Raw genomic sequence first — 230686 nt, forward strand, 5'->3', positions numbered from 1 at the left:
CTCGCCTTCCTCGCCCGCTATTGGTGGAATTCCAATCCGAAGCGGCACGAGATGATCACCAGGGCCTATGCGCCGCTGATCGAGAATTCGATCACTGAGCACAAGGACCTTATCGAGGCATCGCACGCTGAAGCGCTGATCCGCAAGGATGGCTGGATGAAGATCTTCCGTACCGAGGCCAAGCGCGACGAAGCCTTTGCGGAAGCCGCTGTCTGGAAGAACCAGTTCGGCGTCGGCTACGAGAGCCTGACCTCATCTGATATTGCCCGTCTGGAGCCGAACATCACGGGTGATTTCGTCGGCGGCCTACGCTGGATCGACCCGTGGTCGGTTCTAGACCCGCATGCGTTGACGCGCGCCTATCGCAGCTATTTCGAAAGCCTCGGCGGCCGTTTCGTAATCGGTGATGCGGCATCGCTTGGACCGGTCGGATCCGGCTGGAAGATCATGACGTCGGAAGGTTCGCTGGAGGCCGATGATGTCGTGCTGGCGCTCGGCCCCTGGGCCGCGGTTGCGACACGCCGCCTCGGCTATTCCTTCCCGCTCGGCGTCAAGCGCGGCTACCACATGCATTATGGTATCAAGGGCAATGCGGTGCTCAACAACTGGACGCTGGATTCCGAGCGCGGCTATTTCCTGGCGCCGATGAACCAGGGGGTACGCCTGACAACGGGCGCGGAATTCGCAGCGCTCGACGCACCTAAGACGCCGGTGCAGCTCGACCGGGCCGAAGCCGTGGCACGGACCATATTTCCGTTGGGAGAGCGGCTGGATCCGGAACCGTGGATGGGCGCCCGCCCCTGCACGCCCGACATGATGCCGATCATTGGCAAAGCGCCGCGCCATCAGGGTCTGTGGTTCGCCTTCGGCCATGCCCACCACGGGCTGACGCTCGGACCGGTAACGGGTCGTGTACTGGCCGAATTGATGACCGGCGAGACACCGTTCATCAATATCTCGGCTTATTCTCCCGGCAGATTCAACCCTTAGAGTCTTTCCTGGCTAGATTGCAGCATTCTGTTGGCTCAAACGGAGTCGGATGGTCGACCGGCTGGCGCGCGTCTTAGCCAGATCTACGGCCAAACCGGCCGGTCGATCAGGCGGCCCGTTTCAGCCAACCCCGGTGGTTTGCTTGCAAACCAGCTAGGGCCGGGCATCTTTCCGCCAGGATCAAAGGCGATCGGCTCGGACGTACCTTGGGGTATGCCCTTCGCCAATCGCCTTTGCCCTGACGAAAACCTGCTCCGGCAGAATGCTGCAAGCTAGCCAGGAAAGGCTCTAACGCCAAGCTCGGCGAGAGCCTTCAGGGCTTCCGCCGCAATATTTTCAATCGTGTCGTCGATGTCGACCGTCACGACACCCTTTTCCCCTGTCGGCACTTCCAGTGTCTGCAGCTGGCTCTCCAGCAGCGAGACCGGCATGAAGTGGCCTTTGCGGTGGCCCATGCGTTCCGTCAGGAGTTCCTTCGAGCCTTCGAGATAGACGAAATAGAGGTTGCCGCCGACAGCCGCTCGCAGTCTTTTGCGGTAAATGCGCTTCAGCGCCGAGCACGAAACGATGATGCCTTCGCCCTTTGCAAGCGACGCCTTCATCGTTTCACCGATGCGATCGAGCCAAGGCATCCGGTCCTCGTCGGTCAGCGGAATGCCCTTCGACATTTTCTCGACGTTGGAAGCGGGATGAAGGGCATCGCCTTCGACAAATCGAAGGTGGAGACCCATAGCTATTTCTTCGCCGATCGAGGATTTACCGGAACCGCTAACGCCCATGACGATGATCGCATGGAGAGTTCCGTTATGCTCTGTCATTGCTCATCTCGCTCATCGTTCCGGCGCCGGAAATCTGCGGCCTCAAGAGACCGCAGACAGGGCAGCATTCTTGCGTGCAAGACGCGCCTTGATGGTATCGACATCCGCCCGCGGCGTCGCTGCAAACAGGGTCTTTGTATAGTTGTGCTGCGGATCGCTGAAAACCTGATCCCGCGTACCGTATTCGACTGCCTCACCGAAATACATCACCATCACCTCGTCTGCCATGTAGCGGACGACCGAAAGGTCGTGGCTGATGAAGACATAGGTCAGGTTCAGTTCGTCCTGCAGGTCTGCCAGAAGGTTCAGCACCTGTGCCTGCACAGACAGGTCGAGTGCGGAAACCGGTTCGTCAAGAACCAAAAGCCGAGGCCTCAGCATCAGCGCCCGGGCAATGGCAATGCGCTGGCGCTGACCGCCGGAGAACATATGCGGGTAGCGGTTGAAGTGAACGTCCTGTAGGCCGACCTTGCGCAGCATCGCCATTGCCAGGTCGCGCCGTTCGGCGTCCGGCGTATTGGTGTTGATGATCAGCGGCTCCATCAGGATGTCGCCAATCTTCTTGCGCGGGTTCAGAGATCCATAGGGGTTCTGGAAAACGATCTGCACTTTACGGCGGATCTCCGGCGTCAGGTCGCCCTGGAAGATATCGACCTTCTTGCCGTCGATGAAGAGCTCACCTGCCGTGGCCGGGTCGATCATCGTTATGATACGGGCAAGAGTGGACTTGCCGCAGCCGCTTTCGCCAACGATCGCCAGCGTCTTGCCCTCTTCCACGCTGAAGCTTACGCCCTTGACGGCATGGACCGTTCTCGCCTTCTTGAACATACCGCCCGGCAGGTAATAGTCGCGGACGATGTTTTTTCCTTCGAGAACTGGCGTCATCAGGCCGCTCCCTCCACAGTCTTGTTTGGATTGAAAAGTTCGCCGATGGTCGGCAGCCGGTCGCCCGTCGCATTTTCCGGAAGGGCGGCGAGCAGTGCCCGCGTGTAATCGCTCTTCGGAGATTCGAAGAGCGAAAGCACGTCGGCCTCTTCCATCTTGCGGCCCTTGTACTGGACGATCACCCGGTCGGCCGTTTCCGCGACCACGCCCATATTGTGCGTGATCATGATCAGGCCCATGCGATGCTCCGTCTGCAGGCGCATCAGGAGATCGAGGATCTGCTTCTGAATGGTGACGTCGAGTGCGGTGGTTGGCTCGTCGGCGATCAGGAGCTTCGGATTGCAGGCGATGGCGATGGCGATCATGACGCGCTGGCACTGGCCGCCCGACATCTGATGCGGGAAGTGGTTGAGCCGCTCGGCAGGATCGGGAATGCCGACCGCCTGGAAAAGCTCGATCGCGCGCTTGCGACGGGCAGCCTTATCGAGACCGAGGTGAATTCTCAGCACTTCCTCGATCTGGAAGCCCACGGTGAAGCAGGGGTTGAGGCTGGCAATCGGCTCCTGAAAGATCATCGACATATCCTTGCCGATGATTTCGCGCCGCTTGGCTGCGGACATGCCAAGCAGGTTCTGGCCGTCAAAGACCATCTTGTCCGCCGTCACCTTCGCCGTCCAGGGCAGAAGACCCATGGCGGCCAGCATTGAGACCGATTTGCCGGAACCGGATTCGCCGACGATCGCCAGAACCTCGCCGGCATCGACCTTCAGCGAGACGCCGTCGACGGCGCGGAAGGGTCCGGTCGACGTCTGGAATTCGACAACGAGATTTTCAATTTCGAGAAGCGCCATCTCAGGACCTCTTCATCTTGGGGTCGAGCGCATCACGCAAGCCATCGCCCATCAGATTGATAGCGAGAACGGTGATGAGGATCGCAAGACCCGGAAATGTTACGACCCACCAGGCGCGCTGGATGAACTCGCGGGATTCGGCAAGCATCGTGCCCCATTCAGGTGTCGGCGGCTGAGCGCCCATGCCGAGGAAGCCGAGGGCGGCTGCATCGAGGATCGCGGCGGAGAAGGCAAGCGTTGCCTGGACGATCAGCGGGCCAAGGCAGTTCGGCAGGATCGTCTTGAACATCAGGCGGAAGGTGCCGGCGCCGGCCACCCGGGAGGCCACCACATATTCCTTTTCACGCTCGCTCATGACGGCGGCGCGTGTCAGGCGCACGAAATGCGGCTGGTTGACGATCGAGATCGCGATCATGGCGTTGAGGAGGCCGGGACCAAGGACCGCAACGAGCACGAGGGCCAGAAGCAGCGATGGGAAGGCCAGGATGATATCCATGAGGCGCATGATGACGATATCGACGCGGCCGCGGAAATAACCGGCAACGAGGCCGATCAGCACGCCCGCGACCACCGACAATGTGACGACCACGACACCGATGAACAGCGAGAAACGTGCGCCGAAGATCAGGCGTGAAAGGATATCGCGGCCGACAGCGTCCGTTCCAAGCGGATAGGAGAAGCTGCCGCCATCCATCCAGAAAGGAACGGAGAGCAGAAGCTGGCGATTCTGCTCGTTCGGCGCATGCGGCGAGACGAGCGGTGCGAAAACCGCCATGATGAGGATGATGAGGAAAACGAAGAGGCCGATGACGGCGCCCTTGTTTCGGGAGAAGTAGTACCAGAATTCCGTAAGGGCGGAGGGCTGGTCGGATTTTGCAGTTACCGTGCTCATGAACCGCTCCTAGTGTCTGATACGCGGGTTGATGAAGCCGTAAGCAAGGTCGACGATCAGGTTCACCAGCATGATGATGCCGGCGATCAGAAGAAGACCGCCCTGGACGACTGCATAGTCGCGCTTGAAGACAGCATCGACCATCCACTTGCCGATGCCCGGCCAGGAGAAGATCGTTTCGGTCAGGATGGCGCCTGCGAGCAGCACGCCGACCTGCAGGCCGATCGTGGTGATGACCGGGATCATGGCGTTTCTCAGCGCATGAATGCCGACGACACGCAGCGGGGCCAGACCCTTGGAGCGGGCTGTGCGCACATAATCTTCGCCCAGCACTTCAAGCATGGCCGAACGCGTCTGGCGGGCGATAACGGCGAGCGGGATGGTGGCAAGCACTACCGTCGGCAAAATGAGATAGCTGACTGCCGAGGCAAAGGCGCCCTTCTGGCCGGAGAGCAGACTGTCGATCAGCATGAAGCCGGTGACGGGCTTGAAGAAATACATAAGCGAGATGCGACCGGAGACCGGTGTCCAGCCGAGATAGCCGGAGAAGAAAATGATGAGCAGCAGGCCCCACCAGAAGATCGGCATCGAATAGCCGATGAGGGCGACACCCATCACGCTCTGATCGAACCAGGTCCCGCGCTTGACCGCGGCGAAGACGCCGGCAGGTACACCCAGAAAGATAGCCACGAGGATGGCGCAGAGCGAAAGCTCGAGTGTTGCCGGGAAGAGCGTGAAGAACTCGCCAAGAACCGGGCGCTTGGTGACGATCGAGGTGCCGAGATCACCATGCAGCACTTTTCCGAGATAATCGAAATACTGCACATACATGGGCCGATCGAAACCGAGATCGTGCATGATCTGGGCGTGACGTTCGGGCGCCATGGTTCGTTCGCCCGACAATAGCATGACGGGGTCGCCAGGGAGCAGGCGGATGAACGAGAAGGCGATGAGCGAAACGCCGAGGAAGGTCGGTATCAGGACTGCGAGGCGCCCGATGAGAAATCGCAACATAGCAGGTTGTCCAATAGTTTCCGGCGGTCAGGTGGAGACCTGACCGCCGGTCGAGCCCGGTTTCAGCCGGGCAGTTTATCATTTTTCTTATTCGGCGATATCAACGCCGTCGAAGCGGTGAATGCCGAGCGGGTCCATATGGAAGCCCGACACTTTCTTGCTGACCGGTACGAAAACCAGCGAGTGGTCGAGTGCTGCCCAGGGAGCTTCCTTCTTGAAGATCACCTGTGCTTCTTCGTAGTACTTGGTGCGCTCAGCAACGTCAGCCGTTTCCTTGGCCTTCGTCATCAGAGCGTCGTAGTCCTTATTGCACCACTGAGCGCGGTTGTTGCCGCCGACGGCATCGCAGCCGAGCAGCGTATCCATGAAGTTGTCCGGGTCGCCGTTGTCGCCGGTCCAGCCGAGGATGACGGCGCCGTCACGCTTCGTGTCGGAGGAGAGCTTCAGGTATTCGGCCCATTCATGGGTAACGATCTCTACGTTGACGCCAATCTTGGCAAAGTCTGCCTGGATGAGTTCGGCGGCGCGACGCGCGTTCAGCATGTACGGGCGCGAAACCGGCATTGCCCAGACCTTCATGGAAAGGCCCTTCACGCCAGCAGCTTCGAGAGCCTTCTTGGCGCCTTCCGGATCGTACTTGTCGTCTTCGACCTTATCGTTATACGACCACATGGTCGGGGGGATCGGGTTCTTGGCAACCTGGGCAGCGCCCTGGAAGACGGCGTCGATGATCGCCTGCTTGTTGATCGCCATGTTCAGCGCACGGCGGACTTCCGGCTTGTCGAACGGAGCCTGCTGGGTGTTGTAGGCGAGGAAGCCGACGTTCAGGCCCGGCTGTTCCATGACCGTGAGGTTGGCGTCCTTCTTGAGGTCGGCAACGTCGGCAGCGTTCGGATACGGGATCAGGTGGCATTCGCCAGCCTTGAGCTTCTGGGCGCGGACAGCGGCATCAGGGGTGATCGCGAAAACGAGATCGTCGATCTTTTCCTTGCCCTTGAAGTAGGATTCATTGGCCTTGTAGCGGATAACGGCATCCGGCTGATAGGCAACGAAAGTAAAGGCGCCCGTGCCGACCGGCTGCTGGTTGAGCTGGGCCATCTTGCCGTCAGCAGCGAGCTTGTCAGCATATTCCTTGGAAACGATGGATGCGAAGTCCATGGCGAGGTCGGCCAGGAACGGTGCTTCCGGATGGTTGAGCGTGAACTTGACCGTCAGGTCGTCGACCTTCTCGACCGACTTGATGAGATCAGGGAAGCCCATGCCAGCGGCGTATTCGTAGGAACCGCCCTCGACATACTTGTTCCACGGGTTGTCGGACTTGATCTGGCGCTCGAAAGAGAAGACGACGTCGTCAGCGGTGAGGTCACGCGACGGGGTGAAGAAATCGGTCGTCTGGAACTTTACGCCGGGATGCAGCTTGAACGTATATTCCGTGCCATCGGGAGAAACCGTCCAGCTGTCGGCGACGCCCGGCTCGATCTCGGTACCGCCGTGCTTGAATTCGACGAGGCGGCTGTAAACCGTACGCGAAGACGCGTCGAAGGTCGTGCCCGCCGTGTAGAGGCTCGGATCGAAGCCTTCCGGCGATCCTTCAGAGCAATAGACAAGCGTCTTGGAATACGCGGCGGTGGCCATGACCGAAGCCAGGGCTGTCGCTGCGAGCAGGACAGAGAACTTTTTCATGATGTCGTTTCCCAGGTTTGTTCTTTTTTGATCTTTAGATCGGGCGCTCAATATCCCGATCAGCGGGCCGATGGAACGATATTTATTTGCTGAACGCAACGGCATCCGCAGAAAATTTTTCCAGAAAAGTGATTTTAGAAATTTTCGGTCAAAAATAGGCCAAATTTTGCAAGATTGAGGCACATTTAATCCGATTCTCGTCGCTTTTGGTATAATTTCGCGTCGCGAAACGGGTTTGAAACCGGTTTCAAGGCACTGTGATATATCAACTGTCCGTGAGCCATCAGCGAAAAACCACGACCATCGAAAAATGGCCGTGGTTCACGATGCTATTAAAGTATTGCGATGTCAGGCTGCCGGCGCCGGGACTGCGGACTTGCGATAATCATGCTCTCCTGTCAGGCCGAGCAGGAAATTGATCTGCGGCCGCGCCTTGACCAGATCGTCGATCGAATATTCGGTCAGCACATCGAAGAAAGCGTTCAGCGCCTTGCGCAGTGCCGAGTTCAGCCCGCAGCTATCAACCAGCGGGCACTCGATCGCGCCATCTTCAAAGCATTCTGCCATGGCAAAACTGTCTTCGGTGACCCGTACCACGTCGAACAGGCTGATATCGGTCGCCGGCTTGCCAAGACGCACGCCACCGTTGCGGCCGCGCACGGTCTCGACCAGCCCCGCCTTGTTGAGCGGCTGCAGAATCTTGAAAAGGAAAAGCTCGGAAACACCGTATGCCCTGGCAATCTCCGGGATCCGGCTCAGCTGTCCTTCATTGGCAGCACAATACATCAACATGCGAACCGCATAGTTGGTCTGCTTCGTCAACCGCATGCCGATCTCCTGAATCGTCTTTACGAAGGGTATATAATGGCTTTCGCAGTTTTGAACAATTCCAAAATATGAAATTTACATTCACGTTTCCCGCGACTGCTCGCCGCAGGATTTCAAATGAAAACGGGCCCTTCTCGGGCCCGCCTCCAAAATGACGAAAGATTATTCGGATTACTTCATCGTCGGCATGACGAATTCGGCATCGCCCTTGATGCCCGAAGGCCAGCGCGCGGTGATGGTCTTGGTTCGGGTCCAGAATTTGATGGAATCCGTGCCGTGCTGGTTGAGGTCGCCGAAGCTCGAAGCCTTCCAGCCGCCGAAGGAGTGGTAGGCGAGCGGCACCGGAATCGGAACGTTGATGCCGATCATGCCGATATTGACGCGGGAGGCGAAGTCGCGGGCGGCGTCCCCGTCGCGGGTGAAAATCGCGACGCCGTTGCCGTATTCGTGCTTCATCGGCAGAGACAGCGCTTCCTCATAATTATGAGCGCGGACGACCGAGAGAACCGGTCCGAAGATCTCGGTCTTGTAGATTTCCATCTCCGGCGTGACATTGTCGAACAGGCAGCCGCCGACAAAATAGCCGTTCTCATAACCCTGAAGCTTGAAATCGCGGCCGTCGACGACGAGCTTGGCGCCCTCTTCGATCCCCTTGTTGATCAGGCCCTGGATGCGGTTATAGGCATCCTTGGTGACGACCGGGCCCATATCGGCCTTGTCGTCCGTGTAGGGACCGATGCGCAGGGACTCGATCTTCGGCACCAGCTTTTCGACGAGGCGGTTTGCCGTTTCCTCGCCAACCGGCACGGCAACGGAGACAGCCATGCAGCGCTCACCGGCCGAACCGTAGCCGGCGCCCATCAGGGCGTTGACGGCCTGGTCCATATCGGCGTCCGGCATGATGATCATATGGTTCTTGGCGCCGCCGAAGCACTGGGCGCGCTTTCCGTTCATCGCAGCCGTTCCGTAGACGTAACGGGCAATCGGCGTAGAGCCGACGAACGAGACGGCGCCAATGTCGGGATCGGTGAGGATCGCATCGACAGCGGTCTTATCACCGTTGACAACGTTCAGGATGCCGGCCGGCAGTCCGGCTTCGATCATCAGTTCGGCAAGGCGGATCGGCAAGGACGGATCGCGCTCGGAAGGCTTCAAGATGAAGGCGTTGCCGCAGGCGATTGCCGGGGCGAACATCCACATCGGGATCATGCCGGGGAAGTTGAAGGGCGTAATGCCGGCGCCGATGCCGACCGGCTGACGCAGCGAATACATGTCGATTGCCGGACCGGCACCTTCGGTGAATTCACCCTTGGCGAGATGCGGAATGCCGCAGACGAATTCGCAGACTTCCAGGCCGCGGATAACATCGCCCTTGGAGTCCTCCACTGTCTTGCCATGCTCGCTGGAGAGCAGCGTGGCGAGCTCGTCCATGTGCTGGTTCAGGAGATCGACGAACTTGAAGAAAACACGGGCGCGGCGCTGCGGATTGGTCGCAGCCCATTTCGGTTGCGCTGCCTTTGCGTTTGCCACAGCAGCGCGGAGTTCTTCGACACTCGCGAGCGCGACCTTTGCCTGCACTTCGCCGGTCGCGGGGTTGAAGACGTCGCTGGTGCGGCCGCTTGTGCCGGCAACCTTCTTGCCGCCAATGAAATGACCAATCTCACGCATGGGTTTCCTCCTGATCTCTATGCATGGCGCAACAATCGCACTTCAATTTGCACAAATCAATGCGCTACGATAAGCAACCGTTGTGCGTATATTATAGCCCTGGTGTCGTTGCATCAGGTGGATTACTTCAAAACTTGGCACGACATCAGGACAAGTCAAACCCAATGAGAGGTCAAAGCGATGAGCGGGAGACGGATGGTCAGAATGGCTGAACTGGAGATCGATCCGGACAAGCTCGAAGAGTATCGTGCATTGCTCACAGAAGAGATCGAGGCATCCGTCGCGCAGGAAGACGGAGTGCTTTCGCTGATCGCTGTTTCCATCAGGGACAATCCAAGTAAGATCCGCATTCTTGAAGTCTATGCCGATCAAGAAGCCTACGAGGCGCATCTGCGGACAGCCCATTTCCTCAAATACAAGAACGGCACATCAGACATGGTGAGGTCGCTGACCCTCATCGATGTCGATCCGATTGTGATGCTTTCCAAATGAACTGGGACGACGTTCGCATTTTCCTCGCCGTTGCCCGCACCGGGCAGATCCTCGCCGCCTCGAAGCGGCTGGGGCTCAACCACGCCACGCTCTCTCGTCGATTGACATCGCTGGAAGAGGCTTTGAAGACTCGGCTGTTCATTCGCCGCACGAATGGCTGTGAGTTGACGGCCGAAGGCGAGGTGTTCCTGACGTCCGCCGAGCGGATGGAAACGGAAATGCTCGCCGCGCAGGCCAATCTCGGCCACACCGATACGGCCATTGCCGGAACAGTGCGCGTTGGCGCGCCCGACGGGTTCGGGGTTTCCTTCCTCGCACCGCGCATGGGAAGGTTGATCGAACGCCATCCGGAACTAAAGATCCAGCTCGTACCGGTGCCGCGCTCCTTCTCTCTGTCGCAGCGCGAGGCTGATATCGCGATCACGCTGGAGCGGCCGGAACAGGGCCGGCTCGTTTCCTCCAAGCTCACCGATTATACGCTCGGGCTCTATGTATCGCGCGACTATCTCGCCCGGCACGGAAAGCCCGACGATGTCGATGCTCTCAAGGCCCATCCCCGCATCGGCTATGTCGAGGATCTGATCTTCACTGCCTCGCTGAATTTCTCCGGCGAGGTGATGCGCAGCTGGGACGCGGGTTTCGAAATCTCGACGGCGATCGGCCAGACGGAGGCCGTGCGCTCAGGTGCCGGCATCGGCATACTGCATGACTATATTGCCCGGCAATATCCGGAGCTGGTGCGAATCCTGCCGCAGGTCTCAATCCGGCGCGCTTACTGGACGACCTATCACGAAAGTGCGCGCGATCTGGTGCGCGTACGCAGCGTCATCGATTTCCTGCAGGAGCTCGTCAACGAGGAGCGACAGATTTTCCTATGACACTTAGAGTCTTTCCTGGTTAGATTGCAGCATTCTGTTGGCTCAAACGGAGTCGGATGGTCGACCGGCCGGCGCGCGTCGTAGCCCAGATCTACGGCCAAGCCGGCCGGTCGATCAGGCGGCCCGTTTCAGCCAACCCCGGTGGTTTGCTTGCAAACCAGCTAGGGCCGGGCATCTTTGCGCCAGGATCAAAGGCGATCGGCTCGGACGTACCTTGGGGTATGCCCGTCGCCTATCGCCTTTGCCCTGACACAAACCTGCTCCGGCAGAATGCTACAATCTAACCAGGAAAGGCTCTAATAGATGCTTTGCCGGTTCCTCGTTCTCGTCAGGATTGGGAAGGGGTGTTTCATCCGGCAGGCGATCGGGCTCCGGCTCCTTTATCGGCGGCTGCGGCTTCCAGCCCGGCGAAGGCATTGGCGGCTGATCGGGAATAGGTTCGTTGGGGACGGACATGGCCGGCTCCTTTACGATTGCAATGTCAGATTATTTGTCTTGCTTGACGGCTTCGGCTGCGCGTACCGGCATGCTGTCGATGATGGCGAAAAGTTCACCGGCGCTGATCGGCTCGCTGACCTTCAGCTTTACCGTTCCATCCTTGCCGACCAGAAAGGCAGCAAATTCTCCCATATCGGGCGTTTCCAGCTCTTCTCGAAGCGCCTGACCATTCAACGCGTGTCCGCTTCCAAACAGCGATTTGATGCTTGATCCGACAAGCTTGACAATGACGATGTCTCGCTCCTCAAGAGCGGTGCGATCAGCAAGCAGGAGGTTTTCCTGCCGCGCGGCGCGGGAATTGTCTCGATCAGCGATAACAACGAAAACACGGTTCTTCCATTGGAACTGTTCGAGGCTGGCGACAGCCGCATAGGCGGCATTCGTTTCATCGATCTTCGTCGCGCCGTAAAGAAGGGTTTTCGACATACGCATAACTCCCGTTGACCGTTTGAACGGCGCGGGAGCCGCAAGAGTTCCAACCCTGTCCCCTAAAAAGAGGACGACGGCCGATCAGAAAAATGCCGATCGGCCCTGTCGCCTTGTCAGATATGCAGAAAAGCCGAAACCGGAACCTGCAGAGCAGCAGCGATACGCTTCAGCTTTGCCGGATCGGCGCTTTCGCCATTTTCAATTTCAAGAATTTCGCCATTGGCCAGACCGCAGGTAACTGCGAGATCTTCAATGCTGTAGCCAACCGCAGTACGTGCGTCCTTAACCGCAGCTGCCACGTCAATCGGGGAAACCGCGGTCGATTCCTCTATATTCTGAACAGAAATGGACATCAAATTCTCCTTAATGCCTCGGTGGACTGTCCCTACCCCCAGGCGGCAAACCGCCAGCATTTTGCGACGCAACGAGAACATCGGGCGATTGCTGCATCGCACCGCACATAAATAGGTAAACCAATGTTAACGGCAATAGCAAAATGCGAGCAGGCATCATTTTGACGTGAAAAAACGCCGATGCCGCGTATTGCCGTCAAAGGAAACCAACTTATGGGGGAGATGGTACGGTTGAGTGGGGTCGAACCACTGACCTCAGGTGCCACAAACCTGCGCTCTAACCAACTGAGCTACAACCGCACAATGCCGCGTTTGGCGCGACGGGGGTCACATACGAGGACTTGAACTTTAATTCAAGTCCCGATTTGCACTCAATATACAAAAAGGCTGAACGCGTGGTCCAGCCTTTTATTGGCTATCGAGAGCAATCGATCAGGCAGCCTTGAAGGATGCCATGGCCTTTTCGGCAGCGTCCTTGGAAGGCTTTGCAACCTTCTCGGCAACCTGCTTGGCGGTTTCCTGCAGCGACTTCGCCTGCTCGACGGTCAGTTCAGCCTGCTTGCGCAGGAAAGAGGTCTGCAGTTCGACGAATTCGGCGACGGACTTGACGCCGAGAAGCGCTTCCATGTGAGAAAGCGAGCTCTCAGCGTTGATGCGGAGCACGTCGATTGCCTTGAGGCCGAGTTCAACGCTGCCAGCCTGTGCGGTCTGGACGGTTGCTTCAAGCGTCTTGCCGGCTTCTTCGCCTGCAGACTTCAGCTTGGCATAGGCTTCCTTGGACTGCTGAGCACCCTTTTCAGCGAAGTCGCGGAAGGACTCTGCCAGTTTGCTCGGGTCGAAAGAAGCAATTGAAAAAACGTCATCGGTCTTTATGGTAGCCATCGGATAGCGTCCTTTGAGGTGGGCAAATCCCGTGCCCGGCGTTAAATTGGATATGTCTTATATAGGGCATTTTATTGTGCATTGCAATATCATTGTGCGTCGCACAATACGTTAACCTTTCCGGCCGAAAGCTCCCCGCTCTTCTGGACCGGTCGCAGACCTGCAGTTATTAATAAGCAGTTAATTCCAAGTGGCCGAAAGCGACAGGTTCGATCATGCCCGCAGTCCAGTATCCGTTCATCGACATTGCCGTGCATGCGCGGGTGCGTGAACGATTCTCGCGTGGCGAAGCCATGGTTCTCTTCTCGAGTGACCTTTCTCGCCTGCTCTGGGCAAATGGCGCGGGCGCTGAGCTTTTCGGCCATACGGCGGTCTACGACCTGCTCGATCAGGGCGTCGGCCATGCCGACATCACCTTCCGCCAGCTTGAGGCGGCTGCCCGCCAGCTTAGCAATGTCGGCGACCAGAAAACCTTCATCATCCGCATCGCCAGGGGGTTCCAGCGCGTGCAGGCGCCTGCCTCGTCGGAACTCATCCGTCTCGCTTCGGGCGAGAAGGCCATCCTGTTTTCCGTTCCGGTCTCCACGCGCCCGCTGACGGCGGGTGCAAATGCGGCACAGATGCTGCATGGCCTCGACGACCCGGATACGCATATGGCTGTGATCGGAGCAGAGGGCGAGGTCATTGCCGCTTCGCCAGGTTTCGCCTCGCTCGGCATCACACAGCAGGCGGCAAGGACTCTCATCACACTTGCCGGCGCGCATCCAGATCGCCTGGTGAAGCGACCGGTTGCGACTGGCCGCGGCAACTTGCCAGCCGCCGTCGGCAAACTCAACGACGAGCCGGCACTCCATCTTCTCTTCGCCGTCGAAACGGCGACCGGTCATGTTGACACGATCGAGCCCTCCGCCGGTAAAGAAGAGGCTGCGCCGCAGGAAATGGTGCGGGCAGAAGCCGCAGCAGATGGAATTCATGATATTGCCGCACCTGCGGCAGGTTTTACGGAAGCGGAGGCGATCGACGCAGTTTCCGGCATCGAAGAGGTCGAGGAGACGCTGGAGGAAATCACCGGCGGCACTGAGGATCCGGTTGGAATCCGATCTGAGCCGTCAGCAGATCAGGACATTCCCGAACCTGAAGCAGCTGTCGTCGAAGACGCCAGCGGCGAAATCCAGCAGCCGACCAATGCGTCTGCTCCCGAGGAAAAAACAGTAGAGGCAAGCGCAGAGGCCCCGGCCGCCGAGCGGGTTGAGCCGGTCACTTCCCTTGCCGAAAATTTCGCGGCAGCACCCGTCGCGCCCGGAGCACCGGCAGCCGCCGCGAAGGAAAGCGGCTTCGTCTTCAAGCCGAACAGCCGCGCCACCCGTTTTGTCTGGAAGATCGATGCGGAAGGTCGGTTCAGCGAAGTTTCTCACGAATTTGCCGAGGCTGTCGGCCCGCACGCAAGCAATATCATCGGCAGCGCTTTCTCCGACGTGGCGGCCCTCTTCAATCTTGATCCAGAGGCCAAACTTAGCGAGGCCTTAGCGCGGCGCGATACCTGGTCCGGCAAGACGATCTACTGGCCGATCGAGGGCACGAGCCTTGTCGTCCCCGTCGATCTGGCCGCCCTGCCGACCTATACGCGCAATCGCGACTTCGATGGTTTCCGTGGCTTCGGCGTCGTGCGCCTGTCGGACGTTCAGGAAGATCCTCTGGCGCTCGGACTGACGCTCGGGCCTGAGGGTATCGGCCATGACACTTCCTATCTCGGTCCGGCCAATGAACCGGCGCCGGAAGAGGCCGCACAGCAAGCGCCTCAACTGCCGGAACAACGGCCCGAAGTCATTGCCGAAGCTGCGCCGCGAAACGAAGAAGTAGTTTACCCGGAACCTGATATCGAGGAAGACGACGTACCGGAAGTGGAAGCGGCGACAGCCCCGGAACCTATCGTCGAGGATCAATCCGCATTCGAACCTGAGATTGCCGGGCAGCCAGAAGAGCCGCAGCCCAGCGACACACTGGACGAGCCGCCGGCGCTGCGCATTTCCGAAACGCCCAACCGCCGCTTTACCGACAAGATCGTGCAGCTTCACGGTGCCAGTAACGGCCTCACCGCCGCCGAGCAGGCGAATTTCCGTGAGATCGCCAAACGCCTCGAGGCTTTCGGTGCGGGCCGCGAAGAGCCGGTTGTCCCGCCGAAATCTGACGCAGGGGAGATACCGGCCGCGGAAGAAGCTGGCACCGAAAAGCCTGTCATCGAAGCGTCGCAGGAAACGATCTTCGAGGCCGCTGCAGAGCCGGAAGTTGCCACGGATACCGAAGAGATCCCAGTAGCGGAAGCCGAAGATGAAGTAACCGAAGGTCTGCAAGAGACGGTCAGCCAGATTGAGGTTCTAAGCAGCTTCATCCCACCACGCGTGAAGATGACGGACGGACTTTCGGCGCCCGCCGTCGATCTGCTGCCAGTTGCCGTGCTGATCCATACCGGCGACCGGCTGATCCATGGCAATCCGGAATTTCTGCGGCTGACGGGCTACGATTCGGTCGAAGCCCTCTCCGAAGTGGGCGGCATCGACGCGTTACTGCAACGCCACGACCTCGAAAACGGCGCAGGCATGATGATGCTCGTCAAAGCCGATGACAGGCTGGTGCCGGTCACGGCTCGTCTGCAGTCGGTTCGCTGGGAAGATTCCAACGCCCTGATGCTCGCGCTGATGCCGGTCGAAACCCGGGAAGAAGGCAAGGGCGAGGTTATCCGGTTCGATCAGCGCTCCGACCGAATGGTGGAGAAGGTCGCCAAGCTGCAGGTCGAGGTGGAGGAGCTGCGCTCGATCCTGGAAACGGCAACCGACGGCGTTGTCGTCATCGGCACGGAAGGCGATATCCGCTCCATGAACCGCTCGGCAAGCGCCCTCTTCAACTACGACGAACAGGAAACGCGCGGCAAACCCTTCGTCATGCTGTTTGCGCATGAAAGTCAGAAGGCGGTGCTCGACTATCTGCACGGCCTTTCCGGCCACGGCGTGGCAAGCGTGCTGAACGACGGACGCGAAGTGATCGGCCGTGAGGCGGCCGGAGGCTTCGTGCCGCTGTTCATGACCATGGGTCGCCTGACCTCATCCAACGGCTATTGCGCCGTCATCCGCGACATCACCCAATGGAAGCGCACCGAAGAGGAATTGCGCAATGCCAAGGGTGCAGCCGAAACCGCCAATGCCCACAAGACGGATTTTCTTGCGCGCGTCAGCCATGAAATCCGCACGCCGCTCAATGCCATCATCGGTTTTTCCGACATGATGGCGAGCGAACGCTTCGGACCTATCGGCCATCCACGCTACATCGAATATGCCAACGACATCGGCCGTTCGGGCCGACACGTTCTTGATATCGTCAACGACCTGCTCGACATTTCCAAGATCGAGGCGGGCGAGATGGATCTCGACTTCGCCTCCGTCGGTCTCAATGAAGCGATCTCGGAAGCCGTTGCATTGGTACAGCCGCAGGCGAACAGCCAGCGGGTCATCATCCGTACGGCCCTGTCGCAGTCTGTGCCCGACGTGGTTGCCGACTTGCGCTCGATCAAGCAGATCGCACTGAACATCCTGTCGAACGCGATCCGCTTTACGCCATCAGGCGGACAGATTGTCGTTTCCACCTCCTATGAGGCGAACGGCAGCGTGGCGATGCGGGTGCGCGACACCGGCATCGGCATGACACGCAGCGAGCTCGATCAGGCGATGAAGCCGTTCCGGCAAGTCTCCTCCACGCAGTCACGCCATCGCGGCGATGGCACGGGTCTCGGCCTGCCGCTGACGAAGGCAATGGTGGATGCCAACAGGGCTATCTTCTCGATCAGTTCCGCGCCGAACGAGGGAACGCTGGTGGAAATCACCTTCCCGTCGCAGCGCGTTCTGGCCGGCTAGTACCTGTTTTAGCGCAGTTCCGGACGCAAAACCGCTGAACACTTTTGCTGGAATTGCGCTTCAAAGAAAAGGCAGCCAAAGGCTGCCTTCGAGAGTTAGCGCTGGTAGAAACAAGAGCTTAGCCTGATAACATCATGTTTCGGGAACCGCGGTTCCAGGCCATCTCTTCATGTACGGCCCCCAAGTTGGCTTCACCTTTGACAAACCTTTCTTAACGGAAGGTTTCCAGAACGCGGAATTGATCAACGGCGAAAAATTGTAGTTTAGCTTTCGCTGTCAGACCTTTAGCTCATCCAGCCCGGCAAAAAGCTGGAGCGACTCGGGGTTGGCAAGCGCTTCCTGATTTTTCACCGGCCGGCCATGAACGACCTCGCGCACCGCCAGTTCGACGATCTTGCCGGACTTCGTACGCGGTATATCGGCAACCGCGATGATCTTGGCCGGTACGTGGCGCGGCGATGCGCCGACGCGAATGCGGGCCTTGATCGCCTTCACCAGATCCTCTGACAGTGCGATACCAGGCGACAGCCGGACGAAGAGGATGATGCGCACATCGTCATCCCAATCCTGGCCGATGCAGAGTGCCTCGGCCACTTCTTCCATCTGCTCGACCTGATTGTAGATCTCCGCCGTGCCGATGCGCACGCCGCCAGGATTGAGCGTCGCATCCGAGCGGCCATGGATGATCAGGCCGCCATGTTCGGTCCATTCGGCGAAATCGCCATGACACCAGACATTGTCGAAGCGCTCGAAATAAGCGGCCCTGTACTTGGTGCCATCAGGGTCGTTCCAGAACATGACCGGCATCGAAGGAAAGGCCTTGGTGCACACCAGTTCGCCCTTTTCCTGGCGAACCGGCTTGCCTTCGTCATTCCAGACATCGACGGCAAGACCGAGACCTGGTCCTTGGATTTCGCCGCGCCAGACCGGCTGCAGTGGATTTCCGAGCACGAAGCAGGAGACGATATCCGTGCCGCCCGAAATCGACGCAAGTTGGACGTCGGCCTTGATGCCTTCATAGACAAAGGTGAAACCTTCAGGCGACAGCGGCGAACCGGTGGAGGTGATCAATCGCAGGCTCGACAGATCGTGACTGGTGCGCGGCGTCAGTCCGCTCTTGCGTACGGCGTCGATATATTTGGCCGAAGTTCCGAAGATCGCGAATTTCTCTTCAGCGGCATAATTGAAGAGCACGTTGCCGTCGGGTGCGAAGGGAGATCCATCGAAGAGGCAAAGCGTGGCACCGGAGGCAAGGCCACTCGCCAGCCAGTTCCACATCATCCAGCCGCAGGTGGTGAAGTAGAAAAGTTTGTCCCCCGGCTGCAGACTGCAGTGCAGGCGATGCTCCTTCAGATGCTGAAGAAGCGTGCCGCCGGCCGAATGTACGATGCATTTCGGCACGCCGGTCGTGCCTGAGGAAAACAGGATGTAGACCGGATGGGAGAACGGCAGTTGCACAAACTCGATCGGCTTCGCCTCGAAGGGAGCAATGAATTCGGCAAGCGTCTTGCCCCCGGCGGTTTCGCGCGCCACGTCTTCGGCATTGCCGGCATAATGAACGACCAGCGTCGGCACGCCGAGGCTCCGGGCAACGCCGACCACCTTCGACTTCACGTCCTGCAGCTTGCCATTATACCAATAGGCATCGCAGGCGATAAAAAGCTTCGGGGTAATCTGGCCAAAGCGGTCCAGCACCCCTTGCTCACCGAAATCGGGAGAACAAGACGACCAGATGGCGCCGATCGAGGTTGCCGCCAGCATGGCGGCCACCGTTTCCGGCATATTGGGCATCATGGCGGCAATACGGTCGCCCTCACCAATACCGAGCGCGCGAAAGGCCTGCTGGAGCCGTGAGACGAGCGCGCGCAGGCGATCCCACGACCAGCGATCCCTGACCTTGTCCTCGCCGCGGAAAATAATGGCGTCGCCCTGCCCGCTTCCGCTCAGCAGGTTTTCGGCGAAGTTCAAGCGTGCCTGTGGGAAGAACCGCGCTTTCAGCATGCGGTCGCCGTCGACAAGTATATCTGCGCCGCGCTCTCCCTTCACGCCGCAGAAATTCCACAAGGCCAGCCAGAAATTTTCCCGATCGGCGAGCGACCAGGCATGCAAATCCTCAAAGCCTTTCAAAGCGAGACCGAAGTCTCCGTTGCAGTACTCCATGAAGACGTGGATCGGGCTATTTTCGATTCCATCTTCAGAGGGTATCCAAAGCGGTTGGTTTTCCTGCATTCAATCTCCTCCCCAATGCACGAGTTATATCATGCTGCATTGCATTATAAAGTGTGCAACGACGCGATCCGCCGCGCGTGGGGATTTGCATATGCCCGGTATTTCATATATCCGGCGAAATCAGGAAATAACGGGTAACCGGCTGAAATTCGGCGGAGCTCATGGGTACGTCAAGACAAGGCAGATGGCGAAGAAGGATCGGCCCCGCCTCGCGCTGGCTGCCGGCCTTTGCCCGTGTCTCCACCATTGCGCTGCTGATCGGGCTTGCCTTCTTCCTCGCACTCAGGATTGCTGCTCCCTATCTCATCACAACCGGCTTCGTGCGCTCGGGCATCGAAGATGCTCTGTCGAAATGGACCGGCTACCACGCCGAGATCAAAGGTAATCCGGTCCTCGAATTCTGGCCGACGCCGCGCATTACCCTCAACGACGTCACCATCCGCCAACCGCGCAAAAGCGGCGACAAGCTGCTCGGCCGCATCGAGAGCCTTTCGGCCGATTTCAGCCTGATCGATGCTCTGCGCGGCCGCACGCGCTTCCATGAATTTCACCTGCTGCGACCAAACCTTGCGCTCACGCGCGATGAGAATGGACTGATCGACTGGAGTTATGCCGGCCTTCTGGCCCGAGCGATCAGCGGCGTAAAGGACGAAAACGGCACGGAGGTTCTCGATCCGAAGCTCGATGCGGAGATCGGCGCCGTGACCGTCGAGGATGGGACACTGACGGTGACCGATACGCTCACGGGCAATGTCTATCACTTGGACAGCGTCGCGGCCGATATTGCCTGGCCGAAGCTGTCGAAAGCGATTTCGGCCGTGCTCATTGCCCGTTTCAACGGCCAGGATCTGAAGATCGACTTCGCCTCAGCTGCGCCGCTGCTGGTCTTTGCTGGCAAAAACGCGGAGATGAAAGCCTCGATTACCTCGAATCTCATGACAGCGCGCTTCCAGGGCGTCGGCAGCATGGTGAGCCTTTCGGCTGTATCAGGCAATATCAACGCCAGCTTTCCAGATGTGCCTGCACTGCTGAAATGGTCCGGCAGGTCGATGCCGGGAATCGAGACGCTAAAGAGCGCATCGATGACGTCAGATATGATGTCGGCGCCTAATGGTTTTCGCTTCAACAATCTCAGTATGGCGCTGAACGATGCGAGCGCCACCGGCGCGATGGATTTCACTGCCGCGCCCGGCAAGCGGCCGAAGATCGGGGGGACGCTCGCCTTCGATCAGATGAACCTCAAGCCGTTCCTCGACGCTTTCGCGCTGCGGCTTGCCGCCGGTGGTCTGGGCGATCTGCTCAAGCCGAGCCCTATCGGACCGCTGCAACTCCTTGATCTCGACGTGCGGCTTTCCGCGCGGCAGGCGCAAATGGGGATATTCTCGCTTGCGGATGTCGGCGCCAGCGTGATCGTGTCGGGCGAGGAGGCGAGGTTCGATATCGGCGACAGCCAGTTCGAGGGTGGCGAAATGACAGCCCACCTGGAAGCAACCCGCCGTGACTTCGATGGCGGCGGTAAACTGCAGCTTTCGATTCGCGACGCGGACTTCAACGCACTTGCACAGAAATTGCAGCTCAAGGGGCCGCTGCCGCATGCCATCGGCTCGCTTGATCTTTCGCTGCAGACGCCGAAGGCGATCTGGACGACAGGGCTGGCCGACGTCACGGGGAAGCTGAAGTTCTGGACCTCCGCCGGTTCCATTCCCGGCGTCGATATCTCTGCGGTTCGTGCGCAGGCAGCCCAGAAGGCATTTTTCCCTTTAAGCACCGCTGCAAACGGCGCATTCGCCTTCAACAGGCTGGATTTCCAGGCCGATTTTGCCAATGGCACCGCGGAAATCCATGATGCACGCTTTGCCGGCTCTGAGCAGACCCTCGCCCTGTCGGGCGTCATCACCTATGAATCGAACGGGCTTGCTCTCGCCGGTTCGCTGGAAGCAACTGATCCGGCAAGAGCAGTCGATCTGCCGCTCCTGCCCTTCTTTATCGGCGGCTCATGGCCGAATCCGGTGATTTCGCCGGTGCCGCTGCTCACCGCGCCCGGGAAAACCCAGCCTTAGGGTTGCTGTACGCAATCCCTGGAATTGGCGCTCCTGTTCCACGCAATTCCGGACGCAAAACCGCTACGCACTTTTTCTGGAATTGCTTTAAGCGGTCGCCGCCGCTGCCCGCTCGTCGCGCTCACGCTGCACTTCGCGGCGCTTGGTAATGGCGGATGCGCAGATGACGCCAGCCGTCACTATGGCAATCAGGATGGTGCAGACCGCGTTGATTTCCGGCGTCACGCCGAGACGTACCTGGCTGTAGATCTTCATCGGCAGCGTGGTTGCACCCGGACCGGACGTGAAGCTTGCGATCACGAGATCGTCCAGCGACAGGGTGAAAGCTAGGATCCAGCCAGAAAAGACCGCCGGCGAAATGATCGGCAGCGTGATTTCGAAGAAAGTACGCACCGGCGGTGCGCCGAGATCCTGCGCAGCTTCCTCGATCGACTGGTCGAAGCTCAGAAGCCGTGACTGAACGACGACCGCGACAAAGCACATGGTCAGCGTCGTATGAGCCAACGTGATCGTCCAGAATCCCCGGTCAAGACCGATGGCAACGAAAAGCAGCAGCAGCGACAGGCCAGTGATGACTTCGGGCATGACGAGCGGCGCATAGACCAGCCCTGAAAAGAGGAGGCGGCCACGGAAGCGGGTGAAGCGCACCAGCGTGATCGCCGCCATCGTGCCGAGGATCGTCGCAAAGGTCGCCGACAGCAGGCCAACGCGGATCGTCACCCAGGCAGCATCAAGCAGCGCCTGATTGGAGAGCAGCGAGATGTACCATTTGGCCGAAAAGCCACCCCAGACGGTGACGAGTTTCGACTCGTTAAAGGAGAAGACCACCAGCAGCACGATCGGCAGGTAGAGGAAGGCAAAGCCAAGCACGACGGAGATGATGTTGAAACGGGTCCATCTCAGCATGACTTATTTCCCCCGCTCTTCGGCCTTGGCCTGAATGTTCTGGAAGAAGACGATCGGGATCACCAGGATCAGCAGCAGGATGGTCGCGACCGCCGAGGAGACCGGCCAGTCTCTGTTGGCATTGAATTCGTTCCAGAGCGTCTTGCCGATCATCAGCGTCTGCGAGCCGCCGAGCAGATCGGGGATGACGAACTCACCGACGGCGGGAATGAAGACCAGCATGCAGCCGGCAATTACACCTGGGATCGACAGCGGGAAAGTGACGCGCCAGAAGGCCTGGATCGGCGTGCAGCCGAGATCCTGGGCCGCTTCGATCAGCGTGCCGTCCATCTTTTCCAGCGCCGAATAGAGCGGCAGCACCATGAAGGGCAGATAGGAATAGACGATGCCGATATAGACGGCAGTGCTGGTGTTGAGGATAATCAGCGGGCTGTCGATGACGTGCAGCGACAGGAGAAGCTGGTTGAGAAGCCCTTCCGGTTTCAGGATGGCGATCCAGGAATAGACGCGGATCAGGAAACTCGTCCAGAACGGCAGGATGACAAGCATCAGCAGTGTCGGCCTGATAGTACGAGGCGCCTGCGCCATGCCATAGGCAATCGGATAGGCGATCAGCAGCATCAGCAACGTCGAAATCGCCGCAATGACGAGGCTCGAAATATAGGCCTTGAAATAGAGCGGGTCGTCGATGAGGTAACCGTAATTGTCGAAGGAGAAGGTCGCGACCTTGCTCCAAAAACCGCTCCAGCCATCCGCAAGCGAAAAGACCGGCTCATAAGGCGGTATGGCGATTGCCGTCGTCGACAACGAAATGCGGAAGACGATGAAGAACGGCGCCAGAAAGAAAAGCAAAAGCCAGGCGTAGGGAATGATGATAACGAGGCGACTGTAGAAGCGTGAGGCAAGCGTTCCCATGATCTCAATCCTTCAGCAGCACGCCGCCGTCTTCATCGAAGGAGACCCAGATTTCCTGATCATAGGTGAAGGGGTCGTCGACGGCGCGCTGTGCGTTGAGGGAAGAGGCTCTGACGAATTTTCCGCTTGGCAGTTTTATGTGGAAGACAGTCATGTCGCCGAGATAGGCGATATCCCAGATCTCGCCCTTGGCGGCATTGACCGAGGCATTTGCGGGCGCCTCGCGCGTGACACGCATCTTTTCCGGGCGAATGGCGAAACCGACCGCGTTGCCGACGGTAGGAGTTTCGGTGGCGGCGGTGCGGATCGTAAAGCCGCTTTCGACTGATATCTCGACAGCCCCATTTGCCGCTGCGGTCACCTTGCCGTCGAAGATGTTCACGTCGCCGATGAAATCGGCCACGAAGCGGGAATTCGGCGCCTCGTAGATTTCGGCCGGGGTCGCCACCTGTACCACCTTCCCATGGCTCATGACGGCGATACGGTCGGCCATGGTCATTGCCTCTTCCTGGTCGTGGGTGACCACGACGAAGGTGAGGCCGAGAGTCTGCTGCAGATCCATCAGTTCGAACTGGGTTTCCTCGCGCAGCTTCTTGTCGAGCGCACCAAGCGGCTCGTCCAGCAGCAGCACCTTCGGGCGCTTGGCAAGCGATCGGGCGAGCGCCACACGCTGGCGCTGACCGCCGGAAAGCTGGTTCGGCTTGCGAGAGGCGAACTGTTCGAGCTTCACAAGCTTCAGCATCTGCGACACGCGCTCGCCTATCTCATCCTTCGGCATGCCATCCTGCTTCAGCCCGAAAGCGATGTTCTTCTCGACCGTCATATGCGGGAAAAGAGCGTAGGACTGAAACATCATGTTGACCGGCCGCTTGTAGGGCGGCGTCCCGGCGAGATCGGTGCCGTCGAGGACGATCTCGCCTGATGTCGGCTGTTCAAAGCCGGCGAGCATGCGCAGCAGCGTGGACTTGCCGCAGCCGGACGCGCCGAGCAGCGCGAAGAATTCGCGATGATAGATGTTCAGCGACAGATCATTGACGGCGGTAAAATTGCCGAAGCGCTTGGTGACATTCTTGAAAGCGATGAAGGGTTTTGCAGACGGATCGGTCCAAGGCGCAAAAGCGCGGCGGATATTACCGAGAGACTTCATATTATTCCCCGAAATACAATGTTCTGCCGGCCTCCACCCGGGCCGGGAATTAAAAGGCCCGGACGTTTCCGTCCGGGCTTGGTATCGACTTACTGGCCGGTGACGACCTTCGTCCAGATGCGTGTCGCAGTTCGCTGGGTCTTCGGATCCCACGGCCGCACCGTGAAGAGACCTTTCATCACCTCATCCGTCGGATAGACCGCCGGATCTTCCAGCACGTCCTTGCTGACAAATTGCTGTGAGGCCTTGTTGCCGTTCGCATAGAAGGTGAAGTCGCTGGCCTTGGCGATGACTTCCGGCTTCATCATGTAATTCAGGAATTCATGTGCTTCGGCCACATGCTTGGAATCGGCAGGGATCGCCATCATGTCGAACCACATCTGTGCGCCCTGCTTCGGGATCGAGTAATTCACCTCGACGCCGTTATTGGCTTCGGACGCACGGTCGCGTGCCTGCAGCATGTCGCCGGAATAGCCGAAAGCGATGCAGATGTCGCCGTTGGCAAGGGCGTTGATATATTCGGAGGAGTGGAATTTGCGGATATAGGGACGAACGGCCGTCAGCAGGTCCTCGACCTTCTTGAAATCCTCCGGCTTGGTGGAGTTCGGGTCGAGGCCGAGATAACGCAGCGCCGTCGTCATGACGTCCTTCGGCGTATCGAGCACATAGATGCCGCAGTCCTTGAACTTTTCGGCGACTTTCGGATCGAAGATGACCTCGAGGCCGGGCTTGACATCGGGACCGAGGATTTCGGCGACCTTCTTGACGTTATAGCCGATACCATCGGTGCCCCACATGTAGTCGACAGCGTATTCGTTGCCGGGATCATATTCGCCCGTGCGCTGCTGGATCACATCCCACATGTTGGAAAGGTTTGGCAGCTTGGACTTGTCGAGCTTCTGGAAGACGCCGGCCTGGATCTGGCGCTGCAGGAAGTCGGCGGTCGGGACGACGACGTCATAACCCGTGCCGCCGGCGAGCAGCTTAGTTTCCACGGTCTCATTGGAATCGAACGTGTCGTAGACAACCTTGATGCCGGTTTCCTTAGTGAAATCCTCAAGGATCGAATTGTCGATATAATCGGACCAGTTGTAGACATTGACGACGCGCTCCTGGGCGAAGGCCGGCGCAGCGGCGAGGAGAGCGACAACGGCGACTGCCGTCAGGTTGGCGATTCTTGACCTCATAATATCTCCTGTCTGCAGAGGTATCGCGCGCCCGGACACCTCTTCTTCCCTCTGGTTTGGCTGCAGATTAGAAAGGAATTTCAGAGCCTACAAGCGTAAATTCCTGCAGTGTCAATCATTTCACAATCACTGAAAATCGAAGCTTCCAAGGCCGGAGGAAGTCTCGTCCAGAGCGAGTGGACGCGTCAGCGGCGGCTCGGCCCGAGAAAGGCATCCGCGCCTTTCGCAAAGACGGCAGGCGGGGCCGATCGCGACCGGCGCGACATCGCTTCGTCCGTAGACCAGACCGTCGCGCAGGGCGGCATCGCAGCCGAGCAGCAGGGCCGTGCGCCGCACCCTTTCACCGAATTCCGCGACTGGCCCTTCGAGCGTGCGTGCAATCGTCAAGAAGACAGAACCATCCGGCATGGCGACGGTTTCAGCCAATATCCTGCCCGGCTCCTGAAAGGCTGCGTGGATAGCGAGCTTCGGACAGTTGCCCCCGAACCGAGCCTGCGGAAAGCCCAGGGCGCCTGCCCTGCGAATGACATGGCCCGCAGCATCGCTTTCCATCAGAAAGAACGGAATGCCAGCAGCGCCGGGACGTTGCAGCATGACGAGGCGTGACGCAGCCTGGCTGAAGGAAACGGCAAAACGAGCGCGAATGAGATCGATGTCATAGCGGGTGTTTTGTGCAGCCAGAAAAAAAGCGCCATAAGGCATCAGCAGGGCGAGCCCCGCGCTGCGCGTTACCTCGAAGCGGGCGATGCGCCTCGCCTCGTCGGAAGAGAGCGGCAGATCCTCAAGCGCGGCTTCGATCTCGGGCCGCAGGGCAAGCCTAGCCACTTCAATCGCAATTTCCTGTGCCTGATCGGCCGCCGAGAGACGCTCGGAGAGAAAAAGGCGCATCGAATGACGGTCGAAACGCCGGCGAAGATCCGGCATGACATGGACAGGCAGGATGCGCGTGCTGATGCCGTGCTCGTTCTTCAACCAATCCTTCAGACCAGTGCCGGCAGCAAGTCCGTTGGTGAAGCGTTCTGCCGCCGCCTCGATATCAGCGAAATAGGCGGAGCGGCGCTCCAGCACTTCCCTGACCTCGTCCAGCGGCAAGCGGCCGGTGGCGACAGGCGCACGACCTTCGCCTGCCATCAGGGCTGTCAGATCGGAAAGCCGGGCCGCCTGTTCGCGGTAGGCGCGGTAGAGCTTGATCATGCCACTTGCCGCATTGGGCGCTGCATCGGCCACCTCGACAAGCTCCTGGTCGCCCGGCAGTTCACCCGATAGCAACGGATCGGCGAAAACCTCCTTCAACTCGCCAAGGCCGCCGGCGGTTTCACCCTGCAGTTCATCGAGATCGATGCGGTAGGCGGCGGAAAGCTTCAGCAGCAGTTGGACGGTCAAGGGGCGTTGATTGCGCTCAATCAAGTTCAGGTAGGAGGGCGAGATTTCCAACGCCTTGGCCATGGCCGTCTGCGTCAGCGCCAGCGCGTTGCGGATGCGCCTGACTTTCGGGCCTGCGAATATCTTCCGTTCAGGCATGTCACATCCTTTACATCATGTTATTTACTAATTTTTACAAAATTACAAACAAACCTGTAAATTTTCCTCATCGTAACCTTTTTCCTGTTCTGAAATCAAAGGATTTCTGGACAATTCGTCCAATTTGTAAATCCTGTCATCATCGCTCGAGCGTGGGAAGTCAATGAGGAGATTGCCATGTCTGATTTTTACAAACTCATCCGCAATGCACCGGCTAACCGTTTCGACGGCATCGAGCGGCCCTATTCCGCTGATGACGTCGAGCGGCTGCGCGGCTCCGTAACGCTGCGGCATACCTTGGCTGAGATGGGGGCTCAGCGCCTCTGGCAGCTTCTGCATGAGGAGAATTTCGTCAACGCGCTGGGCGCGCTCTCCGGCAACCAGGCCATGCAGATGGTGCGCGCCGGGCTGAAGGCAGTCTATCTCTCCGGCTGGCAGGTTGCCGCTGACGCCAACACCGCATCATCAATGTATCCGGATCAATCGCTTTATCCGGCCAATGCCGGGCCGGAACTGGCCAAACGCATCAACCGCACCCTGCAGCGCGCCGACCAGATCGAGACGGCAGAGGGTAAGGAGCTTTCGGTCGAAACCTGGTTTGCCCCCATCGTCGCCGATGCCGAAGCCGGTTTCGGCGGGCCGCTCAATGCCTTCGAGATCATGAAAGCCTATATCGAGGCGGGTGCCGCCGGCGTTCATTTCGAGGACCAGCTGGCATCCGAGAAGAAATGCGGCCATCTCGGCGGCAAGGTGCTGATTCCGACTGCCGCTCATATCCGCAATCTGGACGCGGCGCGGCTTGCGGCCGATATCATGGGCGTGCCGACGCTTGTCATTGCCCGCACCGATGCCGAAGCGGCCAAGCTTCTGACCTCGGATATCGATGAACGCGACCATCCCTTCGTCGACTATGATGCCGGGCGCACGGTCGAAGGCTTCTATCAGGTGCGCAACGGACTGGAGCCGTGCATCGCACGCGCCGTTGCCTACGCGCCGCATTGCGACCTCATCTGGTGCGAAACATCGAAGCCGGACCTGGAGCAGGCGCGCCGTTTTGCCGAGGGCGTGCACAAGGTGCATCCCGGCAAGCTGCTCGCCTATAATTGCTCACCGTCCTTCAACTGGAAGAAAAACCTCGACGACGCGACGATCGCCAGGTTCCAGCGCGAGCTCGGCGCCATGGGTTACAAGTTCCAGTTCATCACGCTCGCCGGTTTCCACCAGCTGAATTACGGCATGTATGAACTCGCGAGCGGCTATCGCGAGCGGCAGATGGAAGCCTATTGCGAGCTGCAGCAGGCGGAATTTTCCGCCGAGGCGCGCGGCTATACCGCCACCAAGCATCAGCGTGAAGTCGGCACCGGCTATTTCGATGCCGTGTCGCTCGCAATCACCGGCGGCCGCGCTTCTACGACGGCCATGGGAGAATCAACCGAACACGCTCAGTTCAAGCCGGCTGCCGAATAGAGGAGGAAGTGACATGGCATCCATTGCACGCGTCCGCGAACGGACGGAAGAGCAGGCAAGCAGCATGACGGACAATCAGCAAGCGGCAATCCGTATGCTCGCCAATGATCTGCACAGGCTGAACCAATCAGTGATGACGGCGGTCGAGGCCGGTGTTTCGGTCGAGCTGGTGCGCTCTGCGCGGCATCACGGCGGTGAAGGAAACTGGGGCGATCTGCTGATACCCGTCATCGTCGCAAACAGGAGCTGACGCCAGAGGTCCGGCGGCACACAGTCTGCCGGACCTACGCTTTTTGACCCAGTTGTCGCCACAGCGGAGTCACCGCACAATGAGGATTCCCTCGGACGGAACTGCATATGCCCGGTTCGCCGCATGAAAAAACTCGAAGTTCGATCTGGTCTACGACGCGCTTTTTGGCGAGACGTCGTGGCAGGAATTTACTCGATGCGCTGACGGCGACGATGCCGAACGCCAAGTCCGCGCTGTTCTCCCATGATGCTGCTGCGCGGACCGGCGGGCCCTCCCTTTCCTCAGGTCTCGAAAACGCGCAAACCGAGGCCTGCAATCGCTATTATGCGGCCATTAATCCCTGGATGTCGGCCGCAGGGCACTTCCAATTAACTACGGCTGGCGCGCCGGCCGGCGAAGAGGTCGGTATAGCTTTTCAGAAGTCTCGTCATGCGGTCGGTAACCGTGCGGATTTCAGGGCGATGACGATCCTCGGCATTCATGACGATCCATTGGCGATGCCGGAGTTGCGGCAGCTCACCTCCGCAACGTTCAAGCTCCGGATCGAGATCACCGACGAAGCAGGGCAACACTGCCTTTCCCGCACCCGCACGCACCAGATCCGGCAGGGAGCGCGGGCGGTTGACGGTTGCGACAATCGCGGATCGGACATGCTGATACGGCCAACGCAGGTAGGCGGAGATGGCGTCCTCTTCACTGACGGCGATCCATCTGATGTCGTCCTGGTTGGCATTGCGGCGAATATAGACGGCATAGGCGACCTCGCCCAACCGGCGGGCGGCGAGATTGCTTTCTTCCGGCTCAAAGGCGCGGATACCGATATCGCTTTCCCGGTAGTTCAGGTTCGCCCGCGCTTCGCCGATCGTCAGGGAGATACCGAACGCATCGCCCGGCATGCGGATTGCGGAAAAATTCTCCGTCAGCAGCCAGGAGATCCAGGTACCGGCGGCGATCCTCACCGTCGTGCCACCTTCGGCAGATTGCCGCCATGCCTCGACCTTGCGGGCGGCCGCTTCCATCTCCAGCAGATGATCAACCAGGGTCTGTCCATCTGATGTCAGGCGATAGCCGGTCTGGCTGCGGTGGAACAGCGCGCGGCCGAGTTCCTGCTCAAGATCAAGCATGCGACGGCCAATCGTCGCCGGACTGAGAGAAGTGGCAGAACTTGCGCCTGTCAGGCCACCGGTGCGGGCGACTTGCAGGAACAGCTGATAGGAATCCCAATTGGTGTTTTTCATGGCTGAAAAACATAATGGGATTTAGCCTGTTCAAGAAGCGAATTTTGATGTGTAGATCAAGCGATGTCCATAAGATGAAAGGACATCACCATGATCGACTATTTCGTGATGGCGGCCATCGGCGGCCGAAGGCAGCAAGCGAGACTGTTGCTGCCCGCTGGGCCACGCGACCGGATGAAGGAAGAAGACGCCTTTTACAATGAAGCTGGGAACAGCTTTCTGATACGACTTGCGGCCTGGCTGACGCTGGCGGCAGACAATGCTGACGGCTGCGCGAAGGTTCGGCCTGACGAAGCTGAATGCAGATGCGAGGCTGCCTGTATAACCGCTGCATGATTTGGCGGCCGATAAGATGGCCCCGAAACGGGGCCACCTTGTCATTCCCTACGGCCCCGGTCAGGCGGCGCGGTACAAGTGCATGTCGCTGTCGCCGTCGATCTTGAACTGCTGGACGAGATGCAGCAGCGCATCCGCCTCGTTGGCCAATTCGCGGCTGGCAGCCGTGGTTTCTTCCACCATTGCAGCGTTCTGCTGGGTCATCTGGTCCATCTGGTTGACGGTGGAATTGACTTCCTGCAGCGCGCTCGACTGGTCGTGGCTGGCGCGCGCAATCATTTCAACATGCTGGCTGATCGTGACGATCTGGGCGCTGATTTTGGCAAGAACCGTGCCGGTCTCCTGTACGAACTGCGAACCGGAATTGACCTCGTTCGTTGACTTGTTGATGAGCCCTTTGATTTCCTGCGCAGCAGCGGCAGAGCGCTGAGCAAGCTCGCGGACTTCCATGGCGACAACGGCAAAGCCCTTGCCGGCTTCACCGGCACGCGCGGCTTCGATACCGGCGTTCAGCGCCAGCAGATTCGTCTGGAAAGCGATTTCGTCGATGACGCCGATGATCTGCTCGATCTGGCGCGACGCGTCTTCGATACGGGTCATGGCCTCGATTGCATTGTTGACGACGACGGCGGAGTCATCGGCGCTGCGCTTGGCCTGACGGACAATCTGGTCGGCGTCCTTGGCGCGCTCGGCAGATGAGCGGACGGTGACCGTGATCTGGTCGACGGCAGCAGCGGTTTCTTCGAGCGATGCAGCCTGCTGCTCCGTGCGCTTGGAAAGATCCTCGGCGGACTGAGCCATCTGGTTGCCGTTGCCCTGGATCATCTGAACATTATCGCGGATCTGGCTCATCGTCGCCTGCAGGCGCATCATCGAACCGTTGAAATCCTGACGGAGCTGTTCGAGGCGGCCAATGAAAGGCGTATCGATCGTCGTCGAGATATCCCCCTGCGACATGCGCTCGAGGCCGGCGGCAAGCTCGTTGACGGCGAACTCGATCTGGCGGTCCATCTCGCGCTTTTCGGCGTCGTTGCGCTGGCGTTCATGTTCGGCAGCCTGGCGCTCTTCGTCGCTCTGCTCCTCGATGCGAATCTTGGAGATGGCATTTTCCTTGAAGATGCCGAGCGCACGAGCCATGTCGCCGATTTCGTCGTGACGCTTTTCGCCTGATATGTTGGTGTCGAGCGCACCTTCCGCTATACGGCGCATGGCGGCGGTGATCTGAGCGATCGGCCGCTGCAGCGTCAGCACCAGCGCGATGCCGCCGACGATGGACACCAGGATGCCGAGCGCGGTCGTGCCGACGGAGATGCTGTTTGCCTGTTCGCGTTCCGCGCCCGCAGTTTGCTTCTGCTCTTCCGCGAAGCTGGTCAGCTGGCCCCAGACACCGTCGAGTTGCTGACGCGCGGCGACATAGTCAGCCGTACGCTGATTGATCACATCAACGAGGCTTTGTGCACCCTTATCCATCGAAGCGAGGGCGGGTGTAATCGCATCGACGATATCACCGGCGAAATTCATACCCTTGGCGCTGGCCTGAAGGGTGTTCAGCATGGTGTTGAGCGTAGCGATTTCCTGGCTCAGGCGAACACGATTTTCCTTGTTCGGCTTGGCATTGAAATCGGCAAGCACGAGCTGCAGCGAATAAATGGAGCTTTCAAGGCGCCGCGTATCCTCCAGCACCGAGTTGGTCTGGGCGATGCGGCCGTCGAGTTCCACGAAGGTCGTCGTCGCCTCACGCATCATCTGCGTAGCGGTGAGCTGTGTGTAGGTCGACATCTGGCGGAAGCGGGAAACGAGACGGCCGAGATTGGCAACGCCATCATCCGTGCTGGCGTCGGGTGCTGCCGCCTGGGCCTTCAGATCACTGATGGTCTGCGCCATCGACTGAGTCATGCTCTTCTGGTTCTGCGGCACGGAAATTTCAATCATGCGCTGCGCCTTGACGATCGCAGGAAGCGCGTCGGTCACGACCTTCAGCTTGTCAGCCGACGTCTGCGCTTTGTTGAAGTCATTCATGGCGGCAGCCAGTGTATCGCCGCCCTTCAGGAGACGGTCGGCTGCGCGAAGCGTTGCCGTCGCGTTGCCTTCGTCGGTGCGGATATTTTCTTCCAGCTGCTTGGCGTCGTAACTGACGTTGAAGCGATTGGTAATCATCACCTTCTGGGCGTCGTCGATCTGCTTGCGAAGGGCCATTTCCTGCTCGTGCAGCGTCCAGAGTTTGCCGACGGTATCCGAAATGCCGTTGGTGCCCTCAATGGCAGCCTGGAGGTTTTCATGACCGGCACTGTCGCCGATCTGCGCCATGGTGGCGTTCAGCGTCTGCCCCTGGGTCTTGATATCAGCATGAAGTTTGTCGCGCGCCTGCTCGTTGGTGGTCTGCAGGAAGTCATCCATCGAGGCGTAGAGATCCTTGAACCCGCTCAGCGACTGGAGAACGCTGTTGGAAATCTCCATCCGGCCCTGCAGCAGACCTGAAGCATAAAGACCCGTCAGACCGACGGCAGAAATAGTGATGACGAATGGCAGGACAAAAATCAGAACCTTGGTCTGAATTTTGAAACGAGAGAGAATCTTGTCAATGAACATTGCGCGCCGTGCCTTTCATACACCACTCCTCCCGCCGGCGGCCTTCTGGCGCCAGCCGGGTGCATATCAGCTGATCTACTAACAGTTGGGGAACCCTAGAGGGCGGCAATCATTGCCAGTCCATTTCCAGCAAGACCGGAAAGACCCAAATATTCGTCTACAATGTGTCTGATTAGATATTAATTTTCGGATAAGCGATAAGAGCGCATTACCCTTGATTGCACAATAGTTGCACTTTGCGCACTGCAGAGTCGCGATCTATCAGTCGCGAGACCGGAACTTCCATTTCAAGCTGCTGTAAAGATCAGATGAAGTGGGAGAGAAGAGCAGCAATGCTGGCGGCGGTCGCGCCGGCTGCGAGCATCAGATAACGTAGAGTTACGAGCTTCGTATCAGGCTTCGCCTGGGCGATTGCGATGGCGCGGGCGCGACGAGTGTTTCTGTTCATTGCGAAACCTCACTTCTTATCTGTACACAACAATCCAACAAAACGGCTTGCCGGTAAAGCTTAATTTAGGAATGGCTTTGCCAACCTGCCATTGAGACAGGATGGCGCAGGCAACTTAAGAAGTCTTGAATCGCTCAAAAAGTTTCACGTCTACAAAGATTCAGCCCTACAAGGCTTCACCGGCAGCAAAACCGGACGCCCAGGCCCACTGGAAATTATAGCCGCCGAGCCAGCCGGTCACATCAACGCATTCGCCAATGAAATAGAGACCGGGAACGGCCTTGGCCTGCATGCTGCGTGAATCGAGGGCTGACGTGTCGATGCCGCCGAGCGTAACTTCCGCCGTGCGGTAGCCCTCAGAGCCGGAAGGCCTGACGGACCAGTTCTGCACGGCGTCGGCGAGTTTGGCCAGCAGTTTGTCCGACAGATCGGCCATATTGCCACTGATCGCCTCGCGTTCGACGATATATTGCGCCAGGCGCTTCGGCACGATCTCGCCGAGCGCGGTCTGCGGCGACTGACGCCCATTGGCCTGTTTCGCCTTCTTCAGATGCGCGGTAACATCGACATCGGGTTCGATATCGACGGTGATGGCATCGCCTTCTCGCCAATAAGAGGAAATCTGCAGGATGGCAGGGCCGCTGAGGCCACGGTGGGTAAAGAGCAGGGCTTCGCGAAAGGCAGTCTTGCCGTGGCGGATCTCGGCAGGCGCGGAGATGCCTGAGAGTGGCGCAATGCTTTCGAGCAGGATTGGGTCGAGCGTCAGAGGCACGAGGCCGGGACGCGTTTCGGTCACCGCAAGGCCGAATTGCTCGGCAATACGATAGGCAAAGCCCGTCGCGCCCATTTTCGGAATGGATTTCCCGCCGGTTGCAATGACGAGCGAGGCGGCCTCACAGATACCTTCCGATGTTAAGACTCGGAAACCGCCTTCGGACCTTTCAACTCCTGATATTTCCACTCCGAGATGCCAGACGGCGCCCGCCGCGCGCATCTCATCGAGCAGCATGACGATGATGTCCTTGGCGCTGTTGTTGCAGAAAAGCTGGCCGAGCGTCTTTTCATGCCAGGCGATCCCATGCCGATCCACCATGGCGATAAAATCCGCCGGTGTGAAACGAGCGAGCGCCGATTTGCAGAAATGCGGGTTGGCGGAAAGGAAATTCTTCGGAGAGGCATTGATATTGGTGAAATTGCAGCGACCACCACCCGAGATGCGGATCTTCTCGCCGACGGCACGGGCATGGTCGAGTACGGTGACCGAGCGGCCACGTTGACCGGCGCGAATGGCGCACATCATGCCCGCGGCACCGGCCCCGATGACGATTACATCGCTCTTGCGCTGCAAATCTGTTTTCCCTGCTGAAATCGCGTCTTCTTTTTCCATGAAAGGGCTGATGTCAACGCCTTCCACCCCCTCGCCAATTGCCAAACTCCGGTTATGATGGCGTTACGATCAACACAAACCGGTGTGTCATGTCCCCAAAAAAGACGACGCTGAAGCCTGCCAGAAACCTGCCCACCTCGACGAAAACCCCTCCCGATCCCGGATCCTCGCGTGGTGTTGCAAACTGGAAGGAAGCAGCGCAGTGGCTGAGGGCACGCGGGATCGAGGACATCGAATGCATCACCCCCGACCTCGCCGGGGTGCCGCGCGGCAAGATGATGCCGACCTCCAAATTCACTTCAAACACGTCGCTCGCCCTGCCATCAGCGATCTATCGCCACACGATCTCAGGCGAATATCCCGAAGAGACCGAAAGCTTCCGCTACGAACCGCGCGACAGCGACCTGAAGCTGGTGCCGGATCTTTCCACACTGTCCGTAGTGCCGTGGGAAACTGACCCGACCGCGCAAGTGATCTGCGATATCGTCAATTCCGAGGGGCAGGAAGTGCCTTATACGCCGCGCAACGTGCTGAAGCGTATCATCAGCCTCTATGCAGAGCGTGGATGGAAGCCGATCGTGGCGCCGGAAATCGAGTTTTATCTCGTCGCAATGAATGATGACCCTGACTATCCGCTGCATCCGCCGAAAGGCCGCTCGGGTCGTTCGATCCTCGGCGGCCAGGGCTACTCTATCGCCGGCATCAACGAGTTCGACGAGTTGATCGACGACATCTATCATTTTTCGGAGAAGCAGGGCCTCGAAATCGATACGCTGATCCACGAGGAAGGACCGGCGCAGCTCGAAATCAACCTCCGTCACGGCAATCCGATCGAGCTTGCCGACCAGGTGTTTCTCTTCAAGCGAACGATCCGCGAGGCGGCACTCAAGCACGATATCTACGCGACCTTCATGGCGAAGCCGATGCAGGGCCAGCCGGGTTCGGCGATGCATATCCACCAGTCCGTCGTCGATATCGACACGGGCAAGAATGTCTTCTCCAACAATGATGGTTCGGCGTCGAAGGAATTCTTCCACTTTATCGGTGGCATGCAGAAATACGTGCCGAGCGCGCTTGCCATGCTTGCGCCCTACGTGAATTCCTACCGGCGCCTGCAGCCGGATATGTCCTGCCCGGTCAACAATGCCTGGGGTTACGACAACCGCACGACGGCCTTCCGCGTGCCGGTTTCCGATCCGCAGGCCCGGCGCGTGGAAAACCGCCTGCCGAGTTCGGATGCCAATCCTTATCTGGCACTTGCCGCGTCGCTGGCGTCTGGCCTGCTCGGCATCACCAAGGAAATCGAGCCGACGGCGCCGACCGAGGATTCGGCCAACGAGGGCTCGATCGACCTGCCGCGCGGTCTTCTGGAAGCGGTGGCACTGCTGGAAGACGAGCCCGCCTTCGGGGAAGTCTTCGGCAAGGAGTTCATCGGGCTCTATGCCGGCGTGAAGCGGGGCGAGTTCGAAACCTTCATGCAGGTGATCAGCCCCTGGGAGCGGGAATTCCTCCTTCTGAACGTGTAAGGGGGCCGCCATGACGAAAGAGACATGGCAAAGCCCCATCGCACCCGGTGTGTCCTGGTATCAGGCAACAGTCGGCGAGCGCCCGGATTATCCGGCACTCGACGGTTCGAGGCAATGTGACGTCGCCATAATCGGCGGCGGCTACACAGGTCTTCAGGCCGCCTACAATCTCGCCAAGGCCGGCGTATCGGTCACGCTGATCGAGGCCAGCCGGCTTGGCGATGGCGCCTCGGGGCGCAATGGAGGGCAGCTCGGTACCGGTCAACGCTGGTGGCCGGAAGAGCTGGAGAAGAAGATCGGTTACGAACGTTCCAAGGCGCTTTTCGATCTCGCCGAGGATGCCAAGCGGCACCTCATGGATTTTGCGACCGAGCACCAGATCGACATGGACTATATGCCCGGACAGCTCAGTGTCGCCCACAAGGAAAGCTACAAGCGGGATTATTACGAGAATGCGGAGATTGCGGCCGCCCGCTACGACTATCCGCATATTCGTTTCATGGATCGCGAAGAGACGCAGGAGCGGCTCGGATCCAACCGCTTCCATTGCGGTGTGCGCGACACCGGCACCGGTCACATTCACCCGCTGAAGCTACTGATCGGTCTCGGTCGGGTGGCGGCCAATGCAGGGGCCGATATTTTTGAAATGACCAAGGCGACATCGATCGGCCAGGGTAGCGGCAAGGTGATCATCGAGACCGAGCGCGGCACGATCACCGCCAACAGGGCACTGATTGCGTGCAATGGCCATATCGGCAACCTGGAACCGATTACGGCAAGCCATGTGATGCCGATCCGCTCCTTCATCGGCGCGACAATACCGCTCGAGCGGTTCCCTGATGTGATACCGGGTGGCGAGGCGGTGGCGGATTCGCGTTTCGTCGTCCGCTATTTCCGCAAGTCGAAGGACGGACGGCTGCTCTTCGGCGGACGCGAGGCCTATACTGCCGATAACCCGCGTGACATCTCGCAGCATATCCGCCGGCAGATAGCCGAGATCTATCCCGCACTGAAGGATATCGAAATCACCCACGCCTGGGGCGGCTCGGTCGGCATCACCATGCCGCGCCAGCCTTTCGTGCGTGAGGTCATGCCTGGTGTCACGTCGATCGGCGGTTATTCCGGCCACGGCGTCATACTGTCAAATTACTGTGGCAAGCTTTACGCAGAAATGCTGCTGGGAAAATCGGCTGATCTCGATCTCTTCAAGGCGCTCGACATTCCCGCCTTTCCGGGCGGCGCGCGCATGCGGGCGCCGCTGCTTTTCCTTGCCCTGTCGTGGTTTGCCCTCCGCGACAAGTTTTAGTTCGATTGCGGATTTCCTCTCCGGGAAATTCGCTTTAAAACCGATGACCGACAGATTCATTGCACCGCACACTGGCTTTTTTAAATCGATTAGATTAAAACGGCCGCCAACCAAGCCTGATTGAGAGACAAGCTCATGAGCAGCCAAATCATTCCCGTTGAGCCTTTTGATTACGTCGTCTTCGGCGGCAGCGGCGACCTTGCCGAGCGCAAGCTTCTGCCCGCGCTGTATCATCGCCAGATCGAAGGCCAGTTCTCGGAACCGACCCGTGTCATCGGCGCTTCGCGCAGCTCGCTTTCGCATGAGGAATACCGCAAGTTTGCCAAGGACGCGCTCAAGGAGCACCTGAAAAAGGGCGAATACGAAGAGGTGGAAGTCGAAAAATTCTGCGCCCGTCTCTTTTATGTTTCCGTCGATGCCCGCACGGATACCGGCTGGGACGTTCTGAAGAAGCTGCTCGATGAGGGCAAGGATCGTGTTCGCGCCTTCTATCTCGCCGTCGCGCCTGGCATCTTCGGCGATATCGCCCAGAAGATCCATGACCACAAGCTGATCACCAAGGCGACCCGCATCGTCGTCGAAAAGCCGATCGGCCGTGATCTGGCTTCAGCCCTGCAGCTCAATGACAATATCGGCCGCGTCTTTAAGGAAGAGCAAATCTTCCGCATCGACCACTATCTCGGCAAGGAAACGGTGCAGAACCTGATGGCACTGCGCTTTGCCAACGCGCTCTACGAGCCGCTGTGGAATGCCAACTATATCGACCATGTGCAGATCACCGTTGCCGAATCCGTCGGCCTCGAAGGCCGCGCCGGCTATTACGACACGGCCGGCGCGCTGCGTGACATGGTTCAGAACCACATCCTGCAGCTCCTCTGCCTCACCGCGATGGAAGTCCCCTCCTCCATGGATTCGGAAGCCGTTCGCGACGAAAAGCTGAAGGTTCTTCGGGCTCTGAAGCCGATCAACGCCTCCAACGTCGAGCAGGCCACCGTTCGCGGCCAGTATCGCGCCGGCGCGTCTGGCAGCGGCCCGGTCAAGGGCTATCTGGAAGAGCTTGAAGGGGGCGTTTCCAACACGGAAACTTTCGTTTCCATCAAGGCCGAGATCAACAACTGGCGCTGGGCTGGCGTTCCCTTCTACATCCGGACCGGCAAACGCCTCGCGGGTCGCGTTTCGGAAATCGTCATCACCTTCAAGTCGATCCCGCACTCGGTCTTCGACCAGGCAGCCGGCCGCATCAGCCAGAACCAGCTGATCATCCGTCTGCAGCCGGATGAAGGCGTCAAGCAGTCGCTGATGATCAAGGATCCGGGTCCGGGCGGCATGCGCCTGCGCAACGTTTCGCTCGACATGAGCTTCGCTGAGGCCTTCAATGTCCGCAATCCCGATGCCTACGAACGTCTGCTGATGGATGTCATTCGTTCCAACCAGACGCTGTTCATGCGCCGCGACGAAGTCGAAGCCGCATGGCAGTGGGTCGATCCGATCCTCAAGGGTTGGGAATCCACCGGCCAGCAGGTGCAGGGCTACACAGCCGGCACCTGGGGACCGAGCCAGGCCATCGCGCTGATCGAACGCGACGGCCGAACCTGGCATGACGACATCTAGTCTAGGGTCTGAAGATATGGCATCGACACTGCATTCCTTCGCAAACGCCGCCGAACTCGCCGCCAACCTTGCGGATAAGGTTTCCGGCGCACTTTCGGCAGCCATCGCAGCATGCGGAGAGGCGAGCATCGCCGTTTCCGGCGGCTCCACGCCGAAAGCTTTCTTCCAGGCGCTTTCGACGCGCGATATCGACTGGGCCAAGGTGACGATCACGCTTGTCGACGAACGTTTCGTTCCCGCCGACAATCCGCGCTCGAACCATCTGCTGGTCGATGCCAATCTTCTCCAGAACAAGGCGAAAGCGGCGCGTTTCGTGCCGCTTTACCAGCCGGCAACCTCCGTCGAGGAGGCTGCAAAGCTGGCAACGGCAAAAAGTGCCGAGATCGGCATCCCTTTCGATGTCGTCATTCTCGGCATGGGCGGCGACGGCCATACGGCCTCGTTCTTTCCGGGCGGCACCAATCTGAGCGTGGCACTCGACGCAACGACGCCACGCGGTATCATTACCATGGATGCGGAAGGGGCCGGTGAACCACGCCTGACCTTCACCTTCTCCGCTCTCGAAGATGCGAAACTGCTTATTCTCCACATTGAGGGCGAAGGCAAAAAAGACGTTCTCGCCAAGGCAGAGGGCAACGGTGACGAGGCAGACATGCCGATCCGCGCCATTCTGCGCCGGGCCACTTCCCCGGTCGAGATCTACTGGGCTCCCTGATCCGGCCATAGAGCCGCCACAGCCCGGAAACAGATACAGACGAACCAGAACAAGGCAGGGATTTTCCATGTCCGCTCACGCACGCATTGCTGCGATCACGAATCGCATTGTCGAACGCTCGAAGCCGACCCGCGAGCGCTATCTGGAGCGCCTGCGCGCTGCCGCCTCCCAGGGTGTCAACCGTTCTGTTCTCGGCTGCGCCAATCTGGCCCATGGCTTCGCCGTCTGTTCCCCGGCCGAGAAAGATGCACTTGCAGGCGACCGCGTGCCCAATCTCGGCATCATCACCGCCTATAACGACATGCTCTCGGCCCACCAGCCGTTCGAGACCTATCCGGCAATCATCCGCGAGGCGGCTGCCCAGGCCGGCGGTATTGCGCAGGTCGCCGGCGGCGTTCCGGCCATGTGCGACGGCGTCACCCAGGGCCAGCCCGGCATGGAGCTCTCACTCTTCTCCCGCGACCTGATCGCCATGGCGGCAGGTGTCGGCCTGTCGCACAATATGTTCGATGCCGCCCTCTTCCTCGGCGTCTGTGACAAGATCGTGCCCGGCCTCGTCATCGCTGCGCTTTCCTTCGGCCACCTGCCGGCGATCTTCATTCCGGCCGGGCCGATGACGTCAGGCCTGCCGAACGACGAGAAGTCGCGTGTGCGCCAGCTTTTTGCCGAAGGCAAGGTCGGCCGCGCCGAGCTGCTGGAGGCCGAATCCAAGTCCTATCATGGCCCCGGCACCTGCACCTTCTACGGCACGGCCAATTCCAACCAGATGCTGATGGAGATCATGGGATTCCATATGCCGGGTTCCTCCTTCATCAATCCCGGCACGCCGCTGCGTGAAGCGCTGACGCGTGAAGCTGCCAAGCGGGCGCTCGCCATTACCGCACTCGGCAACGAATTCACGCCGGCCGGCGAGATGATCGACGAGCGCTCGATCGTCAATGGCGTGGTCGGCCTGCATGCAACCGGCGGCTCGACGAACCATACGATGCACCTCGTCGCCATGGCGCGCGCCGGCGGCATCGTACTCACCTGGCAGGATATTGCCGAGCTATCGGAATTGATCCCGCTGCTTGCCCGCGTCTATCCGAACGGGCTCGCAGACGTGAACCATTTCCAGGCAGCCGGCGGCATGGGCTTCCTCATCAAGGAACTTCTGAAGCAGGGCCTCTTGCATGATGATGTGCGCACCGTTTTCGGCCAAGGGCTCGAAGCCTATACTGTTGATGCGCAACTCGGCGAAAACGGCACGGTCGTGCGCCAGCCTTCACCGGAGAAGAGCCACGATCCAAAGGTGCTCGCCAGCATCGAGACACCTTTTCAACCGAATGGCGGATTGAAGATGCTGCGCGGCAACCTCGGCAAGGCGGTCATCAAGATCTCTGCGGTCAAGGCCGATCGTCACATCATCGAAGCACCGGCTGTTATCTTCCACAGCCAGCAGGAGCTGCAGGACGCCTTCAAGGAAGGCAAGCTTAATCGCGACTTCGTCGCTGTCGTGCGCTTCCAGGGACCGAAGGCCAACGGGATGCCGGAACTGCACAAGCTGACGCCGGCGCTCGGCGTGCTGCAGGACCGTGGCTTCCGCGTGGCATTGCTCACCGACGGGCGTATGTCCGGCGCGTCCGGCAAGGTGCCGGCGGCAATCCACGTCACGCCCGAAGCTGTCGATGGCGGCCCGATCGCCCGCATCAAGGACGGCGACATCATTCGTCTCGACGCGATCAGGGGCACGCTCGAAGTTCTCGTCGATGCCGCCGACATGGCCGAGCGCGAACCTGTCGTTATCGATCTCTCGGACAATGAATTCGGCATGGGCCGCGAGCTCTTTGCACCGTTCCGCCATGCGGTCGGCCCGTCCGACCAGGGGGCCAGCGTACTTTTCCACGCCCACTGACATCCCGTCATCAATGCAAAAGAAAAACCCGCGGCCAAACCGCGGGTTTTCCATATCCAGCGAGGCGCGAGGCTGCTACGCGCGGATATCGAGGACGTAGTCCTTATGAGCAGGGTGCGTGCTGTAGACGAAGATCTTGTTCAGTTCCTTCTGCGTCAGCAGGCGCAGGAAGCGAACCTCGATCGTGTTGTTCGGAAAGGTCTTCATCAAGAGGCAGCCCACCTTGGTGATGCGGGCGTCCGGAATATCAAGATAGAACTGCTTGGGCAGCGTATATTGCGTGAGGATCGCGAGGATCGCGCTGCTCATCGAGATACGGACGATATCACAGCGGCGCGAGGCGGCATGCATGACGCCCTTTTCCGTATATTCGATGCGCGCGGCGTTCATCGTGTCTTCCATCTTGAACCGCGATTCGCGGTCGTACATGAAAGACTCTTCCTTGGCCAGGAAGTGCGATTTCGGCGGTGTTGGATTCGATGCGGCCATGGCCTTGGTTCCCTCAGTCTTGATCGAAAAAAGGCTAGCACCGCATGTTTAACAGAAAGTGAGAATCCTTCCCCTCCACAGCCTCAGGAAGAAGGATTCCACCAAAAATGGATGATCACCTCCGATAAGTGTGACCCGCAGCATCGAAGAGATGCAGCTTCTGCCGATCGGCGACGAAATGCATCTTCTGACCCTTCTTCACATCATAGATGCCGGGCAGCTTGACGATAATCGGCTCGCCCTGAACCAGGCCCTCGATATAGAGCAGTGTCACTTCGCCTAGCGCTTCGACGATCGAGACTTCGCCCTCGAAGAGGTAGTCTTCATTCGCGGCTGCGATGCGCAGATCCTCCGGGCGAACACCGAAGCTCGCCTGCTTGCCCTTTTCGGACGCCGCAGTGGCCATGGCGAGCGTTACAGACTTGCCGCCGGTCAGCGTCACCGTTGTGTTTTCGCCGGCATTGGTGATGGTTGCCGGGATGATGTTCATAGCCGGAGAGCCGATGAACTTGGCGACAAAAAGGTTTGCCGGGCGCTCATAAAGCTCCAGCGGCGCACCGACCTGCTCGATATTGCCGGCGGAGAGAACGACAATGCGGTCGGCCAGCGTCATCGCCTCGACCTGATCGTGCGTGACATAGATCATCGTCGTATCGGCCATCTGTTCGTTGAGCCGGGCGATCTCGATGCGGGTTGCGACGCGCAGTGCTGCGTCGAGGTTGGAGAGCGGTTCGTCGAAAAGGAAGACCTTCGGGTTGCGGCATATGGCCCGGCCGATCGCCACGCGCTGGCGCTGGCCGCCCGAGAGCGCCTTCGGCAGGCGGTCGAGATATTTCGTCAGTTGCAGGCTTTCGGCCGCCGCCCGCACGCGGCGGTCGATTTCCTGCTTGCTTTCGCCGGCGATCTTCATACCGAAGGCCATGTTGTCGAAGACCGTCATATGCGGATAGAGCGCGTAGGACTGGAATACCATGGCGATACCGCGCTTCGACGGCGGCACGTCATTGACGAGCATGCCGTCGATATACATCTCACCGCCGGTGATATTCTCGAGGCCGGCGATCATGCGTAGAAGCGTGGATTTGCCACAGCCGGAGGGGCCGACGAAAACGATGAATTCGCCCTCGTTGATCTCCAGGTCGATACCGTGGAGCACGTCCACGGAGCCATAGGATTTGCGGATATCCTTAAGCGTCAGTCCAGTCATTTCCTCTCCCCTCCTGATCCTTAAGCGAGGCGGGCGAAATACGCCCCCCAAGCCGGAATATCGATCTTGTCGCCGTAATTGTTGCTGGTAAAGCCATGGCCTGTCAAAGCCTGCCATTCGCCCGCCGGCAGGCTGACATTCACTTCCGCTGCGCCCATGTTGAAAATGCAGAGCAGCGTCTCGTCCGCATATTCGCGCGTGAAGATCAGCGCGTCGCCCTGCGGTTCCTCGAACTCGATCTCACCCTTGGCGAAAGCCGGGTACTGCTTGCGGAAGGCGATGAAGCGGCGGTAGTGCTCGAGCACCGAGTTCTCGTCGCCCTGCTGGACACTGACGGCGCGCAGGATGTGCTCAACCGGCACCGGCAGCCAGGGCTTGACCGTCGAGAAGCCCCCTTGTGCGACCTGGCTATCCCAGACCATCGGCGTGCGGCAGCCATCACGGCCCTTGAATTCCGGCCAGAACTGGATGCCATAGGGATCCTGCAGATCCTGATAGGCGAGATCGGCTTCGGTGAGCGCCAGCTCCTCGCCCTGATAGAGGCAGACCGAACCGCGCAGCGTCATCAAGAGCGCGGCGTAGAGCTTGGCGAAAGCGTCGTGATCGGCGACCAGCGAACCCCAACGACTGACATGACGCATCACATCGTGGTTGGAGAAGGCCCAGCAGGCCCAGCCATCAGGAGCGGCCGCACCAAAATCCTTCATGACTTCCTCGACGCGCTCAGGCGTAAGCGGATCGGGCGCCAGGAATTCGAAGGCGTAGCACATGTGCATCTTGTCATTGCCGGACGTATATTCGCCGACAATTTCAAGACCGCGCTGGCTGTCGCCTACTTCTCCAACGGCAGCGATCGCCGGATATTCTTCCAGTACCGCACGGAAGCGCTTCAGGAATTCGAGGTTCTCCGGGCGATTCTTGTCGTAGAGGTGCTCCTGGAAATTATAGGGGTTCACGGCCGGAGCAGTCGATGCGTTGCGGCGTTCCGGCGGGAGCGCCGGATTGTCGCGCAACAGCTTATCGTGGAAGTAGAAGTTGATCGTATCGAGACGGAAGCCATCGACGCCGCGCTTCAGCCAGAAGCGGACGACATCGAGCAGGCGGTCCTGAACTTCCGGATTGTGCAGGTTCATATCCGGCTGCGAGGTCAGGAAGTTGTGCATGTAATATTGCATGCGCGTCGGATCCCAGGCCCATGCCGAACCTCCGAAGATCGACAGCCAGTTGTTCGGCGGCGTGCCGTCCGGCTTGGCGTCTGCCCAGACATACCAGTCTGCCTTGGCATTCGTCTTGCTCGTCCGGCTTTCGACGAACCATGGGTGTTGATCGGAAGAGTGTGAGATGACGAGGTCGATCATCACTTTTATTCCGAGGCGGTGTGCCTCCGCGATCAGCGTGTCGAAATCGACGAGTGTGCCGAAAATCGCATCGACGTTTTCATAGTCCGACACGTCATAGCCAAAGTCGCGCATCGGCGAGGTGAAGAAAGGCGAAATCCAGATGGCGTCGGCGCCGAGGCTTGCCACATGCGGCAAGCGGGCGGTGATGCCCTTCAGGTCGCCGATGCCGTCACCGTTCGAATCCTGGTAGGAACGCGGATAGATCTGATAGATCACCGCGCCGCGCCACCAGTCCTTGTCGGCAGTCAGATCGGATTGGAAAGCCACACTCATGGGATATCCTGTTTGAAATTGCGTCTTGGGATGGATCAGCCTCCCTTGACCGACCCCGCCAACAGGCCCCGCACCAGATAGCGCTGCAATGAGAAGAAGACGAGCAGCGGGATGATGATGGTGACGAAGGCCGACGCCGTCAGGATTTCCCAGTTGCCGCCGCGCGAGCCGAGCAGCGCATTCAGCGCTCCGGTCAGCACGAGGTGATCTTTGTCGGTACCGAGGAAGACCATGGCGACAAGCAGGTCGTTCCATACCCACAGGAACTGGAAGATCGCGAAGGAGGCGAGCGCGGGGAAGGACAGAGGCAATACGATGCGTGTGAAGATCTCGAAATCGCTCGCACCGTCGACGCGGGCGGATTCGATGATTTCCTTGGGCAGGCCGGCGATATAGGCCCGAAGGAGGTAGATGGCGAGCGGCATACCGAAGGCGGTATGCGCCAGCCAGATACCGGGATAGGTCTTGGATGGCTGATTGATCATCGCGCCGATCTCATTATAGAGACGCAGCAACGGAATGAGCGACATCTGCAGCGGCACGACGATGAGGCCGACGACGAGCGCGATCAGCAGCGCGCGGCCGGGAAATTCCATCCAGCTCAGCGCATAGGCGGCGAAGGCGGCGATCAGGATGGGGATGATGGTCGCCGGAATGGTCACCGTCAGCGAGTTGATGAAAGATTGACCAATGCCCTCGCTCGTCAGAACGGTTTTATAGTTCATCATCGTGAATTCGGGCGGCGCCGATGCCGCGACATAGATACGGCGCGGACGTTCGTCGGAAGCGAAGGCTGCATTCCTCATGTAGCGGTAGCTGCCGTCGCTATTGATGAGCAGGCTTTCGCCATCGCCGAGATCGGCGGTCTGGCCGGCCTCGAAGGCTGAAGGCTGCTGCACACGTACGCCAAAGGCCTTGACCGAACGACCGGGCTGGTCTGCCAACACGTTGCCCGTGATGACGTAGATATCCCCCTCCTGCTTCTGTTGATCGGGCGTGCCGAGGCGCACCGCGACGGTCTGCGTGGAGCCGGCAAAGGCGGTCCACCAGCCGGACGCGGTGATCTGGTCCCTGTCGCGGAGCGCGCTGACGAAGATGCCGAGTGTCGGCACCAGCCAGACGATGACGATAACGAGAACGCAGAAGTGAACGAAGAGACGGGCTGGGCCGATCTTGAAGTAACTTGCAGCTCTCGTCATCTCAGCGCCCCCTCAACTCGGCATTGGCGCGACGCACGTTCCAAACCATGATCGGGGTCACGGCTAACATGATGACGAGGGCGATAACGGCACTTCGGCCGGAATCACCACCGCCGCGGAACAACCAGTTGAACATCAGGTTTGCCAGCACCATGGTCTGCCACTGGCCGTTGGTCATGGTGAGCACGATATCGAAGACCTTGAGGACAAGGATAGTGATCGTGGTCCAGACGACCGCAATCGTGCCCCAGACCTGCGGCACCATGATGCGCCAGAAGATCTGCCAACCATTGGCGCCGTCAATGACGGCCGCCTCGATTGTCTCTTCCGGAATGCCACGTAACGCTGCCGAGAGGATGACCATGGCAAAACCGGTCTGGATCCAAATCAGAATCACCATCAGGAAAAAGTTGTTCCAGAAGGGAACGGAGATCCAGACCTGTGGCGTACCGCCGAAGGTCTGCACAATAGCGTTCAGAAGACCGATCTGCACATCGTTGCCGCCGCGATATTCGTAGATGAATTTCCAGATGACAGAGGCGCCGACGAAGGAGATCGCCATCGGCATGAAAACGATGCTCTTGGCGATATTGCCCCACCAGATACGATCGGTCATTACAGCTATGATGAGGCCGAAGAAGGTGCATGCGGCCGGCACGACGGCGAGCCACAGAATGTTGTTGAAGATCGACTGGCGGAATTCGCGGTCGGTCAAAGCCCATTGATAGTTCGCCACGCCGACGAACTGGTTTCCCGACCGGTCGTAGAAGGACAGGATGAAGGTCGCGACGACAGGATAGACGAGATAGACGATCAGCAAGAACAATGCCGGACCGAGGAACAGCCAGGGGCGGATCATCGCGCGCCGGTTCAGATTGGTCGCGGCCTGACGGATATCACCGTCCTTCACCGGTAAGGCGAGATCGAGGATCTTGTTCGAGAAAAAGAAATAGGCCGAGCACGCGAAAACGGCGACGACCACGACGCCCAAAGCGGACACTATCTGCAACAGCATTTCGTCCTCCCCTGCTTCCCTGTCTTATTTTGAAGGGTTAACGCCGGATACCGTCAATCCACCTTGTGTCTTTGACCACAGGATCCGACACGGCCGGGTCTCCCCTCTGGAACCCGGCCGTGCATTCCGGTACCGCCGCCGGTCGCGGCGGCACGAACTGACAGGAAATTACTTGATGCCGTCCCAGGCGCTCTGGATTTCAGCTGCGGCGTCCTGGGCGGACTTGCCACCGACGAAATCGACCATGCCGGTCCAGAAGGCACCTGCGCCGATCTTGCCGGGCATCAGATCCGAACCGTCAAAGCGGAAGGTGGTGGCCGAGGTCAAAATCTCGCCTTCCTTCTTCATCTGCGGGTTGGCATAGGCATCGACATTCACACCCTTATACGGGGTCAGGAAGCTCGACTGCGCCATCCAGAGTTCATGCGCGATCGGCGTCTTCAGGAAGTCGATGAAGGCGCGGGCCGTCGGAGAGTCCTTGGTGATGGAGACGAGCGTGCCAGCACCCAGAACCGGCTTGCCGAGGTCAGCATGCGCAGCATAGGTCGGCATGTAGAAGAAGTCGGCATCCGTGCCGAGCTTCGTGCCTTCCGGGAAGAAGCTCGGAATGAACGAAGCCTGATGGTGCAGGTAGCACTTCGGCGGAACGGCGAACAGGCCCTTCGGGCTGTCGCGGAAGTCGGTCGAAGCCACGGCTGCAACGCCGCCGTCGACGTACTTTTCGTTCTTGGCGAACTTGCCGAATTCGTCGATCGCGGCAACAACGGCCGGATCGGTGAACTTTACTTCATTGGTCGTCCACTTGTCGTAGACGTCGGGCTTCTGGGTGCGCAGCATGATGTCTTCGACCCAGTCGGTTGCCGGCCAGCCGGTCGCGCCGCCCGAACCAAGACCGATGCACCAGGGAACACCGCCGTCCTTGACGATCTGGTCGGTCAGGGCGTGCAGTTCTTCCATTGTTGTCGGGACTTTGTAACCCCCTTCCTGGAAGTTTTCCGGAACGTACCAGACGAGCGACTTCACGTCGGCCTTGTACGGGAAGGCGAAGTAGGCCTCCTTGCCATCCTTGCCCTTATAGGTGCCATAACCGACCCAGCTATCGCCAGCGCCGTAATTGTCCTTGACCCACTTGGAATTGTCGTCGCCAAGCGGCGTCAGGAAGCCCTTGCTGGCGAGATCGGCCAGAAGGCCTGGCTGCGGCAGGATTGCGATATTCGGCGGGGAGCCTGCCTGCGTATCGATGACGATCTGCTGCTCATAGTTTTCAGAGGACGAATATTTGGCGTCAATGCCGGTCGCTTCGACAAAGTAGGCGAGGATGCTCTGGAAGAAGGCCTCGTCTTCGCCACGCCAGGGGCCGAAGATCGTCAGTTGCTGACCCTTCAGGTTGGCATGGCCAGCCTTGAAGTCGTCATAGCTCTTCCAGTTGAACTTGGCATCCTGGCCCGGTGCAAACTTCAAATCCGCGGCCGACGCAGCGCCGGCAAAAAGCGCCGCAAATGCGACGCCCATCAAAAATGATTTCTTCATGTGATCAACCTCCCATCACAATCCCAAATGCGCCGAATTCCATTGAAACGGAAATCTCAAAGCGCTTTGACACACCAACTCATTCACTTTCAATGGAATGAAGTCAAGCCATTTCACGAAAACGGCTGGAATACCGGCGCAGCATCGCGTTGCAGCAAGGCTCCATGGGAAATATGGAGCGATTTTTCTTGAGTCAAGCGCGGCAGCTGCTACATAATTGAAAGCGCTTTGGATGCCACTGGGAGGCGGCGGCCACTATTGTTACGGCCGCAGGGCAGGCCGGGAGGAAGCATAACAGGTGAATCTCAAACAGCTATCGGAACTGCTGGGGCTTTCGCAGACCACTGTGAGCCGCGCGCTCAATGGCTATCCTGAAGTCAACGAGGCGACCCGGGAACGCGTGCTCCGAGCCGTCAAAGAGACAGGATACCGCCCGAATAAGGCAGCCCAGCGGCTAGCGACCGGAAAAGCCGGTTCGATCGGCCTGGTCATGCCCACAGCACCCGGCCATCAGTCCGACGTGCATTTCGGCGAGTTCCTGACCGGTCTCGGCGAAGAGGCGGTCCGCCACGACTTCCACTTCGTCATCATGCCGGCAGATCCGGATGATGAGGTAGGAGCACTTCGGCGGTTGGCGATCAGCGGCAATGTGGATGCCCTCTTCGTTGCCTATATGCGCGGCCACGACCCGCGGCTCGCCATGCTGAAATCGCTTTCTATGCCCTTCGTGGTGCATGGCCGCTCCTTCGGCACGGAGCCGGATTACCCCTATCTCGACATCGACAACGAGACCGCTTTCTACGATGCGGCGCGGCTTCTGCTGCAGCTTGGCCACACGCGCTTTGCGCTGATGAACGGCCCGGCCCACCTCGATTTCGCCATTCGCCGCAGGAACGGTCTGATTGCCGCGCTCGGCGAGCGCGGGCTGGAGCTTTCGGAGGACTGCACGAGCCATACCGTCATGACGGATGAGGAAGGGCTGATTGCCATGGAGCGCTTCCTGCAACTCGCCGAGCGGCCGACTGCCATCCTGTGCTCTAGCACGGTTCTGGCCCTCGGCGCGATCCGGGCCGTCAATCAGGCAGGATTGAAGCTCGGCGAGGATATTTCGCTGATCGCCCATGACGACGTGTTGCCGCTCTTGAAGCCGGAGAATTTCTCCGTGCCACTGACGACGACCCGCTCGTCACTGCGCGCCGCCGGCGTGCGTATCGCGCAGCGGCTCATCAGCACTGTCAAGCAAGCCGGCCCTTTCCCCGAGCAAGAGCTCTGGAAGACGGAACTGATCGTCAGGGCCTCGACGGGCCCTGCCCCGCAAAGCTGATCGGCGCTCTCGATTTGATCAGAATGATGGCGGCGCAAGTCCTGCCGAACGATGGGCGGCGATCACAGTATTGGCCATCAGCATGGCGATCGTCATCGGGCCGACGCCGCCAGGAACCGGAGTGATCACTGCAGCGACCGGAGAAACCTCCGCAAAAGCAACATCGCCAACGAGGCGGGTCCTACCCTCGCCCCGCTCGGGTGCCGCGATGCGGTTGATGCCGACGTCGATGACGGTGGCACCTGGCTTCACCCAGTCGGCCTTGACCATTTCCGGACGGCCGACCGCGGCCACCAGGATATCAGCGTTGCGGCAGACTTCAGCGAGGTTCTTCGTGCGCGAATGAGCGATCGTGACCGTCGCGTTGGCGTTCAGCAAGAGCTGCGCCATTGGCTTGCCGAAGAGATTGGAGCGGCCGATGACGACAGCATTGAGGCCGGAAAGGTCCGCACCATGCGTACGGCGGACGAAAACCATGGCGCCGGCCGGCGTGCAGGAAACCAGACCCGTCTTCAGATCGCCGGTCGCAAGCTTGCCGGCGTTGACGACGCTCAAGCCATCGACATCTTTTTCCGGCAGGATCGACTGGATGATCGGCTCGCTGTCGAGATGTTTCGGCAGAGGCAGCTGCACGAGGATACCGTGGATCAATGGATCGGCATTGAGCGAAGCGACGAGTGCTGCAAGCTCCTCCTGCGTCGTCTCGACCGGCAGCGTGTGCTGGACCGATTTGAATCCGCATTCCTTGGCCATGCGACTCTTGGAACTGACGTAAGTATGGCTCGCCGGATCGTCGCCGACGATGATGACCGCAAGGCCCGTCTGAATGCCTTTGGCGGCCTGAAGCGCGGAATTTGCTGATTTCACGGTTTCAATTACGGAAGCGGCAACCTGTTTGCCATCGATTACTGTCGTCACGCGTCTTCTCCGCCCATTTCGCGCCAGTCTATTCGCCCGCGGCGGGAATGATTTCCCGATAACGCCCTATCCCGTTTAAAAACGGCAAATGCAAGAGCAATTTGTTGTCGGGCGGTCGCCTATCGCGCCGCCTGGTAGGTGCGAAAGCGATCGCGCAGGCTGGCAATCTGCGAGCGCAGCGCATCGACTTCGCCGGCCGTCTGGGTAGCCTCCGGGGCATGCATAGGCCCGGGGGCCGGGGCCGGGAAGGGAGCTAGGACGGGAACTTGGACTGGCGCGTGTTGTGGCTGCCGGCGGAAGAGACGCGGCAGGAAAGCAAGCCCGAGACCGATCGCCAAACCGACAAGACCGCCGATCAGCGAACGGACACCGAAACCATCGTCGCCGGAAGCTGGCAGCACGAGAGGAGGCTTGCGAACCGTGACTTGGCCCGGAGCGATGGCACCCGTCGTGGAAACTTCCTCTTGCAGCCGCGAGCGGGCAGCAGACGCCTTTTCCCGCAGTTCGGTCAGCTTGGCGAGATCGACGCCGGTATCGCGGCTCTGGGCAATCAGCGCGTTGCGGCGATCGCTGAGCTGCTTGCGCGTGTCGACGGCGGTTTTGACAGCTGTATTTGCGTTCTGGGCGAGGTGCGCCAGCTCCTTGCCGATGCTGTCCTTCAGACCATCGACTTCGGACTGCTGCTGGAGCAGGCGTGGATGGCGCGGGCCAAGGTCGGCCGAAAGCTGCGCCAACGTGGTCTTGGCGATCGCATATCTGTCGCGCAGGTCCTGCAGGGCGGGCGAGACCATATCCGGCGCGAGCGAACCTTCCAGCACGTTCGAGAGTTTGGCGGCCTTCAGCCTGTCCGCCTGCTCTTTGGCAGTCAGGATATTGTCGTCGGCATTTTTCAGATCGGCATCCAGGCTGGCGATCTGGCGCTGCAGTTGTGTCGCAACTTTGACGTTGCCCTCGCCGTTTTTCTGGCTGAAGGCTATGAGTTCTGCCTGAGCCTGATCATTTTCCTTCTTCAGGGCAATGGCCGTCTCGGCCGCCTTGCCGGCAGCGCTGCCGCCGGTGACCGCATCGGACAGTCGCATGGCGATGCGCGTCGACTTGCCGGCATCCCCCGTCTTTACCATCAGGCGTATCGTGCCGGCACGGTCATCGGGAATAACTGCTACGGCAGATTTCAGTGCGGCCTCTGCGCGCGATGCCGGATCGGCGGCTGCGCCGCTGCCGGAGAGAAGATCGAAGGCGACACCAAGCGCATTGGCGCTGCTACCGGCAAATTCCGGATCGCGGTCCAGCTTCAGTGCCGCGACGGCGGAGGTGATGACAGGTACCGATGAGAGCCTTTTGACGGTATCCCCGACCAAGGCAGTCTGATTGCCTGTGCCGGCATCCACGGCAAGCGTCGTTTCTGCAGTGTAAAGCGCCGGTGAGGATGGCATCAGGATCGGAGCGGCAGCACCGCCGAACGAGAGGATGGCTGTGATGAGGGCGCTCCTGATCCAGTTCGGACGCCGCACTTCGCGCGAAAGCGTCGAAATGGCCGCTTTCTCTGCAGGAGCAACGTGATGAACCGTGGCAGATTGCGCCGCAGTCTCTGGCGCTGGGCGAGAGCCTTCGGAAGCGGGAGCAGCGGCGATATCGTTTGCAGCCTGCAGGCGCGAACCGAGGATCGTTTCGATCCGGTCCACCAGCGGTTCAGTCTGGCGCGCCTTCGCACGCTGTTCGTCGAGCAACCGACCTATGGCGCGCAGCAACTCGGCTTCGGAAGGACGAACCTCCGGCGAACCGGGGCTCTTTTCGACCCGACTTTGCTGTTGGCCGCGCGACGAGGTGATTGCGCGATCATGAAAACTGTTTTTCGCCCTGGAATCGTGCATTGACGTCAGATCTCATGCGCATGATAGCCGAGTTCGCTCAACCGCGCCGACGCGGATGATTAAGCTACTCTAAATATATATGGCAAAGAAATGGTTAACCGGAGCCTGCAGAAATCTGCAATCAGCCGGCTTTCTTCATCTGTTCGATTTTCTTCTGTTCGCCGGTAGCATGCGCCGCCGCCGACGACCGTTCATCCGGCTGAGCGAGGATGCGCGCCCGCCGACTGAAGCGATATTGAAGGACCCGGAGCAGGAAGATCGGAATACCGATGATATAGCGGCGCCAGAGGCGCGCCGGTTCCTGCACCAGGCGATAGGCCCATTCCAGGCGCATCATGCGAACCGTCTTCGGTGCGCGCGGCACAGTACCCGAGACGAAATCGAAAAGTGCGCCGACCGTCAGAACGAGACGCGCGTGATCCGCGCGGATATTCTGGTGGACCCACTTTTCCTGCAGCGGCGTGCCCATGCCAACGATCAGGATATCGAGCTTCTGGCGCTCCACCTCGGCGATCACGGGTTCGGAACTGGCCTTGTCGAAGAAGCCATCGGAGATGACGACAAACTCGTGCCAGGGCGTATGCTTGGAAAAGTTTTCAGCCGCTTTCTCAACGACCTCGCGCGCGCCGCCGATAAGGCCGATGCGACGCGGCGTTTCCATGAAAGTCAGGAAGGCCGGCACGAAATCGGTGCCGTTTAGATTGGCAGGGAACGGCGCACCGTGCGTGATCCGGGAAGCGATGTTGAGACCGACGCCGTCGGGCAGTACGAGATTACGCGACATAATCTGATGGTACTCATCGTCGCGCAGAGCCGTCAGCATGTTATGGGCGTTGACGAAGCAAACTACGGTTTGCCCAACGGGGATGGAAGCCAGCTCGTTGATGAAGACCAGCGCATCGTCCCAAGCGAGATCGCAGACCGACAGATCGAAAATCGTCCGACGCGATGCAAGCACCGCGAAGTTCGCAATCAGATTCATTCCAACCTCCTGTCGAGGATGCGTCATGCGCCAGGCGTCCCGGAAAATAAGCCGACATTTCCGCAGCGGAGCTCTTATAAGGGCCAGCAGCGACACGCTTAAAGCGACCTCCCCACCCCGTGGCGATATCCTCCCAAGCCTGTGCCGCGTTTGTATCAGCTCGATTTCAAACAAGCCTTAGGAAAAAGCCTTGGATTTTCATGCGCGCATAAGTCGTTCATTAACCAAGGAGAGGACGCAAAAACGGCGCCTAGCGGCGCCGTTTCCGAACAAACGGTAGCTGGCAATCAGTGACCGGAGGATGCCGCCGGCGTGTCGGAAGCCGGCGCGGTGTCGATGATCTTGACCGGCGCGCCAACCTTCGCCGGCTTGCCTCCGGACGTTTCCTTCACGTCTTCCTTCGAGAGATAGTCGAGCTGTTCCAGCATGACTTCGGCAACATAGTCGCCGCCGAGACGCTCGTTCATGCCCTTCTTGATCTCTTCGCGAAATGCGCCGGGATCGAAGGTCTTGATGTTGGAAACATCGACCATCTTGTTGCCGACGAGCAGGCTGAAGAGTTCGTCGGTCGTCATCTCCGTGATCGGCAGGTTCAGGCCCGCGATCATATCCTTGCGCATCATGAAAGAGATGCGGCCGAGAAAATAACCGTTGACCGCACCATTGCCGATGACAGGCACGGTGATCGTCTCGCCCTTCACCAGCTCAAGCGCGCTCTGCCTGGTATCCGATGCAGCCGGCGCCGGCGCTGTGGCCATGTTCACCGAGAAATAGACCGATGCCAGCGTTACAGCGCAGACCCAGACACCTGTGAGGACGAGCTTGATCATCAGGCGTCTCGCGCGACAAACTGTTCCTGGGAATAGGTGCCATCGGCGTCTGCATCCTGCACGGCATTCTTCAGGAGATCGGCTACGGCGCGAACAGCTTCGAGATGTGCCTCGACGCGACGGGCGTTCAGTACCAGTTTCTTCTTGAGGCCGTGAAGCTGCTCAAGATGCGAAGCGGCCAACTCGGCCGGATCAGTGTCGCGGAAGAGCATCGAGAGCTCGTAGAGGCACCGGCTCTTGTGCGTATTGGAGACCTTGAGATCGAACTGCGGATCGCTGCCGATTCGGTTATTCTCATTGTCGATTATCATTTCGAGGCGCCCGAGAACGGATTTAATCCGGTATTCGTTCGAAACTATTTCCATTTTATCCTCGATTATGCGTCGCTTGTTGCGGACTTACTGTCGGCAGTCGGGGTGCCGAAGGTCTTGCGCTGAAATTCGTCGATCATACTCATGGCAGTCTTGCGATCGTCCTCGTCCGTAGAGGCATTGACGATCTTGCCTTCCTGGCGACGCAGCTGCTCGGCATACATCTGTTTGGCAATGCCGATACCGTCGCCCTTGGCCATGACGTTGCCGAGCTGCTCAGCCATCATGCCCTTCCAAATGTCGCCCGTTGCGCCCTTGCCGAAGACATTCTCGGCATCGCTCGGCAGCATGGACTTCACGAAGTTCTGCAGAACCATAGCCTCGAATTTCCGGTAAGTTTCCGGCACTTCCTCGGTCTTTTCGCGGTTCTGGATATTGTGCAGGCCGGTCTTCTGCTTGACGTGGTCGAGAATATCGACTGCGGAAGAAAAGCCGTTGCCGGCCTCAGCCAGGCTGTTTGCTGCAAAGGCTGCGCGGTTGGCCTTCAGCTTTTCCTGGGCAGCCTGAACCTCCATGGGGTCGGCCGCCTTGACGACGTCCATCACCAGATCGCTGGGGGGTGAAATAGCCACGTTACAATCCTCTAATGTAAGATCGTGGCGATTATTATTTTTGAAGCTTGCTGGAGGCTGGCGTTGCAAACTGCTGATCGATTACGTCGTAGACGGCATTGTCATCAGCCTCTCGACGCTCGGCCTGGAGGGCCTCGAGCATGCTTTCTTCCAGCCGGTCACCCTTGGCGCGCTCGCGCGTCAGGCGCATTTCGTGCACCTGCTGCATGCCCGTCAACTGCTGGTCCTTGATGCTCAGCCTGCCGAAGCGGTCGGCATAACTCTGCGAAAAAGCGCGATGGATCGGGTCCAACGATCCCAGCGCAAGAATGGCGACATCCATGGCCGCATTGACCTCAGCCCGCTGGCGACTGGTCTCAGCCAAATCGTACTCGGCCATCTTTTCAAGATGCCGCTGCACCCCGACCAGGCGCTTGAGCTTGTCGGACCGTTTCTTCTCGATCATCGCCCTCACCTCCCCACGAATATGCCGGCGAATGACTGGCCGAACTGGCTGATCAAGGCAGCGATGGAGAAATAAAGCAGGAAGAGGCCACCCATCAACAGATAGGGCGTGGAGATGAAGTAGACCGGGATCTGCGGCGCGAGCTTATTGATGAAGCCGATCGAGATGTTGAAGATCAGCCCATAGATCAGGTAGGGGCTCGCGAGCCGCAGCATGATGTAAGTGCTCTGCTCCAGCGTGTCGGTGAAGGTAATGAGCGTAGCGCGCATCTGCAACAGCCCGCCGAAGGGCATGGTCGTGTAGGAATCGATCAGCGCGCGAAAGACGATGTGATGGAAGTCCATGATGAAGAGAACCATCAGACCGGTCATCGTGATGAAAGCCGTCAGGCTGATTTCGGCCGAATCTTCGACGATGTCAGTCGTACTCGGCTGGGTGTAGCCGACCATCATGGACACGATCGTGGCCGCGAACTGCAGACCGAGCGTATAGAGGCGGGCCAGCATACCGTACATCACGCCGATCAGCGATTCGCTGAAAATGAGGCCGATATAGGTGCCGGAACTGGTATGAACCGAAGGATAGACCGTGTCCCAAAGTACCGGCAGCACGGCAAGCGAAAGCGCGCCTGCGATGAAGACCCGCAATTGCTCCGGAACACGGGCGGAGGAAAAACCCGGAAGGGTGAGTACGCAGCCACCGATCCGGCAGAAAACCAGAAACAGCGCCAGAACTGTCCCTTGCGGGTCTGAAATCATGAAATCGAGCCCAGAATCTTGATTTCGATGCCCTTGGCCAGTTCCACATGCGAGAGAACGGGAAGCGTTGCGAAGAGTCGCTCGATGATCATGCGCACATAGGAGCGTGTTTCCGGCGACGTGACAAGGGCGAAAGGCAGGCCCCTATCCATGAATTCACGGATAACCTTCGTCGCCTGCTCGCTGAACTCTTCCAGCGTGCGCGGATCGATGTCGAATTCGACGACTTCACCCTTGCCATCGCGCTTGAGAGCCTGGTGGAAGGCGAGGTCCCATTTGCTGCCGAGACGCAGCACGCGCAGCACGCCGTTATCGGCAAGGTCACCGCAGAGCTGCTGGGCCATGCGGATGCGGACGTGCTCGACGATCTGCTCCGTCTTTCTGACATGCGGGGCGAGTTCGGCGACAGCTTCCAGAATGAGGTGCAGGTTGCGGATCGAGACCCGTTCGGCAAGCAGCAGCTTCAGTACCGCCTGGAGACCCGAATAGGACATGTGGGACGAGCAGATCTCATCGGCGAGCTTCTTGTATTCAGGGTCGAGGCGATCGATCAAGATCTTCACGTCCTTATAGGAAAGAAGCTGCGGCAGGTTGTTTCTGATGACCTCGCTCATATGCGTCAGCACGACCGAGACGTTGTCGATCGGCTGGAAGCCTTCGCGCTTCAGATCGTCGGCGAAGTTTTCGAGGATCGAAACCGCCGGCATTCCGAAAGCAGGTTCGCGGATTTCGTCACCCGGAATGCTCGGCTTGCGGCCTGCGCCGGTGACGACGAGCACTTCGCCGACACGCAGCAAGTTCGAAGCGACCGTCGTGCCGTGAATACGGATCTGGTACGACTTTTCGGGGATACCGATATCGTCGGTGACCTTGATTTCCGGCACGACGAAGCCGTATTGGGTCGCAAACTTCTTGCGCATCTTGCCGACGCGGAAGGCGAGCTCCTGGTGGGCGCCGAGCAGACGGGTCGAAACCATTTTGCCGAGGGCAAGCTCGATCTCGGAGGTTCGGAGCACCGATTTGACCGAGTCCTTTTCGAGCTCCTTGTTCTGGACGACCTTCTTTTCCTCGGCTTCGCGGCGGATCTTGTTCTCTGCTTCGACCTGACGCGGAATGAACCAGGCGCCGAAGGCGAGCAGGCTGCCGAGGACGACGAAGGGCAGCGTCGGCAGGCCCGGCATCAGGCCGAGTACGAACATCAGGACAGCCGAGACGGACAGTGCGCGCGGATAGCCGCTGAGCTGATTGACCACCGCCTGGTCGGTGGAACCAACCGTGCCGCCGCGGGAAACGAGAAGGCCGGCGGCCAGCGAAACGATGAGGGCCGGCATCTGCGAGACGAGGCCGTCACCGACCGAGAGCTTGACAAAGACGTCGGCGGCTTCGCCGATCGGCATACCGTGGCGGAAGTAACCGATGATGATCCCACCGAAGACGTTGATGCTGGTGATGAGCAGACCTGCGACCGCGTCACCACGCACGAACTTCGACGCACCGTCCATCGCACCGAAGAAGGAGCTTTCCTCCTCCAGCTCCTTGCGGCGGCGCTGGGCTTCCTTTTCGTCGATGATACCGGCCGACAAGTCGGCGTCGATCGACATCTGCTTGCCGGGAATCGCATCAAGGGTGAAACGCGCGCCGACTTCCGCGATACGCGTCGCACCTTTGGTGATGACGATGAAGTTGATGGTAATCAGGATCAGGAAGACGATCAGACCGATGACGAAGTCGCCGGACATGACAAGGCTTGCGAAGCCGGCGATGACGCCGCCTGCAGCATTATGTCCCTCGTTACCATGCGAAAGGATGACGCGCGTCGTCGCGATGTTCAGCGCCAGTCGGGTCATCGTCGCGATTAGAAGGATGGTCGGGAAGGACGAGAAATCGAGGGGCTTCTGGATCCACAGCGCGACCATGAGGATCAGCACCGAGAAGGCGATCGAGAACGCTAGGCCCATGTCGATCAAAAACGGCGGGATCGGCAGGAAGAGGATGCAGATGATACCGACGATGCCCAAGGCAAAGCCGATGTCACGCATGCTGGGAGCGACTTTCGGAAGGGGTAGTGCAGGTGGTTGCGCCATAGCGATTCCGTCTCTTCATGAGAGGAGGCGGATATCAGAATCCGCCCAGTTCGGATCGACAGCTATACGGCGAAGCTTGCGCGAAGTTGGCTCAGAAGCCGGACTGGATGCGCGAGAAGACCAGATTGGTAAAGATCGAAATCTGGGAGCCCACGAAGGGGGCGGAAATACCGATCGTGACCAGAACGGCGACGATCTTCGGGACGAAAGTGAGCGTGGCTTCCTGAACCTGTGTGAGCGCCTGGATTAGCGCGATCACGAGACCGACGACCATTGCCGCGATCACCGCGGGGCCTGCGGCAATCAGAACGGTCCAGATCGCAGCCTGGAACAGGTCGAGTGCATCAGCTTCATTCATCGTCAGGCAACCTCATATCGCCCAGAAAGTAGCAGTCCGGCCGTGGCCGGACTGGGATTGGCCGGCTTCATCAGAATGAACTGATGTCAGACCCCATCCGTTCCATCGGTGCCGTCATCACCCGAGGTATTGTCGGAACCGCTGCCGTCGCTCGAACCATTGGTCGGCGCCGAATCGGCAAGGGAAATGCCGGCTTGGATGAGAATTTTACCGCCATTGTCGAGCGTTGCAATGAGGCCATCGGAATAAACCTTGACAGATTCAACCGTGCCCTTGGTCTTGCCGTCGGCACTTTCCATGTACTTGCCGATATAGCTGCTCGCCTGGGTCAGGCTGGAGCTCGTCAGCAGGGTGTCGAGCTTCGAGTTCGTCTGGATCGTCTGCTCGACTTGCGAGAAGCTCGCGAGCTGCGACATCTGCTCGCTGGCATCCATCGGATCGGTCGGATCCTGGTTCTTCAACTGCGCGACCAGGAGCTGAAGGAAGTTATCGTAGTTCAGCGTGGCCTTCTGCTGCGCGGCGTTGGACGAGCCATACGTGCTGCTGCCACCGCCTACGCCTTGTGTTCCGTCTACCGCCATGGTGCGATCTCCCTGCGAATCTGCTCGACCATGGTCGGCGGCAGCTCGTGATTGTTGAGGATGCTGTCTTCGATCGCGTAAAGACCGCGTATGGCCTTCAGCGCGTCGAAGGCGCGACCGGTCGAAACGAGTGCATCGATACGCTTCAGCTCGGCGAGGATTTCCTCGTTCTTGAAGCATGTGAGCAGCATCGTGATCGACTTGCGGAACATCGCCGTCGAGTGCTCCTTGCCCTCGGGATTGATGAGGATCATCTGGGCAATGAAGTAGAGCTGGCGAAGCGGCGTAGTTGCGCCTTCCGGCTGCAGCACGTGGTTTTCGAGAAGGAACGTCACATCATTCAGGAATTCCAGTGCGACCTTACGGTCGACACGCAGGACGGCGCCGTTGATGAAGATTCTTTCTCCGGCTTTCAGAGAAATGCGAAGTGTACTTTTCATTTAAGTCCATCCCTGATGATGGTGGTAACGTCGATGATGCCCTGATAATTATTCGACTGACGTTTTCTTATTCGATCGCATTCCTTCAATATCCAGATCGCTATCGAGATAAGGTTCGCCCTGAGCTCGACTTCCAGCTGGTTGTCGGGATGCTTCAAATCCTCAATGAAGCTGATCCACACTCTTCGTGTATAGAAAAGTGCTTCAATGGCTTCCCGGCTGTACTTCTCTTTATCGCGCGCCACCGAAAGCAGTTCGATCGAACGTTCGAGAACCTGCCATTCTCGCTCCTTCGCGTCGGCAACCGAGTCTTGCATGACCTCGGCATAAGAGAACTGATACATTCATGCATCCTTCTTTATATTGCGCGCCTTTGATCATCAAAGGTAGTTTACGAGACTCAGCTGCTGGATCTTCGATACGATCGTGTAAGCGGTTTCGAGCTGTGTTTCCAAAGTCTTGACGAGCGTCGATGCCTCGTAGGGATCAACGCCCTGGATATCGACGAGCTTGGTCTGCATGATGTTCGCCTGCGCATCGAGGGCGTCATTCGCCTTCTCGACACGCTCCTGTGACAGGCCGAGCTGGCTCGCCTGGGTGACGATGCCGGTGGTGGCCCGGGTCGTGTAGGTGATCGCCTTGGAGGAGACGGCGCTCATCGCATCGGTGCTGAGGTTCTGGCCGAACAGCGCGGCTGTCGTCACGGTCGCAAGAGCGAAGTAGCGCATGCCCTCGGAATTGGCGCTCGTCGAAGATTCAACGACTTCCGAATTACTGATGCGGCTCGTCATGTTCTGGCTGGACGCCTTGGACCAGCCGGTCGTCGGGTCCGTCCAGGCCGTTTCGCTGAACATCGGCTCGACCTTGGTTTCGATGAAGGTCTTCATTTCGTCGCCGGTGATCTGATTCACCGGCTTGCCGAGCGTCACAGCATAGGCGTTCAACGCGGTAACGATCGCCGCAGACGTCGCGGTCGTCTTGTCCGTCAGCGGCTGAATGTCGGTGTTGATGCCGGCAAAGAGATATTCGCCGTTCACCATGGAGTTCGACGTATCCATCATCGTAGAGAGCGCGCTCGTCGCCGACTGAATGGCGACCGTGACGCTGCCCGGATCGTGGCTGCTCTGCAGTGCGGTCAGCTTCGACAGGAAGCTGTCGCCGGCCGTCTTCATCTTGTCGAGGCCTGTCTGGGCCGATTCCATGCGCGCGCCGACCAGAGCGTTGCTCAGTTTGATCGAATTGATACGGTCGACTTCGCGAGTAAAATCGATGCTCTTGGCCGCGTAACCGCCAAGCGACACACCAATATCGGCGTAAGTACCGGTGGTAGCTTCCATCGTCGCCTTCGTCATCTGGTTCTGCGCCTGGCGGATCGTTAGCCGCATGGCGTTCTGGATGGCCGAACTTGAAATAAATGAGCTCTTCATGGCTTAACTCGCAATATCCAGCAATGACTTCAACATTTCGTCAACGGCATTCAAAATCTTGGTGGCCGCCTTGTAGGACTGCTCTATGTCGAGAAGGAGCGTCAGTTCCTCATCGAGGTTGACGCCGGTTTCATTGGAATAAGCTTCATCAGTTCGCGCCGAGGCAGCTTGGGTATTTTCCGCTGCCGTGGTCGCGTCGCTGCGGTTCTGCTCGAGCCAGCCGATGGAATTGGTGGCAAAGGTCAGGATGCTGACATTCGAGTCGAGTCCCGTCGTCGGATCGAACGGAATGCCAGAGTCCATCGCTGTATAGAGCCGATCGAGTTCAGCAGAGTAGCCGCTGGAACCCGTCGTGTTCGCGGCCGTGCTGGTTGCGTTGATGTTGCCATCACGCAGCCGCATCGGATCGCCGCCCTTGGCGGTGACGACGCGGTCATTGATCGCAATCGTCCCGGCAATGCCATTGATGAGAGTGCCTGCAGGCGGGACCCCACCGGCGGTGCCGTTTGCCTGGGTCCAGACGAAGAGACCCGGATTGCCGTCTTCCTGGTAGAGATTGACAAGGCCGCGAGCGACCTCGTCGAGCTGGCTCTGGAATTTCGGCGCGATATCATCGCGGATTTGCAGGAGCGAGGCCAGGCTTCCTTGCGCGTTGGTCGATGCGCCCGAACCCATGTTGACGGCTACACCGTCGACATAAACCTTGTTGCCGACGGTTCCTGCCGCATAGGACTGCGTCGGTTCGAAACTTACCGCGCGCGGAATCGTCTCGAAAAGAGTGGTGCCATCGGCAGTATAAAGAACCATATCGTTGTTGCTGCGCGTCACTGTAGACACGCCAACGATCTGGTTGATCTGCTTGAGAACTTTCTCGCGGTCGTCGAGAGCGTTCGACGGATCCTCATTGCCGGCCGTCGCCTTCCTAACGGCATTGTTTGCCGTCTCGAACTGCTTCAGCAGGCTGTTCAGCGAGTCGACCTGATTCTTGATCTGCTTGTCGGCATCGGCACGCTGCTGCTGCACCGCCTTGGAGGCATTGTTCAGCGAAGTGACGACGTCCTGCGCCGCGGTGATCGCACCCTGGGCAGCGATCAGATCGCCGGGGGTCGCGCGGAAGGTTCCAAGCTTGTCGCGGAAGGTGCGAAGAGCAGTCTCAGGCGACGTTTCGTTGTCGTTGCCGCCCATAATCGACTTAAGATCCTGAAGGCCGCTCAACAGAGTCTGTTGAGCGCTATCCTGCGAGGATGCCCTGAGATATTGCTTCAGCAGCGCATCTTCCTGTGCGCGGCTGATCTTGACCACCTGGGCTCCGTTCAGCGAGGTGGTGAGCATCGCCTGCCGGCGCACATAGTCCTTGTTGCCGGCGTTCGAGATATTGTTCGATACGGTGCTGCTCTGCGTGCCCGTATTGTTGAATATGCTCTGCGCGGTATTAAGTGCTGAAGTGAGCGACATGGCTTACCCGTTACCCTGATTAACGCTTGAGGTTGACGAGAACGTCCATGAGATCGGAACCCGTCTGAAACACCTTGGAGTTGGCGGTGTAGCTGCGCTGGGATTCGATCATTTCCGTCAATTCGCCGGCGAGGTCGACATTCGAGCCTTCGAGGGCGCCAGACTGGATCTTGCCCAAGCCGCTGGTCTGCGGGAAGCCGGTAACGGTAACGCCCGACTTGCCGTTGGCCGAGTAGACGTTGCCGGACATCAGCGTCAACAGGTCCGGGCTCGGCACATTGGCGAGCGGGATCTGGAAGACCGGCTTGGTGCTACCGTCATCGTATTTGGAGTAGACGATACCGTCGGCATCGATGGTAATGTCCACGGGCGAATTCGCACCCTGACCGTCGACGTTACCGGAGCCTGAGAAGTTGTCGCCGACCTGGGAAAGGTCGAGGGTCATCTTGATGGTGAGGCCCGTCTTCGGATCGACAATGTTTGTCGTCGACGGAGCCGCAGGGACCGTCATCTCGCCTTTGTCATTGAACTGGATGGTGGTGACATTCACGGCCGCGGAAGAATAGGGGAACGAGCTCGTGCCCGTCGTCGCCTTGTCCGCATTCCGGTAGACCGCCATTTCCCACTGGGTCGTGCCCGCTGCTGCCGGCGGCGATGCCGGATTGGGAACCTTGGTGTAGTAAATGTCGTACATCACCTTACTGCCAAGCTTGTCATAGGTGACCATCGAGTATTTCTGCGTATCCGTGGTCGCCGATGCGTTGTTTGCGCTCGGCAGGTTGGCCGCGGTCGTCTCGATCTTCGCGCCGGGCTTCAAGTTACCGGTCCAGGTACCGTTTGCGGTCGGAACGGCCTGTAGCTTCTGGTCGCCGAGAACGTTGATCGGAACGAGGCCGTCGAAACCGTTGACGACGACAGCCGGAGCCGAGGCACCCCACGGATAACCCATGAGCGTGAAGCCAGCCGAGTTGACGAGGTTGCCGCTGTCGTCCTTGGTAAAGTCGCCGGCGCGCGTCAGAACCGGAACCCCATCGCCGCCCTGGACGATGAAGAAGCCGTCACCGGAGATGGCGAGGTCGTAACCCGAGGTCGTGTAGGAAATATCGCCCTGGTCCGAAACAGCCTGACGAACCGTCGTCGTCACGCCGCCCGAGTTGTAGTTGCCGGAGCCCGACGGCAGGACCAGCGACGAGAACGCGGTCGAAACTGCCTTGTAGCCGGTGGTGTTCACGTTGGCGATGTTATCCGAGACGGTGCTGAGGCGGTTTGCCTGCGCGTTCATCCCCGAGACCGCCGTCTTCATGCTGCCGAAAATGCTCATCTGAAAACCTCGTTTTACCTGCTAAGTGCAACAGTATTTGGCGGGCCTTGCGTGAAGCTGTCTGTTATTGCCGGGTCGCCGATCGAAATATTACGGCCTGCCGACGCGGCGCGGCCCGCGCCGAAATATCAATTCCAATCAATGCAATAGCCAAGAAAGCGCTTGGAATCGACTGGATCGAAACCGAGCTTCTTGCGCAGCTTCTTGCGCAGCTTGGAGATGTGGCTTTCGACGACGTTTTCTTCGACTTCCTCGTCGAAGATGCCGTAGATCGCATTGAAGATCTGGGTCTTCGTGACGCGACGGCCGCGATTGGCAATCAAATATTCAAGGATGCGGCGTTCGCGGCGCGGCAAGGCGAAGATCTCGCCGTTAATCTCAGGATCGCGGCCATCCGAGAAGACGCGGATCGCGCCGATGTCGGTGTAGTTGGCGATCGCCTTCAGCCGGCGACGGATGGCAGCGGCACGCGCGAGAATTTCGCGGGGATGCACCGGCTTGCGTACAACGTCGTCCACGCCGCAATCGAAAAGGGCAAGGGTGTTTTCCAGCGACGGCTGGTCGCTGACGGCGATCACAGGCGCCATCGAGCGATCCCTGATCGCGCGCGGCAATTCCAAAGCGCGCTGGCCCTGTCCGATCAGGAATGCCTCAACCGCGGCGATATCCGAATCGGCTGCCGTCTGCACCCATTCGCCGAATTCATTAGGATCAAAGCCGGTAGAGGGAATGCCCTCCCGGCCAAAAAGAGAAGTGTAACCATCCTTCACGAGCTCACGCTCATCAACCACTACGATCATTCGTCCGCCTCCGAATCAGTGTGGCACATCGATGATCTATGGGTACGAATCGCGCGAATCGGCGACAACTCGGGAAAGTTAATGGCAGAAATTAATAATTGATTAAGAATTGGGTGCCGATTTGATCTACATATAGTATGCCGTTAGTGTTATTCACACAAAAATTTCGTGGAAAAGTTAACAAGCGCTTAATTACGCCTTGCAGGCGGGAATCATGCCGGATTCCTGCCACACTCTGACACATTTTGGTCGTAATTCGCCAATTCAATTACTAATTGAATCAATTTTCGCAGAAATTGCTCGCATTAGGAGTCCACTTGCCGTAGCCGGTGGCAACCAGATTCGCGATAACGCGGCAAACATATTGCTTCTGCGCAGGATTATTGTTCGGTCCCGCGTGGTATCTTGCTACCGCCATTGTCCACGTCTCATGACGATCGTGAAGGTTGCGCAAGAACTTCGCAGCGTACTCGACGTTGCGATGAGGATCGAACATTTCCTCCACGGAGGTGAAGTTGTCGCCGTGGAAATAGTGATTGATCTGCATACATCCGATGTCGATGAGCTTCGCGCCGTCTCTGCTAGCGGCGTCGAATTGCCGCAACGCAGCTTCCTCGGAGGACGGAAACAGTGCCTTCCCTTCGATGTTCATCGCATATGGATAAAGCGATCCCCTGCGTCCGGTTTCCGTCAGTCCGACCGAATAGAGAATTCCCTCGGGAATGCCGTATTTGGCTGCTGCGGACTGGATTTCACGCTCACAGGCGCCAGTAGAAGCCGAGGCGCTAGAGGTAGACGCTGCCAGAGCTGCGGCTGCCAGCATCGACAGTAGAAGCGTTCTCAACACCGTTCCCGCCCGCACCATTAAAGCCTCCATTCGTCTGCTGCGCTGTTTGGTTCTGGCGCTCGCGCGCCTCGCCACCCTGGCCCTGTCCCTGCTGAGCAAGTGATTGCTGCTGGGATGACTGACCCTGGCTGTTCGCCTGGTTACCGGCATCAGCCCGCTCCACGGGAGCCATGCTGATGGTCACGTTATCGACTGCGTAACCCTGACTGCGCAGCGCCTCGAGAATCTTGCCGTGATCTTCCTTGAGCTGGCGGTAGGCAGCACCCGTCTCGACCTTGAGGTCGACGTTCAGCGTATCGCCTGACAGACGCATCGTGGCCGTGACGAGGCCAAGATCGATCGGGCTCATCTGGATCTTGAGGGTATTCACAACCTTGCCTGTGCTCGTCCATTCGGCGGCGTTCGACAGAGCGGAACTCGGCTGCATGGCCCGCGCCCATTCGCTGTCACCTGAAAGCGCCGCTGTCACGGTTGCGGAATTCGGATTCTGCACCAGGCCCAGATAGCGGCGTGATTCCAGAACGGACACATTTTCAACGCCCGACTTTGCCGACTTCTCCGAGCCGGCCTCTTCGGTGCCGATATGGATGTCCATCGACTGGCCGCGGCCATCGGCACGGCTGATCCTGAACGTCTTGCCTTCGACACCTTCGGCGTTCTCCGTTCCCGGTACACGCGCGTCGTCGTGATGCGGGGCAACGGCTGCCAACGCATCCGATACATGCATATCGGCCTTGGCGCCGTGGACGCCTTCGGTTTTCGCGTCCTTCTTGCCGGCGTCATCGATCTTCGCCGAGGCCTGATGCGCGGATGCCTGGAGAACACCCGCGGCATCGCCGGGATCCTTCTTCAGAAGGCCGAGGACATCGGCGACATCGCCGTCGCCAGCTTCGATGTCCGCACCTGCATCAACATCGGTATCGCCATCAAGCTCGTTGGTCTTCGTGTGCTTGGCGGGCTTGCCCACCGCTTGCGCGACGATCTCGGCTGCCTGATCCTTGGCGCCCGGCTTGCCCAACCCAAAGGCAATCCCCGTCTTGCCCTGGTCCTTTTCGGACTTCACAGGGATCTTGCTTGCGTTTGCGATCGTTTCAGGCTGCGCGTCCACCTGCCCCTTGATCGAGGTGTCGTCGAGGTCAATCAGCGGCTTAGGATTACGGCCGCGCGAGTTGCGCGCCGCGGCCTCGGCGCTATCGTCAGCGGCGTGTTGGTCAGACGTATCGACTGCATCCTGATCGGCATTGCCTGCCTTGGAGAGGACATCGGAGAAGCCGCCGTTCTGATCCGCAGCCTCGCCTTTGCCGGCCCCCCGGCCGGCTCTTACGGACGCAGACGCATCCGTACCGGGCGCTCCGCCCGAGACGCTGATATCCATCATCATCTTACTTGCCTTCCTGGCCCAGGAGACCGTCGATCTCGTCGAGCTTGGATCGATTGGTCGTCACGAAAGAGGTGAATGAAGGGTCGACATCCTGGCCCCCCGTGCCAGCGGAAGCGGCGCCTTCGACAACAGGTTCCGGAGCAGCGGCCGGCGCTCCTTCCGGTTGCGCAGCCGTGGCGGCTGCGGCCTGTTCAGAAGTAATTTCTTGATTAGTATTATTAGGAGTGGAGCCTTGTGTCAGGCTTGCCGGATCCGGAGCCCGCAATATCTGCTCGGCAACGGATCTTGCGGCGGCTTGCAGCGCCTGGTCCTGCGGCGAGAGCGATGCCCCGGAAATATTAGCAATGTACTTGGCAGCCTCGTCAATATTATCAGTGGGGACATTCGCCATGCCGTTATAGAAATCGGCGAGCGGTCCGAAGGGATTATCGGTCCCCTCACCCAGCGATTGGACGCGCTGGGCGGCCATACGAGCGAGATCGGGCTTTCCGGCAATCGCGGCAGCGCGCGCGACACGCAGATAGACTTCTCGCTGGCGCGGCGCATCCATGAAGGACAGAATATCGACGACCGTCTGCGGATTGACATCGTGGTCGTGGCTGACGATCAGTTTGACGAAGAGATCGGCAAACTGGCTGGCGTAGGGCGAGTGGAGGAAGCGGCGGACGTAGCGCTGCGAATAGGCGAGCCCCTTGTCGACCTGCCCAGTTTCCACGCAGATGGCGACCGAGCGGCGAAGTGCCGCCTCTTCCACGATGGTGCCGGGTGCATTGAGCCGCGCCCTGTCATAGAGGGTAAGCGCATCAAGCGGTTTCGTAGCGATCAGCACATTGCCGCCGATCAGCGCCAGATAGGGACCGATCTTCTTGCCTTCATATTCCTTGGCGGTTTCTTCCAGCGTCTTGGAGACAAGCAGCCCCTTGCCGTTCAGATATTTCCGCAACACGTCTGTGACGCGATTATCGAAATAGCCGTTGACGTCATGAGAGACGAGATATTCGAGCGTCTGGGGATTGCCGCCGCTCATGACGTAGATCAGCGCCGCATCGACGTTGCGGTCGTCATCATAGACCGATGGATCGACGGTTCGCAGTCGTTGATCGATCTTGCCGAGCATGAAGCGCTGCATCTCACCGGCGGAGTGATCGCCTGTTACAACCGAATCTTGGACGAACTGCAGGGAGCGCAGCATCTTGTACGGCGCGAGATCGTCCGGATCCGCAGCATGACCGAGGGCAGGCGCCATCATCGCCAGACTGAAGATCGCATATTTGAAATAGCGATGCTGCCTGCGCGTCATGCGACTATCCTTGATCTGCCTGAACGAGGATCTCGATCCGGCGGTTTGACGCGTTGTAGGGATCCTCGGGCACCTTCAGTCGACGGTCAGCGAAACCGGAAACCTGCGAGATCCGCTTCTCCTCAAGGCCGCCGCGAACGAGCATGTAATAGGCGCTCTGGGCACGGTCCATCGACAGACGCCAGTTTTCGTTGAGATCACCCTTGAACTGGCGACCGTCCGTATGGCCGCGGATGGCGACGGCACCGCCCCTCTGCTTCAGGATCGCGCCGATCTTTTGCATCGCGAGGACCATTTCCTGACGCGGCACTGCAGAGCCGATGTTGAACATGGAGTCGTCGTTCTGGTCGGAAATGCTCACCAGCAGTCCGCCCTCGGATGCCGTGACCGTCAGCCCCTCGGCGAGCTTGCCGGCTACGCCGGAAATCTGCTGGGCGATCTCCTGCTGCAGCTCCTTGGCCTCTTCGGCCTGCTGCTTCTTGTCTTCGGCCTTATCGGCATCCTTCGTCTTGTCGGCGTTCTTGGATTTGTCCGCCTTCTTGTCCTGCTGCTTGTCTGCCTGCTTCTCTGCTGAAGCGTCCACGGCTGCACTATTGGCATCCTTGCTCAGCAGAGTAGTCGGCTGAGTATTCTCAACTTTGGCAAGCTCGTTTGGCTCGGCTTTGGAATCGAGCGGCGAAGGCTGCTGCGGCTTGCCGGCGGTAGTCACCTCAACCTGCTTGGTCCAGAAATCCGGATCGAAGGGATCGCGATAGGCGTCGCCACCATCGGCACCGGTGGCCGGACCTGAATCCGCGGCACCGCCGTCGCCCTTCGCACTGACGTTTGCCTGCTGGCCAACTTCCTGGGCAATTTCGGCAAGAACCGAATAGGGATTCTCGAAGAAATCGGCTTCCGAATAATTGGTCTTGTCGCCAGAGGTCGAGGTCTGGTCGTCGCCATCGGCGGCAGACTTGCCCTCGTTCGGGTTATCTTCCTTCTCCTTCGATTTTTCCTGGTTCTGTTCGCCCTTGGCCTGGTCGACGGGCTTCTTCAAGCCCTTTTCAGTCGGCTTTTCGTCGGAGAGTTTGATCGGGTTGAAGTAGGTCGCAATCGAGGCCTTGGTTTCCTCGTTGGCGGCGTTGACGAGCCACATGACGAGGAAGAAGGCCATCATTGCCGTCATGAAGTCGGCATAGGCAATTTTCCATGCACCGCCATGGGCGCCATCGTGATCTCCACCGCCATGTTTCTTGACGATGATGATCTCGTTCTTGCCATGGTGATGATTTTCGCCGTCGCTCATTCGGACACTTTCTTCAAGCTAGCCGCCCAGGCGGAAATACGGGTCACGAGCACGGTTTCGCCAAGCTCGACGGCGAGGTCGACATCATCGGCCTCAAGATGACGGACCAGTGCTGCATGCTCCCCGAGTTCACCTTTGAGAATATCGAACAGGTTCGCCGGGCCACGCACGATGATCGGAGCCGCGGCGCCGTCAAGGATCGCTTCCCGCAGCAGGACGGCAAGATTCTCGGTTGCCTTTTTCGAGAGCGCCTCAGTCATGACAGGCGCGATGGCCGTCGCGGTCACTTCGCTGATGAGCGCTGAAATCTCTTCAGCCATGTCGCGGATACGAGATGCGATCACAGCAGCTGCTTCGATCTCGTAGCGGAGTTTCAGCTCCTCGATCTCACGGGCGTGCGCTTCGGCGGCAGCCCGGGTTTCGCGTTCGTATTTTTCGCTCAGTTCCGTGGTCGCTGCTGCGAAGCCTTCCGAATAGGCTTCGCGCCGCTCCGCCTCGACGTCGACTACGGGCTCCTGGGGCAGCTCAGCAAATGCAGAAACTGTTTCCGCCGCAAAATCGTCGACATCGACGATCGGTGCCGAGGGATTCGACTCACCGAAATCCTTCAAATACCGGGAAAGCATAATGCTCATAAAAAACCGTCCAGTATTCGGGAGACACGCGGCATGCCCCCGCTTGAAAACGACATCTTCCTTGCCGGCACGCCGATCCGGTTCGGGAGAGGCTCAGGGCCTGTCGCCGGCATGGATTCGGACGCTACCTTCATGCCGGAAACTAGAAACCCAAACTTGCGCGAGGATGAATGACGCCGCCCTCGCGCTGTCATTATTCGAGCAAGATGAGAATCTTGCTGGCGGCCGTATTGAGGATGGAGATTGCCTCGACGGCCATCTGCTTCTGGGTTTCGATAGCCTTCTGGCGGGTCGAGGCCTCATCCATATCGGTGTCGACGAGGGCGCCGACGCTCTTGTCGACAGTGTCGGACAGGTCTGCGGTATAATCGATCTGGTCGTCGATGCGGGCCTTCATAATACCGATCCCTGCCGCCGAATTGGTAAGCTGCTTGAGCATGGCGTCCGTGGCCGTCAGCATGTCGGTAAGCTGCGCATCGGTGGTTGATTTGCCGATGGAGATCTCCGTGCCGGTCGCCGGTGTCGCCGAGTTTACGTTCAACAGATAATAATTGCGGACCGGCGTACCGTCAGCGTTGCCATTGACCTCCTTGGTGAACAGGCCGCCATTGGCATTGTTCTTGTCGATCAGGATGGTCTGGGACGATGGAAAGTTGATGGTCTGCGCCTGATACTCGCCTGTGGGAGCGCGCACGAAGCTGCCGATGATCTGCCACTGCGGAGGTGCTGCCGGCTGGCCATTCAGCAGCCAGTTTTCGCCAGCGAAGGAGGTCGATTCGACCATCGTTTGCAGCTGGTTCTTGTACTCGGTGATTTCCGCGTTGATCTTGTCCTTGTCGGCGCCGGGCTCGCGCGCAGCAACCAGCTTGGCTCTGAGATCGCCGAGAAGATCGATGGCGGAGTTCATCGCCGTGTAGGTCGAATCGACCTTTGCCGCACCGAGGCCAAGCGCATCGCCGATAGTGCCAAGATTGGTGCTGTCGCCACGCATAACGCTCGCGATCGACCAATAGGTCGCATCGTCGGCAGCAGTCGCGACACGTTTTGCCGTCGAAATCTGCTGCTGTACGTTGGTAGATTCCTTATTGATGCTGCGCAGCACTGCAAGCGCACTCACCGCGGCCGCGTTGGTAATCTTGACGGTCATCGACATGGTCTCGGAAAGGTGAAGGGATCAGGCCGGTTTTGCCGGCGGCGACTGAGCTGGCTTCATGCCCCGGCAGGTTTTCCCACACCGGTGTGTCGCAAAACAAATCAATTGCGAGCAACGTTAACCCGATATCAATCACTTCCGCAAGAGCCGAAGAAGAGATTGAGCCAATACCTGCCGATACCGCGCAATCATTTGAAATTAAAAGAAAAACCGCGCCGGCTAGGCGCGGTTTCCAGGCTGCCGTCGGAAAGCGGCATAAGGTTTGGTCCAGGTTCAGCCGCGGCTTAGCGCTGGAAGAGCGTAAGGACGTTCTGAGCGCTGGAATTTGCGATTGAGAGCGACTGGATGGCCAGTTGCTGCTGCGTCTGCAATGCCGTTAGCCGGCTTGATTCCTCTTCCATATCGGCATCGACGAGGCGGCCGACACCTGAGTCAATCGAGTCGCTCAGAGCACTGACGAAATTCTCCTGCAACTCGATACGGTTGGAAATGGAACCGAGCTGAGAGGCGGCCTTCGTCATCGCTTCAAGGCCTGATTCGATTGCCGTCAATGCCATTGCAATTTCCGCCTGACCAAAGGTGGTGATGTCCATGGTGTAAATCGAGCCAATCGTTCCGTTGGAGCTGCCGATGATGCCTGTACTTGAATCGATGGTGCCGGTTGTGGTCATGCCGAACAGAACGTTGCCATTGGAAGCCGCGTTCAAGACATAGTCGGTCGTCTTGACGGAGACATTGCCGTTGCCATCGCGGACGAAGGTGGAAACGACACTTTTGGTCGTGTTGCCAGCAACCCAGTTTTCACCGGAGAAGGAAGCCGACTGAGAAATGCTCATCAGCTGAGCCTGGAGCTGGCTGATTTCTTCCTGGATTTTCGTCTTGTCGACGCCCTTTTCGGTTGCGGCGACGATCTTGGCTTTGATTTCCGTGACGACATCGATGGCGTTGTCCATCGCCGTGTAAGCGGTGTCTACTTTCGCAGCGCCGAGGCCGAGGGCGTCGGAGACGGCCGAGACGGCCTTGTTGTCCGAACGCATGGTCGTTGCGATCGACCAATAGGCGGCGTTATCTGCTGCCTTTTCCACGCGATAGCCCGAAGATACGCGATTTTGAGTATCCTGAAGATTATTGCTGATGCCGCGGAGTGTCTGGAGAGCGGCCATAGCCGCGACGTTCGTCAATATGCTTGTCATGAAATGATTGCCCCTTGTTGGCAGACATTCGTAAAAGGGACATTCGGGAATAGCGCCCGGGAACGACGATCAGCCTTCATGCCTGTTAACCCGTTCTTAAATTTGGTTAACTCGCCGTCTCGTTGAGAGGCAGAAAACAGCAATATGGTTAATCAATCGTTAACGGACATTAAAAAAGCCGCGCTCCATCGAAGCGCGGCTCGAGTTGTATAGGCCCGCCGGCTACCCGGCGGATTATATTTCGCGATCCTATTAGCCGCGGAAGAGCGACAGGATGTTCTGCGAAGAGGAGTTGGCGATCGAGAGCGACTGGATCGCGAGCTGCTGCTGGGTCTGCAGAGCAGAGAGCTTGGAGGACTCTTCTTCCATGTTGGCGTCGACGAGGCGGCCGATACCGGAGTCGATCGAGTCGCTGAGCGCGTTGACGAAATCATCCTGCATCTGGATGCGGGTGGTGATCGAACCGAGCTTTGCACCGGCAGAGGTCATGGCCTTCAGGGCGCTTTCGACATTGCTCAGAGCGAGGCCGAGGTCACCCAGGGTCATGTTGGTGATGTCGAGCGAATAGACCGAGCCGATCGAACCTGCGGAAGAGCCGAGGATACCCGTGGAAGTGTCGATCTGGCCGCCGCTCATGCCGAACAGAACGTTGCCGGCCGAGCTGTTGTCCAGGACGTAATCGGTCATCTTGACGGATACGCCATTCGAACCATCGCGGACGAAGGAGGAAACGACGCTCTTCGTGCCGTTGGCGCCGGCAACCCAGTTTTCACCGGAGAAGGAAGCCGACTGAGCGATGCTCACCAGCTGGTCCTGCAGCTGGTCGATTTCTTCCTGGACCTTCTTCTTGTCAACGCCGTTTTCGGTCGCGGCAACGATCTTGGCCTTGATTTCGCCGACGACGTCGATGGCGCTGTCCATGGCGGTGTAAGCGGTGTCAACCTTGGCAGCACCGAGGCCGAGAGCGTCAGAAACAGCCGAGAGGGCCTTGTTGTCCGAACGCATGGTCGTTGCGATCGACCAGTAGGCGGCATTGTCGGCAGCCTTGCCGATGCGGTAGCCGGAGGAAACGTGATCCTGGGTCTTCTGAAGGCCCTGGTTGATGCCGCGCAGCGTCTGGAGAGCTGCCATTGCAGCGTTATTGGTGTTGATGCTCGTCATAGATTGCTTGCCCCTTTTGGCAGATGTTAGGAAGGGACATTCCGGATTTGGGCCGGCCCACAGCGATCAGCATCATGCCTGTTAACCATTCTCGTTAGGGTTAACTCGCCGTTTCGATGGGCCTAGAAAACAGCAAGATGGTTAAGGAAAGCTAAACTTGAAAATGAAATTTCGTAAAAATATCTGATAGTTAGGAGAGTTTGCATTAACCTTATGTTAAAACATTCGAGGCCGGGGGTTCCCCGGCCTCGACATTTTCGGTGATGTGGCTTGCCCGCCCTTAGCGGAAGAGCGACAGGATGTTCTGCGAAGAGGAGTTGGCGATCGAGAGCGACTGGATCGCGAGCTGCTGCTGGGTCTGCAGAGCGGCGAGCTTTGAGGACTCTTCTTCCATGTTGGCGTCGACGAGGCGGCCGATACCGGAGTCGAGCGACTTGCTGAGCGCGTTGACGAAATCATCCTGCATCGTGATGCGGGTGGAGATCGAACCGAGCTTTGCACCGGCAGAGGTCATGGCCTTCAGGGCGTTTTCGACGTTGGTCAGAGCGAGGCCGAGGTCACCGATGGTCATGTTGGTGATGTCGAGCGAATAGACCGAGCCGATCGAACCTGCGGAAGAGCCGAGGATACCCGTGGAAGTGTCGATCTGGCCGCCGCTCATGCCGAACAGAACGTTGCCGGCCGAGCTGTTGTCCAGGACGTAATCGGTCATCTTGACGGATACGCCATTCGAACCATCGCGGACGAAGGAGGAAACGACGCTCTTCGTGCCGTTGGCGCCGGCAACCCAGTTTTCACCGGAGAAGGAAGCCGACTGAGCGATGCTCACCAGCTGGTCCTGCAGCTGGTCGATTTCTTCCTGGACCTTCTTCTTGTCAACGCCGTTTTCAGTCGCGGCAACGATCTTGGACTTGATTTCGCCGACGACGTCGATGGCGCTGTCCATGGCGGTGTACGCGGTGTCAACCTTGGCAGCACCGAGGCCGAGAGCGTCAGAAACAGCGCCGAGAGCCTTGTTGTCCGAACGCATGGTCGTTGCGATCGACCAGTAGGCGGCATTGTCGGCAGCCTTACCAACGCGGTAACCCGTGGAAACGTGGTTCTGCGTGGTGTTCAGGCCCTGGTTGACGTTACGCAGCGTCTGGAGAGCTGCCTGAGCGGAAGTGTTGGTGTTAATGCTCGTCATAAGTGTGTCCCCTAGAAAACTAGATACAAAAAGGAGGACATACCGGACTATGAATACCGGCGATGACGGACCAGCTTCATGCCACTCGGTGCCTTATTTCTTGGCCCAAACCCGTCATGTCCAGGGCAATCTCGCAGCCAATACTTGCCAACTTCTTAAAAGCAGGGCTCCCGGCCAAGCGCTTCAAATCCATGGTTAATGTTGCTTGAATCAGCCTTCGAAGATGGAGCTTCCCGGAAAGCCCGCATCCAGTTGCACCGGTTTCAAGCAAGCTTCGAATGCCAATATGGCAGAAGCCGGGATCGTATCGTCGGGCAACCTGTAGTCTGCGGGCGGCCTGATTGCGCACCGTCAATCACCATTTCATGCCGGAACATTTCCTCACGGAGTTAGGTTTTGAACAGCAAAGTTTCGTTCTCGGCGGCGTCCCGGGATTATCAGGCCGGTCGCTACACACAGTCCTTGGCAACGCTCAACCAGCTCATCAATACGCAGCAGGACGCCAAGACCTACGCTCTGCTGGCAAAGAATTTGCTGCAGCTCGGCTTCAAGAGCGATGCCGCCAAGGCATATAGCCTTGCCGCCGATCATGCCGGACAGGGCTCGTTCGAATTCCTGAAGACCGCTGCCAAGATCCACCTCGAGGCCGGCAATGAGGACGAAGCCCTGCTGATCGCGATGCGCCATCTCAACAAGGCGCAGGAAGATCCGGAACTTGCCTATATCATTTCATCGATCTATTTCCGCCGCCACCGGCGCGACCTGCTGCGACCGTTCAAGAAAGTGCTGTCCGAGAGCCAGAATCCGGACCATACGCGTCTTGCCGCCCTGCTGCTCAGCGACGACCTCATGGACGAGACAAACCAGACGCTCGCCCGTAATATCTTCCGGCGGTTTCCGGGCAATGCGGCCTTCCGTTTCCTCTATCTCGTCTGCGTCCGTGAATTCAACGAATTCGCCGAGGTAAGCAAGCACCAGGCGCCGATCGACGCCGCGCTCGCCAAAAACGACCTCGACATCTTAAGGAAGGATAACCCCTTCTATCATCTGCACTGGTGCGGCAACGAGGATTACAATCGTTACGCAACCATCGGCACAAAGCCGCTCGACCCGGCTCGGGTGGCCTACCGGCGCGGCCTGCCGCATACGTGGTCCGAGAAGATCCGCATCGGTTACATGTCCTCGGACTTCTGGGATGCGCACGCGACGATGAAGCTGCTGCAGCGCGTCCTCGAGCTTCACGACCGCAACCGTTTCGAAATTACGCTCTTCGACCACACGCAGCCTGAATATCTGGAAAAGAACACCACAGATCGCGGTCGCTGGGGCAAGATCGTCGATGTCTACGGCCTGTCCGACGAGGCGATCCTGAAGGCCGTCCATGCCGAAAACATCGACATCATGGTCGATCTCAAGGGTCATACTTCTGGAAGCCGCGCTTCCGCCTTCAATCTACCGTTGGCGCCAATCCAGGTCGCCTGGCTGGGCTTCCCCGGCAGCACGGTCAACGTCGATCTCGATTATGTCATCGGCGATCATTCGGTGCTGCCTGATGTGGCCAAACCCTTCTACCACGAGAAATTTCTGCGCATGCCGGAAAGCTATCAGCCGAACGACCCGGCAAATCGCCCACGGCCGCAGCCAGTGACGCGCGAGGAGCTCGGCCTGCCGGAAGATGCCTTCGTCTTCGCATCCTTCAACGGTAACCGCAAGATTACCTCGCAGGTGGTCGACAGCTGGTGCCGAATCCTCAAGCGTGCACCTGACAGCGTGCTCTGGCTGATGGCGAATACGGCCCGCAACAAGGAAAACCTGCTGGAGCGCTTCCAGGCTGGCGGTATTTCGCCGAAGCGGATCATCTTCTGCCCGCGTGCGCCATATGAGCAGCATATCAGCCGCCAGCAGGCCGCCGACCTCGGTATCGATACCTTCCCCGTCAATGGTCACACCACCACCTCGGAGCAGCTCTGGGGCGGCCTGCCTGTGCTGACGGTGAAGGGCACGAATTTCGCCTCGCGCGTCAGCGAAAGCCTGCTCAGGGCAATCGATCTGCCGGAGCTCGTCGCCCACGATTTGCAGGCCTACGAGGATCTGGCTGTCGAGCTCGCGCTCAATCCGGGACGTATCGCCGGCTATAAGAAACATCTGCAGGAGAAGCGGTACATCGCGCCGCTCTTCGATGCCGAGCGCTTCTGCCACCACCTCGAGCATGCCTACGAGCTGATGGCCGCGCGCGCCAAGCAGGGTCTCGACCCCGACCATATCGACGTTCCAGCGCTACCGCCGCGCACTCAGCCTTTCGGTTCGAATGACTAAAGTCACGGAGGCACATCCAGCAAACACAAACCCCGCCGAGCGATCTGGCGGGGTTCGTGTTTGTGAAAGGGGACGGCGCAAAATAGCGAGCCGGCTTTTGCCGGTCAGCTGAAGGAGCGCACGAGACTGCCGACCAGAAGGTTCCAGCCATCGATCAATACGAAGAAGAGGATCTTGAATGGGAGCGAGATCGAGGTTGGCGGCAGCATCATCATACCCATCGCCATAGTGATCGTCGCAACAATCAGGTCGATGACGAGAAAGGGCAGGACGATGAGGAAGCCGATTTCAAAACCGCGCCGGATCTCAGAAATCATGAAGGCGGGCAGCAGGATGCGATAGTCGATGAGTCCCGTCGTCTGAACGTTCTGGCCGCGCTCGCGGGCAAGGTCGGCGAAGAGGGCCAGGTCTTTGTCGCGCGTATTGGCCGACATGAACGTGCGGAACGGCTCGGCGATGCGCTGAACGGCTGTAGCCTCATTGATCTGGTTGGCGAGCAGCGGTTGGACGCCGTCCTGCCAGGCCTTATCGAAGGTCGGCGACATGACGTAGAAAGTCATGAATAGCGAGAGCGAGAGAAGGATCATGTTCGAGGGGGTCGAAGAAAGACCCATGCCCGAACGCAGGATCGAAAAGGCAATGATGAAGCGCGGAAAGCTCGTCACCATGATTAGGATGCCCGGCGCAACCGAAAGCACGGTCAGCAGGCCGAATGTCCTGATGATCCAGGCGGCGACGGAGCCGTCGACCGGAATATTCAATAAATCCGTCGGCAGCTGCTGTGCTACCGCCAGTTCCGGCACCGCCATCATGGCAGCAAGGAAAACTATGAGTCGAATCATTCGATGACAAAGGTCCTGAAGATGACCTTCGATACGCGCCCTTGAGAGCGAAGGTCAACACGTTCCTGGATGTCATCCTTGAGATATTGAAAGCCGCGCGGCCCCTCGATCTGCTGGAGAGAGACGGTCCTGATATAAGCGAGGATATCCTGATGAATATCCTCTGCAACCTTGACATCCGGCGGCCCATTGAACATCAGCGCCACTTCGAGTCGAATCCAGTTCTCCGAGGGATAAGCGAGATTCGACGTGACCGGGTCCAGCAGCACGATATTGTTGGCTTCGGTGGCAATTTTCGGAAGACCGCCCTCCGCCTTCCTCTTGGCCTCGGCCTCCTTCGCCTGTTCGGCCTCCGCGGCGCTGCGGATGTTCGGGGCCACGATGTTGCCCACCGCCCAACCGCCGCCGGCGCCGACGAGCGTCAGCGCGGCGAGGCCGATGATCGTCATCACCATGCCGCTCGACTTCTTTTTCTTGCCTTCGCCTGTTTCGTTGTCTGCCATCTTATTCAGCCTCAGAGCGGCGAAAAGAGATCGATAGCCTGCTGGCCGCGTGGCGGCTGCTGCACTTCCATCAGGCGGCCACGGCCACCATAGGAGATGCGGGCTTCGGCGATCTTGTCGTAGGAGATCTGGTTGTCGGAATTGACGTCCTGCGGACGCACGATACCAGCAACGTTGAGGATGCGCAGTTCCTGGTTCAAGCGGACTTCCTGCGAACCGCTGATGACCAGGTTGCCGTTTTCGAGAATGCCTGTCACGACCGCGGCCACGAGAAGGTTGAGTTTGTCGGTGCGCTCGATCTTGCCCTTACCGTCCGTGCTCGTATCGGAGCCATAGGTCAGGTCTGTCTTGGATTGAGGTGTCCAGCCGAAGATCTGAGCATCAACATCCCAATTCATTCCGCTCGAATTTTTGCGGCTGCGGTTGGTCTCGTTGTCGAAGGACCCCTTGTCGTTGATCTGGATAACGACCGTCAAGATATCGCCAACATTAAGCGCGCGCGCATCCTTGAAGAGGGCAGCCTGAGAATCGCTCCACAACGAATAACCCTGTGCGACGGCACGCGGCTGCTTCGGATAGAGCGCCATCTGCGGCGTTTGACCATAGGCGAGACCGCTGCCGATCGGGCTCATGGCGGGCGCGCGGCCGATCTCTCTGACTGCCGTGGACTGGCAGCCTGCAAGGAGGGCGACGGCGGCGATCACAGCCGGTAAACGCTTATTCATGAAGGATCCTTCGAGGTATTGGGATCAGATGCACTTGCGATGATGCCGGCGATTTTTGCGGCCTTGGTGGAATCCATCTCGTTCAGGATCTGGCTCGACTGGCGCGGCCCGAGCCGCATGATGACGGCGGCGGCGAGTTCGGGCCTGACGTCCTGCAACTGCAGGGCGGCCGCATCCGGCTTCATCTTCTTATAGATATCCGTCAGCCCGGCTTCGGCCTGCTTGAGGAAATCATCGCGCCGCTTCAGCCAGTCCTGATATTCTGCCTTGCGTTTATCCATTTCGGCAATGCGACTGTCGATGTCAGCCCGCAACTTCTCAAGTTCCTGCTTCTGCAGAAGGTAGCGCTGATCGCGGGCGGGATCGGCGATATTCGTGCAGAACTGCTTGACCTCGTCCGTCGAGGTGATGTCGCCTGCCGGCGCCACCTCCTGAGCGAAGGCACCGGGAATGGAAAGCAGCACCAAGCCTGCCGCCGGCAGGGTCAGCCGGCGCAGAAGGTCGATAATTGTGCTCCGATTCGTAATATCCATCATTGCAGCACAAGCTCCGCCTGAAGGGCGCCAGCTGATTTGATGCCCTGGAGAATGGCGATGATGCCATCCGGTTTGACGCCGATATTGTTCAGGCCGGAAACGAGGGTACGCAGATCAGGACCATCTATGATGGCCACCCGTCCGCCGGTTTTCTGCGCTTGGATATCCGTCTGCGGCTGGACTGCGGTCTCGCCACGCGAGAAAGGCTCGGGCTGGATGATTTGCGGCGTTTCCGTCACCTGCACCGTCAATGTGCCGTAGCTGACGGCAACCGGCGAGACGCGGACATCCGAGCCGATGACGATCGTTCCGGTGCGTTCGTTGATGACGACCTTGGCTGGCGTGTCGGTTTCGACCACGAGATTTTCGAGATCGGCCATCAGACGCGTCAGATCGGCCTCGCGCGGCTTCGCGATCACGACTTCCTGCGAATCCTTGGCTTCTGCGACAGGACCGCCGAAGCGTGCCTTGGCGTAGCCGTTGACGATATCGGCAATACGGATCGCAGTGGAGAAGTCCGGGTTGCGGAGCTGCAGGACGAGATTGATCGAATCCTTGAAGCGGGACGGCAGCTCGCGCTCGATGATGGCACCGCCTGGTACACGACCGGCTGTTGTCACACCTTCGGTCACCGACGCTGCCTGCCCCTGGGCTTGAAAGCCGTTGACGACGACCGAGCCCTGCGCGACGGCATAGATCTGACCATCGGCACCCGACAACGAAGTCATGACGAGTGTGCCGCCGCGCAGCGACGTCGCATCGCCAAGCGAGCTGACCGTCACATCGATGCGACTGCCGGGGCTAGCAAAGGGAGGCAGGTTGGCGGTGACCATGACGGCAGCCGTATTTTTGGCGTTCGACTGGTTACCCTGCGTGGAAATGCCGAGGTTCTGCAGCATCGCGCGCATCGACTGTTCGGTGAAGGGCGAAGCACGGAAACCATCGCCGGTTCCCTGAAGGCCGAAGACGAGGCCGTAACCGATGAGCTGGTTGTCGCGACCGGCTTGAAGCGAGGCAATGTCCTTGATGCGGGACGTCAGCGCCCAGGCGGGCGCGACGTCGGTCAGGCTCATCGCCAGAACCGCAACCAGGCTCAGGATGCGAAAGAAGAACTTCATTTTGCCCTCACATGGACCGTGCCATCGGCGAGCACGGTGCCGCTGACGATGACGCCGGAATCCATATTGCGTGCACGGATCAACTGGCCGGTCGCGCCATCTTCGAGAGGCGTGCCGGCAGCGGAAATGGTCATCTGCCCGAGCTGGAAGACCAGCCGGATGTTGGAGCCGCGCGTGACCGTATAGGGCTCGCGCAGGGCCGAAACCGAAATCGTCCGGCCCGGCAGGAGGGTGCGCTTGGAAACTAACCCCTCCACCTGGGAGACCGACTTCGCGTAGTCTCCGGCGAGATTGGGATTGGTGACCTCGACTTCCTGAAGCTGGCTGCTCGAAATCGTATCGCCGGGGTAGATGATCGTCGTCGGGACGACGGCATAACCCATGCCGGCCTCCGCCGCTGCCGGCATGACCATGCCGGCGATTACGATCGTGGCCGCAGCCACCCATCCTTGGACGTATCCTGCCTGGCGAAACGTCATGTTCGGCCCTTCCTCTTACTTCAGGTTCTTGCTGACGATGGATGCCATTTCATCAGCTGTCGTGATCACCTTGGAATTCATTTCATAAGCACGCTGGGCCGATATCAGCTCAGTGATTTCCTTGACCGGATCGACGTTCGAGGATTCCAGGTAACCCTGCTTGAGGTAACCCATGTTGTCTTCGTCTGGATTGCTGACGACGGCTTCACCTGATGCCGGCGTTTCCTGGAAGAGGTTGTCGCCGATCGGCTGCAGGCCCGCCTCGTTGACGAAGTCGGCAAGCGTGATCTGGCCGAGCGTGGTCGGCGTGGTCTGGCCAGGCAGCTTGGCAGTGACTTCGCCGGAGCGGCTGATCGTCAGTTCGGTAGATCCCTGCGGAATGGTGATGCCCGGAATGACTTCATAACCGTCGATGGTGACGAGCTGACCCTGGTCATTCTTGTTCAGTGCACCGGCGCGGCTGTAGAGCGTCGTGCCATCGGTCGACTGAATCTGGAAGAAGCCCTTGCCGACGATTGCGATGTCGAGATCGTTGCCGGTCTGGGTCAATTCGCCCTGGAGATGCAGGTTACGCACGGCCGAGGTCTGCACGCCGAGACCGATGTTGGCGCCTTCCGGAACGACCGCCTGGTTGGCGCGGTTGGCGACACCCTTGGCGCGTTCGGTCTGGTAGAGAAGGTCGGTGAACTCGGCGCGGGCGCGCTTGAAACCGGTCGTATTGATGTTCGCGATATTATTCGCGATGACTTCAAGATTGGTCTGCTGGGCATCCATGCCCGTTGCTGCGATGGCGAGCGCTCTCATGTGTTCGTCCTCAAATCAGTTACATCTGCATCTTGGTGACTTCGAGGAAGGCCGAGACGACCTTGTCGCGAATGGCGATTGCAGTCTGGAGGGTCTGCTCGGCCTGCAACATGGAATCGACGACTTCGCGCGTCGAAGCCGTGCCCTTGATGCCGGCGAAGGACATATTTTCCGCGCCTTTCAGGCTGTTGACGGCTTCGGTCGCCATGTTGCCCATAACGGAGGCGAAGCTCAGGCCATTCGATGCGCCGGCCGCAGCCGAAGACGTCGCGGTCGTGGAAGATGCGGAGTTTTCGGTATCGATGCCGCCAAGGGCGCGAGCCATCGAGAGATTGCTGACATTCTGTACGCTGGTGATCATTATTGTCCGCTCTTCAGGAGATCGATCGTCGAGGAGATGAGGTCGCGTGTCTGCTTGATCGTCTGCAGATTGGCGTCATACGAGCGGTTGGCTTCGCGCATGTCGGCCATCTCGATCAGGATATTGACGTTCGGCATCTTGACGATGCCCTTGTCGTCCGCAGCAGGATTGCTCGGGTCGTATTCTTTGGTGAAGTCGCCTTCGTCGACACCGATCTTCTTGACATTGACAGTCTCGACGCCGCTGGCGCGATCGAGCTGCTGACCGAAGGTGATAGTCTTGCGGCGATAGGGATCGGCACCGGGCGTGTCGCCGGTCGAACGGGCGTTGGCAATGTTTTCCGAGACGATACGCAGACGCGTCGACTGCGTTTCGAGCCCGGAACCTGCGATTTTCATTGCTGCTGAAAGCGGATCCATCCGTCTACTTCCTTACCGTCATCAACATCATTCGATGAAAGGAGCTGACCAGCGAGGTGTTCAGGTCGTACTGACGCTTGATCTCGCCGGATTTGGAAAGTTCTTCAGCCACACCGACGGTGTTGCCGGATTCCTGAACGCCGATTTCCTGGTCGAGTGCTGCATCCTTGACGTCGATGTCGCCACTCGTGCTGAAATCGTTGCCGCTCAGATGCATCGGATTGGTGCGCGTCATGGTCACGTCCGACTGATCGAGCACGGCCTGAAAGGGCGTCACGTCCTTCGCACGGAACTTCGGCGTGTTTGCATTCGCAATGTTGCCGGCAACAACCTCCTGACGGATCGTCAGCCATTCGGCCTGCTTTGAAGCCAAGTCGAAAAGTTGAATCGGTTGCATGAGAACTCTCCGTTTTTACTGGGCCGAACCTAGGGCGGTAATCTTGCGTGGGACTTGCGGTAAATGCAGGCTTTACAGGCCATTCTACGGGGTTATTTGCAAACATCGATCAACCGCCGCCAAGCGGTTTCTCCGACAGGGCCTTGCAGCGATTCATCCATTTGCCTGAACTAGTTGTTCTGGTAGACCTCGCCCTTGGAGGTGACGATTACCCACTTGCCGTCACGCTGTTCCAATGTGGCAAGGCGGCTTTCGTCAGGCAGGATCGAGCCGACGCGCACGACATACATGCCCGAGGGATCCTCGATGAGTGCCCGGCCGTTGGCCACATGCAGCAGACGGAAAGAGCCCTTGCCGGGGAACGGCTGGTCCTCCATCGAGGCGTCGCCGTCGCGCTCCTTGCCAAGTTCGGAAACTGTTGCGGTCGTCACATTGTCGAGCGGCGGAACCTTCTTGTCGGGCTCGTTCTTGTTGACCATGGCGAGTGGCGAAACGCTGAAGACATTGCGCGCGGGCCAGTCTGGCAACGTCCGCGAAGTTCCCGTGTCGGCGACGTTGATGCCGAACTTGTCTTCGTTGAAGAAGACGTACCAGGGGAAAAAGGCAGAAGCGCCCGCAAGCGCCAGACCCAAAAAGGTCAGCATGCGGTCAAGCAGCTGCCCCTTATTGCGCGCCTTCAGCGCCGCGATCTGTTCGTCGTCGTAACCGGCCATGATCAGGCCCTCCTTTGAATGGGCGCACTCGGAGTGGGTACGCCAGCGGCGGCTTTGAGAGCACCGGCAAGATCGGCGAAGGCATCGAGCGATTCGCGGTCCCCGGGAGACTGTTTCAGGACGTCATAGATGATCGGCACCTGCTTGACCGCCATGTCGAGATCGGGATCGGCTCCGGGGCGGTAACCACCGATGAGGCGCAGGTCTCGCGTTTCCTCAAAGCGGTGGATCAGCACCTTGAGGCGCGAAACCAGCTTCTCTTGATCGGGAGTCCAAGCCTTGCGGGCAAGACGCGAGATGGAGGCCAGCGGATCGATCGGAGGATAGCGCCCCTCCTCCGCGAGACTCCGCTGGAGAACGATATGGCCGTCCAGAATCCCGCGCGTGGAGTCGGCAATCGGGTCGTTATGATTGTCACCATCGACGAGGATGGAGATGATCGCGGTGATGGTGCCGGCACCTTCTGGACCGGGACCGGCGCGCTCGAGAAGACGCGGCAGTTCGGTGAAGACGGAAGCTGGATAGCCGCGCGCGATCGGCGGCTCGCCGGAGGCGGTTGCCACTTCGCGAATCGCGTGGGCAAAACGCGTAACACTATCGACGATGAAGAGAACGTTTTCGCCTTTGTCGCGGAAGTGCTCCGCAATCGTTACGGCCGTCAACGGCGCCATCTTGCGCAGCATCGGGCTCTCATCGCTGGTAGCCACGACGGCAATCGCCTTCTTCATATTGGCGCCAAGCGTATCTTCGATGAATTCGCGGACTTCGCGGCCGCGTTCCCCGACCAGCGCTATTACCACCTTGTCGAAGGCGTCGGCGCGGGCGAGCATCGACAGCAGCGTCGATTTGCCGACACCGGAGCCGGCGAAAATACCAAGACGCTGGCCGAGGCAGAGCGGGGAGAAGATATCGATCGCCCGCACACCGGTCTTGAAACCGTTTTCGACGCGCTGACGCGTCATCGAAGGCGGCGCAGTATTCGAGATCGAACGGCGCTCCAGGCCTTCGGTGATCGGGCCGAGACCGTCGATCGGCTCGCAGAGGGAATTGATGGTGCGGCCGCACCAGCCATCTGATGGAGAGATACGGAAAGCGCCCTTGCGGATGACGACGTCATGGATGCCGATCGGTTCGCCCGGCTCGATGGGGCAGACATAGATCAGATCCGGCTCCACCCTGACTACTTCGCCGAGATGGATGCCTGTCGCGGATTTATGCGCCACGAACTCGCCGAGGCGCACATACCGGGAAAGGCCGCGGACAGTATAGTGGCCAGCGGCGATCGTGTGCACGCGACCGCCATGGGTCACCGAGAATTCCGGCGAGGCGTAGCGTTTTGCCAGGTCGCCGAGATGTGTGAGCTTCGGCGAGAGAGCGTCCTCGGTCAGCAGCGTGGTGTTCATGCTTCACACCCTGCCTTAGCGGCTGCCGCCCAGCGTCTGCACCGCTTCCTTGAACGAATCTTCGCTGTCACGCATCAGCGACGACACGCTTTCGAAGGCACGATTCACTTCGATGAGCTGCGTCATCTCATGCATCGCATTGACGTTGGAATTTTCGAGATAGCCCTGCTCGACACCGACATTGAAGCGGTCGACCACAGCACGAGGCTGGTCTGTCGTCATGATGCCGCTGTTTTCGAAACGCAGATAACCCTTGCTGATATCGGCTTCGAAGAGGCCGAGCGAGCCAACCTGGCGGTCATTCTGATAGATGATGCCATCAGTGCCGACCTTCGGTTCTCCGCCGGCGGTGTTGAGGACGATTGGCGCGCCGCCTGCATCGAGAACCGGATAGCCACGGATGGAGACCAACTCGCCAGTGTCACGAATCGTGAAGCGGCCGTCCCGCGTCAGAACGCGGCCAGCGGGCGTGTCGAGAGAGAACCAGGCATCGCCCTTGACGGCGAAGTCGAGCATGTTGCCGGTATGCTGCATTTCGCCATGGGTGCCATCCAGGTAGTCGTTGCCCTGAGAGACGAAGGCGACTTTGGTGTTCGTCTTGTTCTGGTTATTCGCCATCATTTCGTCGAACTTTACCTCGGTGCCGCGAAAACCGGTGGTGTTCACGTTGGCCATATTGTCGGCGATCGTCGTCAGGCGTTTTTCGAGGGCCATCTGCGACGACAGGGAAACGTAAAGACCGGATTGCATGTCGGTAAGCTCCACATTGGCGATAAACGGGACGAAACACCGGGCTCCTTTTCGTTCGGCCACGGGTTCCGCTGAGCGGCATCTCAGACATGGGCGCGCATAGGCCCACTCGTCACGTTCAATGTGAAGGCAAATGCTTGCGCGAAGCTGGCAGCGCGCAAAGCCGCTCTCATCAGCCTCACGCAAGGCACAAACCCTATCCGTCGCAAAGAAAACTAACGTTCAGATTGGGCTGACGATGAATATTATTATCGGATTTGTAGTTGTCTGCGGCTGTATCGTCGGTAGCTTCATGGCGATGGGCGGCGAGGTCGATGCTCTTTTTCAGCCCTTCGAATTCCTGATCATCGGCGGCGCCGGCATCGGCAGCTTCATCATGGCGAACCCGATGAAAGTGGTGAAAGATTCCGGCAAGGCGCTCGGCGAAGCCTTCAAGCATGCCGTCCCCAAGGAGCGCAACTACCTCGATACGCTTGGCGTACTCTATTCGCTGATGCGCGATCTGCGCACCAAGTCGCGCAACGAAATAGAAGCGCATATCGACAACCCGGCCGAATCGACAATCTTCCAGTCAGCCCCGACGGTTCTGAAGAACAAGGAACTGACGGCCTTTATCTGCGACTATGTGCGCCTGATCATCATCGGCAACGCCCGCTCCCACGAGATCGAGGCGCTGATGGACGAAGAAATCAATACCATCCTACATGACAAGATGAAGCCCTACCACGCGATCCAGATCATGGGCGATTCGTTCCCGGCCATCGGTATCGTTGCGGCGGTTCTCGGCGTCATCAAGGCCATGGCGCATATCAACGACTCGCCGGAAGTGCTCGGCCACCTCATCGGTTCGGCACTCGTCGGCACATTCCTCGGCATTCTGCTTTCCTACTGCGTCTGCGCGCCCCTGATCTCGCAGATCAAGGTTGTCCGCTCCAAGCAGCATCGTCTCTATGTCGTCGTCAAGCAGACCCTGCTTGCCTACATGAATGGCTCGGTGCCGCAAGTTGCCCTCGAATACGGCCGCAAGACGATTTCGGCATATGAACGCCCGTCGATCGACGCAGTGGAGCAGGAAATGATGAACCCAGGTGGCGAAAACAAGGCAGCTTAAATGACTACGAGCAATGCTTCGCATGACAACCAGACAATGGATCCGGTCCTGCTTGCCAAATTGACCGGCGGTCTTGGCGACAAGGGCAGGGTTGCCAAGCTCTGCAGCTCCTTCGGCGAGATCTACAGCGAATTCCTGCCCGATATCCTGAAGAGCGAAACCGGCCTCGACGTGACAGTCGGCTATCTCGGTTGCGAGATCGGCTACAAGAATCATCTGATCGACGACCTCAGCACCAACATGACGCTGGTCGATGCGACCCTGCGCAATTGGTCCCAGAACATCACCATCGGCTGCGGCAACGGTTTCGTCATTACCCTGATGGAACATCTGCTTGGCGCTACCGCCGAAACGATCGAGGAGCCGGCCGACCGGCTCCTCTCCGTGATCGAGCTCGACCTCGCCAGCATGGTGTTCGACAAGATTTCCAAGGTGCTGCGTTCGGCCGTCAACGCGCCGGGCGGCTTCGAACCCAGCCTGTCTGCTCCCTACGCTCTTGAAGCCCGCGTTCGCCCGCCGGAAGACCGCCCGGATGAATTTGCGGCTGCGATCAACATGTCGATCACGCTTGCCGGCATCGTCTCCGAGTTCAGCCTAATCGTTCCCCAGACAGCGCTCCTGAAGACCAAGGTTGCGCCTCCAAAGCCGAAGAAGCAGCCGAGCAAGTCGCCGGAATGGACGGAGCAGATTGGTGACCAGGTCCGTCGTTCGCAGGTGACCCTCGAAGCGAAGATCCGTCTGCAGGATCTGACGCTGCGGACGATTTCCAAACTGATGGCCGGCGACGTCATTCCGTTCCGCGACAGCGGTGACGTTCGCGTCGAAGTCAGCGCCAACAGCCGGGAATTGTATGTGTGCGAGTTCGGGCGTTCAGGCGACAACTACATGGTGCGAGTGAAAGACACCATGAATTCGGATGATGAGCTGATCCGGCACTTAATGAATTAATCGGTTCTCTCGCTTTCAGCGCTGTAAAGGCAGTTTGAGGCAAGTTTCAACTGGAATAGTGATTTCATGGCTACGAAGAAGACACAGCAGAACAGTGACCTCTCCCTGGACATGCCGGGCAATGAAGCAGATCTGGATCAGGCTATCGACGATCTGCGCGGCGTGCTGAAGAAAGACTCCGACGGCGATCTTCCGCAGTTCGGCGACGACCTGCAGAATGATGCTTTCGCAACAGGAACGGATCTCTCGCCTTTTGGCGGCGATGCCGGCGAAACCTCGTTCGGTGGCGCCGATTTCGCGGGCAGCGATTTCGGTGGAGACGATTTCGGCGGCAGTGCTGCGGGCATGGGCGGGGCAAGTGCCTCGAGCTTCGGTGCAACGCAAAGCTTCGGCGGCAATTCCTTCCAGTCCGCGCCGGCTCCGCTCGGCAGCGCACTGAACTCGAACCTCGACCTGATCATGGATATTCCTATCGACGTCCAGATCGTGCTCGGGACGAGCCGCATGCAGGTTTCGGGACTGATGAACCTCACCGAAGGTGCCACCATCGCGCTCGACAAGAAGATCGGCGAGCCGGTCGAAATAATGGTGAATGGCCGCAGGATTGCGCGCGGCGAGATTACGGTTCTTGATAATGACGACACGCGATTCGGTGTAAAACTGATAGAAGTTTTGAGCACGAAAAAAGCCTGATCCCTGTGTGGGACGGAGAGGTTAGACCATGATGGACTTTGACGATTTCGGCGGCGCACTTGCCGGGAAACCGTTGACCCAGGCTGAAAAGGCGGCGGCAGTTCTTCTCGCTATGGGGAAGGGCGTCGCCGGGCGACTGCTGAAATATTTCACGCAGGCCGAGTTGCAGACCATCATCGGATCTGCCCAGGCGCTTCGCGCCATCCCGCCGGACGAACTTCTGCAGCTCGTCAGCGAATTCGAGGATCTCTTCACCGAAGGCGCCGGCCTGATGGACAATGCCAAGGCGATCGAGGCCATCCTCGAGGAGGGCCTGACACCTGATGAGGTCGACAGCCTGCTTGGCCGCCGCACTGCCTTCCAGGCATACGAGACATCCATCTGGGACCGCCTCGCCGAGGCTGAACCCGCTTTCGTCGCCCAATTCCTGCTGCGCGAACATCCGCAGACCGTTGCCTATATCCTGTCCATGATGCCTTCGTCCTTCGGCGCGAAGGTATTGCTGCAGCTTCCCGACAATCGCCGCGCCGACATCATGAACCGCACGGTTAACATGAAGGGCGTCAGCCCGAAGGCTGCGCAGATCATCGAAAACCAGGTCATGACGCTGCTTGCCGAAATCGAAGCAGAACGCAACGCATCTGGCTCGACCAAGGTCGCCGATCTGATGAACGAGATGGACAAGCCGCAGGTCGATACGCTGCTTACCTCGCTCGAATCAATCAGCCGCGAAGCAGTCAACAAGGTCCGCCCGAAGATCTTCCTCTTCGAGGACCTCATGTTCATGCCGCAGCGCAGCCGCGTCATGCTGCTCAACGATATCTCCGCCGACGTTCTCACAGTCGCGCTGCGTGGTGCATCAGCCGAAATCCGCGAATCGGTGCTTTCGGCCATCAGTCCGCGCCAGCGTCGCATGATCGAATCGGATTTGCAGAGCGGCATGGCCGGCGTCAATCCGCGCGAGATCGCGATCGCCCGTCGTGCCGTCGCGCAGGAAGCGATCCGCTTGGCCAATGCCGGCCAGATCGAGCTCAAGGAAAAAGAAGGCGGTCCTGCGGCCGCCTAGATGTAGAGCCATCGCAGCTGTTGACAAAACCGTTCGACGGCAAGGCAACGATTGATCGGCAGCAAACACGAGGTTACCCTTCATGGAAACAGGCCGCGCTCCAGCAGTGGCCTTTTTCTTTGACGGGAGGCCGGGCATTTGGCCGATGAAGACAAGGACAGCAAAACAGAGGCCCCGACCGCGAAAAAGCGGTCTGATGCTGCCGAAAAAGGTAACACCCCCCACTCACGCGAAATCTCGATCTTCGCGACGATTCTGGCGACTTTCATCTATCTCGTCTTCTTTCTTCCGAACGCGACGTCACGCATGGCCGAAACGCTGCGCGACATTTTTGAACAGCCGGACCAGTGGAGGATCGAGACCGGGCCTGACGTCATCTCGCTTTTTGCGAAACTCGGCTGGGCCGTGGCCGCGTTTCTGGCTCCTGCCTTCATCATGTTCATGGTGTTCGGTATCGCCTCGTCCGTCTTTCAGAACTTGCCGACGCCGGTTCTCGAACGCATTCGCCCACAGGCCTCGCGTATTTCAGCGATCAAGGGATGGTCGCGGCTCTTCAGCCTTCAAGGCCTCATCGAATTCGGCAAATCGCTCTTCAAGGTGGTGGCCGTCGGGGTGATCCTCTCCTTCGTCCTCAGAAGCGAATATTTCGGGTCGATCGATGCGATGTTCTCCGATCCGCAGACGATCATGGTTCGCATGATGACGGCGATGCGCAAGATCATCATCGTCATGCTGGTCGCCACCGCTATTGTCGCCATCGCGGACGTCTTCTGGACGCGTTATCACTGGTTCACCGAACTGAAGATGACGAAGCACGAGGTGAAGGAAGAAAACAAGCAGTCGCAGGGTGACCCCTTCGTCAAGAGCAGGCAGCGTTCCGTCATGCGCGACCGCGCCCGCCGGCGTATGATCTCCAGCGTCCAGCGCGCCACCCTCGTCATCGCCAATCCGACCCACTATGCCGTGGCGCTGCGTTATGTGCGCGAGGAAAATGACGCGCCGGTCGTCCTTGCCAAGGGCCAGGACCTCATTGCCTTAAAAATCAGAGAGATCGCCGAAGAGAACAACATTCCCGTGTTCGAGGATCCACCTCTCGCACGCTCCATGTTTGCGCAAGTCTCGGTGGATAGTGTCATCCCGTCAGTCTTCTATAAGGCCGTCGCAGAACTCATTCATCGGGTTTACGCAGCGGAGGCCAAGAACAAACGGGTAAGATAAGTCGAATGAAAAAATGCCCCTACTCTGCCCAGCGTGAAAAAATCCTTGCAGAAGCGATCATACCGGTCGCAACCGAGCTCAGGCTCCTGGATGCATCCGATCTCATTTCTTTGCTGCGCTTCGAGTATTACGGCAATCTCACCGACCTCGTCGCCTCTGCGGCGGAACTGTTTTTCCATCCCGGCACTGTCAACTTCGGCCTGGGTGGGAATTATACGCTGGAATGGGGCGGCAAGCCCGAAGTTGTACTCGACCTCGAAATCAAACCGCGCGGCGTGACCATCTATGCTCAGCTGACGCTGGCCGAAGATCATGCCGGGATCGAGATCAATCATATTTCCTTTCAGAACGCGTCGAGCGATCCGGATGAAAACACAGCTTTCCTTAAAAAGAGCCTGCGCGAAGCGCGCTATACAGTGGCAGGACCACAGGCGCTCGCCGGCTAAGGTATTTTTCGTTGGGACTATCAGGCCCGGCCCCACAAGTGCCGGGCCTTGCTGTGTCAGCTGATATAGCCCAGGCGTATTGCCTTGGCGATCGCCTGGATCCGGTTGACCGAATCAAGTTTGATGGTCGCCGAACCGAGATAGGCGTTCACCGTATGCACCGACAGACCGAGCTTGTCGGCGATTTCTTCGCTTATGCGGCCGTCGCCAGCAAGCTGAAGACACGCGATCTCGCGTTCGCTCAGCGCTTCGGTCGCCGCCGCACGCCGCTCATCGAGCGACAGCAGATCCATCATGACATTGCAGCAGCGGCCGTGCAGCTCGATGATCGTGTCGCTCGACGGATCGATATCATCGCCGGTGAAGACAACGAAGCCATTGCCGATAGCGCCGAGGCGCACCGGAAAGGCAAGGCCGGAGAAAGGCACGATACCGTCTTTCAATCTCACCATGAAGGGAGAGAAGTCGGCAGGACCCGGAGCCGCACGATCGTGACTACCGGCCCAGAACAGCGGCAAAAGCGAACGATCGATATGGTCGAGCAACGCCTCGCCATGAGCATCGACGAGGGCCTTGCCGAAGCCGGTATTCGAGGGACCCCAATTCTCCAGCTCGCAAATTAGTCGCTGCTTTGCCGGCACACCGGAGCCGCTGACGCGAAAGACGGCGAAGCCCTGCGCATCCGCGAGCTTCTGCATGGCAATCAGGCGCGGGAAAAGGTCGGACCGGCTGGAAATCCTGTTCACACGTACCATGCGCATCTGGTCCGCATTGCTAATCGCCCTGCCCGGTTGCTGCCCCATAATTCCCCTCAGACGAGATTGTTGCGAACGGCGAAGGCTATCGCCTCGGAACGCGTCTTCGTTGCAGTCTTGCGCATCACGCTGGTGATGTAGTTATTGATGGTATTGCGGGAGATACCAAGGATCATGGCGATCTCGTCGCTCGTCTTGCCCTCGGCGATCCAGAAGAGACATTCCAGCTCCCGCTCCGTCAGCTCGAAATCACGATCAACTTTGGTGCCCCCGCAACGAAGGAAGCTCGCGAAATAGCCGGCAAGGAGGCCCACGTCGCGCAGACGTTCCGGGGAAAGAACGAAGCCCTCCGCGAAGAGGAACATCAGCGCCAGCCGGGAGCGGCCGACATTGAAGGTCAGCGAGCAATATTGGCGGCTTGCGTCATGCGGCACCTCGGCGCTTTCGGGAAGGAGCGCGAAGCCTGGCTGCAGCACCTGCATGCACTTGTCGAATTCCGTCGAGCGCGCATAACCGGCAACCAGGTCATTGGCGACCTCCTTCACTAGATCGAAGGGCCAGTCAGACGAGACGATAAAATCCAGACCGCTTTCCTGGATGAGGTCGCAGCGCGCCATCAGATAATGCATGGCGCCGACATAGTCGGTCAGCGCCCGCAAGCCAGCCTGCAACTTTCCGGTTTCAGCAACGACACGCAGACGATCGATCAGTTCGTCGCGCGGCTGAAGATCCGGCACATTGGCTCCGGCAAAACTTGCCATATGCTTCTCGCCTTTATTCGCCTGAAATATATCCATATCCATTGGCAGTGCCCTGCGGCTGAGAAACTATCTATTCTCGGAAAGAAGTTCGGTTTTTGTGAAAGAGATTCAATCACATGCCCCAGCGAATCCCACTTCGAATCACTTAAGGGTAAGCCAAGCAGCATAAATCACCATCTCCGACTTCTGGGGATTTACATTTGAGGCCTTCCGTGCGGTGATTCGATCACCCTCCACTCTCGCAAAGATATATTGAGCTAAGATGATTCTGACTTTGGCCGCAACGTTCCTCGCCTTATGCGCGAGTCAAGGCGGAGAGGATTATTATTAAGCATGATTAAATTACCACAGTCATGACAGGGTGAACGATGCGTCCACATGCCCGCAGGAAGCAAATTTCAAGCCCAGAAGAGCAATGCGCTGTCGCTCTGAGGGCTAAATACTTACATCGCATGGCCTGTGCATGGCCGCTGGACCCGATGCCATGCTGTCTAACGCTCTTTACATCCGAATTCTCTATCGCAAAGAAACCGGCTCTTCACGGGCCGGTTGGGATTGCCGATGACGCTTTCGTGACCACGCGACCGATCCACGGATGAAAAGAAAAAGGCCGGTTTCCCGACCTTTTCATCATGCTGCTTCGTCGATGGCCCATTTTCTGAGGATCTTCGCGGCGCGCTCCTCGTTGATCTCCACCATGCGAGCGAGCTTGCGTTCCGGACCTTCCTTGACGCGGCGGTTGAAATTGCCGTCGTCGTCGCCGAGGCTGAGCAGATCCTCGGTGCTGTCGAAGCCGAAGTCGGAACCGAAGCCATCCATAAGGGCGCCGCCCGGGGAAGCGCTTGCCGGTGCAAAATCCGGCAGTTCCAGGCCAGCCGATTCCGGCGACGCATCGCCGAGCGCCGCAATGGAGCCGGAACCGTTGACAGTGCGGATGAGAGGACGGACACCAAGCCAGACGACCACGAAGGCAACTGCGACAAAGGCCAGCGAGTTGATGATGCCGGCGAGATTGCGGCTCAGCATATCCATGACATGGATGCCGCTGTTTGCCTCGTCGAGAAGCTGGTTTTCAAGGAAGTCCATCGCCGTGACGGTGACCACGTCGCCGCGGTTGGTATCGATGCCGGCGGCCGAAGCGACAATCTTCTGCATTTCGGCAATATAGGCATCGATCTTGGCCTGATCAGCCGGTTCGCCAACCATCTTGGCGATACGCCCCCTGTTGACGACGACGGCGACCGAGAGTTTTTCGACCCGGTAGCTGTTGCGCGTCGTGGCCGTGGTCTTGCTATTGATTTCGTAGTTGGTCTGTTCTTCGCGCTTGTCGGACTTGTCCTCCGACTGCGGACCATTGGCGCCGCCGGAGTCGGGTGCCGCTTGCGGAATGTTCTGTTCGACCGTCGTAGCGTTGTCGGACTGACGCTGCTGGGACTGCGCGTTTTCCTTGGTGGAACGAACCGAGCGCTCGACCTTGGATTCGGGATCGTAGATGGTTTCCTGGATCTGTTGGGCGTCAGTGTTCAGGTTGGCCGTGACGCTGGAGCGGAAGTTGTCCATGCCGAGGAAAGGTGCGAGCGCCTTATCGATATTCGATTCGACTTCCTGCTGGACGTTCTGAACGATGTTGAGCGAGCGGTTCAAGGTGCCGTTGGCGGCGTCATCGCCGGAGGCAAGGAGCTGGCCAGCGGAATCGAGGATCGTCACGTCAGCGACATCAAGCCCCGGCACAGCCGAGGCGACGAGGTGGCGGATCGAGGTGGCTGCGTTTCGCCCTGTCGCAGCACTGGCGCGAATCATGACGGATGCCGTGGGCTTCTGTTCAGCCTTACGGAAATTGCCAACTTCGGGCATGACAATGTGGACGCGCGCGGCGGTGATGCCTGAAATCGATTGAATGGTTCGAGCAATTTCACCTTCGAGAGCGCGTACGCGGGTCACTTCCTGCATGAAGGAGGTGAGGCCGAGCGAACCGACGTTGTCGAAGAGTTCGTAGCCGGCATTGGCGCTGTTGGGCAGACCGCGCTCAGCAAGCAACAGGCGGGCTTTGCCCGTCATGCCGGCCGGTACAGTGATGCTGGAACCGTCCGTTCCGACCTGGAAATCTATATTGCTTTCGGCGAGCGCCATGCTGATCTGGTTGAGGTCAGGGGTCTCCAAGCCGATATAGAGCGTTTCCTGGGCCGGTTTGTTGACGAAAATGGCCGCCGCCAGGATGATTGCGATGGAAGCGGCGCCGACCCCACCAAGGATCATCAAACGCGTCCGCCCAAGGGAACCAAAGTTCTTAAAAATCTGAACTAATTGATTTAACAGATTCATTCTGTTCTCGCACGATCCGTCAAAGACAAAGCAGGCTTATTGCCTCATTTGACGAATAGACGCCGAAACTTGTGCGAGCGTTTCGTTCAGCGCCTGCAGGAATGAATCACTTATCAGAAGAAATCGAAGTCACCGGCCGCCTTGCTGAGCGGCTGCGAGTGGCCGTGACGGGTGCCGCCGCCAAGGGCTTTCTGCATTTCGGCAAGCTTGACGAGGCTCAGCGCGGTAGCGACATCGATCGACCAGCCCTGTGGAATCTCGCCTGTGATGGTGTCGATGAATTCGGCCAGACCACGCGACTTTTGTACGGCCAGATCGATGCCCTGCATCACCTTCATGCTATCGGGAGAGTTCAGAATTTCGCTGCCGCCGAGTTCGATCAGCTGGGGTTCGATCCGCTCGATCAAGTAGGCAACGTCGTGAAGCTCGGAGACAATGCGCATCAAGATGTCGCTCAACGCCTCGACCGGCGCTGGCGGGTCAATCGGTGTAAAAGTCATATAAAAATCCTCGCCATCAAAAGAATTCGATACTCGTCTCGGCGGGCTTCTGCGGAGCGGCGGGACGCTGTTCGAGAGCGACGGTTCGCTGCGTTTCGGCACCGGTCAGGGGGTATTGCCGGGCACGGCCGGAAACCGGCCAATATTCGATCTTGCGTCCATGCTCTCCGCCGGTGCTGGAGCTGACCACCGGAATGCCTTCATCCCGCAGGAACTGCACCGCGAAGGCCGCGTTCTGCTCACCGACGTTCGAGAATGTCGAGATCGTCTTCGCGCCTCCGAATATCTTGGCCTCCAGCCGGTCGCGCCGGGCGCCCTTTTTCAGCAGGCCGTTGATCAGCAGTTCCATGAGATGCACGCCATATCGCGTGGCATCGCCGCCGGTCATCGGGGTGTTGCCAGTCCCCGGCAGCAGGAAGTGGTTCATGCCGCCAACACCAGCGACGGGATCTCTGAGGCAGGCTGCCACGCACGAGCCAAGGATGGTCGTGAGCACCGCATCGGGGTCGTTCAGGACCTTATATTCACCCTGGATGATGTGCACGCGGCGGGCCGCACCCTCGATGATCATTTCAGGGCTCCAAACACGGCTTCGATAGCCGCTTTCATCTTTTCGATGGTGAAGGGCTTCGCCAGAACGTTGTTTGCACCTAGCTGTGCAGCCTTCGTCACCAGCGCACGGTCACCCTGTGCGGTGAGGATGATGAAGGCCGCCTTCTTGGTGTTGGGGTTGCTGCGAACAGCCTGCAGGAAGCCAAGGCCGTCCATCTTCGGCATGTTGAAGTCCGAGATCACGAGGTGGTGGGGCTGCTCCGACATGATCTTCATACCCTGCTCGCCATCGCCGGCGGCCGTGATCTGCTTGAAGCCGAGCTGCGTCAGTGCATCACTAAGCAGCAAGCGGCTCGTAACCTGATCGTCAACGATCAGAACTTTGATTTTCTCCGCGATCGACATTATTCGGTCCCTTCCTTTCGGGCGGCTGTCATTTTCAGTATTTCTTCGCCGATAGCAGCCAGCGGAAGCTGCTGCTCAACTGCGCCAAGTTCGTAGGCAACTCTTGGCATTCCGTAAACAACGCAGGTTTTTTCGTTCTGGCCGAGCGTTCTTGCCCCTGCATGTCGCATTTTTAACAGCCCGGCAGCCCCATCGCGACCCATGCCGGTCAGGATGACACCCACGGCGTTGCGGCCGGCAAGCTCGGCAACAGAATCGAAGAGCACATCGACCGATGGGCGATGGCCGTTGACCGGCCCTCGCTCGACCAGTCGGCAGCATGGTGCCGATGCGTTGGATACCTGCAGATGGCGCTCGCCACCGGGCGCAAGATAGACCTTGCCGATCTCGAGACGGGCGCCGTCGGTCGCTTCTTCCACGACCGGCGCGCAGAGGCGGTTCAGTCGTTCGGCAAAGCTCTTCGTGAAGGTCGGCGGCATATGCTGGGTGATGACGGTCGGCGGACAATTCGCCGGGTATTTCTGCAGAACGGCGATCAAGGCTTCCACGCCACCGGTCGAAGAACCGATCGCCACGATCTTGCGGCCGACGCGAAAGTCAGCGACTGCGGGCGGCGGCGTGACGGCCGTAGGCCTGGCGGGCTGGGCGAAATTGCGCTGCGTGCGAGCAGCAGCCTTTACCTTTTCGATCAGGTCGCCGAAGGGGCGCGGTTCGCCCGGCTGCGGCTTGCCGACACAATCGAAGGCACCGATTTCAAGGGCTGCGAGTGTTGCCTCCGCACCGCGATGCGTCATGGTCGAGACCATGATGACGGGCATGGGGCGCAGGCGCATGATCTTTTCGAGGAAGTCGAGGCCGTTCATGTTCGGCATCTCGATATCCAGCGTGACGACGTCAGGGTTGAGCCGCTTGATCGCCTCGCGGGCCTCCAGGGCGTCACCCGCCTGGCCTATGACGTTGACTTCAGGATCGGATCTCAAGACGGCCGAGATCAGGCCGCGCATGGTAGGTGAGTCGTCAACAACGAGAACTCTTGCCGGAGCGCTCATGCCTTCCTCCCGATACCCTTGGTCGTATAGCGATAGGTGGTGATGCCGATATTGTCGAAGACGTGCTTGGCCTCGCCCGAGACGCGTTCGGAGTGGCCGATGTAGAGATGGCCGCCCTCCGGCAACAGGCCGGCGAACCGCTGCCAGATCTTCATCTGCGTCGGTTCGTCGAAGTAGATCACGACGTTGCGGCAGAAGATGACGTCGAACTTGCCCTTGAACGGCCACTGGGCCATCAGATTCAGCTCGTTGTAGGTGATGAGACGCTTAACGCGGTCGTCGACCTGGAATTTGCGGCGCCCCTGCATCTCGACCTCGGTAAACCATTGCTTACGCATAGCCGGGGAGACAGTTTCCAGCGCGTTTTCGTCGTAGGCGCCGGTCCGGGCGATCGCGAGGATCTTTGGGTCGATGTCGGTTGCGAGAATCTTGAAGTCGTAGTCGGCAACGTTCGGCATCATCGACAGAACGGTAAGTGCGATCGAATAGGGCTCCTGCCCGTCAGAAGATGCAGCCGACCAGATCCGGACGCGACCGCCTGCGCGCGCCCGGTTCAAAAGATCGGGCAGCACATGGTCGCGCAAGTGTTCGAAATGATGGTTTTCCCGGAAAAACCGCGTGAAATTCGTCGTCAGGTGCGACAGCATTTCACGCCGGGCGGCAGCACCTGCCGGCGCGGCGACAAGCTCGCAATATTCGCGGAACCCTGAAAGGCCAAGACTACGGATATGCTTCGACAAACGCGAATAGACCAGCGAGGCCTTCGTCTCGTTGAGATAGATGCCCGCATCCGCGTAGATCATGGCCGCGATTTCCGAGAGGTCACGACGCGTTAGCGGGTACTCCCCGCTCGCCAGAACCTCGTCGGCACCGGATTGCCGCTGATCTTTTATGCCAAGTGCATTCATGCGGCTTCGCTTTCAGTGTCGAGGAACAAGGCTTCGAGTTCGATCAGGCAGATCATACGCTTGTCGATCGAGAGTATGCCGCGGGCGAACTGGCGCTGGAGGTCGGAGGAGATCTCCGGCGTCGGCTGGATGTCACTGTCGGTGACCGTCAGGATATCGGAGACGGCATCGACCAGCAGGCCCACCACCTTGCGGCGGACCTGGGCGACGATGATGACGTGGCGAGCGGTCGGAGCGGTCGGCCTCATGCCGAGCCGGGCCGACAGATCGATGATCGGCAGCACCGCACCACGCAGGTTGATGACGCCCACCATATAGGATGGCGAATGCGGCATTCCGGTCGCCGGGGTCCAGCCCCGGATTTCGCGGACCGCCATGATGTTCACGCAGAATTCCTGATCGCCGATACGAAACGCGATAAGCTCGTTTCCACCCAGGGTCAGATTTTTCGCCGTGTACGACATTGCCTCTTATCCTACTGCCGCCAGAGACATTTCCGCCTTCAGGGACTGACCGCGAGAGGCGCCGACCACCGCGTCCACATCCAGGATGAGGGCCACGCGGCCGTCGCCAAGGATCGTTGCTGCGGCAATGCCCGGAACGTGGGTGTAGTTCGCCTCGAGGCTCTTGATGACGACCTGGCGCTGACCCTGGATCGCATCGACCATGAGCGCGCGTTGACCGCCGCCTTCGGATTCGACGAGCAGGGCGACACCTTCGACCGGATTGGCCTGGGTGGCGCGGAAGTTCAGGATGCGACCGACATCGACCAGCGGGCAGAAGGAATTGCGGATCGAGATTAGGCGGTGGTTCGCGCCGAAGGAATGGATCGCAGCAGCTTCCGGCTGGAGGGTCTCGACGATGGCGGTCAACGGGACCACCAGTGTCTGGCCGGCGACCGTCACCACCATGCCGTCGAGAACGGCGAGCGTCAGCGGCAGGCTCATCGTGAAGACCGAACCATGGCCCGGCTTCGAGGTGATATTGATGCGGCCACCAAGTGCCTGGATCGAGCGCTTGACGACGTCCATGCCGACGCCGCGGCCGGAGATGTCGGAGATCTTGTCGGCTGTGGAGAAGCCCGGCAGGAAGATCAGATTGTCGATTTCCTCGTCCGACAGGTTGGCGTCAGCCGGGATGAGATCGTTCTGGATTGCCTTTTGGCGTACTTTTTCGCGGTTGATGCCGGCGCCATCGTCTGCCAGTTCAATCAGGATGCGTCCCGAACGATGTTTTGCAGTCAGGCGGACCGTACCCTCGGTGTTCTTGCCGGCGGCAGCACGCTTTTCAGGCGTTTCGATACCATGGTCGACGGCGTTACGGATCATGTGCGTCAGCGGCTCGGCCAGCTTGTCGATGACCGTCTTGTCCACCTCGGTGTTTTCACCTTCGGTGATCAGGCGGATAGACTTGCCGGTCATGTCGGCGATTTCGCGAACGATACGCGACATGCGCTGGAAGACCGGTTTCACCGGCTGGGCGCGGATCGCCATGACCGAGTCCTGGATCTCGCGGGTGAGTTGCTGCAGCTCTTCGAGGCCCATATTGATTGAGGACGTGCCGGTCGTGTCGTTTTCGATGACACTTTGGGAAAGCATCGCCTGGTTGATGACAAGCTCGCCGACGAGGTTGATCAGGCGGTCGACGCGATCAAGATCGACGCGGATCGTCTGGCCGGCACCGGCGGCATTGTTCTGAGCGGCGGCATTGGCTGCTGCGGCAGCAGCGGCGGCCGATTCCTTCTTTTCGACGCGGGCAGCGGCGGCAGCCATCTGCGTGACGTTGGTCGCCGTCTCCGCGGCGGCAATGGCGGCGGCGGTATCGCTCGCCTTCGCTTCGGCGGCGGTCGCTTCGGAAGCAGCGCCATCGTCGAGGATCGAGAGATCGAACGGAACCGGGATCATCGGCAGTTCTTCGTTGGTATCGCCCGGCTTGCTGTCTTCCGCCGGTCTGACAGTCAGCTCGCAATCCCATTCGGCGAATTCGAAGACCGTGCGGATGGCGTCTTCACCTTTGTCGGTCTTGAGCGTGACGTTCCAGTAGAGGTAGGCGCCTTCGGGATCGAGCTCTTCGAGACCCGGCAGGGCATCGGCGTTGCAATAGATGCTCATTTCGCCGAGACGGGAGAGATCGCGCAGCAGAAGGGTCGCGTCATTGCCCTTCGAATAGAGTTCGAAGCGCGGTTTGAAGATGATTTCGTAAGCAGGCAGATCAATCGGCATCTCTTCCCCGTCGAAGCCATCGAAGGAGAAGGGGATCGGCTGGAAGCCGCTTTCGTCGGTGGGCTTGGGAGCCGGGGCTGCGGCAACCGGAGCGGGGGCAGCCTTCGGCGCCGGCTTCGGTGCAGGCGCCTCGGAGGCGGCCGACGGGGACGGCAGCTCGCCATTGGCGAGCGCTTCCAGTTCCTTGACGAGGCCGCGGCTTCTGCTTTCATCGACGCTGCCGCCGTCGCGGGCAGCATTGGTCAGGTCGGCGAGAACGTCGGCCGACTTCAGCATGACCTTCAGGACATCCTGAGTAGGCTCAAGCTTGTTGGAACGAACGCAATCAAGTGTGGTCTCAAAGACGTGGGCGAAGGCGACGAGATCATCGAGACCAAAGGCGCCCGCGCCGCCCTTGATCGAATGTACCGCGCGGAACACCGCATTGACGGTTTCCGGGTCGCGATCGCCATCATTCATTTTCAGGAGACCGGATTCCAGTTCAGCGAGCTGTTCCTCGCACTCCTGGAAAAAGATCTCTTTGATTTCGTTCATATCCATAGGAGCAAATCCTGGGCTTTAAGCGGTTACACGCTCGATGGCATCGATCAGCTTGGCAGGGTCGAAGGGCTTGACGATCCAGCCGGTGGCACCGGCTTGACGAGCGCGGTTCTTCTTTTCCGCGTCGCTTTCGGTCGTAAGCACCAGGATCGGGATCGCGCGATACTTCTCGTTGCGGCGTACACCTTCGATGAAGCCGAAACCGTCGAGGCGCGGCATGTTGATGTCGGTGACGATAACATCGGGATTGGATTCCTCGAGAACTTCGAGGCCTTCGACGCCATCTTCAGCCTGGATCGTCTCGAAACCTGCATTGTTCAGCGTCACGAGAAGCATGTTTCGGATGGTGCGGGAATCGTCCACCGTCAGTACTTTTTTCTTCATTACCGGATCTCCTTGGCAAGCAGGTGGTCGATGTCGACGCCAACCAGCTGCATGGTTTTCGTAAATGCGTCGGACACCTTCGAGAATGTGAACGACTGCTTGTCCTGGTCCCAGGTCTTCTCGGCGGCCATCAGAACCTGGGCGCAAAGAGCGCCGACGCGTTCGACTGCGGATGCATCGATCGCCAGAGGGTTGCCTCGCATGGAGAGAAGCTTGTCGCGCAATGCGGAAGCCTCATTGAGATCGAGAACCGCTGCCAAATTCAGCGTCTTGGCACTCTTCTTTGCTGCCATCAGCTTTTCCTTATCCCTTGTCCCCGGCCCCGCAAAAACGAGCCGGCGTCATATTCCGACAGGTTAGTAAACATTCCGCCCACCTCTAGCGCTGGCGAGAGGCAGCGGCATGCCGAAATCCTCATTCTGGTATTCGTCGTCGTCGGCCGCTTCCGATCGGGCCGCGATCGCAATCGGGCGAGAGGGCGCGGCACGCACCGGCTGCGGTCGAGTTGCATGGGCGCTTTCGCGAGCAATGCGAAATTCGCGGATGGTCCGGCCGAGTTCCAGAATGACAGTGTGGAGATGATCGGCACCTTCGGCCGAACGCTCCGCAAAACCAGCATTGTCAGCCATTTCCCTACCCAGATCCTTGACGTCGGTAGTGAGAGCTTCGAGACCGGCGGCGTGTTCGTCTGTTTCGCTGGCGATATTGGCGATGGCGGCGTTGATGTCCGTCACCTGACGGACGATGCCGGCAATCGAGTCCTGTGTGCGCCCGACCATCTGGACGCCGGCATCAACCTGCGTCTTGGTGGTCGTCACCAGCGTCTTGATCTCACGCGCAGCCTCCGCCGAACGCTGGGCTAGCGCGCGGACTTCTTGTGCCACGACGGCAAAGCCGCGACCGGATTCGCCGGCGCGGGCAGCTTCGATGCCGGCGTTCAAGGCGAGCAGGTTCGTCTGGAAGGCAATCTCGTCGATCGCACCGATGATCTGGCCGATCTTTTCGGCCGACTGTTCGATATCGGCCATAGCGTTGATGGCGCGGCCGACAACCTCGCCGCTTTCCTCGACAGCCGCGCGTGTGGCCGCTGCGGCCTTCTCGGCAGCCCGGCTGCCGACGGCCCCCTCGCGCACACGCTCGGCGATCCCGGCGATGGAAGCGGCAGAAAGCTGAAGGCGTTCGGCCTGGCTGGACGCATTGCCGGCAAAATTGCGGGATGCGCCGGCGAGAGACTGCGTTGCGGCTTCCGCCTTGGCGTTGCGTTCGGCAATTGCGGCAAATTCGGTCTGGAGGCCATCGAGCGCTGCGTTCAGTGCCTCGGCAATATCGGCATGTGCGCCATCGACCGGAGCGCGCAGCGTCAGGTCACGTGTCTGCAGACCCTCGATGACATCGTGAAAGATGCGGGCGACTTCCGTCTCACCTTGGGCGCGCTGATCGGCGAGCGCGCGCTGCTGGGCGGAGCGAAGCGAATTAAAACGTAAGGAGACGGCGATTTCGACATCCACCATGACGAGGCGGATGATCGACGTCATCAGATCGGTGATCTCACGGGCGCGACGCTTGGCCGAGGGCAGCATCGGCCGGCCGGCCAATTCGTCGGCGAGACCCGATATCACATGTTCCAGCATGACGCCGTGACCGGCCACATGCCAGCGGGGGTCTAGACCCATCTTGCTTTCGGTATCGGAGAGAACCTTGACACGCTCCGCATAGAGGCTGTCGAAGCGCGCATCCGTCAACACGTCCCAGTGCGAGGATTGCATGTCGTGGAGGCGCTCGATCTGACGTTCGCTTTCGAAATTGCGGGCGGCATCCGGGAAAGACTGGAAACGATGGAAGAGATCGCGCAGGCCGGCCTTCAAGTGGGCTTCAAGCGCCGGCCGGCTACGGCGGACCATCTCGCACTGCTCTGTGTCGAGACCGGCAAAGCGCAGGCGATCGCGCAGGCTGCCTGCCTGTGCTCCTCGAGCCTGATCTGATGGCATATCCTGCCTCAACGCCTGTCCCCAACCACTTTTCCGGGCGAACCCGGCCAAAAACTTTCGCCGCTTCGGAAGAACGCAACACGCGGAGACCGCCTTCGCCATTGGTCACGACCGATGGGCTGAAGCCTCCTGCTCAGCAATTCTGTTTCGGAGCTGCCTGAAGAGATGGATACCGGATCAACCGGTACGGCGGTACGGCGTCATGCCTGGTGGGAACGAGTGCATCTTCCCATTCCGACGTGTAATCCAATGTTTATGGTTAATTCCTTGCTTGAAGGTTAATAAGCCGTTCCAGCCCGTAGCTTTTGAAACAATTAGAGACTTCCCGTAGTAAATACTGGCGATAAGTTGCATCGCTGCTACAAGGCACGCGCAAGCTCTATGTTATAGAGCCAGGTAAAAGAGCCAGACATGATGTCGACAAGGAAAGAGAAATGATAATTCTCGGAATGGGTTCCTGCCTGATCACGATTACGATCGCCGCAGCCATTGCCCTCCTCGATACGATCGCGGCGCACCGCGACAACCGTACGCTTCGCGTCTTCTAAGACGTCCGGCGCCTTAAGCATCCCTTTACCTTTCCCGTTGGCAGCCCAACACCGTTGGTGTATCGACACGCGCTCCTGTGTCAGCGGAAGTAAGGGATTTATGTCAGCTCGGACCGGTCTTATCATCATCCTGGCGTTTACGATCTTCCGCATCGTGACGCTATATTTCGACACGACGGACCTGTTCGTCGATGAGGCGCAATACTGGTTCTGGTCGCAGAATCTCGATTTCGGCTATTATTCGAAGCCGCCGATGATCGCATGGGTGCTCAGGATTTTCACCGAGCTTGCCGGTTCCAGCGACATCTATTGGCTGCGGCTTCCCGGTCCCCTCTTCCATATGGCGACGGCGCTCGTGCTGATGAAGATGGCCAAGCGCTTCGTCGGTTCCAAGATCGAAGGCTGGGTTGGCGCGACCTACATCACGCTTCCGGCAGTCGCGCTCTCTTCGGTATTCTTCTCCACTGACGTCATCCTGCTCTTCTTCATCGCGATCGCGCTTTTTGCCTATTTCGAGCTGACGCAGCGCCGCTCGATCGGGCTCGCTCTTCTCATGGGCTTGGGCGTCGGGCTGGCGTTCCTGTCGAAATATGCGGTGCTCTTCGTCGTGCCGGGCGGTGCGATCGCGATGCTGCTCATTCCGGCAGCGCGGATTTCCGTGCGCGATTTTATCATCGCGGTCGTTACCTCGGCGATCGTTGCTTTCCCGAACCTCTGGTGGAACCTCCAAAACAACAATACGACGGTGCGCCACACGCAGGATATCGCCCACTGGAGCGATCTCGGCATCGATCTCCGCGGCGGGCTGGAATTCTTCTCCGCGCAGTTCGGCGTCGTCGGCCCGATCATCTTCTTTGCCATGCTCTGGGCCGTCTGGAACATGATCCGCGGCCGCAGCGAGCCACGTGAAAAGATGCTTGTCTGGCTGTCGATCCCCGTCGTGCTGCTCATTACCCTGCAGGCGACCGTTGCCAAGGCCTATGCCAACTGGGGCGTGACCGCCTATGTCGCAGGCATCGTGCTTGCGGTCTGGCTGCTTCAGCGCCTGTGGCCGAACGGTCTCAAAACCTCGCTCTGGATCAATGGCGTCGCTTGCCTGCTCTTCCCATTCGCAACGATCTTCTCGCACCAGCTGGTTCTGCCTGGTGGCAAGGAGGTCATGCAGCGCTATCTCGGCCGCTCCGAGGTCAGCCGGCAAGCGGCCGATCTTGCCGCACAGGCCGGCGCCGGTGTCATCGTGACCGATAACCGGGACATGGTCGCCGACCTCTTCCATACGTTGCGGGCCACACCCTACAAGATCTATGCCCGTCCGCCGGCCGACTTACCGGAAAGCTATTACGAGCAGGAATTTGCCCTGCCGGCCGATACCAACGCGCCGGTCCTCTTCCTGACGATCAATCCGCTGACCTGCGCGAACGAGGCGCCGGAGATGCTGAAGAGCTGGCAGCCGACCAATGGCAACTACCGGGGCAAAACGATTTATGCCTACAAGGTTGCCGCCGCCTGTTTGAGGCACCCCTAAAGCGGATCAGTTCACGGGATCAGGCATGCAAAGCCCGGTCCCGCCGCCTTCCACCTCGATAAATCTAACGCCCCCTCCCTCGAAGGCGTGGCGCAGCTGCGCCTCTGTCGCGCGATGGATTTCATGGTGGCGACCTTCATAGTCGCGTATCGTGCTGCGTGAGACGGCTGCTTTTTCAGCAAGGTCCGTCTGCGTCCAGTCGAGCAAACCACGAGCTGCACGGCATAAAGCGGGCGTCAGAATTGTTTCTTTTGCGCCTTGACCCATAGTTCCAAACCACCCATATTGGTCATTATAGATCATATATGTCATGTTTTGAACGGGATTTCCAGATCGGGAGAGCACTATGCCACACGATACGCCTTTGATTTCGACCATCGTCGGGGGCCTCGTGCTGGCATTCATCCTAGGCGCCATCGCCAATCGCCTGCGCCTTCCGCCTCTCGTGGGATATCTTGTCGCAGGCGTTCTCGCCGGTCCGCACACGCCGGGTTTCGTTGCTGATCAGAGCCTCGCGCCTGAGCTTGCCGAAATCGGCGTCATCCTGCTGATGTTTGGTGTGGGCCTGCACTTTTCGCTGAAGGATCTGCTTTCGGTGCGTGGCATCGCGGTGCCGGGCGCCGTTGTGCAAATCGGATTCGCCACCTTGCTCGGCTGGGGACTTGGCGCGCTTATGGGCTGGCCGACGGGGGGCAGCCTCGTCTTCGGCCTCGCGCTTTCCGTCGCTTCGACGGTCGTGCTGTTGAAAGCGCTTCAGGAGCGGCGCCTCGTCGAAACCGAGCGCGGACGCATTGCTGTCGGCTGGCTGATTGTCGAGGATCTCGCCATGGTGCTGGCGCTGGTGCTGATCCCGGCAGCCGCGAGCATTACCGGTGACGGTCACGGTCCTGTCGAGCCGCTTTCGGCGGGTCTCAACCGGCTCCTCGGCCTCGATCTCGGGGTCGGCGGCATCATCGCCATGACGCTGGTCAAGGTGGCGCTGTTCGTCGCTCTGATGCTTGTCTTCGGCCGCAAGCTCATTCCCTGGACCATGCACCGCATTGCTCATACCGGCTCGCGCGAACTCTTTCGCCTCGGAGTGCTGGCGATCGCACTCGGCGTCGCCTTCGGTGCTTCAAAGCTTTTCGGCGTGTCGCTGGCGCTCGGAGCTTTCTTCGCCGGCATGGTTCTGGCCGAAAGCGAGCTCAGCCATCGCGCAGCACAGGAAAGTCTGCCGTTGCGCGACGCCTTCGCGGTCCTCTTCTTCGTCTCCGTCGGCATGCTCTTCGATCCCTATATCCTGATCGAGCGGCCGTTGCCCGTGCTTGCAACCATCTTCATCATCGTCATCGGCAAATCGGTCGCCGCCCTCCTGATTGTCCTGCTTTTCAAGAAGCCGCTCAGCACCGCGCTAACGATTTCAGCAAGCCTCGGGCAAATCGGCGAATTCTCCTTCATCCTCGCAGCGCTCGGCGTCGAACTCGGTCTACTGCCGGGGGAAGGCCGCGACCTCATCCTTGCCGGCGCTATCATCTCGATCATTCTCAACCCGCTGCTGTTCTTCATCTGCGACCGTATGCGGCCGCTGCTGGAAAGCCCGAAGCGCGAGGAGCCGGCGGCAGAAGCCGCTGCTCCGGCGGCCGATCCCGGACACGCACATGAAGAAGAGCAGCTCGAAAGCGATGAGGTTCATCCGACGACTCTCAGCGGCCACGCGATCCTCGTCGGTTATGGCCGCGTCGGCAGCATTGTCGGCCAGAACCTGAAATCGTCAGGCACGCCTTTCCTCGTTATCGAGGATTCCGACAAACGTATTGCTGAACTGCGCACCCAGGGCATTGAAGTGCTGTCAGGCAACGCGGTCGCCCGCGAAACACTCGATCTCGCCAATCTCGCCGGCGCGCGCAGCCTCGTCGTCGCCATTCCGAACGCCTTCGAAGCCTGCCGCATCGCAGAGCAGGGGCGCGCGGTCAATCCTTCGATCCTGATCGTCGCGCGCGCCCATTCCGATGCGGAAGTGGAGGAGCTGCGGCAATACGGCGCCGACACCGTGATCATGGGCGAGCGGGAAATTGCGCTTGGCATGGTTGACCGGCTCGCCCAAGTGCATCATGACAGTGCACCCTATGAAGACGGCCCCTCGGCTGGTACAATCCTGCCGCCGGTGGTGCCTTCGCCGGAAAAAGAATGAGAGATTGGCGCCTTTGAGCCGATGTGGGAGTGAAATTGCCGAGACAGGAGAGACGGAGCTGGAACAGCGCCGCCTGGCAAGCCGTATTGCCGCTTCCGTGGTCATCGCGATTTTCGCCTATCTCGGCCTGCTCTTCGGCGGCAATATCGTCATTGGCCCGTCGTCTGCGCCGAACAGCCTGTCTTCCTCCAGTCGGGATTCGCAGCAGACGCAGGTGACGGCGCGCGACGCTATCCGCGGGCTGCTGATCAGCGACCGCAAGCTGGCACCGAAACAGCAACTCCAGGATGCCGGCCCGGCCGCTCTCAATGCTGCTCCGGCGCTGCAATTTGGCGACTGGCGCCAAGTTGCCCCGGCATCCGAATTCGAGGCTCCGCTGCGCTCTGCCGCCGCCCGGGCCTACCAGTCCCGCGCACCGCCGCTGGCTGCCTGAATCACGTCGCCTTCGGGCGCTTCTGATCCAATAGATACGCCGTAGCGCGATGGCGCCGGCCAAAGCATTATCCAAGGACTTAAAACATGCGTAATTCACCATGGCTGGTGTTCACCTATTCGGTGATCATCGTGCTCGGCCTGTTGATCGCCCTGCCAAACGCGCTGCCACAGAGCGTTTTGCAGCGCGTGCCCTCCTGGTTGCCGCACAACCAGGTTTCTCTCGGCCTCGACCTTCGCGGCGGTTCGCACCTCGTGCTCGAAGTCGATGAAGCCGACCTCACCAAAGAGCGCTTGAATTCGCTGCTGCAGGACGCACGCCGGGTGCTGCGCGAAAAGAACATCCAGCCGAAGTCGGTCGTGCGCAACAACAACAATATCGTTGTTTCGCTTGCCGACCCATCGCAGAGCGACGCGGCCGTCACCCAGCTTCGCACCCTTGGCAATGTGATCTCCAGCGGCATCAGCGCCGGCCAGTCCGACCTTGCGGTCACGGCCGACGGCGGCAACATTACCATTGGCTTCTCGCCGGCCGGTATTGCAACCAATGTCGACAATGCCGTCGCGCAGAGCCTTGAAGTCATACGCCAGCGCGTCGACCAGGTCGGCGTTGCCGAGCCGACGATCCAGCGCATCGGCGCAAACCGCATTCTCGTGCAGCTTCCGGGTGCGCAGGATCCGTCCCGCCTTCGCGAGCTTCTCGGCTCTACCGCCAAAATGTCCTTCCATATGCTCGCCCCGAACGGCCAGGCCGGTCCGGGTGTGACGATCATGAAGGATGACCAGGGCAACTCCTATCCGGTTCTCGATCGCGTCGAGATTTCCGGCGACCGCCTCTCGGATGCTCGCGTCAGTTTCGACCAGAGCCAGCAGCCGGTCGTCACGTTCCGCTTCGACAGTGCCGGTGCAACCCGCTTTGCCGATATCACCCGCCAGAATGTCGGCAATCCCTTCGCGATCGTGCTTGATGACAAAGTGTTGAGCGCGCCCGTTATCCGCGAGCCGATCACCGGCGGTTCGGGCCAGATCTCTGGCAACTTCACCACCGACAGCGCCAATACGCTGGCGGCCATGCTGCGCGCCGGCGCCCTGCCCGCCAAGCTGACCGTCATCGAAGAACGCACCGTCGGCGCCGACCTCGGCGCGGATGCGATCCGCATGGGCCTCTATGCCGGCGTCGTCGGCTTCGTGCTCGTCGCCGCCTTTATCCTGGTGCTCTACGGCACTTGGGGCATCCTGGCGAATATCGCACTTCTCATCCACACGATCCTGACCTTCTCGGCGCTGACGCTTGTCGGCGCGACACTGACCCTGCCCGGCATTGCCGGCGTCGTGCTCGGTATCGGCCTCGCGGTCGACGCGAACGTTCTGATCAACGAGCGTATCCGCGAAGAAACCCGCAAGGGCAAGAGCGCCTTTGCGGCCATCGACACCGGCTTCCGCCGTGCCTACTCGACCATCATCGACGGCAACATGACAGCGCTTATCGCAGCCGCTATCCTGTTCTGGTTCGGCTCCGGTCCGGTTCGCGGTTTTGCCGTCACCATGGCGCTCGGCCTCATCATCTCGATGTTCACCTCGGTCGCCTTCGTGCGCGTGGCGATGATCGAGATCACCCGTCGCCGGAAGATGAAGGTCCTGAACATCAAGCCGCTGATCCCCTTCAGCCCCTACGATAAGCATATCCAGTTCATGAAGGCGCGCTTCTTCGGCGTGACCGTCTCCGCGCTGCTGTCAATCGCTTCGATCGCCCTCTTCATCTATCCGGGCCTCAACTATGGCGTCGACTTCCGTGGCGGTATCCAGATGTCGGTGAAGACACAGGAAGCCGCCGATCTTGGCCGCTTCCGCGAGGGCCTGAATGGCCTTGGCCTCGGCGAAGTGGCACTGCAATCCTTCGGCGACAACAACACCATGCTGGTGCGCGCGCAGCGGCAGGAAGGCGGCGAAGAGGCTCAGACCGCAGCCGTCACCAAGCTCAAAGCCGAGATCGTCAAGATCGACCCGTCCGCGATCGTCACCGGCACTGATGTCATCGGCCCGAAGGTCAGCGGCGAGCTTGCCTGGGCAGGTATCCTGTCCGTCGTGATCGCCAGCCTCGCGATGCTGTTCTACATCTGGTACCGCTTCGAATGGCCCTTCGCGGTCGGCGCTATCGTCACCCTCATCCTCGATGTGACCAAGGCGATCGGCTTCTTCGCGCTGACGGGGCTCGACTTCAACCTCACAGCCATCGCGGCGATCCTGACGCTGGTCGGCTATTCGGTAAACGACAAGGTCGTCGTCTATGACCGCATGCGTGAAAACATGCGCCTCTATAAGTCGATGCCGCTCCGCGAGATCATCGACAAGTCGATCAACGAAACACTAGCACGAAGCCTCTACACAAACGCAACCGCCTTCCTCTCGCTGCTGCCGATGGCGATCTGGGGCGGCAGTGCGGTCGAAAGCTTCGCGATCCCGATGGCTTTCGGCATTCTCGTTGCGGCCGCGTCCTCGATCTTCATCGCAGCACCGATCCTGCTCTTCCTCGGCGACTGGCGCCGCCGTCATGCCAAGGCAGCCGCGCCTTCGAACGATGCAGCCGTGGAAATCATTCCGCCGGATGCCGGCCAGCCACGCAAAACGGCAGGCTGAACCGCCGATATTTAAGTTGAACTTGGAGAGGGCGCCGGTTGCACAGCCGGCGCCCTCTTTCTATGTTCGCTTTAAAGAGATCGGGAGCACCGTCACATGTCTTCCAGCCCGACGCCGAAGAAACCGGAAACCGTTTCCACCGGGTATCAGGAGGAGCGTATCAAACGCTTCCTCGCAACCGCCGCACACGACCTGCAATCGCCTCTCCGTCACATTGCCATGTATGCGGAAATGTTGCTCGACGATCTGGAACCGATGCTGGACAGTGAACAGCTGCAGAGCCTCAAGACGATCATGGACAAGGCCCAGACGGCACAGCGGCTCACCAAGGCACTGATGAGCCTTGCGGGAACGACCCCGCAAGTCACCATCGGTGACGTGCACCTCGCAGACGTTGTGCGGGATGCCTGGAGGCAGGTGCTCGAGGAATCTCCCGCCGGCGGCGCGACATTCGATGCGGAGAATCTACCCCTTATCCGCAGCGATGCTGCGCTTCTGACCATTGTCATGAAGCACCTCTTCTCCAATGCGCTGGCCCATCACGGCACCGCCGCGCCGCATGTTCGCATAAGGGCCGCACGGGAGGGTGCAGATTGGCGCATCATCGTTGGCGACAATGGCTGCGGCATCGAGCCGGCCTACCAGGACAAGATCTTCGATGCCTTTTGGAAGCTGCCGAAGGCCGGCGGTATATCTGGTCCGGGGTTGGGTCTGACGACTACTCGCGAACTGCTCAGCGCGCTCGGCGGCGATATCAGGCTAGACTACTCCGACGAGAACGGCAGCCGCTTTGCGATCCGTCTGCCGGCCTGACCAAAGCGCGCAGCAATCTTACAGATTTGCTTAGCGGGCTCTAAGCCCGGGCTTTCGCGTATCGTTGTCGCAAAACCGCTGCACACTTTGGGCGACATGCCCTAGGCGCTGTAATCGTCCTTCCAGAAATCCGGCACGTCATAGGTCACGTATTCGCGGAGGATGTGCTGCAAGGTTTGCACGTCGATCTCATCCTTACCAATCCGGAAGTCTACACCGTATTCTGGGAATTCCTGGAAATAATTGCCTGAAATATCGGTCGAGATGACGCCGATCGGACCGGTATAGCCGATGCCCCTGAGCTCTGGCACAGTTTCGCGAAAATCTGCGTTCGGCAATAAGCGGTTGTCGAGAAGAATGAGATCGAAGCGGGCAGCCTTCACCTTGTCCAGTGCATCTCCGATCGATTGCGAATATTCGACATCGACGCGCGGTTCGGGAAGATCCGCGATCTTCTTCTTGAGCGAACGGAACTCGATGAATTCGTCATCGACGAACAGTACCTTCACCGCATTCCTGCGTGTTGCTTCCGCACTCATCGTTTCATCTTTCCCTGACATGACGCCAGCTCACGAAACCAGACCGTTTCGCAACGCAATCGCCACCATATGAACGCGGTTGACGGCATCGAGTTTTCGGACCGCGGCCGTTATATGCGAATTGACGGTGTGTTCGGAAAGGCCGAGGATGATGGCAATTTCTGCGGAGGTCTTGCCTTCGCTCGTCCACTTGACGATTTCGGTTTCGCGCTGCGTGAGCCGACCTGACATTTCCTGCGTCAGGATTTCCTCATACAATTTGTCGAAGATGCGCATTGCATCGAGCAGGATATCCGCCACTTCGCCCTGGTCCGGCTCCTGACGCTGGCCGCTGAGCACCAGACAGTAGCGACGTCCTTCAGGCGTAAACAGCGGAATGAACAGGAATGAGCTACCGCTGAATTCATTGAAGATGAGGTCTGACGGATAACCTTCTATCGCCGTACTTTTCCCGTGAACCGGTGCCGTCAAAAACTGTGCCGTCCGCGCCTTCGCGGTTCCGAGCGCCTCCTTGAGGGTCTTGATGAAGAGGCTCATGCGCCGTTCGACGACATTGGTGATGACAACTTCGCGTTCGCCGAAAGGGGTAGCGACTTCCGAGATGCGCGCCAGAGTAAAATTATCGAAATTGTAATGCTGTGCGGCCGCCTTCAACAGTCGAAAAAAATCCGTGCGATTGATGGCCCGGCTAAGTTCCGGACCTGCATGAAAGGGGACTGCGCCAGCATTGGTCATTCCCACTCTTCCTCCTCCCCAATTCCCAGTCCGCCGATCCCGAAATCTTGGGATATACGTCTTAAACGCGAACAGTTACAAAAATTGCGAGGCAGTTGATGATCGGTAACGAAACGGGGGCCTTTCGATATCGCAGGCGGAGACATCTCGACTACAGGTGGTGCATAGGGCAGTTTACGCGAATAGTGGCTCTTACCTAGGTATCCCAATCTCTCTGCATTCAACATCCATGGATGCGGAAGACAGTGCCAGAAGTAAGCGCGGGAGAGCCGGTCGGTCTTTCAGCTAAGGGGTTGGCTGACGTTCGTGGCGGCGAACACGGATCGGGCGGCTCTCTCAGCGCTTTTTTCTTCTCTTTGGTTGCATCTTGAAATGCACCGCCAAGCTTGTCAATTGTGCTTTCTTGCGGTCATCTACCTTTGCATGCGCAGAGATTGCGGTTATCGCAATCACCGATTGCCAACGATGCCTGCGAAATCCAGTGGCTTCTCCAGGTAGAAATCGGCTCCGGCAGCAAGCGCCCGTTCACGGTCTTCCACCGCATCCGAACCGCTGCAAACACCAAGACGCATGGCAGAAAAGCGGTCATCCCGCCGCAGTTGCGCGATCAGCCCGCTACCGCTGTCGAGTGGCATGTAGAGATCGGCGATCAGTATATCCGGCACGCCTTCGCCTCCTTCCAGACGCCTCTCAAGCGCCTCGAATGCGGCCTGCGCGGTGGAAAAGCAGAATAGATCAATATTCACCTGCTGTTTCTTTCGGATATAGTCGAGATAGAAGAGATCATCCCTGCTGTCGTCGACGTAAAACAAGATCGGCATCTGGCCCCACAATCCGGATATTGTTTTCGTTCGCCCCTGCATTGTCCTTCGCTGGGACATTAACGCCACTTCACTAAAATTCGATATCGACCTTCAAGGATTTGCTGTCGAAAGCATGTTTCACGCAAAAAAATCTGCCTATTGAGTATTCGGCGATTTCGGAAAAAATATCTTGCCAACAGGAATGTGGCAGGGAGGTAGCGCGCGTGGGGGATGCCGTTAGATCAGGTCGACACGGTGCGGAAAGCAAACGCTACCGCATGATCGCGCTTATCATCGGCTGTCTGCTGGTCCTGCTCGGTCTGACCGCCCTGATTGGGTGGTTCCTCGAGATCGAAATTATCATCTCGATCGTACCGGGCTTTCCGTCCATGGCGTTCAATACCGCCCTCTGCTTCGTGCTCTCGGGTATCGGTCTCGCCATGTCGATGGAGACGGGCAAGCGCTATCGCATCGCGTCCTCCATTACGTGCGGCCTTGCCGCCCTGCTTTCCGCGGTGCGCCTGACGGAGATCATCACGCTCGGCCGCACGATTCACAATGTCGATGTGTTCCTGACACAGTTTGTCATCTCTCCAGCCTTTGCCGAGCAGATCGGCGGCGGTATGGGGCCGAACACGGCGCTGATCTTCCTGATATCAAATCTGTCCATTCTCCTCGCTCTCCACGAGAGGGAGTGGCGCGGACAGCTTGTACAGGAACTCACCAGCTATATCGCGATCACACTCGGCATGATCGCGCTTGCCGGATATGTCACCGATGCCGAACAGGGGTATCGCTGGGGTCCCTATGCCGCGATGGCACTGCATACTGCTATCGGTCTGGTGGCTTTCGGCTGTGGGCTTCTCGCCAGATCCTGGTGGATGTTGCCAGCCAACAGGGCGCAAATCCCCCTCTGGATACCGGCAACGATCTGTTTTACGGGACTCGTCGTTGATCTCTATACACCGCTTGGCGTGGCGAACGGTATTCTGTATGTCCCGCTCGTGATGACGGCGCTCTGGTTCGGCAATCGCAACGCCCCGATCTTCTTCGCTTTCGTTTGCACCGTCCTGATCCTGCTCGGTTTCTTTGCCGTCGATTATCCACAGGACGAATTCTGGCGAGAGGCTGCCAACCGCTCGATCACAGCTGCGACGCTCTGGCTGGTCGCCATCTTCGTCTTCTATTTCATGCGCAATAGTCAGCATCTGGAGACGGAGCGCATCCGCTTCAGCGCGCTGGTGCGTAATACGCCTGACGCGGTTATCAGCATCGACGATGCGGGCTGGATCACAAGTTTCAATCCCGCTGCCGAGGCGATGTTCGGCTACACGCCGCAGGAGGCGATCGGCAACAACATCAAAATGCTGATGCCGGAACCCTATCATTCCGAACACGACACCTATCTCGGCAATTACCGCCGCACTGGAGAGGAACGCATCATCGGCACGACGCGCATGGTTTCCGGCCGGCGCAAGAACGGCGTGATCTTTCCGATCGACCTCTCGGTTAGCGCTATCGTCACGGGCTCGGGCAAGACCTTCGTCGGCATCGTGCGAGATATCAGTGAGCGCGTGCAGCAAGAAGAGCGGATGAAGACAACGCTCGTCCAACTTGAGGAATATACCGCTGATCTCGAACGCTCCAATCACGATCTCGATGAGTTCGCTTATATTGCCTCGCACGATCTCAAGGAGCCGCTGCGCGGTCTGCACAATCACTCCCGTTTCCTGCTGGAGGATTACGAAGACAAGCTCGACGAAGACGGCGTGCGCCGGCTGAACCGGCTGGTCCGCCTCAGCCAGCGCATGGAAAAGCTCGTCAACGATCTCCTTTATTTCTCGCGCATCGGCCGCCAGCAGCTCGCCGTCAAGCGAACCGATATCGGCACTATTGTCCGCGACGTCGTGTCCACCATGGAGCTTCTTCTGGAGGAGCGGCATGCGAAGGTCATCATCGATGGCGTGCTGCCGGAAGTCATCTGCGATGCTCCACGTCTGACCGAAGTGTTTCGCAACCTCGTGACAAATGCCGTGAAATATAACGACAAGCCCCTGCCACTCGTCAGCATCGGCTATCTGGACCATTATTCCGGCCAGGATGGGACGGCGGCGCGCAACGTCTTCTATGTGAAGGACAACGGCAAAGGCATACCCCAAGAATTCTACGAGGATATTTTCCGCATTTTCAAACGGCTCGAAAAATCGCAGGATTCCGACGACGGCACCGGCGCCGGGCTCACCTTCGTGCGCAAGATCATTGGGCGTCACAATGGTGAGATATGGCTTGAATCCGAAGTCGGCGTCGGCACGACATTTTATTTCACTCTGGGAAGGAAGCGCGAGGGGCAGAATGCAGCAGCGTGACACGCAACCGATCCTCATCGTCGAGGACAGTGAGGACGATTTCGAAGCGACCATGCGGGCATTCAAGCGCACCAATCTGCGCAATCCCATCCGCTGGGCCGCCTCCGGACAGGAGGCGCTCGACGCGCTCGCGTCCATGGCACCGAAGCCCGGCCTTATCCTGCTCGACCTCAACATGCCGGGTCTCGACGGTCGCAAAACGCTGGAAGCGATCAAATCCAACGCGCATTGGCGCAAGATCCCGGTCGTGATCCTGACGACATCGGACGACGAGCGCGACATTGAGGGCTGCTATGCACTCGGCGCCAATACCTATGTACAGAAGCCGGTCGATCTCGACGGGCTGTTCGCCGCCATCCAGCGGCTCAAGGAATACTGGTTCGAAATCGCGATCCTGCCCCTAGAGGACTGACGTTTGGCGGAAGACTGCAGCGTTCTCATCATCGACGACAGCATAGACGACCGAGAAGCCTATCGCCGCATGCTGGCGCGCTTCTCCGGCACGAACTATACTATCATCGAGGCCGAGAGCGGTGACGAGGGTCTTACCCTCAACAGCCAGAGGCGCCCTCACTGTATCTTGCTTGACTATTCGCTTCCCGGCCGCGACGGCCTTGGCGTGCTCTCGGAAATCCTCGAGCAGGATGCCGCCGCCAATGTGGTGATGCTGACCGGCCAGGGCAACGAAACCGTCGCCGTCGAAGTGATGAAGAGCGGCGCGCGCGACTATCTCACCAAGGACGCGCTTTCGCCCGAGACGCTGCATCGCTGCATCCAGAATGCCGTGATGCATGGCGCGCTGGAAGCAAAGCTCGAGCAGAAGCGGCAATCGCTGGAGATCTTTACCCGCGCCATGGCGCATGATCTGAAGGAACCGCTGCGAACGATCAAATCCTTCAGTCGGATCCTGCACGGCTCTGCCGATCTGCCGGCCGAAGATCGCGAACTCCTCGACTATATCCTGAGCGCCGCCGACCATATGGAGGACCTGATCGTCAAGGTGTCGGGCTTCACGAGGCTTGAGGTTTCGAGCGATCTCGAGCTCAAGCCGGTTTCGCTGTCGGCAGTACTCGATCAAGTGGAGCACAATCTGCATCAGCAGATCGAAAGCCGGCAGGCGATCATCATCCGAGGTCGATTGCCGGAGGTGATGGGCGATGCGACGCTGCTCATCCAACTCCTGCAGAACCTCGTCTCCAATGCGATCCGCTATTGCGATGATACGGTGCCTGAAGTGTGCATCTCGGCCGTCACAGAAAGTGGTACGTGCCGTCTGGCGGTCAGCGACAACGGGCCGGGTATCGATCCCAATCATCGCGAATTGATCTTCCAACCGTTCAAGCGTCTTGTCGGCCGCGGTATCGAAGGCACCGGGCTTGGTCTTGCAATCTGTCGGCGCATCGCGCAGCTTCATGGCGGCTCGATCTGGTGCGATGCAAAGATCGGTCGCGGCGCGACTTTCCTTCTCGAAGTGCCGCTTGCCGAGATATCAGGCGAGCGCCCGGTGGCCGCCGAGCAGCCGCAGGCGGCAAAGTCATCCGACCATACGAGCGAAAGCAGCGGCAGACTGGCCGAGGTATTGCTGGTAGAAGACAGCCCGGCGGATATCCAGCTTCTGAAGATCAAGCTGATGCGGCGCGAGAAGGTGAACTTCAACCTGCATGTGGCCACCAACGGCCGCGAGGCGATGCAGCTTCTGGAGCAGCGCGCCGGCATTGCGGACGAGCCGCAGATCGACCTGATGCTGCTCGACATCAACATGCCGATCATGGATGGTTTCGAGGTGCTGCACGCACTTTCGGCCGACGAGCGGCTGAGCCGGATTCCGGTCTGCGTGCTCAGTACGTCAAGCGACGAAAGCGACATGCAACGGGCAAAAGATCTCGGCGCGCTTGCCTATATGGTCAAGCCGCCGACGCTCCAGCAACTGGAGGAAGCACTTGAAGATGTCGACACACTGGAGCTCTTGCCGCGCGGTGACGCACTTGTGCTTTTTGCGGAACAAAACTAGGAAAACATCATTGGCACGGGTATGACGCTGGCAACGACACTCTTACTCGCTCTCCTGGCCTCGCCTTTTCAATTTGGGCTTTCGTCAATGGCTTCAGGCATACACCATATCACCCTGATCACCCGGAAGGTGCAGGCGAATGTGGATTTCTACGCCGGATTCCTCGGCATGCGTCTGGTCAAGCAGACGGCCGGCTTCGAGGACGCAACCCAGCTTCATCTCTTCTACGGCGATGCCGAGGGCACGCCAGGCTCACTCGTCACCTTTCTCGTCTGGGAGGACGGAGCGCCCGGTCGTGCAGGCTATGGCCAGATCAGCGAAGTGTCGTTGGCAGTCGACCCCGCCAGCATCGGTTACTGGCTGACGCGGGCCATGCGTTTCGGTTTCCGCTCCGAAGGTCCGGCAGACGAATTCGGCGAACCGGTGCTGCGGATGAAGGATCCGGATAACGTCATCGTCAAGCTTGCCGGTGCCAAGGATCTGAAATCACCAGCTGTCTGGGATGGCGCCGATGTGCCGGTTGAGCATGCCATACAGCGTGTGCGTGGCGCGACGATGCTGACCGAACGGCCGACTGAGAGCCGCCATTTCATCGAAAGCCATTTCGCTTACCGGTTCTTCGCCAACCGTGGCACGATTGACCGCCTCGTCTCGCAGTCGGGCGACATCATTGACGTGCGCGATGCGCGCGGTTTCTGGTCCGGCGCACCGGGTACCGGCACGGTCGACCATGTGGCCTTCCGAGCAGATGACGACGAAGCCGTGCTCGCGGTTCACAAAGCGCTCGAAAAGGAAAACGCCTCGGCAACCAATCTGCACGACCGCAAATACTTCCGCTCGCTCTATGCTCGTGAGCCCGGCGGCACCCTGGTGGAGCTTGCCACCAACCAGCCGGGCATGCTGGTGGATGAACCGCAGGCGACGCTCGGTACCAAGCTCTTCATTCCGCCAAAAGATTCGATTACCAGTCTCGATGATCTGAAGGTCGTGCTGCCGCAGTTTTCCATGCCCGGCAAGCCGCGCATCAACTATCGCGACCTGCCGTTCGTCCACCGCTTCTATACGCCACCCGATCCAGACGGCAGTGTTTTCGTGCTGCTGCACGGCTCCGGCGGCAACGAGACGACTCTGATGCCGCTGCTGCACAAAGTCGCTCCGCGCGCGACGCTTCTCGGCGTGCGCGGCCGCGCGACCGAGGAAGGCTTCCCGCGCTGGTACAAGCGCATCACGCCCTTCTCTTTTGATCAGGACGATATCAAGAACGAAGCCGAAGCCTTTGCTGCGTTCATCGAAGGTGCAGTCAAATCCTATGGTCTCGATCCGAAGAAAGTCGTCTACGTCGGCTATTCCAACGGCGCGAATCTTCTGAATTCGCTGCTCTATCTGCATCCGAACCTAGTGCATAAGGCTGTGCTGCTGCGCTCCATGCCGGTACTCAACACCTATCCGCATGCTGATCTCAAGGGAACCGACCTGCTCGTCATCAGCGGAAAGATGGATGCTTACGGCAAATATGCAAGCGAGCTGGAAGAGCGGTTGAAGACCTCGGGCGCGACTGTCGATTCCGATATCATCCCCGGCGGTCACGACCTCGGCGACGCCGACGTGCCGATCATCCAGAAATGGCTGCTGCAGGAGAACAAACTGCAGGAAACTCAATAGCTACCAGTGGAAGCGGTCGGGACAAGACGTCGGCACGATATCCGTCGCTGGCGGCGCATTGCGGTCGATGGCATAGAGCCTTGCAAAACCCTCGTCCTTCACAAGATTGACACCTTCCGGCATCACCTCGCCGACATTCTGATCGACCACATCGGCATTGAGGACCAGGACGAAATCGAACTTGCTGCGCCAGTCGACAAGATAGGGTGTGAAGCCTGCGGCTTGCGCCATCAGACCTGGGCAGGAGAGCACGCCTGTCGAAAAGAGGCTTCCTTCCGGCACCGATTTCTCCAACCAGGCAGGAAGAACGGCGAGTGGTTGTTTGCCGCGCGCGCTGAAGAGGGTCGGGACGAAAGCATGCGCCAGCGGGACGGCGATCGTCGGCAGGTGCCGGAAAGTATCCTCGGTGAATGCGTAATGCCGCTGATCGGATTTAATCTCGGCAAAGGCCGGATCGTGCTGCAGCGGCAGAATCGCAGAGCCCGCGGGGACGGCTTCGAGCACCCTCTCCACGCTTGCAACATCTGCCTGGCCCCGCCACCAGTTGAAACCGATCCACGCCGTCCGGCCGAAGACGACGATGTTCAGAACAAGGAACAGGATCAGGGCCTGTCGCCTACCGACCTTTTGAAAGGGGCAGATCATCGCCATGCCGACAAGGGCGGCCATGATCGGAAAGCGCCAGCTTATCCATCCAGTGCCGAAGGCATGCCGTGGCGAGAGGATGGACAGGACAAGAAGGCCCGCCGCAGTGACGGCAAGCCCCGCGTGGACGCGCAGGTTTTTCCCGGCAAGCGCCCTGCTGCAGACCAGCAGGATCGGTACGAGGAAAATCGCGTCGATGAATGCAACATAGGTCCAGATGGCCGAGAGCAGGTTGGAAACCAACAGCACCGGGCTGTCGTTCCAGTCCGCGAGGATGTTGCCGACCTGACTTCCCGGAAGATCGGCTGCAGTCAGCGCCAGCGCGGCCGGCGGCAGCAGACAGGCGATCATTGCGGCCACAAGCCTGCCGGCAAGGCGCAGAACTGCCGAACGAGATTTGACGACATCGAAGCGCCAGGAAAACTCCAGTCCGCAGACAATTGCGAGGAAGAAGCCTACCGAAAACAGATGGACAATGGTGAGCAGTAGCGAGACTGTCACCCGCCACAGGAACAGCCTGATCGCGGAACCAGACTGCAGGCGATGATCCAGCGTCGCAAACAGCAATGCGAGGCCGAGGCCGATCTGAAAATTGATGAAACCGCCGATCAGCGTGGCGCACCAGGCGAAATATAGCATGCCGATCTGCCAGTAATAGCTGCCGCCGAACAGGTGTCGGTGCAGCATGATGGCACCGAACGGCGGCAGGACAATCGCTAAAAACAATAGGATACGAGCGAGCAGCGAGACGCCGATGAAAGGACCGATGAAGCGCGCGAGCAAATCAATGCCGACATTCGTGAAGGCACGGTCCCACTCAATCCCATAGATTTCGGGGAATGGTGCCTCCCTTATGCCGCCGGCAAGCAGCCACATGCGAGCATAGTGGTTCGGATAATCGAGGAGCGGTGGAAATTTGAAGGTTGCAACGAGGATAGCGATCACGGCGATGAAGCAGAGCAGAGGCGCCGTTGAAACCTGCCGCACGGCAACGTCCCGCGGCTTTTCCACCGCGTGAATTTCAGCTGAAAATATTTGATTAAGGTTCGCCATAGCCGATCCTGTCCGAACTTCGGGACAGGTCTAGCAGCCAATGGTCAAGCTTCCTTTAAGCGGGTCACCCTCGCCTTGCGATCATGATGCCGGCAAGAACGATCAAGCCGCCCAGAGCTTGCATTGCGGTGATCGATTCACTGAGAAAAGCCCAGGCGAGAATGGCCGCCACGACCGGCTGGAGAAGCAACGTCAGCGAGGAGAAAGCCGCTGGAAGATAGGCAAGCGCGTAGGCAATCGCCACCTGCCCGCCCGCATGGCTGACAAAAGCCAGGCCGAAGACCACCGACCAGCCGTAGACGCTTGCAGGCAGCATGTGGCCTTCAAAGAAGAATGCGAGCGGGAAAATTCCGACTGCAGCGGAGGCCGTGCTCCACAACATGATGCGGATCGTATCAAAACGGCTGCGAAGCGCGCCAATCGCCAGGATGTAACAGGCGTAGAAGAAGGCGGCGATCATGGCGACGCCATCACCGCGCAAATCGCCACTGCCAAAAGCGGCAGGTCCACCCTTCAGGACGACCACGCCGGCCAATGCCAGGACCAGGCCGAGTACGAAGACGCGGGTCACTTTGGCGCCGAAAAACAGGAAGCCGATGACGGTCACGAAAACCGGCGCAAGATTTGCGAGCAGCGTTGCATTGGCAACCGAGGTCATGGTGATTGACAGGTGCCAGGCGGAGAGATCCAGCGCCAGCACGGCGCCCGGCAGGATCAGCATCCCGTAATCGGAAAGGTTCTTCGGTTTCGGCCCCGTATCCTTGCGCAAAACCGAGAAGATGAAGATCGGGATCAGCGCCAGCGCCACGCGCCAGAAGGCTGTCGCCATCGGCCCGACTTCGGAAAGCCGCACGAAGATCGGCGATCCGCCGATCGCCGCACCGCCGAGAATGAGGGCGATGAGCGGAAGGCGGCTGGACGAGGGAGTTTCGGAAACGGCGGAAGCGGCCTGTGACATGAGATCTCGATGCTTTCTGCGCAGCTTACTCGCAAGCCACGGCTATGCCGCCACTATCAGAAGTCGCGCGCTGACGACAGTCAAAGAACGACAGATCGATCAGAAATAGGTCGTAAATTATGCCGCGCGGCGTCTTTCAGCTTTTCAGTGATTTCGCGGGCGATGAAGACCGTATGTTCGGTTATCTGCGGCAATCCCATCAGTTCGCCGAAAGTACCGCGGGCAAGCGGACCGGAAATGAGCAGGGATGAGATCACCCGGCCATCCGGTCCTAGTGCTTCGGAGTGTTCGGAACAGGCAAGGCCGAGGCCGGTAGGATCAAGAGCGAGATAACCATCCCGCGCAAGCTCGCCGAGCCAGGGCTGTGTCTCCAAAATGCCGCCATGCGCCGGACCGGTCGTGACTATGACTGCGTCGAAGATCCGATCCACTTTTGCGCGGGCATGTCGCGGCTGCAGAGTGACGCGGATCGTTTCATCTTCGATCCTTGCATCGGCGAGAAATGCCGCCAGGATCTCCAGTCGGCCGCCTTCGACCGCCATATCGAGAACTGCCTCGACCTGCGGGGCGATGCGGAAACGATGCACATCCCAATAGGGTCGCAAATGCCGGACGATGCGCCGCCGTTCGGCAACCGGCAGTGCACGCCAGACATCGTGGCCTTGAGAGCGAACCTGATCGATCACCGCATGCCAGCTCAAACCCTGTTCGGCCGCCTGACGGATGGTAAGCCTTACCTTACGTAATAAAGCAGTTGCCGAAAATGCAGGCTCAGTGATGAAATCACCAAAGGCCTCTTGTGGGACCTCCGCGTGACCGCGTGAACGCAGACCGCGGCGGGAAATGGCGACGACTGGACCTTCATGACCGTTTCGCGCAAGGGACGCGATCACGTCCGCTGCCGTCAGCCCATTGCCGATGACGAGAACCCTATCTTGCGGCCGCACGACTTCAAGGGCACCTCGTTTCGTGGTGTCCGCGATGAAACGTGGATGGCCGGCTAGAGTGGCGGCTAGCCTGCCAGGTGCGGCTGGTGGCGGATGGCTGGTGGCGATTACGACGATTTCAGCTTCGGTGAGGCCACCCTTATCATCGAGGATCACCCAGCCGTCGGTCTTGCGATGAACGGCTGTCACGGTTAACCGACGATGACGGATGGCCCCCGACTTCAGGAAGGGTTGCAGAAGCGAGCCGACATAATCGCCAAAGACCCGGCGGCGCGGGAAAAGCTGACCATTCTCGCGCGTGGCTTCGGGATCGTCGCGCACGGCATTGTTCGCCTCGATCCAGCGTTGGAATTCTTCCGGATCATCCGGCTGCAGGCTCATCTTGGCAGCCGGCACATTGATGCGATGGGCAGGGTCGACTGTATCATAGGCAAGGCCGCGGCCAAGCATGGGACGCGGCTCGAAGACCACGATATCGGGTATGTCGCTGCCGACAAGCTTCAGCAGATGATAAGCGACGCCACCGCCGGAAACGCCGCCGCCGATGATGGCGACGACCGGCCGATGAGATTTCTGTTCCGTCGAAGGCTTTATCTGGGACTGCATCTGGGCCGGCATCATTTCATTCGATGCCCGAGCATAAAAGCAGCGCGGAGACTGCGCAATGCTTCCAGCCTATCGTCTATATTTTTTATGGATAATCCATGACGGCCCGATCAGCCGGAGATCGTGGTCGCGAATTCCGGCGTACCTCTGATCGTATTGCTGACCGTACAAATCTCGTCTTCGGCCATGTGGGCGATCTTGCGACGCGTTTCCTCGTCGATATCCCCCTTGATGGAGAAAGCGATATTGAACTTGGCGACACGAGACAGGCCTTCCGTTGCCTTTTCGCCGGTCACATCAGCAGTGATTTCGGTAATCTTGTCGAGAATGCCGAGCTGGCTTGCTGCCATGCGAGCACTCAAAACGAGGCATGCCGAAAGCGAGGAATAGAGCAGATCGAGCGGATTGAAACCCGGCTGGGACGGGCTGGTGACGATATCGAGTTTTCCGCCGGTTACCGACGTGACATGTGGGAAGCCGGTACGGCCGAGAACGGCGTTTGCACCTGTGGGACGGGGACGAGCCTTGAGATCGGCCATTTTGAAATCCTCTATCGAGTACAGGTCTGAGATAATGTTTCCGGCCGAAAGCCGCAATGCGGCGATTTGATTTTCGCTTGGTTGCCCAGCGGAACCTTTCCATCAGTCATTGGTTTTTTCACCTGAGCAATCTGATGAAGAGGCAGGATTTTCCATGCCCGACATCCGCAAGATCAACCGCAAGCCAACAAGCCGTATGGACGCGCGCGACCGGCTGATCGTTGCGCTCTATGCGCAGCTCAGGGCCGAGCGGGAAACACGTGAGACATTGGAATGGGCAATCCGCAACGGTGCAATTTCCAACGACGTGCTGGAGGCGATTGCGTCCGACCCGGTACCCGTCGTCACCAGCGAGGACATCGCATCGCTCGAAAAGATCATCGCGCTCGACGAGCGGCGTAGCCGCTCACGCGGCAACGGCTGACGAGAAGGAACACACATGGCCTATATTACCTATCAGATCGTTCCGCATGACAATGGCTGGGCCTACAAGCTCGGCGACACGTTGTCCGAACCCTACGCAACGCCGGAGCAAGCGATGGACCGCGCAAGGGACGTCGCCTCACGCCAGAAGATCGGCAACGGCGATGCGCTGCTTGCCTATCCCTCACCTGATGGCAGCGGCTGGAAATTTCAGCCGCTTGAAACAGATAAGAGTAGTAGCAGGCTTTGAACGGAGACGAGCATGGCGGCGCGCGCAAGCTGGAAGGGCCATCTGAAGATCGACGACCTTGCCTGCGCCGTTGGCCTCTATACGGCCGTCTCCTCGTCCGACCGTCTCTCCTTCAACATCATCAACCGCAGAACAGGGCATCGCGTGGAACGCCAGTTCGTCGACAGCGAAACCGGCAAGCCGGTGGAGCGCGACGACCAGGTCAAAGGCTACCGGATGGAGAGTGGCGACTATCTTCTCATCGAAGGCGATGAGATCGCCGAGATCATGCCGGAAAGCGACAAGGTGATGGACGTTAAGGGGTTTATTCCCTTCGACGGCATCGACAAGCTCTATTTCGACCGACCTTATTATCTGGCGCCGGTCGATGAACATGATGCCGAAGCGCTTGCATTGATCGCCCGCGGCATGCAGGACGGAAAGGTAGCGGCACTCGCCGAAGCGGTGCTTTTTCGCCGCAACCGCACGCTACTCATTCGCGCGCATGACGACCACATCATCGCAACCTTGCTGAACTTCGACTACGAGGTTCGCTCCGCGACTTCCGCGTTCAAAGACATTCCCGACATCAAGTTCGACAAGGAGATGCTGGAGCTCGCCGGTCATATCATCGGAACCAAAAGTGGCAGCTTCGACCCCAGCGAATATCACGATCGGTACGAGGCGGCACTTGTCGAACTCGTGAAAGCCAAGATCGAAGGCCGCGCGCCGCCGAAACGCAAGCGCGAGCCGGAGCGCAAGGTGGTGGATCTCATGGAGGCTCTGCGCCAAAGTGCCAAGATGGGCGGCAAGGCGCCGGCGAAAAAACCCGCTGTGCGTAAAACTTCCGATAGAAGCAGCAGAAAGGCGAGCTGACCATGGCGCTCGAAACCTATCAGGCGAAACGTGATTTCAAGATCACGCCAGAGCCGCGCGGCAAACAAGGCCGCGCGAAGGGCAATAGCTTCGTCATCCAGAAGCACGACGCCACGCGCCTGCATTATGATTTTCGCCTTGAGATGGATGGCGTGCTGAAAAGCTGGGCTGTCACCAAAGGCCCGAGCCTCAATCCGGAAGACAAGCGCCTCGCCGTCCATGTGGAGGACCACCCCCTCTCCTACGGCGATTTCGAAGGCACCATTCCAAAGGGCCAATATGGCGGCGGCACTGTGATCGTCTGGGACCGCGGCACCTGGACGCCGCTCGGCGACCCGCATAAGGCCTACCGCAAAGGCCACATGGAGTTCGAGCTCGACGGCGAGAAGCTTAGGGGGCGCTGGCATCTGGTGCGTATGCACGGAAAACCCGGCGAGAAGCGCGAGAACTGGCTGCTGATCAAGGGGGACGACGTGGAGGCCCGGCACGAGGGCGCGCCCGATATCCTCGAAGAGCGACCAGAATCGGCCAAAACCGGGCGGCAACTCGAGGAGGTCGCAAAGAATCCGGACGCCATGTGGCAGTCCAAGCCAAAGGGCGGCAAGGCGGTTGTGACCGAAGCACGCTCGCAGAAGGCACGCCCTCGTATCGCCGCAAAGCGCGACTGGCCGAGGGGCGCGAAAAAGGCGGCCATGCCCGACTTCACCGAACCGGAGCTTGCCAAGCTCAAACCAAAGCCGCCGATCGGCGAGCGCTGGATCCATGAGATCAAGTTCGACGGCTACCGGCTGCAGGTGAAGATCAAGGACGGGCGCGTGACGATGCTGACGCGCGGTGGGCTCGACTGGACGGAGAAATTCGGCAAGCACATTGTCGATGCCTTTGCCTCCCTGCCGGTCGCAACGGCTGTTATCGACGGAGAACTCGTCGTCGAGCGCGATACCGGCGCCTCGGATTTCTCCGCCCTGCAACAGGATCTCAGCGAGGGCCGTTACGACCGCTTCGTCTTCTACGCCTTCGATCTGCTCTATCTTGACGGTTACAGTTTGCTGGACGTAGGCCTTCTCGAACGCAAAAATTTGCTGGAAAAGCTGCTGTCCAACGACAGTGGTAAGCTGCGCTACAGCGCGCATTTCAATGAGAATGGCGGCCTGGTGCTTGAGCACGCCTGTCGGCTCAGCCTCGAAGGTGTCGTCTCGAAACACCGCGACAGCAAATATGTGTCCGGCCGAAACGGCGAATGGATCAAATCGAAGTGCTCGCAGCGCCAGGAATTCGTCATCGGCGGCTATGTGCCTTCCACTTCGACGAAGAATGCCATCGGGTCGCTCGCCATGGGCTATTACCAAGACGGCGCCCTGAAGCATGTCGGCCGCGTCGGCACCGGCTATACGGTCGCGACGGCGCAGATGCTTTACGAGCGGCTATCGGCGATGGAGATGAAACAGAATTCCTTCGACGATAAGCTGACAGCAGAGGAACGGCGCGGCCTGCATTACGTCAAGCCGCAGCTCGTTGCCGAAGTGGAGTTCCGCGCCTGGTCGGCCGATGGTAATCTGCGCCACGCGGCTTTCCGCGGATTGCGAGAGGACAAGCCGGCAAAGGATGTTGGGCGCGAGATGGAAAAGACGACGGCGAAAAACCTGCCGGAATCGGCAGTGCAGCTCACTCATCCCGACCGTATCTATTGGCCGGATGAGGGCGTTACCAAAGAAGGCCTCGCGGATTATTACGCGCAGGTCTGGCACTTCATGGCGCCTTATGTCGTCAACCGGCCGTTGGCGCTCCTGCGCCTGCCAGATGGCATTTCCGGCCACCAGCGCTTCTTCCAGAAACATGCCTGGAAGGGCATGAATGACCATATCGAGCAAATTACCGACCCCAAGGACAAGAGCGGTGAAAAGCTGCTGCGCATTACCGATTTCGATGGTCTCGTAGCGCTGGTGCAATCGGCCGTGCTGGAAATCCATCCCTGGGGCGCGACAACGGACAATTGGGAAAAGCCAGACATGATCACCATGGACCTCGACCCCGGCGAGGACGTGCCATGGGAAAATGTGATATCTGCGGCTTATGAACTGAAGGAGCGCATCGAGGGCGAAGGCCTCGCAGCCTTCGTCAAGACATCCGGCGGCAAAGGGCTACACGTGGTGACGCCACTGGAGCCCAAAGCCGGATGGGAGGAGGTGAAAGCCTTTGCCAAATGGCTTGCAGACAGCATGTCTGAGGATGATCCCGATCACTATCTAGCAACTGCGACCAAGGCAAAACGCAGCGGCAAGATTTTCATTGATTATCTCCGCAACGGTCGCGGCAATACTGCCGTTGCTGCTTATTCCGCACGCGCTCGTCCGGGTGCTGCCGTGTCCATGCCGCTGGAATGGAGCGAACTGACCACCGAAATCGGTCCTGCCTATTTCACCGTTGATAACACGCCGGCACGGCTGCAGGCGCTTTCCAAGGATCCGTGGGATGGGTTCTTTGCCGCGGCAAAGCCGCTTCGAAAGCGGAAGCGATAGGCTTCGCTCCTATCGCGGCTTTCCGCGCCCGCTTTCGGCCGCGAGGCTCTTTTTCATAGCATCCATAATATTGATGACGTTGCCCGTCGATTTGACCGGGGCGGGCTTGCGAACTGGTGCTGCTTTCTTGAAGCTCTTCTCCTTGCCACGGATCAGTGCCTTCAGCCGCTTCTGAACCGGATCCTGAACCAGGGATGGGCTCCAGTCCTTTGTCTTTTCCTTGACCAGTTTTTTCATGAGAGTCAGCAACGCGCTATCGACCTTCGCCTTCATGTCGAGTTCGGCCGCCGGTTCGCGGAGTTCATCGCCGTAACGCAGCGTCCACAGAATGATGCCCTTGTCCTGCGGCTCCAGGAGTACGGCGCGTTCGCGTCGATAGAGCACCAGCCGGGCAATGCCGACCACGTCATTGGCGCGCATCGCCTCGCGGATCACACAGAAGGCTTCGGTGCCGACCTTGTCTTCCGGCGCCAGGAAATGCGGCTTGTCGTACCAGATCCAGTCGATCGATCCGCGCGGCACGAAACTGTCGATATCGATGGTGCGGGTGCTTTCCAGCCCTACTTCCTCGATCTCCTCGTCTTCAAGGAGAACATAGTCATCCTCGCCGCGCGGATAACCCTTTACCTGATCCTTTTCGGCGACAGGTTTATGCGTGACGCTATCGACATAGCGGCTTTCGGCACGGTTCTTCGTCGCGCGGTTCAATACATGAAACCGCACCTTGCTCGACTCCGTCGTCGCCGGCGTCAGGGAAACGGACGCGGTGACAAGGGAGAGCTTGAGATAACCTTTCCAGAACGCTTGCCGGGCCATTCGCCATAAACGGAAATAGTCGCGCGAGGTTCCGCCCGAAAGTATCTGTCGAGCAAAAATTCCGGTTTAGCGGCGAAGCTGCTATGAAGAGCAACGGCTTGGCGCGTGAGACCATCACATATGCGCTTCGACAACTTCCTGACACGATTTGGTATCAACTGGTTCCATGTCGTTATGAGCAGGCAAGCAAATGCGAAAAGAAGATGTCTATCGGGCGAAATGGATCGCTCTCGTGCTCACATTGTTTTTCGGCGCGATGATATCCTACGCGAAATTCGCTGGATTGTTTCCACCGCCGAATTTGGACGACGAGGCCCAATATGGACCGCCGGGTTGGTTCTCGAGCTTCGATCTCGGACCACCGCCATTCCTCCGCCCGCCGGAATTCCGACCGGTTAAAGAGCCGCACGACATTTCCGTTTGAACGAAGCATCTCCGGACGAGCCCGTCCCGGGCGAAATAACTGCGTCCATTCAACGAGCGGCTTTTGAGCAAAATGAAGGGCTCCCACTCAATACTCGGCGAGCCCCCCGCATCGGGTTCGGTCCTAGTAATCCTACTACCGCCGCATAGCTACTTTCCTCGCCGCGCTACCGATTCGCAACTCATCCAAAAGGGCTAGGCGTCACGCAGCCCCTTCAGTATGTTAGGCGGCGGGTCACGGTTTATTGGAGAACGGTGATAACTGTGACGTCCGCTTCGTCCGCAGCTCGCATGATCGCTTCCCGGAGTCGGTCCGCATCCGCCTTGCCAGTCATCACATCCAGACAGGCTTTTACGGCAGATAGAAACTCCTCGCCATCGTCGGACGGCCAGTCTCTCATCAAGGCGTTGGCAGCTTCTCCAACCGTGCGAACAGTCATGCGTTCGCCCCTGTCCTTGAAGACAAGGATAAGTGGAGCGAATTCGGCCGAGGTGTCCCATTTCATGGCACTTGGTTCCTGATGGGAAAATATATTGGTAACCACTGCAAGAGGTGTGCCACCGGCGCGCGTAGATGAATGCGGTTACCTGTTAGGGTCGTTTGACGCTGCGTTTCGCGATCATCGAGGCCAATTCGAACGCTTAATCGAATGGGCAAAACATCGTAGGGAGAAAAGCTGACACAGGCTCATCAAATCCTGTGGGCCGATCTTGGCGCCGCTGCCATCGCAGCTATCACGACGTCTAAGAGAATGTCTTTTGGCGCGCAGGAAATGGCTAATCACACAGAAAGATCAGATGGTGCCCAGGACCGGAATCGAACCAGTGACACGCGGATTTTCAATCCGCTGCTCTACCAACTGAGCTACCTGGGCTAACCACGCTTCTTGAGAAGCATTCCGCTTTGGAATGTCGGGGCCTTGGTGCACCCCGGAAGCGAGCGGGGTTATAGCATCTTGTTCGCCCATGGCAAGCATCAAATGATAGTTTTTTGACGGCCCCGAAGTTTTTGGCGATTTGCGAGGAAAAATAAGAGCTTCGCCGTGGAAAACCTAGTTTTCCTCATCCGGATAATCCGCCTTCGTTTCGTCGTCGGCGACAGGAATGGCATAGGAGCCCGTCAGCCAGCGCGACAGGTCCACTTCGCGGCAACGATTGGAGCAGAAGGGATAGTGTTCACGGTTCGACGGTTTGCCGCATTCCGGGCAGGGACGTGTCTTACGCAACGGCTCAACCTTGCCGCCGGTCTTCATTTCATCAGACATGGTTTCCTCCTACGGCATTGGCCCGAAAACTGGAACGAATTTCGGGATGCATGACGCGTAGATTCAAAAAGGTAGAACGTCCTTGGTGTGTCCGAATGGACGCACGGCGCTCTAACCGCAGATCAACCCTCGGGCCAACGGCTATGGACATCGAAGCCTTCGCCAGTCAGAAGCACGATGGTTTCATAAAGTGGCAGTCCCACGACATTTGTGTAGGAACCCACCATTTTTTGCACAAAGGTACCTGCCAGACCCTGGATACCATAAGCGCCGGCCTTGCCGCGCCATTGGCCAGAGGCAATGTAGTTTTCGATCTCAAAGCTCGACAGGCGTTTGAAACGCACTTTCGTCTCGACGATTTTCTGGCGCACCTTGCGGTCGGGCGTGATCAGGCAGATGCCCGTATAGACCACGTGGTTGCGGCCGGAGAGCAGGTGCAGGGAATTCGATGCCTCATCGGCGAATTCCGCTTTGCCGAGGATGCGGCGGCCGACGGCGACGACCGTATCGGCGGACAGAATGTAGCTGCCGTTCCACGTGATGTCGCCCTTGATGGCGGCAAGTGCGGCTTCCGCTTTTTCGCCCGAGAGACGGCGGGCGAGCGAGCGCGGATGCTCCGACTTCTTCGGCGTCTCGTCTATATCCATCGGCAGCAGACGCGAGGGCTCGATGCCGGCCTGATTGAGCAGATCGACGCGGCGGGGCGAGCCCGAGGCCAGAATGAGCTTGTATTTCAGCGCCATGGAACCTCGACCATCGGCAGGCGGGAGCAGAAGCTCTTTGGGAGCTTCGCAGACCAAGCTTACTTGAAGCGGTAGGTGATGCGGCCCTTCGTCAGGTCGTAGGGCGTCATTTCGACCAGAACCTTGTCGCCGGCGAGAACGCGGATGCGGTTCTTGCGCATGCGGCCGGCGGTATGAGCTATGATCTCATGCTCGTTTTCGAGCTTCACGCGGAACGTCGCATTCGGCAGAAGTTCGGTTACGATACCCGGGAATTCGAGGACTTCTTCTTTCGGCATATAAGGGTTTTCTTCCTGTGTGTTGGGTAAAAAGGCGCAAGGCGCCTGAAAATTTGCGCGGAAACTACACAATCAACGGGGATTTGTGAACCTCGTAGATCGGGCTTTCCGACTTTTGTTTCACGCCGATTGTGCGGCGATGCCATTTCTCTTGAGTAGCCGGCTTTCGATAAGGCCGGCCAGGTGATCGCGAACCTCGCGATAACCATCCAATATCTGCTCGCGCGTACCGGTCGCCACTGTCGGATCCATGGTCGGCCAGTAGACGACATCGACGGCGTTGGAACGTGTCAGTTCGAGCGCTGCGTGATGAGCCTGCGGTGAAAGCGTAATGATGAGGTCGAAATAGTCGTCCTCGAGCTCCTCCAGCGTCTGCGGCTGCCGGCGGCCAAGTGAAAGGCCGATTTCCTCCAGCACGACGTCGACGAAAGGATCGCGCTCGCCGGCGCGAACGCCAGCAGACCTTATATAGGTATTGGCAGGCAGAATGCTACGGGCGATCGCTTCCGCCATCGGCGACCGGATGACATTCAGCCCGCACATGAAGAGGATGGCGCCCGGTCGTTTTCCATCCTCCGCTTCGACGTGCGGTCCCATCGCCATCACCCGCGCCAATAGAGTACGCAGACAAGCGTGAAGAGGCGTCGGGCCGTATCGAAATCGACGTCGATCTTGCCGGAGAGCCGGTCCTTCAGGGTCTGCGAGCCTTCGTTGTGGATGCCGCGCCTGCCCATGTCGATCGCTTCGATTCGGCTCGGCGAAGCCGAACGAATCGCCTCGTAATAGCTTTCGCAGATCATGAAATAGTCCTTCACGATCCGCCGGAACGGCGTCAGCGACAGGATATGGGTCGCGACATCCTCGCCCTTTTCCGTGGTGATGGAAAATACGAGCTTGGAATCGACAAGCGAGATGTTCAGCCGGTAAGGACCGCCGGAATGGCCGACGGGGGTGAAGGAATTTTCTTCGATCAGATCGAAGATCGCGACTGCCCGCTCATGCTCGACATCGGGCGTCGAACGGCCGATCGTATCGTCAAGGACAACGTCGCAGAGCCGGAAGTCGTCCTTCGCCATTCCCTCACCTTTCGAGGTTGAGGCGGATCGCGACCGATCGCGCATGGGCATCGAGGCCTTCCGAAACAGCCAACGCAATCGCCGCCGGGCCGAGATTCCGAAGCTGCTGGGGGCCGAGCCGAAGGATCGAGGTGCGCTTGACGAAATCGAGAACCGAAAGGCCGGAGGAGAAACGGGCCGAACGGGCCGTCGGCAGCACGTGGTTGGAGCCGCCAACATAATCGCCGATCACTTCGGGCGTATGGGCGCCGATGAAGATCGCGCCGGCATTGCGGATCTTGTCGACGAAGGTATCTGGATTGGCGACGGCGAGTTCCAGATGTTCGGCGGCGATGCGGTTTGCGAGCGGAATGGCGTCTTTGAGATCGGATACGAGGATGATTGCGCCAAAATCGCGCCAGCTTGTAGCGGCGGTTCCCGAACGGTTCAGCGTCTTCAGTTGCCGTTCGACGGCCGCTTCGACCGCCTTGCCAAATTCCTCGTCGTCGGTGATCAGGATGGCCTGGGAGCTTTCGTCATGCTCGGCCTGGGCTAGCAGATCAGCGGCAACCCAATCGGGATTGTTGTCCTTGTCGGCGATGACGAGCACTTCTGACGGGCCGGCGATCATATCGATACCAACAGTGCCAAACACCTGGCGTTTGGCGGCAGCGACATAGGCATTGCCAGGGCCAGTGATCTTGGCAACCGGGGCAATCGTCTCGGTGCCGTAGGCCAGCGCGGCAATCGCCTGCGCGCCACCGATGCGGTAGATTTCATTGACACCGACAAGCTTTGCAGCAGCCAGCACCGCCGGATTGACCAAACCACTGGTCGCCGGCACGGCGATGACGATGCGATCCACACCAGCGACCTTCGCCGGGACAGCGTTCATCAAGACCGAGCTCGGATAGCTCGCCGTGCCGCCCGGCACATACAAGCCGACGGCTTCGATCGCCGTCCAGCGTGAGCCGAGGCCGACGCCCATATCGTCTTCGTAGATATCGTCCTTCGGAAGCTGACGGCGGTGATGGGATTCGATGCGCAGTGCGGCAACTTTCAGAGCGCCGAGAACCTCGGAGGGGACGACCTCGACGGCTTTCTCGATTTCTTCTTCGGTGACGCGCATCGGCACAGTGGAAAAATCGATGCCGTCGAACTTCTTCGAATATTCGGCCAATGCGATATCGCCGCGGCTGCGCACATCATCGATGATGGCGCGCACGACGGTGTTGACGTCTTCGGAGACCTCGCGCTTGGTTGTGAGAAAAGCCGCGAAGCGCTGCTCGAAACCATCGGATGTCTGATTGAGCCAGATTGCCAAGACCGGAATTCCTTCTTTACTCGAACTGTTTCGCTCAGGTGCCGGGATGGCGCGGTTTGGAGCCCGTTTCCCAGGCGCCGCCGATATCGGCAAGCTGCACCTCGATGCATTCGACATCGAGGGCAATCGAGGCCGTTCCCGCCAGCGAGAGCTCGAGCGTGCCTTCCGGCCCCTCGCCCTTCTGGTCAAATTGCAGGGCGAGCAGCGACAGTACATCGTCTCGTCGGGACCGGTCGATGCCGATCGAGCGGACGGAGAGCACACGTTTGAAAACAAGCGCGGCGCGGCGGCGTTCGAAACCCTTACGCTTGCGGACTGCCTCTTCCCAAACGAAGCGGTTGACGGCGAGCGCAAATTGCTTACCGCGCGGCGACCAGTCGATATCGGCCACCTTGAAGACACTATCCTGCACATGCGCGGAAATGACGGCGAGGTCCTCGGCATCGAGCGCAACAAGCTTCAGGTCGGTCATCCAGCCTCTATCCCGTGTCTTTAAGCCGCGACTGCGGCGATCTGTCAGACAACGGAAATAAGGCGCGGCGTCCAAATACGCAACCGGGATAAAGGGCGTAGAAGCGCCCTTTCTTATTCGCTGACGCGTTCGACGATGGCGCCGCAGCGGGTGAGCTTTTCTTCCAGCCGCTCGAAACCACGATCGAGGTGATACACGCGGGAAACCATGGTTTCGCCTTCGGCCGCAAGGCCGGCAATGACGAGGGAAACGGAGGCGCGCAGGTCAGTCGCCATGACAGGGGCGCCTTTCAGCCGCTCTACACCCTCGATCTTCGCCGTCTGGCCCGACAGCGAAATCTTCGCGCCTAGTCGGGCAAGCTCCTGCACATGCATGAACCGGTTTTCGAAGATCGTTTCCGTAACATGCGAGATGCCGGAAGAGCGGGTCATCAGCGCCATGAACTGCGCCTGCAGATCGGTCGGGAAACCCGGGAAAGGATCGGTGACGATATCGACCGGCTGGATACCAGCTCCATTGCGCTTGATGCGCATGCCATTGTTAGTCGACGAAATCTCCGCTCCGGCGCGGCGCAACGTTTCCAGCGCCGTTTCCAAGAGGACCACATCGGTATTCTCGAGCACGACATCGCCGCCGGCCATGGCAACAGCCATGGCATAGGTGCCGGTCTCGATGCGGTCCGGCAACACCCGATGGCGCGCACCGGAAAGCGAGGTGACGCCTTCGATCGTGATAGTCGACGTGCCGGCGCCGGAAACCTTGGCGCCCATGGCGTTCAGGCAGTTGGCGAGATCCACGACTTCAGGCTCGCGGGCGGCATTGCCGATAACGGTTGTGCCGCGGGCAAGCGTTGCCGCCATCATCAGCACATGGGTCGCGCCGACGGAAACCTTCGGGAAGGTGTAGTGCGTGCCAATGAGACCGCCCTGCGGTGCCTTGGCATTGATATAGCCGCCGTCGATCTCCATCGTGGCGCCGAGTGCTGTCAGGCCTTCGATGAAGAGATCCACCGGGCGCGTGCCGATGGCGCAGCCGCCCGGCAATGAAACGCGGGCATGGCCCTCGCGAGCCAGAAGCGGACCGATGACCCAGAAGGAGGCGCGCATCTTCGCAACCAGTTCATAGGGAGCGGTCGTATCGACGATGGTTCGGCAGGTGAAATGGATCGTGCGGGCATAGGAATCTTCCTGGCGCTCGCGGCGGCCGTTGACCGCAACGTCGACACCGTGATTGCCGAGGATGCGCATTAGCAATTCGACATCGGCAAGATGAGGCACGTTTTCGAGCGTCAGCGTATCGCTCGTCAAAAGCGAGGCGATCATCAGCGGCAGCGCGGCATTCTTGGCGCCGGAAATCGGAATGATGCCATTAAGCTCATTACCGCCGACAATTCTGATACGATCCATGTGCACTTACGGGCGAGGCCCGCCTTTCCTGAAAGTGTTGCCTGTGGGGGCAAGGCAAGAGGTGGGGGTCTTTAGAGCAAATCCCATGACGCTTCAATTCGTCGCGGACCGAACATTACGATTCGTCCATTTTTGCGGCGGGCTTTTTTGCAGCGGGCAGGCCATTCGTCTCGTCCGCCCGGCCGGATCGGCGAGCGCGCACCTGCTGTTTGCGTTTTGAAAGATTTTCTCTCAGCTTTTCGGCCGCCCGTTCCCGGCGCAATGCCGCCTGGGCCTCTATGGCCGCTTTCCGGCTCTGCCGGGCCTTTTCAGTCTCTTCGGTCATTCCCCAGAATTAACCGGATTCGCGCCATTCCAAAAGTGCCTCATCCGTTATTCCCAGAGAAGTTGGAAATTGCGGCTTGCGCTCCTGCCGAAGCTGTGGCAATAGGCGCCCCGTTCACGCGAATTGAGCGTTTCCGCTTCACGCGTCTGGTCCTGCTGCCGTAGCTCAGTGGTAGAGCACACCCTTGGTAAGGGTGAGGTCGGTGGTTCAATCCCACTCGGCAGCACCAGTTTTCTCCCTTAGCATTATTCCCTCGCGCCCATCGGCGCCATTTGTCAGCGACTCTAAGGATTGTCTCTACGGAGCTACCTTTGTCTCTCCCAGTCTCACAGGTTTGTCTCTAATGGCTTAAATCACGAGTTCTGGTTCTGAATCCCGCCATGTGCCTTAGTGCTTTGCGAGACGTCGTCGCATCATAGGCTTAGTCACAATCTTGCCATGGTGCCGCAAATGTCGTCCACTTCTCATCCAGATCGTTTCATTCCAGTTTCCGACGGCAGCTACGCTCGTTACAAATCGATCATGCGTCTTTCTCGGAAAGAGCAAGACGAGGTATTAGGGAGAGAGCGAGCAATCCTGCGCGACGACACATTGGGTCTCATTGAGCGGGAATCTCTCTGGGCTGCGATCCACGATGTCCACCGCGCATTGAAGACCCTCAAGGGCCAGATCATCGAGGTCCCGTCGTATCCATCGCGCTATCGTGATTCAGTCCCATTCAGTGGCGCTGGCCTCCCGAAGGCTTTCTTTCTCAACTTCGGGAACGATTGCGGCCTGGAAGTCGATGGCGACCATGAAAGGTTTATCGAGGGGACGTACTTCGTTGCGTGTACGATGGGCGGAAAGACCGGCTACCGCTACGTCGTCGTTAGCGACACGCCACACGATATGGACGGCAAGAGCGTGCCGCTTGGTGTATCGTTGCTTGAGCAAACACGCGTGGCAATCGGCTTCGTAGAGCTTGGACATACGCTCGACGAGAGCATTAACAGAGTTACCGGTGATCCATTGATCTGTTCGTCAGTTCAGCATGAAACTGTTCGGGGCGCACTGAATGGTGGGATCGATCTGGTCTCGCGATTGTCCATGAACATCGATGTTCCTACCAATGCTGCCTCCATGCGCTTAGTCTTTTGATGCAGAATGGGGGCCGTTTAGCTGATCGATTGCACTGGCGATGTATCAACACAACTGCCCTGCTTCTGATTGATGAGCGTTTACAGCCTATGGCGTGAACGTCCATCGTTTTACATGCGCTCCGAAGATTTGCCATATGCACATCTGCTATGTCCCTGAAGCTTAAATGGTTTGCCTCTAAAGCCCCCGGAGCAAAATTTCGACGGAAACTCACACAATATATAAGTGTACTATTTTGTAGACTGTTCTAAAATGGGGTTAGACCAAGCAGATGCAGGAAACAACGGAAGATGCCTGATACGCGGAAGGTTTCCACGGAGGATATATTAGGGCGACTCTCTGAAGGATCACGTGTGCAGCATTGTTGGCAGATTGTTTTCGAACTGTTCATTGCTTGCCTTCGCGGGACGAAAATCCTGCTATTATTAGCAGCGTTTTTCTCGCTACCCGGTTACGCGGCCGGCGCATTGCAGTGCGACTTCGTTCCCGATGAATTTGTGAATTTTGAAACAGGCTTCCTCGTCGAGCCGAGCATTCACTGCAAGGAGACTTGGTACAAGTACTATACGTTTTATGATGTTGAACAGGAGAAGGTAGTTGCGAAGAAAAACTCCGCTTATAAGGACATGACAAAGCCACATAAAGAAATGTGCAAACACGAGTATGAGATTTGCATTAAACATGCCAAATTAGAAAAAGGCGAAAATTTTAAAGACAAATTGGCCCAACTGAGGGATGGGGCTGCCGATGCCGTGTACTACAAGAATAAACTTGGAGAAGTCAGGAAGTCCTACGAGGCAGCTAGAAATTCTACAGATGGAAAATATGCAAACACAAATGAGTATTACGAATGGACGAGCAAATCATCCGAATACAGCAATTTTATTTATTATTACGAGCAGGCCATTAACGAGATTATATTAACGTCGGATTATTTGCTTGAAGCTTTTGACGATCAGGCGCAGGAAGCTATTAACGCCGTTGTTATTTCAAACGAGAACGGGGTAATTAAGCTCAAAGTAGATAAAACATTTCCGCCCGGTAGCGGATACTATGACGTACACTTAGAAATTAACGCCGTCCACGATCAAGAAGGCGAGCGTTCAGACTTCATTTGGCCCTACGGACGCAATTCGTATTTCTATTCGATTTTCACCCGTGTGCCACCGCCTATTGTATTCGATTCTGATAGTCGCCCAATGTCGATCGAGTCGTTCGACTGGGATCAATTCTGCTACTCCACTCCAAATTGCAAGTACACGACCGCGCTCGCAATCGCCACCATGCTGTTGTCGAGCAACCTACCAGCTGAAGACGCGAAGGCCCTAGAGACGACGCTCCAGGAGGTCAAAGAACAAAAGGACCCGTTGAAAACAGAAGATTCTATTGGTCGAATTTTGAATATCGGGCTGAAAGTACTGAAAGTCGGTTGGCGGCCAGCAGCTCCGTGGATTAATCTATTGGAGTGGAACACGTGTTCGAACCTCTGCCCGCCGCCGTTCCCTCCTGCGGACGTGAGTACATTCGTTTCTTCATTGTCGGAAGAAGAGCTTGTGCTGCAATTTCAGTTAGCCGAAGAGGCGATACAGAAACTGTATCAATTTAATTCTCCGCCCTATACGGACATTGCGATTGCAAACCTCAGAGCTTTTCAATCTCAGCTAAAGGCACAGCTGAGATTTGTGCGCGAGACAAAGGCATATTTCGCAAACAAGAATGCTCATGCTCCAGCAGGGGGAAACCACGACAAGGCCGATGCACCTAACGGGATGGAAAAGCCGGGCAAACCGGACCACGAGCCCGTCAAAGCTGAAGGAGGAGACAAAGCAGGCCAAGGCGATAAACCTGATGCCGAAAAGCCTGACGAGGGAAAGCCAGACAAGGGCAATGACAAACCAGATAAAGAAAAAGAGAAACCAGACAAGCCTGTGGTGATCCATGGGCCGGGCTGATACGACGCGAATTCAGTACGTCGTCAAAGCTCTCAGGAAGGAGTTCGGCTGGACCTCCAACAACGAGAAGAAGTGGATCGGTATCGGCTCAGGGGTCCGGCGGTCTTTCGCCCATCGAGCCGTTAACATGGTCAAGGAAAATCCGCGGGTTCACTGCTCGTCGCGGTAATCGAGAAGCAGAAAGTGCCAAAGCACATCCAAGGACCCTTCCATCTTTTCTATGATGGCATCCTCCTTGATTGGTCCGACCGTTCGCCACCTGCGCCAGGTGGTGATTTGTCCTGCCGAGCTGAGCGTAGGTCTGGGGTACGACGTCCTTATTGAAAGGACCCTGCGCAAAGATTTGTGGTTCCATATCCGATCGCGGACCGAGGTAAACCGGATCGTTAGGTCGAAGCCACCACGTTTATCTGCACATGCTGTGGTCGTAGGTTAGCAATCGCGCACGCGCCCCTTGACACCAGGTTGAATGTTCTCTATTTGTTCACGCCATGTTGAACAGCGAGCACTCCCTCTTCCGAATACATTCGCCACTCTGACCCCAAAACGTCGAGTAACCGATCTTTCGTGGAGTGTATTATGAGCATCCCCAACGTGCCATTATCTGGATGTGCAAGCCCGCCATCCGCTTTCTCGCGCTGGTCCGACCGTTTCTGCACCTCTCTCCTGCGGTGGCACACACCAAGCTATTCCCCCTTCCAGCCACGAATAATTTCGTGACGGCCTGAAAGCCGTCGATCTCCCCCGACTTGCACGACAAGCGCCGACCTTTGCCCAATTGGCAAAAGGTTAAAAAAGCACGCGTGCGGGTCCTCGCATTAACTTTTCTTTAAGAAATGCGCCGGTATTTAGGGGTCAAGACGCGACTTGCCCCGGATATGGGGTTTGAGGGTCTGGAAAAGGGACAGGTGTCCCAATTCCTTCGAACCGCTTCGGGATGGTCCCGACGGCTACTAGAGCATTTGCATGGCCGGAAGGTGGTCTTCCGGTTCTCTGGGTCTCTCCCACAAGGGGTGACTCCGGGGTCGAGGCAAGCCTCTCCAAGGGAGGACGCCGCGATCAGGCAATGGGTCATGGTACCGAGGTCGAAGGAGCGCCGCATGAACATCAAGCACCGCATCGCCCGCAAGCTTTACATGAATCGTGAAGCGCTCGCTGCCGCATCGATGGCAGCGGTGGTTTCGACGCAGCTTGTCGGCGACATCGGGATTGATCTCCGTGGCCGCGCACCATCGTCAGCGCCTAGCGTTCCTGAGAATCCCGGAACCTTCCGCTACACGCCCCCGCACCCCGGTCTCGCTACCCGCAAGCCCGCACTCAAGCAGGCCAAGACGGCGCGCGGTCATTCGATCTTCCGCGGCATCATTCTCTGGCACGAAAGCCTTCTCGAGCTTCGCGTCTCCTACCTGCTCCAGACCTGGCACAACGTTCGCGAAATCCATTCGCAGTATCCCCGCGTCACCTACATCGCCGCGGATGGTCGCACGCGCACCCACACCTTCGACTACTACGTCGTGTTCGAGGACGGGCGGCGACTGGCGATCGCCGTCAAGATGAATCGCAAGCGCGCCTCGATGCTGGACATGCTGTCCAGCATCGAGGACGCAGGTATCTCGCATAAAAACGGCGGCCGGCTTGCCGACGAAACTCTTCTCATGACGGAGAAGGACGCGACTATCGCTTCCTTCCACAACTGCTCCGAAATCCTCGCATCGCGCGAGACCTGCGACCCCGCCGCCGAACACGAACTCCGTGAGATCGTGTGCAGCCTGACGGGGCGTTTCACATTTATGACTCTTCTCACTGGATGCCAGGATGTGGCCGCCCGCCGGGCTGCCATCTGGCGTCTCATCGACCTCGGCGAACTCTCTCCAGAAGGCATCGGTCGGATCGACGAGCTGGTCTGGCTCATACGCGGCATGGCTAACCCCATTCCGTCTGAGCCTACCCAGCCCGCAACGACACGAAAAGGAGAGCGTACGTGTCCCAGAGCTACCCACTTCCGACCAGAACCCACAACCACTCCCTGGTCTCCCTGGGGCGTACCGACCGCTTCGTTGATGGATCGGAGAACTACATCCCGATCTTCTCGGACAGCCTGACCTGCACGTTCGCTCACGAGGCCGATCGGCAACGGACGATGGTGCTGACGAACGAGGAAATCTGGCGGCGGCTTAAAGCCGGCGAGGCAGACGTCATCTATTACCATCACAGCGCCCCGATCCAGAGGACTCTGGCCGTCCACGGCGACAAAACCCTCAACTCGTTCGACCCAGAGGTACAGTTCGAGGCGCGCCTTCGTGAGAAGTTGATCGCGCGTTACGAGACCGCGTGCCGAGATGCAAAGAAAAAGCTGCCGTTCTCTGTGAAGCTTCAGGCCAAGCTGGATGCCTGGTGGCTAGAACTCCATGGTGTCGACGACACGACGAAGAATGGTCGTCGGCGACGCACTGGCCAAGCAATTGCAGAAATCAGCAATGCTCCGAGCTGGAAGACGTTCAAACGCGACTACGACAAGTACATCGCGTCGGGACGCAATCCCGTCGTTTTCGTTCCGCTGCATCACGGTCCTGGTAGCCGCACGGTAATCCCCTGCCGTGCTTCCGAACTGTTTCACCAAAAAATGGCTCGTGAATACATGAGCCGCCTTCGGCCGACGCCCGCACAGGTTCATCTCGCCTATCTCGCGGAACGCGATGGCGAGAACGACCAGCGCCGAGCGGCCGGCCTTCCGGACCTGCTGGAGTTTTCGCTGACGAAAACGAAGAACGCGATCAACCGTTTCGACGCGTTCGAGGTCATGGCCGCGCGCGAAGGGGAACCGGCAGCCCTCAAGCATTTCCGCGACGTAAAGGCCAGCTTCGACATCGAGCGCCCTGGCGCGCGTGTGGAAATTGACGAATGGAAAGGCGACCTCATCACTCTGATGGTGAAGACGGGCCTCTGGGCGCATCTGCCAGACGTGTTTATCGAAGCGCTCCCCAAGACCCTCCGCCTTTGCGTCACCGTCGTGATCGACGTCGCCACCAGGTATGTCCTCGGCGTAAAGGTGACTCCCACCCCCTCGGCCGAGGCAGTCGCTGGCGCACTGCGCATGGCGATGACTGATAAGACCGATCTGTCGCGCATGGTCGGAGCGGAAACCGATTGGTCTGCCGTCGTGAAGCCAGACCTCGCGTCCATGGACAACGGCGGACCATTCCTCTCCGATCACTTCATCACCGGCGCGCAATCCATCGGCATCACTGTCGTGCGCGAACCGGCTGGAGAAGCTCCGAGACGGCCGTTCATCGAACGTCTGTTCGGAACTATCGGCCCCGCGATCACCCACTACCTCGATGGTCGGACGTTCGCTTCGGTGGATGAAAAGGGCGATTACGAGGCCGAGGCCCACGCGAGTGTATTCCTCGACGAGTTTGCCAGAATCATCATCTTCGCGATCTGCGACATCTATCACCGAAAGCGTCATAGCGGCCTGGGCGGCAACACGCCTCACAACGAGTGGGACGAGGTCACCAACTCGATCCGGATCAAGTATCCGCCGAGCCAGCTCCGTATGATCGCGGCCTTTGGGTACCCCACGACCGCAACGATCCAAAAGGACGGCATCGTCGTCCTCGGTGTCACCTTCCGTGACGAGAAGCTCAACGCCCTCCGTCGCCGCATCGGCCAAAAGCCGATCGACGTAATGTACGACCCGATGTACGCGCGCCACGTCCTCGTGAAGGCTAAGGACGAGACGACCTATTTTGCCGTCGAGAACGCGCTCGGCCTCGACGATACCGTCTCCTTCCACGAGTGGCTCGCCGTCCTCAAGGAGGAACGCGACGCCATCGCCGAGAAGACCAAGGAGGACCTCAAGGTCATGTACGCGGGTATCCGCCGCATGCGCCGGACCGGCGAAGCGGCGACGATCCGGGCCAACCTCGGCGCTCGCATCCCCACGGCTGAGGACATGGAACGCCTCAACCGCGAGGTTGTCCGTGGATGGGAGGCAAACTGCGAAGCCGAGGAGGTCATGGAGGCAGCTCCTGACGCCATTCCGTCCGGGACGCTTCTCATCCAGCGCGATGTACCCGAACAGGATCGCGCCGCACCTGCCGCTGCCACCGCGGTTTCGCCGTCGCGTTCCAAGTTCGACGAGCAGGAGGACGACTGATCATGGCCAGGAAGATCGACGTAGATGCAATCCGCGCGCGGAGTCACCAACGGTATTTTGATTCCGGGCGAGACAAGGTCCTCATGGGCTTTATCGAGAAGCTGCGCAAGAACGCCAGGGCTCTGGAGAAGGGACAGCGTGGCTCGCATCGCCGATCATTGTTTGTCATTGGCGAAACTGGAAGCGGGAAAACCCGCTCGATCAAGCGCATCCTGCCGCAGATTGACGAATGGACACCCGTGAAGAACCAGTGGGGCGACCCAGTGACGCGGCTTCTCTGCATCAAGCCCCCGAAACCATGCAACATGCGCGCGCTCGCCGTCGAGCTTCTCAGCGCGATGGGCGTTCCGCTAAGGGGCAGGAAAACTGATCCCGAGGTTTATGTCTTCCTCAAGGAGCAGTTGAAGGAGCGCGGTGTGAGGGCGATCTGGATCGACGAGATGCAGGACGTCCTTCGCAACAATACGCCTAAGGCCATCCAGGCGATCCAGGATGTCCTCAAGGCTCTCGTTCAGATCGATGATTGGCCGATCCATACGATCTATTCCGGCGTGCCGGCCCTCGCAGCTTTCCTGCAAGGTGACCGTCAGCTCGCTCGCCGTTCCTACGTTATGCGGTACGAACCGATGGAATATCCGGACGATGAGGAGTGGATCGAGAAGATCATCGAGACAACCTGTTCCGAGGATTGCGGCATGACCCGCGCCGACGACACACGGACCGACGTGTTTCGGGAAAAGCTGTGTATCGCGGCGTGCGGAGCGTTCGGCACATTGGTCGAGATTGTGCAAGAAGCCTGTTTCCGCGCGGCTGAGATGGGGCGGTCTCAGGTGAAGCTATCCGACTTCTCGAAGGTCTACGAGGAGATGACCGGATGCACCCGTCGCGACAACGTGTTCGTTGCCCCGAACTGGCGTGAAATCGTCCCCGCGAACGCCCTCGACGACATCGCACCTCCGGTGAAAAGCAGGAGGAGCGCATGAGACTCCCGGTCAACGTCCTCTTTCATCCCGAATCTGAGACGCCTCTCAGCCTGGCATCACGGTTGGCAAGCGCGATGGGCTACTCGTCCGTGGCCGACCTGCTGGGAGGCAGCACCGTTCAAGCCGTTGCTCGAGGAGAAGTAGACGCGATCAAGATGCTATCGTCATGGTCAGGAGTTCCGGTCGAACAGCTGCTGCGCTTCGCGGTTCCTACCAGCAAGGAAGCCGGAGAGTGGCGGCTGGGCGGAGCCGTCTTTCGCAAGGAAATGAGGGTCGCAGGTCACTTCCGCTTTTGCCCCCGTTGTCTCGTAGAGGACACGGACAATGGTTTCGGACGACCGAGATCGAGGCCTTACGAACGTGCCTCGTGGTCGACCCGAGCGGTCACTGCTTGCACCCGCCACCGGGAACTTCTCGTCGAGGTCGGAGGGGACGCGCCTTTGAACGATGTCGCCTTGTTTGTAGCTGAAGGCTGGCACCTGGAGTGTCAGCCGGGGTGTCCAGTCGACGGCGCGGAGTTGGAAGTCGATCTGTATCTTGAGGGGCGGATTTTCGGGAAACAGAGCCAATCATTCATCGACCGTCAGGAGGTCCACGTGCTGCTCATGCTCTTCCAGTCTCTCGGATGGTTCGTTCAGAACCACCTTCCCTCATTTATCCTCGGCGGCAAGCCGGCCGAGGAACTCACCATTCGGGCCGCTGGATTTCTTATCATCAACGCGGGATGGGAAATGATCGAGCGGGTGGTAAAGGAGGCTATCGATCGTCATCGCCCCGCAGCCCAGACGATCAGGGAATTCTTCGGACCTCTTGTCCGGCATCTTCGACGCAACGCTGACGCGCCAGCCTACGCCGAGGTCGTCGGACTGTTCCAGGCACTCGTAGAGCGAAATGTACCTGTCGGCCCAGGCGACCGCTTCGTCCTGCCGGTTCAGAACCGTCACCTTCATTCAATCCGCTCTGCAGCCCTTGAGTACGGAATGGATCGGAAGCGTGTCAGGAAACTGCTGGAGGTGGCGGAAATCGTGCAGGTCTCCTCGCTTTCAGATCGGCATGTCTACATTTCCGTCATTGACGCGGAGCGCCATCTCAAAATCGCAAGCGCGAATTTGAATGCGGTGGAAGTTGCATCGATTCTGGGAGTACGCAGCGACCGCGTGCGCGAGCTGGCCGACCGAAATATTCTTGTACCGTGCGAGACTGGCGTGAAGGGCAACAGGCCGTTCCATCGCTTTTCGCGTACAACAATCGACGAGTTTCGCGACCGTCTTTTCCGCCGCGCGCCCCTTGTCTTTGGTGATCATGGCTTGGTCTCGCTTGACCACGCGTGCCGGCGACGAAGCGTGACACAGACTGAAATCATTGGATTGGTGGTGAATGGCACCCTGACCAGGATTGGTCGCTCCGAAGAGACGGTGACTTTGGGCAGTCTTCTCGTCGACCTGCACGAGTTGCCTCTCACTGTAGCGGCCGAGCAAAATCTGGACTATGTCACCAGTCGAGCTGACTACCTCGATTTGACCGAGGTCAAGAACGCGCTCGCCACGACGGACGTTACGGTCTCGGCGCTGGTCAAGAATAGCGTTCTACCTGTCGAGTTTCTGCCCAATCCCAGATCGCTACGGCCACAGGCGTTCGTTCGTCGGTCCAGCGTTGCCGCATTCTTGAGGGACCACCGATCGCTTCACCGCATTGCAAGTGGATGGCGGAGAAACATCGCCTGGATGAAAAGCGAACTCGATGAAAATGGGTTGAAACCCATCTTCGAGACAACGGGCAAGATCGCGCGGTACTATCGAACTGAAGACCTCGCGAGGGCTTGCTTGCTGCCACCAAACGCTTAGGTTTGTCTCTAACAGTCTGACTTAAATGGCCCGCTTCTGCGGGCCTTTTTTTATGCCTACCTCTCCCTTGCCCGACTGGAGACAGACCTGTGAGGTTGGGAAAGACACAGCGAGTTCAACGACTTACAAGGTATTAAATAGAATCAAAGGGTTACAAGGGGGCTAGAGACAATCCTTAGAGTCGCTGACACCATTGCTGCCGGCAAAAATCTCGCTAGAATATTAGCATTCTGAAGTCTTCGCGGAGGGAACTCGAAGGCTTCGTCAATGTTTCTATCGAGATATGCTGGAGGAGCGTCGATGGCAACTGAACGCTGGAATAGTCCGATCAAGGTGGGTTTCGAAGAGGCGGGAGCACGCACAGTTAACGGACCGTTTGACGCACTGGCCTGCCTTAGCGATCTCTGGCCTGCCGCACGCGGATTGCAATATCTTAGGGCACGCAGCGTTTGCCGCGCCGCGCTCGATGGCCGCAAGAGCGTTGAGGAGGCCCGCGCGGAGTTCGTGGCGGCCGCCCAGGAAGCAAAGCTTAAAGTGCATTAAGCTTTGGACGGCGGTATTGGACAATAAAGGTCCGATCCGTTCCGAAACAGAGCAATATTTAATTTTCACTTAACCCTGCACAGAGCTCGCGCGAGGCTTTGTCCCCAAAGACATTGCGCCACTCAGCTGTTCATCAATAGAACGACGCCAGCCATCATGATGATGGTTAGGGGCTCGTCACCCTCTGTGGGAGACTGCAGGCGAGCCTCGTCCGAAAGAAACTTCGAATATTCGATCAGCAACCCGAAGTATTCTCATCCTGGATCTGAAGATATCCAACTCCGATGATTGTGCCATCGGCGGTACGGATGAAGGACGGCAGGTAATGCGGTTCGGCGGGCCTACAGACGGCGGCGCTGGTATATTCATTCAGTCCGATCTGGTCCTTCGGCAGGGCCGAATAATTCATATCAGTCTCGAGTGAGGCGGAGGCGGAGCCAGCAAAGGCGCTGCACCCGAGCAGGAGGGCGGCAACCCACAGGCGTATAAGCGTTTGCATCATTGTCTCCAGTCTTGAAATCAGCTCTTCAACACGTGAGACGGGAAGTTGGTTCCTTGAAAAATCCTGTTCCTAGGCGTGATTTACCTCACCAACATGCGGCAATGAACATAACCACTTCCGACAATGGCCTCGGCAATCGCCAGAGCCCGCTCGCTATCACCCCACTGCCGCACAAAGCCCTCGAGGATGACGTAGGGACCGACGGTGGAGACGATGATTTCGGCAGCATCGAGACCGGCTTCGGCATGCAGGGCGCTTTCCACGGACGCGCGTATAGCGGCCGTATTATGGCCCTTTATCCAGGCTTCCTCCTGGGTTGGCGAGATGTGAAACCGCGGCACCATGACCGTCCCTGAGATCGGCTAATGGGATTTAACGCAAGAAGACGACGTTTTGTTGCCACGCATTGCCGGCGCGATGCATAGTCGTCAGGGTGGTGGTGCTTCGAACGCGCGCTGGAGGTGTCAGCCGCCGCTCTGTGATCGCCGTCTGAGGAGACGATGATGAAACTGCTGGTGCCTGCTCTTCTTGCCACGACTCTTTTGGCTGCTGCCCTGCTAGCCGGGTGTTCTGCGGCGGATGGGCCTGCGTTGGAGCCCATTCCCGGCAGCATCACCTATGGTGGGCAGCCGCGGACGAAGCTGACCAAGTCGCCGATCGGCAGCGCCGTCTATAACGACTTTTACAATCAGTATGGCGAGCACGTCTACGAAACCTACATCCTCCAGCCCGACCGTAGCCTGAAGCTGACGCGCCGCGATGTCGTGCCGGACTTTCCGCAATAGCGCACCATGCGTCCACCACGCCCGCTTGACAGCAGAGCCAATCGAGAACATCCAAAGAACATCTGATTTTTATTCGCGGGCGCTGATTCTCTCGCGAGGCCCAACCGGACGGCTGGATGTATCTCGAAAGACTCAATCCCCAGCAGCGGATGGCCGTGGAGCACGGCACTCTCATTGACGGAAGTCATGTGGCCGGGCCGCTCCTGGTCATCGCCGGCGCCGGTTCGGGCAAGACGAATACGCTTGCCCATCGTGTCGCCCACCTCATCCTCAAGGGCGCCGATCCGCGCCGCATCCTGCTGATGACCTTTTCGCGCCGGGCGGCAGCCGAAATGGGCCGGCGCGTCGAACGCATCTGCGGCGAGGTTCTCGGTAAGAATTCCGGCATATTGGCCGATGCCCTGGCCTGGAGCGGCACGTTCCATGGCGTTGGTGCGCGGCTCCTGCGCGACTATGCCGAACAGATCGGCCTCGATCCGGCCTTCTCGATTCACGACCGGGAAGACAGCGCCGACCTGATGAATCTCGTGCGTCACGAGCTCGGCTTCTCGAAGACCGAAAGCCGTTTTCCGACGAAAGGCACCTGCCTTGCGATCTATTCGCGTGCAGTAAATTCGGAAACGAAACTGCCGCTGGTGCTGCGTGACGCTTTTCCATGGTGCGCCACTTGGGAAAAGCAGCTTCGCGAACTTTTCGCCTGTTATGTCGAGGCCAAGCAGAGCCAGAATGTACTCGATTACGACGACCTGCTGCTCTACTGGGCACAGATGGTGGCGGAACCGATGATTGCCGAGGATATCGGCAGCCGCTTCGATCATGTGCTTGTCGACGAGTATCAGGACACGAACAAACTTCAGTCTTCGATCCTGCTTGCGCTGAAGCCCACCGGCCTGGGGTTGACGGTCGTTGGCGACGATGCGCAGTCGATCTATTCCTTCCGCGCAGCGACAGTGCGCAATATTCTGGATTTTCCGGCCTCCTTCAGCCCGGCCGCCAATATCGTCACGCTCGACCGCAACTACCGCTCGACGCAGCCGATCCTTGCCGCGGCCAATGCGGTGATCGACCTTGCTTCGGAGCGCTTCACCAAGAACCTTTGGACGAAACGGGAATCGCCGGAGCGGCCGCGGCTGGTAACGGTGCGCGACGAGAACGATCAGGCGCGCTACGTGGCCGACAAGGTTCTCGACAATCGCGAAGAAGGCGTGAAGCTGAAAAGCCAGGCCGTGCTCTTCCGCGCCTCACATCATAGCGGTCCGCTGGAAGTCGAACTCACTCGCCGCAACATTCCCTTCGTAAAGTTCGGCGGGCTGAAATTCCTCGACAGCGCGCATGTGAAGGACATGCTGGCGGCACTGCGCTTTGCTCAGAACCCGCGCGACCGGGTAGCAGGCTTCCGGCTGATGCAGATCCTGCCGGGTGTCGGCCCTTCGACTGCACAGAAGATGCTGGACCAAATGGCTGACAATGCGAGCCCGATAAACGCGCTTGCTGCCATGCCTGCGCCGCCGCGCTCGGGCGACGACTGGACCTCTTTCGTTTCCACGATGCAAGAGCTGAAAACCGGCAAGGCCGGCTGGCCTGCCGAAATTGAACTGGTGCGGCAATGGTATGAGCCGCATCTGGAACGGCTGCATGAGGACGCGAGCGCCCGGCTTGCCGATCTCATACAGCTCGAGCAGATTGCTGGTGGCTATGTCTCGCGCGAGCGCTTCCTGACAGAGCTCACGCTCGATCCACCCGATGCAACCTCCGGCCAGGCGGGTGTCCCGCTGCTCGATGAGGATTATCTCATCCTTTCAACCATACATTCGGCCAAGGGGCAGGAATGGACAAAGGTCTTCATGCTGAATGTCATCGACGGCTGCATTCCTTCCGATCTCGCCGTCGGCACCACGGCCGAAATCGAAGAAGAGCGGCGGCTGCTCTATGTGGCGATGACGCGCGCCAAGGATAGCCTTGATCTCGTCGTGCCGCAGCGCTTCTTCACCTACGGGCAAAATTCGCAGGGCGACCGGCATGTCTACGCATCGCGCAGCCGCTTCATTCCGGCCACGCTGCTGCAGTTCTTCGAAGTCTGCGGTTGGCCGCAGGTGAAGGCCGATACGGGAGCAGCACAGCAGGCACGGCAGGTGCGTATCGACGTCGGCGCGCGCATGCGCGGGATGTGGCGTTAAAACGCTCCCCGGGAGGCGTACGAGGCGGTTTTCTGAGCAGAATTGCGTTAAGAGAAGCTTAGAGCGAAAGCGGCGGTTTGGCCGGTTCGAAGAAACGGCCAATCATTTCATCGTTGACCAGGGCGATCGTCGGCGGCGACCATTTCGGATTTCGGTCCTTGTCGATGACCGCAGCACGGACGCCCTCGTAAAAATCCGGTCCGAGCAGAATATGCATGCAGGCACCGAGTTCGCGGGCCAGGCATTCGGCAAGCGTGCGGCTCTGGCGCCCGGCTCTCAGCAGCCGCAAGGCGAGCTTGAGGCTAGTTGGCGAACGTGTGAGCATCACGCGGCGGGTCTCGGCGGCGAACTCGCCCTCCTCCTGAGCAAGAGCCGATACGATGTCCTCAACGCGATTGAAGTGGAAGGCACGGTCGATCGTCGCGGCATTGGCTTGAAGCCTGCCCTCGCCCGGTTGATCCGACAGAGCCCGCAGAGCGGCGTCCACATCGTCCGACGAACCTCCCACAGGCAGATCAGCGAGGCGCCGGACCGCCTCTTCGAGACGCGAGGACGGCATATAGAAATCGGCGAGCCCGGCATGGATTGCGTCGGCGGCATTGATATCGAGCCCGGTCAGGGCCATCCATGTGCCGCTTTCACCCGGCATATGGGGCAGCAGCCAGGTGGCGCCGACATCAGGGAAATAACCGATGCCGGTTTCGGGCATGGCAAGGCGGGTGCGCTCGGTGACGACACGGTGGCGCCCGTGGCTGGAAAGCCCGACGCCGCCGCCCATGGTGATGCCGTCCATCAACGCCACGTAAGGCTTCGGATAGGAAGCGATCCTGTGGTTGAGACGAAACTCTTCGCGCCAGAAGGTTTCCGCCAGGCCATCGCCAGCACGTCCGCTCAGGTGAATGGCGCGGATATCGCCGCCGGCGCAGAAGCCGCGCTCCCCCTCGCCCATCACGACAACGCTCGTCACGGAGCGATCCTCCGTGAACTCATCAAGGGCGGCAGCAATCGCGCGTACCATCGGGATCGTCAGACTGTTCAACGCCTTTGGTCGGTTCAGCCGGATGAGGCCGGCTGAACCGCGTCGTTCAACGATGACTTCGCTCTGATTCCTGTTATCCATGGTCCACCTCGCTCCTGCCCTATGAATAAACGGGGTTGGGCCGAGGTTCCAGTGGGCGGTTGTTCAATCAGGCTGAGAGGGACTGCGAAACGTTGGCGTCGCGTCTGACGGCATAGTCGATCGCCAGCTCCAATGGCAGCGGCCGGGAAAAATAGTAGCCCTGAGCCAGGCGCACGCCGAGGCCCTTCAGCGAGTCCGCGACATCTTCGCTTTCCACACCTTCCGCGACGGAGGCGATTCCGAGGTTCTGACAGAGATTGGCGACGGAGCGGGTAATGTTCATGCAGCGCGCATCGCGATCGAAATTCATCACGAAGGCCTTGTCGATCTTCAGCTTATCGAAGGCCAGGCGGTGGATGTGGCTCAAGCTCGAATAGCCCGTACCGAAATCGTCAAGCGCAATCGAGATGCCGGCCGCCCGCAGCACACCGATCACCTGATCGGCTGTGTCGAAGTCTGAGAGCAGCGCCGTCTCAGTGATCTCGAATTCGATGCGCTTCGGATCGACACCAGAACGCCTGATCATGGCGAGCAGGGCCATCGATGTTTCGTGATCACAGATATCACGGGCCGACAAGTTGAAGGAAAGGCGCAAGTGTGACGGCATGATCTTCACCGCGTCGAGCGCCTGACCAAATAGGATGCGGGTCATGCGGCCGATCACGGCGGTGCGCTCTGCCGCGGGAATGAACGCATCCGGGCTGATACGGCCGAAGCGCGCGCTGTCCCAGCGTGCAAGCGCCTCAAAACCGACGACGCCGCCGCTGCGCAGCTCAACGATCGGCTGATATTCGAGCTTCAACTCCTTGGCAAAATTCTCCGCCTGCAATTCGAGCTCAATGAGATATCGCTGCGTCAGGATCTTTTCATGCTCGGGTGAAAAGAGTTCAACACCGCCGGTGCGCTTGCTCTTCACCTGATAGAGGGCGAAGTCTGCTTTTTCATAGAGATCTTCGGCGATGTAGTCGCCCGCTTCCGGATAGACGATGCCGCAGGAGCCGGAGACACGCACCGAACCGTCGGGAATTTCATATGGGTCGCGTACGGTCGCGCATAGAGCAAAGCCGAGATCAGAAACGGTTCTGAGCGTCATATTGCAGGGAAAGATGATACCGAACTCGTCGCCGCCGAGGCGCGACACGATGCCTTGGTCGCCGACCAGAGAGACGAAGCGGCGTGCCGTTTCTTTCAGCACGAGATCGCCGGCGGCATGGCCGAAGACATCGTTGACCGGCTTGAAGCCATCGAGATCGATGATGCCGATAACGGGCGGTGAAGCCGGATTTTTCTGCAGCATCTTTTCGAGCGAGAGGAAGAAGCTTCGGCGGTTGGCAAGGCCTGTCAATTGATCCTGCAGAGCATTGCGGCTGTTAACGAGGTTCAGTTCCTCCGCTTCCGCCTGCTTCTGCTTGAGCTCTTCTGCGAGCCGGACCAGATGCGCGAAATTCTGGAAGTAGCTGTTGATGACACGCAGGAAGGGCAGCACCAAGAAAAGGCCGCTGACCGCTGTGGCAACGAAAACCGGATTGCCGGAAAAGAGGAAGGTCACGACCATGGCCGTGAAGGTAATGACTGTGGTGATTGCCGCCGCGAGCGGCAGATGCATCAGGCAAAAAACGCAGGAAATGCCGGTTACGACGAGGAAATAGGCAATCTGGCCCTGCTGCGAGGCGTCACCATATTGATAGAGGGCGATAGCCCAGCCGCCGAAGCCGATCGTTAGGATCGTGGCGCCTATCAGCGTGACCTTCATCAGCCGCAACGCGCGCTCGGGCGTGACATTTTCCTTGCCTAATATCTCCCACCAGCAGAGACGGAAAACGCAGACGATACTAAGACCGACGGGAATGTAGAGCGAAAGCCAGAGAGGCGCCGACTTGATGTGCGTGATAGCCACCGCCAGCGCATTGATAACAAGAAGAACGTAGAGAATCGGAATCTGTGATGACAAAGCTTTGAACTGCGCCACCAGAAACTTCGGATTATCCTTTTGCAGCCGTAACGATTCTATGAAGTTCTTCATGATTCCTGTTCCCTTGGCTGAACCGGGCCAGAGAAATCTTGATTATTCCTTACTCACGTAACGTCAGGCCACCCGCCCCTACGCCGGAAGGTAAATGTTCAGTTGCGACTCAGAAGGATGCCGCAGCCAGCGCGCGATGGATGCTGTGCAGATCGTCGACACTCTTGTTCATCAGGAAGAGCTCCCAATCGAGAGAACTGCGGACGATGGTTTCGAGCGAGTCATGCTGCGGCACCCAGTCCAGCACGCGGCGTGCAAGCGTTGGGTCGGCGACGACGCTTGCGGCATCGCCCGGCCGGCGCGGCGCCATGTTGATCTTGAAGGAGTGGCCGTTCAGGCGGGTGACCATGTTCAGGACATCGAGCACGGAATAACCGTTGCCATAGCCGCAATTGGCAACCAGCGGACCTCTGCCCTTGCGCAGATGCTGAAGCGCCTTCAGATGTGCTGCAGTCAGGTCGCTCACGTGGATATAGTCGCGCACGCCGGTGCCATCATGGGTCGGGTAGTCGAAGCCATAGACGGCGACGCTGTCGCGCTTTCCAAGCGCGGCTTCGCAGGCGACCTTGATGAGGTGGGTCGCGCCCGACGTGGACTGCCCGGCGCGCAGCTGTGGATCGGCGCCGGCGACGTTGAAGTAGCGTAGCGCTACGTAATCGAAATCATAGGCGGCGGCGGCATCTCGCAGCATCATTTCGGTCATCAGCTTGGACTGACCGTAAGGATTTTCCGGATTGAGCGGCGCCGTCTCCTTGACCGGAGCGGAACTCTTCTGCTGACCATAGACGGCGGCGGTCGAGGAGAAGACGAAGTTGCGGATACCGGCCTTGATTGCAGCGCTCAACAGCACGCGTGTCTTGCCGGAATTGTTGTCGTAATAGGAAAGCGGATCGGAGACGGAGACCGGCACAACCGCAGAGCCGGCGAAATGGATGATCGACTCGATATCGTTCTCGATGAAGATCTTCTTCAGAACGTCGGGATCGGCAATATCGCCGAGATAGAAGCGCGCCGCCGGCGCTACGGCCCAGCGAAACCCGGTGGAGAGGCTGTCAAGTACGACGACGTCTTCACCGGAATCAAGCAGCGTCCAAACCATGTGGCTGCCGATATATCCAGCCCCACCTGTAACCAGAACCGCCATGTCTGCATTCCCTGTTTTATTTTTTCGGGAGCATCAGAACGGCTTTTTCCTTTCCGATTTTATTATCGAAAGGCCCCGGAAAGGCTTTGCGGCCAGTATGTTTGGAGATGTGGTTAGAGGCGCATTTCAGCCTCTGCTACAATTTTATCGACCAACCGATTTTCGGGGCAAAACGGCTTCGATCCCCTCTTTCTAGGTTCGTCGACATCACGCAGGCGACGAGGCAAATTGGCGCCATGAACAACTTCGCGTTCCAGGCCATGACGATGGGCGTGACGACCACCCTTTGCGGTGGAGGCGTCGGCTTGTGACCTGAAACTGTTCATTTCACCCGACCCAACCCGGCCGGACACGTGCGGGGTTTTCTGTTTCTGCCCCAATGTCCGGCTGATGCATAGGACTCTGGATTTCATTCCGGCCGGAGCGCGCTGCTCTGACCATGATGAAGCTGAAGCGGCTGAAAAGGCCTGGGGGAGGCCAACATGCCCTTCCAACCGCTCAGAGACGGCGAAGTCATCATCGTCGAGGGGCGGAATGTGACGCTGCTTCCGGTCCTGCCGGAAGCGATGCGCCGCTCAGCTTAAATCTTCAGAATATAGTCGCAGAGCCGTTCGGCCGCGACCGTGACCTGCGCGGGATCACGCAGGAAGCAGGCGCGCAGGAAACGCTCGCCGCCTGCTCCGAAGGCTGTGCCAGGTGCGAGGCCGACACCGGTCTTGTCGACGATATCGATCACCGCCTTGCGGCTGTCGTTAACGCCGTCGATACTCAGGAACGCGTAAAGCGCGCCATCCGGCTTCAGCGTCTGGACGCGGTTGGTAGCGATCAGCGCATCGCAGAGGATATCGCGGGCAAGGGTTGCCTTGTCGATATTCGACTGAACGAAGGCATCGCCTTCGTTGAGGGCAGCGACCGCGCCCTTCTGCATGAACTGGGCGACACCCGAGGTCGAATATTGGATCAGGTTTTCCAGCACCTGTCCGGTTTCCGGCGGGGCGACGATCCAGCCGACGCGCCAGCCGGTCATAGACCAGTTCTTGGAGAAGGAGTTGACGAACATCACCTTGTCGCCCGGCTCCATGACATCAAGGAAGGACGGCGCGCGTCCGCCGGCATAGAAATAACGCGCATAGATCTCATCAGCCATGATCCAGAGATTATGCTTGCGCGCCAGCGTCAGGATGTCGCCCAGATCCTTTTTCGTTGCAGTCCATCCCGTCGGATTCGACGGCGTGTTGATGAAGAGACCACGGGTCTTCGGCGTGATCGCCGCCTCGATACGACCAAGATCGACCGTCCAGGTGCCGCCTTCGAACTGAAGCTCTACACCGACCGAACGCGCGCCGGCGATTTCGAGAGCGGCTGCGATATTCGGCCAGGCCGGGGTGAGGTAAACGAATTCGTCGCCGGGCGAGGTTATTGCATGAATGGCGATCTGGATCGCCTGCATACCGGAACCGGTCACATAGAAATGCTCCGATGGCAGCCGGATGCCGAAATGCCTGAGATAATAATCCGATAGCGCCTGACGCAGTTCGGGGATACCCCGCTGCCAGGTATAGAACGTCTCGCCGGCAGCGAGTGCCTGCATGGCCGCCTGATTGATGAAATCCGGAGTCGGAAGATCGCCCTCGCCGACCCAAAGCGGCAGAAGGCCTTCGCGCCCGCGGGCATAGTTGACGACTTCGACGATCCCGCTTTCTGGCGCTGCGACAGCGCGCGGGCTAAGGCTGCTTATGATCGACATGCATATCTCCGGTTCACGCTTTCATAGCGGATTTGCAAAAGCAAATCCCATGACAATGCGTGATGGCATATCGATTTTCGTGATGAATGAGCCCGGCCAGAACGGACGGGCTCGTGCCATCATCAGACGGCCGGGCGTTTAGCAAGAAGGTCGCGGATTTCCGTCAGCAGCGCGACATCTGCCGGCGGCGGCGGAACCTCTGCCGGTGCAGTCTTTTCCTTGCGTTCGACCTGCTCGCGCAGCATGTTCACGCCCTTGACCATCAGGAAGATGATCCAGGCGAGAATCAAGAAGTTGATGAGGACCGTGATGAAGTTGCCATAGGCGAAAACGGCGCCCTGTGCGCGGGCGGCTGCAAGGGTCGGCGCGTTGACCGCCGAGGACAACGGAAGGAAGAAGTTCGAGAAGTCGAAACCGCCGAAGATCGCACCGACGATTGGCATGATGATATCGTCAACCAACGATTTGACGATGCCGCCGAAGGCGCCACCGATGATGACACCGACAGCAAGGTCCATGACGTTGCCGCGAGCGATGAAAGCTTTGAATTCGTTGAGCATCCGATCTGTCTCCCTTTGATGCATCTTCAAAGACATGCCATTGTTTTCATTAGCACACCATCGTCTCAATTAATCAATCGGCAATTGGAAAGATTCAGGCACTGTCCCCTTCCGCGTAGAACTTAAGACCAAGACCGCGGGAATTTTCAAAGTTGCTGAATTGCCCTAAGCTCGAATGCGTTCCGGGAGGACGGCGGATAATCCGCCGGCGGAGGGTCGATGCTTCCAGGCTGGGTCATATTTGCGTTTGCCTTGGGTTATCTTCTGCTGCTTTTCGCAGTGGCAAGCTACGGTGACCGCCGGAGCCGGAAATTCGGCGTGCCGGAAGGCGGCCGGCCTGTAGTCTATGCGCTCAGCCTTGCGATCTACTGCACGTCCTGGACCTATTTCGGCGGCGTCGGCCTAGCTGCCCACCACGGGCTGGAATTTGCCGGCATCTATATCGGGCCGATCCTCGTCTTTACGCTCGGCATGCCGCTCTTGAAGCGCATCATCGAACTTGCCAAGGCCGAGAAGCTGACCTCAGTCGCCGATTTCGTTGCCGCGCGTTATGGCAAGAATTCCACCGTCGCGACCATCGTGGCATTGATCTGCCTCATCGGCACCATTCCCTATATCGCACTGCAGCTTAAATCCATTTCGGCAACGGTCACGGCCATGGTCAACCCTTCGGATTATGGCATCGGCAGCGGCAATCTCTATTTCCTCGACCTGCCCCTGATCGTCACGCTAGTGCTCGCATGCTTCGCCATCATGTTCGGCACCCGCCACACGGATGCGACCGAACATCAGGACGGGCTTATCCTCGCGGTGTCCATGGAATCGATGGTGAAGCTCGTTGCTTTCCTGACTGCCGGCATTTGCGTCATCTGGTTTCTTTTCGACGGGCCGACGGACGTATGGCAAAAGGGATCGGAGAATGAACTGGTCTCTTCTGCCCTTGGCTATCAGACACCGCTCAGCCGCTGGATCACGTTGACGCTGCTTTCCGCCTTCGCGATCATCATGCTGCCGCGTCAGTTTCATGTAACCGTCGTCGAAAATCGCACTGCCAAACAGCTTCGGCTCGCCGGCTTTCTCTTCCCGCTCTATCTGATCGCCATCAATCTCTTCGTGTTGCCGGTAGCGATCGGCGGGCTGCTCACCTTCGGCGGCAGCGGCAATGCCGACCTTTACGTGCTCTCTCTACCGCTTGCAGGGCAAATGCCTGTTGTCTCGCTGATCACCTTCGTCGGTGGATTTTCGGCGGCGACCGCCATGGTGATCGTCGATTCCGTGGCGCTTTCCATCATGGTGTCGAACGATATCGTCATGCCGTTCTTCCTGCGCAGGAAGCTTGCGGGCCTTGCGAGCCAGCGTGACGACTTCGCAAAGAGCCTGCTCAATATCCGCCGCAGCGCCATTTTCGGGGTGCTGCTGCTTGGCTATGCCTATTATCGCTCGACCGACAGCACGGCAGGCCTCGCCTCAATCGGCCTGCTGTCCTTTGCTGCCATCGCGCAGATCGCTCCTGCCCTCTTCGGCGGCATGATCTGGCGCCGGGCGAATGCGCGCGGCGCAATCCTCGGTCTCTCGTCCGGCTTCATCATCTGGTTCTACCTACTGTTCCTCCCCTCATTCGGAGGCCCCGATTATTCCTATGTGGCAAGCAGTTTCCTCGGCTTCATCTTTCCCGGCACGACGCTCTTTACCGGCCCGGATGCCGATCCGCTCGTCAATGCGACGGCGATGAGCCTGCTTGTCAACACCGCAGCCTTCATCGTCGGCTCGCTGACCCGCAACGCCAAGCCGCTGGAGCGAATTCAGGCCGGCATCTTCGTGAAACGGCATTCGCGTTCGCAATTTGCCACGCGCGGCTGGAAGACCCGCATCAGCGTCGGCGATCTCAAGACGGCCATCGCCCGTTATCTCGGCGAGGAGCGCATGGAGCGCTCGCTTGCGACCTATGAGCAGACCTCTGGCCGCAAGCTGGAGGACGACCAGCCGGCCGATATGGCGCTCATCCATTTCACCGAGCAGCTTCTCGGCAGCGCCATCGGCTCCTCATCGGCGCGGCTGGTGCTGTCGTTGATCCTGCAGAAGATCGAGGACGCATCTTCCGACACGGCTTGGCTGCTCGATCAGGCGAGCGAAGCGCTGCAGTATAATCAGGACATGCTGCAGACCGCCCTTTCGCAAATGGACCAGGGCATTGCCGTCTTTGACAGTTCCAACCGATTGACGATTTGGAACCGGCGCTTCCGGCAGCTGCTGGACCTGCCGGAAAATGCCGGCCAGGTCGGTTTTCCATTGTCGGAGATCGTCAATATTCTCAGCCAGCGCGGCGATATTGCGCCCGGCGACCAGTCTCAGGCGGTGCGGCATTTCCTGACGCTCGACAAGCCCTTCCCCCTGGTGCTCGGCGGCGGCGAACGGATCATCGAGGTGCGTTCCAACGCCATGCCGGACAAGGGCATCGTCGCGACCTTCACCGATATCACCCAGCGTGTTGCCGCCGACCGGGCATTGAAACAGGCAAACGAGACACTGGAGCAGCGCGTGGCGGAGCGCACGGCGGAACTCACCCGGGTCAACAAGGAGCTTGCCGAGGCGCGGGCGGCCGCAGATGAGGCCAATATCGGCAAGACCCGCTTCTTTGCCGCTGCCGGCCACGACATTCTGCAACCGCTCAATGCCGCCCGGCTCTATTCGTCGGCACTTGTCGAGCGCATGGCGCTATCGGAAAACGGCCCGATCGTGCGCAATATCGATTCTGCGCTGGAATCGGTTGAATCCATCCTCGGCGCAGTGCTCGATATTTCCCGCCTCGATACCGGCGCCATGCGCCCCAGGTTGGCCGCGGTGCCGCTCTCCGATCTGCTGGAGCGTATCGAGACCGATTTTGCGCCGATCGCTCGCGAAAAGAAGCTCAAGCTCACGGTGATGCCAACGTCGCTGCGGGTGCGCTCCGATCCAAACCTGCTGCGCCGACTGGTACAAAACCTCGTTTCCAACGCCATCAAATATACAATCAGCGGCAAGGTGCTGATCGGGGCAAGGCGGCGAGGCAATCAGGTCATCATCCAGGTGATGGATTCCGGCATCGGCATTCCGCCTTCGAAATTTCGGACCGTGTTCAAGGAATTCGCGCGGCTGGATGAGGGAGCCCAGACCGCCTCGGGCCTCGGGCTCGGACTTTCCATCGTCGACCGCATCGCTCGCGTGCTCAACCACAAGGTCGAGCTTCATTCGACGCATGGCAAGGGAACGGAATTCCGTATCCTCATGCCGCTCGATACGTCGAAGAGCGCGGAAGCTGCGGCGGCCGTCCCTCCCGCCGACGCCACGGCCCAGCCGCTGAAGGGATTGCGCATCCTTTGCATCGACAATGAGCCCAAGATCCTCGAAGGCATGCGGCTGCTGATAGAGGGCTGGGGCTGCGATACGCAGGCGGTCGATTCGCTCTCCGCCGTGCAGGCTCTTTCCATCCGGCAGCCGCCGGATCTCGTCATTGCCGACTACCATCTTGCCGATGGAACCGGGATCGAAGCGATCCTGCATCTCAGGCAGCATTTCGGCATCGATATTCCTTCCCTGCTCGTGACCGCCGACAGGACGCTCGAAGTGCGAGCCGAGGCGGAAAAGCATGGTATTGCCGTTCAGCACAAGCCGGTGCGCCCGGCGGCACTACGCGCCTACATAACCCAGATTTCCGGCATGAAGCGCGCTGCGGCCGAGTGACACTCAAGCCGCCTTGCGCCCTCCGAAAACCTGGCCGACGAGTTCGCTGACCCGGGCCGATGTCGGGACATCGCCGAAGAGGATGCGGTACATGATGGGTGCCACGACGCGGTCCATGACAGCGTCGACATCCGGGAAAGGCTCGCCTCTCTCCTTCGCCCGGATGGCAATCGCCTCGATCTGCTGACGCGTGAAGTTGCAGCACTTATTGGCGTTGTCGCCGGTCTGTGCCGCGAGCACATCGCGGATATATTCACGGCCGGGGCCGGACGACATTTCCTCGGCATACTGCTCGGCCCAGGCTTCCAGATCACCGGGGCCGCTGCCGGTATCAACCGGCTCCATGTCCGGGCGCAGACGCTCGACGGCGACGTCGGCAAGCAATTCCTGCAGATCGCCCCAACGGCGGTAGATCGTGGATGGGGTCACGCCGGCGCGCGTCGCAATCAGCGGAACGGTAATCTCCGCGCGACTCATCTTTGCCAACAGGTCGCGGACCGCTTCATGCACGGAGGCCTGAACGCGGGCGCTTCTGCCCCCAGGGCGGATATTCTCTTTCACTGCCATTTCGAACCCAACCTTTTCCTCCCTGAAGCGAGCGCGATCGTTCAGATTCGGCTGGCACGCTTCAGGTTCCTTTTACGCATAGCGCGACCGCAAAACCGCTGCACACTTTTGCGCGACATGCTCCGGCACCGATCGTTCAGAAACTTTCATACATCCATTAATGCAAATTATTTGCTTTTAGGTTTCGGCTTGCCTAGATAGAGCTAACGCAACGATTTAGCTTTAAGGAGCTATATATGGTCGCCGCTCCCGAATCCATCAAGAATTCATCGCCCATGGGCTTCCATGCTCTGACGCTTGCCATCTTCTTCGGTGCTTCGGCGGCGCCAACGCCGCTCTACCGTATCTATCAGGAAGCCTTCGCCGTTTCCCCCTTCCTCATCACCGTGATCTTCGCCGTCTATTCCTTTGCGCTGCTCGCAGCCCTGCTGATTGCGGGCTCCATCTCCGATCACCTCGGAAGGCGTCCGGTCATTTTCGCCGCGCTGATGCTCGAGATCATCGCCATGGGTCTGTTTTCCATCGCCAGCGGTGCAGAATGGCTGATCGCGGCGCGCATCGTGCAGGGTCTTGCAACCGGTATTGCCGGTGCGTCGCTGGGTGCCGCCCTTGTCGATATCGACCGTGCAAAGGGGCAAATCGTCAACTCTATCGCACCGCTTTCCGGCATGGCGATCGGCGCGATTGGCACCAGCGCATTGATCCAGTACGGACCGGAGCCGCTGCATCTCATCTATGCGCTGCTGCTTGTCGGTTTTGCGGTGCAGGCGGTTGCAGTATGGCTGACGCGGGAGACCGGCGGCAAGCGGCCCGGCGTCTTCACCTCGCTGAAGCCAACGATTTTCATTCCGCAACAGGTGAAAAAGCCGCTGTCTCTGGTGACGCCGATCAATATTGCCAACTGGGCACTCGGCGGCTTCTATCTATCGCTCGTGCCTTCACTGGTCGCTTCGACCACCGGCAGCCGGGCGCCTCTGACGGGTGGCGCAGTCGTCGCCGCGCTGATGCTGTCAGGCGCAATTGCCGTTTTCCTGCGCCGTGGCCGCAGCCCCAAGGCCAATCTCGTCTTCGGCGTCTCCTCTCAAACGCTCGGCATCGCAACGGTCGTTGCTGGCGTGCATCTCGCCAACGTGCCGCTGCTGCTTGTCGGCACGCTTTTCACAGGCGCCGGTTTCGGCACCAATTTCCTCGGCTCGATCGGTACGATTGTGCCGCTTGCCAAGCCGGAGGAGCGAGCCGGTCTGCTTTCGGCCTTCTATATCCAGAGCTACCTGGCCTTCAGCCTCCCGGCGATTCTTGCCGGCTTCCTCGTCAAGTCGATCGGTTACGGCACCACGACGGACATCTATGCCACGGCCATATTGCTTGTCAGCATCACCGGGCTGCTGGTGATGCGCACGACAAGAGAAACAGCGACGGCTTAAAGCGCGTCGCGATCTTCAGATCCGCCACGCTCTAAGCTCCTGTTTCGTATGTCGTTACTGCAAAACCGCACACACTTTTGTGGGACATGCTCTATGCCGTCGCCCCATGTCATCACCGCCAGCCGAGTGCCGGGGCGACGTATTTCAGGATCGATTCAATGACGTGGGCATTGTATTCGACGCCGAGCTGATTCGGGACGGTGAGCAGCAGCGTATCAGCCTCGGCTATCGCCTCGTCCTTCTTCAGTTCCTCGATGAGAGCATCGGGTTCGGCCGCATAGGAGCGACCGAAGATTGCCCTCGTATTCTCGTCGATGAAACCGATCTTGTCCTGCCCTTCGTTGCCGTAGCCGAAATAGGAGCGGTCGCGATCGTTCACCAGCGCAAAGATGCTGCGGCTGACGGAGACGCGCGGCTCACGCTGATGGCCGGCCTCTTTCCAGGCCTCGCGATAGGCGCGGATCTGCTTGGCTTGCTGGATATGGAAGGCTTCGCCGGTTTCATCATCCTTCAGCGTCGAGCTCTGCAGGTTCATGCCGAGCTTTGCGGCCCAGACGGCTGTGGCGTTCGAACCCGCACCCCACCAGATGCGCTCGCGCAGGCCGTCGGAATGCGGTTCGAGCCGAAGCAGGCCGGGAGGATTGGGGAACATCGGCCGCGGATTGGGTTCGGCAAAACCTTCGCCCTTCAGCACTTCGAGGAAAACCTCGGCATGGCGGCGTCCCATATCGGCATCGCTTTGTCCATCAGGCGGGTTGTAGCCGAAATAGCGCCAGCCCTCGATGACCTGCTCCGGCGAGCCGCGGCTGATGCCGAGCTGCAAGCGCCCGCGGGAAATCAGATCGGCCGCGCCGGCATCTTCCGCCATATAGAGCGGGTTCTCATAGCGCATGTCGATGACTGCCGTGCCGATCTCGATGCGGCTGGTCCGTGCGCCGACGGCCGCGAGCAGCGGGAAAGGCGAGGCAAGCTGGCGCGCGAAATGGTGGACACGGAAATAGGCGCCATCCGCCCCCAGTTCCTCAGCGGCAACCGCAAGGTCGATCGACTGTAGCAGCGTATCGCCAGCCGAGCGCGTCTGCGATTGCGGCGAGGGCGTCCAGTGCCCGAACGAGAGGAAACCGATCTTCTTCATGATTTCACCGCCTAAACTGAAGTGTGCCTTGCACGCTTCTTGTCATGATTCCGGATAGGCATATAGGCGCTTCATGAGAGATTTGTGAGGCTTTCGCGAGACGAGGGAGACATCTCGAACGTCCGCCGGCTAGCCACGCCCTGCCGGCAGGGCCCTGTCTGTCATGCGGCCATCGCCTGATCTTCCTGTTACGTCTCCACCAGCTTAGCCAGTTGCGCCGCAACCGTGCCCCAGCCGTCGTAGAAACCCAGTTCTTCGTGCGTGTTGCGGGTCTCCTTATCCTTGTGCATGACAAGGGCATTGTAATCGGTGCCTTCAGGATGGTCGGCGAGTGTGATGATGGCTGTCATGAAGGGTGTCGGCGCGGGACGCCAGCCGCCGAGAAGTGCATTGGTGAAGACGATGCGACGGCCGTCCTGAATATCCAGGTAGCAAGCACTGAGATGATGTTGGAAGGGACCGCCATTTTCACTCATCTCGGTGACGAGGGCTCCGCCGGGTTTGACTTCCATGGTGGCGACGCGGCAGAGCGCCGGTGCGGGAATCCACCATTTTTCGAATTTTGCCGGCGTGGTCCAGGCGCTCCAGACTGCAGCCGGCGGAGCCTTTATGATGCGCGAAATGGTGAGATCGAGATCGGGGTTCACATTGATATTCATTGGGACTTTTCCTCCTTCGATTGCGTGGCGGTGACGAAAGCCTCAAGCCTGTCGGTGCGGGCTTCCCAGATGGCGCGCTGAGCCGAAAGCCAGCCTTCGACCAAGGCGAAACGCTTCTTCTCCAGCGTGCAGGTGCGCACGCGGCCCTGCTTCCTCGTTTCGATGAGGCCTGTCTCTTCCAGCAGATGGATATGTTTCATGAAGGATGGCAAGGCCATGTCGAAGGGCCTTGCGAGGTCGCTGATACTGGCCGGACCGGTACCGAGACGGTTGATGACGGCGCGGCGTGTCGGATCGGCAAGTGCCAGGAAGATGCCATCGAGCTGAGCTGAATAGTAATCCATGAGGCTAAGTATCACCATGTGATAGTTAGCGCAAGAGCTAAGTGTCTTTGACTCCGCTCCTCGTGCCCCTAGCATGAAACCCTGCTCATGCCTGGCCAAAGATGAACGGTGTGTGAGGGCGGCGACGGTCCCGATGACCGCGCCGCCTTGCCTATCACGCTGCCTTGTCGGCGGCAGGATAGGGATCGAAGCGACTGTAGAAGGTCTCGCCCTTGGCGGCCATATCCTTCAGCAGCGGTGTTGGCTTGAAGTGATCGCCATAGGCTGCGGCCAGTTTTTCGGCGAGTTCCACGAAGGCCTTAACGCCCATCCCGTCGATGTAGCTCAGTGCACCGCCTGTATAGGGCGCGAAGCCGAAGCCGAGGATGGAACCGACATCGGCTTCGCGCGGATCGGTGACGATACCCTCTTCCATGGTGCGGGCGGCTTCGAGCGCGACCGTCACCAGGAAGCGCTGCTTCAGGGTGGCGACGTCGATTTCGGCGACCGGCTTCTGCGGATAGAGGGTCTTCAGCTCAGGCCAGAGGAACTTCTTGGCGGGCTTGGCCGGGTATTCGTAGAAGCCTTTGCCGTTCTTGCGGCCACGTCGGTCAAGCTCGTCGACCAGCTTGTTAATGAGGGCAAGGTGGCGTTCATCGACGGCCTTAGGGCCGAGATCCGCGACCGCCGCCTTGAGGATCTTCTGCGAGAGATCGATCGCTACCTCATCGTTCAGCGACAGCGGGCCGACCGGCATGCCGGCCATCTTGGCTGCATTCTCGATCATCGGCGCGGGCACGCCTTCGATCAGCATGTCATAGGCTTCGTGGATATAACGGAAGACGCAGCGGTTGACGAAGAAGCCTCTGGTATCGTTGACGACGATGGGCGTCTTCTTGATGGCTGCGACATAATCCAGGGCGACGGCGAGTGCCCGATCACCGGTATTCTTGCCGAGAATGACTTCAGTCAGCATCATCTTTTCGACCGGCGAAAAGAAATGCACGCCGATGAACTGGTCCGGACGCTTGGAATTTTCGGCAAGGCCCGTGATCGGGAGGGTCGAGGTGTTGGAGGCGAAGATGGTGGTTTCCGGGATAACGGCTTCCACCTGCTCGATGACCGCCTTCTTGACGGCACGATCCTCGAAGACCGCTTCAATGACGAGATCGGCGTCCTTGAGATCGGCGTAATCGGCCGAGGGCGTGATGCGGGAGAGAAGCGAGGCACCCTCGTCCTGTGTAAGACGACCCTTACCAATGGAATCCTTGACGAGGCCTTCGCCGACGCCCCTGCCCTTGGTGGCAGCCTCCATATCGCGGTCGATCAGGACCACTTCGAAACCTGCAGCGGCCGTGACATAGGCGATGGAGGCGCCCATGAAGCCTGCGCCGACGATGCCGATCTTCTTCAGTTCCGTTTTGGGCACGCCGGCCGGGCGACGGGCACCCTTGCCAAGCTCCTGCATGGAAATGAAGAGCGAGCGGATCATCGAGAAGGCCTCGGTGGTCTGCAATATCTGCGTGAAATAACGCTGCTCGATCTTCAGCGCCGTATCGAAAGGAACCTGCAGACCTTCATAAACGCATTTCAGGATAGCGAGCGCGCTCGGATAATTGCCTGATGTTTCGCGGCGCAGGATGGCCGGAGCCGCCGGCCAGAGCTGGGCCGCAGCGGGTGTCCAGATGCCGCCGCCCGGCACCTTGAAGGCCTTTTCGTCCCAGGGCGCGATGGGTTTCAGGCCATCCTTGATCATCTGCTTGGCGGCCGGGATCAGCTGATCTGGATCCACCACCTGATGGATGAGGTTCATGGCCTTGGCGCGCGAAGCGTTCAGCGACTGGCCCGTCGTCATCATCTGCAAGGCGGACTGGGCATCGGTGAGGCGCGAGATACGCTGCGTGCCGCCGGCACCGGGGAAGATGCCGACCTTGACTTCCGGCAGCGCGATCTTGACGCTCTTCGAATTGGAGGCGACGCGGCCGTGGCAGGCGAGCGACATCTCGAAGGCACCGCCCATGCAGGTGCCGTTGATGGCCGAAACCCAGGGTTTGCCGCAGGTTTCGATCTTGCGGAAGAGGCCGGTCATGCGGCCGACGAGATCGAAGAGTTTTTGCGCGGCGCCGTCGGGATTTGCGGCCTTCTCCTGCTGGTAGAAGGCGAACATCGACTTGATCATCGACAGATCGGCGCCGCCCGAAAAGGAAGACTTGCCCGAGGTAATAACGACGCCCTTGACGGCGCTGTCGGCGACCGTCGCATCGATGATGGCGTCGAGCTCGCTCATCACGTCCTCGGTGAAGACGTTCATCGACTTGCCGGGCATGTCCCAAGTCACCAGGGCAATACCATCCGCATCGGTCTCGACGGTGAAGTTGGTGTAGCTCATCGTCTCTCTCCCTTAGACGCGTTCGATGACGGTTGCCGTGCCCATGCCGGCGCCGATGCAGAGGGTTACCAGCGCGGTGTTGAGATCGCGGCGTTCCAGCTCATCCAGCACGGTGCCGAGGATCATGGCGCCGGTAGCACCCAGCGGATGTCCCATGGCGATTGCGCCGCCATTGACGTTGATCTGGTCGTGGGGGATGTCGAAAGCCTGCATGTAGCGCAACACGACGGCGGCAAAAGCCTCGTTCAGCTCGAAAAGATCGATATCGGCAAGGTTCATGCCTGTCCGCTTCAGGAGCTTTTCGGTGACATCGACCGGGCCGGTCAGCATGAGGGCCGGATCGGAGCCGATATTGGCGAAAGCCTTGATGCGGGCGCGCGGCTTCAGACCCATGCTTTCGCCCCCGGCCTTCGAGCCGAGCAGGACGGCAGCGGCGCCATCGACGATGCCAGAGGAATTGCCGGCATGGTGGACATAGTTGACGCGCTCGACTTCCGGATGGGCCTGGATGGCGACGGCTTCGAAGCCGCCCATTTCGCCCGGCATCTGGAAGGAGGGATTGAGGGAGGCGAGCGCCTGCATGTCCGTGCCGGGGCGCATATGCTCATCATGGGCCAGGATCGTCAGACCGTTCTGGTCCCTGACCGGGATGACGGAATTCTTGAACCAGCCGTTGTTCCAGGCATTTGCGGCCCGCTTCTGGCTTTCGACTGCGTAAGCGTCGACGTCGTCACGGGAAAAGCCGTATTTGGTGGCGATGAGATCGGCCGACACACCCTGCGGCATGAAATAGGCCGGGAAGTTCACCGAAGGGTCCATGAACCAGGCGCCGCCGGACATGCCGAGGCCCACGCGGGACATGCTTTCGACGCCGCCGGCAATGACGATATCGTCGGCGCCCTGTGCGATCTTGCCGGCGCCGAAGTTCACGGCATCGAGGCCGGAGGCGCAGAAACGGGAGATCTGCATGCCTGGCGCTCTCGTCGAGTAACCGGCTTCGAAAGCGGCAGCCTTGGGAATGACGGCACCGGCATCCATGACCGGATCGACGCAGCCCATGATGATGTCATCGACCGTCTCGGTGTTGAGACCGTTGCGGTCGCGGATCGCCTCCAGCGTCTTTGCCGCGAGGCGGACTGAGGGCACTTCATGCAGCGCGCCATCCTTCTTGCCGCGGCCGCGGGGCGTGCGGACGTGATCGTAAATGAAAACCTCGGTCATTGTCTCATCTCCCTGGCGGCAATCTGTTTTGCCTCAAATCTCGACGGGAGGAGAAAAGCCCCTCCCCACCCCTCCCGACAAGGGGGAGGGAGCACCGTCTCAAAAGGCTTCGGCGGCGAGTTCCATCATCGTGTCTGCGCCGGTTTCGATACGGGTCTTGCGCAATGCAGTTTCGGGCATGATGCGCTCCATGAAGAATTTCGCCGTGATCAGCTTGTTCTTCAGATAATCCTCGCGTGTGTCGCCGGCGGCAAGGCGTTCGTTGGCGGCTTTTGCCATGCGCGCCCACATATAGCCGAGGATGACCAGGCCGAAGAGGTGCATATAATCGGTTGAACCGGCGCCGGCATTGTCGGGCTTGGCCATAGCATTCTGCATGAACCACATGGTTGCGCCCTGCACATCGTTCAAGCCCTTTTTCAGGTGCTTGGTGAAGAAGGTCAGCTGCTCGTCATTGCGGTTTTCCTCGCAGAAATCGCCGACTTCCTTGAAGAGGGCCATAGCGGCGCGGCCGCCGTTCAGCGCCAGCTTGCGGCCAACGAGATCGAGCGCCTGGATACCGTTGGCACCTTCGTAGATCATGGCAATACGGGCATCGCGCACATACTGGCTCATGCCGTGTTCCTCGATATAGCCATGGCCGCCGAAGACCTGCTGGGCCATCACGGCATGATCGAAGCCCCTGTCGGTCATCACGCCCTTGAGGATCGGCGTAACGAGGCCGAGAATATCGTCCGCTGTCTGGCGTTCCTTCTCGTCGCTGGCGCGATGGGCGATATCGGATTTCAGCGCAGTCCAGAGCAGGAAGGCGCGGCCAGCCTCGTTGAAGGATTTGATCGTCATCAGTGCTCGGCGGATATCCGGGTGGACGATAATCGGATCGGCCTTCTTGTCCGGGGCCTTGGGGCCGGACAGCGAGCGGCCCTGGAGGCGCTCTCGGGCGTAGCTGGCGGCATTCTGATAGGCGATCTCGGAAATGGCGATGCCCTGCAGGCCGACCATCAGACGGGCCTCGTTCATCATCACGAACATGGCGTTCAGGCCACGGTTTTCCGTGCCGATCAGGAAGCCCGTCGCTTCGTCGTAGTTCATGACGCAAGTGGCGTTGCCGTGGATACCCATCTTGTGTTCGATCGCGCCGCAGGAAACGCCGTTACGGGCGCCGAGCGCTCCGTCCTTACCGACGAGGAATTTCGGGACGATGAAGAGCGAGATGCCTTTGGTGCCCTCAGGCGCACCCTCGATGCGGGCGAGGACCAAGTGGACGATATTATCGGTCAGGTCGTGCTCTCCAGCGGAGATGAAGATCTTCTGGCCGGAAATCCTGTAGCTGCCGTCGTCCTGCGGCACCGCCTTGGTGCGCAGCATGCCGAGATCAGTACCGCAATGCGGTTCGGTGAGGTTCATGGTGCCGGACCACGTGCCATCCACCATCTTAGGCAGATAGGTATTCTTCTGCTCGTCAGTGCCGTGGACGAGGATCGCGGCTATGGCACCCTGCGTCAGGCCCGGATACATCATTAGCGACATATTGGCCGCTGAAGTATATTCGCCGACCGCGGTGTGCAGTATATAGGGCAGTCCCTGACCGCCGAATTCCTCCGGAACGGCAAGCCCGATCCAGCCGCCTTCCCGATAGGCCTGATAGGCCTCCCTGAAGCCCCTCGGCGTCGATACCGTACCGTCGCCTAGGCGCGTACAGCCTTCCTGATCGCCGGAATAATTCAGGGGGAACACAACTCCCTCGGCCAACTTCGCCGCCTCGCCCAAGATAGCCTCGACCATGTCAGGCGTGACGTCGGCAAAGCCGGGGAGATTGTTGTAACGCTCGAGACCCAGCACATCATTGAGCACGAAGAGCGTGTCGTTCACCGGGGCCTTGTAGATTGGCATGGTTCGAATTCCTCCAATTCGGCGACCGGATCGCGCCGGCAGTGAGACTCTCTTACAAAATATTGACGTTTGCGTAAACGTCAAATTCTACACGCGCGCGATTTTATGAGAGTAAATTCAGATGCGGTAAACCCAATGCTGCCCGTTTCCTTCTCCGGCTAAGCGCGCTACATTCGCTCAGACCTGCAGAAAGAGCCTGGGAGGAGCGATTTCATGAGAAGGACGTGGCCTGCGGAGTTCAATTCCGTTTTCGATGCGGCGGAGGAAGTGACCATCGAACCCGTAGCTGTCGAGCCGATCAACGGCGAAAGACTGGCTGTACATGATGAGCCGCCGGCTCCGCGCAAGGCACTGAGGGTACGCATTTCCATGGAAACCTATGAACGCATCTGGCCGCTGGCCGAGATGCGTTTCCGGCCGGCCGAGGGGCCCTATGCCGGCAAGGCGGTGACGCTGATCGCCACCAATCCGCACTACCATCCCTGGCATCCGGCCGATGGCGGCTCGGAGGAGCGCGTCAGTGACAGCGGACGACACTACAAGACCGATTATCTGGTCGTGCATTTCCTGCTGGATGACGTGCGCGAACCTGTCGCCGCCTGAGCATCATTCAGATAGCTTGAGGACCCGAACCGCTTGAAGGCAGGGCTGCTCCCGGAATAGGCTTGCGGGCGACATCTATTCGGGAGCCAGGCCTTGAGCGATTTCGATATCATCCGGCGACGTGCCGAAGACAGAAAAGGCGGCGCCGATGCGCTGAAAGCGAAGCTGCCGGCGATGCCTGACCACGAGGCGCTGCGCGCTTTGCCCGATGACCGCATCCTCTCCGAAATGACGCGGCGCGTCTTTTACAGCGGCTTCGTACACAAGGTCATCGACAACAAATGGCCGGGTTTCGAAGAAGCTTTCGACGGCTTTGATCCTGCCGCACTCAATATCGCTCCGGATGAATACTGGCACGATCTGACTGGCGATGACCGCATCGTCAAAAATGGCGCGAAGATCATGTCCGTACGCGCCAACGCGGCCTTCGTGCGCGAACTGGCGAAAGAGGCCGGCAGTGCCGGCGCCTTCTTCGCAGATTGGCCGCGCGAGGATCATATCGGCCTGCTCGACGAGCTCAACAAACGCGGCAATCGGCTCGGCGGGATCACCGGTCAATATTTCCTGCGCAGCATCGGCCGCGACTGCTTTATCATGACAACAGATGTCATCGCCTGCCTCAGGGACGCAGGCGTGCCCCTTTCGGCATCGGGAACTGGCAAGAAGGACCAGCAGTTGATCCAGCAGACATTCAACCGCTGGGCCGCGGAAACAGGGCTGCCTCTCGCCTATCTCTCGCGCATCTGCGGGCTTTCGATCGACGCTCCCCAAGAATGAAATATTTCGGGCCGCTGGTTTTTTGCAAGGCCGTGATTGCCTACCTCTCCGGAAGGTTCACTCGAAGGAGAAGATCATGGCCGAGTTTCCCTATCGTAGCGCGCTGATCGTGGGCGCCGGTTCCGGCATCAGCGGCTCACTCGCCCGCAAGCTCTCGGAGCGAGGCGTGAAGGTCGGCCTGGCGGCACGCAATATCGGCAAGCTCGGGCCGTTGCTCGACGAAACCGGAGCCAAGGCCTTCGCCACCGATGCGGCGCAGCCGGCTGCGGTTGCGGCGCTGTTCGAACGCGTCGACGCCGAGATCGGCGAGCCTGATATCGTGATCTATAATGCCAGCGGCCGGGTGCGCGGGCCGATTGCCGAGCTCGATCCTGCCGAAGTGGAGCAGGCGATTGCAACCAGCGCCTTCGGCGGCTTCCTCGTCACGCAACAGGCGGCAAAACGGATGATCCCGCAGGGACACGGCGCAATTCTACTGACAGGGGCGACAGCCAGTATCAAGGGTTATGCGCAATCGGCGCCCTTTGCCATGGGGAAATTCGCGTTGCGCGGACTGGCGCAAAGTGCTGCCCGTGAACTCGGACCGCTTGGCATTCATGTAGCGCATTTCGTCATTGACGGTGTGGTCCGCTCCGCCACGAGACCGGACAAGAAAGACAAGCCCGACGGCACGCTTTCGCCCGATGCGATTGCGCAGTCCTATATCGATGTGCTGCTGCAGCATCGCAGCGCCTGGTCGCAGGAGGTCGAGCTGCGGCCTTGGACGGAAAACTTTTAGTCCAGGCAGTCTCGATAGAGCATACCTCCTTTCCCGAAGGCGCCGAAACCAGTAGGATCGGACCGGCTTCGACAGCCTGGGAGGGGACGATGCTGCGCCTGGACCATGTGACGATCGATACGCGCGATGCGCCTGCCATGATCGCTTTTTTTGAAAACATTCTTGGCGTGAAGGAAGGCTATCGGCCGCCCTTTCCCTCGCGCGGCCATTGGCTTTATCTCGACGATAAGCCGGTGATCCATCTGAGCCTGACGGAGCGGGCGGGTGATTTTCCATCCGGCATCTTCAATCATGTGGCCTTCAGCCTCTTCGAATTCGAACCGGCGCTCGCTCGCATCAAAGCCGGCGGTTATCGCTACGAATATCGCGATATTCCTGATACCGCCCTCGGACAGGTGTTCGTCTACGGGCCTGAGGGCGTGAAGATCGAGTTGCAGTACAAGCGGCCGCTCTAAAGCGCTTCGACGCGCAAAACTGGCCTGAGAAAGGCAAAAGTTAAAAAATTCTCATTCCGGTTAACGAGTTCTTTACCACGTTTCGTAAAAGGTGCGCGGTGAGCATTGGCGATCTGCATTCCTTTTATTTGTCTTGCGTCCAGGAGTGCCGCCAAAAACCTATCCAGCTTGAGGAAAGTCTAATTGACTATTTCCTTATGGATGGTGCTCTCCGCTGTGTGCCCCGGTACGCTTCGGAAAAGGCAATGATCGGGCCCAGACCGGGCAATCGAAGCGAGCAAGAACATGAACGGATCGCGATCACATTCTTCCCGGCATTCCGACAGGAGCTCGCTTGATGCGTTAAACCGCACCATCGAGGGTCTGGAAGCGCGGATCGAGGGTCTGATGAGCAGCGGACGCGAACAGCGGCCACGCAGCCCGACGCCGGAGCGCGATTCCTACGCGCCGCGCGCGGCCGATCCGCTTGCGGAAATCCGCCAGCGCCAGCGCGCGCTCGATGCCAGCAGAGATAATCGCGAGCGCGCCTATACGCGCGAACCGGCACCGGCCCTGCTGCGTGAACCGGCCCCTGCCCCGCAACGCGCTTCGGTGCCTTATCCGGCGGCACCGGCCTTCCGCGCCTCCGACGACACGATGACGGAAATCGCCCAGGCACTGGTCAACCTGCGGCAGGATCTGAAGCGTGACATTTCCGAGGGCGTGACGCGCGAAATGAATGCGCTGCGCGGCGAGCTGCGCGAAATCAAGGCGAGCGCCCAGGACCGGCATTTTGCCGACGACATCCGCGCCGACATGGGGCGTCTTTCGCAGAGCATTGCGCAACTCACGAGCCGTTCAGCTGGCCCGGAAGCAACTGGTCTGCGAAACGAATTCGAAGAACTGCGTTCGCTGATGGACGGGCTGGCGCGCGAGGATTCGGTGCGCCACATGGAGCAGCGCTGGGACAACGTTGAAAACCGCCTGGCGGAGCTCGACACCGCGGGGCTGCAGGAAGAGCTCGTATCCCTCGCTTACCGGCTTGACGATATCAAGCGGCAGCTCGGCGGCATGGGGGAAAGCCCGGCCGTGCAGGCGCTGGAAGACAAGCTCATCACGATCGCCTCGGCTGTGGAGCAGTTCGGTAATTTGATCCAGCCGCATGATCGGATCATGTCGGAACAGTTCGCTGCGATGGACACGCGGCTCGACGAGATCAGCCGCGCGATCGCCGCCAGCGGACGCGGCGCGACCGGCACCGACCCGGCGCTGATGCAACGGCTGGAAAACCGTCTTTCTGCCCTCGGCGAACAGATCGAGCTGATGGGTCGGGCCGCCATGAACCGCCCAAATCCTGCCGACGAAATGGCCAGTCGGCTAGAAGCGCTGACGGAGCGCGTGGAAGACCTCGCCAAAGCCGAAGCAACTTCGCGCCTCGACGAGCGGCTGGAGCACCTTTCCTATCTTCTCGAACGCACCCAGAAGACGACACCTCAGCAAGACCTGACCGGCGCGCTCTCCGACATTTCCCGCAAGATCGACGCGCTGGAAAGCGGCTCGGTCAATGATGCGCTCGCCAAGCGGCTCGACTATCTCGCACGCCGCATCGACGAGATGGAAATCCGCCCTGCCCCGGTACCTGTAATCGACGATGGCGCGTTCCGCCGTCTCGAAGGGCGGCTCAGCGACATCGCGGCGCGGCTGGAAGAAAGCACGGCGGCTGCACCGACCGACACGCGCGCGCTGAAGAACCTCGAGGAGCAGATTGCCAATCTCTCCGAGCTCTTGAACACGCCGCGCGAAAACGCAGAAGTATCCGCGGATCTCGATCGCCGCATGGGCGCGATCGAAGATTATATCGCGACCAACGACGAATATATTATCGAGGCCGCACGACAGGCGGCCGAAGCCGTGGTCGACGCCTATTCGCGCAACGGCGGAGCGCAGGGCGCTGCACCTGCTGCCGCCGACATGTCGGCCCTGGTCGCGCTGGCCGACGACCTACGAAATCTCGAAGATCTCAGCCGGGATAGCGAGGAGCGTACGCACAAGACCTTCCAGGCCCTTCACGAAACGCTGCTGCACATCGCTGACCGACTGGACACGATGGAAGAACAGGTTCGCCCCGCCGCCAAAATGCCGGCGGCCGAGGTCGAGTTCCACGTCGATCCTTATGCGCTAGTCGACGCAGGCAAGGAACCTGCCAAGGCTCCGGTGATGCAGGCGCCCAAGGCTTCGCCGGTGCTGCGCACGGCCGATATTGCCGAAGAGGCGCCGAGCCGTATGCCGGAACCGGCATTGGCCGACAGCACCAGCGCGATCGCCATCGAAGCCAACAGCCAACAAGAAAAGGCGGTCGTTCCCGCCAAGGGCAGCCTGCTCGCTAGCCTCGGCCGGAAGCTGATGCCGTCGCGCAAGTCGGAAGCGAAGGCAGCGACCGAGCGCACCGTCATCGACCCCGCTCCATCGATCGATCCCGTCGACGTGATGCCGGCCGAAGCCGCAAACGAGTTGCTGGAACCGGGCTCCGGCGCGCCTGACGTGAAGAAGATACTGGAGCGCGTGCGCGCCAGCCAGAACGCCCAGCGCGGCAAGCCGGCAACCGAAAACGACCGGGCGGATTATATTGCCGCTGCTCGCCGAGCCGCGCAGGCTGCGGCCATGGAGATTGACAGCAATGCAAAGCCGGCGACGCGCGCCGAGCGGCGTGCTGCCAAGCCGGAAAAAGCCGGCAAAGGCGGCGCCTTTTCGCGCTTCCGCCGGCCGATCCTGCTGGCAGTCGGCGCTGTGCTGCTCGCCATCATGGCCTTCCCGCTTGCCCGCACGCTGACGACGGGCCAGAAGGCACCGCCACCGGCTGAAGTCTCGACCCCCAGCACCGCCACCGGGATGCCGCAGGCCAATATGATGGCGCCGACGCCGGTCGTGCCGGAAACCTCGACCCCAGAATCGGCCGCGCAGATGCCGACGACCACACCGGAAGCGATCGGTTCCGAGGCCGGTGCTCCCACAGCGCCCGATCACCTGACCGATGCGACGCCGCTCGACGGCGAAGGTGCGGAAAGCTTCGATCAGGCGCCGGTGCAGGATAGTTCCGGCTTCGCTCCGAACACGCCTGCCGCTCCGGCAGCAACGACCACGGCTCCTGCTGCGGCCTCGATCATCGTTCCCGACACGATCCAGCCGCCGCCGCTCGCCGACGCGGCACGCAACGGCGATGGGCTGGCGCTCTTCGAGATCGCTGCGCGCTATACCGAGGGCCGCAATGGCCTAGCCGCCGATCAGAAGCAGGCGGCGAACTGGTACCAGCTTTCGGCGGACAAGGGCTTCGCACCGGCACAGTACCGGCTCGGCAGCATGTATGAGAAGGGCAATGGCGTCGACCGGGACGTGCAGAAGGCCAAAGGTCTCTATGAGCAGGCTGCAAGCCAAGGTAATGCCAGCGCCATGCATAATCTCGCTGTACTCTATGCTTCCGGCGCGCTTGGCCAGCAGGACTACGTAACGGCGGCTTCCTGGTTCCAGAAGGCGGCCGATCTCGGCATCACCGACAGCCAGTTCAACCTCGCCATCCTCTGCGCCCGCGGCAACGGCGTGCCGGCGGATCTGGAAGAATCCTACAAGTGGTTTGCGATCGCCGCCAAATCCGGCGACAAGGATGCCGCCCAGAAGCGCGACGAAGTGGCCAAAGCCATGAAGCCGGATCAACTCGAGCGCGCCCGCGCCAAGGCCGACCTCTGGAAGCCGCAACCGCTCGACAACAAGGCGAACGGCGTCGAGATCCCCGACGCATGGGCAAGCGCTGCCGCGCCGAAGACGGCAACCGTCGACATGAAGAAGGCGATCCGCAACATCCAGGCGATCCTCAACAATAACGGCTTCGATGCCGGCCCGCCGGATGGAGAGATGGGCGCGAAGACCGTGACCGCCATCAAGAACTTCCAGAAGTCGATCGGCCAGGAGCCGACTGGCAAGGTCAACGACGACACGGTGAAGGCGCTTCTTGAGCGCAACAAACCCGGCGCCAAGGCCATCTGAGACAGCTCGACGGCCCTTGGCCGCCGGCTTTTCGGCTTTTGAGGCCGGCCGTCACAAAACCTGAAAAAAGCCGGATTATGCGGGACATATCGGAGCCTGCATCCGGCTGATCATGGCTTTTTTCCTTCGAAAGCCTCTGGCAACGATTTCACAGTAGGATGTGCCATTCGAGTGGGGACGTGAGAGGGCCGCTCCGGCGGGAGCGGCGATAATCGGGGTCGGCTGTGACAATCTATCTGCCCATCGCAGAATTGTCGGTGAACATCTTCATCATTCTCGGCATGGGGGCCGCCGTCGGCTTCCTGTCCGGTATGTTCGGCGTCGGCGGCGGTTTCCTGATCACGCCTCTCCTGATCTTCTACAACATTCCCCCTGTCGTCGCCGTTGCAACCGGCGCCAATCAGGTGGTCGCTTCTTCGATATCGGGGGCGATCACCCATTTCCGGCGGGGAACGCTGGATATGAAGCTCGGCACGGTGCTGCTCGTCGGCGGTTTGACGGGTGCAACGGTCGGCATCTGGATCTTCTCGCTGTTGCGTGCCATCGGCCAGCTCGACCTCTTCATCTCCCTGCTTTACGTCGTCTTCCTCGGCACAGTGGGCGGGCTGATGCTCTGGGAAAGCGTCAATGCCATGCGTCGCGCCGCCCGTAACGAAGCGCCGGCCCCGCGCCGGCCCGGCCATCAACACTGGGTACACAAGCTGCCGCTCAAGATGCGGTTCAAGAAATCGAAGATCTTCCTGTCGGTCATCCCGATCGTGGCGTTGGGCTTTGCGATCGGCATCCTCACGTCCGTCATGGGTGTCGGCGGCGGCTTCATCATGGTGCCTGCGATGATCTATCTGCTGCGCATCCCGACAAACGTTGTCGTCGGGACCTCGCTCTTCCAGATCATTTTCGTGACCGCCTATACGACGATCGTGCAGGCGGCGACCAATTATTCGGTCGATATCGTGCTCGCCTTCTTCCTGATGCTCGCCGGCGTCATCGGCGCACAATATGGCGTGCGCGTCGGTCAGCGACTGCGCGGCGAACAGTTGCGCGCGCTGCTTGGCCTCCTGGTTCTTGCGGTTGGCCTGCGCCTTGCCGTTGCGTTGGTGCTGACCCCCGAAGATATCTTTTCGGTGGTGATGGGAGTGGGGAACTGATGTTTCGTCTCCTGCTGCTCCTTATCCTTTTCATGCCTGCCGCCGCCTCGGCACAAGTGCTGCTACCTGGACAGGGAACGCAGGCCGAGCGCGAGGGGCTGGAAATCGGCACATCCACCAGCGAGATCGCCATCACCTCCGATTTTCGCGGCGCCGACTTGACGATTTTCGGCGCGGTGACCAACACCGACGAACTGTTGCTCGCCATCGGCCAGTATGATGTCGTCGTGGTCCTGGAAGGACCGCGCGAGGACGCCACGGTGCGCAAGAAGGAACGGGTCTTCGGCATCTGGGTCAATGCCTCATCGATGACTTTCGCCGATGTGCCGCATTCCTATTCGATGTCGAGCTCGCGCTCTATCGACGACATCACGACGCCGCTCGACCTGACCGGAGAGGGTATCGGGATCGATCATATCCCGCTGCGACCAATCGATTTTGCCGGCAATTTCAATAATCTCAACGAATTCCGCGCCGCCTTCCGGCGCATACAACAGGTGGGCGGACTTTACGAACGCGATCCAAGCGGCGTGCGTTTCGTCTCCTCGAACCTGTTCAAGGCAAGTCTGCGGCTGCCGGCCAATATTCCGAACGGCGTGCATACGGTGCGCGCTTACCTCTTCAAGAGCGGGAAATTCATAACGCAGAAATCGCAGCCGCTGCGCGTCATCAAGACAGGCATCGAGCAGACGATCACCGACGCAGCGCATGAGCAGCCGATCTTCTACGGCTGCTTTGCAGTGTTGCTGGCAGTACTGACGGGATGGGGCGCCAGCTTCATTTTCCGCAAGGATTGATCGGGCTTCGATTCGCCGCCTGACGACCACTAGAAAGTTCCTTCAAATGGGCGGGCTCCAGATAGCGTTCCGGGCGGGCGAAGCCTGCTCAGACGTCAGCTGGAGCCCGGCCAAAGGATTTTTCCTCTGCCTCCCAAAACCGCTTGCATTTCGCTATCAGTCACGCTAGCTTTAACTAGTTTCTAAATGCCACCAGTTTTAACTTTGATGCAGAGTGGATGGAGGATAAAATGAGGAAGCTTGTTGTCTGGAACCTGATGACGCTGGATGGCTATTTCGAAGGATCGAAGCCGTGGGATATCGACTTCCACAATCTGGCCTGGGGGCCGGAGCTGGAAAAATATGCCGAGCAATTCGGCGAAGAAGGCGACCTGCTGGTTTTCGGCCGCAAGACCTATGAGGGCATGGCCGCTTATTGGCCGACCGCCGAGAACGAAGATAAGATCAAGGCCTATATGAACGGTATTGCCAAGCTCGCCGTCTCCAGGACCATGGAGAAAGCCGACTGGAACAACACGCGCGTCGTCAGCGATCCGGTTTCCGAACTGGGAAAGCTCAAGAGAGAGGACGGCAAAACGATCTTCATTTTCGGCAGCGCCGAGCTTGTCGATACCATGCTGAAGGCGGGGCTGGTGGATGAAATCCGCATCTGCCTCGTTCCAGTCATCCTCGGCGGCGGCAATCCGCACTTCAAGCCGGCGGCTGGACAGCAGCCGCTGAAACTGCTCGACTCGTCGGTAACGAAGAGCGGTGCCGTGATCCTGCGCTACCAGCCGGTCAGGGCAGCCTGATCCATTTGTCTGCGCAGGCTGCAGCCACCAGGGCTGCGGCCGCTTCGCCCGCAGTTTCCATGTAGGTCGGATCGCGATGCAGCAGCACAGCGGCGAACGAGCCGTCGAGCAGCAAAACAATCTGACGGGCAAGTTTTAGTGGCTCGGCGAGATGCTGTTCTTCGAAGAGAGACGTCAGCCAAGCCTCGACATTCTTCTTGTGTATGGCACCGACTTTGATGGCGGGATGGCCGGGCATATTGGCGAGTTCGGCCGATGTTCTGAGATAGCCACAGCCCTTCCATTTGGGGTGTCGGGCCGAGCGAGCCAGATTCTCGAAAATGCCCTTTATCTTCGCCGACAGATCCCCATCGGTTTCCGCTAACCACCGACGATACACTGCAAGATTGGGCTGGTCGCGGGTTTCGAGATAAGCGGCGATCAGCTCGTCCTTGCTGTCGAAATGGTAGTAGAGGGTGCGCTTCGTGACTGCGGCCTTCTCGGCCACCGCATCGACGCTCACCGCCCTGACACCCTCGCTGTAGAAGAGCTTTGCAGCAGCCGCGACAATGCGTTCGCGCGTATCGGATCCTGATCTCGCCATTCGGCCAATGTATACCGACCAGTGAGTGTCATCAACGCTGGCTTCCGCCTATCATCCCGGCGAAACGTCAATAGAGGAGATGGTACATGCCCGAGGCCAAACGGAGGCAGAGCGAGCTTGCACGAGAAGCAAAATCCGTCTCGATCCGCTGCCGCGACGGCGTAGAACTCCGCGGTCATTTCTGGAACGGCGCCGATAATGGCGGAAATGGCAGCGTCATCATCAATCCGGCAACGGGCGTTGTGGCGCGCTACTATCACTACTACGCGCGCTTTCTCGCGGAACATGGCTTCGATGTGCTGACCTATGACTATCGCGGTATCGGCTTGTCTCGTCCGGCGCGACTGAAAGGCTCGGGCTATCGCTGGCAGGACTGGGGCGAGCAAGATTTCGATGCAGCGCGTCTCTTCATGGAAAACAAACGCCCCGGCGAGCAATTGCTGGTCGTCGGCCATAGCATCGGGGGCTTTTTGCCCGGCTTCTCGGCCAGTACCGAAGGCATAACGCGCGTGCTTGCTATCGGCGCGCAGTATGGGCATTGGCGGGACTATGCGGAGACGCGGCGATGGCGGCTCTTTTTGAAATGGCACGTCGTCATGCCGGCAACCACATTGCTATTCGGTTACTTTCCGGGACGGCGCCTCGGCTGGCTCGAGGATCTGCCGAAGGATGTCGCGCTCGACTGGGCTTTTCAGCGGGGGTGGAAAGAGCCGGCGTCAAGGCATTTCGAGAACTTTCGCGCGCCTGTTCTCAGCCTCACCGTTTCGGACGACGAGATCGCCACCGTTCAAGCCCTGCGCCGCGGCTTTTCTCACTATCGCAATGCCCAAGTGGAGGAGGTGTTGCTGAGGCCGGAAGATCTCGGGTTTTCCAGAATCGGGCATTTCGATCTTTTTCATGCGCGGCACGCCTCTGGTTTCTGGCTTGATAGCCTGCTCTGGCTGCGAGACGGGACCAATCCCTGGCCTGGCAAAAGACCACCAGAATATCTCGTATTCGCATAAAAACCGCTCTTTAACGTTTACGAGTTAGTAATCTCTCGAAAATGAGAGGTTTGTATCATGCGTACTCCCACCGTGCTTGCGGTCGTCGGGCTGGCTTTGCTTGCCGGCTGCGCGACGGCGCCGCGCCAGACGCGTAATATCTGCGCTGTTTTCGATCAGAAGGACGGCCTCTTCACCAGCTGGCAGGGGGCAGCGGAGCGTGCCGAGAAGAAATACGGCGTGCCGGTGCCGATCCTGATGGCGACCATGTATGTCGAATCCGGCTTCCAGCCCTATGCACGACCGCCGCGCACGAAACTCTTCGGCTTCATTCCCTGGACACGTCCGTCGACCGCCTATGGCTATTCGCAGGCGTTGAACGGGACATGGGACCACTATCAGTCCGAAACCGGCAACTGGGCGGCGCGGCGCACGAACTTCGCCGACGCGATCGATTTCATCGGCTGGTACCACTACAGCAACGCCCAGGCGACGGGTATTCCGCTCAACGACGCCTACAACCTCTACCTCGCCTATTATTCCGGCCCGACCGGCTACAAGCGCGGCGACTGGCGCAACAATGGACAGCTGCAGCAGACTGCGCAGAAGTTCGCACGAATGGCGGGCACCTATCAGCAGCAGTTGCAGGGATGTAATTGAGCCCTTCCCCTCCCAGTGAAGGGAGCGGGTATCAGCCGCGCAAATTGCCATAACGGACCGAATAGATCCGGTCGCGGCCGAGCAGGTGGGCAATCAAGGAGGTCTTGTCGAAGAGACCTGTCATCGCCTTGTGGCCAAGGTCGAGTCCTCCACTCATGACGCCGAAAGCCGGCATCAGCAGGCGGGCGCCATCCGTCGCGAAACAGGGACGGCGGACGGATCTTTCGCGGCGGCGAACGGTGGCGGCAGGATGCAGGTGGCCGGCAATCTCGCCTTTTTGCAATCCTTCATGCGGCTCATGCCGGAAGGTCAGGCCGGCATAGCAGAGTTCGTCCGAGCAGCTGCCGGGCAAATCCACCGTACCGTCAGGATCGTGATTGCCATTGATCCAGATCCATTCGCGGCCGCGAGCCATTTGGACGATCTGCGTGCGGAAGGCATCCGGCAGATGCTCGGAGCCGACGCGATCGTGGAAATTATCGCCGAGCGAAATGACGATCCTCGGATCGTAGCGGGAGACGACGGCGGCAAGAACTGTCAGTGTCGCCAGCGTGTCATAGGGCGGCAGCATCATGCCGCGGCGGGCAAAAGCCGCGCCCTTTTCCAGATGCAGGTCGGACACGACGAGCATGCCGGCATCCGGCAGATAGAGCGCGCCAAGCGGATCGCAGACGGCGGCAATACCATGAATGGCGGTTTCGACGCCCGGTATTGCGGCAAGCCCAGTCGTGTCGCGCGCCAGCGCAAGGCGGTTCATCACTCTCGTCAATCCAATTTCAAGCCATCGCCTCGGCGATCAGATCGTCGGCGGCTTCGGCGAGCAGCGCGTCATGAGCCTGACCCGGCACCGATTCCCGACCGATTTCCAGCATCACCGGTACGGCAAGCGGCGAAATATGGTCCAGCGCCCGGTGGGTGATATGGCCCCTGATTCGCTTGAGCATATCGCCAAGGCGGGAAATATCCAAAAGGCCCGTTGCCGCATCCTGTCGGGTCGCCTGCAGCAGGATGTGGTCCGGCTCGTGGGTTCTCAGCACATCGTAGATCAGGTCGGCCGAGACGGTGATCTGCCGGCCGGTCTTTTCCTTTCCCGGATGACGCCGCTCGATCAATCCGGCAATCACGGCACAATTGCGGAAGGTGCGCTTCAAAAGGAAAGATTCGTTCAGCCAGGATTCGAGATCGTCACCCAGCATATCTTCATCGAAGAGATCGGAGAGGCTGAGGCGGCCATTGGCGATCATCAGGCCGAGATCCTCAAGGCCCCAGATGCCGAGAGAATAGTCCGTGGCGACGAAGCCGAGCGGTTTTGCCCCTGCCCTGTCCAGACGCCGGGTCAGCAGCATGCCGAGCGTCTGATGCGCCAGCCGCCCCTCGAAGGGATAGACGACCATGTAGCCGCGGCTGCCGCGGGGAAAGGTTTCGATCAGTAGCTCGTCGTGCTTCGGCAGCAGGGATTTTTCCTTCTGCAGGGAGAGCCAGTCGCGCACCTGATCCGGCAGTCGGTGCCAGCGGTCCGGATCATCCAGCATCGAGCGGACCTGATCGGCGAGATAGGTCGAGAGCGGAAACTTGCCGCCGTTATAGGACGGGATTTTCGGATCGAAGGAATAGGCCGGGCTGACCAGCGCCTCGCTCTCCCTGATACCCTCGAAACGCAGCACCTTGCCGGAAAAGATGAACGTATCACCCGGCGCAAGCTGCTCGAGGAAATATTCCTCGACCTTGCCAAGCACCGCGCCGGGGCGACCGAGCCTGCCGCCCTCGCCGCGTTTGGCCATGCGGATATTCAGCATCGAAGCTTCGACGATCGTGCCGAGGTTCAAGCGATACTGCTGGGCGACCTGCGGGTTGGAGACACGCCACCTGCCTTCCTTGGTTTTGCGGATGCGGGCATAACGCTCATAGGTGCGCAGGGCATAACCGCCGGTCGCGACAAAATCGACAACACGCTCGAAGGTTTCCCATGGGAGATCGGCGTAGGGCGAGGCGCTGGTGATCTCGTCGTAGAGTTCCAGCATGTCGAAGGGCTCGGCACAGGCCATGCCGAGCACGTGCTGGGCAAGCACATCGAGCCCGCCGCGGCCGACGGGCGGCGTATCCTGCGCGCCGATGTAGTTTGCATCGAGCGCTGCCTGGCATTCCATGACTTCGAAACGGTTGGCGGGAACGAGGATCGCCTTGGATGGCTCGTCCATGCGGTGATTGGCGCGGCCGATGCGCTGGGCAAGGCGCGAGGCCCCCTTCGGTGCCCCGACATGAATGACGAGATCGACATCGCCCCAGTCGATACCGAGATCGAGCGTCGAGGTGGCGACGACGGCCCGCAGCCGGTTGGCGGCCATGGCGGCTTCGACCTTGCGGCGCTGGGCAACATCGAGCGAGCCATGGTGGAGCGCGATCGGCAGGTTCTCCTCGTTGACCGTCCAAAGCTCCTGAAACAGCATTTCGGCCTGCGAGCGGGTATTGACGAAGAGCAGCGTGGTCTTGTGGTCGATCAGCAGGCGATAGACATCCGGAATGGCGTATTTGGCGGAATGGCCGGCCCAGGGAATGTGTTCTTCCGTATTGAGGATGGAGATATCGGGCTTGGCGCCACCTTCGACGAGCACGAGGCCGGCGTGATTGGCCTTGTCTTCCTCCTGCGCCACCAGCCATTTCTGCAGATCCAGGGGATCGGCGACCGTGGCCGAGAGGCCGATCGTCTTCAGATCGGGCGCCAGCCTTTGCAGTCGGGCAAGGCCGAGCGAGAGCATGTGGCCGCGCTTTGAGGTGACGAGCGAGTGCAGCTCGTCGAAGATGACGTATTTCAAATCCTTGAAGAAGCGCTCCGCTTCCCGGTTTGCCAGGAGCAGCGCCACCTGTTCCGGCGTCGTCAGCAATATATCGGGCGGGTTGAGCTTCTGACGTTGACGCTTGGCGTTCGGCGTGTCGCCGGTGCGGTTTTCGATCGAGATCGGCAGGCCCATTTCCGTGACGGGCTTCATAAGGTTGCGTTCGATATCGACGGCCAGTGCCTTCAACGGCGAGACATAAAGCGTGTGGATGCCGGTAAATGCAGAACCCGGCGGGATCTTACCGCGCCTTGTGAGATCGGTCAGCGACGGCAGGAAACCGGCAAGGGTCTTGCCGGCGCCAGTCGGGGCGATCAGCAGCGTACTCTCGCCTGCTTCGGCGCGAGACAGGAGTTCGAGCTGGTGGGCGCGGGGACGCCAGCCCTTTTCCGCAAACCAGCGGAGGAAGGGGGCGGGCAATGCGAGGCTGGCGTCGGTTTCAATCTGATCCACGGGGCAAATGTAGTTCAAACGCCGACGAATAGAAGCGCTATTGACTCTCCGCTATAATCGTGGATAAATTATATCCATGATTAAGGAGATAGGCTGTGAAACTCGGTGACGGTGTCGAACAGGGTATTCATTGCACGGCGGTACTATCAGGGCTTTCGGAGGGCGGCGTGCTTTCGGCGGCGGCACTTGCCGAATATCACGGCGTGTCGACGAGCTATCTGTTGAAGCATCTGCAGGCGCTTTCGGGAGCCGGAATTCTGGAGACGGTACCCGGACCGAAGGGGGGCTACCGGCTGGCGAAGAAGCCGGAGGATATTTCGCTGCTCGATATCGTGCTCGCGGTTGAGGGACCGGCTCCGGCCTTCCGCTGCTCGGAAATCCGTCAGCGCGGACCGAACCCGTTGCCGCAGCGCTATTTCACCAAGCCTTGCCAGATCACGGCGGCAATGCTGAGAGCCGAGCGCGCCTATCGCGCCGAACTCGCGAATACCAGCGTCGCCGATATCCTGGCCGAACTTTCCGCAGATGATGACGGCGGGATCGCCGCCAGAGGCTGCGCCTTCATGGAAATGCACGAGAGAAAAATGGCTCGATGAGCCGCCCCCCCCAACCCAAGGAGACATACCATGCAAGCACGTTTCAACTTCGGCAAAGCCGCTCCGGATGCCTACAAGGCCGTCGCCGCACTGGAACAATATGTGCAGGAATCCGGACTGGATAAGCGCTTCATCCATCTGATCAAGCTTCGCGCTTCGCAGATCAATGGCTGCGCCTATTGCGTCGACATGCATTCGAAAGAAGCACGCCATTACGGGCTTTCCGAACAGTGGATCAACCTGATGTGCGTGTGGCGGGAATCGCCCGTCTATGACGCTCGCGAGCGCGCCCTGCTCGGCTGGGTCGATGCGGTGACGAAGATTGCGGAAACCGGTGCGCCGGATGCCGATTACGAGGCCCTGAAGGCGCATTTCTCCGAAGAAGAAATGACCAAGATCACGGTTGCGATCGGCACGATCAACATCTGGAACCGGCTTGCTGTCGGCTTCCGTGCCCAGCATCCGATCGATGCGCCGCAGAAGGCCGCCTGATAAATATCTGCTTATAGGGATTCATCCCGGCGACCGACCCGAAGGTTTCGGGTCGGTTGACACTACGATCACTTGCGATTTGCGACGGCCCTCATGGCACCGGCGTCAGGCAATCTGCCCGAGAGGTCGATGCTGTTGAATATGTTGCGGACGACTTTCGCGATTTCCTCTGCGGAAGCGCCCTTGGCGTATTCTTCCTGCATGCGGCGTCTGACAAGCTTTTCCAGATCTGACATAGCTTACCTCATCATATCCGGCGCGAGGAGAAGTGTCGCGCCTGTACCGATCACAGGCAAGTTACGTTTTGTTTAGAACAGCTTACCGTTTTGTAAGGTTACAAAGCGATGTAGCGGTCGGCGCGATGATTGATGGCGACGAAGAGATTGAGCACGACAGCACCAAGCACGGAATAGAAAACAACCGGCGGCGTGGTGATGAAGAAGGCGGCCGCCAGCACGCACATGTCGATGGCCAGCTGTACGAGGCCGGCGCGAATGCCGAAACGCTCCTGCATGTAGATGCCGAGAATGCCGACGCCGCCGAGGCTGGCGCGGTGGCGATAGAGCGCAAGAAGGCCGTAACCGAGAAGCAGACCGCCAAGAAGTGCTGCCCAGGCCGGCTGGATGGCGGCAATCTCCATGACCTTCGGCTGCAGGCTGGTTAGCAAGGAGGTCAAACCGATGGCAATGAAGGTCTTGATCGTGAAGGCCATGCCGAGACGCTTCCACGAGAGATAGAAGAAGGGCAGGTTGAGCAGGAAGAAGGCGAGGCCGAAGTTCACGCCGAAGGCATAATGCAGGAGGAAGGCGATGCCGGCGGTGCTGCCGGTGAGAAGGCCGGCGCTGGCGAGCACATAGAGCCCGAGCGCGGAAACGAGGCTGCCGGAGAATATGCCCTGCACATCCTCGACCGGCGTGTGGCGCGTCGCGGTGGTATTCCAGAAACCGAGGGCACTGATGAGCTGGCTCATGTCGCGATCTCCGATAGCGGCTGCTCCGGTCAGGCCGGAGGAAGAGAAAATGTACGGTGGATGTGGCGCGTGCCGCACTTTTTGAGCGCGTCGCTTTCCCGCTGAATGAGCAGATTATCAGGCCTATCAAGGTTGCGCGCAAGCAAAATACGTAAGCAATGCTGACCTATTTTAAAAATCGCAAGAAATATGCGTTCAGACGGTTTTGCGCGTAAGGAACAGAATACCGGAAACTGGTTTGCCGCCATCTTTGCGAATGGTAGTTTTGACGATTTCACGAATTTCGAGGCCGTGAGCTGCCGCAAGCCCTTTCACATAGATCTCGGAATGGGCGTAGCGCAGCGACGGCGCCAGATGGAAGCTGTTTCCTTCACCGCCATCTTCCACTGAAAACGCGAAATCGGCGCCAGGCGCGGCGAGCGCATCGAGGATCGCGAAGACACTTTCGAGATTGCCGAGATACATCAGCACGTCGGCAGCCGTCACGAGGTCGGCGCGGTGCCGTTCGCCGTCCGCCAAAACGCCGGAGGCCTCGGGCGATAGCGACAAGTCCGCCTGCGCCAGATGATCATAAACATGCTTTTCGGCAGCCTTTGCCAGCATGTTCTGCGAAAGATCGAACCCTTCGAGCCGCGCGACCCGAGAACGGATCTCGGGGCCTAGCAGACCTGTGCCGCAACCGAGGTCGACGGCGCGCTGGTAGTGCCGGCCAGTCGAAGCAACGAGTGCGGCAAGCTTCTGGGGGACGGAATAGTCCAGCTTTTCGACGAGAGAGGTCTCGAAGCGATCGGCATAATCATCGAAGAGACGCTCGACATAGCGGCTGGACGGCTGGTTTGGCGTCTCGGCATCGCCGAGCAGGACGAGCTTCAGGCCCGCTCCAAAGATATCCTCGGGGTCGAGCTCAAGCGTGCGGCGATAGGCATCGACGGCAGCGTTCACCTTGCCCGCCTTTTCGCGATAGGTGGCGAGGCGATACCAGCCTGCCGCCCAAGCAGGCACGAGTTCCAGCGCCTGTTCCATCAGTTCGGCGGCCGCTTCCGCTTCGCCGCCTTCATCGAGCATTTTCGCATAATCGGCACGGCGGTCGGCGATGACATCGCCGGAGGAAAGCTGGCTTGGTTGCATGATCAGGCCCTGTGATTTGCCGGCATTTGGCGGCGGCCACAAAAAAACTCAAGTCCTATCTCAGAGGCGGTACTGTCTTGGCGGAAAAGGCTTGCGGGCGAATCGCCGCGACCGTATCTCAAGGCAAACAGGAGATGGCGCATGTCCGATCAGGTGAACAGGTTTCTCGGCGATTCCATTGGCCGCACGATCATCAAGCTCTTGGTGGTGTCGCTGATCGTCGGCTTCGTCATGGCCATCTTCGGGCTTACCCCCTGGGAGCTCATCTATAACGTCCGCGATTTCGTGCTCCACCTGTGGCGGCAAGGCTTCGCGGCGCTTGGACGCGTCGGCGACTACCTGCTTCTCGGCGCCACGATCGTCATCCCGATCTTCATCATCATCCGTCTTTTCAGCTATCGAAAATAACATGGCTTCAATCATCCTTTCGCGTCGCGGCCTGCTGCAGCTTTCAGGTCTCGCGGTAGTGGCCGGCATCGCCGGCTGCACGACCACCCCGAAATTTGCAACTACCCCGTCCGATGCCGTCGACGAGACAGCGTCAGCGCTGCCCCTCGTCAATCAGCTTCGCGCCAAGAACGGCCTGCCGGCGCTCAGCGCCGATCCACACGCCAGTGCGGCCGCCATCTTCCAGGCCAAGCGCATGGCAAGCGCCGGCAAGATGGCACATCTGATGGGCATGACCGACAGTTTCGGCACCCGCGTGAAGGCGAGCGGTGTTGCCCTGCCGGCCGCCGAAAACATCGCGTCCGGCCAGCAAAGCGTCGATGCGGTCGTCACCGCCTGGATCAATTCCCCCCACCATCTGGAAAATATGCTCGGACGCTATAGCGGTATCGGCGTTGCCGTTGCACATAATACGTCTTCGAAGAATCTGCCCTATTGGGCGATGGTGCTTTCCAGCTGAGGCGATTCTGCCTCGGTCATCATGAGGCAAATATGGATACCGGCAGCAACAGAAATACATTGGCATTCGACGTAACGCACCGGCTCGTGCTGTCGATTGCCATTCCCATGACGCTCGGCTTCATGACCACGCCGCTGCTCGGCATCACCAACACCGCCGTCGTCGGCCATATGGGCGATCCCGAGGCGCTGGCGGGGCTGGCGATCGGCGCCATGCTGTTCGATCTCATCATGGGCAGCTTCAACTTCCTGCGTGCTTCTACCACCGGGCTGACGGCACAAGCGCTTGGGCGACGCGATCAGCATGAACAGCAGGCGGTCTTCTGGCGCGCGATCGTTTCCGCGCTCGGCTCCGGTCTGGCGCTGCTCATCCTGTCACCGCTCTTGATCTTCATCGGACTGAAGCTGATGGGCGCGGAAGGCCGGATTGCCGAGGCAACCAGCACCTATTTCTCGATCCGCATTCTCGCCGCGCCGGCCGCGCTTGCCAACTACGCGCTTCTCGGTTTCGTGCTCGGTCGAGGACAGGGGCGGACGGGGCTGCTGCTGCAGGCGCTGATCAACGGGATCAACATCCTGCTTTCCATCTATCTCGGCCTGTCGCTCGACTGGGGTGTCTCGGGTGTCGCCTGGGGCACGATGGCAGGTGAAACGGCCGGCGCGATCGTCGGCCTTTTCATCGTGCTGCGCAGTTTCGACAGGGCACACCAGCCGAACCGGATGGAGGTGTTTTCACGGAACAAGCTCGCCGAACTCTTCGCGCTGAACCGCGACATCCTGATCCGCACCTTCGTGCTGATCGGCTCCTTTGCGATCATGACCCGCATCGGCACGAGCTTCGGCGCCATCACGCTCGCGGCCAACGCCGTCTTGATGAACTTCTTCCTGCTGTCTGGCTATTATCTCGACGGTCTAGCCAATGCTGCCGAACAGATCACCGGCCGGGCGATCGGCGCGCAATACCGACCGGCCTTCGATCGAGGCTTGAGGCTCACGACCCTTTGGTCCTTCGGGCTGGCGGCGATCATCTCCGCCTTCTTCTATTTCGCCGGCCCTGCACTTATTTCCGGGCTGACCAGTTCGCCGGAAGTACAAGCAGCGGCAGAAACCTATCTGCCCTGGGCAGCAGTGACGGGGCTGACAGGAGCGCTTGCGTTCTTAATGGATGGCGTCTTCATCGGTGCGACATGGTCCGTCGACATGCGCAACCGCATGCTGATGTCTTTTGCAGGCTATCTTGCCATGCTTGCCGTCTTCGTGCCGCTCTTCGGCAATCACGGCCTGTGGCTGGCGATGAACGCCTTCCTGCTGTTTCGCGGTTTCTTCCTGGTGGTGCTGATCAAACCGCGGGCGGCTCAGACATTCCGTGCTGCCCAGTAATCCACGCTGATATCCCTGATATCCCGGATCGAGGCAACCTTCTCGCGATCAAGCAACTTCGACAGGCCGCGTACGATCGCGCCGGGAAGGCCCGGCCCTTCGTAGACCATGCACGAATAGAGCTGCACGAGATCGGCTCCCGCCCTGACCTTTTCCAGCGCCGTTTCGGCCGAGGAGACGCCGCCGACGCCGATAATCGGCAGGGCCGGACCGACGCGCTTGCGCATCTTGGCTAGCACGGTCGTGGACTTTTCGAACAGCGGCGCGCCCGAAAGGCCACCGGCCTCCTTCGCCTGGGCCTGATCCCTCAGTCCGTCGCGCGAAAGCGTCGTATTGGAAACGATCAGGCCATCGAGAGCATGCGAGAGCGCCTCGGCGGCGATGTCATCCATGCCCTCTTCGGTGAGATCGGGTGCTATCTTCAGGAAAACCGGGATCTTTCGGCCGGCCTTCTCGGCTTCCTCATCGCGCGCGGTCAGCACTGCCGACAGCAGTGCGGCCAGGCTTTCGCGCGCCTGCAGATCGCGCAGGCCCGGCGTGTTGGGCGAGGAAATATTGGCGGTGAAATAGCGGGCGACGGAATAGAAACGGCGGATGCCGGCGACGTAATCGGCGATGCGATCCTCGCTATCCTTGTTGGCGCCGATATTGACGCCGACGATGCCGGCGCGGCCGATCTGCGAGAGGCGGCGGAAGGCTGCTTCGTGGCCTTCATTGTTGAAACCGAGCCGATTGATGACGCCTTCATCCTCCACCAGGCGGAAGATGCGCGGGCGCGGATTGCCGGGCTGCGGCTTCGGCGTAACAGTGCCGATTTCGGTGAAGCCGAAGCCGAGCTTCAGCAGCGCCTCGGGCACTTCGGCATTCTTATCGTAGCCAGCAGCCATGCCGAGCGGATTGGGGAAGTCGATGTCAGCAACGGTCTGGCGCAGGCGCGGATCCGGCGCAAGGCGGCAGGCGGGCACGACGCCCGACTTCAGCGCTGCAATCGACATGCCATGTGCGGTTTCGGGATCGACGAGGAAGAGGCCGCGGCGGGCGATGCGCTTGAAGGGATCGATCACGGTGCGAGCTCCGGGAAGATATGGACGCCGGCATCGTCGAGCGGCAACTCTGTCTCCCAGAGCACGGCCGAAAGCGGCAGGTCGGCATAAAGATGCGGGAAGAGCGCGCCGCCGCGCGAGGGTTCGAAGACGAGCTTATCGCCGAAATTGCGACCATCGACAGCAACGAGGACAAGGCCGGTCTGGCCGGCAAAATGCAGGGCCGCGGTCTGCTTGACCTGATCTGCTGTCGAGAAATGGATGAAGCCGTCCTTCTGGTCGATGCCGGCGCCATGAAAAACGCCGGTTTGTCTGGCTTCCTGCCAGAGCGCCTCCGGCACGATCTTGTAAAGGGTCGGTGTCGCGGTCATGATGATCCCGTTGGCTGGCCTTCCATGAGGAGGGCTTTGCCCCAAAGAGACGGCGATGTCCACGCCTCGGGGCGCAAAAACGGACAGGCGCAACGCTTTGCGGAGGATGAGACGATGAAGGCATTTGCAATCCTGCTTGCCGCCGGTCTTCTGCCGCTCGCGGCATTGGCGGCAGAACCAGACGCGGCACGTTTCCAGCTCGAACGCAGCGGCGACCACTTCGTGCGCCTCGACCGGCAGACGGGGGCGATGTCGCTCTGCATGGAAAAGGACGGCGCTCTGGTCTGCCGTATGGCGGCCGACGAACGCGCTGTCTACGAGGATGAACTCGACCGGCTTGCCGACCGTGTCAGCGCGCTGGAAAAGAATGCGGCCGCCCGTCCCGCCTTGCCGACGGATGCGGAGGTCGACCGCTCGATTGGCATCATGGAACGGATGATGCGCAGTTTCATGGGAATTGTGCGGGAATTCCAGGCGGAAGACGAAGCCAATCCCCTTCCGCAGCGGAGTTGATCTGGTTATATTCATATAAGTAGAGGGTCATGTTCGTGCAGGGGAGCCGGGCAGGACTGACGGGATCGAGCTCTTGGGAGGGAGTTTTCGATGCAACAAACCATCATCATTGCCGACGACCATCCGCTTTTCCGCGACGCGCTGCGCCAAGCGGTGCTCGGTATGGAAGGCCGGCAGGCAATCGTCGAGGCCGGAGATTTTGCTGCGGCAAGAACGGCAGCGGGTGAGAACCCGGATGCCGACCTCATGCTGCTCGACCTTGCCATGCCGGGTGTCAGCGGCTTTTCGGGGCTGATGGCCCTGCGCTCGGAATTCATCAGCCTGCCGATCGTCATCATCTCGGCGACCGACGATACGTCAACGGTCCGCCGGGCGCTGGAACTTGGCGCCTCCGGCTTCATCTCGAAGTCCTCGGGTATCGAGGATATCCGCCGCAGCATTCAGACGGTGCTGGCGGGCGGCATTGCCATGCCGGAGAGCTATCGTGGCGGACAGGAACAGGACCCTGATGTCGCCGACCTCATCCACCGGCTGCATACGCTGACACCGCAGCAAAGCCGGGTGCTGACGATGCTCGGCGAAGGACTGCTGAACAAGCAGATCGCCTATGAGCTCGGCGTTTCCGAAGCGACGATCAAGGCGCATGTCTCGGCGATCCTCCTGAAGCTCGACGTCGACAGTCGCACGCAGGCGGTCATCCAGCTCGGCAAGATCAACATGGCTATGGTCGCCTGAGGCTGCCTATCAGCAGGACAGGATTTTATTCCTCATTTGCGCTTTACTCGGGGAAATGCCTCGGTTAATCTGCCGGCGATAGAAAGCGGCCGGATGGACCGCGGGACCGGACGCATATGCTGTCACATGACCAGATCTGGGGAGCGATCGACAGGCTTGCCGAACGGCATGACCTGACGCCGTCGGGTCTTGCGCGGCGGGCCGGGCTCGATCCAACCTCTTTCAACAAGTCCAAGCGGCTCTCGGTGGACGGACGCCTGCGCTGGCCTTCGACGGAATCGATTGCCAAGGTGCTAGAGGCAACGGGCGCGAGCATGGAGCAGTTTCTCGGCTTCATGCGGCCGGCAGGTGCTGCCGCCGCCAGCCTGCCGGATAGTATTTTTGCCTCACAGGGAAGCTCCATTCCCCTGCTCGGTTTTGCGCAGGCAGGCGCCGGCGGCTTTTTCGACGACGGTGGCTTTCCCGCGGGGCAAGGCTGGGATGTGGTGGAATTTCCGGCCGGCCCCTCGCAGAAGGCCGGCGTCTATGCGCTCGAAGTGCAGGGCGAGAGCATGATGCCGCTCTATCGCGACGGCGATGTGCTGATCGTGGAGCCCGGTGCGCAGGTGCGCCGCAACGATCGTGTCGTCGTCAAGACGCGCGAGGGTGAAGTCATGGCCAAGGTGCTCCTGCGCCAGAGCCCGCGCTCCATCGAATTGCTGTCGCTCAATCCCGAACATCCTAACCGAACGGTCGAGCTCTCCGACGTCGAATGGATTGCCCGAATCATCTGGGCCAGCCAATAGGAAAATAATCATGCGCCCTGCAGCCTTCGTCACAGGTATCGCGGGGATAGCGGCGGTGATCGGCCTGCTTTTGGCGGGGCAAGCGCGGCTCGATGGAGGCGGCGAAGCAGCCCCTGATGCGGACAGCGTGGCCGCGGCGCTGCCCGATGCAAATACCGACGCGGCAAAACCGCCGGCAACTCTGACGGATGAGGATGCGGCGCTGATCGCCCGGGCAACGGAGCCAGCGCCGGCCGGGCCGGCAGCTACTCCGTCCAGGAACGCGGCCGGGGCTTCCCCCCGAAATGCGCCAGCGGATAGAGCAGCACAAAAAACTCCTGCGCCGACTGAACCGCAGCAAGCCACATCAGACGGAAAGGACAGCGTGGAGTTGCTGCGGCCGACGGTGGAGAGCGCCGGAATCCTCTCCTTCGGCAAACGCAGACTTCAAATTGCCAATGTCGTCGAGACGCCCGTGGACAAAAGCTGCGGCTCGGAAGGCAGGCAATGGCCGTGTGGCATGATGGCAAAGACGGCATTGCGGCTTTATCTGCGTAACCGCACGATCGATTGTAATCTTCCTTCGGATGCGTGGGAGGACATGGCGAGTGCGTCCTGCCGACTGGGGCAGCAGGATATCGGCGCCTGGCTCGTGGACAATGGCTGGGCGGAGGCTCAGCCCGGCTCGCCGCTTGCTGCCGCAGGAGAAAAGGCAAAACAGGCAAAACAGGGCATTCATGGCGAAGATCCGCGCCGCAGACCGGCGGCTGCACCACGACCGCAGTCCAATGATCCGTTATAATGGTGATCCCTTGTAGTGACCGTCCTTCGGGTTGGCCGAAACGGGCTGCCTGATCGAGCCGCCATCGGACTCCGTTTGAGTCAACAGAATGCTTCAATCCGACCAAGAAAGGCTCTAATCTCCGCTCATCGAAGAGGGAATCAGACATGAACAAGCCGCTTTCCGCCCACGACGCGCTGATCTACGTGATGGTGATGGCATCCGCCGTCGACAGCACTATGAACGACCGGGAAATGGAAAGGATCGGCCAGCTCATCGGCTTCCTGCCGGTGTTCCGCGATTTCGACGACGACAATCTGATTTCCGTCGCCCGCGACTGCGCCTCGCTGCTGGCCGGTCCGGAGGGGCTGGATGTGGTGCTGGAGACGGTGCGTGACACGCTGCCTGCCCGGCTCTACGACACGGCCTATGCGCTGGCGGTCGAAGTCGCCTCGGCCGATCTTTCCGTCAAAGCTGAAGAATTGCGCCTGCTCAGCCTGCTGCGCGACCGTCTCGGTCTCGACAAGCTGACCTGTGCTGCCATCGAGCGCAGCGCGATCGCCCGCTTCCGCAAGGGCTGAGGTTTCGGGATTTCGGACGCAACGCGGCTACGCACTTTTGCTGGAATTGCTTTTCTGCACGCAATTCCGGAGGCAAAACCGCTGCACACTTTTGCTGGAATTGCTTTTCTGCACGCAATTCCGGACGCAAAACCGCTACGCACTTTTGCTGGAATTGCTTTAATAGAGCCCGTAAGGGAAATAACGCAGATAGATTTCCTGCAGGCGGCCATTGCGCGAGAGTGTTGCCAGCGCGTGGTCGATCGCCGCCGTCAGCACGCTGTCGTTCTGGCGCAGCATGATCGTCATTCCCTCGCCGAGGAAATGTTCTGACGTGTAGGGACCGTCGAACAAGGCACAGCATTTGTCCGATGCGGGCGAAGCGACCCAGAACGAAAGCTGCAGCGCATCGGCAAAAGCGGCATCGACCTTGCGTTCCTTCAAGGCCGCCAGCAGCGCTTCCCTGTTGTCGAAGGGCTGTACCTTGATAGCGGGGAAGAAGGCGGAAAGCATCGCCTCATGCACCGTATCCTTGACGACGCCGACGGAATGGCCGGCGAGCCCGGCAGCCGTCGTCCCTTTCACAGAGGCGGCGGTGTTGCGCACGAAGCGGGCCGGCAGCATCAGATAGGGACGGGAGAAGAGGAATTCGCGGCGCAGCTCCGGCGTGACGGCAATACCGGCAATGACGGCATCGCCCTGTGAGCCGGCGAGCGCCTTTTGCAGGTCGGCAAAGGGCAGCGCCTGGATCTGGCACTTGTCGGCAATCTCCAGCTCGGCACAGATCTCGCGGGCGAGATCGACGTTGAAGCCCGCAAGCTTTCCTGTCTGATCGGTGAAATTGAAGGGCGGGAAATCCACCGAGGTCAGGAAGCGCAGGCGCACGAGCGAGGACAGATCAGGCTTTGCCAGGCGCTCGCGGGAATCGAAAAGCAGCGGCACGGACGAACCCGCCTGCTGTGCAAAAACAGGAAACGCCGAAAACAATACGATCGAAACCAGGCAAAGGATGAAAACCCGTCCGGAAGCCAGAAACGCCGGTTTAGATTGCACCATTATGCCCTGCCTAGAGATCGCGCGCGAGCTTGCCGCTCAGTCGAGATGTAACAGAATCAACGCCATCGGGGAATATGGCCAAGCCGCGTCGCAAGCCCCGAGAGACGCGAAAGGAAAGCCGCGACCTTCAAAGCGGACTCTTCAAGCGCAAGACCCTATGCAAATTACCCGGACATTCAGCACAGATTGTATTTTCGCAGTCTTTACGGGGATAGCAGCGGGACCCCCGAAAACTAATAGGAATCGCACGCACCGTTAGCGCGGAATTAAGCAATATCCCATCTTACTTGTGGCGACGACATCGGCCCCTCCTGCCGACCGCATGATGCGCATGTCGAACCTCTTAAGGTATCCCCGCCAGCGCAATACCGAAGAATCGTTCCGCAACAATTGATTTCCAAGCACCGGGTACGCATCACGCCCGGCCAATCGGGTGACTTTTCCATGCTGAAACATCTGAAAATCCGTACAAAGATCATATCGGTCGTCGCGCTTCTAGGAGTGATCGCGATGGGCGGACTGGTTTACATCATCTCCGAATTCCGCGGTGCAGATGCAACCTACAGCGCCTTCATCGATCATGAAGCCGTCGCTGCGATGCAGGGTTCGCGCGCCAGCGCCTCGGTTGTCTCCTCGGTGCTGCAGGCGAGCATGCTCGCCAATATCAAAGCGGATACCCCGGCCTTCGCAACGGCGATTTCGACGCCGAGCAAGCTGCCGCAGGCTCGCGACCGGCTGAAGCAGGCGCTCGACCTGGTACCGAGCCGCAAAGCTGCAATCGACGAAATCCTGGCAGGTATCGATGAGCTCGAAAGCCTTTCCAACAAGGCTGTCGAACAGGCGAAAGCCAAGGACAGCGCTGCCGTCCAGCAAACCATCACGCAGATGAACGCCAAGCTGAACGTTCTGACGCCGAAGATGACGGCCAATAACGATGCGATGATGAGCATGGTCAACGATGGCGGCGACGCGCTTTCGGCGACTGTCAACGGCCGTATCGGCCTTTGCTTCGCCCTGATCGGCCTCGCCGTCGTCGGCGCCATCGGCCTCAGTGTCGTCATCTCCCAGATCGGCATCACCACCCCCATGGCCAAGCTGCGCGATCGTATGACCGGCCTGGCGGAGGGCGATACGGACAGCGAAATCGCCGGGCTCGACCGCCGCGACGAAGTTGGCAAGATGGCAGAAGCCGTCGCGGTCTTCCGCGACAATGCGATCGAACGCCGCCAGCTCGAAGCCCGTGCCGAAGCCGACCGCAGCCTCAGCGACAACGAGCGCCGCGAACGCGAAGCACAGAAGGCTGCGGAAGCCGCCGATCTCGAACGTGCCGTCACTGCCCTCGGCGAAGGGCTGCGCCGGCTTGCCTCCGGCGACCTCGTCGCACGCATCGAATCGCCCTTCGTCGCGCATCTCGATGCGCTGCGCCAGGACTTCAACAACTCTGTCGAGAAGCTCAACGAGACCATGAACATGGTCGGCTCCAACGCCCGTGCGATCAGCGCCGGCGCCAACGAGATCCGTTCATCTGCCGACGAGCTTTCGAAACGCACCGAGCAGCAGGCCGCTTCGGTCGAAGAAACGGCTGCAGCTCTCGAAGAAATCACCACGACGGTGAAGGACGCAGCAAAGCGTGCCGAAGAGGCAAGCCAGCTCGTCGCTCGTACCCGTCTCGGTGCGGAACGGTCCGGCGAGATCGTCCGCAAGGCGGTTTCGGCCATGCAGCAGATCGAGCAGTCCTCGGTCGAAATCGGCAATATCATCGGCGTCATCGACGATATCGCCTTCCAGACCAATCTCTTGGCTCTGAACGCCGGTGTCGAGGCTGCGCGCGCCGGTGAAGCCGGCAAGGGCTTTGCCGTCGTCGCACAGGAAGTGCGCGAGCTTGCCCAGCGCTCGGCAAACGCCGCCAAGGAGATCAAGGCGCTGATCACCACTTCGGGCACGCATGTGCAGACCGGCGTCTCGCTGGTCGGCGAAACCGGCAAGGCGCTTGATGCGATCGTCCACGAGGTGCAGGAAATCAACCAGCACGTCCATGCGATCGCCGAAGCGTCCCGCGAACAGTCGACCGGCCTGCAGGAAATCAATACCGCCGTCAACACCATGGATCAGGGCACGCAGCAGAACGCTGCCATGGTCGAGGAATCCACCGCTGCAAGCCATAGCCTTGCCACGGAAGCGACGGCCCTCAACAACCTGCTCGGCCAGTTCCGCCTCACGGGCACCGGCGGCTTCGTCGCGGCCGCCCCGATCTCGACGGCATCGGCTGCACCGCGCACGGCCGCACGACCGGCAGCGAGAGCTCCGGTGCGTGTTGCCGAGAGCACCGCGCGCCCGGCCGCTTCCCCTGCCCGCGCGCTTGGCCAGAAGATCGCCAGCGCCTTCGGCATGAACGGCAGCGCTGCCCCGGCCGCCAGCCAGGAGGCTGACTGGACGGAGTTCTGAGCCGGAGACACGATTGAATGACAGATGGGCGGCTTCGGCCACCCATTTCTGTTTCGTTATTCTTAAGCCGGCGGACGCCAGCCGACCTCGACGAGAATATTGCCGGGGGCGGTGCAATAGAACAACCAGCCGCCACGAATGGCAGCCGGCGGTCCCGAGACGACCGCATTGTCTGCCGCCAGCCGGCCATGAAGCCGGTCGACATCGGATCTTTCGGCGAGGATGAAGCCGAGATGATAGGTCTGCCGCTGTAACTCGACCTGATCGACACCGCCGAACTTCGGCAGCGGGCGGCTCAAGACGATCTCGGTGCCGTGATCGTCGTGAAGGATCGCCCGACCGATCCGCTCGTTCATCTCCTGTTGTGACAGGGAGAAATAACGCAGGAAGAAATCGGCCGTGGCGGCGATATCAGGCACGTAAAAATCAAGATGGTTCAAACGCATGATTGTCTCCTTTGAGAGTAAAATCCCGGAGGAGTGCGTCTTCTAACGCTCCGCATGCCGCCGGGACGCCGCACTCGCATGCGGGCCACGTCGCGGGTTCTCGTGTGAAACACGGAGCAGAGCTTCCGATAATGGAAGGGACCGGGCTTACCTCATCCGGTCCTGCCTTTTTCGACAGTGCCGCTCTAGCAGATCGCGCCACGAGCGGCAACCAGATCAATCGAGTGGCATCCTGACGCCGGCAGCTTTTACAGAAGGTTCGTGGCGAGATCAGATCGAAGTGATCGCCTCCGTTTCCATCGTGAGCTTTCCGCGATTTGGGGTACAATGACACCTGCAGCGGAAGGAAAGGCTCCGGACATGAAACTTATTGCACTTGGCCTCATCGGTGCGCTTGGGCTCGCCGGCTGCACGGCTGTCGAATATACCGGCCCGGGCATCGAGCCCATCCCCGGCAGCATCACCTATAATGGCCAGCCGCGCACAAAACTCACGAAATCGCCTGTTGGATCGACTTTCCCGCACAATTTCATCGATCAGTACGGCCGCCAGGTCGAGGAGACCTACATCATCCGCCCGGATCGCACCCTGGCGATCGCTCACCGCCGGTATCGGCCGATCAATATTTTCGGAAGAGATTGACGAGGGCAGCTGGAGCGGGTGAAGGGAATCGAACCCTCGTATTCAGCTTGGGAAGCTGCTGCTCTACCATTGAGCTACACCCGCCGACCGATTGAGACTTCCAACAGATGGCCGCCGCTGTCAAGTCGCAGCATCACCGCAGATCAGATGCGGAAATGCTTCGAGAGCTTGAGGCCCTGGGCCTGATAGTTGGAGCCGAGGCCTGAGCCATAGAGGCTCGAGGGCTGCTCCTGCATGTGTTCGTAGATCAGGCGGCCGACGATCTGGCCATCTTCCAGGATAAACGGCACTTCGTGGCTGCGCACTTCCAGCACCGCGCGGCTGCCGCGCCCGCCGGCCGGCGCATGGCCGAAGCCCGGATCGAAGAAGCCGGCATAATGGACGCGGAATTCGCCGACGAGCGGATCGAAGGGTGTCATTTCTGCCGCGTAGTCAGGGGGAACGTGCACGGCCTCGCGCGAGACAAGGATATAGAACTCATCCGGATCGAGGATCAGCTCGTTGCGGCCACGGCTATAGAGCGGCTCCCAGAAATCGAAAATATCGTGCTGCGCCTTCTTGTCGACATCGACGACAGCCGTGTGGTGCTTGCCGCGATAGCCGATCAGGCCGTCCTTGTCGCCCGTCAGGTCGATCGACAGCGCGATGCCGCCGCCGGAGATGTTCGGCTGCTTGGCGGCGACCAGTGTTTCCGTCTCATGCAGCTTCAGAAGATCAGGCTCGCTCAGCACCGGATGGCCGACACGGAAACGGATCTGCGACAGGCGCGAGCCGCGACGCACGACGATGGGGAAGGTCCGCGGGCTGATTTCGAGGTAGAGCGGGCCGGAATAGCCTGACGGAATCTTGTCGAATTCCTGCGCATAGTCGGTGATGACGCGGGTGAAGATATCGAGACGGCCGGTCGAGCTCTTCGGATTGGCCGAGGCCGACATGTCGGCCGGCAGATCGAGGTGCTCGATCAGCGGCACGATATAGACGCAGCCGGTTTCCAGTACTGCGCCTTCGGAGAGGTCGATGACGTGCAGGCTCAGCCGATCCAACTTGTCGGAGACAAGATGGGATGGGCCGGGCATGAAGCTGGCGCGCACACGAAAAGCCTTGGCACCCAACCGCAGATCCAGACTTGCGGGCTGAATCTGATCACGATCAAGCTCGCGCTCGCTTTTGAGACGCCCCGTTTCAAACAGCGCGGCAATTGCGCGGTCGGCCAGAATTCCAGTTTCGCGAGCCATCATGCCCCATCCATAATCTGCCGCCGACAAAACCAAAGTCGGGGAATTGACGCAAGCACAGAACGGCAGTATTGCAAATTTATCCCGTGGTGATTTGGCCGGTCGGCTTGCAGCCACGTTAAACAAGTGGCTAAAAGGACCGGGTATGAAACCGGTCTGCTTTTGCGGCCGGTTTTTTTGTTGTTTGAAAGTGGTGATGGCATGAGCAAGACCTGGCGCCCTGCAACCCAACTCGTCCACGGCGGTACGCTGCGCTCGCAATATGGCGAGACTTCGGAGGCAATCTATCTCACGCAGGGTTTCGTCTACGATACGTCCGAAGCGGCAGAAGCGCGCTTCAAAGGCGAGACGGATGGCTTCATCTACGCGCGCTACGGCAGCCCCACCAATGATATGTTCGAAAAGCGCATGTGCATGCTGGAAGGTGCGGAAGACGCCCGCGCCACGGCCTCCGGCATGGCCGCCGTTACCGCCGCCATCCTCTGCCAGCTGAAGGCCGGCGATCATATCGTTGCCGCGCGCGCCCTCTTCGGCTCCTGCCGCTGGGTGGTCGAGACGCTGGCGCCGAAATATGGTATCGACTGCACGCTGATCGACGGGCGCTATCTCGAGAACTGGGAAAAGGCTGTTACACCGAAGACCAAGGTGTTCTTCCTGGAAAGCCCGACCAACCCGACGCTGGAAGTGGTCGATATTGCCGGTGTCGCCAAGCTCGCCAACCAGATCGGCGCCAAGGTGGTCGTCGACAACGTCTTCGCAACGCCGCTCTTCCAGAAGCCGCTGGAACTCGGCGCCCATATTGTCGTCTATTCCGCCACCAAGCATATCGACGGCCAGGGCCGCTGCCTCGGCGGCGTCGTGCTCTCCGACAAGGAATGGATCGACGAGAACCTGCACGACTATTTCCGTCATACCGGCCCGGCCATGTCGCCCTTCAACGCCTGGACGCTGCTGAAGGGCATCGAAACGCTGCCGCTGCGCGTCAAGCAGCAGACGCAGAATGCCGCAAAGATCGCCGACTTCCTCGCCGATCAGGGCAAGGTCGCCAAGGTCATCTATCCCGGCCGCAAGGACCATCCGCAGGCCGATATCATCGCCAAGCAGATGTCGGGCGGCTCGACGCTCGTCTGCTTCGAACTGAAGGGCGGCAAGGACGCGGCGTTTGCGCTGCAGAACGCGCTCGAGATCGTCAAGATCTCCAACAATCTCGGCGACTCCAAGAGCCTCATCACGCATCCGGCCACAACCACGCACAAGAACCTGACGGACGAGGCGCGCGCCGAACTCGGTATTTCGCCGGGCACGGTACGCCTTTCGGCCGGCATCGAAGATACGGATGATCTGATTGAAGATTTTGCCCGCGCTCTGGCCAAAGTTTCGGCCTGATCCTCAAGGCACGGCTGCAGAACAAACGCTGCAGCCGCGACATTTGCCTTGAAATTAACACTGAGAGTTAGGCTTAATGAACGAAAGCCCGCCCAATCGGGGATGGCAAGGCCGAGATTACTGTACCGTTTCTTGACGCACGAGGCCCGTTATAAGATACGAGTAATGTATCCTGACTAAGGTGTAAGGCATGTATCGCGCTCTCACACGAGATATCGAAGTCGTTGTCGAACCCTTTTATCTGGAGGAGCAATCCGATCCGGACGACGATCGTTACGTCTGGGGCTACCGCGTCGTGATCAGCAACAATTCCGAAATCGCCGTGCGCCTCGTCAACCGCTACTGGAATATCACCGATCAGAACGGGCAGATCGACGAGGTGAGCGGCCCCGGCGTCGTCGGCGAACAGCCGCGGCTGCAGCCGGGCGATACCTATGAATATTCATCGGGCTGTCCGCTGGATACGCCATCCGGCCTCATGTTCGGCCACTATCAGATGGAGACGGACGAAGGCGAGATGTTCGATGTCGACATACCCGCCTTCTCCTTGGATTCACCCGGCCTGCTCAGAGTGCTGAACTAATCCTGTCCACCTACTCCGCCGGTGCCAGTTCATGCACCGGGAAGCGGTACGTCGTCGAGCAGAATTCGCAGGTCACCGAGATCTCGCCATTTTCCTGGCTCGCCTCGATTTCCTCGGCGCTAAAACCCTTCAGCACGCCGCCGATCTTTTCCCGCGAACAACTGCAACGATCGAAGACCGCGCGCGGTTCGTAGACGCGCACGCCGCGCTCGTGGAAGAGGCGGAAGAGCAGGCGCTCGGTACCGACGAGCGGATCGGTAAGCTCATCGGCATCGACGGTCTCGACGAGCGAGCGAGCTTCCATCCAGGCATCATCCTCGACATGGGCGCGCGCTGCGGTGTCGCCGTCGCCGCCATGGAGATCGGGCTGGCGCATGCGCTCCGGCGCTTCCGGCAGGAACTGGGCAACAAGACCGCCGGCCCGCCAGCGGTGACGCGGCTTGCCGTTCTCGTCGCGGTCGAAGAGTTCGGCAGCGGCAAGGCGAACCCGCGTCGGGATCTGCTCCGACTGGCGGAAGTAGACGCCGGCAATGTCTTCCAGCGAGGCGCCATCCAGCGCTACGATGCCCTGATAGGGCTGGCTGAACTTACCCTGGTCGATGGTGAAGGCGAGGACGCCCTTGCCAAGAAGTTGTTCCGGCTCGGTCTCGCCCGAAGCGACTGCCTTGTCGAGCAGGGCCTGGTCGAAACGGGCATAGGCGCGGACATTTTCCGGCGTCGAGAAATCGCAGACCAGAAGATCGACGGGGCCGTCGCTTTTCGTCTGGACGGTGAACTTGCCTTCGAATTTCAGCGAGGTGCCAAGCAGCACCGTGAGCACCACCACTTCCGCCAGAAGGCGGGCGACGGGGGCGGGATAACGATGCCGCTCAAGAATCGCGTCCAGCATCGGGCCGAGCTGGACGGCGCGACCGCGCACATCAAGCCCTTCCACCTGAAAAGGGACGACATGATCATCGCCGGCGAAATCGAACTCGCCGAGAGCGGCTGCAGCTTCTGCCATGGCTTTCACTCCTATTTTATAGGAGCAGCCGACTAGCGCGCCGGCCGCTCGCGCAGCCGCGAGTTTGGGACTCGCGACATCCGATTATGGTTCAGATCGCGCCCAGGCACCAAGCAAGAATCGACTTCTGCGCATGAAGACGGTTTTCCGCCTCATCGAAGACCACGGATTGCGGGCCATCGATCACCTCGTCCGTCACTTCCTCACCGCGATGAGCGGGAAGGCAATGCATGAACAATGCGTCTTTGCCGGCCTGCGCCATCAAATGCGCGTTGACCTGATAGGGCTGGAAGACATTGTGACCGCGGGCCCGATGTTCCTGATTCATGGAGACCCAGGTATCGGTCACCACGCAATCGACGCCGGCGACCGCACGGTCGGCATCATGGCATAGCATGATTTCGGCGCCCTCATTGCGGGCCCAGTTCAGATAGTGATCCTTGGGCTCGGAACCAAGGGGTACAGCCATGTTCATGCGATAGCCGAAACGAGCAGCCCCTTCGACGAGGGAATGCAGTACGTTGTTGCCGTCTCCGGTCCAGGCGATCGTCTTGCCCTTGATCGGGCCGCGATGCTCTTCGAAGGTCATGATATCGGCCATGATCTGGCAAGGGTGCGTGTCGTCCGTCAGCGCGTTGATGACGGGAACGGTCGCATGTTCGGCGAGCTCCAGCATGCGGCTGTGCTCGGTCGTGCGGATCATGATCGCATCGACATAGCGCGACAGCACCTTGGCCGTATCACCGATCGTCTCGGCGCGGCCGAGCTGCATTTCGGTGCCCGAGAGGAACAGCGTCTCACCGCCGAGCTGGCGCATGCCGACATCGAAGGACACGCGGGTTCGGGTCGACGGCTTCTCGAAGATCATGGCCAGCATCTTGCCGGCGAGCGGCTTGTCGGCGGCACCCGCCTTGAACGCCTGCTTTCGCACCTTCGCATCGTCCATGATGGTTCTGAGATCGGATGCGGTGACTGCGGAGAGATCGAGGAAGTGTTTGGGGGAAGCCATTGTTCGTTACCTGCTACGCCCGCCAGCGGGCGGGGCATTGTCCTTTCAAGCGGTCTTCTTGACCTTGGCGGCACGGATGCTTTCGGCGGCACGCTCGAGACGGGCAATGCCCTCGCGCGCCTCTTCGGCGGTTACGACCAGCGGCGGCAGCAGACGGATGACATTGTCGCCGGCGGGGATGGCCAGAAGATGGGCTGCGCGGATCTCCTTCAGGAGCTCAGCCGAGGGAATGGCAGCCTTGACGCCGAGCAGCAGGCCTTCGCCCCTGATATCCTCGATCACATCGGGATAACGATCCTTGAGCGAGGCGAGGCCCTGACGGAAGACGAGGGTGACATCGCGGACATGCTGCAGGAAACCATCGGCCAGGATGACATCCAGAACCGCGTTGCCGACAGCCATGGCCAGCGGGTTGCCGCCATAGGTGGAACCATGCGTGCCGGCCTTCATGCCAGAGGCGGCCTCTGCCGTCGCCAGGCACGCACCGAGCGGGAAACCGCCGCCGATGCCCTTGGCAACCGCCATGATATCGGGCGTGATGCCAGACCACTCATAGGCGAAGAGCTTGCCGGTACGGCCGACGCCGGTCTGAACCTCGTCGAGAATGAGGAGCAGGCCGTGTTCATCGCAGATCTGGCGGAGCGCCCTCATGAATTCAGGCGTCACCGGGCGGACACCGCCCTCGCCCTGTACGGGCTCTATAAGGATGCCGGCCGTCTTGTCGGAAATCGCGGCGCGCACGGCCTCGATATCGCCGAAGGGAACCCGATCGAAGCCGGGGGTCTTCGGGCCGAAACCTTCGAGATATTTCTCCTGGCCGCCGGCGGCGATGGTCGCCAGCGTGCGGCCGTGGAAGGCGCCTTCGAAGGTGATAATGTGGAAACGTTCGGGATGTCCCTTGGAGAACTGGTAGCGGCGCGCCGTCTTGATGGCGCATTCCAGAGCCTCGGCACCGGAATTGGTGAAGAACACCTTGTCGGCGAAAGTGGCATCCGTCAGCCGCTTGGCAAGCTTCTCCTGACCAGGCACTTCATAGACATTCGACAGGTGCCAGACCTTGTCGGCCTGATCCTTGAGAGCAGCCACGACATGCGGGTTGCCGTGACCGACTGACGTGACAGCGACGCCTGCGCCAAAATCGAGATATCGTTCGCCGGTTTCGGTGATCAGCCAGACGCCCTCACCTCGCTCGAACCGCAACGGGGCACGAGAATAGGTATCATAAAGCGGCGAGGCTTCAGCCATGGCGCGAACTCCTGCAACAGGTTATGAGACAACGGACTCCGGCTAACAAAACCAGGCCCGAAAAATCAAAAATGCCGCCTTTCGGCGGCCGAGAGCACTATTTACTTTTCGCACTGCAATGTCAACAAAACTGAGGATTTAGCGCATGCGTCAAGCAGGCAATCGGCTTTACAGGTCTATCAACAGCTAATGTTGCAGAAATGACTCGCTCGGGAAGCAAGTTGGGGAAAACTACGAATTCGGATTCATCCGATTCCTGCGACTCTTGTCACAGAGTCAGGCTCACACTAGGTTAAAGTTCAATTACTAGACTGCATGCGGCGGAACTAGTCACCTAAATTTATCAGGCGTTTCTTGCTTCGGAAGCTTCCGAGGCAACGGTGAGGGATTCTGCCATCACCAACGCAAAGGCGGAGACAGGGCATGAACTGGACAGACGAGCGTGTCGAGAAGCTCAAGAAGCTTTGGTCGGAGGGGTTGAGCGCCAGCCAGATCGCTGCGCAGCTTGGCGGGGTGAGTAGAAACGCTGTTATCGGCAAGGTTCACCGGCTCAGTCTTCCCGGCCGCGCCAAGGCCGGCGGTACGGCAACCACGGCGCGTGCGCCGAAGCGCAATACCTCGGCACCGCGCGCTCCGAACTATACATCTCGCATCGCCACCCGCACCGTGACGCGCCAGCAGGGCGCAACGATGCTGAAGGAAGAGATCGAGATCGAAACCGTCGAGGAGATGGACTACGTGCCGGCCGCAAACGTGGTCGTGCCGATCTCCCGTCGCCTCGGACTGACGGAGCTGACAGAGCGCACCTGCAAGTGGCCGGTCGGCGACCCGCTGAAGGACGACTTCTACTTCTGCGGCTGCGACTCCCCGGATTCATCGCCCTACTGCAACTATCATGCGCGCCTCGCCTATCAGCCGGTCAGCGAACGCCGCAAGGCTGTCCGGGTCGCCTGATCGGCGACCTCCAACAGACCAAACGTACCGTCACCCCTCCTCGCCGATGCGCGGAGGGGTGATTTTTTTAGCCGGCACAGGAGCGCGGGAAAACGGCTCCCGGCCACGGTCGTTCGAAGGCCGAGCTCTGCCGGCCTTCCACCATGCCTGACAATGCGAACTTATGTGGCCAACATCACCGATGCGTTTCAGCCTCGACCGGCATGGAACGGTCGTCATGGCGCTGTAGCGCGATTTTCTGATCCAGATGCGGTATTCTCGTCGAGTAGCACGGCGCAAACAGTCGCTCAGGGGTGCCAATGGAGATCGATCCGAAGCGCATGACAATGGGATTCGTCGGGACGGGCACGATTACAGAGGCCGTCGTCACCGGATTGGGCAAGACAGCGTTTCGCGACACACCGATCGTGCTGTCACCGCGTAACGCAGGCGTCGCCGCCCGTCTCGCGGCGGCAAACGAGAATGTGTCGATCGCTTTAAGCAATCAGGATGTCCTCGACCGCTCCGATCTCGCGTTTTTGGCCGTGAGGCCGCAAATTGCCGAGGAGGTCGTCCGCTCGCTCCGATTTCGGCCGGGCCACCATGTCATCAGCTTTGTCGCGGCCACGCCAATGGATCAACTGCTGGCGTGGATCGATCCACCGGTTCGCCTAAGCCTGGCAATTCCACTTCCGTTCGTCGCAGATCTTCAGGGGGCGACTGCGATCTACCCGCCCGACGAAGTTTCCCACGCCCTCTTTTCGGCGCTCGGAACGGCGATCCAGGTTGAAAACAAACTTGAGTTCGAACTTCTCGCGGTGGCGAGCTGCCTGATGGCCAGCTATTTCGGCATCCTTGAGGCGACGTCGACCTGGCTGCAGAGCCAGGGGCTTTCGGGACCGTCTGGCGACGCCTACCTCCGTCAATTGTTTTCCGGCCTCGCCCATGCCGCCCGTTCAAAACCTATGGCGAGTTTCGACGAGCTCATCGGTGAGCATTCGACCAAGGGCGGATTGAATGAACAGGTGCTCGAAGACTTTCGCGCGTTCGGCGGCATGGCGGCTCTGCAAAAGGCTCTTGATCGAATTCTTGCGCGCATCCGCCTGTAAAAGCAGGTTCTTTCGAGGCTCGCTTCGGCGCTGGGTGTCGGCTTTCATTAGGAGTTGGGAGTTCCACATAGACAAACAGGCCGCCCGTCAAGCGGGCGACCCGTCTGGACCTCCGATCACTCGGATTAAGCTTCCATGGAATATCCCGCACCGCGGACGGTGCGGATGACGTCCTGCATGTTGGAGAAGTTCAGCGCCTTGCGCAGGCGGCCGACATGGACGTCGACGGTGCGTTCGTCCACATAGATGTCATGGCCCCAGACGCCGTCCAGAAGCTGGGAACGGGAGAAGACCCGGCCCGGCGATGACATCAGGAATTCCAGCAGGCGGAATTCGGTGGGACCGAGGCGGACTTCGCGGCTCTTGCGATGAACGCGATGGGTTTCGCGATCGAGCTCGATATCTCCACACTTCAGAACGGTGGAGAGAACCTCGGGACGGGCGCGGCGCAGCATCGCCTTGACGCGGGCGACAAGCTCCGGCGTGGAGAAGGGCTTGACGACATAGTCGTCGGCGCCGGTCGAGAGACCGCGAACGCGCTCGCTTTCCTCGCCGCGTGCCGTCAGCATGATGATCGGCAGGCGCTCGGTCTCCGGTCGCATGCGCAGTCGGCGGCAGAGCTCGATGCCGGAAACGCCCGGCAGCATCCAGTCAAGGATGAGCAGGTCCGGCGTGCGCTCCTGAAGCCGGATTTCCGCCTCGTCGCCACGGAGGATCGTATCCACCTCGAAACCTTCCGCTTCGAGGTTGTAGCGGAGAAGCACGCTGAGTGCCTCTTCATCTTCAACAACTGCAACTCTTGGGATCATGCGTGTCAGTCTCCTAATGCATGATCCTTAAACCGGGGGTGATTTAAACAAGGGACCATGCAGAAACTCGGAATTGGCTGCACCTAAAGCGTGTCGCGATCCTTCGGATCCGCTGCCGCGCTGTAAGCTTTTTTCGCATGTCGTTATCGCAAAACCGCTGCACACTTTTGCGCGACATGCTTTCTGCGCGCCCCCGGCGAGGGCGCGCATGCAATGGGCAGGTCCGGATTACTCCGTGACTGCGCCGACGGTGTTGGAGCTGTCGTCCTTCGGACGCTCGCCCTCCGGCTGGGAACCGGTTGCCATGTAGTAGATCGTCTCGGCGATGTTGGTCGCATGATCGCCGATGCGCTCGATGTTCTTGGCGCAGAAGAGAAGATGCGTGCAGCTCGTGATGTTGCGCGGATCTTCCATCATGTAGGTCAGGAGTTCGCGGAACAGCGAGGTGTACATCGCGTCGATTTCATCGTCGCGCTCGCGGATCGACTTTGCCTTGTCGGCCGAACGCGTCGTGTAGACGTCGAGCACTTCCTTGAGCTGGACGAGCGCCAGTTCGGAAAGATGCTCGAGACCGCGGGCGAGCTTGCGCGGAACGCCGGTGCTCTGCACGGCGATGACACGCTTGGCCGTGTTCTTGCCGAGATCGCCGACGCGCTCGAGGTCGGCGGCGATACGGATCGAACCCATGATCTCGCGAAGGTCGGAGGCCATCGGCTGGCGACGGGCGATCGTGACAATCGCCTTGTCGTTGATTTCGCGCTCGGCATGATCGAGGATCACGTCGTCCGAGATGACTTTCTGTGCGAGCGCGGTGTCACCGTTGACGAGCGCGCGAACAGCGTCGGCACCCATCTGTTCGGCAAGGCCGCCCATCTCGGCAATGCGCCGGGACAGGAACTTCAGGTCGTCATCGTAAGCAGAGAAAATATGTGTCGATGCCATGGGGCTTTGTCCTCGAAAATCGGGAAGGCTTCACATCTCCAAACTCAGCCGAACCGGCCCATGATATAGTCCTGGGTACGCGGATCGTCCGGGTTGGTGAACATCTTGTCGGTGTCGTTCTCCTCGACCAGGTTGCCGAGGTGGAACATGGCTGTACGCTGTGATACGCGCGCGGCCTGCTGCATGGAATGCGTCACGATGACGATGGTGTAGTTTTCACGCAGCTCGTGGATCAGCTCTTCGACCTTGGCGGTTGCGATCGGGTCGAGCGCCGAGCAGGGCTCGTCCATCAGGATGACTTCCGGGCTGACGGCGACGGCGCGTGCGATGCACAGACGCTGCTGCTGGCCGCCGGAAAGCCCGGTGCCGGATTCATGCACGCGATCCTTGACTTCATTCCAGAGGCCGGCGCGCTGCAGGCTGGACTCGACGATCTGGTCGAGGTCTGCCTTGGACTTGGCGAGGCCGTGAATGCGCGGGCCATACGAGACGTTTTCGTAGATCGACTTCGGGAACGGGTTCGGCTTCTGGAACACCATGCCGACACGGGCGCGGAGTTCGACGACGTCGATGTCGGGATCGTAGATGTCGTCGCTGTCGAGCGTGATCTTGCCGGTCACGCGGCAGCCGTCGATCGTGTCGTTCATGCGGTTCAGCGACCGAAGGAAGGTAGACTTGCCGCAGCCGGACGGGCCGATCAGGGCGGTCACGGTGTTTTCGCGGATGTTCAGATTGACATCGAAAAGGGCGCGCTTTTCGCCGTAATAAACGGAGACATCCTGACCGATCATCTTATACGGGACGTTGCTCATTTTCTGGTCCAGCGCCTTCTCAACTGCTGCTTCCGTCAACATGTTCATGATCTCTACTCCGTTTACCAGCGGCGCTCAAAGCGACGACGCAAGAGGATAGCTCCGATGTTCATGACGATCAGGAACAGGAGCAGGACGATGATGGCACCCGAGGTTCTTTCCACGAAGGCGCGCTCGGCTTCGTTGGCCCACATGTAGACCTGAACCGGAAGTGCGGTGGAGGGATCGAGCGGAGTGGTCGGCGCCTGGGCGACGAACGCGACCATGCCGATCAGGAGCAGCGGCGCGGTTTCGCCGAGTGCGTGGGCAAGGCCGATGATCGTGCCGGTCAGAATGCCGGGCATGGCGAGCGGCAGCACATGGTGGAACACCATCTGCATCTTCGAAGCGCCGAGGCCCAGCGCCGCCGAGCGGATCGACGGCGGCACGGCGCGGAGCGCTGCACGCGTCGCGATGATGATCGTCGGCAGCGTCATCAGCGTCAGCACCAGACCACCGACGAGCGACGCCGAACGCGGCAGGCCGGCGAAGTTGATGAAGACCGACAGGCCGAGCAGACCGTAGACGATCGAGGGAACCGCGGCGAGGTTGTTGATGTTGACCTCAATCAGGTCCGTGAGCCTGTTCTTCGGCGCGAATTCCTCGAGGTAGATCGAGGCGGCGACGCCGATCGGCAGCGCAAGGACGAGAACGATCAGCATCAGGTAGAGCGAGCCGATGAGGGCGACGCCGAGACCTGCGGCTTCCGGACGGCTGGAATTGCCGTTGACGAAGAGGCCGGTGTTGAACTGCTTGTGGAGAGCGCCGCTCGCCTTCAGTTCGTTCATCCAGGCGACCTGCTTGTCGTTGACCTTGCGGTTCTTCTCGTCGACCGAAAGATTGATCTGGCCTTTGTTGGCGCTGTCGATATTGGCATCTGCAAGCACCGTAACATTGACGGTCTTGCCGATGATCGACGGGTCTGCAACGACCATGTCGCGCAACTGGATCGGCGCGCCCTTGGACAGCATGGCGGTTGCGTCGCGCACATCAGGACGGCTCGAGGCATTGATGCCGAGCTGCTTGACGATCGCGTCACGCAGCAGAACCGGATAGTTGGCGGCGACCAGAACCGAAGGGTCGGTCGCACGCTTGTTATCAGGGTCAATCGTCTTCTCGGCGAACTCGATCGGCAGCGTGATCGACGTCTGCTGGAACGCCGTATAGCCGTTGCTGATGACTGTCCAAAGCAGAATGAAGAGGAAGATCAGGCCGAATGCGATGGCTGCGATGCCATAGGCCTGGAACCGGCGCTCGGCAGCGTAGCGGCGCTTGATGCCGATATCGCGACGCGCAGGCGCCTTCGACACGGTGACGCCGGCGGCGGGGGAAACAATATTCGTCATTCGTACTGCTCCCGGTATTTGCGCACGATGTAGAGCGCATAAATGTTGAGGCAAAGCGTGATGCAGAACAGCGTGATGCCAAGTGCGAAGGCAACCAGCGTCTGCGGCGACGTGAACTCGAGGTCGCCGGTCAGCTGGTTGACGATCTTGACGGTCACCGTCGTCATCGGCTCGAAGGGATTGAGCTGAATGCGGGCGGCGACACCGGCGGCAAGCACCACGATCATGGTTTCGCCGATGGCGCGGGAAGCCGTCATCAGCAAAGCGCCGACGATGCCCGGAAGGGCCGCCGGGAGAACCACCTTCTTGATGGTTTCGGAGCGCGTGGCGCCGAGACCGAGCGAACCGTCGCGCAGGGCACGCGGCACTGCGGTGATGATATCGTCCGACAGCGAGGAAACGTAAGGGATCAGCATGATGCCCATGACGATACCAGCGGTGATGACGCTCTGTGCCTGGATGAAGTTCGTATAGTTGCCGGTCAGCAGACCGCTGATCTGCGCCGAGAAATCACGCAGGAACGGTCCGACGGTGACGAGCGCGAAGAAGCCGTAGACGATCGTCGGAATGCCGGCGAGCACCTCGAGAAGCGGCTTCGAGATGGAGCGCACCCTCGGAGAAGCATATTCAGCCATGTAGATGGCGGCAAAGAGGCCTACCGGCACGGCGACCAGCATGGCGACCAGGCCGATATAGAGCGTGCCGAGCAACAAGGGGATCAGGCCGAACTGGCCGAAAGACGAGCCGCCGGCGCCGGCAAAACGCGGATCCCAAACCGTGCCGAAGAAGAAGTCGGCGAAGGGAACGACCGCAAAGAAGCGGCCCGCTTCCGTCAGCATGGAAAGCACGATGCCGATCGTCGTCAGAATGGCGATGGAGGACGCGACAAGGAGCGCCCAGAGCATGACGCGTTCGACACGGTTGCGGGCGCGGAAACGCGGAGCAACGGAGCGCAGCGCGTAGAAAGCGCCTGCAACAGAAATGAGCAGCACGATCGCCGTCATGATGACGCGACTCGTCATACTCTCGGCGTTCAGGGCTTTTGCGGCATCGATCATGTAGGGCTGCGGCTCGCCGGCGAGCGGTACGCCCTTCTCGCTGAGCTTTGCCTGCAGGCCGGCAGGATTGCCAGACAGCGAAGAAAGCTCATCCGGCGGCAGCAGGTTCATGCCGCGGGCAACCGTGGCGACCATGCTGTAGGCGAGATCCTGCTGGACGGCCGGCTGCGCCTTCACGTCATCAGGAAAGGCGCCGCGAACGGAGGAAGAGATAATGCCCGGGCTGACGGCCAGCCAGACACACAGAACGATCAGGGAAGGCAGAACAGCCCAGATCGCGGCATAGGCGCCATAATAGGCCGGCCGCGAATGCAGGGCAGCAGATCTGCCCCCGGAAACGGCCATAGCGCGGCTGCGCGCAGCCACATAGGCAACGGCGCCGATCACTACCAGGCACAAGAGTATGATGGATGTGCTCATTCGTTACGTCCCCAGGCCCACAGCCCCCAAAGAGCCCGGCAGCTCCAGGAGCATGCCATCGGCTTCGACATCATGGAGAAGAAATCACCCGCTCGGCACCCCATTGGGCCGGACGGATAAAGCGATGCCGGCGCGACGCCCCCGAGCGCCGCGCCGGCAAAGTTCATTACATGGTCTTGCCAGCCTCTACGTCCTTGCGGATCGCATCGCGCTCTGCATCCGGAGCAGCAACGAGACCGTATTCGGCGAGCGGGCCGTCAGGGCCGATCATCTGGTCGGATACGAAGAAGTTGACATATTCCTTCAGGCCCGGAACGGCGCCGAGATGTGCCTTCTTGACGTAGAAGAACAACGGGCGGGAAACCGGGTAGGTGCCGTTAGCGATGGTTTCCGTCGACGGAACGATGCCGCTCATGGTCGCAACTTTGAGCTTGTCGGCATTGTTTTCGTAGAAGGAGAGGCCGAATACGCCAACGCCGGTCTTGTTGGCAGCGATGCGTGCCAGCGTTTCCGGATAGTCGCCGTCGATGTCAACGGCAGCGCCGTCCTTGCGGACTGCGACGCAAGCCTTTGCCTGGGCAGCCTTGTCGGAGATTTCCTTGGCGATAACGTCGGTTGCGCCGGAAGCCTTGCAGCCGGCAGCCAGAACGTTCTGTTCGAAGACTTCGCGGGTGCCGTGCTTTTCGCCCGGGATATAGGCAGCGATATCAACAGCCGGAAGCTTCGGGTTGACGTCGGACCACTTCTTGTACGGGTTGGCGACGAGCTTGCCGTCGACAACGACCTGCGCAGCGAGGGCCTTGTAGATATCGGCCGGAACGTAAGCAACGTCCGGGTTGGAAGCGTCGGTTGCGAAGACGATGCCGTCATAACCGATCTTGACTTCCTGAATGTCCGTTACGCCGGCGGCCTTGCAGGCTTCCAGCTCGCTCTTGTTGATCGGGCGCGAAGCGTTGGCAATGTCGATCGTGTCTTCACCGACGCCCTTGCAGAATTCCTTCAGACCAGCGCCCGTGCCGCCGGATTCGACGACCGGCGTCTTGAAGTTGGTGAAGGTCTCGCCGAAAGACTCGGCAACGATCTTCGCGTAAGGCAGGACGGTGGACGAACCAGCAACCTGGATCTGGTCGCGAGCGACAGCAACGCCAGCGAAAGCGGCGGTTGCAGCGAGCGCGGCAACAGTGAGTTTAAAGGTGTTCATTTGAATCTCCCGGCATTTGGGCTTGTGTGAGTGCGGCCTCAGAGAGGCCCTCGCATTGCCTTTTTTCATCGGCAGGACTCTCTTAGCTCCTTAAGCACCGTCCTTTTATGTCAAACCGATGAAACATTTATGACAGGTTAAGTTGTTGATTTTTAATGTGAAAATATTCTCGTATCAAATTGTGTGCGACATATTGCGTCAGAAGCGCACGGTAAACTCGGTCCCCTTGCCAACTTCGGATTTGACGATCAGCCGCGCACGGTGGCGCGTCAGAATGTGCTTGACGATGGCAAGCCCCAGCCCCGTGCCCTTCTTGGAACGGCTGTCCTCGATGCTGACGCGATAGAAACGCTCGGTCAGGCGCGGCACGTGTTCGGCCGGAATTCCCGGCCCCTTGTCGATGACGCTGACTTCCACCGGCTGGCCGGCGCCGTTCTTCAGCCAGACATCGACCGTCTCGCCCTCCTGCCCGTATTTGCAGGCATTTTCCATCAGGTTCTCGAAGACCTGGACGAGTTCGTCGCGGTCTCCCAGAACTTCAACCTTACCCTCAGGCAGGTGCAGGTTGATCGAGACGCCGACATCCCTTGCAAGGGGTACGAGCGAATCCCTGACATGACCGAGAAGCGGCACGAGATCCACCTTCTCGTCGGGGGCGATATGCGATTTGAGCTCCAGCCTTGACAGAGACAGGAGATCGTCGACGAGCCTGCTCATGCGCGTCGTCTGGTCGAGCATGATGCCGAGGAAGCGTGCCTGCGCCTTCGGATCGTTTTTCGCCGGCCCCTGGATGGTTTCGATGAAGCCGCGCAGCGAGGCCAGCGGCGTGCGCAGCTCATGGCTGGCATTGGCGACGAAATCCGAGCGCATGCGATCGATGCGGCGCACCTCGGAAATATCGCGGAAGGAGAGGATGTAAAAGCGTTCGTCGCGGCCGTCATCATCCTTGAATTCGACGGGGGCGCTGCGAACGATATAGACGCGCTCGGATGGCAGCCGCTCGGAATGTTCGATCTGGTTCGGCGCGTTTGTGGCGATGGTTTCGCGCACCATGTCCAAGACGCCCGGCGAACGCAGCCGCGCCGATATATGCGAGCCGAGCGTCACCTCGCCGAATGCCTTTTCGGCCGCGCGGTTCTGAAAGAGCACCGAGGCATCTTCCGAGAGCACCATGACCGGGATATCGAGCCCAGCCAATGTGGCGGAGACCTCCGGCAGGCGGCTCGGAAGCAGTTCGGGCTCCGGCTCGACCGGCTCGACGGCATCGGGCTTGATGACCGGGGCCTCGTTGAAGAGCGACGCGAAAGCCATCACGAGCAGCAGGGCAAGCACGATCCACTTGTTCATGCCCGCAGCCAGCGCCACCAGCGCGCTCAAGAGCGTCGCCAGCAAAACCGGGCGCTCGCGCCGAATTCGCGCCAACAGGCTTTTCGTCCACGGCATGTCGTCTTCCAAAGTGCCTCTCACGGCATCGATTCGTTTTCTTTACATTCAAACTCTGCCTGATAGCCGCGTTTCATGACAGAAGTTTTCCGTTTGCGAAACTTGCGCGAAAAGCCGCAGCCGCGCGACGGCGAATTGCGCTTTGCTTACGCAGTGGATTTGATTTTCAATGATAAATATGTTCGCCTCTTGCAAAACGAAACCATCAAGCACCGGAGGGAGCGATGGCCAACGATGTCGAAAGCAGGGCCGTGGAACTGGAGATCAGGGGCAAGAGGCGCGTCTTCGATATCGACGATCCCGTCCTGCCCGGATGGGTGGATGACCACGCGCTCGAATCCGGCGACTATCCTTACAAGAAGAAGCTGAAGGAAGACGAGTATTACCAAGAGCTCAGGCAGCTGCAGGCAGAGCTGGTAAAGGTGCAGTTCTGGCTGCAGGCGACGGGCAAACGGGTGATGGCCCTCTTCGAAGGGCGCGATGCCGCCGGCAAGGGCGGCGCGATCCAGGCCTCCTCGGCGCATATGAACCCGCGCCTTGCCCGCGTGGTGGCGCTTGCCAAGCCGACCGACCGGGAACAGGGCCAATGGTATTTCCAGCGCTATATCACGCAGTTTCCGACATCGGGCGAATTCGTGCTCTTCGACCGCTCCTGGTACAATCGTGCCGGCGTGGAGCCGGTCATGGGCTTCTGCACGTCGAAACAATATGAGGATTTCCTGCACCAGGCGCCGCAGGTGGAGAAGGTCATCGTCCACGAAGGCATATTCTTCTTCAAATTCTATCTCGATATCGGCCGGGAAATGCAGATCAAGCGCTTCCATGACCGGCGGCATGACCCGCTCGCCTGCTGGAAACTCTCTTCGATGGATATAGCCGCCTTGACCAAATGGGGCGATTATAGCGAGAAGCGCGACCGCATGCTGAAGGAAACCCACACGGAATTCGCCCCCTGGACGGTGATCCGTGCCAATGACAAGCGCCGGGCGCGGCTGAACCTCATCCGCCACATGCTTGACACCATCGACTATGACGGCAAGAACAAGGACGCGATCGGCGCGCTCGATGACAAGATCATCGGCTCCGGTCCCGGCTTCCTGAAATAAACCGAGGCAACCGGGCCGCTTACTGGCCCGGCAGGATGCGCACGGCAAAGAGATTGATGCCGCGGGCCTTGCCGTCGACATCGCTGTTGATCATCAGCCGGCCCGGAGAATTCGGCGCGAGCGAGCGGTCGAAGCGCACCTGGAGCAGCGCATCCGACTTTTCACGCGTGACATTGAAACGATGGCGGGCGCAATTGCCGAGCGACTGGAAATCGCACTCGACGGTGATCTGGGTCGGCTCGTCCGTAGTGGACTGCAGGGTGAGCGCCACGGTCGAGGACTTGCCGGCGAGCTGCTGCAGCACATTGGCGGGAATGCTGACGGAGACGTTGCCATCGGTATTGCCGCTCTCGGAGGTCAGGCGCACGGCTGGGCCTTCGGTTTCGGTGACGTTTTCCGAGCGCGCACGCGGACCGGCCTGGATCTTGTCGGTATCGGCAGGCTTGAAGACTTCGATCCAGTCCGCCGAGAAGCTATTCTGCGGATCGATGGCGACCGGTGCATCGTTCTGCGGCGACGCGCCGTTGCCGGCACTCTCCTCGCCATTGAAATCCTCCGGCTGCGTGCTGGCAGGCGGATTTGCGACGCTGGTATCGCGCTCGGCCGCCGTCTTCAGCAGACCGGAAGTATAGGCCCACCAGCCGCCCATGCCGATGAAGGCGAGAACCACGCACCAGACGAGCAGACGCGAAAAGAACTTGCGCGGCTTGCGGCGGACAGCGGCCCTCTCGGGGCGAAAATCCATGCCGCCGGCCTTCTGCGGCGTTGCGCGCATCTCTCCGCGCATTTCTCCAGCAGGTGCCGCCCCCAGCTGATCGGCGCTGCTGGCGTGAACATCGTCCAGGCTCGCATCATCGACATACCCGGCGGCATCATAGCCGCGCGTTTCGCCGACAACGGCGAGATGGTTGTCCTCATGCGCGCGATAAGCGGGCTCTTCTGCGCGATCGGCCGGCTCTTCCACCTGATGCACGGGCTCAGGCATCTCGACGACGGGCGGGACGGGAACCTCCGGAGGCCCCTGGCGCGGGTGAAGGCGGGCGCGCTCCTCGCTCTCGATCGTATGGATCGTGGTTTCCAGACGATGGCGGTGATAGGCCACGACATCGGCATCGGTGATATCCTGCTTACGCAGGCCGGCTTCCAGCGCCTGACGCGCAGACTGATAGATGCGTGCGCGAACTTCCGCGCTGTCGCGGTCGGAACTATCGAGCGCAGTTCTGATGGCCGTTTCTAGTCCGCTCACGTCGGGTCCTTCGCGTTTCGTCGCGACATCCACCCCAAAAGCGTGTCGCGATTTTCAGATCGCTTGCCATGCTTCAGGCTCCTGGTTTCGCACGTCGTTACCACAAAACCGCCGCACACATTTGCGCGACATGCTCTAGAGATTGAATGTCTGTCAAAATTCGGTAACGGCAAGTACGGCAAACCGCAAGCCTTGCAGCCCCTTCGGAGCGCATGGGCGGGGGAAAAGCGATGCCGCCCGGCGTTCCCAAGGTTTCATTTGATATTCTGAAAGTGGACAGGATTACGGAAAAGGCGCAGCTTTCGCTCTTACTCTTTTCCCCGAGCTCTTTTCCTCTGGCGCTCTTTTCCTTGGGCGCCGGCTCTGATACATCAGTTGACGTTTTCGTAAACGTCAAAAACGGTGACCGCATGGCCTTGCCGCCGATCCTCACGGATAATTTGAGACTGCCGGTCATCGGCTCGCCGCTTTTCATCATTTCGCATCCGGCGCTGACGCTGGCGCAATGCAAGGCCGGCGTGATCGGCGCCTTTCCGGCGCTGAACGCGCGGCCGGAAAGTCAGCTCGACGAGTGGCTGGCGATGATGTCAGAAGATCTTGCCCATCATAATGCCAGGCATCCGGAACGGCCGGCCGCCCCCTTCGCGGTCAACCAGATCGTCCATATGTCGAACAAGCGGCTGGAGCACGATCTGATGCTCTGCGTGAAATACAAGGTGCCGATCGTCATTTCCTCGCTCGGCGCGGTGCCGGAGGTGAATGCAGCGGTTCATTCCTACGGCGGCATCGTGCTGCACGACATCATCAACAACCGCCATGCCAATTCGGCGATCCGCAAGGGCGCGGACGGGCTGATCGCGGTTGCGGCAGGAGCGGGCGGACATGCGGGCACGCTTTCCCCCTTCGCGCTGGTGCAGGAAATCCGCGCATGGTTCGACGGCCCGCTGCTGCTCGCCGGCGCGATTGCGACCGGCGACGCCATTCTGGCAGCCCAGGCCATGGGCGCCGACATGGCCTATATCGGCACCCCCTTCATCGCGACCGAGGAGGCGCGCGCCGCCGACGCCTACAAGCAGGCGATCGTCGAGGGTGCTGCCGCCGATATCGTCTACTCCAACTATTTCACCGGCGTGCACGGCAACTACCTGAAACCCTCCATCCGCGCCGCCGGCCTCGACCCGGACAACCTGCCCGACGCCGATCCCTCGAAGATGGATTTCGAACAGGCAACGGGCGGCGCAAAGGCCTGGAAGGACATCTGGGGCAGCGGCCAGGGCATCGGCGCGATCAAGGCCGTGGAGCCGGTGGCAAAGCTGGTCGACCGGCTGGAAGCGGAATATCAGGCCGCTCGCGCCCGGCTGGCGCTTTGAAGCGGAGGCCTTCCACAGGCTTCAGCTTTTTTGCCCGGGGGCATAAGAGGGTGCTTGAAATCTTGAGACAATGCCTGTATCAGCCCCATGCAAATCGCGGGCGACACGCTTCGCCCGCCGGATTGCCGCTTTAGCTCAGTCGGTAGAGCACATCATTCGTAATGATGGGGTCACGTGTTCGAGTCACGTAAGCGGCACCATTTTTTCTTTGAAATTCAAAAATTACCCTCCCCACTACCACATAGTAGTTTTGCTTTTTCACATTTGAGGGGCCACGCATGGATGTGCCTGCCGAAGTCGATCTTTCAACTCAGAGACAAAAGTGGGCTTGGGCGACGTTGCTTTGTGTTCTGGTATCGCCAGTCTTCCTCATTCTGAAAACACTCGTTTTTATGCTTGGCCTGGACGCGTTCCTGTTTTTTGGGGCATTCATCGTCGTCGCTATTGTGGGGTTTCTTCTTGGCCCGGTGTCGGTGGTTTGGAGTGGGTATATAGCGTTGACCGACGTCATTCTTGGCCTTTCGGAAGACCACAAATACTTCTTGTGCTGTTCGTCGAAAAACCGATTTGAATCAGAACTTGTTTCATGGGTGCCAGTTTTAATGTTTCCGGCAGGGATGACCAGCTGCCTACTTCTAGCTCGGTTGATGTTTTGGAAATCTCTCACGCTCCGACAGATGATATTGGTTGTCGCGGTCTCGACTGTTATCGCGCAAGGTTTGTTGTGGTACTATGAATGGCAAGAGGTGATCGTAAACTGCTCGACCGTTCAGTGTAATTTTTGAAGTGATTTGCGAATTGAGGTAGTTGATAACCTCATATACCGCGCCCTCATTAAGCCCTTTCACCCATGAGAACCGACTGAAACTGAAGCACCTCCTGCTGGGTACTACTTGCCCAACGACCTTTGAGCGAAAGCAGATTTCAATCGGCATTAAACGCCCTCCCGGTCAAAAAGGCGGAAAGGTCCGTCGCCAGTTTCCTACATCCCGAACTAAAATCTTTAAGTTCCGACATTCCGATAGGCTGATCAGGGCTAAAATCGAGGTTCCCAGAACTAAAATAGGGTGGGATGAGTCGCGGCTCCATCTGCCGGATCTCTTCCACCGACGATACGGGCTGATTCTTATGCCAGTGCGCTACATGCCAGTGAGCTAACTTGTTGCGCATTTCAGTCTTCCGCTTAACGCGCTGCATAAGTTTTTCGAAATCGGAAAGATGATGTCCCGAAAGGCACTGCTGACCAACAACTTTGAGCATCCTGCATTTAATCTCGATGTGTCGTGCGGCGTCGAACGATAACAAGCTCAGAGCTCGCGGTGCAGGGTGCATGAACTGCGCATATAGTAGTGCAAGAAAAGACTCGATCTGAGAAAAGGCGGCAATCCCATTTCCGACTTCTGCTTTCATGGGCTCCAATGGCGGCAGGGAAACGGGGTTGATTTTGGGCACGTTCGACTCCGCCACATAGTTGCACCAGCCTTCTATTGGCTCGGCTTGAAGACTAAGACGACGCCGCTATTCAGCAGCTGCTTGGAGGGCGCACGATACTGGCGCCCTCCAACCTTGGTGGCCTAGGCGGCTTGCCAGATCGCGTTTATGGCCTCGATTGGCGGATGATCCCAGTTCGTAACAAGGCCGCCCTCAGCAATAATGACCGCGAGACGATCGTTCTGATCCATCATCGCACGAACCAGCCCATACACTTCTTGCGGGGTGTGATCCGTATGGAGGTAGAATAGTGAATACTGGAATTTAAAATGCGGCCCCAGTTCCGCTATGCGCGCCTGCACAGCGTCGTAGTTTTGACCCGGGGAAATCAGGTCATACGCAACAAAGAGATTATATGCCATGTGGAGATTTTCCTGTGATCTGCCACGGAACGGGTTGACGCTCCTCCACGCGAGATTAAAGTCTGAGGTGCCTTCATGCCTCGCCGTCCCTGGCTTGGTTTGAGTTAGGGTGATGGTTGTAGTGGACCATCACCCTATACGCTTCATGCAAGCGCTGATTCTGGCAAGCGGCAAGCATCCTCAATGCCCTAGATTCTCGTCGTATCCCAAGATAATTCACATGAATCCGGTCGCGATCTTGGCCTGCGCGGCGGCTGCGTCCCTCAGTCGACCATCTCCTGATAGACCGCTTCGGGGAGAAGAATTTAATCGGCCCAGATCGAACGTCGATCTGGGCCTCTTCGTATGCATCGGAATTGTAGCCGGCCTCAAAAGCCGAACGCATCCCGCCACTTGTCATTCCAAGCCGCCACGTCGTTCAAGGCTTTGCCAAAATTGCTGTTGGTCAGCATTGCGGATGCCATTTTCAACTCATCCGTATTGCTCCCATCCGACCTGCTGATGATCATCCCCGCCTCGATCAGTGAGGACTGGGCCGTCTTCAATCCCGCCGCAAGGGTCTTGCTGGTGCTGTTTCCATTCTTGTCTTCGATGTTCGAGATGATCGCGCCACCGTTTCCAAGCTGGAAGCCGATCACGAATTCGCCGTTACCGAACTTGGATCTGTTGTCCCGTATCAGGCGCTGAATGGCGTTGGCGATCGCGTTGTCATCGCTGATGCTGGGATTCTTCGCCTTTTCGGCTTTGACCAGCGAGGCGAACTTGTTCCCATCGTCGTTGATGAGCTTCTTGATGACGTCGGTAACACCGGCATCGCTGGTTTTGAAGTTGCCAGAATCCAGGAAATCGAGCGCGCTCGAGACGATCCCGTCGTTGCTCTGTTTGACGTCGAGCAGCGCGTTGTTGATTGCCGATGAGGCCTGAGCCTTCACGGCGCTCGTTTGACTGGAAACGCCGTTAGCGATGGCTGCGATAGTGTCGGCAGCCGATTTCCCGGCTTGCTGTTTGTTGGGAAGCAACGATGCGTTCGTCTGCTGCAGGATAAGCAGTGCAGCATTGTTCGCTGAAGAGATCGCGGTCATTTTCATTCCTCTGGTACCGGAATTCCCCCCATCGGAATTCGCAGCACGGAAGAGCTTGGGCCATCATGCCCAGCAACCTAAATACGAGATATTCGTTGCCACAACTTTGAATTCGGCGCGTTAACAAAACGCTTATTCCGCGTGCTAAATCCTAGACGCGAAATAAAGAACCCGGCTCGGTGGCCGGGTTGTCCTGACGTCGCTGCGCGTCAGAAAATCGAACCGTAATCATAGGCCGGCTCGCGCCTGTCGGGGCTCCATTCCTTCGCCTCCTCCGCATCGCCGCGAACGAAAGCTGCCGCTCATCACAACAGAGCGATGCCAGCTTCGCTACCGGCGCTGTTGCGAGCCCGACAGCCCCTGCGGCGAGGCAGGTTTTGCGCTTATGGGGCTTATGCCGAACTTGGCCTTGGCAGCTTGCCCCGCGCGTTGGAAGAAACGGATTTCTGTGGCGATGCTTTCGCGGAACGGATCGGTTCGGTTGAAGTAGTCGCGGTCCAGACCGAGCTTCGCACCGTCTGCCTCGCCCTCGTAATAAGTGCCGAACAGATGATCCCAGATCGGGAAATAATTGGCGAAATTCTTGTCGTGATGTTCCCGCATTCGGGAGTGATGGATGAAGTGGTCGCGTGGTGACTGGATCACGTATTTGCCAAACCAGCCATGCCAGGGAATGGCACTGTGCTTGACGAGACCAATGGCGCCGAAGGTGATGGTCACGAAGGCGAATTCGGCCGTCGGCAGGCCGACAAGCAGCGCCGGAACGACCATAATGACCAGGTTTATGGCCTTCTCCAGCGGATGCTCCCGCGACGACGTCAGCGCGTTGAACTCTTCGGCTGCGTGGTGAAATTCGTGCAGCCGCCATAGGACGGGCAGCCGGTGCATCAACCGATGCTGCCAGTAGCTCAAGAAATCTGACAGCACCAGGAACAAGAGAACATGTGCCCAGCCTGGTAGCCTTCGGGCAAGGTCCAGGTGGGGGATATCCTGAGCCGCGTGGGTGATGGCATAGGACAGACCAAATGATGCGAGCGCCGCAAATAGCGTAATCATTCCCGTCGCCTGAAGGACGAAATAGACGATGTCGGTGATTGTGGATTTGCTGCGTTCGAAGAAAACCCGACGGAACCCGGAATTGCCGTACCCCACATAGGTGAGTTCCACTGCGAAAACCGCCAGAACCAAGCCGATGGATATGGCGAAACTGAGCGCCATTGCCCGACCATTCAGATAATAAGTGTTATAAAAAAAACTCCCCAGCTTGTGTACGCAGTATTCGACTAGCTCCATGGCACTGCTCCAAACGCGAACCCTTACAGCTTGGTCCTGACGATGCGCTTTTGCCAGATTGCTCAAAGGACGAAGGGGTCGTCCTTTCGATGTATTACCGGCGGTGGAAGTGCAGTCCCGGGGGGAGGCATGGAGGAGGGGCGAGGAGCATCAGGCACCGCCGATCGTGGGACCTCGGGCCGTGCCGAGATTTGTTCCACAGCCGCCGCTCGACACTTCGATGTGCGGCCCAGTCAACCCATAACGACCGCTGAGGGTCTGAGCAACGTCTTCAAGCGGCGGATTTGCTGCACCGGCAAAATCGTGTCACCGTTCGCAGGGCATCCGCCCGGATCATCGAAAACCGCAGTCCTCGACCCGCGGAGGAGGTGGAGGAGGTTAGAACGCATTTTTCAAGACTAGCCGGAAGCACCTTGTATTTCGTCGTAAATAGGCCGGCAAAACCCGCTTCCGGCACCTTTCAGCAAACAACCTCCTCCACCTCCTCCAGCAGACGATAACGATACCGAATCAACAACTTGACCCGGAGGAGGTTACCTCCTCCATACACCCTCCACCTCCATGAACCTCCTCCAAAATCTGTCTTCACCGGAGGAGGTTCCAGGCCTGGAGGAGGTTGCGTGGAGGAGGTTCGCCATGCTTCGGGAAGCAAAAAACCCGGCTCTGTGGCCGGGTTATCAGGGTGTCGTGCGCGTCAGAAAATCGACCCGTAGCCATATGCCGGCTCATGCCTGTCGGGGCTCCATTCCCGAGCCTCGTCCGGATCGCCGCGAACATAGGCCGTCTTTTTCTCGCCGTCGCGGAAGCGGACACCCTTGTCCCTCTTCTCGAACCCGAGGCCGGTCATCGCCGCACGCATATGGGCGTGATGCGCCTTCGTCAGTTTATTGATGGTTTCCGGGCCATCGAAGCCGACCAGCTTCCAGACATCCGTGGCCTTGATCTTCAGCGGGCCTTCCGGAATGCGCTCGCCAAGGATCTCCAGCCACGGGCCAAAATCCGACGATTCATGGGCAACGCCGGCTGCTGCATTCCGCAATGCCTGACTATCCAGAGAAATATTCTCACCCGCCTCCCTCTCGGCAGCCTCCGCCCATAGCTGGTCTCGCGCCGCCGCAATGCCGGCGGGATCGGCCGCCGTCGCGCGGACGATCCAGAAGCGGCGGTTGCCGGTGGTGTCGGTCAGGTAGCGGCTTTCGTTGGTGGTGCCGAAGAGGATGAATTGCCGTTTGCGGTCGCTCCTAAAGCGGCCATAGGAGAGCCTGGCGCTATCTTCCTGCGTGGGGACGAAGGATTTGACGCGGTTGGTGTCGCGGCGGCTCAGGCCGTCGAGTTCGGGCATTTCCAGGATCCAGCGGCCGGCGGTTTTTTCGATGGTCACCTTGGCGTCGGCGCCGATTTCGAGCTGGTCGGTGAACCAGTCGCTGTCATGGCAGAGCGCCAGGATGGCCGAGGATTTGCCGATGCCCTGGGGGCCCTCGACGACGAGCATGTGATCGAATTTGCAGCCCGGATCCCTGACGCGGCGAACGGCGGCGCAGAGGATCTTGCGGCCGAAGGCGCGGTTGAGGGCCGTGTCCTCGGCGCCGAAATAATCGACGAGCCAGGTGTCGATGCGCGGCTTTCCATCCCATTGAAGGCCGGCGAGATAGTCGTGCACCGGATGATAGGCCCGCCGCTCGCCGATCAGCACCAGGGCATCGACAATGTTGTCCTTGGACGGCTCTCTGCCCTGCGCGCGGGCGAGCTCGAAGCGGATTTCCGCCAGCCGCGCGTCGCTCATGGGAACGATGCCGCCGTTGCGATGGATCTCCAATTCGACCGAAAGCAGGTTGAGCTTGATGAACCATCGGCGATCGACCAGCCATTGTTCGAGTTCGATATCGAAGCGCTCGATGCCCATCAGGCGACCGAAACGCCCGGACGCATCTGGGACCTGCGCGGGACGCGCGCTCGCGGAGGGCTCAACAGACCCTTCCCGCTTGACCTGCACGACGCGCGCCTCCTCCATCTCAGAAACGGGCTCCATCTCGGCAACGGGCTCCGGCCTCCAGTCGCGAAGCGTGGCGCTCATGAAGGCGTCGAGCTGGCTTTGCGTCCATCCGGCATCGGCGGCATCGGCGCAGTCCCAGCCGCGGCGTGGAAAACGGCCGGCCCGCCAATCGTCGAAACGGTAGCGCTCGATATCGGAAGCCTGCGCCGCATCGGTGAAGCCGACGCGCTGCACATGCGCGCCGACCGCGGCCAGGCGGGCGGCGATATCATCGGCAGCCGAGAGGCCCGGGCCGTCGAAATCAGGCCAGATCAGCACGTGCCGGCCCGAGAGCGGCGACCAGTCCGTGTGCGTGACGCCTTGGGTTCCGCCCGGCCAGGAGACGACGGTTCGCCCTGATAACAGGTGCAGGCGGTCGCGGCACTTTTCGCCCTCGACAATCACCACCGGGCCATCGTTCCCGGTCGTTTCATCGGAAAGCGTTTCGAGGCCGTAGAGCGGCCGCGGCTTCGGGAAGGGGAAACGCGACCAGGTCTTTCTGCTATCGGGGAGGCGAACGAACATGACCATCGGCGTCTCCTTGCCGCCATCAGGCAGATCGCGGCGCAGGACGTAGCCGAGAAGGGAGCCATCGGCATTTCGATAGGGAAAGACCGTCGATGGGGTGAAGGCGCCCCATTCCGAGGGCGTCCCCCGCCGTTTCGGATTATAGAGCGTGATGCGCCGGCCGGCCTGAAGCAGACGGTGCGGCGGGGCAAGGGGCACCAGTCCCTCGTAGATGGTCGCTGCCGGGATATGTCGAGGAGGAACGTTCGGCTTGATGTCGTCGCGGCCGCCGAGAATGCGGATCGCTTCGGGAAGATCGACGCCTCTGATCTCCTGCACGAAATCCAGCACATCCCCCTTCCTGCCGCAGCCGAAGCAATGGAAGCGCTCGACCCCATCCTGGCCGGCGAAGATCGTGAACGATGGGGTGTCTTCGGCATGAAAGGGGCAGCAGGCGGAAAATTCCTGCCCGCTGCGAGTAAGCTTGCAGCCGTATTGCGCAGCTGTCGAAGACAGGGACACGTCGCGGCGCAGCCGCTCGATGCAGCCTGAGACACCCGCCCCCGGCGATGGCTGATATTGCGAGATTCTATCCATGGATTTTCCGATGAAACTCGAGGGCCGACGCCTATGCGCTTTGCCGAGAAGAGGCTTTCGGATTTGACGCAACGCGCCTCGTGGACATTTCATCCATCCAGGCGCCGACTTCGTCGGACCTCCAGAAGTTGTTTTTCGCGACCCGGATGGGCGCGGGAAACTTCCCGTCCCTCACCCAGCGCCAGAGCGTCACATTCGACACCGGAGCGATCTTCTGAACGTCGCTCGCGCTTAAAAGCGTGTAGGAGATTGGCCTGCCAGTCATGCTCATTGCTCTGAAACTCCGATCAGAAGCAGAATGCGCAACGATGGTTGTCTTGATGAATGCGATGCATTTCACTGCGATACATGCCCGATGCCGGACGGCATGGCTTGCTTTCGGATCTCAATGCCCAATCACCGGCAAGACCGGCTTGCAAAGACGCGTCGGGCGGCGCCCTTCAAATTCCACCGAAAGCGATGCACCACGGTGTCAACCTGTGGCCGGTGTGACACAGAAGAAAACTTCCAGGCCGAGTTCGGACTATCTCCGCCCGCGATACGCTTGATATTTGCGACCGCATGTTGCGATCTGTCGGGGAACGACCTGCGAAGGTCGAGGGGACTTACGACGACGAAAAAGTGATCGACTGGCTCGGGCTTGGCCCAAGTCAGGCCGCAGACGCCGCATCGCATGAGACGAGGCAAGGCTGAACGGCACATTGCGAGGAGCCGCCGGTAAATCTTGTCCATTCAGTCAGCCAGCCATGACCATTGAAAGCACGTTGCCCTCGGCGAGCGAGGAAAATGTCGTTGCCGAACGCGGACCGATGCTTTTCGGCATTGGTCAGAGCATCGCGGCAGCCGGACTTTTCCTGGCGGGATATTTCGTTCTCAACATCGCGCTTCGCCTGATACAGCCCGACACGCTCGGTCTCGATGAATCCGAACAGGCATTTTTCTCGCAATTTCTCCTGCTGGGCTACGGCCCGCAGCCGCCATTCTATAACTGGCTGCAATATGCGGTGGTTTCGGTCGCCGGCCTGTCGCTCTGGACGCTCGTGGTTCCCAAAAACATCCTGCTTTTTCTCTGCTATCTGTTCTATGGCTTTGCCGCACGAGAAGCGCTGAAGGATAAGTCGCTCGCAGCCATTGCCATGCTGAGCCTCATTATCCTGCCGCAAGTCGGCTTTCTGGCGCAGCGCGAGCTTACCCATACCGTGGCGCTGCTGGTTGCGACCTCGCTGTTTCTCTACGGCTTTTTCAGGACGCTTCGGCAGCCGACATTCGCCTCCTATCTGGTGGTCGGCATCGCCGTCGGCGTCGGGCTGATCTCCAAATATAATTTTGCCATTCTGCCGGCTGCGG

The 230686-nt window shown here is 59.4% G+C and carries 214 protein-coding genes, 5 tRNA genes and 1 riboswitch (2 of these 220 only partly in view); of the genes, 76 read left to right on the forward strand and 143 right to left on the reverse strand.

What is annotated here, in order from left to right; translation table 11 throughout:
• Window positions 1-990 carry the 3' portion of an FAD-binding oxidoreductase gene (locus EV281_RS08075; RefSeq protein WP_132652578.1) on the forward strand. It extends 258 nt beyond the left edge of the window, so only the last 990 of its 1248 coding nucleotides appear in the window; the start codon falls outside the window, past its left edge; the stop codon is at window positions 988-990.
• A gap of 272 nt (window positions 991-1262) precedes the next feature.
• On the opposite strand, the gene EV281_RS08085 is transcribed toward EV281_RS08075, so the two are convergent.
• The 8 genes from EV281_RS08085 to EV281_RS08120 form a co-directional block, all read right to left on the reverse strand.
• Window positions 1263-1808 (reverse strand): gluconokinase, encoded by a 546-nt coding sequence (locus EV281_RS08085; RefSeq protein ID WP_132652579.1) that lies wholly within the window; start codon window positions 1806-1808, stop codon window positions 1263-1265.
• Between the two features lie 42 nt (window positions 1809-1850).
• Window positions 1851-2693 (reverse strand): dipeptide ABC transporter ATP-binding protein, encoded by an 843-nt coding sequence (locus tag EV281_RS08090; protein ID WP_132652580.1) that lies wholly within the window; start codon window positions 2691-2693, stop codon window positions 1851-1853.
• On the reverse strand, window positions 2693-3544 hold the full coding sequence (locus tag EV281_RS08095; RefSeq protein WP_132652581.1) for an ABC transporter ATP-binding protein: 852 nt from the start codon (window positions 3542-3544) through the stop codon (window positions 2693-2695). Before EV281_RS08095 ends, EV281_RS08090 begins: the two co-directional genes overlap by 1 nt.
• Before the next feature lies 1 nt (window position 3545).
• Window positions 3546-4436, reverse strand: coding sequence for an ABC transporter permease subunit (locus tag EV281_RS08100; protein ID WP_132652582.1), 891 nt, complete (start codon window positions 4434-4436; stop codon window positions 3546-3548).
• Window positions 4437-4445: 9 nt separating this feature from the next.
• On the reverse strand, window positions 4446-5450 hold the full coding sequence (locus EV281_RS08105) for an ABC transporter permease subunit (protein ID WP_132652583.1): 1005 nt from the start codon (window positions 5448-5450) through the stop codon (window positions 4446-4448).
• A gap of 87 nt (window positions 5451-5537) precedes the next feature.
• A complete protein-coding gene (locus EV281_RS08110) occupies window positions 5538-7133 on the reverse strand; it encodes an ABC transporter substrate-binding protein (RefSeq protein ID WP_132652584.1) in 1596 nt (531 codons plus the stop codon).
• A 348-nt stretch (window positions 7134-7481) separates the two neighbouring features.
• The gene (rirA, locus tag EV281_RS08115; RefSeq protein ID WP_132652585.1) at window positions 7482-7961 is read right to left on the reverse strand and encodes an iron-responsive transcriptional regulator RirA; all 480 of its coding nucleotides are present in this window, start codon (window positions 7959-7961) and stop codon (window positions 7482-7484) included.
• A 171-nt stretch (window positions 7962-8132) separates the two neighbouring features.
• On the reverse strand, window positions 8133-9629 hold the full coding sequence (locus tag EV281_RS08120) for a CoA-acylating methylmalonate-semialdehyde dehydrogenase (RefSeq protein WP_132652586.1): 1497 nt from the start codon (window positions 9627-9629) through the stop codon (window positions 8133-8135).
• Between the two features lie 180 nt (window positions 9630-9809).
• Between EV281_RS08120 and EV281_RS08125 the strand changes: the two genes are divergently transcribed.
• Together EV281_RS08125 and EV281_RS08130 are read left to right on the forward strand one after the other, a co-directional pair.
• Window positions 9810-10121, forward strand: coding sequence for a putative quinol monooxygenase (locus tag EV281_RS08125; RefSeq protein WP_132652587.1), 312 nt, complete (start codon window positions 9810-9812; stop codon window positions 10119-10121).
• On the forward strand, window positions 10118-10999 hold the full coding sequence (locus EV281_RS08130) for a LysR family transcriptional regulator (RefSeq protein ID WP_132652588.1): 882 nt from the start codon (window positions 10118-10120) through the stop codon (window positions 10997-10999). Before EV281_RS08125 ends, EV281_RS08130 begins: the two co-directional genes overlap by 4 nt.
• 273 nt (window positions 11000-11272) lie before the next feature.
• Here the strand turns inward: EV281_RS08130 and EV281_RS08145 are convergent, their stop codons facing one another.
• From EV281_RS08145 to EV281_RS08165, 5 genes are all read right to left on the reverse strand, one after another.
• Entirely contained in the window at window positions 11273-11455 is a 183-nt protein-coding gene (locus tag EV281_RS08145; protein WP_132652590.1) for a hypothetical protein, read from the reverse strand.
• A gap of 30 nt (window positions 11456-11485) precedes the next feature.
• Window positions 11486-11923, reverse strand: a complete 438-nt coding sequence (locus EV281_RS08150) for a DUF4174 domain-containing protein (protein WP_132652591.1) — start codon at window positions 11921-11923, stop codon at window positions 11486-11488.
• 116 nt (window positions 11924-12039) lie between these two features.
• On the reverse strand, window positions 12040-12279 hold the full coding sequence (locus tag EV281_RS08155; RefSeq protein WP_132652592.1) for a helix-turn-helix transcriptional regulator: 240 nt from the start codon (window positions 12277-12279) through the stop codon (window positions 12040-12042).
• A 223-nt stretch (window positions 12280-12502) separates the two neighbouring features.
• Window positions 12503-12579, reverse strand: a tRNA-His gene (locus EV281_RS08160).
• A 132-nt stretch (window positions 12580-12711) separates the two neighbouring features.
• On the reverse strand, window positions 12712-13161 hold the full coding sequence (locus EV281_RS08165) for a phasin (RefSeq protein ID WP_132652593.1): 450 nt from the start codon (window positions 13159-13161) through the stop codon (window positions 12712-12714).
• A 215-nt stretch (window positions 13162-13376) separates the two neighbouring features.
• Here EV281_RS08165 and EV281_RS08170 point away from each other — a divergent pair, with 215 nt between their 5' ends.
• A complete protein-coding gene (locus tag EV281_RS08170) occupies window positions 13377-17066 on the forward strand; it encodes a PAS domain-containing sensor histidine kinase (protein ID WP_132652594.1) in 3690 nt (1229 codons plus the stop codon).
• Window positions 17067-17342: 276 nt separating this feature from the next.
• On the opposite strand, the gene EV281_RS08175 is transcribed toward EV281_RS08170, so the two are convergent.
• Entirely contained in the window at window positions 17343-19295 is a 1953-nt protein-coding gene (locus EV281_RS08175; RefSeq protein WP_132652595.1) for an acetoacetate--CoA ligase, read from the reverse strand.
• Between the two features lie 161 nt (window positions 19296-19456).
• Between EV281_RS08175 and EV281_RS08180 the strand changes: the two genes are divergently transcribed.
• Window positions 19457-21355, forward strand: coding sequence for an AsmA-like C-terminal region-containing protein (locus EV281_RS08180; protein WP_132652596.1), 1899 nt, complete (start codon window positions 19457-19459; stop codon window positions 21353-21355).
• Between the two features lie 87 nt (window positions 21356-21442).
• Here EV281_RS08180 and EV281_RS08185 read toward each other — a convergent pair whose 3' ends face one another.
• The 5 genes from EV281_RS08185 to EV281_RS08205 form a co-directional block, all read right to left on the reverse strand.
• Window positions 21443-22261 carry an ABC transporter permease subunit gene (locus EV281_RS08185; protein WP_132652597.1) on the reverse strand — a complete coding sequence of 273 codons (819 nt, stop codon included), beginning with the start codon at window positions 22259-22261 and terminating at the stop codon, window positions 21443-21445.
• Window positions 22262-22264: 3 nt separating this feature from the next.
• Entirely contained in the window at window positions 22265-23176 is a 912-nt protein-coding gene (locus EV281_RS08190) for an ABC transporter permease subunit (RefSeq protein WP_132652598.1), read from the reverse strand.
• A 4-nt stretch (window positions 23177-23180) separates the two neighbouring features.
• Window positions 23181-24323: an ABC transporter ATP-binding protein gene (locus tag EV281_RS08195; protein WP_132652599.1), complete on the reverse strand. Its 1143-nt coding sequence runs from the start codon at window positions 24321-24323 to the stop codon at window positions 23181-23183.
• 89 nt (window positions 24324-24412) lie between these two features.
• Window positions 24413-25510: a polyamine ABC transporter substrate-binding protein gene (locus EV281_RS08200; RefSeq protein WP_132652600.1), complete on the reverse strand. Its 1098-nt coding sequence runs from the start codon at window positions 25508-25510 to the stop codon at window positions 24413-24415.
• 126 nt (window positions 25511-25636) lie between these two features.
• Window positions 25637-27031 carry a short-chain fatty acyl-CoA regulator family protein gene (locus tag EV281_RS08205; RefSeq protein WP_132652601.1) on the reverse strand — a complete coding sequence of 465 codons (1395 nt, stop codon included), beginning with the start codon at window positions 27029-27031 and terminating at the stop codon, window positions 25637-25639.
• A 177-nt stretch (window positions 27032-27208) separates the two neighbouring features.
• Here EV281_RS08205 and aceA point away from each other — a divergent pair, with 177 nt between their 5' ends.
• On the forward strand, window positions 27209-28498 hold the full coding sequence (aceA, locus tag EV281_RS08210) for an isocitrate lyase (RefSeq protein WP_132652602.1): 1290 nt from the start codon (window positions 27209-27211) through the stop codon (window positions 28496-28498).
• Window positions 28499-28511: 13 nt separating this feature from the next.
• Window positions 28512-28748, forward strand: a complete 237-nt coding sequence (locus tag EV281_RS08215) for a hypothetical protein (protein ID WP_132652603.1) — start codon at window positions 28512-28514, stop codon at window positions 28746-28748.
• Between the two features lie 368 nt (window positions 28749-29116).
• On the opposite strand, the gene EV281_RS08225 is transcribed toward EV281_RS08215, so the two are convergent.
• Entirely contained in the window at window positions 29117-29986 is an 870-nt protein-coding gene (locus EV281_RS08225; protein WP_132652604.1) for a LysR family transcriptional regulator, read from the reverse strand.
• A gap of 90 nt (window positions 29987-30076) precedes the next feature.
• Here EV281_RS08225 and EV281_RS08230 point away from each other — a divergent pair, with 90 nt between their 5' ends.
• Window positions 30077-30322: a hypothetical protein gene (locus EV281_RS08230; RefSeq protein WP_132652605.1), complete on the forward strand. Its 246-nt coding sequence runs from the start codon at window positions 30077-30079 to the stop codon at window positions 30320-30322.
• A gap of 60 nt (window positions 30323-30382) precedes the next feature.
• Here EV281_RS08230 and EV281_RS08235 read toward each other — a convergent pair whose 3' ends face one another.
• From EV281_RS08235 to EV281_RS08240, 3 genes are all read right to left on the reverse strand, one after another.
• Window positions 30383-32911, reverse strand: a complete 2529-nt coding sequence (locus tag EV281_RS08235; RefSeq protein WP_132652606.1) for a HAMP domain-containing methyl-accepting chemotaxis protein — start codon at window positions 32909-32911, stop codon at window positions 30383-30385.
• 304 nt (window positions 32912-33215) lie between these two features.
• Window positions 33216-33359, reverse strand: a complete 144-nt coding sequence (locus EV281_RS31075) for a hypothetical protein (RefSeq protein ID WP_165911859.1) — start codon at window positions 33357-33359, stop codon at window positions 33216-33218.
• 166 nt (window positions 33360-33525) lie between these two features.
• Window positions 33526-34746 (reverse strand): NAD(P)/FAD-dependent oxidoreductase, encoded by a 1221-nt coding sequence (locus tag EV281_RS08240; RefSeq protein ID WP_132652607.1) that lies wholly within the window; start codon window positions 34744-34746, stop codon window positions 33526-33528.
• Between the two features lie 89 nt (window positions 34747-34835).
• Here EV281_RS08240 and EV281_RS08245 point away from each other — a divergent pair, with 89 nt between their 5' ends.
• The 5 genes from EV281_RS08245 (at window position 34836) to edd (ending at window position 41798) form a co-directional block, all read left to right on the forward strand.
• Window positions 34836-36272, forward strand: a complete 1437-nt coding sequence (locus EV281_RS08245) for a glutamine synthetase family protein (protein WP_132652608.1) — start codon at window positions 34836-34838, stop codon at window positions 36270-36272.
• Window positions 36273-36282: 10 nt separating this feature from the next.
• Complete coding sequence (locus EV281_RS08250; RefSeq protein WP_132652609.1) at window positions 36283-37578, forward strand: FAD-binding oxidoreductase; 1296 nt, start codon at window positions 36283-36285, stop codon at window positions 37576-37578.
• A gap of 135 nt (window positions 37579-37713) precedes the next feature.
• Entirely contained in the window at window positions 37714-39189 is a 1476-nt protein-coding gene (gene zwf / locus EV281_RS08255) for a glucose-6-phosphate dehydrogenase (RefSeq protein WP_132652610.1), read from the forward strand.
• 16 nt (window positions 39190-39205) lie between these two features.
• Window positions 39206-39904, forward strand: coding sequence for a 6-phosphogluconolactonase (gene pgl / locus EV281_RS08260; protein WP_132652611.1), 699 nt, complete (start codon window positions 39206-39208; stop codon window positions 39902-39904).
• Between the two features lie 67 nt (window positions 39905-39971).
• Window positions 39972-41798, forward strand: coding sequence for a phosphogluconate dehydratase (edd, locus tag EV281_RS08265; protein WP_132652612.1), 1827 nt, complete (start codon window positions 39972-39974; stop codon window positions 41796-41798).
• A 75-nt stretch (window positions 41799-41873) separates the two neighbouring features.
• On the opposite strand, the gene EV281_RS08270 is transcribed toward edd, so the two are convergent.
• The 6 genes from EV281_RS08270 to EV281_RS08295 form a co-directional block, all read right to left on the reverse strand.
• Window positions 41874-42287, reverse strand: coding sequence for a hypothetical protein (locus EV281_RS08270; RefSeq protein ID WP_183728680.1), 414 nt, complete (start codon window positions 42285-42287; stop codon window positions 41874-41876).
• Between the two features lie 115 nt (window positions 42288-42402).
• Complete coding sequence (ugpC, locus tag EV281_RS08275; RefSeq protein WP_132652613.1) at window positions 42403-43494, reverse strand: sn-glycerol-3-phosphate ABC transporter ATP-binding protein UgpC; 1092 nt, start codon at window positions 43492-43494, stop codon at window positions 42403-42405.
• 20 nt (window positions 43495-43514) lie between these two features.
• Window positions 43515-45167, reverse strand: coding sequence for an alpha-glucosidase (locus EV281_RS08280; protein WP_132652614.1), 1653 nt, complete (start codon window positions 45165-45167; stop codon window positions 43515-43517).
• Between the two features lie 35 nt (window positions 45168-45202).
• Complete coding sequence (locus EV281_RS08285) at window positions 45203-46366, reverse strand: carbohydrate ABC transporter permease (RefSeq protein ID WP_132652615.1); 1164 nt, start codon at window positions 46364-46366, stop codon at window positions 45203-45205.
• Window position 46367: 1 nt separating this feature from the next.
• On the reverse strand, window positions 46368-47381 hold the full coding sequence (locus EV281_RS08290; RefSeq protein ID WP_132652616.1) for a sugar ABC transporter permease: 1014 nt from the start codon (window positions 47379-47381) through the stop codon (window positions 46368-46370).
• Window positions 47382-47549: 168 nt separating this feature from the next.
• Window positions 47550-48911 (reverse strand): ABC transporter substrate-binding protein, encoded by a 1362-nt coding sequence (locus EV281_RS08295; RefSeq protein WP_132652617.1) that lies wholly within the window; start codon window positions 48909-48911, stop codon window positions 47550-47552.
• Window positions 48912-49209: 298 nt separating this feature from the next.
• Here EV281_RS08295 and EV281_RS08300 point away from each other — a divergent pair, with 298 nt between their 5' ends.
• Window positions 49210-50235, forward strand: coding sequence for a substrate-binding domain-containing protein (locus EV281_RS08300; RefSeq protein ID WP_132652618.1), 1026 nt, complete (start codon window positions 49210-49212; stop codon window positions 50233-50235).
• An 18-nt stretch (window positions 50236-50253) separates the two neighbouring features.
• Here the strand turns inward: EV281_RS08300 and folD are convergent, their stop codons facing one another.
• The 26 genes from folD to EV281_RS08430 all read right to left on the reverse strand — a co-directional run bounded on the left by folD (window position 50254) and on the right by EV281_RS08430 (window position 75589).
• On the reverse strand, window positions 50254-51153 hold the full coding sequence (gene folD, locus EV281_RS08305) for a bifunctional methylenetetrahydrofolate dehydrogenase/methenyltetrahydrofolate cyclohydrolase FolD (protein ID WP_132652619.1): 900 nt from the start codon (window positions 51151-51153) through the stop codon (window positions 50254-50256).
• Window positions 51154-51272: 119 nt separating this feature from the next.
• Complete coding sequence (locus EV281_RS08310; RefSeq protein WP_132652620.1) at window positions 51273-53024, reverse strand: succinoglycan biosynthesis protein exop; 1752 nt, start codon at window positions 53022-53024, stop codon at window positions 51273-51275.
• A gap of 121 nt (window positions 53025-53145) precedes the next feature.
• The gene (locus EV281_RS08315; RefSeq protein WP_132652621.1) at window positions 53146-54006 is read right to left on the reverse strand and encodes a WecB/TagA/CpsF family glycosyltransferase; all 861 of its coding nucleotides are present in this window, start codon (window positions 54004-54006) and stop codon (window positions 53146-53148) included.
• Window positions 54007-54293: 287 nt separating this feature from the next.
• Entirely contained in the window at window positions 54294-54836 is a 543-nt protein-coding gene (locus tag EV281_RS08320) for a hypothetical protein (protein ID WP_132652622.1), read from the reverse strand.
• Window positions 54836-55201, reverse strand: a complete 366-nt coding sequence (locus EV281_RS08325; RefSeq protein ID WP_132652623.1) for a hypothetical protein — start codon at window positions 55199-55201, stop codon at window positions 54836-54838. The genes EV281_RS08320 and EV281_RS08325 overlap by 1 nt, the downstream gene beginning before the upstream one ends.
• Before the next feature lie 11 nt (window positions 55202-55212).
• Window positions 55213-55779, reverse strand: a complete 567-nt coding sequence (locus tag EV281_RS08330) for a rod-binding protein (RefSeq protein WP_132652624.1) — start codon at window positions 55777-55779, stop codon at window positions 55213-55215.
• Window positions 55780-55813: 34 nt separating this feature from the next.
• On the reverse strand, window positions 55814-56224 hold the full coding sequence (locus EV281_RS08335; RefSeq protein ID WP_132652625.1) for a hypothetical protein: 411 nt from the start codon (window positions 56222-56224) through the stop codon (window positions 55814-55816).
• Window positions 56225-56229: 5 nt separating this feature from the next.
• Window positions 56230-56982, reverse strand: coding sequence for a flagellar biosynthetic protein FliR (gene fliR / locus EV281_RS08340; protein WP_132652626.1), 753 nt, complete (start codon window positions 56980-56982; stop codon window positions 56230-56232).
• A complete protein-coding gene (flhA, locus tag EV281_RS08345; RefSeq protein WP_132652627.1) occupies window positions 56979-59066 on the reverse strand; it encodes a flagellar biosynthesis protein FlhA in 2088 nt (695 codons plus the stop codon). Before flhA ends, fliR begins: the two co-directional genes overlap by 4 nt.
• 91 nt (window positions 59067-59157) lie before the next feature.
• On the reverse strand, window positions 59158-59424 hold the full coding sequence (gene fliQ / locus EV281_RS08350) for a flagellar biosynthesis protein FliQ (protein ID WP_132652628.1): 267 nt from the start codon (window positions 59422-59424) through the stop codon (window positions 59158-59160).
• An 86-nt stretch (window positions 59425-59510) separates the two neighbouring features.
• Window positions 59511-60005, reverse strand: coding sequence for a flagellar hook assembly protein FlgD (gene flgD, locus EV281_RS08355; protein WP_132652629.1), 495 nt, complete (start codon window positions 60003-60005; stop codon window positions 59511-59513).
• A complete protein-coding gene (flbT, locus tag EV281_RS08360; protein WP_132652630.1) occupies window positions 59996-60445 on the reverse strand; it encodes a flagellar biosynthesis repressor FlbT in 450 nt (149 codons plus the stop codon). Before flbT ends, flgD begins: the two co-directional genes overlap by 10 nt.
• The gene (gene flaF, locus EV281_RS08365) at window positions 60442-60789 is read right to left on the reverse strand and encodes a flagellar biosynthesis regulator FlaF (protein ID WP_007825020.1); all 348 of its coding nucleotides are present in this window, start codon (window positions 60787-60789) and stop codon (window positions 60442-60444) included. Before flaF ends, flbT begins: the two co-directional genes overlap by 4 nt.
• Window positions 60790-60825: 36 nt before the next feature.
• Window positions 60826-61872, reverse strand: a complete 1047-nt coding sequence (locus tag EV281_RS08370; RefSeq protein WP_132652631.1) for a flagellar hook-associated family protein — start codon at window positions 61870-61872, stop codon at window positions 60826-60828.
• Between the two features lie 3 nt (window positions 61873-61875).
• Window positions 61876-63327: a flagellar hook-associated protein FlgK gene (flgK, locus tag EV281_RS08375; RefSeq protein ID WP_132652632.1), complete on the reverse strand. Its 1452-nt coding sequence runs from the start codon at window positions 63325-63327 to the stop codon at window positions 61876-61878.
• 19 nt (window positions 63328-63346) lie between these two features.
• Window positions 63347-64648 carry a flagellar hook protein FlgE gene (locus EV281_RS08380; protein WP_132652633.1) on the reverse strand — a complete coding sequence of 434 codons (1302 nt, stop codon included), beginning with the start codon at window positions 64646-64648 and terminating at the stop codon, window positions 63347-63349.
• A 128-nt stretch (window positions 64649-64776) separates the two neighbouring features.
• Complete coding sequence (locus tag EV281_RS08385; protein ID WP_132652634.1) at window positions 64777-65448, reverse strand: winged helix-turn-helix domain-containing protein; 672 nt, start codon at window positions 65446-65448, stop codon at window positions 64777-64779.
• A 280-nt stretch (window positions 65449-65728) separates the two neighbouring features.
• The gene (locus EV281_RS08390) at window positions 65729-66292 is read right to left on the reverse strand and encodes a lytic transglycosylase domain-containing protein (RefSeq protein WP_132653214.1); all 564 of its coding nucleotides are present in this window, start codon (window positions 66290-66292) and stop codon (window positions 65729-65731) included.
• The gene (locus EV281_RS08395) at window positions 66234-67673 is read right to left on the reverse strand and encodes a flagellar hook-length control protein FliK (RefSeq protein WP_132653215.1); all 1440 of its coding nucleotides are present in this window, start codon (window positions 67671-67673) and stop codon (window positions 66234-66236) included. The genes EV281_RS08390 and EV281_RS08395 overlap by 59 nt, the downstream gene beginning before the upstream one ends.
• A 4-nt stretch (window positions 67674-67677) precedes the next feature.
• Entirely contained in the window at window positions 67678-68976 is a 1299-nt protein-coding gene (gene motC, locus EV281_RS08400; RefSeq protein WP_132652635.1) for a chemotaxis protein MotC, read from the reverse strand.
• 4 nt (window positions 68977-68980) lie between these two features.
• Window positions 68981-70261, reverse strand: coding sequence for a MotB family protein (locus EV281_RS08405; protein WP_132652636.1), 1281 nt, complete (start codon window positions 70259-70261; stop codon window positions 68981-68983).
• A complete protein-coding gene (locus EV281_RS08410; protein ID WP_132652637.1) occupies window positions 70258-70896 on the reverse strand; it encodes a hypothetical protein in 639 nt (212 codons plus the stop codon). The genes EV281_RS08405 and EV281_RS08410 overlap by 4 nt, the downstream gene beginning before the upstream one ends.
• Window positions 70897-71089: 193 nt before the next feature.
• Window positions 71090-72043 (reverse strand): flagellin, encoded by a 954-nt coding sequence (locus EV281_RS08415; protein ID WP_132652638.1) that lies wholly within the window; start codon window positions 72041-72043, stop codon window positions 71090-71092.
• A gap of 290 nt (window positions 72044-72333) precedes the next feature.
• Window positions 72334-73242 carry a flagellin gene (locus EV281_RS08420; protein WP_132652639.1) on the reverse strand — a complete coding sequence of 303 codons (909 nt, stop codon included), beginning with the start codon at window positions 73240-73242 and terminating at the stop codon, window positions 72334-72336.
• 252 nt (window positions 73243-73494) lie between these two features.
• A complete protein-coding gene (locus EV281_RS08425; protein WP_132652640.1) occupies window positions 73495-74403 on the reverse strand; it encodes a flagellin in 909 nt (302 codons plus the stop codon).
• 280 nt (window positions 74404-74683) lie between these two features.
• Window positions 74684-75589, reverse strand: coding sequence for a flagellin (locus EV281_RS08430; RefSeq protein WP_132652641.1), 906 nt, complete (start codon window positions 75587-75589; stop codon window positions 74684-74686).
• A 396-nt stretch (window positions 75590-75985) separates the two neighbouring features.
• On the opposite strand from EV281_RS08430, the gene EV281_RS08435 reads away from it, so the two are divergent.
• Window positions 75986-77905, forward strand: a complete 1920-nt coding sequence (locus tag EV281_RS08435; protein ID WP_132652642.1) for a glycosyl transferase — start codon at window positions 75986-75988, stop codon at window positions 77903-77905.
• Between the two features lie 104 nt (window positions 77906-78009).
• On the opposite strand, the gene fliP is transcribed toward EV281_RS08435, so the two are convergent.
• The 13 genes from fliP to flgF form a co-directional block, all read right to left on the reverse strand.
• Window positions 78010-78747 (reverse strand): flagellar type III secretion system pore protein FliP, encoded by a 738-nt coding sequence (gene fliP, locus EV281_RS08440; RefSeq protein WP_132652643.1) that lies wholly within the window; start codon window positions 78745-78747, stop codon window positions 78010-78012.
• Window positions 78744-79250 carry a flagellar basal body-associated FliL family protein gene (locus tag EV281_RS08445; protein WP_132652644.1) on the reverse strand — a complete coding sequence of 169 codons (507 nt, stop codon included), beginning with the start codon at window positions 79248-79250 and terminating at the stop codon, window positions 78744-78746. Before EV281_RS08445 ends, fliP begins: the two co-directional genes overlap by 4 nt.
• 11 nt (window positions 79251-79261) lie before the next feature.
• On the reverse strand, window positions 79262-79975 hold the full coding sequence (flgH, locus tag EV281_RS08450) for a flagellar basal body L-ring protein FlgH (RefSeq protein WP_132652645.1): 714 nt from the start codon (window positions 79973-79975) through the stop codon (window positions 79262-79264).
• Complete coding sequence (locus EV281_RS08455) at window positions 79972-80511, reverse strand: MotE family protein (RefSeq protein WP_132652646.1); 540 nt, start codon at window positions 80509-80511, stop codon at window positions 79972-79974. The genes flgH and EV281_RS08455 overlap by 4 nt, the downstream gene beginning before the upstream one ends.
• The gene (locus EV281_RS08460) at window positions 80508-81629 is read right to left on the reverse strand and encodes a flagellar basal body P-ring protein FlgI (protein ID WP_132652647.1); all 1122 of its coding nucleotides are present in this window, start codon (window positions 81627-81629) and stop codon (window positions 80508-80510) included. Before EV281_RS08460 ends, EV281_RS08455 begins: the two co-directional genes overlap by 4 nt.
• Complete coding sequence (flgA, locus tag EV281_RS08465) at window positions 81626-82108, reverse strand: flagellar basal body P-ring formation chaperone FlgA (RefSeq protein ID WP_132652648.1); 483 nt, start codon at window positions 82106-82108, stop codon at window positions 81626-81628. The genes EV281_RS08460 and flgA overlap by 4 nt, the downstream gene beginning before the upstream one ends.
• Before the next feature lie 15 nt (window positions 82109-82123).
• Complete coding sequence (gene flgG / locus EV281_RS08470) at window positions 82124-82912, reverse strand: flagellar basal-body rod protein FlgG (protein ID WP_132652649.1); 789 nt, start codon at window positions 82910-82912, stop codon at window positions 82124-82126.
• A 19-nt stretch (window positions 82913-82931) separates the two neighbouring features.
• Window positions 82932-83273, reverse strand: coding sequence for a flagellar hook-basal body complex protein FliE (locus tag EV281_RS08475; protein ID WP_132652650.1), 342 nt, complete (start codon window positions 83271-83273; stop codon window positions 82932-82934).
• A complete protein-coding gene (gene flgC / locus EV281_RS08480; RefSeq protein WP_132652651.1) occupies window positions 83273-83692 on the reverse strand; it encodes a flagellar basal body rod protein FlgC in 420 nt (139 codons plus the stop codon). Before flgC ends, EV281_RS08475 begins: the two co-directional genes overlap by 1 nt.
• A gap of 4 nt (window positions 83693-83696) precedes the next feature.
• Window positions 83697-84089, reverse strand: a complete 393-nt coding sequence (flgB, locus tag EV281_RS08485; protein ID WP_132652652.1) for a flagellar basal body rod protein FlgB — start codon at window positions 84087-84089, stop codon at window positions 83697-83699.
• A 170-nt stretch (window positions 84090-84259) separates the two neighbouring features.
• Complete coding sequence (locus tag EV281_RS08490; RefSeq protein ID WP_132652653.1) at window positions 84260-84802, reverse strand: flagellar protein; 543 nt, start codon at window positions 84800-84802, stop codon at window positions 84260-84262.
• A 2-nt stretch (window positions 84803-84804) separates the two neighbouring features.
• Window positions 84805-86205, reverse strand: coding sequence for a flagellar protein export ATPase FliI (gene fliI / locus EV281_RS08495; RefSeq protein ID WP_132652654.1), 1401 nt, complete (start codon window positions 86203-86205; stop codon window positions 84805-84807).
• Between the two features lie 15 nt (window positions 86206-86220).
• Window positions 86221-86955, reverse strand: coding sequence for a flagellar basal-body rod protein FlgF (flgF, locus tag EV281_RS08500; RefSeq protein WP_132652655.1), 735 nt, complete (start codon window positions 86953-86955; stop codon window positions 86221-86223).
• Between the two features lie 238 nt (window positions 86956-87193).
• Between flgF and motA the strand changes: the two genes are divergently transcribed.
• From motA to EV281_RS08530, 6 genes are all read left to right on the forward strand, one after another.
• Window positions 87194-88066, forward strand: a complete 873-nt coding sequence (gene motA / locus EV281_RS08505) for a flagellar motor stator protein MotA (protein WP_132652656.1) — start codon at window positions 87194-87196, stop codon at window positions 88064-88066.
• Entirely contained in the window at window positions 88067-89014 is a 948-nt protein-coding gene (locus EV281_RS08510) for a FliM/FliN family flagellar motor switch protein (RefSeq protein WP_132652657.1), read from the forward strand.
• Between the two features lie 66 nt (window positions 89015-89080).
• A complete protein-coding gene (gene fliN / locus EV281_RS08515; RefSeq protein ID WP_132652658.1) occupies window positions 89081-89707 on the forward strand; it encodes a flagellar motor switch protein FliN in 627 nt (208 codons plus the stop codon).
• Between the two features lie 28 nt (window positions 89708-89735).
• A complete protein-coding gene (fliG, locus tag EV281_RS08520) occupies window positions 89736-90773 on the forward strand; it encodes a flagellar motor switch protein FliG (RefSeq protein ID WP_132652659.1) in 1038 nt (345 codons plus the stop codon).
• 138 nt (window positions 90774-90911) lie between these two features.
• On the forward strand, window positions 90912-91991 hold the full coding sequence (gene flhB, locus EV281_RS08525) for a flagellar biosynthesis protein FlhB (protein WP_132652660.1): 1080 nt from the start codon (window positions 90912-90914) through the stop codon (window positions 91989-91991).
• A 5-nt stretch (window positions 91992-91996) separates the two neighbouring features.
• A complete protein-coding gene (locus EV281_RS08530; RefSeq protein WP_132652661.1) occupies window positions 91997-92437 on the forward strand; it encodes a hypothetical protein in 441 nt (146 codons plus the stop codon).
• Window positions 92438-92493: 56 nt separating this feature from the next.
• Here EV281_RS08530 and EV281_RS08535 read toward each other — a convergent pair whose 3' ends face one another.
• From EV281_RS08535 to EV281_RS08595, 13 genes are all read right to left on the reverse strand, one after another.
• Window positions 92494-93240, reverse strand: coding sequence for a helix-turn-helix transcriptional regulator (locus tag EV281_RS08535; protein WP_132652662.1), 747 nt, complete (start codon window positions 93238-93240; stop codon window positions 92494-92496).
• Window positions 93241-93248: 8 nt separating this feature from the next.
• Window positions 93249-93995, reverse strand: a complete 747-nt coding sequence (locus tag EV281_RS08540; protein ID WP_132652663.1) for a helix-turn-helix transcriptional regulator — start codon at window positions 93993-93995, stop codon at window positions 93249-93251.
• 588 nt (window positions 93996-94583) lie between these two features.
• Window positions 94584-96275 carry a flagellar basal-body MS-ring/collar protein FliF gene (gene fliF / locus EV281_RS08545; protein WP_132652664.1) on the reverse strand — a complete coding sequence of 564 codons (1692 nt, stop codon included), beginning with the start codon at window positions 96273-96275 and terminating at the stop codon, window positions 94584-94586.
• A gap of 113 nt (window positions 96276-96388) precedes the next feature.
• On the reverse strand, window positions 96389-96775 hold the full coding sequence (locus EV281_RS08550; RefSeq protein ID WP_132652665.1) for a hypothetical protein: 387 nt from the start codon (window positions 96773-96775) through the stop codon (window positions 96389-96391).
• Window positions 96776-96791: 16 nt separating this feature from the next.
• Window positions 96792-97346 carry a chemoreceptor glutamine deamidase CheD gene (cheD, locus tag EV281_RS08555; protein ID WP_132652666.1) on the reverse strand — a complete coding sequence of 185 codons (555 nt, stop codon included), beginning with the start codon at window positions 97344-97346 and terminating at the stop codon, window positions 96792-96794.
• Window positions 97343-97732, reverse strand: a complete 390-nt coding sequence (locus EV281_RS08560; protein WP_132652667.1) for a response regulator — start codon at window positions 97730-97732, stop codon at window positions 97343-97345. Before EV281_RS08560 ends, cheD begins: the two co-directional genes overlap by 4 nt.
• On the reverse strand, window positions 97732-98781 hold the full coding sequence (gene cheB, locus EV281_RS08565; protein ID WP_132652668.1) for a protein-glutamate O-methylesterase CheB: 1050 nt from the start codon (window positions 98779-98781) through the stop codon (window positions 97732-97734). The genes EV281_RS08560 and cheB overlap by 1 nt, the downstream gene beginning before the upstream one ends.
• Complete coding sequence (gene cheR, locus EV281_RS08570) at window positions 98778-99689, reverse strand: protein-glutamate O-methyltransferase CheR (protein ID WP_132652669.1); 912 nt, start codon at window positions 99687-99689, stop codon at window positions 98778-98780. The genes cheB and cheR overlap by 4 nt, the downstream gene beginning before the upstream one ends.
• Window positions 99686-100153 (reverse strand): chemotaxis protein CheW, encoded by a 468-nt coding sequence (locus EV281_RS08575; RefSeq protein ID WP_132652670.1) that lies wholly within the window; start codon window positions 100151-100153, stop codon window positions 99686-99688. The genes cheR and EV281_RS08575 overlap by 4 nt, the downstream gene beginning before the upstream one ends.
• 6 nt (window positions 100154-100159) lie before the next feature.
• Window positions 100160-102451, reverse strand: a complete 2292-nt coding sequence (locus EV281_RS08580) for a chemotaxis protein CheA (protein WP_132652671.1) — start codon at window positions 102449-102451, stop codon at window positions 100160-100162.
• Between the two features lie 18 nt (window positions 102452-102469).
• Window positions 102470-102835 carry a chemotaxis response regulator CheY1 gene (gene cheY1, locus EV281_RS08585; RefSeq protein ID WP_003570362.1) on the reverse strand — a complete coding sequence of 122 codons (366 nt, stop codon included), beginning with the start codon at window positions 102833-102835 and terminating at the stop codon, window positions 102470-102472.
• Complete coding sequence (locus EV281_RS08590; protein WP_132652672.1) at window positions 102835-103128, reverse strand: STAS domain-containing protein; 294 nt, start codon at window positions 103126-103128, stop codon at window positions 102835-102837. The genes cheY1 and EV281_RS08590 overlap by 1 nt, the downstream gene beginning before the upstream one ends.
• A gap of 63 nt (window positions 103129-103191) precedes the next feature.
• The gene (locus EV281_RS08595; RefSeq protein ID WP_132652673.1) at window positions 103192-104823 is read right to left on the reverse strand and encodes a globin-coupled sensor protein; all 1632 of its coding nucleotides are present in this window, start codon (window positions 104821-104823) and stop codon (window positions 103192-103194) included.
• A gap of 648 nt (window positions 104824-105471) precedes the next feature.
• Between EV281_RS08595 and EV281_RS08600 the strand changes: the two genes are divergently transcribed.
• Window positions 105472-106896, forward strand: a complete 1425-nt coding sequence (locus EV281_RS08600; protein ID WP_132652674.1) for a glycosyltransferase family 39 protein — start codon at window positions 105472-105474, stop codon at window positions 106894-106896.
• Between the two features lie 6 nt (window positions 106897-106902).
• On the opposite strand, the gene EV281_RS08605 is transcribed toward EV281_RS08600, so the two are convergent.
• On the reverse strand, window positions 106903-107208 hold the full coding sequence (locus EV281_RS08605) for a helix-turn-helix transcriptional regulator (RefSeq protein ID WP_132652675.1): 306 nt from the start codon (window positions 107206-107208) through the stop codon (window positions 106903-106905).
• Window positions 107209-107242: 34 nt separating this feature from the next.
• Between EV281_RS08605 and ybaL the strand changes: the two genes are divergently transcribed.
• The 4 genes from ybaL (at window position 107243) to EV281_RS08625 (ending at window position 112948) form a co-directional block, all read left to right on the forward strand.
• Window positions 107243-109066, forward strand: coding sequence for a YbaL family putative K(+) efflux transporter (gene ybaL, locus EV281_RS08610; protein WP_132652676.1), 1824 nt, complete (start codon window positions 107243-107245; stop codon window positions 109064-109066).
• A 13-nt stretch (window positions 109067-109079) separates the two neighbouring features.
• Window positions 109080-109499, forward strand: coding sequence for a hypothetical protein (locus tag EV281_RS08615; protein WP_132652677.1), 420 nt, complete (start codon window positions 109080-109082; stop codon window positions 109497-109499).
• A gap of 86 nt (window positions 109500-109585) precedes the next feature.
• Window positions 109586-112135 carry a protein translocase subunit SecD gene (gene secD / locus EV281_RS08620; protein WP_132652678.1) on the forward strand — a complete coding sequence of 850 codons (2550 nt, stop codon included), beginning with the start codon at window positions 109586-109588 and terminating at the stop codon, window positions 112133-112135.
• Between the two features lie 96 nt (window positions 112136-112231).
• Entirely contained in the window at window positions 112232-112948 is a 717-nt protein-coding gene (locus EV281_RS08625) for a HAMP domain-containing sensor histidine kinase (protein ID WP_132652679.1), read from the forward strand.
• A 101-nt stretch (window positions 112949-113049) separates the two neighbouring features.
• On the opposite strand, the gene EV281_RS08630 is transcribed toward EV281_RS08625, so the two are convergent.
• The 3 genes from EV281_RS08630 to EV281_RS08640 form a co-directional block, all read right to left on the reverse strand.
• Complete coding sequence (locus EV281_RS08630; protein WP_132652680.1) at window positions 113050-113487, reverse strand: response regulator; 438 nt, start codon at window positions 113485-113487, stop codon at window positions 113050-113052.
• A gap of 30 nt (window positions 113488-113517) precedes the next feature.
• Complete coding sequence (locus EV281_RS08635) at window positions 113518-114222, reverse strand: helix-turn-helix transcriptional regulator (RefSeq protein WP_132652681.1); 705 nt, start codon at window positions 114220-114222, stop codon at window positions 113518-113520.
• Between the two features lie 449 nt (window positions 114223-114671).
• Window positions 114672-115043 (reverse strand): response regulator, encoded by a 372-nt coding sequence (locus EV281_RS08640; protein WP_132652682.1) that lies wholly within the window; start codon window positions 115041-115043, stop codon window positions 114672-114674.
• A gap of 260 nt (window positions 115044-115303) precedes the next feature.
• Between EV281_RS08640 and EV281_RS08645 the strand changes: the two genes are divergently transcribed.
• From EV281_RS08645 to EV281_RS08660, 4 genes are read left to right on the forward strand one after another with little or no spacing between them, the layout of a single operon-like run.
• Window positions 115304-117391, forward strand: coding sequence for a PAS domain S-box protein (locus tag EV281_RS08645; RefSeq protein WP_132652683.1), 2088 nt, complete (start codon window positions 115304-115306; stop codon window positions 117389-117391).
• Complete coding sequence (locus EV281_RS08650) at window positions 117378-117803, forward strand: response regulator (RefSeq protein ID WP_132652684.1); 426 nt, start codon at window positions 117378-117380, stop codon at window positions 117801-117803. The genes EV281_RS08645 and EV281_RS08650 overlap by 14 nt, the downstream gene beginning before the upstream one ends.
• Before the next feature lie 3 nt (window positions 117804-117806).
• A complete protein-coding gene (locus EV281_RS08655) occupies window positions 117807-119402 on the forward strand; it encodes a response regulator (RefSeq protein ID WP_132652685.1) in 1596 nt (531 codons plus the stop codon).
• 21 nt (window positions 119403-119423) lie between these two features.
• On the forward strand, window positions 119424-121064 hold the full coding sequence (locus EV281_RS08660; RefSeq protein WP_184327261.1) for a VOC family protein: 1641 nt from the start codon (window positions 119424-119426) through the stop codon (window positions 121062-121064).
• On the opposite strand, the gene EV281_RS08665 is transcribed toward EV281_RS08660, so the two are convergent.
• The 4 genes from EV281_RS08665 to EV281_RS08680 form a co-directional block, all read right to left on the reverse strand.
• Window positions 121065-122762 (reverse strand): hypothetical protein, encoded by a 1698-nt coding sequence (locus EV281_RS08665; protein WP_132652687.1) that lies wholly within the window; start codon window positions 122760-122762, stop codon window positions 121065-121067. It abuts the gene before it with no gap.
• A gap of 64 nt (window positions 122763-122826) precedes the next feature.
• Window positions 122827-123720, reverse strand: coding sequence for a DMT family transporter (locus EV281_RS08670; RefSeq protein WP_132652688.1), 894 nt, complete (start codon window positions 123718-123720; stop codon window positions 122827-122829).
• 80 nt (window positions 123721-123800) lie between these two features.
• On the reverse strand, window positions 123801-125288 hold the full coding sequence (locus EV281_RS08675; RefSeq protein WP_132652689.1) for an FAD/NAD(P)-binding protein: 1488 nt from the start codon (window positions 125286-125288) through the stop codon (window positions 123801-123803).
• A 95-nt stretch (window positions 125289-125383) separates the two neighbouring features.
• Complete coding sequence (locus EV281_RS08680) at window positions 125384-125812, reverse strand: OsmC family protein (RefSeq protein ID WP_132652690.1); 429 nt, start codon at window positions 125810-125812, stop codon at window positions 125384-125386.
• A 154-nt stretch (window positions 125813-125966) separates the two neighbouring features.
• Between EV281_RS08680 and EV281_RS08685 the strand changes: the two genes are divergently transcribed.
• Genes EV281_RS08685 through ligD form a run of 4 tightly spaced genes read left to right on the forward strand, consistent with a single transcriptional unit; the run spans window position 125967 to window position 129859 of the window.
• Window positions 125967-126236, forward strand: a complete 270-nt coding sequence (locus EV281_RS08685; protein WP_132652691.1) for a hypothetical protein — start codon at window positions 125967-125969, stop codon at window positions 126234-126236.
• Window positions 126237-126251: 15 nt separating this feature from the next.
• Window positions 126252-126485 (forward strand): DUF2188 domain-containing protein, encoded by a 234-nt coding sequence (locus EV281_RS08690; RefSeq protein ID WP_132652692.1) that lies wholly within the window; start codon window positions 126252-126254, stop codon window positions 126483-126485.
• 12 nt (window positions 126486-126497) lie between these two features.
• Window positions 126498-127340 carry a Ku protein gene (locus EV281_RS08695; RefSeq protein WP_132652693.1) on the forward strand — a complete coding sequence of 281 codons (843 nt, stop codon included), beginning with the start codon at window positions 126498-126500 and terminating at the stop codon, window positions 127338-127340.
• A 2-nt stretch (window positions 127341-127342) separates the two neighbouring features.
• Complete coding sequence (gene ligD / locus EV281_RS08700; protein ID WP_132652694.1) at window positions 127343-129859, forward strand: DNA ligase D; 2517 nt, start codon at window positions 127343-127345, stop codon at window positions 129857-129859.
• Window positions 129860-129868: 9 nt separating this feature from the next.
• Here the strand turns inward: ligD and EV281_RS08705 are convergent, their stop codons facing one another.
• The 12 genes from EV281_RS08705 to EV281_RS08765 all read right to left on the reverse strand — a co-directional run bounded on the left by EV281_RS08705 (window position 129869) and on the right by EV281_RS08765 (window position 137966).
• Window positions 129869-130675: a Ku protein gene (locus EV281_RS08705; protein ID WP_132652695.1), complete on the reverse strand. Its 807-nt coding sequence runs from the start codon at window positions 130673-130675 to the stop codon at window positions 129869-129871.
• Window positions 130676-131340: 665 nt separating this feature from the next.
• The gene (locus EV281_RS08715) at window positions 131341-131604 is read right to left on the reverse strand and encodes a DUF982 domain-containing protein (protein WP_132652697.1); all 264 of its coding nucleotides are present in this window, start codon (window positions 131602-131604) and stop codon (window positions 131341-131343) included.
• A gap of 293 nt (window positions 131605-131897) precedes the next feature.
• Window positions 131898-131973: transfer RNA gene (locus EV281_RS08720), tRNA-Phe, on the reverse strand.
• A 177-nt stretch (window positions 131974-132150) separates the two neighbouring features.
• Entirely contained in the window at window positions 132151-132363 is a 213-nt protein-coding gene (gene yacG / locus EV281_RS08725) for a DNA gyrase inhibitor YacG (RefSeq protein WP_112541619.1), read from the reverse strand.
• A 122-nt stretch (window positions 132364-132485) separates the two neighbouring features.
• Complete coding sequence (locus EV281_RS08730) at window positions 132486-133106, reverse strand: Maf-like protein (RefSeq protein ID WP_132652698.1); 621 nt, start codon at window positions 133104-133106, stop codon at window positions 132486-132488.
• 59 nt (window positions 133107-133165) lie between these two features.
• Window positions 133166-133384 (reverse strand): translation initiation factor IF-1, encoded by a 219-nt coding sequence (infA, locus tag EV281_RS08735; protein ID WP_003545338.1) that lies wholly within the window; start codon window positions 133382-133384, stop codon window positions 133166-133168.
• Window positions 133385-133504: 120 nt separating this feature from the next.
• On the reverse strand, window positions 133505-133981 hold the full coding sequence (locus EV281_RS08740; protein WP_132652699.1) for a low molecular weight phosphatase family protein: 477 nt from the start codon (window positions 133979-133981) through the stop codon (window positions 133505-133507).
• Between the two features lie 5 nt (window positions 133982-133986).
• Window positions 133987-134460: a UPF0262 family protein gene (locus tag EV281_RS08745; RefSeq protein WP_132652700.1), complete on the reverse strand. Its 474-nt coding sequence runs from the start codon at window positions 134458-134460 to the stop codon at window positions 133987-133989.
• A gap of 4 nt (window positions 134461-134464) precedes the next feature.
• Window positions 134465-135763 carry a histidinol dehydrogenase gene (gene hisD / locus EV281_RS08750; protein ID WP_132652701.1) on the reverse strand — a complete coding sequence of 433 codons (1299 nt, stop codon included), beginning with the start codon at window positions 135761-135763 and terminating at the stop codon, window positions 134465-134467.
• Window positions 135764-135797: 34 nt separating this feature from the next.
• The gene (locus tag EV281_RS08755; protein ID WP_132652702.1) at window positions 135798-136235 is read right to left on the reverse strand and encodes a DUF2948 family protein; all 438 of its coding nucleotides are present in this window, start codon (window positions 136233-136235) and stop codon (window positions 135798-135800) included.
• 113 nt (window positions 136236-136348) lie between these two features.
• The gene (gene murA / locus EV281_RS08760; RefSeq protein ID WP_132652703.1) at window positions 136349-137641 is read right to left on the reverse strand and encodes a UDP-N-acetylglucosamine 1-carboxyvinyltransferase; all 1293 of its coding nucleotides are present in this window, start codon (window positions 137639-137641) and stop codon (window positions 136349-136351) included.
• A 115-nt stretch (window positions 137642-137756) separates the two neighbouring features.
• Window positions 137757-137966, reverse strand: a complete 210-nt coding sequence (locus tag EV281_RS08765) for a hypothetical protein (protein ID WP_132652704.1) — start codon at window positions 137964-137966, stop codon at window positions 137757-137759.
• 154 nt (window positions 137967-138120) lie between these two features.
• Here EV281_RS08765 and EV281_RS08770 point away from each other — a divergent pair.
• The 7 genes from EV281_RS08770 (at window position 138121) to EV281_RS08805 (ending at window position 148584) form a co-directional block, all read left to right on the forward strand.
• Window positions 138121-138195 (forward strand) — tRNA-Thr (locus tag EV281_RS08770).
• Window positions 138196-138416: 221 nt separating this feature from the next.
• Window positions 138417-139103, forward strand: coding sequence for a hypothetical protein (locus EV281_RS08775; protein ID WP_132652705.1), 687 nt, complete (start codon window positions 138417-138419; stop codon window positions 139101-139103).
• Window positions 139104-139393: 290 nt separating this feature from the next.
• Window positions 139394-141055: a hypothetical protein gene (locus tag EV281_RS08780; RefSeq protein ID WP_132652706.1), complete on the forward strand. Its 1662-nt coding sequence runs from the start codon at window positions 139394-139396 to the stop codon at window positions 141053-141055.
• Window positions 141056-143036: 1981 nt separating this feature from the next.
• Window positions 143037-145214, forward strand: coding sequence for a DDE-type integrase/transposase/recombinase (locus EV281_RS08790; RefSeq protein WP_132652707.1), 2178 nt, complete (start codon window positions 143037-143039; stop codon window positions 145212-145214).
• Between the two features lie 83 nt (window positions 145215-145297).
• Window positions 145298-146197 (forward strand): ATP-binding protein, encoded by a 900-nt coding sequence (locus EV281_RS08795; RefSeq protein WP_165911860.1) that lies wholly within the window; start codon window positions 145298-145300, stop codon window positions 146195-146197.
• On the forward strand, window positions 146194-148041 hold the full coding sequence (locus EV281_RS08800; protein ID WP_132652709.1) for a TniQ family protein: 1848 nt from the start codon (window positions 146194-146196) through the stop codon (window positions 148039-148041). Before EV281_RS08795 ends, EV281_RS08800 begins: the two co-directional genes overlap by 4 nt.
• A gap of 300 nt (window positions 148042-148341) precedes the next feature.
• Window positions 148342-148584, forward strand: a complete 243-nt coding sequence (locus tag EV281_RS08805) for a DUF982 domain-containing protein (RefSeq protein ID WP_132652710.1) — start codon at window positions 148342-148344, stop codon at window positions 148582-148584.
• A 235-nt stretch (window positions 148585-148819) separates the two neighbouring features.
• Here the strand turns inward: EV281_RS08805 and EV281_RS08810 are convergent, their stop codons facing one another.
• Complete coding sequence (locus EV281_RS08810) at window positions 148820-149083, reverse strand: hypothetical protein (RefSeq protein ID WP_132653216.1); 264 nt, start codon at window positions 149081-149083, stop codon at window positions 148820-148822.
• Between the two features lie 83 nt (window positions 149084-149166).
• Window positions 149167-149430, reverse strand: coding sequence for a BON domain-containing protein (locus EV281_RS08815; protein ID WP_132652711.1), 264 nt, complete (start codon window positions 149428-149430; stop codon window positions 149167-149169).
• 159 nt (window positions 149431-149589) lie between these two features.
• Here EV281_RS08815 and EV281_RS08820 point away from each other — a divergent pair, with 159 nt between their 5' ends.
• Window positions 149590-149871, forward strand: coding sequence for a hypothetical protein (locus EV281_RS08820; RefSeq protein WP_132653217.1), 282 nt, complete (start codon window positions 149590-149592; stop codon window positions 149869-149871).
• A gap of 116 nt (window positions 149872-149987) precedes the next feature.
• Window positions 149988-152048: an ATP-dependent helicase gene (locus EV281_RS08825; RefSeq protein ID WP_132652712.1), complete on the forward strand. Its 2061-nt coding sequence runs from the start codon at window positions 149988-149990 to the stop codon at window positions 152046-152048.
• A gap of 58 nt (window positions 152049-152106) precedes the next feature.
• Here the strand turns inward: EV281_RS08825 and EV281_RS08830 are convergent, their stop codons facing one another.
• From EV281_RS08830 to mscL, 5 genes are all read right to left on the reverse strand, one after another.
• Window positions 152107-153168 carry an enoyl-CoA hydratase/isomerase family protein gene (locus EV281_RS08830; protein WP_132652713.1) on the reverse strand — a complete coding sequence of 354 codons (1062 nt, stop codon included), beginning with the start codon at window positions 153166-153168 and terminating at the stop codon, window positions 152107-152109.
• A 67-nt stretch (window positions 153169-153235) separates the two neighbouring features.
• Window positions 153236-155191: an EAL domain-containing protein gene (locus EV281_RS08835; RefSeq protein ID WP_132652714.1), complete on the reverse strand. Its 1956-nt coding sequence runs from the start codon at window positions 155189-155191 to the stop codon at window positions 153236-153238.
• 109 nt (window positions 155192-155300) lie between these two features.
• A complete protein-coding gene (gene galE, locus EV281_RS08840) occupies window positions 155301-156335 on the reverse strand; it encodes a UDP-glucose 4-epimerase GalE (protein ID WP_132652715.1) in 1035 nt (344 codons plus the stop codon).
• 580 nt (window positions 156336-156915) lie between these two features.
• Window positions 156916-158082: a pyridoxal phosphate-dependent aminotransferase gene (locus tag EV281_RS08845; RefSeq protein ID WP_132652716.1), complete on the reverse strand. Its 1167-nt coding sequence runs from the start codon at window positions 158080-158082 to the stop codon at window positions 156916-156918.
• Between the two features lie 122 nt (window positions 158083-158204).
• Window positions 158205-158642 (reverse strand): large conductance mechanosensitive channel protein MscL, encoded by a 438-nt coding sequence (gene mscL, locus EV281_RS08850; RefSeq protein WP_132652717.1) that lies wholly within the window; start codon window positions 158640-158642, stop codon window positions 158205-158207.
• 219 nt (window positions 158643-158861) lie between these two features.
• Between mscL and EV281_RS08855 the strand changes: the two genes are divergently transcribed.
• Window positions 158862-162362 (forward strand): PAS domain-containing hybrid sensor histidine kinase/response regulator, encoded by a 3501-nt coding sequence (locus EV281_RS08855; protein WP_132652718.1) that lies wholly within the window; start codon window positions 158862-158864, stop codon window positions 162360-162362.
• 3 nt (window positions 162363-162365) lie between these two features.
• Here the strand turns inward: EV281_RS08855 and EV281_RS08860 are convergent, their stop codons facing one another.
• Complete coding sequence (locus tag EV281_RS08860; protein WP_132652719.1) at window positions 162366-162929, reverse strand: TetR/AcrR family transcriptional regulator; 564 nt, start codon at window positions 162927-162929, stop codon at window positions 162366-162368.
• Window positions 162930-163165: 236 nt separating this feature from the next.
• Here EV281_RS08860 and EV281_RS08865 point away from each other — a divergent pair, with 236 nt between their 5' ends.
• Window positions 163166-164353, forward strand: a complete 1188-nt coding sequence (locus EV281_RS08865; RefSeq protein WP_132652720.1) for an MFS transporter — start codon at window positions 163166-163168, stop codon at window positions 164351-164353.
• A 112-nt stretch (window positions 164354-164465) separates the two neighbouring features.
• Here EV281_RS08865 and EV281_RS08870 read toward each other — a convergent pair whose 3' ends face one another.
• The 6 genes from EV281_RS08870 to EV281_RS08895 all read right to left on the reverse strand — a co-directional run bounded on the left by EV281_RS08870 (window position 164466) and on the right by EV281_RS08895 (window position 171973).
• A complete protein-coding gene (locus EV281_RS08870) occupies window positions 164466-165488 on the reverse strand; it encodes an LLM class flavin-dependent oxidoreductase (protein WP_132652721.1) in 1023 nt (340 codons plus the stop codon).
• A 188-nt stretch (window positions 165489-165676) separates the two neighbouring features.
• The gene (locus tag EV281_RS08875; RefSeq protein ID WP_132652722.1) at window positions 165677-166147 is read right to left on the reverse strand and encodes an SRPBCC family protein; all 471 of its coding nucleotides are present in this window, start codon (window positions 166145-166147) and stop codon (window positions 165677-165679) included.
• A complete protein-coding gene (locus EV281_RS08880) occupies window positions 166144-166491 on the reverse strand; it encodes a metalloregulator ArsR/SmtB family transcription factor (RefSeq protein ID WP_132652723.1) in 348 nt (115 codons plus the stop codon). Before EV281_RS08880 ends, EV281_RS08875 begins: the two co-directional genes overlap by 4 nt.
• A 154-nt stretch (window positions 166492-166645) precedes the next feature.
• The gene (locus EV281_RS08885; protein WP_132652724.1) at window positions 166646-168859 is read right to left on the reverse strand and encodes a 3-hydroxyacyl-CoA dehydrogenase NAD-binding domain-containing protein; all 2214 of its coding nucleotides are present in this window, start codon (window positions 168857-168859) and stop codon (window positions 166646-166648) included.
• 12 nt (window positions 168860-168871) lie between these two features.
• A complete protein-coding gene (locus tag EV281_RS08890; protein ID WP_132652725.1) occupies window positions 168872-170080 on the reverse strand; it encodes an acetyl-CoA C-acetyltransferase in 1209 nt (402 codons plus the stop codon).
• 99 nt (window positions 170081-170179) lie between these two features.
• On the reverse strand, window positions 170180-171973 hold the full coding sequence (locus tag EV281_RS08895; RefSeq protein WP_132652726.1) for an acyl-CoA dehydrogenase C-terminal domain-containing protein: 1794 nt from the start codon (window positions 171971-171973) through the stop codon (window positions 170180-170182).
• A 213-nt stretch (window positions 171974-172186) separates the two neighbouring features.
• Here EV281_RS08895 and EV281_RS08900 point away from each other — a divergent pair, with 213 nt between their 5' ends.
• The 8 genes from EV281_RS08900 to EV281_RS08935 all read left to right on the forward strand — a co-directional run bounded on the left by EV281_RS08900 (window position 172187) and on the right by EV281_RS08935 (window position 181339).
• Window positions 172187-172576 carry a hypothetical protein gene (locus EV281_RS08900; protein WP_132652727.1) on the forward strand — a complete coding sequence of 130 codons (390 nt, stop codon included), beginning with the start codon at window positions 172187-172189 and terminating at the stop codon, window positions 172574-172576.
• A 93-nt stretch (window positions 172577-172669) separates the two neighbouring features.
• A complete protein-coding gene (locus tag EV281_RS08905) occupies window positions 172670-173353 on the forward strand; it encodes a DNA-3-methyladenine glycosylase I (RefSeq protein WP_132652728.1) in 684 nt (227 codons plus the stop codon).
• A 76-nt stretch (window positions 173354-173429) separates the two neighbouring features.
• Window positions 173430-174131: an SDR family NAD(P)-dependent oxidoreductase gene (locus tag EV281_RS08910; protein WP_132652729.1), complete on the forward strand. Its 702-nt coding sequence runs from the start codon at window positions 173430-173432 to the stop codon at window positions 174129-174131.
• A gap of 89 nt (window positions 174132-174220) precedes the next feature.
• Window positions 174221-174586, forward strand: a complete 366-nt coding sequence (locus EV281_RS08915; RefSeq protein ID WP_132652730.1) for a VOC family protein — start codon at window positions 174221-174223, stop codon at window positions 174584-174586.
• 285 nt (window positions 174587-174871) lie between these two features.
• A complete protein-coding gene (locus tag EV281_RS08920; protein WP_132652731.1) occupies window positions 174872-178603 on the forward strand; it encodes a peptidoglycan-binding protein in 3732 nt (1243 codons plus the stop codon).
• 224 nt (window positions 178604-178827) lie between these two features.
• On the forward strand, window positions 178828-179751 hold the full coding sequence (locus tag EV281_RS08925; RefSeq protein WP_132652732.1) for a sulfite exporter TauE/SafE family protein: 924 nt from the start codon (window positions 178828-178830) through the stop codon (window positions 179749-179751).
• Window positions 179751-180548, forward strand: coding sequence for a TIGR02186 family protein (locus EV281_RS08930; protein ID WP_132652733.1), 798 nt, complete (start codon window positions 179751-179753; stop codon window positions 180546-180548). The genes EV281_RS08925 and EV281_RS08930 overlap by 1 nt, the downstream gene beginning before the upstream one ends.
• Window positions 180549-180778: 230 nt before the next feature.
• Window positions 180779-181339 (forward strand): dihydrofolate reductase family protein, encoded by a 561-nt coding sequence (locus EV281_RS08935; protein ID WP_132652734.1) that lies wholly within the window; start codon window positions 180779-180781, stop codon window positions 181337-181339.
• Here the strand turns inward: EV281_RS08935 and EV281_RS08940 are convergent.
• Window positions 181326-181922 carry a TetR/AcrR family transcriptional regulator gene (locus EV281_RS08940; protein WP_132652735.1) on the reverse strand — a complete coding sequence of 199 codons (597 nt, stop codon included), beginning with the start codon at window positions 181920-181922 and terminating at the stop codon, window positions 181326-181328. The two genes, EV281_RS08935 and EV281_RS08940, sit on opposite strands and share 14 nt — an antisense overlap.
• 86 nt (window positions 181923-182008) lie before the next feature.
• Here EV281_RS08940 and EV281_RS08945 point away from each other — a divergent pair, with 86 nt between their 5' ends.
• Window positions 182009-182926 (forward strand): alpha/beta fold hydrolase, encoded by a 918-nt coding sequence (locus EV281_RS08945; protein ID WP_132652736.1) that lies wholly within the window; start codon window positions 182009-182011, stop codon window positions 182924-182926.
• A 57-nt stretch (window positions 182927-182983) separates the two neighbouring features.
• Window positions 182984-183565, forward strand: coding sequence for a transglycosylase SLT domain-containing protein (locus tag EV281_RS08950; protein ID WP_132652737.1), 582 nt, complete (start codon window positions 182984-182986; stop codon window positions 183563-183565).
• A 31-nt stretch (window positions 183566-183596) separates the two neighbouring features.
• On the opposite strand, the gene pdeM is transcribed toward EV281_RS08950, so the two are convergent.
• Window positions 183597-184322 (reverse strand): ligase-associated DNA damage response endonuclease PdeM, encoded by a 726-nt coding sequence (pdeM, locus tag EV281_RS08955; RefSeq protein WP_132653218.1) that lies wholly within the window; start codon window positions 184320-184322, stop codon window positions 183597-183599.
• A 19-nt stretch (window positions 184323-184341) separates the two neighbouring features.
• The gene (locus tag EV281_RS08960) at window positions 184342-186852 is read right to left on the reverse strand and encodes a ligase-associated DNA damage response DEXH box helicase (protein WP_132652738.1); all 2511 of its coding nucleotides are present in this window, start codon (window positions 186850-186852) and stop codon (window positions 184342-184344) included.
• Between the two features lie 95 nt (window positions 186853-186947).
• On the opposite strand from EV281_RS08960, the gene EV281_RS08965 reads away from it, so the two are divergent.
• Together EV281_RS08965 and EV281_RS08970 are read left to right on the forward strand one after the other, a co-directional pair.
• On the forward strand, window positions 186948-187448 hold the full coding sequence (locus EV281_RS08965) for an Rrf2 family transcriptional regulator (RefSeq protein ID WP_132652739.1): 501 nt from the start codon (window positions 186948-186950) through the stop codon (window positions 187446-187448).
• Window positions 187449-187478: 30 nt separating this feature from the next.
• Entirely contained in the window at window positions 187479-187940 is a 462-nt protein-coding gene (locus tag EV281_RS08970; RefSeq protein WP_132652740.1) for a carboxymuconolactone decarboxylase family protein, read from the forward strand.
• Window positions 187941-188008: 68 nt separating this feature from the next.
• Here EV281_RS08970 and EV281_RS31080 read toward each other — a convergent pair whose 3' ends face one another.
• The 3 genes from EV281_RS31080 to EV281_RS08980 all read right to left on the reverse strand — a co-directional run bounded on the left by EV281_RS31080 (window position 188009) and on the right by EV281_RS08980 (window position 190038).
• Window positions 188009-188176: a hypothetical protein gene (locus tag EV281_RS31080; protein WP_165911861.1), complete on the reverse strand. Its 168-nt coding sequence runs from the start codon at window positions 188174-188176 to the stop codon at window positions 188009-188011.
• A gap of 98 nt (window positions 188177-188274) precedes the next feature.
• Complete coding sequence (locus EV281_RS08975; RefSeq protein WP_132652741.1) at window positions 188275-188910, reverse strand: YitT family protein; 636 nt, start codon at window positions 188908-188910, stop codon at window positions 188275-188277.
• A 195-nt stretch (window positions 188911-189105) separates the two neighbouring features.
• Window positions 189106-190038, reverse strand: a complete 933-nt coding sequence (locus tag EV281_RS08980) for a methyltransferase (RefSeq protein WP_132652742.1) — start codon at window positions 190036-190038, stop codon at window positions 189106-189108.
• Between the two features lie 141 nt (window positions 190039-190179).
• Here EV281_RS08980 and EV281_RS08985 point away from each other — a divergent pair, with 141 nt between their 5' ends.
• The 3 genes from EV281_RS08985 to EV281_RS08995 are packed head-to-tail and all read left to right on the forward strand — an operon-like array spanning window position 190180 to window position 192324.
• Entirely contained in the window at window positions 190180-190446 is a 267-nt protein-coding gene (locus EV281_RS08985) for a DUF6460 domain-containing protein (protein WP_132652743.1), read from the forward strand.
• A gap of 1 nt (window position 190447) precedes the next feature.
• Entirely contained in the window at window positions 190448-190945 is a 498-nt protein-coding gene (locus EV281_RS08990) for a CAP domain-containing protein (RefSeq protein WP_132652744.1), read from the forward strand.
• A 32-nt stretch (window positions 190946-190977) separates the two neighbouring features.
• Window positions 190978-192324: an MATE family efflux transporter gene (locus tag EV281_RS08995; protein WP_132652745.1), complete on the forward strand. Its 1347-nt coding sequence runs from the start codon at window positions 190978-190980 to the stop codon at window positions 192322-192324.
• Here EV281_RS08995 and EV281_RS09000 read toward each other — a convergent pair.
• Entirely contained in the window at window positions 192300-193388 is a 1089-nt protein-coding gene (locus EV281_RS09000; protein ID WP_132652746.1) for a quinone-dependent dihydroorotate dehydrogenase, read from the reverse strand. The two genes, EV281_RS08995 and EV281_RS09000, sit on opposite strands and share 25 nt — an antisense overlap.
• Window positions 193385-193738 (reverse strand): DUF952 domain-containing protein, encoded by a 354-nt coding sequence (locus EV281_RS09005; RefSeq protein WP_132652747.1) that lies wholly within the window; start codon window positions 193736-193738, stop codon window positions 193385-193387. Before EV281_RS09005 ends, EV281_RS09000 begins: the two co-directional genes overlap by 4 nt.
• Window positions 193739-193852: 114 nt before the next feature.
• Here EV281_RS09005 and EV281_RS09010 point away from each other — a divergent pair, with 114 nt between their 5' ends.
• From EV281_RS09010 to EV281_RS09030, 5 genes are all read left to right on the forward strand, one after another.
• Window positions 193853-194251: a hypothetical protein gene (locus tag EV281_RS09010; RefSeq protein ID WP_132652748.1), complete on the forward strand. Its 399-nt coding sequence runs from the start codon at window positions 193853-193855 to the stop codon at window positions 194249-194251.
• Window positions 194252-194341: 90 nt separating this feature from the next.
• A complete protein-coding gene (locus EV281_RS09015) occupies window positions 194342-194986 on the forward strand; it encodes a response regulator transcription factor (RefSeq protein WP_132652749.1) in 645 nt (214 codons plus the stop codon).
• A 116-nt stretch (window positions 194987-195102) separates the two neighbouring features.
• Window positions 195103-195771: a helix-turn-helix transcriptional regulator gene (locus tag EV281_RS09020; RefSeq protein WP_132652750.1), complete on the forward strand. Its 669-nt coding sequence runs from the start codon at window positions 195103-195105 to the stop codon at window positions 195769-195771.
• Between the two features lie 10 nt (window positions 195772-195781).
• Window positions 195782-196552, forward strand: a complete 771-nt coding sequence (locus EV281_RS09025) for a thermonuclease family protein (protein ID WP_132652751.1) — start codon at window positions 195782-195784, stop codon at window positions 196550-196552.
• A gap of 146 nt (window positions 196553-196698) precedes the next feature.
• On the forward strand, window positions 196699-197112 hold the full coding sequence (locus EV281_RS09030) for a tellurite resistance TerB family protein (RefSeq protein ID WP_132652752.1): 414 nt from the start codon (window positions 196699-196701) through the stop codon (window positions 197110-197112).
• Window positions 197113-197271: 159 nt separating this feature from the next.
• Here EV281_RS09030 and EV281_RS09035 read toward each other — a convergent pair whose 3' ends face one another.
• Window positions 197272-198147, reverse strand: coding sequence for a transporter substrate-binding domain-containing protein (locus EV281_RS09035; protein ID WP_132652753.1), 876 nt, complete (start codon window positions 198145-198147; stop codon window positions 197272-197274).
• A gap of 444 nt (window positions 198148-198591) precedes the next feature.
• Here EV281_RS09035 and EV281_RS09040 point away from each other — a divergent pair, with 444 nt between their 5' ends.
• The gene (locus EV281_RS09040; protein ID WP_132652754.1) at window positions 198592-200592 is read left to right on the forward strand and encodes a methyl-accepting chemotaxis protein; all 2001 of its coding nucleotides are present in this window, start codon (window positions 198592-198594) and stop codon (window positions 200590-200592) included.
• Window positions 200593-200654: 62 nt separating this feature from the next.
• Here EV281_RS09040 and EV281_RS09045 read toward each other — a convergent pair whose 3' ends face one another.
• Window positions 200655-201038 (reverse strand): VOC family protein, encoded by a 384-nt coding sequence (locus EV281_RS09045; RefSeq protein ID WP_132652755.1) that lies wholly within the window; start codon window positions 201036-201038, stop codon window positions 200655-200657.
• 360 nt (window positions 201039-201398) lie between these two features.
• Here EV281_RS09045 and EV281_RS09050 point away from each other — a divergent pair, with 360 nt between their 5' ends.
• Window positions 201399-201680 (forward strand): hypothetical protein, encoded by a 282-nt coding sequence (locus tag EV281_RS09050; RefSeq protein ID WP_132652756.1) that lies wholly within the window; start codon window positions 201399-201401, stop codon window positions 201678-201680.
• A 10-nt stretch (window positions 201681-201690) separates the two neighbouring features.
• Here the strand turns inward: EV281_RS09050 and EV281_RS09055 are convergent.
• Both EV281_RS09055 and EV281_RS09060 read right to left on the reverse strand, forming a co-directional pair.
• Window positions 201691-201764, reverse strand: a tRNA-Gly gene (locus EV281_RS09055).
• A 59-nt stretch (window positions 201765-201823) separates the two neighbouring features.
• Entirely contained in the window at window positions 201824-202918 is a 1095-nt protein-coding gene (locus EV281_RS09060) for a 2'-deoxycytidine 5'-triphosphate deaminase (protein WP_165911862.1), read from the reverse strand.
• A 73-nt stretch (window positions 202919-202991) separates the two neighbouring features.
• Window positions 202992-203070: riboswitch (SAM riboswitch) on the forward strand.
• A 46-nt stretch (window positions 203071-203116) separates the two neighbouring features.
• Between EV281_RS09060 and EV281_RS09065 the strand changes: the two genes are divergently transcribed.
• Both EV281_RS09065 and apaG read left to right on the forward strand, forming a co-directional pair.
• A complete protein-coding gene (locus EV281_RS09065; protein WP_132652757.1) occupies window positions 203117-204301 on the forward strand; it encodes an O-succinylhomoserine sulfhydrylase in 1185 nt (394 codons plus the stop codon).
• 190 nt (window positions 204302-204491) lie between these two features.
• Window positions 204492-204884: a Co2+/Mg2+ efflux protein ApaG gene (gene apaG, locus EV281_RS09070; RefSeq protein ID WP_132652758.1), complete on the forward strand. Its 393-nt coding sequence runs from the start codon at window positions 204492-204494 to the stop codon at window positions 204882-204884.
• A 10-nt stretch (window positions 204885-204894) separates the two neighbouring features.
• On the opposite strand, the gene EV281_RS09075 is transcribed toward apaG, so the two are convergent.
• The 3 genes from EV281_RS09075 to EV281_RS09085 form a co-directional block, all read right to left on the reverse strand.
• Window positions 204895-205887, reverse strand: coding sequence for an Hsp33 family molecular chaperone (locus tag EV281_RS09075; protein ID WP_132652759.1), 993 nt, complete (start codon window positions 205885-205887; stop codon window positions 204895-204897).
• Window positions 205888-205978: 91 nt separating this feature from the next.
• On the reverse strand, window positions 205979-206896 hold the full coding sequence (gene argF / locus EV281_RS09080; protein WP_132652760.1) for an ornithine carbamoyltransferase: 918 nt from the start codon (window positions 206894-206896) through the stop codon (window positions 205979-205981).
• A gap of 45 nt (window positions 206897-206941) precedes the next feature.
• On the reverse strand, window positions 206942-208141 hold the full coding sequence (locus EV281_RS09085) for an aspartate aminotransferase family protein (protein WP_132652761.1): 1200 nt from the start codon (window positions 208139-208141) through the stop codon (window positions 206942-206944).
• Between the two features lie 423 nt (window positions 208142-208564).
• Here EV281_RS09085 and EV281_RS09090 point away from each other — a divergent pair, with 423 nt between their 5' ends.
• Entirely contained in the window at window positions 208565-209095 is a 531-nt protein-coding gene (locus tag EV281_RS09090; protein WP_132652762.1) for a GcrA family cell cycle regulator, read from the forward strand.
• A gap of 299 nt (window positions 209096-209394) precedes the next feature.
• A complete protein-coding gene (locus tag EV281_RS09095; protein WP_132652763.1) occupies window positions 209395-210183 on the forward strand; it encodes a pyrroline-5-carboxylate reductase in 789 nt (262 codons plus the stop codon).
• A gap of 125 nt (window positions 210184-210308) precedes the next feature.
• Here the strand turns inward: EV281_RS09095 and phoB are convergent, their stop codons facing one another.
• The 7 genes from phoB to phoR form a co-directional block, all read right to left on the reverse strand.
• Window positions 210309-210992 (reverse strand): phosphate regulon transcriptional regulator PhoB, encoded by a 684-nt coding sequence (gene phoB / locus EV281_RS09100; protein WP_003570612.1) that lies wholly within the window; start codon window positions 210990-210992, stop codon window positions 210309-210311.
• A gap of 228 nt (window positions 210993-211220) precedes the next feature.
• The gene (phoU, locus tag EV281_RS09105; protein ID WP_132652764.1) at window positions 211221-211934 is read right to left on the reverse strand and encodes a phosphate signaling complex protein PhoU; all 714 of its coding nucleotides are present in this window, start codon (window positions 211932-211934) and stop codon (window positions 211221-211223) included.
• Window positions 211935-211978: 44 nt separating this feature from the next.
• Window positions 211979-212794 carry a phosphate ABC transporter ATP-binding protein PstB gene (gene pstB, locus EV281_RS09110; protein WP_132652765.1) on the reverse strand — a complete coding sequence of 272 codons (816 nt, stop codon included), beginning with the start codon at window positions 212792-212794 and terminating at the stop codon, window positions 211979-211981.
• A 14-nt stretch (window positions 212795-212808) separates the two neighbouring features.
• On the reverse strand, window positions 212809-214131 hold the full coding sequence (gene pstA / locus EV281_RS09115) for a phosphate ABC transporter permease PstA (RefSeq protein ID WP_132652766.1): 1323 nt from the start codon (window positions 214129-214131) through the stop codon (window positions 212809-212811).
• On the reverse strand, window positions 214128-215609 hold the full coding sequence (gene pstC / locus EV281_RS09120) for a phosphate ABC transporter permease subunit PstC (RefSeq protein WP_132652767.1): 1482 nt from the start codon (window positions 215607-215609) through the stop codon (window positions 214128-214130). Before pstC ends, pstA begins: the two co-directional genes overlap by 4 nt.
• A gap of 166 nt (window positions 215610-215775) precedes the next feature.
• Window positions 215776-216810, reverse strand: a complete 1035-nt coding sequence (locus EV281_RS09125) for a substrate-binding domain-containing protein (protein WP_132652768.1) — start codon at window positions 216808-216810, stop codon at window positions 215776-215778.
• A gap of 198 nt (window positions 216811-217008) precedes the next feature.
• Window positions 217009-218232 (reverse strand): phosphate regulon sensor histidine kinase PhoR, encoded by a 1224-nt coding sequence (gene phoR / locus EV281_RS09130; protein WP_132653220.1) that lies wholly within the window; start codon window positions 218230-218232, stop codon window positions 217009-217011.
• Between the two features lie 245 nt (window positions 218233-218477).
• Between phoR and ppk2 the strand changes: the two genes are divergently transcribed.
• Complete coding sequence (gene ppk2, locus EV281_RS09135; protein ID WP_132652769.1) at window positions 218478-219359, forward strand: polyphosphate kinase 2; 882 nt, start codon at window positions 218478-218480, stop codon at window positions 219357-219359.
• 19 nt (window positions 219360-219378) lie between these two features.
• On the opposite strand, the gene EV281_RS09140 is transcribed toward ppk2, so the two are convergent.
• On the reverse strand, window positions 219379-220605 hold the full coding sequence (locus EV281_RS09140) for a regulator (RefSeq protein WP_132652770.1): 1227 nt from the start codon (window positions 220603-220605) through the stop codon (window positions 219379-219381).
• Window positions 220606-221015: 410 nt separating this feature from the next.
• Here EV281_RS09140 and EV281_RS09145 point away from each other — a divergent pair, with 410 nt between their 5' ends.
• The 3 genes from EV281_RS09145 to EV281_RS09155 all read left to right on the forward strand — a co-directional run bounded on the left by EV281_RS09145 (window position 221016) and on the right by EV281_RS09155 (window position 222760).
• The gene (locus EV281_RS09145; protein ID WP_132652771.1) at window positions 221016-221975 is read left to right on the forward strand and encodes a nitronate monooxygenase family protein; all 960 of its coding nucleotides are present in this window, start codon (window positions 221016-221018) and stop codon (window positions 221973-221975) included.
• A gap of 124 nt (window positions 221976-222099) precedes the next feature.
• Window positions 222100-222175: transfer RNA gene (locus EV281_RS09150), tRNA-Thr, on the forward strand.
• Between the two features lie 78 nt (window positions 222176-222253).
• The gene (locus EV281_RS09155; protein WP_132652772.1) at window positions 222254-222760 is read left to right on the forward strand and encodes a hypothetical protein; all 507 of its coding nucleotides are present in this window, start codon (window positions 222254-222256) and stop codon (window positions 222758-222760) included.
• Window positions 222761-222899: 139 nt separating this feature from the next.
• Here the strand turns inward: EV281_RS09155 and EV281_RS09160 are convergent, their stop codons facing one another.
• The 5 genes from EV281_RS09160 to EV281_RS09180 all read right to left on the reverse strand — a co-directional run bounded on the left by EV281_RS09160 (window position 222900) and on the right by EV281_RS09180 (window position 229339).
• Window positions 222900-223427 carry a hypothetical protein gene (locus EV281_RS09160; protein ID WP_132652773.1) on the reverse strand — a complete coding sequence of 176 codons (528 nt, stop codon included), beginning with the start codon at window positions 223425-223427 and terminating at the stop codon, window positions 222900-222902.
• Between the two features lie 122 nt (window positions 223428-223549).
• Window positions 223550-223828 (reverse strand): hypothetical protein, encoded by a 279-nt coding sequence (locus EV281_RS09165; protein WP_132652774.1) that lies wholly within the window; start codon window positions 223826-223828, stop codon window positions 223550-223552.
• A gap of 368 nt (window positions 223829-224196) precedes the next feature.
• Window positions 224197-224910: a hypothetical protein gene (locus EV281_RS09170; protein WP_132652775.1), complete on the reverse strand. Its 714-nt coding sequence runs from the start codon at window positions 224908-224910 to the stop codon at window positions 224197-224199.
• A 330-nt stretch (window positions 224911-225240) separates the two neighbouring features.
• Complete coding sequence (locus EV281_RS09175) at window positions 225241-226203, reverse strand: sterol desaturase family protein (RefSeq protein ID WP_132652776.1); 963 nt, start codon at window positions 226201-226203, stop codon at window positions 225241-225243.
• A 694-nt stretch (window positions 226204-226897) separates the two neighbouring features.
• Window positions 226898-229339: a VapE domain-containing protein gene (locus EV281_RS09180; protein ID WP_165911863.1), complete on the reverse strand. Its 2442-nt coding sequence runs from the start codon at window positions 229337-229339 to the stop codon at window positions 226898-226900.
• An 809-nt stretch (window positions 229340-230148) separates the two neighbouring features.
• Between EV281_RS09180 and EV281_RS09185 the strand changes: the two genes are divergently transcribed.
• A protein-coding gene (locus EV281_RS09185) for a glycosyltransferase family 39 protein (protein ID WP_132653221.1) crosses the window boundary here: on the forward strand, window positions 230149-230686 show its beginning. Its footprint extends 971 nt past the window's final position; only the first 538 of its 1509 coding nucleotides appear in the window; the start codon lies at window positions 230149-230151; its stop codon lies beyond the right edge, outside the window.

Origin of the sequence: Rhizobium sp. BK418, assembly GCF_004341105.1 — a bacterium.
Taxonomy (GTDB): Bacteria; Pseudomonadota; Alphaproteobacteria; order Rhizobiales; family Rhizobiaceae; genus Rhizobium.

Bases quoted from the DNA above. Each gene is read 5' to 3' on its own strand.
- EV281_RS08085 (WP_132652579.1), bottom strand. From the start codon at position 1,808: ATGACAGAGCATAACGGAACTCTCCATGCGATCATCGTCATGGGCGTT.
- EV281_RS08090 (WP_132652580.1), bottom strand. From the start codon at position 2,693: ATGACGCCAGTTCTCGAAGGAAAAAACATCGTCCGCGACTATTACCTG.
- EV281_RS08095 (WP_132652581.1), bottom strand. From the start codon at position 3,544: ATGGCGCTTCTCGAAATTGAAAATCTCGTTGTCGAATTCCAGACGTCG.
- EV281_RS08100 (WP_132652582.1), bottom strand. From the start codon at position 4,436: ATGAGCACGGTAACTGCAAAATCCGACCAGCCCTCCGCCCTTACGGAA.
- EV281_RS08105 (WP_132652583.1), bottom strand. From the start codon at position 5,450: ATGTTGCGATTTCTCATCGGGCGCCTCGCAGTCCTGATACCGACCTTC.
- EV281_RS08110 (WP_132652584.1), bottom strand. From the start codon at position 7,133: ATGAAAAAGTTCTCTGTCCTGCTCGCAGCGACAGCCCTGGCTTCGGTC.
- rirA (WP_132652585.1), bottom strand. From the start codon at position 7,961: ATGCGGTTGACGAAGCAGACCAACTATGCGGTTCGCATGTTGATGTAT.
- EV281_RS08120 (WP_132652586.1), bottom strand. From the start codon at position 9,629: ATGCGTGAGATTGGTCATTTCATTGGCGGCAAGAAGGTTGCCGGCACA.
- EV281_RS08125 (WP_132652587.1), top strand. From the start codon at position 9,810: ATGAGCGGGAGACGGATGGTCAGAATGGCTGAACTGGAGATCGATCCG.
- EV281_RS08130 (WP_132652588.1), top strand. From the start codon at position 10,118: ATGAACTGGGACGACGTTCGCATTTTCCTCGCCGTTGCCCGCACCGGG.
- EV281_RS08145 (WP_132652590.1), bottom strand. From the start codon at position 11,455: ATGTCCGTCCCCAACGAACCTATTCCCGATCAGCCGCCAATGCCTTCG.
- EV281_RS08150 (WP_132652591.1), bottom strand. From the start codon at position 11,923: ATGTCGAAAACCCTTCTTTACGGCGCGACGAAGATCGATGAAACGAAT.
- EV281_RS08155 (WP_132652592.1), bottom strand. From the start codon at position 12,279: ATGTCCATTTCTGTTCAGAATATAGAGGAATCGACCGCGGTTTCCCCG.
- EV281_RS08165 (WP_132652593.1), bottom strand. From the start codon at position 13,161: ATGGCTACCATAAAGACCGATGACGTTTTTTCAATTGCTTCTTTCGAC.
- EV281_RS08170 (WP_132652594.1), top strand. From the start codon at position 13,377: ATGCCCGCAGTCCAGTATCCGTTCATCGACATTGCCGTGCATGCGCGG.
- EV281_RS08175 (WP_132652595.1), bottom strand. From the start codon at position 19,295: ATGCAGGAAAACCAACCGCTTTGGATACCCTCTGAAGATGGAATCGAA.
- EV281_RS08180 (WP_132652596.1), top strand. From the start codon at position 19,457: ATGGGTACGTCAAGACAAGGCAGATGGCGAAGAAGGATCGGCCCCGCC.
- EV281_RS08185 (WP_132652597.1), bottom strand. From the start codon at position 22,261: ATGCTGAGATGGACCCGTTTCAACATCATCTCCGTCGTGCTTGGCTTT.
- EV281_RS08190 (WP_132652598.1), bottom strand. From the start codon at position 23,176: ATGGGAACGCTTGCCTCACGCTTCTACAGTCGCCTCGTTATCATCATT.
- EV281_RS08195 (WP_132652599.1), bottom strand. From the start codon at position 24,323: ATGAAGTCTCTCGGTAATATCCGCCGCGCTTTTGCGCCTTGGACCGAT.
- EV281_RS08200 (WP_132652600.1), bottom strand. From the start codon at position 25,510: ATGAGGTCAAGAATCGCCAACCTGACGGCAGTCGCCGTTGTCGCTCTC.
- EV281_RS08205 (WP_132652601.1), bottom strand. From the start codon at position 27,031: ATGCCTGAACGGAAGATATTCGCAGGCCCGAAAGTCAGGCGCATCCGC.
- aceA (WP_132652602.1), top strand. From the start codon at position 27,209: ATGTCTGATTTTTACAAACTCATCCGCAATGCACCGGCTAACCGTTTC.
- EV281_RS08215 (WP_132652603.1), top strand. From the start codon at position 28,512: ATGGCATCCATTGCACGCGTCCGCGAACGGACGGAAGAGCAGGCAAGC.
- EV281_RS08225 (WP_132652604.1), bottom strand. From the start codon at position 29,986: ATGAAAAACACCAATTGGGATTCCTATCAGCTGTTCCTGCAAGTCGCC.
- EV281_RS08230 (WP_132652605.1), top strand. From the start codon at position 30,077: ATGATCGACTATTTCGTGATGGCGGCCATCGGCGGCCGAAGGCAGCAA.
- EV281_RS08235 (WP_132652606.1), bottom strand. From the start codon at position 32,911: ATGTTCATTGACAAGATTCTCTCTCGTTTCAAAATTCAGACCAAGGTT.
- EV281_RS31075 (WP_165911859.1), bottom strand. From the start codon at position 33,359: ATGAACAGAAACACTCGTCGCGCCCGCGCCATCGCAATCGCCCAGGCG.
- EV281_RS08240 (WP_132652607.1), bottom strand. From the start codon at position 34,746: ATGGAAAAAGAAGACGCGATTTCAGCAGGGAAAACAGATTTGCAGCGC.
- EV281_RS08245 (WP_132652608.1), top strand. From the start codon at position 34,836: ATGTCCCCAAAAAAGACGACGCTGAAGCCTGCCAGAAACCTGCCCACC.
- EV281_RS08250 (WP_132652609.1), top strand. From the start codon at position 36,283: ATGACGAAAGAGACATGGCAAAGCCCCATCGCACCCGGTGTGTCCTGG.
- zwf (WP_132652610.1), top strand. From the start codon at position 37,714: ATGAGCAGCCAAATCATTCCCGTTGAGCCTTTTGATTACGTCGTCTTC.
- pgl (WP_132652611.1), top strand. From the start codon at position 39,206: ATGGCATCGACACTGCATTCCTTCGCAAACGCCGCCGAACTCGCCGCC.
- edd (WP_132652612.1), top strand. From the start codon at position 39,972: ATGTCCGCTCACGCACGCATTGCTGCGATCACGAATCGCATTGTCGAA.
- EV281_RS08270 (WP_183728680.1), bottom strand. From the start codon at position 42,287: ATGGCCGCATCGAATCCAACACCGCCGAAATCGCACTTCCTGGCCAAG.
- ugpC (WP_132652613.1), bottom strand. From the start codon at position 43,494: ATGACTGGACTGACGCTTAAGGATATCCGCAAATCCTATGGCTCCGTG.
- EV281_RS08280 (WP_132652614.1), bottom strand. From the start codon at position 45,167: ATGAGTGTGGCTTTCCAATCCGATCTGACTGCCGACAAGGACTGGTGG.
- EV281_RS08285 (WP_132652615.1), bottom strand. From the start codon at position 46,366: ATGACGAGAGCTGCAAGTTACTTCAAGATCGGCCCAGCCCGTCTCTTC.
- EV281_RS08290 (WP_132652616.1), bottom strand. From the start codon at position 47,381: ATGCTGTTGCAGATAGTGTCCGCTTTGGGCGTCGTGGTCGTCGCCGTT.
- EV281_RS08295 (WP_132652617.1), bottom strand. From the start codon at position 48,911: ATGAAGAAATCATTTTTGATGGGCGTCGCATTTGCGGCGCTTTTTGCC.
- EV281_RS08310 (WP_132652620.1), bottom strand. From the start codon at position 53,024: ATGCACGATTCCAGGGCGAAAAACAGTTTTCATGATCGCGCAATCACC.
- EV281_RS08315 (WP_132652621.1), bottom strand. From the start codon at position 54,006: ATGAATCTGATTGCGAACTTCGCGGTGCTTGCATCGCGTCGGACGATT.
- EV281_RS08320 (WP_132652622.1), bottom strand. From the start codon at position 54,836: ATGATCAAGCTCGTCCTCACAGGTGTCTGGGTCTGCGCTGTAACGCTG.
- EV281_RS08325 (WP_132652623.1), bottom strand. From the start codon at position 55,201: ATGGAAATAGTTTCGAACGAATACCGGATTAAATCCGTTCTCGGGCGC.
- EV281_RS08335 (WP_132652625.1), bottom strand. From the start codon at position 56,224: ATGATCGAGAAGAAACGGTCCGACAAGCTCAAGCGCCTGGTCGGGGTG.
- fliR (WP_132652626.1), bottom strand. From the start codon at position 56,982: ATGATTTCAGACCCGCAAGGGACAGTTCTGGCGCTGTTTCTGGTTTTC.
- flhA (WP_132652627.1), bottom strand. From the start codon at position 59,066: ATGGCGCAACCACCTGCACTACCCCTTCCGAAAGTCGCTCCCAGCATG.
- fliQ (WP_132652628.1), bottom strand. From the start codon at position 59,424: ATGAATGAAGCTGATGCACTCGACCTGTTCCAGGCTGCGATCTGGACC.
- flgD (WP_132652629.1), bottom strand. From the start codon at position 60,005: ATGGCGGTAGACGGAACACAAGGCGTAGGCGGTGGCAGCAGCACGTAT.
- flbT (WP_132652630.1), bottom strand. From the start codon at position 60,445: ATGAAAAGTACACTTCGCATTTCTCTGAAAGCCGGAGAAAGAATCTTC.
- flaF (WP_007825020.1), bottom strand. From the start codon at position 60,789: ATGTATCAGTTCTCTTATGCCGAGGTCATGCAAGACTCGGTTGCCGAC.
- EV281_RS08370 (WP_132652631.1), bottom strand. From the start codon at position 61,872: ATGAAGAGCTCATTTATTTCAAGTTCGGCCATCCAGAACGCCATGCGG.
- flgK (WP_132652632.1), bottom strand. From the start codon at position 63,327: ATGTCGCTCACTTCAGCACTTAATACCGCGCAGAGCATATTCAACAAT.
- EV281_RS08380 (WP_132652633.1), bottom strand. From the start codon at position 64,648: ATGAGCATTTTCGGCAGCATGAAGACGGCGGTCTCGGGGATGAACGCG.
- EV281_RS08385 (WP_132652634.1), bottom strand. From the start codon at position 65,448: ATGATCGTAGTGGTTGATGAGCGTGAGCTCGTGAAGGATGGTTACACT.
- EV281_RS08395 (WP_132653215.1), bottom strand. From the start codon at position 67,673: ATGATGGATATCAGCGTCTCGGGCGGAGCGCCCGGTACGGATGCGTCT.
- motC (WP_132652635.1), bottom strand. From the start codon at position 68,976: ATGACGCGCAGGCAGCATCGCTATTTCAAATATGCGATCTTCAGTCTG.
- EV281_RS08405 (WP_132652636.1), bottom strand. From the start codon at position 70,261: ATGAGCGACGGCGAAAATCATCACCATGGCAAGAACGAGATCATCATC.
- EV281_RS08410 (WP_132652637.1), bottom strand. From the start codon at position 70,896: ATGAGCATTATGCTTTCCCGGTATTTGAAGGATTTCGGTGAGTCGAAT.
- EV281_RS08415 (WP_132652638.1), bottom strand. From the start codon at position 72,043: ATGACCGTCAAGATTACCAACGCGGCCGCGGTGAGTGCGCTTGCAGTG.
- EV281_RS08420 (WP_132652639.1), bottom strand. From the start codon at position 73,242: ATGACAAGCATATTGACGAACGTCGCGGCTATGGCCGCTCTCCAGACA.
- EV281_RS08425 (WP_132652640.1), bottom strand. From the start codon at position 74,403: ATGACGAGCATCAACACCAATAACGCTGCAATGGCAGCTCTCCAGACG.
- EV281_RS08430 (WP_132652641.1), bottom strand. From the start codon at position 75,589: ATGACGAGCATTAACACCAACACTTCCGCTCAGGCAGCTCTCCAGACG.
- fliP (WP_132652643.1), bottom strand. From the start codon at position 78,747: ATGATTCGACTCATAGTTTTCCTTGCTGCCATGATGGCGGTGCCGGAA.
- EV281_RS08445 (WP_132652644.1), bottom strand. From the start codon at position 79,250: ATGGCAGACAACGAAACAGGCGAAGGCAAGAAAAAGAAGTCGAGCGGC.
- flgH (WP_132652645.1), bottom strand. From the start codon at position 79,975: ATGAATAAGCGTTTACCGGCTGTGATCGCCGCCGTCGCCCTCCTTGCA.
- EV281_RS08455 (WP_132652646.1), bottom strand. From the start codon at position 80,511: ATGATGGATATTACGAATCGGAGCACAATTATCGACCTTCTGCGCCGG.
- EV281_RS08460 (WP_132652647.1), bottom strand. From the start codon at position 81,629: ATGAAGTTCTTCTTTCGCATCCTGAGCCTGGTTGCGGTTCTGGCGATG.
- flgA (WP_132652648.1), bottom strand. From the start codon at position 82,108: ATGACGTTTCGCCAGGCAGGATACGTCCAAGGATGGGTGGCTGCGGCC.
- flgG (WP_132652649.1), bottom strand. From the start codon at position 82,912: ATGAGAGCGCTCGCCATCGCAGCAACGGGCATGGATGCCCAGCAGACC.
- EV281_RS08475 (WP_132652650.1), bottom strand. From the start codon at position 83,273: ATGATCACCAGCGTACAGAATGTCAGCAATCTCTCGATGGCTCGCGCC.
- flgC (WP_132652651.1), bottom strand. From the start codon at position 83,692: ATGGATCCGCTTTCAGCAGCAATGAAAATCGCAGGTTCCGGGCTCGAA.
- flgB (WP_132652652.1), bottom strand. From the start codon at position 84,089: ATGCAACCGATTCAACTTTTCGACTTGGCTTCAAAGCAGGCCGAATGG.
- EV281_RS08490 (WP_132652653.1), bottom strand. From the start codon at position 84,802: ATGGCCGGTTACGACGACGAACAGATCGCGGCGCTGAAGGCGCGCAAT.
- fliI (WP_132652654.1), bottom strand. From the start codon at position 86,205: ATGAACACCACGCTGCTGACCGAGGACGCTCTCTCGCCGAAGCTCACA.
- flgF (WP_132652655.1), bottom strand. From the start codon at position 86,955: ATGCAATCCGGTCTTTACGTTTCCCTGTCGTCGCAGATGGCCCTCGAA.
- motA (WP_132652656.1), top strand. From the start codon at position 87,194: ATGAATATTATTATCGGATTTGTAGTTGTCTGCGGCTGTATCGTCGGT.
- EV281_RS08510 (WP_132652657.1), top strand. From the start codon at position 88,067: ATGACTACGAGCAATGCTTCGCATGACAACCAGACAATGGATCCGGTC.
- fliN (WP_132652658.1), top strand. From the start codon at position 89,081: ATGGCTACGAAGAAGACACAGCAGAACAGTGACCTCTCCCTGGACATG.
- fliG (WP_132652659.1), top strand. From the start codon at position 89,736: ATGATGGACTTTGACGATTTCGGCGGCGCACTTGCCGGGAAACCGTTG.
- EV281_RS08530 (WP_132652661.1), top strand. From the start codon at position 91,997: ATGAAAAAATGCCCCTACTCTGCCCAGCGTGAAAAAATCCTTGCAGAA.
- EV281_RS08535 (WP_132652662.1), bottom strand. From the start codon at position 93,240: ATGGGGCAGCAACCGGGCAGGGCGATTAGCAATGCGGACCAGATGCGC.
- EV281_RS08540 (WP_132652663.1), bottom strand. From the start codon at position 93,995: ATGGATATGGATATATTTCAGGCGAATAAAGGCGAGAAGCATATGGCA.
- fliF (WP_132652664.1), bottom strand. From the start codon at position 96,275: ATGAATCTGTTAAATCAATTAGTTCAGATTTTTAAGAACTTTGGTTCC.
- EV281_RS08550 (WP_132652665.1), bottom strand. From the start codon at position 96,775: ATGACTTTTACACCGATTGACCCGCCAGCGCCGGTCGAGGCGTTGAGC.
- cheD (WP_132652666.1), bottom strand. From the start codon at position 97,346: ATGATCATCGAGGGTGCGGCCCGCCGCGTGCACATCATCCAGGGTGAA.
- EV281_RS08560 (WP_132652667.1), bottom strand. From the start codon at position 97,732: ATGTCGATCGCGGAGAAAATCAAAGTTCTGATCGTTGACGATCAGGTT.
- cheB (WP_132652668.1), bottom strand. From the start codon at position 98,781: ATGAGCGCTCCGGCAAGAGTTCTCGTTGTTGACGACTCACCTACCATG.
- cheR (WP_132652669.1), bottom strand. From the start codon at position 99,689: ATGAATGCACTTGGCATAAAAGATCAGCGGCAATCCGGTGCCGACGAG.
- EV281_RS08575 (WP_132652670.1), bottom strand. From the start codon at position 100,153: ATGTCGTACACGGCGAAAAATCTGACCCTGGGTGGAAACGAGCTTATC.
- EV281_RS08580 (WP_132652671.1), bottom strand. From the start codon at position 102,451: ATGGATATGAACGAAATCAAAGAGATCTTTTTCCAGGAGTGCGAGGAA.
- cheY1 (WP_003570362.1), bottom strand. From the start codon at position 102,835: ATGAAGAAAAAAGTACTGACGGTGGACGATTCCCGCACCATCCGAAAC.
- EV281_RS08590 (WP_132652672.1), bottom strand. From the start codon at position 103,128: ATGGCAGCAAAGAAGAGTGCCAAGACGCTGAATTTGGCAGCGGTTCTC.
- EV281_RS08595 (WP_132652673.1), bottom strand. From the start codon at position 104,823: ATGCCATCAGATCAGGCTCGAGGAGCACAGGCAGGCAGCCTGCGCGAT.
- EV281_RS08600 (WP_132652674.1), top strand. From the start codon at position 105,472: ATGTCAGCTCGGACCGGTCTTATCATCATCCTGGCGTTTACGATCTTC.
- EV281_RS08605 (WP_132652675.1), bottom strand. From the start codon at position 107,208: ATGACATATATGATCTATAATGACCAATATGGGTGGTTTGGAACTATG.
- ybaL (WP_132652676.1), top strand. From the start codon at position 107,243: ATGCCACACGATACGCCTTTGATTTCGACCATCGTCGGGGGCCTCGTG.
- secD (WP_132652678.1), top strand. From the start codon at position 109,586: ATGCGTAATTCACCATGGCTGGTGTTCACCTATTCGGTGATCATCGTG.
- EV281_RS08625 (WP_132652679.1), top strand. From the start codon at position 112,232: ATGTCTTCCAGCCCGACGCCGAAGAAACCGGAAACCGTTTCCACCGGG.
- EV281_RS08630 (WP_132652680.1), bottom strand. From the start codon at position 113,487: ATGAGTGCGGAAGCAACACGCAGGAATGCGGTGAAGGTACTGTTCGTC.
- EV281_RS08635 (WP_132652681.1), bottom strand. From the start codon at position 114,222: ATGACCAATGCTGGCGCAGTCCCCTTTCATGCAGGTCCGGAACTTAGC.
- EV281_RS08640 (WP_132652682.1), bottom strand. From the start codon at position 115,043: ATGCCGATCTTGTTTTACGTCGACGACAGCAGGGATGATCTCTTCTAT.
- EV281_RS08645 (WP_132652683.1), top strand. From the start codon at position 115,304: ATGATCGCGCTTATCATCGGCTGTCTGCTGGTCCTGCTCGGTCTGACC.
- EV281_RS08650 (WP_132652684.1), top strand. From the start codon at position 117,378: ATGCAGCAGCGTGACACGCAACCGATCCTCATCGTCGAGGACAGTGAG.
- EV281_RS08660 (WP_184327261.1), top strand. From the start codon at position 119,424: ATGACGCTGGCAACGACACTCTTACTCGCTCTCCTGGCCTCGCCTTTT.
- EV281_RS08665 (WP_132652687.1), bottom strand. From the start codon at position 122,762: ATGGCGAACCTTAATCAAATATTTTCAGCTGAAATTCACGCGGTGGAA.
- EV281_RS08670 (WP_132652688.1), bottom strand. From the start codon at position 123,720: ATGTCACAGGCCGCTTCCGCCGTTTCCGAAACTCCCTCGTCCAGCCGC.
- EV281_RS08675 (WP_132652689.1), bottom strand. From the start codon at position 125,288: ATGATGCCGGCCCAGATGCAGTCCCAGATAAAGCCTTCGACGGAACAG.
- EV281_RS08680 (WP_132652690.1), bottom strand. From the start codon at position 125,812: ATGGCCGATCTCAAGGCTCGTCCCCGTCCCACAGGTGCAAACGCCGTT.
- EV281_RS08685 (WP_132652691.1), top strand. From the start codon at position 125,967: ATGCCCGACATCCGCAAGATCAACCGCAAGCCAACAAGCCGTATGGAC.
- EV281_RS08690 (WP_132652692.1), top strand. From the start codon at position 126,252: ATGGCCTATATTACCTATCAGATCGTTCCGCATGACAATGGCTGGGCC.
- EV281_RS08695 (WP_132652693.1), top strand. From the start codon at position 126,498: ATGGCGGCGCGCGCAAGCTGGAAGGGCCATCTGAAGATCGACGACCTT.
- ligD (WP_132652694.1), top strand. From the start codon at position 127,343: ATGGCGCTCGAAACCTATCAGGCGAAACGTGATTTCAAGATCACGCCA.
- EV281_RS08705 (WP_132652695.1), bottom strand. From the start codon at position 130,675: ATGGCCCGGCAAGCGTTCTGGAAAGGTTATCTCAAGCTCTCCCTTGTC.
- EV281_RS08715 (WP_132652697.1), bottom strand. From the start codon at position 131,604: ATGAAATGGGACACCTCGGCCGAATTCGCTCCACTTATCCTTGTCTTC.
- yacG (WP_112541619.1), bottom strand. From the start codon at position 132,363: ATGTCTGATGAAATGAAGACCGGCGGCAAGGTTGAGCCGTTGCGTAAG.
- EV281_RS08730 (WP_132652698.1), bottom strand. From the start codon at position 133,106: ATGGCGCTGAAATACAAGCTCATTCTGGCCTCGGGCTCGCCCCGCCGC.
- infA (WP_003545338.1), bottom strand. From the start codon at position 133,384: ATGCCGAAAGAAGAAGTCCTCGAATTCCCGGGTATCGTAACCGAACTT.
- EV281_RS08740 (WP_132652699.1), bottom strand. From the start codon at position 133,981: ATGGGACCGCACGTCGAAGCGGAGGATGGAAAACGACCGGGCGCCATC.
- EV281_RS08745 (WP_132652700.1), bottom strand. From the start codon at position 134,460: ATGGCGAAGGACGACTTCCGGCTCTGCGACGTTGTCCTTGACGATACG.
- EV281_RS08755 (WP_132652702.1), bottom strand. From the start codon at position 136,235: ATGACCGACCTGAAGCTTGTTGCGCTCGATGCCGAGGACCTCGCCGTC.
- murA (WP_132652703.1), bottom strand. From the start codon at position 137,641: ATGGATCGTATCAGAATTGTCGGCGGTAATGAGCTTAATGGCATCATT.
- EV281_RS08765 (WP_132652704.1), bottom strand. From the start codon at position 137,966: ATGACCGAAGAGACTGAAAAGGCCCGGCAGAGCCGGAAAGCGGCCATA.
- EV281_RS08775 (WP_132652705.1), top strand. From the start codon at position 138,417: ATGTCGTCCACTTCTCATCCAGATCGTTTCATTCCAGTTTCCGACGGC.
- EV281_RS08780 (WP_132652706.1), top strand. From the start codon at position 139,394: ATGCCTGATACGCGGAAGGTTTCCACGGAGGATATATTAGGGCGACTC.
- EV281_RS08795 (WP_165911860.1), top strand. From the start codon at position 145,298: ATGGGCTTTATCGAGAAGCTGCGCAAGAACGCCAGGGCTCTGGAGAAG.
- EV281_RS08800 (WP_132652709.1), top strand. From the start codon at position 146,194: ATGAGACTCCCGGTCAACGTCCTCTTTCATCCCGAATCTGAGACGCCT.
- EV281_RS08805 (WP_132652710.1), top strand. From the start codon at position 148,342: ATGGCAACTGAACGCTGGAATAGTCCGATCAAGGTGGGTTTCGAAGAG.
- EV281_RS08810 (WP_132653216.1), bottom strand. From the start codon at position 149,083: ATGCAAACGCTTATACGCCTGTGGGTTGCCGCCCTCCTGCTCGGGTGC.
- EV281_RS08815 (WP_132652711.1), bottom strand. From the start codon at position 149,430: ATGGTGCCGCGGTTTCACATCTCGCCAACCCAGGAGGAAGCCTGGATA.
- EV281_RS08820 (WP_132653217.1), top strand. From the start codon at position 149,590: ATGAAACTGCTGGTGCCTGCTCTTCTTGCCACGACTCTTTTGGCTGCT.
- EV281_RS08825 (WP_132652712.1), top strand. From the start codon at position 149,988: ATGTATCTCGAAAGACTCAATCCCCAGCAGCGGATGGCCGTGGAGCAC.
- EV281_RS08830 (WP_132652713.1), bottom strand. From the start codon at position 153,168: ATGGATAACAGGAATCAGAGCGAAGTCATCGTTGAACGACGCGGTTCA.
- EV281_RS08835 (WP_132652714.1), bottom strand. From the start codon at position 155,191: ATGAAGAACTTCATAGAATCGTTACGGCTGCAAAAGGATAATCCGAAG.
- galE (WP_132652715.1), bottom strand. From the start codon at position 156,335: ATGGCGGTTCTGGTTACAGGTGGGGCTGGATATATCGGCAGCCACATG.
- EV281_RS08845 (WP_132652716.1), bottom strand. From the start codon at position 158,082: ATGTCGATCATAAGCAGCCTTAGCCCGCGCGCTGTCGCAGCGCCAGAA.
- mscL (WP_132652717.1), bottom strand. From the start codon at position 158,642: ATGCTCAACGAATTCAAAGCTTTCATCGCTCGCGGCAACGTCATGGAC.
- EV281_RS08855 (WP_132652718.1), top strand. From the start codon at position 158,862: ATGCTTCCAGGCTGGGTCATATTTGCGTTTGCCTTGGGTTATCTTCTG.
- EV281_RS08860 (WP_132652719.1), bottom strand. From the start codon at position 162,929: ATGGCAGTGAAAGAGAATATCCGCCCTGGGGGCAGAAGCGCCCGCGTT.
- EV281_RS08865 (WP_132652720.1), top strand. From the start codon at position 163,166: ATGGTCGCCGCTCCCGAATCCATCAAGAATTCATCGCCCATGGGCTTC.
- EV281_RS08870 (WP_132652721.1), bottom strand. From the start codon at position 165,488: ATGAAGAAGATCGGTTTCCTCTCGTTCGGGCACTGGACGCCCTCGCCG.
- EV281_RS08875 (WP_132652722.1), bottom strand. From the start codon at position 166,147: ATGAATATCAATGTGAACCCCGATCTCGATCTCACCATTTCGCGCATC.
- EV281_RS08880 (WP_132652723.1), bottom strand. From the start codon at position 166,491: ATGGATTACTATTCAGCTCAGCTCGATGGCATCTTCCTGGCACTTGCC.
- EV281_RS08885 (WP_132652724.1), bottom strand. From the start codon at position 168,859: ATGAGCTACACCAACTTCACCGTCGAGACCGATGCGGATGGTATTGCC.
- EV281_RS08890 (WP_132652725.1), bottom strand. From the start codon at position 170,080: ATGACCGAGGTTTTCATTTACGATCACGTCCGCACGCCCCGCGGCCGC.
- EV281_RS08895 (WP_132652726.1), bottom strand. From the start codon at position 171,973: ATGCCAATCTACAAGGCCCCGGTGAACGACACGCTCTTCGTGCTCAAT.
- EV281_RS08900 (WP_132652727.1), top strand. From the start codon at position 172,187: ATGAGAAGGACGTGGCCTGCGGAGTTCAATTCCGTTTTCGATGCGGCG.
- EV281_RS08910 (WP_132652729.1), top strand. From the start codon at position 173,430: ATGGCCGAGTTTCCCTATCGTAGCGCGCTGATCGTGGGCGCCGGTTCC.
- EV281_RS08915 (WP_132652730.1), top strand. From the start codon at position 174,221: ATGCTGCGCCTGGACCATGTGACGATCGATACGCGCGATGCGCCTGCC.
- EV281_RS08920 (WP_132652731.1), top strand. From the start codon at position 174,872: ATGAACGGATCGCGATCACATTCTTCCCGGCATTCCGACAGGAGCTCG.
- EV281_RS08930 (WP_132652733.1), top strand. From the start codon at position 179,751: ATGTTTCGTCTCCTGCTGCTCCTTATCCTTTTCATGCCTGCCGCCGCC.
- EV281_RS08935 (WP_132652734.1), top strand. From the start codon at position 180,779: ATGAGGAAGCTTGTTGTCTGGAACCTGATGACGCTGGATGGCTATTTC.
- EV281_RS08940 (WP_132652735.1), bottom strand. From the start codon at position 181,922: ATGGCGAGATCAGGATCCGATACGCGCGAACGCATTGTCGCGGCTGCT.
- EV281_RS08945 (WP_132652736.1), top strand. From the start codon at position 182,009: ATGCCCGAGGCCAAACGGAGGCAGAGCGAGCTTGCACGAGAAGCAAAA.
- EV281_RS08950 (WP_132652737.1), top strand. From the start codon at position 182,984: ATGCGTACTCCCACCGTGCTTGCGGTCGTCGGGCTGGCTTTGCTTGCC.
- pdeM (WP_132653218.1), bottom strand. From the start codon at position 184,322: ATGAACCGCCTTGCGCTGGCGCGCGACACGACTGGGCTTGCCGCAATA.
- EV281_RS08970 (WP_132652740.1), top strand. From the start codon at position 187,479: ATGCAAGCACGTTTCAACTTCGGCAAAGCCGCTCCGGATGCCTACAAG.
- EV281_RS31080 (WP_165911861.1), bottom strand. From the start codon at position 188,176: ATGTCAGATCTGGAAAAGCTTGTCAGACGCCGCATGCAGGAAGAATAC.
- EV281_RS08975 (WP_132652741.1), bottom strand. From the start codon at position 188,910: ATGAGCCAGCTCATCAGTGCCCTCGGTTTCTGGAATACCACCGCGACG.
- EV281_RS08980 (WP_132652742.1), bottom strand. From the start codon at position 190,038: ATGCAACCAAGCCAGCTTTCCTCCGGCGATGTCATCGCCGACCGCCGT.
- EV281_RS08985 (WP_132652743.1), top strand. From the start codon at position 190,180: ATGTCCGATCAGGTGAACAGGTTTCTCGGCGATTCCATTGGCCGCACG.
- EV281_RS08990 (WP_132652744.1), top strand. From the start codon at position 190,448: ATGGCTTCAATCATCCTTTCGCGTCGCGGCCTGCTGCAGCTTTCAGGT.
- EV281_RS08995 (WP_132652745.1), top strand. From the start codon at position 190,978: ATGGATACCGGCAGCAACAGAAATACATTGGCATTCGACGTAACGCAC.
- EV281_RS09005 (WP_132652747.1), bottom strand. From the start codon at position 193,738: ATGACCGCGACACCGACCCTTTACAAGATCGTGCCGGAGGCGCTCTGG.
- EV281_RS09010 (WP_132652748.1), top strand. From the start codon at position 193,853: ATGAAGGCATTTGCAATCCTGCTTGCCGCCGGTCTTCTGCCGCTCGCG.
- EV281_RS09015 (WP_132652749.1), top strand. From the start codon at position 194,342: ATGCAACAAACCATCATCATTGCCGACGACCATCCGCTTTTCCGCGAC.
- EV281_RS09020 (WP_132652750.1), top strand. From the start codon at position 195,103: ATGCTGTCACATGACCAGATCTGGGGAGCGATCGACAGGCTTGCCGAA.
- EV281_RS09025 (WP_132652751.1), top strand. From the start codon at position 195,782: ATGCGCCCTGCAGCCTTCGTCACAGGTATCGCGGGGATAGCGGCGGTG.
- EV281_RS09030 (WP_132652752.1), top strand. From the start codon at position 196,699: ATGAACAAGCCGCTTTCCGCCCACGACGCGCTGATCTACGTGATGGTG.
- EV281_RS09035 (WP_132652753.1), bottom strand. From the start codon at position 198,147: ATGGTGCAATCTAAACCGGCGTTTCTGGCTTCCGGACGGGTTTTCATC.
- EV281_RS09040 (WP_132652754.1), top strand. From the start codon at position 198,592: ATGCTGAAACATCTGAAAATCCGTACAAAGATCATATCGGTCGTCGCG.
- EV281_RS09045 (WP_132652755.1), bottom strand. From the start codon at position 201,038: ATGCGTTTGAACCATCTTGATTTTTACGTGCCTGATATCGCCGCCACG.
- EV281_RS09050 (WP_132652756.1), top strand. From the start codon at position 201,399: ATGAAACTTATTGCACTTGGCCTCATCGGTGCGCTTGGGCTCGCCGGC.
- EV281_RS09060 (WP_165911862.1), bottom strand. From the start codon at position 202,918: ATGATGGCTCGCGAAACTGGAATTCTGGCCGACCGCGCAATTGCCGCG.
- EV281_RS09065 (WP_132652757.1), top strand. From the start codon at position 203,117: ATGAGCAAGACCTGGCGCCCTGCAACCCAACTCGTCCACGGCGGTACG.
- apaG (WP_132652758.1), top strand. From the start codon at position 204,492: ATGTATCGCGCTCTCACACGAGATATCGAAGTCGTTGTCGAACCCTTT.
- EV281_RS09075 (WP_132652759.1), bottom strand. From the start codon at position 205,887: ATGGCAGAAGCTGCAGCCGCTCTCGGCGAGTTCGATTTCGCCGGCGAT.
- argF (WP_132652760.1), bottom strand. From the start codon at position 206,896: ATGGCTTCCCCCAAACACTTCCTCGATCTCTCCGCAGTCACCGCATCC.
- EV281_RS09085 (WP_132652761.1), bottom strand. From the start codon at position 208,141: ATGGCTGAAGCCTCGCCGCTTTATGATACCTATTCTCGTGCCCCGTTG.
- EV281_RS09090 (WP_132652762.1), top strand. From the start codon at position 208,565: ATGAACTGGACAGACGAGCGTGTCGAGAAGCTCAAGAAGCTTTGGTCG.
- EV281_RS09095 (WP_132652763.1), top strand. From the start codon at position 209,395: ATGGAGATCGATCCGAAGCGCATGACAATGGGATTCGTCGGGACGGGC.
- phoB (WP_003570612.1), bottom strand. From the start codon at position 210,992: ATGATCCCAAGAGTTGCAGTTGTTGAAGATGAAGAGGCACTCAGCGTG.
- phoU (WP_132652764.1), bottom strand. From the start codon at position 211,934: ATGGCATCGACACATATTTTCTCTGCTTACGATGACGACCTGAAGTTC.
- pstB (WP_132652765.1), bottom strand. From the start codon at position 212,794: ATGAACATGTTGACGGAAGCAGCAGTTGAGAAGGCGCTGGACCAGAAA.
- pstA (WP_132652766.1), bottom strand. From the start codon at position 214,131: ATGACGAATATTGTTTCCCCCGCCGCCGGCGTCACCGTGTCGAAGGCG.
- pstC (WP_132652767.1), bottom strand. From the start codon at position 215,609: ATGAGCACATCCATCATACTCTTGTGCCTGGTAGTGATCGGCGCCGTT.
- EV281_RS09125 (WP_132652768.1), bottom strand. From the start codon at position 216,810: ATGAACACCTTTAAACTCACTGTTGCCGCGCTCGCTGCAACCGCCGCT.
- ppk2 (WP_132652769.1), top strand. From the start codon at position 218,478: ATGGCCAACGATGTCGAAAGCAGGGCCGTGGAACTGGAGATCAGGGGC.
- EV281_RS09145 (WP_132652771.1), top strand. From the start codon at position 221,016: ATGGCCTTGCCGCCGATCCTCACGGATAATTTGAGACTGCCGGTCATC.
- EV281_RS09155 (WP_132652772.1), top strand. From the start codon at position 222,254: ATGGATGTGCCTGCCGAAGTCGATCTTTCAACTCAGAGACAAAAGTGG.
- EV281_RS09165 (WP_132652774.1), bottom strand. From the start codon at position 223,828: ATGGCATATAATCTCTTTGTTGCGTATGACCTGATTTCCCCGGGTCAA.
- EV281_RS09170 (WP_132652775.1), bottom strand. From the start codon at position 224,910: ATGACCGCGATCTCTTCAGCGAACAATGCTGCACTGCTTATCCTGCAG.
- EV281_RS09175 (WP_132652776.1), bottom strand. From the start codon at position 226,203: ATGGAGCTAGTCGAATACTGCGTACACAAGCTGGGGAGTTTTTTTTAT.
- EV281_RS09180 (WP_165911863.1), bottom strand. From the start codon at position 229,339: ATGGATAGAATCTCGCAATATCAGCCATCGCCGGGGGCGGGTGTCTCA.